The following is a 230,686-nucleotide window of genomic DNA, read 5'->3' on the forward strand; positions in this document are numbered from 1 at the left end:
CTTCGCGAAGGTTTCCCTAGCAACCGTATCGTACTTACCGGTAATCCGATCTACGAGGTGATTACCCATTACAAGTCTCAAATTGATGCCAGCGACATTCTTGATCGACTTCGTCTTGAAGCCGGTCGTTATATGATCGTTACCGCACATCGAGCAGAGAATGTTGATAATCCAGAACGGTTAACCGGCATTTTGGAGGGGTTAAACCGACTCGCGAGGCGATTTGACCTTCGACTTCTATGCAGCATTCACCCACGAACACGCTCACGAATTGAGAGTGGCGGCGAGAAGATTGAACTGGACGATAGAGTTGAATTACATGAACCTTTCGGCTTCTTCGATTTTGTCAGGCTGGAGCAGCATGCAGCTTGTGCAATAACAGACAGTGGAACAGTGCAAGAGGAATGCTGTTTGTTCGGTGTTCCGACCGTAACGATCCGCCAGACGACGGAGCGCCCGGAGACCATTGATTGCGGGAGTAACGTAGTATGCGGACTTAAGGCACATCGGATCGAAGAAGCGGCTGCTGTCATGATGGTGCTCCCTGCAAAGTGGGTGTGTCCAGAGGGCTACATGAATACGGATGTGTCAGATAAAGTGGTCAAATATGTGCTTGGAGGGAAATGGGATGTTTACTAATCAGCGCATTCTAGTTACCGGAGGCACCGGTTCCTGGGGGTATGAACTGATCCGTCAGCTGCTGCCTTTGCAGCCCAAACAGATCATTGTATACTCTCGCAATGAGTCAAGCCAGGTTGCGATGAACCGTATGTTTAAAAACCCGCTTTTGAGCTTTTGTATCGGGGATATCCGAGATAAGGAAGCGCTGATGAGAGCTTGTGAACGCGTGGACTATGTGTTCCATCTAGCGGCGCTAAAGCATGTACCCGTATGCGAGGATCAGCCATATGAGGCGTTGAAGACGAATGTGATCGGTACGCAGAATGTGATCGAGGCTGCAATCGCCAATCATGTGAAACGTGTCATTTATATATCAACGGATAAAGCGGCGAACCCTTCTAACTTCTACGGCATGACCAAAGCTATTGGGGAGAAGCTGATCGTCTATGCGAATCTCCTTCACTCGGAAACGACATTTATCTGTGTACGCGGAGGTAATGTGCTCGGTACGAATGGAAGTGTCGTTCATCTGTTTATGAATCAGATTCGGATGAAGCAGCAGGTCAGCATTACCGATATGAGAATGACCCGATTCTTTCTCACTCTTGAGGAAGCGATTCAGCTGTTATTCAAAGCATCTGAGGAAAGTCTTGGCGGTGAGATCTTCGTCATGACGATGCCTACTTGTCGGATTGTCGATCTGGCTGAAGTGCTTATGGACGCGATGGGAATGAAGACAGCCTTGGTAGAAAGCGGGATCAGGCCCGGCGAGAAGATTCATGAAATTCTGTTAACGGATCATGAAAGCATGACGACAATCGTATATGACAATGAATATCTAGTTATTTTACCCACGATTGATATTCCGGGACTTCGTCAGCACTACAGCATTTATCCAAAAGTTGATTTCGTGAGCTATAGCTCCAGTCAATCGCTATTGACCAAGGATGAAATTCACTCGATGCTCATCCGCGGAGGCTTCCTGCTATGAAGCTGTTGATCATTGGTGGAAGCGGAATGGCAGGTCATGTGCTGGTTCGGTACTTTCAATCTGAACCAGGCTGCACAGTCCATTACACAACACGGTCGATTGATGATTCCATGGGTCACAGGCTTGAAGTGACGGATGGTGAAGCCGTCGGTAGGCTTGTTCATGAATTAATGCCAGATGTCATTATTAATGCAGTTGGCTTGCTTAACCAAGATGCAGAGGAACACCCTCTTCTAGCATACCAAGTGAATGGCCTGCTGCCTCATTGGCTGCGGCATCTGGCTGACACGATTGATGCGCGCTTGATTCATATTAGCTCCGACTGTGTGTTCGACGGAGCTAGAGGACGCTATACCGAGGCAGATACGCCAGATGGAAGAAGCGTTTATGCTCGTTCGAAGGCGTTAGGGGAGATTATTGATAAGCGCCATCTGACGATTCGCACGTCAATCATTGGACCGGAAATCCGGAGCCATGGTATCGGTTTACTGCATTGGTTCCTTCATCAGGATGGACCGATTAGCGGCTACAGCCGCGTCTTGTGGAACGGGGTCACGACATTGGAACTGGCGAAAGCGATTACCTATGCCATTGCCAAGCCAGAGGTCTGGGGAATCATCCATCTCACAGCTGGGGAGACCATAACGAAGCTGGAGCTGTTGAGCCTGTTCCGCGATATCTTCAAACGGGACATGGTATCCATTACCCCTAATGATCATATTCATATCGATCGCTCGCTTCAATGTGCGCGCCTAGACTGGCAGTATGAGGCTCCAAGATACAGAGTCATGCTGGAGGAATTGGCGCAATGGATGAAGGAAACTTGAGCCGCCCGCGCCTCGTTATTACGGGTGCTGGCGGCTTTAGCGGCGAGCATGCTTGCCGCTATTTCAGCGCCAAGGGTTGGGAGGTGACCGCAGTGCTGAGGCGGCAAACTGCGGGACTTTTACCGGAGTGGCTGCAGCATGTGGCTGCTGTAACCTACTGTGATTTTTCCTCGCGTGAGGAAACGGAGGCATGTATTCAGCACGCTCAGCCCGAATATGTACTGCATCTGGCTGGAATGAATGCGGTAGACAGCTCTTGGCGTGATCCGATAACAGCACTGCAAAGCAATGTAATGGGAACGGTACATCTTATGGAAGCCGTAAGACAAGCGGGCCTTCCTTGCAGAGTTCTGGTTGTCGGCTCGATGCTGAGATTCAAGCTGCCTTTGGTAGGCGAGGATGGCATACCGCCTCATCCCTATAGTCTCAGCAAGACGATGCAGGTCCTGACTGTCCAGAGCTGGGCTTCGCTTTATGGCCTAGATGTTATGGCTGCGGAGCCGGCAAATTTGATTGGACCTGGACGATCGACAGGGCTCTGTGCCCTGATGGCCCGATATACTGCGGAGTCGGAGCACTGCTCTGCGAATGGCATGCAGCTGCCAAGGCCATTCCGACTTTCCTCCCGCACGGAACAGCGTGATCTTCTCGATGTTAGAGATGCAGTACGTGCTTATGAGCTGCTGCTGATGATGGGAGAACGCGGGCAAGTCTATCCCGTTACATCTGGTACGATGCGATCACTCGGTGAGCTTGTCGACCTGTTCGATTTAATCGGAAAGCAGCCCTTGCACTGGGAGATCGGCCAGTCGCAGGCGTTATCTCCGATACCTGAAGAGCCTGAAGCCATCCGTAAGCTTGGCTGGTTGCCGCAGCTAACACTTGAACAGTCGCTGCGCGATGCACTGAATGAAGCAAGGCGCAATTATTAACATCTTTGCCTCAGCCGCTCAGCGCTTTACAGGTGGGATACTGGAATGGGAACAGTACATCATAAGGAAGCCACTGACCTCAAGGCATAGAAGGGATTCGAGGCTTGCGAGAAACGATGGCATTCCTACATGAATGCGTTTGGATTTCGTTCAAGTTCAAAGCTGAACGTGAATAAGAACAATTGTTAAAAAGGCAGCAGCAAAGAGGGCACTGGTCAACAGACGCGCCCTCTTTGCTGCTGTCCTTGTTCAATCTTTTATTATCCCGGAAGCTGTGCCAGGAGTGTATCCAGACGTCCTTCATAGAGGTCACTAATGCTTTGCGCCTCAATCTTGATCGTGTCAATATGCTTGATTGTTCCCATCTGTGGATGTCGGCGATATACAGTCAATGCTTCATTGATAAAATGAAAATCGACTTGTGCTAAAACAACCCGTATCCATAAGTCATAGTCATGTGTGTAGGGCAGCGATTGATTAAACCAACCCATGCTCTGAATGAGATCCTTAGTCATCATAATTGTGCAGCCATTAACCGGACAGACGCGTTTGAGTGCGGTAATGAATGCTTTTGAAGTAGGGTATTTGGCAGCCGCGGATCGCATTATCACCGTGCTGTTCTCATTCATAATGTCAAAATCGGTATGGCTAATTTGAGCGTTCATTCGCTCCATGTAAGCGACCTGCTTCGTGATTTTATCAGGCATGAAACGATCATCTGAGCTTAGCCATGCTACATATTTACCCGTTGCCAGCTGCATACCATAGTTGAGTGCGCTTGCGGTACCTCCATTTGCTTTTCCTATATAATGAATGCGGGAGCGATAAGGAGCGAGTTTACTCTGATGCTGGGTGGAACCATCGTCAATCACAATAACCTCTATATTCGGATACGTCTGGTAGAGTGCGCTAATAACCGCTTCGTCGATATAAGGATCATTATAAAATGGAATGATAATCGAAACTTTGGGCGTCATGGCCATTCACCTCGAATGTTTTCATCTCTATTGTTACTATATGGGTAAAAGGCATGGAGAGACACGTCAGCTGTTCCCTAGCATTCGACCATTTTGCGCCACAACTGATAGATGTCTCCTATGTGAAGGATCGCTGTCGTCACAATTTGAGATACTTGTCTTTCCTTGACAAATGCGTTCACTGTGAAGGAGGTGCCCCAAAGTAAAACAACAAAAAGGCGCAGCCAAACGGTACATGATGTACTCGTTAGGCTGCGCCTTATATCGAATAGGAATTATTTGGTGTTTAAATATTTCTCAATGAAATGAGTGGCATCATCTGGCTTCTTGGCATCGAATCGGATACCGGCAATGTATTCTTTACCAAGGATAGGGAGCCCTTTGATTAATGAACTGTTTGAAACGTCATAGCCGTATATATGCTCGCTGTTAGATGCATCCTTGTTTACGGCTTTTACTGCCTTGTCTTTAAAAGCCGTGTCTAGCTTATTATCTAGAGGGGCCAGAGCACCATCCTGTGCAAGCTTGAGGAAGTTGACGCGATCCATGATATACATATCCGTTTTGTTAGTCATTAGATCGAGCATGCTCTTTTGAATAAGAGCGGAATCCTGCTGGCTTTTCATCTCAGAAGGCACATAAGTGATGAAGGCGATTACTCGCTTCCACTCTGGAAACTGAGAGAGCAGGGCGGTTTCCATAGGCTTGATATCCTCACTTGATGGATACGAGCCGCTCTTATTACCGTACTCCCCGAAGAAAGCGACAGTGACATCCGCAGGAGGCAGCTTGGCAAGCTCGGCTTGCTCGTGACGGTTATCTACATAAGCTTTGATCCCGAATATAAGGATTAGAATCAGAGCTATCGAACCAAGCAAATGAAATTTATAGTAGCTGAAGAAATGGTCAACCTTCTCCGCTGATCCAGCCATTTTCTTATATTTTCCATAAGCATTCTCGTTAAAGGCTTCTTTTGTAATCTCGTCATTATGAGCCAGAATAAGCTTGTACGCCCGATTAATCTCTTCGATATTAGGTGCTGCCAATTCTTCTTGGCCTTCTGCTTCCTCACGCTGCTTAATTGAACGGGTACGACGGATCAAGATGAAATAGCGCTTCTCCACTTCTTCTTTGTCGGCATTTTCCTGAAGGCCGAGTAGTTCGTAGGCTTTTTTTAAGTCTCCCATGGCATGTCCCTCTTATTCTGTAGCGTTCTTAAATCTAGTATAAACGCTACGCACACAAATCACTAGTTTTCTAAGTTACAAATATGGTTATAAAGTCCAGCGCAGCAGCAGAGCTGCTTCTGTAAGCCCACCACCAAACCCATATAATAGTACAAGATCACCTGCACGAATGCGTGAATCCTGCAGCGCCAGATCAATAGCGAGAGGGATCGAGGCAGCAGAGGTATTCCCATACTGGGCCATGCTGGTCAGGGTCCGTTCAAGCTTAATGCCTGTTTTCTCACAAATGGATTCAACAATTCGCATATTGGCACTATGAGGAATAAACCAGTCAATGTCATCCGGTGCCAAATGATTCTGTTCCAAAATCGTCTTAATGCCTTTCGGGACATTACTGACGGCCCATCGATAAACTTCACGACCATTCTGCACAATCATTCCATTGGTTAAGATGGGCTGGTCACCGATTGAGGGGGCTAGGCTAGAGCGGTATAAGTGATGGCCATTGCTGCCATTAGTGGATACATAAGAGCCAATGAATGAGCCTTGCTCGCTTCTTTCGAGTAGGACTGCACCTGCGCCATCACCAAATAGGATACAAGTGGAACGATCGGTATAATCAGTTGCTTTGGTTAACGTTTCCGCACCAATGACTAATATTTTTCGATGAACGCCAGATAGAAGAAGGCCATTGGCGAGTTGTAAGCCTGCAACGAAACCAGAGCAAGCAGCTTGAATATCTACAGCACCACAGTTTGTGATTCCGAATTCAGCCTGAACGCGTGCCGACATACTGGGAAAATAGGTATCCGGTGTCGTTGTTGCAACGAGCACGAAATCGACATCCGTCAAATTAACGGCGTAACGGGACTGCATATTTCTCACAGCCTTAAAGCAGAGGTCACTGCAAAATTGGTCATCTGAGGCGATTCGGCGTTCAACAATGCCAGTACGCTGAACAATCCAATCATGGTTGGTATCGACCATTTGAGCTAAATCTTCATTCGAAAGCACTTTATCAGGCACGTAAGCGCCGAAGGCTGTTATTGCAGCGTGAGATTGTAAGGATGAGTGATTCATGTGATGTTCATCTCCTTATGGTTAGGTACTAGTACCAGATACTAATACCTTTAACATTACATAAAAAGCATGGTGCTGTCAACGCTCATGAGGTAAAATATACCTACGACAAATTACGCTAATAATTGACAGGATATTGAATAAGGGGCTGAGAGTGCATGGATGAGCGGGCAGCCGTTATGAGACTCAAAATGGAGAAGAATTTTCCTATGAATAAATCTCGTGTTTGGGAAATTCTATCGGATACCGATCGGATTAACCGTGCTATTGGACTCGATCCGGTTAAACGTGGAGCGGTTGCTAAAGGAACTGCAATTAGCCGAACGCTCAAATCATCAGCACTCGGTCTTTTGCCCATGGAATGGCAAGAATATCCGTTTGAATGGACGGATCAGGAGTGGTATGAAGTATTGCGGGATTATTCTCGAGGTCCAATGAGCACTTTTCGCTCGGGTATCCATCTTATAGATAGTTCCTATGAGGGTCAGGTGCAAACGACCGTTCAGCTTTATTCAAATGTGAGTCCTGCGAGTCCAGTTCTGCTTGCACCGATAAAGGCGATAGCCAAGAAATCGATGAAGAAGACACCTAGAAGCCTTCATTCGGTTTAGTGATGATAATGAAGCAGCCGATATTAAGCCTTACGCACTAGCAGCCAAATGGAATGTCCCTAGGAACGACGTACTCAAGCTATTGCTTCATGCAACGCAGGCGGGTTTGGTTAATAAGGAATGGCGACTTATCTGCCCGAACTGTCGTGTCTCGGAGAGCTCATCGGACAAGCTAGCTACCATCGTAGACCGTTATCATTGCGACTGGTGCGGTATTGACTATGAAGGTAATGTTTGATCGCTTCGTGGAGCTTTGCTTCTCGGTTCATCCTCAAGTTCGTAAGGTGAGTCGGACCATCTACTGTGCAGGAGCACCAGCCTTTTCCCCACATATTCATTCACAAAGACTCATTCGAAGCAAAGAGACGATCAGCTTTAAGCTGCCAGAGAAATCCATTGACTGGCGTTTGCGCGTATTACGAAGCAATGAGCATTTGCCTTTGTCAGTAGTAGCTTACCCGAAAGACTCGATTAGGAACCGAGATCAAATTTATGAGGAAACAAAGGAAGCCGAGCTGATCGGACAAGGTTGGGTGACTAAGGATATTCAGGGGCAGCCAGGGCAGACCTTGCGAGTAACGAATAATCGAGATACGGATGTCATGGTCGTCATTGAGCGAGAAGGCTGGGAAGATATTGTAGCTACCGCTTCGCAAATCATGCTGTTCCCAGAATTTCGTTCGATGTTCTCAACCGATGTACTAGCTCCCGGACAGCAAGCGGGAATTTCTAGCTTAACGGTGCTTTTCACCGATTTATGCGGTTCAACAGCGTACTACGAAGAGGTTGGGGATTCAAGCGCTTATGGATATGTGAGGCAGATGTTTGATTTTCTCATGACGGTTGTAGAAAAGCATGGAGGTTCTGTTGTAAAAACGATTGGTGATGCTGTTATGGCGGTATTCGATAGTGCGGAGGATGGTTTGGAAGCTGCATTGTTTATTCAACGCAAGTGGCATGCGGAGAAAGAGCTTAGCTTGCGTATAGGACTTCATCATGGACCAGCAGTTGCTGTAGGGATGAATGGACGAAATGATTATTTTGGGCGGACCGTCAATATGGCTGCACGTATTCAAGCGCTTGGTGGTCCTGGAGAAATCGTCATGGAATCAGGGCTTCACCAACGACTGGCTGGTCATAAGAAGGAGCGAGATAAGCGACCCTCTTCGATTCAAACCTCAGAGCCCTTTATTGCAGAATTGAAGGGGCTTAGTGAGCCGGTGAAATTAAATTCGTATTCAAGTAGAGCAAGCAGTTAGGGTGTAACTGTAACGATCGAAATGTGTATAAAAGTTGCCTGCATAGCCCCTCTCCGTTCGGTAAACGCTATAAGCGGGCCGAAAATCTTGAGAGCATGAAACGGAGGATGGGAACATGCAGCGTAAATGGGTATTGCTTGCAGCTGGCGCGATGATTACCACCATGCTTACCGGTTGTATGGACAGACAGGGGGAAGTGGGCAATCGCAATATTCGTGGAAACAGTGTGAGATATGACGGGAATGGCAATGCCATCCTGAACAAAAGATTCGCCAATGACCAAATGAATGAAATGAACCGTATGAACGGAATGAGATTGAACAGCAACAATCTTGTTGGACTGCACAAGAATTATCGCCTTGAAATGAGCAAGGATGCTTCGGTTCGATTGGAGTCCTTGAAGGAAATAGGTAAAGCGTATGTCATGCTGACGGACAATAATGCCTATGTAGCCGTGACATTAAATAAAGGAACCTTAGGTAGTAAATCAATCCATTCTGAATCAAGGACACCAAATCGGCCAATCAGTCGAACCAATCAGGCCTATATGCGTCCCGATATGAAGGATGGTAATCGCATTTATGATCTCGATAACAAATCATACCCCAAACCGCTCAATTACGATCTGCAGAGCCATGATAAGCATGATCCCATGAAGGGTATGCATAAGCTCCAAAGTATGAACGGGTATACGAATAATAATGATGGTATGAATGGGCTTGATGGGAATAATAACAGATATGGCTCCGCCATCACCAAGCATAGTCCGGCAAGTGAATACGATTTGAATGGCGTGAGAAGCAGCAGTAATCAACATGCTATCCAAAGCCTAGAGGCACACACGGGGGATGTTATTCCCACTGTTTTGAAGGAAAAAATCGTGATGGAAATTAAGAAATTAGTACCGCAGATCGATCATGTATATGTTTCTGCTAATTCCGACTTTGTTAGCCGCATGGCGTCCTACATGGAGGATGTTAAGCTTGGCCATCCTATCCAAGGCTTTATTACCGAGTTTAATGCAATGGTGGAAAGAATATTCCCTGTCAAATGAGGTTAGTTTCCGACAGCTTCATGTTAATATCACCCAATGCTGAACAACTGATTCGCTCAATGGCGATAATCAGTTGTTTTTTATTTTTCTATAGTATCGATCACATCAACACATCAAAAAGCCTTCAAGCATCGCTTCTACAATCAGAAGCGCGGCTAGAAGGCTCAGCAAGGTTTACGAGTTGTCAAATCTTTAATTCCCCAAGCTTTATAAGCTCGACAACCGCTTGCGAACGACCTTTTACGTTCAATTTTTGCATCACGTTCGAAATGTGGTTGCGTACGGTTTTTTCGCTGATGAACAATTGCTGCGCAATATCTCTGGTTGTTTTGTCCTGTACTAGCAGCTCAAAAACCTCGCGTTCTCGATGAGTTAATAGAAACTTGCTCTTCTGGTCGCTTCCCATTAATGTTTGTCACCCCTCCTTGCACGGGTTTTTTATGGTATAACAAGGTTAAGGGATACAGTCAAATTATAGTATGAAGGGGCGCATATAGTGGTGCGGTATCCTGGAAAAATGGGCGGGGATTTGTCGGAGCTATTTGGATTTCAAATAAATCGTTATGACTAAAAAAGAGGCTTTCCTCTCTTTAAGCATGAGAGGTAGCCTCTTTTATTTTAAGTATAATGGCCATTTTGTCATCATTAGACTTAATTTGAATGAATGGTTGATTCAATGCCCTTAGCTTTGCAGAAACCGACTTGTATTTTTCCCAAGCAAGCGTGCATACTTTAGATCCTTTTGATATTTCGTACTCAAAGTATGCCATTTTGTACTGGTCATCAAGCCGCTTTACTTTACGAATATTGATCAAATAGTTTCGATCAACGGAGAAAAACTCCTCGTAACCGCTTTCCTTCAGGACATTTGTCCAAACTTTCAAAGTGCCCCAAATATAAAATTCTTCTGTAAGAGTGTGAACTACAATCTGAGGTGTGCTGCCCATGGATTCGAAGTAGATAACTTCATTTAAATCAACGTATTGGAGCCCTCCGCTACCATCGATTTTAGAGACAACCGATAATTTATGTTTCATATGCCCGCACCTTTCTTACTTTTTAAGAAGTGTTGCCGGCACTTTCGGTTGATGAACCCAGATGATACTTGCAGTTGAGACGATGAGTACGGCAGCTGAAGCAAGAGCAGTGCAAGCGAGGTAAAACATTTTAGTTTTAATTTTCATGTGTATGATCACCTCCTTTTCTAATCAGTAACACGCATTGAATTAGAACTGAAACTGCCATTATAGAAGACTCAAAGTAAAAATTGCTACAAATGAAAATCACGGATATGAATTTTAGTAAAGGGAAGTATCTCTCTGGTATCCTAGTTTGCTGTTCAATTCTAGAGGGTGCATAAATAAGAGCTAAAATAATACTGATAATAGTCATACATACGGTAGCCAAATGTGAAACGGAGGAGAAACTAACAATGTTTGCAACAATCGAGGAAGCAAGGCAGCATGTCCAACTATACTTAAGATGAATACCTCCGGACACTGCTCTGAGAATTGCGAAGGACAACAACGCAAATATCGTTTCGTGTGTGTGTCCTGTTAATAAACTTAGAGTCAAAGCAAGGAATAATGTTCCGAAAGTATTAAATAGAGCTTCTAGTGAGAATTGTAATTCTTCAATTGAGCTAGGATGATCCGGAACTCTCTTCTTGAGACCAGCCGCAATTTTAAATGCCAGTACCTGCATCCTCAACCTCCTTCTTTAAAGCAAAATAAAGCAAAAATGCAAGTCCAATAAAATAGATGATTGAAGCTATGTATGAGTTTCCGATAAATAAAACAGCCCCGAATGCTAAGGCGATTAAGATGATGACAATCATCGAAATTAAGGTTACTCGTTTGAATAAGGGCTGTACAAATTCAAATGAAAAACCTATCCCGCGTTTATACATAAAGTTGCTAATTGAGTAGCCTAGAAGACCTGTTAATGTTTGAAGGAAGTATCCTTTCCAAGCGTAGGTATGTATCTGTCCCAAGGAAAGGTAATCTACAGATAACTGTATGATCACGGTTTGAAGTAATCCGAAAAATAATATTCCACTCAGTGAAACAAATAAAGCCCAGAAAGCAGGCATTTTAACAACGGCCATCATGAATAATACAAGTAGAACTAGAATCGCAACCGGAGCATAATCAGCGAGCTCGACCTCTTTTCGTAGGTAGAAACTCACTAGGTTAATTATGATCATCATTATAAGAGAAGGCGAGAGGTATTGTGTGAATTTAAGTCTATATAGCGCAAAAGAAATCGAAAATAATGCAATACTCTCAATTAATGAGAAGAGCATAAACAGAAAAAACTCCATTGAAGACTCCCCACCTACCCCAACGAATAAAATTATGCTAAATGTATTCTGATTTTCTACGATCACTTACATATTCCTCTACGCTTTCTTTAAGTATAAGAAGAAGACCAGGAGCTTCTCTATAAATAAGTTTATTGGCCTTACATAGGCGAGCAACTTGCCTTTTTGTTACCTGCAGTTTTTCTGCAACCTCTGCTGTTGTCAAAACGTGGTCTAGCGGGTTTTTGAACTTCAAACCCCTACCTCCTTTTGAACCTCTCCCCTTATGTCTCGATTATAGACATAAAATAACATGTCTCGATCGAGACGTCAACATATTTAACAAAATATGAAATATTATGCCACTTGACAAGAATAAAAAAGAGGCCCTCTCGAGCCCCTTAGGTATTTATTTATATTGTTCATAAACAAAATAGGTAATTATTAGAAAAATAGTTACGCTTGTGAAGAAGATTAGGACTGATTTAAGCTCGCGTTTGGAGCGGATATAATCCGGGTCCGTATGCTCTGCTGCGATAATGTTCTTATTATTGTGCTCCTCCATGTGTACCCCTCCTGAATTGATTTGATTGAGGTGAGGGTACGTTGAGCGACATAAGTCGACCTATATTTATTCGGTTCGAGCCACTGTCTGAGCAGTTCTTTATAAATATCTGATTGATGCTTCCAATAGATATAGAAATCATAGACTATAGTGAAAATTAGAACAGTGATAATGATTAAGATTTTAACGACTGTTGGTATGGCATGATTAGGATTGGAATGAACGACCGGGACCATATTTTTTATGGCAGTAGATTTGATTACAGGCGATTGTTGTCCGCTGTTTTCCACATAAATGGCATGAAATGGTGAGGAAAGCAGCGTTAGGGCAAGGACGAACAGCAGTTTACATAGGAAAGATTGAAAGCTGTTCATACGCATCTAGAGCGCTCCCTTCTAGCTATTCTGAATGTATATTGTAACACACTTGGGAGGAAGGATTTCATTGTAATTAAAAGAATTAATCAAGGCAAAGTAAAAGAAGGAGGTGCGGCTTCGGATGGGCGTCTTTATTCAATCTCGAAGAAGCTCTATTTTCACGAAAATCGTGGTGACGTTCCTAGGACTGTTGACTCCGTTGTTTGCCATGATTTTCTTCATGAATGAGTCCGGTTCAAGTATGGTCAAAGAGGAAATCCTCAAATCGATGGACGCCAAAGTCGAATGGTACGTTAATTTTATTGAAGCCGACTTTGATCGCGTGTTGAAATTAATTCAAGCGAATGTGAACGATGATAATCTGTTGAAGCTAAGTACATCTTCTATGATCATGACGCCTGTAGAAAGAACTTTTGCTATCAATGCCTTAAAGAGCAAGCTGGATCTCATTAAAACTTCTAGTAGTTTCGTGCAAAATGTGAGCGCATTCATTCCGGAGCTTAATCGTACGGTTACTTCCAACGATAATTCCATTCGATCGTTTGACGAAGAACAGTACAAGGCACTATCGGTTACGACGAATCGTTATGAATCACCTTATCTGATGTGGAACAAGAGGTTGTTTATTTCCGTTCCTTACCCTGACCCAGCGGTGTCAGGAGGGCACAAGCCAATCTTTTTATTAACGGTGGAAGTATCCGAACCTGCACTGCGTAGTACCCTAAAACAGTTTACTACGAACGGTGAATATGCGGTTTTCTCCGGCAATAAGCTTCTTTGGTCGATTGAAGGTGGGGAAGGTGAGCTGCGGGTGAATGAATTGGTGAATGGTCTACGCGCCTCGAAGATCAAGCTGAAGCGCCAATCCATTGAATTGAGCGGTGCCCAATACCTTGTCGTCTCCAAATCTTCGGAGAGACTGGATACGACTTTATCGGTACTTATGCCGGAAAAACAAATTTTCGGTTCCCTAGAGCGTTATCGTTGGTGGCTGCTGTTTCTTATGCTTGCATCTGGCTGTATCGTTATTTTCTTTGCCTTCAGCTTATACCGGATTATTCTTAAACCGCTGCGTACGCTCATCCGTTCTTTCAATAGAGTTGAACAAGGGAATCTGAAACTGGTTGTAAAGTATCCGCTTAAGGACGAATTTGGTTTTCTGTATGAACGCTTCAATGTCATGGTTAAGGAATTGGATGTACTTGTTCATGAAGTGTATGAGCATAAATACCGCAGTCAGTTAGCGGAATTACGACAGCTTCAATCACAAATCAATCCTCATTTTTTATATAATAGTTTCTTTATTTTGCACCGAATGGCTAACTTGAAAGATAATGATAGTATCATTCGATTCACGAAATATTTGGGGGACTACTTTCAATTTATTACGCGCGATGGTTTGTATGAGGTGCCGTTATCGTTGGAAGTGAAGCATGCAAGAACCTATATCGATATTCAAGGCTTCCGATTTGCAGGGAGAATTCGGACGGAGTTCGGGGAATTGCCTGAGCAGCTCATGAATACGATTGTGCCCAGGATGATACTGCAGCCAATCATTGAAAATGTGTATAACCACGGCTTGGATAATAAGGTGAGGGATGGCTTACTTAAAGTCAATTTTCTCCAAACCATGGATGAGCTCATCATATCGATAGAAGATAACGGAGATGAAATGAACGAAAGTAAGCTGCAATCACTCCGTCTGCTATTGTTAACGCCGGAGCAAGCAGTAGAAAGCACAGGACTTATTAATGTTCACCGTCGTTTGCAGATTAAATACGGGGACATGTGGGGCTTGAGGCTCTCCATTGGGAAAGGCGGAGGACTAAGGGTGGAGTTGAAACTGCCAATACGTAAGGAGTTGAACGAGGATGCATCGCTTGTTGATAGTGGATGATGAGCCTTACACCGTTGATGGTTTATATGAGCTTTTGTCGGCAACCGGACCCGCGGAACTGGAATTGTACAGGGCTTATGATGTAGATGAAGCCGCAGATTGGCTGAATCGAGTGAAAATGGACATCGTGCTGAGTGACATTAAGATGCCAGGAATGAATGGGCTTCAATTACAAAGCTGGATTAAAGACAGATGGCCAAGATGTAAGGTGATTTTTCTAACGGGAATGAAGGATGTTGGCTTTGTTCAACAAGCGCTGCGCTGCGGCAGTCTGGACTATATTCTGAAGACGGAAGGTGATGAACCGATTCTTCGGAGCATCGCTGCGGCGATCGAGTCGCTGGAGCATGAGAGATGTAATGAATCCTTCCTTCTTCAGGCCAAGGAGAGGGTGCGACAGGCACTGCCGGTGCTTCGTAACGACTGGTTTCGCGGGCTGCTGCAATATGGAGCAGACCGTGCGGGCATATCGCAATCACGGATGGAGGAGCTGGATTCACAGCTGCACGCGGAGCTGCCAGTGCTGTTAATGCTTGCACGAGTGGATCATTGGCCGGATCATGTGCCTGGAACAGACCGTTCCTTGCTTCTATATGCCATCGAAAATATTATCATGGAGTATTTCTCCATGCATCGATTTGGCATCATTACGATAGACGACAGCTATATTGCACTGCTGTTTCAACCGGGAGAAGCGGACGAGGAAGGTAATAGTCTGCCTTGGGAGGGCTTGCTTCGTTTCGCTAGCGGAACTGTGGAAACGGTCCAAACCACCTGTCTGGAGCTGCTGAAATTGCCCATTTCTTTTATCTGCAGAGAAGAACCTCTTGCGTGGGATAGGCTTCGTGAAACCTACTTGAGAATGCGGGAACGGCTTGTTCTGGGACTAGGTAATGGAGAGAATATGATGCTGCTTGCATCCGAGCGATATGTTGATGAGCCTATGGATAGTCAAAGGGAGATGCTGGGGCAGCGTGAATGGCTCGAGCTAGCTTTGGAGAGCGGGCGGACGGAAGAAGCGCATGCCGCTATTGACGCTTGGTTTGTTGGTGCGAGTGATTACGCTGTTTACCTCGAAGCCTATTATTCAGTTGCGAGCCGGCTTATAGGTCTGGTGAACCGCTGGGACTGGGTAGATCGACTCGCGCCGCAAATATCACTTGAAAAGCTAATGGATATAGGCAGCCACCGTTCTTGGGAAGGGGCTGTTCATTACTTGCATGAAACAACTCAATACCTTTTCTCTATGAGGAGGAAGCTGCAGGTTGAGAGGACCCATCATATTGTGGAGCAGGTGAATCGGCAGATTCGAGATGGCCTCAGCACGGATGTATCACTAACCTCTCTTGCCCAAGGTGTGTTTCTGAATCCTGTTTATCTTTCAACACTCTATAAACAAGTGACAGGACAGAATATCTCAGACTATATTGTCCATGTCCGACTGGAAAAGGCAAAGGAGAAGCTAGCTGATCCGCACTACAAAATCCATGAGGTCGCATCGCTGATCGGCTTTGAGAATCCCGGTTACTTTACAAGGTTTTTTCGCAAGCATATCGGTATTTGCCCTCAAGAATATAGGGAGCAATTATATAAATAACAATCTTCTTAACAAAAGAACATGCTTCTTAATATTGTTCCATTTCCGTCTAGAGACGTCCATTCTATACTTGATGTAGAAACATTCCATTTTGCCAAGGAGGATGTCCATGAAACAGCAAAGAAGCAGGACGTGGGTCGCAGTATTGCTGGTTATGATTATGTGTTTTCTAAGCGCTTGCTCAAGCTCGGGAGATAATACAAAAGACACTAATGGTGGAAAAGAGAGTTCGGACGGCGGAAAAGAGAGTTCTACCAACACGAAATCCGATACGAATGGGAATAAATCTGAAGATACAGCAGTGTTAGATCCACTTGGCAAGTATGACCCTCCGATTGAAATTACAACGGCGCGTATCGTCAACGATACGTACAAGTATGATTCCGGCGAAGATATCGACAACAATGTGTGGACACGCTCAATAGCCGACAAGTTGGGTATTAAAGTGAAGAATAATTGGGTCGTAAGCGGAGATAGTCCAGGCGGTCAAGGTGAGCAGAAGATGAATGTGTCCATCGCCTCTGGAGATCTTCCTGACTTCATTTCGGTGAACGCTAAGCAGCTGAAGCAGTTGGTTGATGCCGATATGCTTATGGATTTGAGCGATGTATATGAGAAATATGCTTCTCCTTTCCTCAAGGACATTCTGAAGCAGGACGGACCTAATGCGCTTGCATCGTCAACCTTCGACGGTAAACTAATGGCTGTTCCGAACACATCCTCCTCGATGGATAATTCCATGCTTCTATGGGTTCGCAGCGATTGGCTGAAGAAGCTCAACTTACCAGAACCAAAAACGATGAACGACGTATTGGCGATCTCGGAAGCCTTCACGACCAAGGATCCCGATGGAAATGGCAAACCTGATACGATCGGTCTCTCACTGAACAAAGACCTATATGGCGGTTATGCGACCATCGATGGATTCCTTAATGGCTATCATGCTTATCCGCGTCAATGGGTAAAAGACAGTTCCACCGGTAAGCTTGTATTCGGCAGTATTCTGCCGGAAATGAAAGCAGCACTCGAGAAGCTGCAGGAGATGTATAAGAAAGGGCAAATCGATAAGGAGTTTGGTGTAAAAGATGGGGGTAAAGAGGCGGAACTTGCTGCATCTGGAAAAGCCGGCATGCATTATGGACAGATGTGGAATCCGCTGTGGCCGCTTGTAGATAACAAGAAAAATGATGCGAATGCCCAGTGGCAATCATATCCTCTCGTTTCAGTGGATGATAAACCAGCCCAATCCCGCGTTAACCTTGCAGTGGGTACCTATTATGCTGTACTGAAAAAAGCAAAGAATCCGGAAGCGTTTCTGAAAATTATGAACTTGTTTGTCGAAACAGGCTGGGGCAAGACGACAACGGCAGACATATACGCCGACCATTTCACTAAAGCCGGGATTGAGCGCCACAAATATTCGCCGTTCCAAGCTTGGCCTGCACGCAAGAACTTGGATATTCACTTACACATCAAAGAAGCGGTAGAATCCGGTGACAAGTCCAAATTGAATCCAGAGGAGCAGGATAACTTCAAACAGATACAGGCCTTCCAGAATGGTGAGAAGGATACCCAGCTTGGATGGGCTTACGATCAAGTATTCGGCACGAATGGTTCCTTCAAAGTTATCAATGATTACGTTTCGAACAATATGATCCTGCAAAATGAATTCTACGGTGCGCCAACCGCTACTATGGTGGAAAAGGACGCAACACTGCAGAAGATGGAGCTTGAAGTGTTCACGAAGATCATCCTTGGCGACCCTGTCAGCAACTTTGATAAATTTGTGCAAGATTGGAAGAAGCTTGGCGGAGACCAAATAACACAAGAAGTAAACGATTGGTACGCGAGCAAATAAACAAGAAAGAGCATTGGAGGGAAGCAATAAGAGCACTGGAGGGAAGCAATAGCTTGAAGTCTTCCCTCCTTTTCTTGTTAAGAGTTAACCGTAAGGAGGTAGCAGAATGTTAAGTAAATTGAAATCACCCTACTGGCCGCTGCATCTGATGCTGCTGCCGGGGCTCATTCTAGTACTCGTGTACAGTTATGGCCCAATGCTGGGCATTGTCATTGCATTTCAGAAGTTCATGCCGGCAAAAGGGGTTTTCGACTCCAAATGGGCGGGGTTGGATAATTTCAGGTATGTGCTGGAGCTGCCGGATTCTTCGCGTGTGTTATGGAATACCGTCATCATTGCTTTCTTGAAAATCGTTATTGGATTTATTGTCCCAATCATCGTGGCGCTGCTATTAAACGAGGTCCGCAAGGAGGTTTTTAAGCGGAGCATTCAGACATTGGTATATTTGCCCCATTTTCTCTCGTGGATTATTCTTGGAGGCATTCTTATTGATGTGCTGTCCCCTTCTTCAGGGATCCTTAACCAGTTACTTGGATGGTTTGGTATTTCACCGATTTACTTTTTGGGAGACAATTCATGGTTCAAGCCCGTTCTTGTCATAACGGATGTGTGGAAAGAGTTCGGGTTTAATACCATTGTATATTTGGCAGCATTAACGAGCATTAATCCTGCTTTATACGAAGCGGCCATTGTGGATGGTGCGGGACGTTGGAAGCAGACCTGGCACATTACAATGCCAGGGATGCTGCCGATTATTGTGCTGACACTCACGTTAAGTATGGGCAGCGTTTTAAATGCAGGATTTGATCAGGTTTTTAATCTCTATAGCCCGCAGGTTTATGAATCCGGTGACATTCTTGACACATTCGTCTATCGAATTGGTCTTGTCGATGCACAATACGGTGTAGCCACCGCCGTCGGCTTATTTAAATCAATTGTATCTTTCGTATTTATTTCGGTTTCCTATTATCTGGCATATCGCTTGGCTAATTACCGCATCTTCTAGCGTGAAGGAGGGATAAACATGGTCGAACATGCAACGCTGGGAAGAAAAATATTTGTAAGCTTCAACTATACGCTGTTAAGTGTATTATCGATCTTATGTTTGCTGCCTCTGATTCACGTCTTAGCCGTTTCGTTCAGCTCAAGCTCGGCGGCTACTGCGGGATTGGTCAAGCTTTGGCCGGTGGGATTTACGATGAGCTCCTATGATTTTGTTTTGGCAAAACCCGCCTTTCTGAAGTCTATTGGAGTGTCACTGCAGCGAGTTGCTATCGGGGTCACTGTCAATATGCTCTTGACGATTCTTATTGCCTATCCTTTATCTAAGGAAGTCAGCAAATTTCCCTACCGCACCGCTTATGTATGGATTTTTGTTGTTACTATTCTCTTTCAAGGGGGTCTCATTCCGCTCTACATGATGGTGAGCTACACGGCAATCAGAGATACGATCTGGGCGATGGTCCTTCCCTCTGCTGTCCCAGTGTTTAACGTGGTGCTGCTGCTTAATTTCTTCCGCGGGCTGCCCAAAGAGCTGGAAGAGGCGGCTTTTATAGATGGTGCGGGACATTGGACTACGCTTTGGAGGGTCATCGTACCGCTGTCAGCGCCAGCTCTAGCAACCATTACGCTGTTTGCCACGGTTGGCCATTGGAACTCCTGGTTCGATGGATTAATATTCATGGATTCACCGAAGCATTATCCTTTGCAAAGCTATTTGCAAACCGTTGTTATTAATCGCGATCTCAGTCTTGTATCTTCAGCGGATATGAAAGCCCTTGCGGAGGTTAGTGACCGGACAGCCAAAGCTGCACAGATTTTCCTAGGCGCGCTGCCAATTTTACTGGTATATCCGTTTCTACAGAGGTTTTTTATGAAAGGAATCGTACTTGGGAGCGTAAAGGAGTAGGCAGGACGATTTATCCTTCACGTTAATGTTACCTGATGGCTCAAAGTCCTATTTGTTGATGGTGGGCCTTTCTCTGCAAGCTGTTCCTACTATAAAAGTTGATTCGCTTGCTGAATCAACTTTTTCCTTTTAGTATCCAAATAAATTAAATGTTGTGTATTATAAAATAAATATGATACATTAATTATTGAATAAGACATCATAAATATCGAATGAGTTGCTTTAATGCGATTTTGATGTCAAGGGAGTGATTTTCATTACATTGTCTGCAAGACAACGCGAAATATTGAAGTTAGTGAAAACGCACGCTCCGATAACGGGTGATCAACTTTCTGAGATGATAGGGATTGGCAAGTCTACACTTCGAGCGGATCTTTCTCTGCTTGTTATGCTTAGACTCCTAGAAGCGAAGCCGAAGGTCGGTTATTTTCTGGGAGATGCTGAGAATAGCAAGGATTCGGTGCTCAAGCGTTGGGAGGGTGCCAAGGTAAAAGATGTACAAGGTATGCCGGTGAATGTCTCAGAGACTCTGTCCGTTCATGATGCTGTCATTTCTCTATTCATGGGAAATGCGGAGGCGCTCACAGTAGTTGATGATAATCAGCATTTTGTCGGCGTCGTAACGCCCAAAGATTTACTTAAGGTGACGCTAGGTCATTCTAATGCAGCAGCGATACCTGTCAGCATGGCGATGAATAGATTGCCCGCCGTTGTCGCCGTTCGTGCGGAACAGCCTTTATTAGAAGCCGTAAATAAGATGCTCGTCCAAGAGCTGGATGGTCTTCCCGTTGTAACGGATTTGCGAAAGCAGCAAGTGGAAGTAATAGGTTGGATTAGCAAAACGAATATCCTCCGCTGGATGACGGAATAAGGGAGCTATAGAAGATGCAGACACAGGAGGAGCTGGAGAACCAGCCGCATTATATTTTCATATGTTCGGATGCGGTCGGGGAGACGGCTGAAGCAGTGGCTAAGGCGACGATGCGTCAGTTTGCTTTTAAACAGGTGAAGCTTAAACGATTCAGTCATCTTAAGACGGAGGATGAGGTCGTTCAAATCGTTGATGAGGCCGTTGCTAACGGTGGCTTCATCGCCTATACACTGGTTCAGCCAGAACTTAGGGAGACGATGAAGGAAGAAGCGTTACGTAAAGGTGTTCGTGCGGTTGATGTGCTCGGTCCGATGCTTCAGGCGTTTATCGATACCTTTAATGATTCTCCTAAGCGAACGCCAGGACTATTACACACACTTGATGAGGATTATTTTCGCCGCATAGAAGCAGTTGAATTCGCAGTCAAGTATGACGATGGCAAGGATACGCGTGGCTTGCCCCTTGCGCAGGTTGTCTTGATCGGTGTATCACGCACCTCGAAGACACCACTTAGCATTTATTTGGCCCACAAAGGGATACGCGTCGCTAATTTACCGCTTGTGCCGGAGGTGAAGGTGCCAGCCGAGCTGAAAAGCGGTGGAAAACAGTTGATTGTCGGTCTGACGATGAAACCGGAGCAGCTCTCCGGTATTCGGACGGAACGACTGAAAGCAATGGGGCTGCCCTTCTCCGCTCAATATGCATCCACGGAGCGTATTGAAGCAGAGTTCGAATATGCAGATTCAATAATGAAAGCATTGCGCTGTCCTGTTATTGATGTCACGGAAAAAGCAATCGAGGAGACTGCAGGTATTATTATGCAATGGTTTCAGGAATTTTAATCATATACAAAACTTAAGCATATGCTTTCGAAGCGAGTTTTTGCTAGTCCGTTCCATATTTCAATGGAACTGACTGGCAGAGCCTCGCAATAAACTTAAGCGTATGCTTACGAAGCGAGTTTTTGCTAGTCCGTTCCATAATTTAATGGAACTGTCTGGCAGAGCCTCGCAATAACTTTAAGGGGTGGCGAAATGGAACGAGAATTAGCTCTTGAGATTGTTAGGGTAACTGAGCTCGCTGCTTTGGCTGCTGCACCGTGGATGGGTAGAGGGGATAAGCATCACGCCGATGAAGCAGCTACGAACGCTATGAGGGGGATGCTGGATTCTGTCTCGGTCCGCGGAACTGTCGTTATTGGCGAAGGCGAGATGGATGAAGCACCAATGCTGTTTATAGGTGAACAGGTAGGTAGTATGCAAGGCCCAGAGGTCGATGTTGCTGTCGATCCGCTTGAAGGTACAGAACTTGTAGCCAGAGGACTGAATAATGCACTAGCGGTTATCGCTGTTGCACCGAAAGGCCACTTGCTGCATGCGCCGGATATGTATATGGAGAAGCTCGCAGTTGGACCATCTCTGGTAGGGAAGCTTAGCTTGTATGATCCGATTCGGACGACCGTTGAGAAAGCTGCGCTCGCGCTCAGTAAGCAGGTATCTGAGCTAACCGTTATGATCCTTGATCGAGAAAGGCATGAGTCGATTATTAGGACACTCCGAGAAGTCGGTGTCCGTATCAAGTTTCTGTCCGATGGTGATGTAGCAGGAGCGATTGCACCAGCTTTTGCAGAGACGGGAATTGATCTATATCTTGGATCAGGAGGCGCGCCGGAAGGTGTACTTGCAGCGGCAGCGCTCAAATGCCTAGGAGGAGAGATTCAAGGCAGGTTGATGCCGGAGGATGAGGAACAAATCCAGCGCTGCATTAGTATGGGACTTGCTGATCCTCGCAAGCTGCTGCGGATGGAGGATATGATTGGGACCGGTGACGTGATTTTCGCTGCAACGGGTGTTACACCCGGGGAGTTCCTTGGTGGAGTCCGTATGCTTCCTGACCAACGAGCTGAGACGCATTCCATCGTCATGCGGGCTAAGACACGAACTATTCGTTACATCAAATCCCTACACTATCTACCTAACAAGCCTATACTGGGAGATCTGAAGCATTAGATAGAGGTCTTATGAAGAGGTTTACTTAAAGAATACACAATTTGAGGGGCTCTAAACCATATAAGCACTTACAACACGAAGTACCTAGCGAAGCGGACGGAATCGTTCTGAAGAAGCGATAGCGTTCGCCTTTGTCTCCGTATTTCTACCCCTAAGGGATAGAATCAAAAGAAATAGGGAGACAACAGCGATCGTAAGAATGATCCGTCCGCGCAGCGGGCTTCTATGCACCATGTTTCTACATACCATGCTTCGAATTTCATTAAAAGGTAAAGATTAGGGATGAACGTTTGTTAAACACAAAAAAATGTAGGGGTGAAGAAAATGAAATTTTTTCTCGATACAGCTAATGTAGAAGAAATAAAACGTATTGCACGACTTGGACTTGTAGATGGGATTACAACGAATCCATCCCTTATCGCCAAAGAAGGACGTATTTTCAAAGAAGTCATTCAAGAAATTTGCAGTATTGTAGATGGTCCTGTTAGTGCCGAGGTTATCGGAACAAAAGCTGAAGATATGCTGAAGGAAGCTTATGAAATCGCACAATGGGCACCAAATATCGTCATTAAGCTTCCTATGACAGAGGATGGATTGTACGCTTGTAACGAGCTGTTCCATAAAGGAATCAAAACGAACGTGACACTGATCTTCTCAGCGGCACAAGGCTTGATGGCTGCAAAAGCAGGCGCTACGTTCATCAGTCCTTTCATCGGACGTTTAGATGATATTGGAACAGATGGTATGCAGCTGGTACGTGATCTGAAGACGATCCTTGATAACTACGGATTCACGACAGAGATAATCTCAGCAAGTATCCGGCATATCGGACATGTAGAGAAAGCTGCACTTGCTGGCGCGCACATCGCGACGATCCCAGGTTCTCTGCTTCCGGTGTTGTGGAAACATCCATTAACTGATATCGGTATTGAGAAGTTCCTTAGCGATTGGAATAAAGCGACATTGAAATAAGACACCTTTAATTAAAAAGGCACAAACACAGCGATGCTCCAATCGACTGTATTTGTGCCTTTTTGCTATTATCGACAATGCATAAGAGTTTTGCTAAACGAGGGAGGTTACACTGCGCCTCCTTACGTTCGCAGCATGCGAGCTTCGGAAGACGTCCTTTTTTATGGGTCAAAAAGCAAAAAGCAAAAAGCATAACTTGCCTCTCTGCCTGATGCTGTTCTACTAAATGAAGAAACGCAGCAAGATTAGGGTTGTCTAAACAAAAGGTTTACATAAAAGTTTGAGAAATGTTCTTTAATCTGCTCTGGAGACAAGGATTTGTCATTGTGCAGGAAGAGGAAAGCTTCCGGACATAATGATGATGCGATATTAAACGCTGCGAAGGCCGTATTTAACGGGAGCGTATTCTTCTGACTAACCGCTTCATCGAGCAATCCTTTGATCGTATCGGTCACATAAGTGAAGGCGGGAGAACGATAAATCTTTATGTGGTCCTCCGAACAGATGGAACTTGGCCTGATGGCATTCAACCACTGAATATTGCCTGCTATATAATCGATCCATTTGGTAAGAAAGGTATCCAATCTTTCACGAACTGGGATCAGTGCCGCATCGGATAAATATTGGTTGTTGTCATCAATAAACTGTTGAAAGCTGTCCATAAGCAGTTCAATACAAAGGTCTGCCTTACAAGCGTATCGGCGATAGAGTGTACCTTGCCCGATTCCTGCTGTCTTGGCAATTTGGTGCATACTGACACTATCTACACCCTGAGTATCGAACAATTGAGTGGCTGTTTTCAAAATAAGCTCACGATGCTTGGCGGCATCTTTACGTTCAGTGCGCTGCAGCATGATAAAGGCCTCCTATTACAAAACAATTGACATTGAAGTGGCAGTTCGTTAAGCTTATAAAAAACGGACAATTGTCCACTTAGTACAAGAGCCAGTGATTCAAGAGCTGCTCCGAACGTCTTCATTGTACTCCCGTAATGAATAGGGGTCAATGTTAACCGGTAAAGAAGCTCACGAGGATCAACATGGCCTAATAGGGTAGGAGGATCGAATATGTCAGCAAAAGCAACATCAGCTGCAAGCCATGAAGTGCCATTCTCGATTAAGAATATTTTGGCGCCGCTTGCTGCAATTATCGTCGGTATTTTCATGGTTGTTCTAGACGGGACGGCTGTGAACGTAGCGATTCCAGGCTTGTTGAAAGAATTTAACACGACGTATCAGGTCGTCCAATGGACCGTTACGGGTTATGCGCTAGCTCAGGCGGCGGTTATCCCGCTAGCAGGCTGGTTATCTGATCGTTTCGGTGCCAAGCAGGTCTTCATTATTTCCGTTATTTTGTTTACCATTGGATCGCTGCTCTGCGCATTCTCTTCCTCGGTAGAAATGCTTATTATTTTCCGCATTCTGCAAGGTCTTGGCGGCGGTATGGTCATGCCGATTGCAATGGCCTTCACATTCCGTCTGAGTCCTCCTGAGAAGGTTGGAGCAGTTATGGGGATGATGGGGATCCCGATCCTTCTGGCTCCTGCTCTTGGACCGGTTCTTGCTGGATGGCTCGTTGATTATGCGAGCTGGAAGTGGTTGTTCCTGATCAACATTCCAATCGGTATCGTAGGTACTATTTTGGCTATCCGCACGCTTCCGAAGGTTGAGAAACAAGCGGTTGCTGCACTGGATAGGTTTGGTTTTATATTAGCTCCCATTGCTTTTGCCGGTCTTTCTTACGGCGTTAGTGAAGGCGCAGTAAGCTGGACGGCATCCAAAACAATCATCGGAATTACAGTTGGTGCAGCTGCGCTTATCTTGTTCATCATTGCTGAGCTTAGACATAAATCACCTCTTCTGGAGCTGCGCGTGTTCCGCTCCGGCGGATTCACCCGTGGGATTATCGTGCAGTGGATTTCCCAAATCGCTTTATTTGGCACGATGTTCCTTGTTCCGCTTTTCCTTCAGCAAGCGAAGGGATATAGCGCATTTGATACCGGACTTATAATGCTGCCGCAGGCAATAGCAGCAGGTGTGTTCATGCCAATCGGCGGTAAGCTGTATGATAAAATCGGTGCACGTCCGCTCGTGCTGATCGGTATGCTTCTTGTTACGGCAGCTGCCTTCATCCTTTCCACCGTAGATGCTAATTCTGGACTATCCACAATCATGATCCCGCTTGCCCTTCTTGGTGCTGGTATGGGGCTTTCCATGATGCCGCTTAATACGCATCTGATGCAGGCAGCTCCAAGGGATCTCGTTAGCCGTGTCACTTCACTTACGAATGCTGCGCAGCAAGTCATGACTTCGTTCGCAGTTGCGGGTCTTGCTACAATTCTGGCAAAAAGAATGGTTATTAATAACCCGACACCAGAGAAACCGCCAACCTTTGAAATATGGTCGATGTCATTCGGGGATACGTTCCTTGTTCTGACGTTCATTGCCGTATTCGGCGCGATTCTTGGACTTATGCTTAGTAAGCCCGCTCGAAAAGCCGGTGAAGAAGAAACGAAGCAGCCTGAAATGATGATGCATATCGGTTAATCTTTCTTTCTTGGATCGAATGCAAAAACCGCTCTAACGTAAAAACCGCTAACCAGCAGCCTTCTAGGCAAGTGGTTAGCGGTTTTTGTTATATGCTATAGGATGCTCCAATCCATTGCTGTTGATAGGGTCTCCAGCAGGTGAACGCCAGCTGTGCTGTTGCCCTTTGCACCTAGTGCAGGACCAACTACAGCGATGCCGAATTGGCCGGGTACAACAGCAAGAATACCTCCAGAGACGCCGCTCTTGGCCGGTATTCCGGCACGAATAGCGAACTCTCCTGAAGCGTTATACATCCCGCACATCATCATGAATGTCTTGGCAATCTGCACGTAACGGCGTGGAATTAGCTCGCGTTCTGTTATCGGGTCCGTCCCATCAAAAGCAAGAACGAGCGCCATGCGCGAAAGCTGCTCCACATTGATCTCAATAGAGCAATGCTGGAAATATACACTTAATACATCTTCTACATCAATTTCTTCGCCGAGTACTTCATTATCTTTAAGGAAATAAGCCAAAGACCGATTCCGATGAGCGGTTGCCGATTCAGAACGGAAAACCGACTCATTATAGGTTAATGGAGCTCCGCCCGCGATATCTTGGAAGTAACGCAGAACACGTTCCGACTTTTCCGCAGGAGAGGCGCCGTGTATTAACGAAGTTACAGCAATGGCTCCAGCATTAATGAGTGGATTGAACGGTTTACCTGGCTCTACGAGCTCCAGCTTGAGCATCGAATTAAAATCATCACCTGTAGGCTCCATACCAACCTTCTCGAATACGCCTTCCTCACCATTATCACTAAGTGCCAGCATTAAAGTGAAGACTTTAGAAATACTCTGCATCGTGAACAGGAGGCTGTTATCCCCCGCAGTGAGGGTTGTACCGTCTCGACCCATAATTGAGATGCCTAACGCATCACGGGGTGCTTTGGCGAGCTCAGGAATATACGCTGCTACCTGCCCCTCACGCGCATGAACGCGGCTTGCTTCCACCCAAAGAGGTAAATTTGTACGTAGTTGTTCGATCATCGTTGTCACCTTCCAAGAGAAGTGCTATTTGTTTCAGTGTAAGGCTCGGATGGAGCTCGACGCAATAACAAAATTTTATCTATTCTCTGGTGAGTGAATCGTGTACAATAATGGAAGAATTTCCAAAGAGGCGATCTGAAGGTATATGAAAGTATTTGGAGAAGAGCAGCTTACGCTGCGGCAGGAGGTACTATGATTAAGGTTTTAGCTTTTTTCTTACTATGGCGATTGCTCGGTAATCCTTTTCTGGCAATTATCGTTCTAGTCGTCGTCTTCTATTTACTTGATCGACGGTTTCTGGGCATTACGCCGAGTATTGTAAAGCCGCTTCGTCGTTTTGGTTTGATTCGACGCCTTCGTCAGCAGGTGTATATGAATCCGAACGATATTCCAGCGAAGCATGAGCTAGCTCGTTTGCTCATAGAGCGCAAACGTTATAAGGAAGCAAAGGAATGGCTGATGCCGCTGCAGGATTCACTTGATCACTCAGCAGAGTATTGGGATGATCTTGCGGCATGCTTAGCACCTTTGGGTGAGACGCAAGCTTCGGAGGCGGCCACACACAATGCTTTGTCCATTAATCCGAGAGTTAAATATGGCAGTCCTTATCTACGATTGGCTGCTTTACATGCCAAGACAGATCCGGAGCAAGCGATTAAGCATTTACAGTCTTTTCGAACGATTCAATCTTCATCATGCGAAGCCTATTATCGCTTATCGAAACTATATATGCAGCTTGGCCGCAGCGAAGATGCGAAGCAATCTCTTGTAGAATGCGGCAATATGTATCGCTCGCTGCCACGATACAAGAAACGTCAGGAGCGAAAATGGGCATTCCTTGCTTGGAGTAACCGCATAAAATCTTAACCAAACCGCCTTGGAATAAGGCGGTTTTTCTTATGCTATCTTTTCCAAAATTGTTCAATTCTATCATTGTTCTTACCTTTGAAATCGTTCATACTTGTGAAAGTTACAACAACCTACAAACTAACAACAGGAAACATGAGCGGGGAGTCATTTTGTATGCGTCGTAATGTCTGGTTACTAGCTATTATTTTGATAGCCGCTTTATTAGGTGTGAACAACACGATCTATTATTTCACAACCAAAAGCTCGTTAGAGAGCAGTCTTCGGCATGAACTGGAATCGGTCGCCAAGCAAATTCAAATTTCCATTGAACTATCAAGACATGGCTCGGAAAAGTATCAAGAGCAGATTGGGCGCGAGCTTCGTGCAGCATCCATTGCAGCGCAGTATGCACTTAACCCGGACCTCGAGAAGGTGACGAATACGCAGCTCGTGGAGCTGAAAAAAAAGCTGGATCTCTATGATATCACCTTGTTGAAACGGACCAAGAATGATATCGTACTCTCTAAATCATCGGACCCTGAGCAAGGTAAAGATTATCCTACGAGCAGTTGGAAGCCTTGGTATCAGGCCTTCACCCAACTCTTTGACAATAAGGAAGTAACCGTGAAATGGGGACAATCCCTTACAAACTTCTGGACAGGTCCCTTCGAATTCTCGACGGCTACTAAGAATGATTCAATATACAAGTGGGGCTATTACTACGATGGAACAACGAATTATATTCTAGACCCTTATATCAGCTATGAGGGCAGACAGCTTGATTATGATCAAGCTACTGGTGTTAACCAGTTGATCTCGAAGTCGATTAAGGAAAATAGCACCTTGCTAGAAATAGCTGTTCTGAACCCAACAACGTTCGCGAAGGGGCCTATAACAACGACCAGCATTACTGGTAAAAAGGTGAATCATATTACTCAAAATCCAATTATTAGCGGATCCAACGAGTATAAAAATAAGCAGGATATTGCAAATGTGGAGCTTGCTAGCCAGTCAAACAAATACATCTGGTTAAATACACAAATAAATGATAAGCATGTGCTTAAACTTTATATTCCCGTCTCAGTCGATAAAGTTGCCAGTATGCTCGATGAGAATGGAGATCCCATTAATCGTTATGTCCTGACACTTGTGGCTGATTATAAGGGTATTCAGGAAAAGCTAGACAAGCAGTTTATTACCATTGGGATTATTGTCGCAATCGTTACACTGCTCAGCTTTATCTTTATCTATTGGACAATAAGCAGTTATCGCAAATCCAAGGATAAGCTCGTATCCAAAGCGCAGCAGACTTATGTTGAGGAAATTAATCAGCTATTCCAATCTATTCGAGCGCAGCGACATGACTTCATGAACCATGTACAAACGATACATTCGCTTGCAGAGCTGAATAAGTTCACGGAGCTCAAATCGTATGCTTCCGAATTAACCGGTGAGATTCGCCAGATGAATGACATCATTAATATTGGCAATCCAGCAATCGCTGCCTTGGTACGCTCCAAAATTTCACAAGCGGAATTACTGAAAGTCGATCTGGACACAAGAATCAGCGACATGAATAACATGGAGCTTGGCGTTAAGTCACTCGATATGACTAGAATATTGGGGAATTTAATCGATAATGCTTTTGATGAAGTCTTGAATTACCCCGAAGATGATCGTAAAATCCGACTCATTATTGGACAAAGACCAGGGTACTTGGAGTTTGTTATCAGCAATAGATGCAAGAATCCGGAGGCCTTGGAAGGAAAGCCGCTGTTTGAATTTGGTTATTCTTCGAAGGATGGGACGCACTCCGGTCTTGGGCTATCGATTGTTAAGTCGATCGTTGATCAGTATAAAGGAATGATTCGCATGGGGTTGAATGAGCCAGGAATGATTACATTTATTGTGAAAATTCCAGACTGACCGATTCACATCTACGAATACAAATGGATAACAATGCTCTCCATTCGAATGCATCATTCGAGAGGAGAGCATTTTTTTCCTCGCTCACGGCTACAATTTAAGGAGGGCAGGTCTAATACTCGTCGAAACCGTTTACGCTTGTGGTATAATAGATGGAATGCAGAAAAATGAACGGAGGACGCGCGAATGAGCACATTTTTTCAACTGGATGAGGAGCGGCTTCGTGGGCTTGAGGAAAAGCTTGCAAGCAGCATGCCTTTGCCAATGCTTGAGCGTGGTTGGGATTACTACCGCCGTGAAAAGGTGCTCTCTGTTCAAGTCATGGATGGTACGGCCATCTATGGAACGGTGCGCGAAACCGAGATTTATGCCGTAACACTAGACACAGATGATTTTAGCTTTAGTACATGTACTTGTGCTTATAATGGATATTGCAAACATATGGCCGCCGTTTTTTATTCTTATTGTGCTTATGCGGGCGAAAGTCCGGATGAAGTGCATAACCGCTTGCTGTATGGTGGCGAATTGGTTCAAATAGACCGGGTTTCCATGGAGAATGCTCCATCTAAGCTGAGATCCGGAACGCAAGACGAAGTATCGATTTCATCCGCTGGATGGCTGGATGAGATGGAGAGGCTGCATGGTGAAGCTTGGCGGCAGTGTCGACATTCGCTGCACCCGCTGCAGGCAGTCTTGTCGGCACTTAAAGGGTTATCTAAAGCGTGGGACGAGGGATTGCGCCGTCTCCATTGGATGCATGCGATTCTGTTCGTCATTGATCAAGCAGAACGAGCGTATTCTTCAACGGATAGCTATAGCCGCTATTATTACGAAATGGCTTTTGCCCGTATGACAGAGCCTTGGGTGAATCATTATCATGAGCTGGCTGCTGAGCTTGAGTCGGATAAGATGTCTAAGACGGAGAAGGAAGCCGTTGAGGGTCTCGTAACGATCTTTCATGAACGAGATATGGATAGAGAGCAGCAGCTTCATCGCTGGGAAACCCTTTATTTCTCCCTATGGGGAAAGCTTATCAGTCACAAGGAATGGCGAGAAAAGGAAGAAGAATGGCTGAATCATAAGCTGAAGTCGGCTAATCAGAAGGGGCATCCTCATTTCTTTTATCCGATGGCACTTGCTTATCTCGCTTTCGCAGAAGATCGTGATGAACAGGCGATTGCATTATTGAGGAAAACAGCCTTCAACCGCACAGCGCTGCTTGCGAGCGATTGTGCCATGCAGCGTTTAGAAGAACGTGACTTCATGAAGCTGGAAGGCTGGATTACTTATTTATATGAAGGTCTCACCATTGAACGTAAATCACGTGCCTTCGGTCCTTTTTTATCGATGTGCCGAGTTGCTGATGTGCAGCAGCCGGATAATCCGGCTTGGCAGCAGTATCTGATTTCATTTCTGCCATTTTCCTATTCGGCCTTAACGGAGCATTGGCTGGAGCGGCGGAAATATGAGCATTGGGCCGATCTGCAGCTATTGCTTGGCATTGAGCCTGATGAGATGGATATTCAAGTGGTGCGAGAGATTGCCAAGGATGCACCTCAAGTGTTATACCCACTCTATCACCAAGCTATTGAAGGATCGATTCGTATGCGTAACCGTCAAGGCTATAAGCAAGCGGTTAAACTAATGAAAAAGCTGGAACGTTTATATAAAGCGGAGAAGCAGCAGGACAAATGGAGCCGATATGTAGATGGCGTCGTGCGTAAACACCAACGTCTGCGTGCGCTGCAGGAAGAGCTCTGGAGGGGAAAAATCATTACATGAGAGGCTACACAGGCGCTGAGATTATCACGATAGACGGGTATTGGAAAGATGGCGAGGGTATTATCATTGCCGTACGTCATGCCGCCGGTTTAACGCTTCGGCTGCGCCAGCTGCTATTCGCATGGCATGAAGCTTCATGGTATGGTTCTGAGGTCGAAGAGCGTGTCGATGAACGGCTTAAGATCACTGAGATGATTATGACACCTCTGCATGCGATGGATTATCTGGCTTCGCCGGAGTCTGTACGGCTGCTTCAGACCGAATGGACAACACGCGCGATGCAGCTGCATGAATTGGCAAAGCTGCTGAGACAGTCACTGCTTAAAGGCTGGTATGCGCCTGATTGGTCAGGCTGGACGGCGGATAAGAGAGCATGGAAGCTGGAAATACCGGCTTCGGAGCTGGATGTTTGGAAGGAATGGAAACGGATTGTCCCTCTGATAGAAGAACAGGGCGATCTTGAAGCCTTGAGACGGTGGCTTAGTGAAATCGTTGAAGAACTGATCGCCACAGATGAGAAGGTAGCCGCCGTTTGGCGTGCTGCTGTATCGGCTTCGGGTGAAGGTGCGATCGTGATGAAGGCGACCGATGAAGACGACTGGCTCGTGTCGATTGGTCTGAAGCAGGATAATATGCCATTTCGAACGGCGCTTCAGCTTCTCGAACCTAATGATGAGTACGGGTGGAGGCTCCGTCCTGCTCTTCAGGACCGTGCTGAAGGTGGACGCTGGGTAACTTTAGAGCCTGCGGCTAGTAGAAGCATACAAGAAGAGTTTGAAGACTTTTCGTCACAAGATGCGCCTCTTCGCTTTGAGCTTCACCCTGATGCACCTGAGGAATGGATCCCTTTCTTCGAGGAACGCATGCGCAAGGAAGAATTTAAATGGGCTTCTGCGCTGCCGGAATGGATTGAATCTGCTCCAGCATCATCTGAGGAAATCGGTGAAGGATCAAATAGTGAACAAACAGCAGGTACCTTGATCAAGACCGAATTATCGGATAGTGAAGCATGGGATTTCTTGGAGCGTGCAAGCGTTAAGCTGCTTGCTGCCGGTTCTTCGGTACTGCTGCCGAGCTGGTGGGAAGCTGTTCGCAGCCGCAAGCTTCGTCTGAAGGCGAAGGTTAAATCGTCAGTAGGTTCCTCTGAGCAGTCTATGTTCGGGCTGCAGCAGATTGTTGATTTTGACTGGAAGCTTGCTGTTGGGAATGTTGACATGAGTGAAGCCGAATTCATGAGGCTGGCTGATGAGAATCGACGTCTCATGCAAATTGGCGGCGAATGGGTTCATCTGGACCCGGATGATGTTGAACGCTTGCGTAAATGGCTGAAGAAAAATGGCGGGAAAAGCAGTTTAACGATGCGCGATGTCATGGAAATGCATCTTCGTGGAACGACGGAACTGGGGCCAGAGCGCCAAGATGAAGACGATACATTAACGGCTGAGGTTGAGCTCAATGAGCATTTGACAGCTTGGATCAGCAAGCTAAATGAATCCTCTGAGCTTCCGCTAGTGGAGAAGCCTGCTGCCTTTCAAGGAGAGCTTCGTCATTATCAGCTGCAAGGGGTATCGTGGCTTGCCTTCCTGCGGAAGTTTGGACTTGGCGGCTGCCTAGCGGATGACATGGGTCTTGGCAAAACAATTCAATTTACGGCTTATCTGCAGCATGTGCTGGAGACAGGCGTTAAGGGTCCTTCGTTATTAATCTGCCCGACCTCCGTTATTGGGAACTGGGAGAAGGAACTGGAGCGCTTCGCACCAACACTTCGTGTTCTCGTTCATTATGGACCCCGTCGTGCAAGAGGTGAGGAGTTTACAGCAGCGGCAGCGGAGGTTGATCTCGTTATTACTTCTTATGCACTCGCTCCTCTCGATGAGGAAGAGCTTTCCTCAATACAATGGGATGTCTTCTGTTTGGATGAGGCGCAAAATATTAAAAACTATTATACCAAGCAATCTGCTGCCATACGCGGACTGCCCTCCAATCATCGGATTGCTCTAACAGGAACGCCGATGGAGAATCGATTGACTGAGCTTTGGTCGCTCTATGACTTCACGAATCCAGGTTATCTAGGCAGCTTAGGTGAATTCCGTAAGGCAGTTGTACTGCCTATTGAACGGGAACGTGATGAGGCTCTAATCACCGAGCTGCAGCGCTGGGTTAAACCATTCATGCTGCGGCGCGTGAAGAAGGATCCGGCTATTCAGCTTTCTCTTCCGGAGAAGAATGAGACACGTACCTACTTATCTCTGACTGTGGAGCAGGGCACGCTATATGAGAATATTGTCTCGGATCTGCTTCAAAATTTGGAATCGGCTGACGGATTGCAGCGTAGGGGCCTTATTTTGTCGGCGCTCACAAGGCTGAAGCAGGTATGCAACCATCCGAGCCTGCTGCTCAAGGAGGACATTCTAACTACCCGGTCGGCTTGGGATCCCGAGCGTTCCAACAAGGTTCTTCGAGTGCTTGAGATGGTAGAGGAGATTGCGGCGGAAGGGGAGAGATGCTTGATCTTCACGCAATATGTGGAGATGGGCATGACCCTTAAGCGGTTGTTGGAGGAGCGTATTGGTCTGCCAACACCTTTCTTGTACGGCGGAGTACCAAAGGCAGCTCGGGATAAAATGATTGAGGAATTCCAAGATGAGAAGCTTCCAGGCTGCGCATTTGTTCTGTCTCTTAAAGCAGGCGGTACGGGACTCAATCTCACTGCAGCGAACCATGTCATTCACTTTGACCGCTGGTGGAATCCTGCGGTTGAGAATCAAGCAACCGACCGGGCTTTCCGGATCGGACAGACAAGGAATGTTCAGGTACACAAGTATGTGACGCTGGGTACGCTTGAAGAAAGAATTGACGATATGATTACACGCAAGCAAATGCTCAACGACCAGGTTGTTGGACAATCGGAGAATTGGATAACTGAAATGTCCACAGATGAGCTTCGCGAGCTGTTTACGCTTCGCAAGCAGCGGCTTAAAGGATAAAAGGAGTCGCTCGACTAACGAAATAAACGGCTTTAGCAGCTCCACTTGATTGGAATGCGAGGTGCGGACAATGGTAAATGATCCGATTAAGAGAGACGGCCGACAACCGGGCTCGCTTAAGTCTTCTGAAGAAATAGAAACACAAATGGCGGCAGAATCGACAGAAATCGTGGAAGAAGAGAAGATCGGACCAGAGGAGGCATCGCCGCACTGGATCGAATTCTACCGTTCCATACGTGATGCGATTGCAGCTATGCGTTCTGAATCATCTTAGAAAGAGCCGTACCTCAGAGAAATTGTACTGAGTGTACGGCTCTTTTTGCTTGAAATATCAGAAAGTATAAAATTCGCCTGTCCTTTTCTGATATTTTGCTTTCATCAGGTTAACAGCTTTTTCCGTTGTTGCCCTTTTTCATCGGCTTGTTACCGCTATCTTCCGCCAATTTCTCACCGAACTGGTCTAACCGACCTGGGCTTGATTGGGGGCCATCCTTCTTGGGCTTATTATTTCTTCCTGTCATTGATTTCACCTCCATCCCCCATAACATGAGCGTTGGCTGTGAATTTCATTCGCCTTTCATTCGAAATTTGCCAAACAATTCTCTATAGTAAGAGTTGGATGTCCATTCATGGACATGATGCCTTTATTCTTATACAAGAAGGAGCTGTTAGAAGAGGATGAAATATACATATCTGGGGCGCTCGGGATTGAAGGTTAGTCGTTTATGTTTAGGAACGATGAATTTTGGTGTCGATACGGACGAACAGGAATCATTTCGTATTATGGATGCAGCGCTTGATGCAGGTATTAACTTTTTTGATACAGCGAACATATATGGATGGGGCGAGAATGCAGGCCGTACCGAAGAAATCATTGGCCGTTGGTTCAGTCAAGGTGGCGGACGTCGTGAGAAAACGGTACTGGCAACGAAATTTTACGGAGATATGTCGGATAAGCAGGATGGACCTAATGGTGAAGGTGGATTGTCCGCATATAAGCTGAGACGTCACCTGGAAGGTTCATTGCGCCGCCTTCAAACTGATCATATTGAGCTATACCAAATGCATCACATAGATCGTAATGTGAGCTGGAATGAGCTGTGGGGCGGTTTTGAAACCGCTGTCGCTCAGGGGAAAATCGGCTATGTCGGCGCTAGTAACTTTGCTGGCTGGGATCTTGCCGTTGCACAAGGTGAAGCGAAAGCACGCGGGTTCCTCGGTCTTGTTGCTGAGCAGCACAAGTACAACCTATTATGCCGTTTGCCTGAGCTTGAAGTGCTTCCAGCAGCGCAGGGACTTGGAATTGGTATCATTCCATGGAGCCCGCTGGATGGAGGTTTGCTTGCAGGCAACGCACTTCGCGGCTCGGCTGGTAAACGCAGCGGCGACCCGAAGAGAGTTGAGCAGCACCGTTCCCAGCTCGAAGCCTTCAAGGAGCTGAGTGATGAGCTTGGCGAACGCGAGGATATTATTGCTTTGGCTTGGCTGCTTGCCAATCCAGCTGTAACTGCACCGATTATTGGTGTACGTACACTAGAACAATTCGAACGTTCCCTTCGCGCAGTTGAGGTTGAATTGGATGAGGCAACAATGAAGCGTCTGGACGAAATTTTCCCAGGTCCAGGTGGTCAAGCACCCAATGCTTATGCTTGGTAGTTAACATCTCCATCGAAAAGTCACCCTAACTCGTTGTATTTTCGACCTCCTTGAACCGATGGGGCGTCTGCCTTTGACCGTATCGGAGCAGTACTCATTCGGCTGGCGCTGGAACTAGTAATGGTGATGGTAATAGTAATTACACATCATCCTGTTCTAAGAGCCCAATAATCGTCTTCGTGGTGAATTAATAAAGAAGTCAACGCGCCATTCCTGCGCGTTGACTTCTTGTCGATTTAACCTATAATTTCCTTCTCAACGATCAGCTCATATCCTGCTGGAGCTATAACTTCAAGCTCCACACTGCTTGGTGCTCCGATACGAAGCGTCATTTGACGTGAATTCTCTTCGACCCGCCAAGAAACGTCGATTCGTCCGCCTCCAGGAAGTGGAACGGTGCCTCTTGCCCAAGTGAGACCAACGGGGCTCGGCGAAACGGTAACCTTTGTCCAGCCAGGCGTCACACCTCGCACGCCTAGCACATGTGCCCCGAGGAAGTAGACGGGACCTGCCGACCAAGCATGACAATGGCTGCGAGTCTTCATATTGGGATTATGGGTAATCCCGCTAATCGGATAGACTTCCCATACGGAGGTTGCACCATATTCTACCATGACTCCGTATTGTTCCAGCATATCAGCGGTCATAAGATCGATTCGTCCTAGCTTAGCAAGAGCTTCATAATAGAAGAAGGACATAAATGGACTTCCGATCTGAATGAAGTCAGCAGGAGCATCGAAGATATATCCTCTAACAATGCGAGCTCTCTCGCCCTCGGCAATATCACAAAGACAGGCAACAACCTGCGTCTGCATGCTTATTGTCTTGGAAGGACTGCCATCTGGATGGATACAGTCCAGATAAGCATGACGCTCCTCATCCCACAGCTTCTGATTAATAGCTGTATGCAGCAAGCTAGCTTGCTCTACATAACTAGCACCTTGAGCGGAATCGCCAGCGGCCTCTGCCAATCGGGAGGCATCTCGCAGAGCCTTAACGAGGAACATGTTTTGCGGTGTAACAATACCGTCTACTGGCTGCTCGAATGGGGCCCAGTCAAGTAAATTCCAGCCTTTAATATGCAGAAGTCCGGAACCGTCCAGCTTCTTCAGATAATGCTGGAGCGTAAATTCAATCTTAGGCCACATACTCCGGGCAAAAGCCACATCTCCAGTGAAATGGTAATACTCATAGCATGCCGTGATCCAGAAAAAGGTCCAGTTTGGAATGACGCTGCTCCAGCCGCTAGGCACCTGATCTGCATATAGTGGGGACTGGAAGGCTGAGCCAGGCACAAGCCGCAGGCAGCGCTCTACAATTTCCTTTGAACCGAAAGCATAATAGTTAACAAGCGAAGCATTGCGCGCATCTCCGACCCAATACACCTGTTCGAATGCTGGACAGTCAACAAATGTATCCTCCATACACAACCTAGTCGTATCCCGGCTTATTCGCCAAATCTCATTTAGAAGGGAATTGCTGGAATGGAAGCTGCCTACATTAGCGACGGGATAGCTGCTATGAATGGTTTTGACCTCGATTAGCTTGATTGGACGGTCTGCACCACGAACCGTAAGGATCAAATAACGGAACCCCCGGCGAATGAAGGAGGTATACGCTTGTCGGCCTTCGCGGCAAATGTAACGGAATGTATTATCAAGCTCATAAGTGTGCTGGATCCAGCCATCTCTCATATATTCAAAGGCATACCCGTCAATAATCGTTCCTTCTGGCGCATCCAACTCAAAGGCCACATACCCAGAGAGCTCCCGTCCAAAATCAATGACAATCTCTGTATCCAATTCAGCATGCATCGGAATGATCCCAGCATCGGATCCCGCACAGGCAGCAAGCTGCAGCTGCTGAGGGATGGGCTGAGGAAGGTCGGTTTGCTTCCATACACAGGAGCTGTATACATCTTCTTTAGAGTAAAGAGCATCCGGAATAGGTTGAAGCCATTCCACAAATGCTTCTATTTCATCTACCGAGGATAACCCCTTAGCACGTACAAAATCGGGATGTTCATCAGGGAATGGCAGATTGTCTTGATGATCAATATGTGCGGACCAATCAAATGGACCAATCGCTAGGAAAGGTGATTTTACCTTACTCTCAGCTTGTGGTGAAAGGATCTCAAAGGCGCTCGTACACTCAAAGCCAATATGATAGCCATGACCGTGCGTAGAACCGCTCACATCAAGGACTAGGAAATGGTCGCCAGCCGGAAGCACTGTGTTTACAAACTTCTGAGGACTCTCTCCGGTGTAGGCAGCAGAATCAAACCACTTTCCATTTAAGCTTGCTCGAAGTGGAATACGTCCATCGTCAACACTTCCAATTGTGAAGGATGCCGCTTCAGGCAATCGAATGATGGCTGCTAGAAGGCCTGTATACTGCACGGTATTCGCATGCGTAATACTGGAGGGAACGAACATGGCGCGTAAATCGACAACAGCGCTCCATGATACAGGCTTGACGTAATGCAAGCTTTCGATGCGTGCTGGATAAACCGGTTCCTCGGTTAGATAGGGGATTGTTCTCTCTACCAAGCTCGTCCATGGCTCCATGCCGACGGAACCGATCACATTAGCAGATGCCCAGGCGGAATCATCAAATCCAGCCGTTGTCCACGAATCATCCCATGCGCGAGCATCGATCCTCTCGGTAAAACCAAGCTGACAAGATATTCGCGAAGAGCTTGTGTCGTGAGCAAGATGGACGGCTGTTGACCATGATGCATCCGTAACAGCCAATACTTTCTCTTCAGTGGAAGCTTCCACTTGGACAAGCAGACCACCCCGTCCGAGCAAATATTGAAAATTTGCTAAACCGTAATTGATGACAAGAACAGCGATTGTATTGTCTTCGCCAGCCTTTAGCAAATGTCCGATTGGATAATCGTCATAAGCAAGCTCGAAGGGCCACGAACGAACAGGGCCGCGCCCAACTTGCTTCCCATTCACGAATAAGACGTAACGGGAATCTGCAGTTATTTTTAGATTAACCTCTTTATTGGTTGAGGGCCGGAAGGTTTTACGGAAACAACGCCATTCATTTCTTGGACTTTCTTCGCCTGATCCCCAGATCCAGGATGCTTGCCACATAAACAGATTCCTCCTAGGTTCGTTTATTCTTTATTATAGGGGAGACAAATGATAGAGAAAGTATGCAAATACGACATGATTAGGGTCATTTGGGACATCCAGTTCTGGCTATTAATGAAGCGCTATACGTCAAGTGGGTTTAATAGCCCCAAACGTTGCCAATAACGTGAAAAACATCGATTATACTGCTTCATTCGTTCGAGAAGAAGGCTTAGCACTATTTTTCGTCTAGAGAGGCGAGCGGTAGCGCTTTTGAGCTTAAGCAGCTGTGATACAATGACAACGATTGGAAGAATATTGTACGGATTAGGGGGCGTAGACAGATGCAGTCAGGCATGCGATTGAAATGGCATTTATGGAGAGGAAACGCGACCATTTCCCCAGAACGACGGTTAAGCAAAGAAGCGATCATTGCGATGATCATTCATGGCTGTTTTCAGTTCGGTGCCTCGATGTCGGGTCTGTTTCTTAATTTGTACTTATGGCGTTTGACGCAGGATTTGATGGTAAATGGCATTTATAACATTGTCGTCTTTGTATTTTCACCTGTCGCTTTTGCTCTGGGCGGCTGGATCGCCAAGCGGAAGGATCGAATGGTCACTTATCGACTAGGGATTGTGATGATTGCTTTATTTTATCTTGTCGTTATTATAGCGCAGGAGAAGGTTGTAGAGTGGTATCTATTATTCGCCATCTTCAACGGTATGGCAGCTGGGTTCTATTGGACGGGATATTTGGTGCTGATGTACGACGTGTCTACCGAGAGCAACCGCGTTCGCTTCCTAGCAATTAATATGGTTGTATTTAATTCAGCAGGTTTGCTTGGACCGGCCATAGCCGGTTTTATTATACAAATGAATGAGGGACTGCGGGGGTATATTATCACTTTCTCATTCGCATTCATCATGTTTCTCGTCGCGTCGGTTATTAGCTTTCGCATTCCATTATTTAAGTCGCATCATAAAGTATATCATTTGCGATTGATAGGTCTCGTTATGCGGAAGAATATTCGATGGGTAAAGGGACTCACTGCCTTCTTAGTGTTGGGACTCTTCCAGGGGATTATGCTATTCTTGCCTAATATTCTACTCTACCAAACGGTCGGGAGGGAGGATTGGGTAGGTTATTTTGGGGTTTTCTTCTCGGCGCTTACGGTGTCTACGGGCTATGTCATTTCGCGCAAAGCGAAGGAGGAGCAGGTGCGCAAATATGTGCTCTATTCCACGACGGGGATCATTATTGGAGCACTCTTCTTATTAATAGATGTGAAAATGTGGACAGTTGTGCTGTTTATGATTGCCTTCTCGATCTGTAATCCGCTGGCCGTAAATACGCTAACCTCCTATTATTACCGGTTAATAGGCACGCTGCCGCTTAAAGGCCAGCTGAAAGTAGAATCAGTCGTTATGCGAGAGGTGTTTCTGAATACGGGTAGAGTCATATCCATTATTCTACTCATTGTTCTCTCGCATGACCTTCATTCCATATGGCTGCCTATCGTGCTGGTGGGGAGTGCGCTGCTCCAATATGTCTTATTTTTTCTTATTAATGGTTAGATCTAGTGGTCAATAGCAGCCTGTTGATTAGCTTAGCAACCTCTCCCGCTGATATAATCATTTTATGAGAATGGAAAGGGGTGCTTCCTATGGATGCAAGATATCCAATCGGTCACTTTGAATCAAATGGAGCGATTACGTCAGCGCAGAGAGCAGCTTGGATTGAAGAGCTGGAGCAGCTTCCGTCACAGCTAGCTGCTGCGGTTAATGATTTATCACAAGAGCAGCTAAATACCCCTTATCGTGAGGAGGGATGGACGGTTAGACAGGTTATTCACCATATTGCAGATAGCCATATGAACAGCTATACTCGCTTCAAGCTGGCCCTTACTGAGGATCGGCCAACCATTAGACCTTATTATGAAGACAGATGGGCAGAGCTTGCGGATACGACCACTGCACCGATTGCTCTTTCTTTGGTATTAATAAAAGCTTTGCATGAGCGATGGGTTATTTTGTTAAAGACGATGAGTGAGGCGGATTATGCAAGAACTTTTTTTCACCCGGAGTCTGAGAAGACGATTGCGCTAGATTATAACTTAGGCGTCTATGCTTGGCATGGGAAGCATCATCTAGCGCATATTACTAAGCTCGCGGAGCGAATGGGTTGGTAGAATAGGAATTAGGAAGCAGTTCTATAACGATCCGAATTTAATCGGGATATGCTTCGGCTTAGCCGATTCATAAGCAGCCAGAATTTGATCGATATGGTCGTTCCATTCCGGGTCTACCGTGCAGATCTCAGGTCTCTTCTCAAAAGATGCCACTGTACGTTTGATTCCTTCAGCGAAAGGTAGAGTCGCTCGGTATTCAGGAACGAATCGTTTGATCTTGCTGTTATCGAAGACAGCGCTGACCGCTTTATCTCCCAGGAGGCCGCCTTTATAGTCCGTCGAGAAGGAGATGAGGAAGTCGGAGGAGATCGGAACGAGAATAGGCTCCACTCCCGCGGCTGCTCCTATCGCGGCGTAGATCTGATTCCAGCTAAGCACCTCATCAGACGTAATATGGAACGCCTCCCCAATGGCAGCCGTGTTACCTAGCAGACCAACAAAGCCTTTTGCAAAATCAGTATTGTGGGTCATCGTCCAAAGAGACGTTCCATCACCATGTACAATGATTTTCTGGCCGCGACGAATGCGATCGATGAGGGACCAAGGGTGATTCCAGCTATTCAAGGATGCTGGGATCATCGTGTCCCCATAAGTAAAGGACGGACGAACAATTGTAACTGGGAAACCGGAGTTTCGGTAGGCTTCCATCAGCAGCTCTTCGGATGCGATTTTGTCGCGGGAGTACTGCCAGTAAGGATTTGATAAAGGTGTTTCCTCCGTAACTATATAATGCTGCAGCGGCTTCTGATAGGCAGAAGCAGAACTGATATAGATGTATTGCTTCGTATTATCACGGAACAGCTCAATGTCTGTGCGTGCATGCTCGGGAGTAAAAGCAATCCAATCGACGACGACATCAAACGCATAGCCCATTAGCGTTTCGGCGGAAGCCGCAAGGTCACGGATATCGCCTTGAATAAGATGTGCACCGTCTGGCACCCATTCACTCCGTTTACCCCGGTTGAAAAGATAGAGCTCATGACCTTGCTCGACCACCAATTTGGAGGAAGCCTCGCTAATTAAACCCGTTCCGCCAATGAATAGTACTTTCATGTCCATCCACTCCTTCTTGATTAAGGTTGACTAGCAGCATGTGTCTTTCTTCAATAATATCCCGCCAAAGCGTTATTCACTTTCTGAGAGTTCATCCAGCGACTTGCTGAAGCTTGGTGCCATATTCGTTAGAAACCAATCGACCTCCGGCATTGCAAGCTTGGTGAGTGCTTGTTCTGTTTGGCCTTTGGCGACGGCGAACTCGCGGTTGCCTGAGGAGAGCTCGGACAAGCATTTCATATAAGCATCAAGCAGATCGGCTGCTTTGACCATTTGCAGAAGCTCAGCCTCTTCTTTGGGGAGTTTACTGTATGCAGTGGTATCATGCCCGCCAACCAGCGGGGCATAGGCCGAATGCAGCTCTGGCGGTACCATGCCGAGCAGCCGCTCAGCAGCCATAGCCTCGATCTCGCGGAAATTCGCGAGCATCTTCGGGTTGTGATGCTTAACCGGCGTTGGTATGTCGCCGGTGAATACCTCGGTCGCGTCGTGAAACAAGGCCATCGACGTCGCTCGGTCGGCATTCAGCGATCGTCCGAATAGGCGGTTGCCAATCTCACAAAGCATATGAGCAAGCAGGGCAACATGATAGGAATGCTCGGCAACATTTTCGCGTGTGGTATTGCGCATAAGGCTCCAGCGTTCGATATATCGTAGGCGGTACAAGTAGGCGATGAAATGACTTTCCATATTCATACTTCCCTTCTATATTCTATTAAACGAGAGTGAAAACCTCAGCTCATAAGCGCTCTAGGCGGTTTGCCCACTAGATTGTATATGTTATTATATAATTAAAGTTACAATGCGAACAGAGAGAGGAGCTAGAACTACTTTATGCAACATTTTGAACAAAGCGTTTATAACCTTATCGTTGAGACCTCCACGAACCTTCCAGGGGACGTACGCAAGGTCATCCAGGCGGCACAAGAAGCTGAGGACCGCGCAACGCGCGCGGGACTGTCCCTATCAACTATAGCGACTAACATTGAGATGGCGGAGAGCAAGGTTTCGCCTATTTGTCAGGATACGGGGATGCCGACGTTCATTGTTCATACACCAGTCGGAGCAAACCAAATCATTATGAAGCAGCAGATCCGCAGCGCAATCGCGCGTGCAACGAAGGATGGCAAGCTTCGTACGAACTCGGTCGATTCACTAACCGGTGCCAATACAGGTGATAACCTTGGACCAGGAACACCGGTTATTCACTTTGAGCAATGGGAGAAAGACGATGTGGATATTCGTCTCATTCTTAAAGGCGGCGGGTGCGAGAATAAGAACATTCAATATAGTCTGCCGACTGAGCTGGAAGGACTTGGCAAAGCGGGCCGTGATCTGGATGGCATTCGCAAATGTGTGATGCATGCGATTTATCAAGCGCAAGGACAAGGCTGCAGTGCTGGCTTTATCGGCGTTGGCATCGGCGGTGATCGTACAACAGGCTATGAATTAGCGAAGCAGCAGCTCTTCCGCCATACGGAGGACACAAATCCAATCGCCGAGCTGCAGCAGCTCGAAGAATATGTGATGGAGAATGCGAATAAGCTTGGCATCGGTACAATGGGCTTCGGCGGAGCAGTAACGCTGCTTGGCTGTAAAGCAGGCGTGATGAATCGTCTGCCAGCGAGTTTCTTCGTCTCTGTTGCTTATAACTGCTGGGCTTACCGTCGCCAAGGTGTTCTGCTTCATGCAGAGTCCGGTGAGATTAAAGAGTGGATTTACCCGAGCGGTTCCGATACTCCAATGAAGCTGGCAGCAGCGGATGCGGCGGCAGATGCAGTGACCGAACAGGCGGAACGCCGTGAAGTTGTGCTGAATACACCATTCTCGGAAGAAGAGGTTCGCAGCCTGAAGGTTGGCGACATTGTCATTATTAATGGAGAGATGCATACAGGCCGTGATGCGCTGCATCATTACTTGATGGATCACGATGCACCGATCGACCTGAATGGCGCCGTTATTTATCACTGTGGTCCGGTTATGCTTAAGGATGAAGAGGGCTGGCATGTCAAAGCAGCGGGTCCAACGACCAGTATTCGCGAGGAGCCGTACCAAGGCGATATTATGAAGAAATTCGGCATTCGTGCTGTAATCGGTAAAGGCGGCATGGGTGCCAAGACATTGGCTGCACTTCAAGAGCATGGTGGAGTCTACTTGAATGCTATTGGTGGTGCTGCTCAATATTATGCGGAATGCTTCAAGAAGGTAAATGGCGTCGATTATATGGAATTCGGTATTCCAGAGGCGATGTGGCATCTACAGACCGAGGGGTTCGCAGCTATTGTGACGATGGATTCTCACGGTAATAGCTTGCATGCTGAAGTTGAGAAGGATTCCTTAGCCAAACTAACACAATTCAAAGAACCTGTATTTAAATAAGTGATTGCTGCCATTATATAGATAAAATGAGGGATGCGTTACGCGCAGCTTGGGCTTAGCCTTTAATCGTAGATTTGAACAATGGATGTTTCTTATTATCCCTGGATCTCTTGTCCTGGGATTCTTTTTTTCAACACAGCTTCATCGGTTTGTACCAGCCGTTCCTTATTTATTTGCTTATGTGACGCTGACAATGGCAATTGGCTGTGGTCTCCAGCAGCTTCGTACCGTTCTGAGAAAGCCTGGTGTGATGATCTGGACGTTCGTTCTCGCCCATATCGTATCACCGCTGATTGCTTATGGACTTGGGAGCTTGCTCTTCGGAGCAGGCTCACCTTACGTTGTCGGGCTTGTTCTATTCACCATTATTCCGCTAGGTGTCTCCACGGTCCTGTGGGTAGGGATGTCAGCTGGCAGCGTGCCGCTCATGCTTGCGATGGTGGTTATTGATTCGGCACTTAGTCCTTTTGTTGTTCCAGCGGGTATTCATTTATTATTCAAAACGGCAGTAGAGACGAATACGATGCAGATGATGGGTGATTTGCTTATTCTTATTGTGGCGCCCACGATTATCGGTGTACTCCTCTATGAATGGACCAAAGGACGGATTCAGCCCTTCGTTCAGCCTTACGCCGCGCCGTTGTCCAAACTTTGCTTTGTTGCGGTTGTCGCGCTTAATGCAGCTGCGATTGCTCCTTATACGGAAATGCTTCGAGGCGATTTAATACGGCTTATCCCACTTTCGATTGTGATGGTTGGCCTATGCTATGCAGTCGGCTACTTCGGTACCGCTACTTATCGGAATCGTGAGGTACAGGTCACCGTATCCTACGCGACGGGCATGCGGAACATTTCCCTTGGTATTGTGCTTGCGCTCGGTTATTTCAGTCCGCTTGCTGCTGTACCCGTCGTGCTGTCTATTCTTATCCAACAGCCGCTGGCAACGGTTCATCATTATGTTTTACAAAAGCTTCACAATCGAAAAGCTAGCGCGGATGCCTAAGGACAGGTACGATAAGGGACGAATGAATTCGTGGAGGTAGGAAGACATGAGCAGTTTTCGCATGCGGCTGACGTTTATCCTGATTGGGATGATCGGTTTATCGGTACTTGCAGCAGGTTTATTTATGGGAAAGACCTATAAGGATAACCATATGGATGCCTTGCAGGATAATCTGGTACGCGAGATGAGTGTTATTCTGGACCAGATGCAGTGGCCGACAGCAGAAGCTGTTATTCCTTATGATTATTTTACGCAAAAGGCTGAGAAGCTGAAAAAAATTACAGAATCAAGGGTTACCTTTATCCGCGGGGATGGTGTTGTGCTTGGCGATTCCGATCATGATCCGAAGACGATGGACAACCATTTGAATCGTGAGGAAATACAGATCGCGAAGAAGGATGGTTTTGGGCGTTCGATTCGGCATAGCGATACGACCAATGAGAATCTACTTTATGTAGCAAAGCTCGTTGATCCTAAAAATCCGCAATCGGATATTATTCGTTTGGCGTTAAGCCTGAAAACGGTGGATAAGAGCATCCAGCGCATTTGGTCTACTTTAATTGTTGGGCTGCTTATCTTATTCGTGGTGGCAGCAGTGATTAGCTATCGTGTGGCGCTCGGGCTGACTAGGCCTCTTGAACAAATTACAAAGGTCTCCAAGCGGATAAAAAACTTGGATTATAAGGCTCGTGTAGCGGTGAAGAGAAATGATGAAATCGGGGAGTTAGGTTACTCCATTAACGCGATGGCGGATAGTCTTCAGATCCAGATGGCCCGGATTCATCAGAATGAGAACCAGCTTGCAAGCGTGCTTGATAATATGATTAATGGTATTGTGATGATCGATCGAACCGGTCGCATCGTGCTTATTAATCGCTGTGCGGAAGAACTGCTCGGTTTATCAGCCAGTGATCTCGTTGGCCGTAACTATGCAGAAGCCAAGCAGCAGTATGAGCTATCGCAGATCATACAAGATGGACTCGAACGCAGGGAGCATTTGCGGGAAGAGATTACGTTTTATTTTCCAGAGGAAAGACTGCTTGATCTGAATCTTGTGCCGATATTCGAGGATAGTGATGAGTTTGGCGGCGTACTGCTTGTCTTACAGGACGTAACGGCTATTCGTCGGCTTGAGAGGATGCGCAGCGAATTCGTGGCTAACGTGTCGCATGAGCTCAAGACACCAGTTACCGCGGTAAAAGGCTTTGCTGAAACGCTGCTCGGAGGGGCTGTTAACGATCCAGAGACAGCACGATCATTCCTGCAAATTATTTTCGATGAGAGTGATCGTTTGAATCGCTTAATTGGGGATATTCTCGAGCTTTCAAAGGTGGAGTCCAGACGTATACCGCTGCAATTCTCGCCAATTGAGCTATCATCGTTCATTGCGAAGACGATTGAGCTGATGGGCTCTGAGGCTGTGCGGAAGAATATTCGAATCTCTGTAAAAGTTGAGCCAGGCATCTATGTAGAAGCTGATGAAGATCGCCTGCGGCAAATTATAATGAATTTACTCGCTAATGGCATTAGTTACACGCCTGATGGCGGCCATGTCTCTATACAAGCAGAGCCTGTTATTAATGAGGCCGCAGGGCGCGATGAGACGGATTACGATCATATCCGAATTCATATTTCTGACACAGGAATCGGTATACCGAAGAAGGACTTGCCGCGGATATTCGAGCGTTTCTACCGGGTGGACAAGGCTAGATCACGGAGTTCAGGCGGAACGGGACTTGGTCTGTCGATTGTGAAGCATTTGGTGGAGCTGCATAAAGGCTCAATCTCCGTAAGCAGTAATTTGGGCGCGGGTTCAACGTTTACGATAGAATTGCCTGTCTTGCAGTAAAAATAATCAAATCATTTGAATGTGGAGAGGGTAGGGGGTTTACCCACTTTCTATTGAATGATATGATTAGTTTGTAAATGATCGTGAGAATCACTATAAGAGGATCAAGCGGAAGCTGGGGGTCACCATGACACAAAAAGTGCTGGTCATTGAAGACGAACCGACACTCGCTAGACTGCTTTCCTACAACCTGTCGCAGGAAGGGTACGACACGACTGTGATCGACCATGGTGCGGAAGGCTTGCAAGTAGCATTGCAGCGTTCGTTCGATTTGATTATTCTGGATATTATGCTACCAGGCATGAATGGGTTTGAAATATTATCAAGACTGCGGCAAAGCGGCAACACTACGCCGGTTGTCGTACTGACGGCAAGGAATGCGGAGGAAGAAGTCGTGCAGGGGCTCAAGCGTGGAGCGGACGACTATATTACGAAGCCCTTTGGCGTTGCGGAACTGCTTGCTCGTGTATCTGCTGTCCTTCGTCGGACAAGTCAAGACGACGGCAAGATGACGGAATCCAATGATAAGGTCATTACGGCGGGGGAACTATCCATCTACCCTGAACGTTATGAGGTTATCTTGAATGGGGACTCGGTTCCTCTTCGTCCGAAGGAATTCGAAGTACTGCTTTATCTCGTACAGCGTCCTGGTATGGTTATTACAAGGGATGATCTAATGAACGTGGTATGGGGATTTGATTACATCGGCGGACAGCGCACGGTTGACGTTCATGTCAGCTCATTGCGCAAGAAGCTGGAGCTTGGCCAACAGTCGGTTCAGATTGAATCGATTCGCGGGGTTGGTTACAAGCTTGTTATGCCAAAAAAGCTCGGAGCACCGAAATAACGGTGATCTGAGCTTTTTTTGCGTTACCATTGTACCTTTTGTTCCTATTTAGCGAATCGATCAAATTTTGAGCTAAATAAAGAAAACTGGCCTGTTAACCGCTATTGGCGGTTCCAGGCCAGCATTTTTTTCTGAAACTGCTTGGGCGAGCAATCGTTGTATTTCTTAAACATTTTGTAGAAATGAGCCATATTTGGCATCCCAATTCGCTCTCCTACCTCAGATACGCTCAAATCCTTCGTAAGCAATATTCGCTCAGCCCATTTGATTTTTCGATAATTCACATATTCCGTGAAGGATAATCCGATCGCTTTTTTGAAAAACTTAACAAAGTAGTAGTAGCTCATATTAGCCAGCTTGCATACTTCCTCTACAGGTATGCGATCGGTCAGATGTTCTTCGACGAAATCGAGTACGCCTCGAAGCCGCGCGCGGTCAAAGTCGTCATGCTCAGCCAGCATCTTCTTCGAATCGTTCCGAATGAGGAGGAGAAGCAGCTTTTTAATGATCATACTGACAGCAATTTCATAACCATTTTGCTTGAAGCTGACTTCCTTCAGAATGGCTAGAATACACTCGGCAGCTTCCTTATTAACAGCTGCATTTTCCTGGAAAATATAATTAACCCGACTTAGCGGATTCTTGGTTTCGGAGAAATAGCGCATATAGGGCATCGTACTATGGTCAAAGAAATCCTCCAGATCAAACTGAAGAATGACATAATCAAGCGGAGTCCCCAGGCTGCGGTCACGATGAAGCTGCTTGGCTCCGATAATGACCACGTCCCCGGCGTTGAGACGAAAGCATTCCTCGTCAACATACACGTCGAGAGAGCCCTGATTGATAAGCAGCAGTTCAAGCTCACGATGGTAGTGCCAATTTATTAAATAGTCGTGGTTACGTTGAGATTGGTACACTTTGAGAGACAAAAGAGGGTTTTCATAAACCACCTTCTCATTATAAATTTCCACGGAACCATCCCTTCAACAACAAAATCGCATAAAAGCATCACTATTCTGATCCTATATTTTATGACGCAGAATCTCTATACTTATTTTAGTGTTTGTCGTAAGATGAAACAAGCATGCAATTAAAAATAATCTCATTTCCTACACTATGGAGGTAGAAACTTAATGTCTAAAGTACGTATTGGTATCATTGGTTGTGGCGGTATCGCAAACGGTAAGCATCTGCCAAGCCTTGCACAAGTAGGACAAGCAGAAATCGTGGCATTCTGTGATCTCGTTGAAGAACGTGCAGTAGATGCAAAAGCAAAATACGGAACAGAAGATTCAAAAGTATATACAAACTACACAGAACTGCTTAGTGATTCCTCCATTGATGTTATTCACGTATGTACGCCGAATGATTCTCATGCGGAAATCTCTATTGCAGCTCTAGAAGCTGGCAAGCATGTTCTATGTGAGAAACCAATGGCTAAGACAGCAGCAGACGCTCGTCGTATGCTTGAAGTTTCCAAGCGTACCGGCAAAAAGCTCAGCATTGGCTACAACAACCGTTACCGCGCTGATAGCCTCTACCTAAAAGATCTTGTAGCAGCTGGCGAGCTTGGCGAGGTTTACTTTGCAAAAGCACATGCAATTCGTCGTCGTGCAGTTCCAACTTGGGGCGTATTCTTGGATGAGGAGAAGCAAGGCGGCGGACCGTTGATCGATATCGGTACTCACGCACTTGACCTTGTTCTTTGGACAATGGACAACTATAAGCCGAAGGTCGTTCTTGGCCGTACGTACCACAAACTGTCCCAAACAGAGAATGCTGCTAACGCATGGGGTTCATGGGATCCAGCGAAGTTCACGGTTGAGGATTCCGCGTTTGCTATGATCACCATGGAAAACGGAGCAACAATCATGCTTGAATCCAGCTGGGCACTCAACTCCCTTGATATTGACGAAGCGAAAGTTTCGCTAAGCGGTACGAAAGCCGGCGCTGATATGAAGGAAGGTCTTCGCATCAATGGCGAGAAAAACAGCCGTTTGTATGTAAACAAAATTGAATTGGACAGCGGCGGCGTTGCTTTCTATGAAGGCACAAGCGAGTCTCCAGAAGTTCTTGAGATGAACACTTGGATCGATGCTGTTATTAACGATAAAGATCCTCTTGTTAAACCTGAACAAGCACTCGTTGTTTCTGAAATTCTTGAAGCGATTTATGAGTCAGCTCGTACAGGTAAAGCCGTTTACTTCGAATAGGTTTTAGGAATAGGAAAAGCCGAGGATGATTGATCATCCTCGGCTTTTTCGTGTGTTTTCTGAGCATTTAAGGAAGTGTTAGTCTTTGTTGTGGAGATGCTGGTGCTGATAGCCAGCGACACCTGATGTACCCTCATCTGACAGCTCCGCAAGTGATTTAATTGCACCATGCGGCTGTTGGTTTTCTTTGCGGCTCTTCCATGCGCTCTCACGACGATTCTTAGATGAAGTCATAGAAAGGACACTCCTTCTCCATAAAGCATGTGGGTTGGATTGAAACCTACGCTTGGCGCTTGATTAGACGCCTGTCTTATCGTGAGCTTTTTTAAGTCAAATGATACAAGAATCCTTATGGAGTTTTATGCTACGTTTGTTTCGATTGCTGCTCATCAACGCTTAATTTACCACGTCCGCCCCACCAGAATAAGAAACCGACCGCAACAATAACCACAATAAAAGGTGCAACGAAAATCAAAAAATCTTTCATGGTTTTTTCCCTCCTAAATAAATTCGAAGACTTGTGCGTAAAAGCCCGCTTTGCTGCCGGATCATTCTTACGATCGCTGTTGTCTCCCTATTTCTTGATTCTATCCCTTAGGGGTAGAAATAAGGAGACAAAGGCGAACGCTATCGCTTCTTCAGAACGATTCCGTCCGCTTCGCTTTTGTTTCGTAATTTATTTGCCTCGTTTACCTTGAACGTACTTGGTATCGAACAGGAACAGCCGCATCAGTAAGTAAAGGGATGGTATAAGCAGCAGCAATCCTAGAATGAACACTGAGATCAGCGCGATAGCCATCGGCTCGCTTGTGAAATTATCATGAATGGTTAGGTAAGGATATAAGACGTATGGTAAATGACCTGCACCATAGCCGAAGAAGGCAAAGCCGAACTGCAGCATGACGAAGATGAAGGCAAGCCCAAGTCGTTTGCGCGTCCAAACCAGGAAGATGGCGACCAAGAAGCAGGCAAAGGACACGACGAACATCCAAGCATACGATGTCATCCGCTCAAAGTGAACAGGGTTGTGACCGCGAATTGCGAAGAAGACGAGCAGACTGCTTAGAATAGTCGGTCCGCTCCAAGCAATGGCGTATTTGCGTACAACTTCGAACGCGCCCCGATCATTTGCCCGATTCGCATAATACGTCAGGAACATAGCTGAGATGTAGAGAACACTCACTATCGCGAGCAGGACGACCGTCCAGGAATAGGTGCTCGTAAACAGCTTGCTGAACAGAAAGGTCACTTTTCCTTTGTCATCCACATCAATATAACCGCCCTCTGATATGGTCATGACGGTGGAGAGGGCTGCTGGAATCAGCAGTCCGCTTGCTCCATAAAGGAAGAGATAGAAGCGACTGTCTTTCTTAAAGCCGTAAGTACTGAATGCATAGTAAGAACCCCTGATGGCTAGCAAAATAATAGCGATACTGCCTGGAATCAGCAGTGCAGTTCCATAATAATAAGCCGTATCCGGGAAGAAGCCGACAATGCCGACAAAGAAGAAGACAAGGAATACGTTCGTTACCTCCCATACTGGAGATAAGTAACGCTCAATAATATTGTTAATGAGATGACGTTTGCCGGTCAAGGTGCTGTAATAGCTGAAGAAGCCAGCGCCGAAATCAATGGATGCTACAATCAGATAGCCGAATAGGAAAATCCAAAGTACGGTTATGCCAATAACCTCATAACTCATTGCTTGCCACCTCCTTCAATACCTCTTGCCGCCATTTCATCCTCAGCCTTATTATTCTTGAACATCTTCATTAACACTCTTACCGAGGTAATACCTAGGACAATGTACAGGAGTACGAATAAGACGAGCATAATATCCACATGATCCGATACCGTTGCGCCTTCAGAGGTTCTCATGATGCCATGCAGAATCCAAGGCTGACGTCCGACTTCGGAGAAAATCCAACCATGCTCAATGGTTAGCATGGCAAGTGGAGCAGCAAGGATAATGCCGCGAAGCAGCCATTTGTTCGAATAAGCAAGCGAGCGTTTACGCCATAATATAAAGAGGAATGCAGCTGCAATGAGAACCATGAGAGCGACGAAGCCCATTTTTATATCGAAAAGATAGTGAATGAATAATGGTGGCGCTTCGTCTGCAGGCAGGTCATTGAGTCCAGTTACCTCAGCGTTAGGAAGTCCATGTGCGAGAATACTGAGCGCATACGGAATTTTAATCCCGTATTTAATTTGATTGTCCTCGGTCAAGATACCGCCGAGTACGAGAGGAGCCTGCGTCGATGTTTCAAAATGCCATTCCATTGCAGCAAGCTTCTCGGGCTGATAGTTGGCCAAATACTTGCCCGACAGATCGCCAATAATCGCGCTTGAAAGCAGGAATACAGAAGCGGCTACCATCGTGAGCTTAAGTGCTTTTTTATAGTAGACATGGTTCCGACCTCGCAGCAATGACCAAGCAGATATCGCTGCAAGAACGAAGGCACAGGTTAAGTAGGCCGTGATAAGAACATGAGATACTTTCGTCGGCATAGCAGGGCTAAGCATAGCGCCGAAGGGTGATATCTCCGTAATCTTCCCATCCTTCAACGTTATACCTGCAGGGGCGTTCTGGAACGCATTAACAGTTGTAATGAAGAAAGCTGATGCAGATGAGCCAATGACGACAGGTATTAGCAGCCAGAAATGTGTCATTTTACTCTTGAAGCGATCCCAGGTGTATAAGTAAATGCCAAGGAATATGGCTTCGAAGAAGAAAGCGAACGTCTCCAAAAAGAGCGGGATCGCAATCGATTGCCCGGCTACCTTCATGAAGCTTGGCCATAATAGACTGAGTTGAAGACCAATTGCAGTTCCCGTTACAACACCAACAGCAACAGTAATGACGAAGCCGCGAGCCCAACGGCGAGCCATAAGTAAGTAATGCTCATCATTTCGTCTAATGCCGATCCACTCAGCAAGTGCAATCATGAGTGGTACGCCAACCCCGATGGTGGCAAAAATGATGTGAAAACCGAGTGTAATTCCTGTTAACATTCGGCTGTACATGACCGGATCGTATCCGCTAAGTAACATGTAGATTCTCCTCCCGAAAACTTCTAGTAGTATTGGATGAATAATAAGGAAGTATGAATTTTATTTGAACAGATATTTCGATAAAGATAACAGCATAATAGCTGCTACACAGATACATAGAATTATGAGGCGTTTCTCCTGCTTGGCAATCCGCTTACTGTCTTCGTTTGAAGCCATCGCAATCACGTCCTTCCAGACTTGAGATGTAAGTATTTGTAGTTATTAAAGCTTATATGGCTATTATAAACGATTGTTGTGAATGTATGTGATTTTTTTCACAATAAATGTGACGATGGTTTGAATATTAGGAGAGGCTGCCTTTGGTGATTGTGTAAGTAAACTGTAATTAATTTGCTCGGCAATTTGAATTCTTGCACCAAAACCAAAAATCATAGATAACTCGTTAGATCCATCCAAACTAAATTTATAGAATGCGTGACTTTCTGAACATTCCGAATAAAACTTAAATGAATGGTTAAATTAAGTAAAATTGGAATGGGCGTGGGTGGATCAGAGTGGTAGATATTTTCAAAAAAATAACTTCAAATAATCAGCCCCAAAATAAGCCGAATATTGAGATGGAAGTTTATTCTTCTTTGCAAGAAAATATGGAATACATTCAAAACCAGTTATTTCACTCAAGTGATCTGAAGTGGCGAAGCATTCGGTTTAATCAACGAGAAGGTCTCATCTTCTATTTAGAATCCGTATCTGATCAACAGAGAATTCAAAAAGAGATCATTCAGCCTATTGAAGAAAAAAAAGAAGGGGACCTAGATGGAGTAATTACCTCTCTGGAGATAAAGAGAAAATCGATTCTCAGCCAAGTGCCCCATGCTTTAGTTCAAGGAAATTGTGCCTTATTATTCGAAGGGATATCTGACGCCCATATCATCGATGTAATGTCAGTCTATAAACGGAGTATCTCTGAGCCTGTTAACGAAGGAGTTGCTCGTGGCGCTCATGATGGTTTTATTGAACACCTCATCACGAATCTTTATTTGGTTCGAAAGCGCATTAGTAATCCGGACTTAGTCGTTCGTTATTACCAAGTCGGAGAGGCAACCAAAACAAAATTAGCCCTTCTCTATATGCAAGACCTGGCAAATTCCGATCTGGTAAAAGAAGTGGATCACAGACTCGGTTCCATTTCGATAGACAGCATAATCACACCTGGTTTCACTGCCGAGTTAATTGAAGAAAACCCATTTTCTCTTTTTCCGCAAATCTTATTTACGGAAAGACCGGACCGGGCGGTAGCTCATCTCATGGAAGGCCGTGTAGTCATTTTATCTGATGGAGACCCAACTGCATTGATTTTGCCGGTGACTTTCTTTGCCTTTTATCAAAGCCCGGATGACTATCAAAGCAGATGGATTATTGGATCGGTTATTCGATTGATTCGTCTGGCGAGCTTTGTGATCGCATCCCTGCTGCCTGCTTTATATATTGCGATTATTGGCTTTCACCCTGAGATTCTTCCTGCAAAATTGATTTATACAGTAAAAGGCAGTATCGACAAGGTTCCAATTCCACCCATTTTGGAAGCTCTTCTAATGCAGGTTGCCTTAGAATTACTCCGTGAGGCAGGGCTTCGCTTGCCAAATCGGGTAGGTCAAACAATTGGCATTGTTGGCGGTTTGGTCATCGGTGATGCGGTCGTACGAGCTGGGTTGGTTTCATATCCCATGGTTATCGTTATATCCTTAACGGCTATTTCGTCATTTGTGGTTCCATCTAGTGAAATGAGTTCGACCATCCGCATTTTGGGCTTCCCACTCATGATCTTGGCCTCGATGTTTGGTTTGATAGGGATCGTGTTTGGCTTGCTCTTCATCTTTATCCACTTATGTAAATTAGAGTGCTTTGGTACACCCTATTTTGCCCCTGTTATGCCTCTTCGAATCAAAGATTTGAAGGATACCTTTGTACGCTTTCCCATCTGGAGTCTTAACCAGCGCCCCCATGATTCACATCCAAAAAAATTAACCCAAGAAAGAAATTCCAGGGAGTGGGAACATGATGATCACAGAAAAGAGTAAAATTACTCAGGGGCAATTCATGTTAATTGTTGTGCAATCACAAGTGGGTGTTGGAATCTTATCCCTTCCTCATAAAATGCAAGAGATCGCCAAAGGGGGTGGGTGGATCTCAACTTTAATCGCCGGATTGATTGTACAAGTGATTATTCTGATTCTATGGGCTCTTTGCCGACGGTTTCCTACTGATACAATATATAGTTTCTTGCCCAAAATTACTGGAAAGGTTCTTGGGAATTTGCTTTGTATTGCTTATATTTGCTATTTTCTGTTTTCCGCAGGAACTGTTTTATCCATACTTGCCGATGTCGTTGGAAAGTGGGTGCTGCATGAAACACCTAGATGGGTATTCTTAATTCTTACTCTACTTACCTGTATTTATTTGGCTAAAGAAAACCTTCGAGTGATCGCCAGATTTTTTGTAATATCTTCCTTTATGATCATTGTCATGGTGTTATTTTCCTTATTCAGTTATGCCAATGTAAATTTCATCTATATTTTTCCGATAACTGAAGCGGGATGGTGGAATATTATCAAAGCTTCAAATGAAGCCGTTTTTCCTTTAGTTGGGTATGAAGTTATATTGGTAATTTATCCTTTTGTCGAAGGGAAAAGCGGTGGGATATTAAAGGCAGCCTCTTTAGGGAATATGCTGATTACACTTTTTTACTCATTTGAGGTGTTCACTAGTTTAGTCATTTTCAGCCCGGCGGTGATGCCCGCTATTATGGAACCTCTCCTATATATGCTGAAAGGTTTTTCTTTTCAAATCATTCAACGGATCGATTTAATCTTTATATCTTTATGGATCATTGTCGTCAGCGCTGCCATTGTCTCTTGGATATATATGGGAACGGTTGGGCTCGGTCGACTCTTTCATCGGGGTGAACATAAAAAGGCAGTTCCCTATACTGCATTAATTATCTTTATTCTAGCGATGATTGCTCAAGATCCTTCAACCAGCGCGCTCTACAATAAAATAATCAAGATTTCTCATTATGCATTTGTGATCGTACTTCCCTTAATCCTGTTAATCATCTCGTATCTTACAAGAAAAAGGAGGACGAAAGCAATATGAAAAGGATCAACTCCATATGTTTGTCTATTTTCATTCTCCTATTCATACCAGGGTGTTGGGACCAAGATCTTTTAGGAGAAGCTCGTTTACTTTATGGAGGAGGATTTGATCTCACTCCGAATGGAAAACTTTTATCAACCTTTGTAATACGGGATTCGCCCGCTAGCGAACAACAAGGCCCTAGAAACGATATATTATTCACTATTGGCAATACGCCGGGGGAAACCCGTGATGAAGCAGATAATCAGCTGTCTCGGATGCTTCGTACTTATAAAAATCGGATCATTCTCATCGGAGAAGAACGGGCAAAACAAGATATTTCTCCGATTCTCGATGTTTTTTATCGCGATTCCAAGAGTGCTTTAAATGCCAGGATTGGAGTGACGAAAGGAAGAGCAGCGGATATACTGTCCCTTAAAAAAGTTGGGAATGTCTTAATAGAAGAAGAAATCGATGAATTAATCAAGAGTGAAGAAGCGACCACAACCGTTCCCAAAGTAACCATTGAAACGATTTACCCCGTTATGCTGGACCCCGGAGAAGATTATGTTCTTCCTTATCTCATTAAAAAAAAGGGCAGAGTGAATGTTTCCAGTATAGCCATGTTTCACAAGAATCAATTCACAGGAATATTGAGTCCCAGGGAATCTACCATGTATTTACTTTTAAAAAATAACAAAGGAAAGGTGACAAGATTCACGCAAAAAATAAGTACCCGGGAACATCAAAACAATTATAACTTTATAACCTTTAATGTAGAAAAATCGAAGTTAAAGAAGAAAATATTGATTCAATCCCAAGATCTAATTTTGGTTAATTTGAAGTTGAAATGGAAAGTGAGTATCGTTGAATATCCTAAAGATCAATTAAAAGACAAAAAGTTGATTGAAGAATTAAACAAGCTTCTTTCTAAAGAGATGACCCATTTGGCTGAACAAACACTTAAAAAGATGCAAAAAGCCCGTTGCGACGGCCTAGGTCTCGGAAGACAACTAATGGCGTTCCATCCAGATACTTGGAAGAAGCAGGGTGGGGACTGGGAGAGTAACTATCAAGAAGTGCAGTTTGTTCCTGAGATTCAGGTTGAAATTGCGATTAAAGGTATTATAAACTAACCCTATGTAGGCAACCGAGGCGGACGGCCTTGCCGTACCTAGACCATCCCGGTTTGTCGGCAAAACGATCGAGCCGCTGTTAAGCGGGATAAATACTGTGGATGATAATACCTTGTATGCGCTTCTATATGATGGCCTGACAAGCAAATTGGAAAACAACACACACATCGTTTGGGCTACCGGGGGAAGCATGGTGCCAAAAGAGAACATGGCCGAATACCTCAACATAGGGCGTTTGATATTGCATGGCCATGCATGACCGATGTCGAAGGATAAGACTGTTTCAGTGACTTCGCCAGTATTTGACTTCATTTTCACGTCCAAGGCTGCTGATTCTTTTTTACACTGAGCAGTCTAATGCTTTTTTAAAGAACTAGTGCAAAACGCCAGCGCGTGCCATACTCAATCGGTGCGCGCTGTTTTAAATATTAGTCCCTTTTCGGTTCAAAACATGCTAAAGCAGCCTTGACGGAATTATCTGTAATTTCTATTCATTATTCCCCGACCCATGTGTTAAAATGAAGGATACTTCATCCTGGCCGCGCCAATCGCTCGCCGGGTCATATATTATCCTTTTACAAGCAGGTGCAGAACATGAGTAAAGCCTCGAAGACTCCCATACATAAGCTGATTGCCGACATTTTCAAAACGCTGGCTTTTACTTACCGGCAAGTTTTCATTTTTGAGCTTCTGTATAAGACGCTTACGCTATTCATATTTATTCCGGCGATTTCTTTCATCTTTCACAGGCTTATTCGCTTGGGCGGGTTTGCCGGCGCCACCAATTACGAGATGCTGCATTTCGTTGTCAGCAGATACGGTTTTTTATGCATGCTTATTCTGATTCCAGTCGCTACGATGCTGATTTTTTTGGAGTTTTCGGTTCTGGTCATCATTGCGTACTACGGGCAAAAGAAACAGAGAATCGGGCTCATCCCGGCGTTTCTGCAATCGCTCGCCTATCTCCCGTCGCTTTTCAAATACGGGTTTGTGGGCTGGGCGCTCTACTTGATACTCTTCCTCCCCCTACTGAGTTTGGGCCTTGGCTCCTCGCTGCTGCCTTCCCTGCAAATTCCGAATTTTATCTCGGGCGAGCTGTTCAAAACGGGCAGGGGCACACTGCTCTATGCGGGCGTATTCGCCGTCGTGGCATACTTCAACATTCGATGGACCTTCCTGCTGCATATGATCGTCATCGAGGGAACGGTCAGCTTCCGGCAAGCTGCCAAAAAAAGCGCTGCTATCCTGAAAAAAAGCTATTTCCGAATGTTTGTGGTAATTCTGTGCATATCTCTTTTGTTTCTGATCGTCGTGGCCTTGATCTTTGGCGCTGTGACCCTCGTTTATTTCACATTGCCTCAACAGACGGGATTTGCTGAAGTCGTGCGATCCGTCGTTTCGAAGAGTGCTGTGCTTTCCCTGTACCTGGCTACCTTGTTCGTAACGCCGCTTTACATCACCATCCTCACCAGGATGTACACAGCTAAAGCGGACCCGAGCCATGCCGTGCTGCAAATGCCTGACTGGAACGCCATTGAAAACCGTTCCTCTCAGAGCCACGGATTGCTGCACAAGCATAAAAGAAAGCTGATCGTGCTCGGACTGATCATCGCCTTCGCGACAGCACTCGTGCTTGTTCCGGCCATCGGTGACGTCCACCTTGGCGATAAGAAAGCGACGATTATGGCCCACCGGGGATATACTTCGAAAGGCCCCGAGAATACGATCGCAGCGATTCAAGGTGCCATAGAAGCTCATGCGGATTTTGCGGAAATCGACGTACTGGAAACCAAAGACGGTGAGCTCGCCGTCATTCACGACACCAATCTGAAAAGGCTGACGGGCCGCAATGCGGAAGTTTATGATCTGACGATGGATGAGTTAAGGAAGCTGGAAGTGAAGCAGGGGAATTTTACAGGCCGAATCAGCAGCCTTGCTGAAGTGATGAACGCGGCTAGAGGAAAGATCAAGCTGAATATCGAAGTAAAAACACATGGAAAAGAACATGATTTGGTGAATACATTCATACGGACAATGCGTGAAAATGATTTCCAGACCAATTGCGTCGTGCAATCTCTGGATTATGAAATCGTGCAAAAGATCAAAGCCGCGGAGCCGGAGCTTCAGGTCGGTTATATCATGTTCGCCGGCGTTCCTGATATAGAACGGATCCACGCCGATTTTGTCGTCATGGAAGAATATATGGTCAACGAATCGGTCGTCGCTTCGGCCAAGCTGCAGCACAAACCGCTCTACGTATGGACGGTGAACGAAATGGATAGTATGGAACGCTTTTTCAGCATGGGCGTCGACGGTATCATTACGGATTATCCCGAAGATGCAATCTCCCTTGAACAAGAACTGCACAGCGGGTTATTGGCTTCCTTGCTACAGTGGCTCAACAACCTACGGTTTTAAGCAAGGAACGCGATTCAGCGGTCTGCAGGTACGGTAGTCGGGACGTGCGTGAAGCAGAGGTTTGCCGAGAGTAAAATCAATAGAAGCATCGCAAAGAGCCTCTTCCCCAGATTGCAGCTGGGAAAGAGGCTCCTTGTTGAATGGAAAGTTGAGGGAATTATGATTGCAAAGACTTCAGCTCGCCTGCCTTGATTTCCACGGGTGTTTGATTCACTTCAATCCATACGCTAATCGCGCTCGGATTGCTGACGAGAGTCCCGTCTAGGGAGTAATTTAGGCGCCGAACAGCATCTAAATAATCTATGATCTCTATGTTGGTAGCAAACCAAATGTCATCGGCATTGGACATCATTCGGCAAAATGTCTCGAATTCCTCCCAATTGCTATCATTCTCGAACTCGTAGCTGTGACCCCATACATAGAACAACGATAAATTATTTCGCTTCGGCTCGGTTCCCAATTTCAGGTACTGCTCGCCTAGCTGCAGCATTTCTTTATGATGGCAAGTGGGTTTCCAGAGAAGCGGGGACTCTGGCAGTCGAAACTCCTGAGTGGAAAGGACGGTTCTCGCATATTGAAAGCCGAGAGCAGACAACAGGTCGACCACCTGTTGATTAAAGGTACCGAAGGGATAGGACATGCCGCGAACAGGATAACCAACCAACTGCTCAAGCGCTTTCCGATCGTCTATCATTTCCATAATGACTCGTTCTCGTGGGATCTGCTCAAGAAAAGGGTGGGTAACGGAGTGCGCGGATACCTCATGTCCATCATACAGAGCCTTCACCTCGGAAGCCTTAACGTTATTGGGATGTCCCAATACTCCGGAATTAAGATGGAAAGAGCCCTTTATGTGATAACGGTTCATGATTTCCACCATCCGACGGTCATGGATCGTCCCATCATCATAGCTAAGCGTTAAAGCTTTGTATTTGCCACCTGGGTATAAATTATGTTTGATTTTCATATTTCTCTCCTTTTAGAATGGATATCCCGAAATAATACGAGGGGTATTATTGCAGGTACTGACAACGCTTTCAATCAGCATTAGAAGCTAAAAACGACGGGATACAAATGTACCGATCGCTATTTAACCCTTACTTGCCGCTGTGAAGGATTCCGTGAAAGTGAATGCGCAATATATGGTTTCCGTTATCTTTTATAGTAAGACAAATAGGCTGATCGCACAATGATATAGGATAAAAATAGTTTCCAAGTTTCACTCCGTTATTCATCAACCATACTTTTCTTGAACAAGTACACACATAATGAGTAAATGGCAATGGACCACAGAAGAATAATCCCTAAGTTAGGCCATACCTCCGCCAAACCAGATCCGGTCTCCACTTGTTTCGCCAAGTCGATAAGCTGCAGGTTCGGTAAATACTCTGTGATTGCCAGAATCGGATACTTCTCGATGAAAGGAGTAACGAAGGAGCCGAGAGTAAAGATCCCAATAGCCGGTATGATGGCAACCGAGGCTTCCATGACTGATTTCGTAAGCAATCCGATCAATGTGCCTACGCCTAGGTAGAAAATGACGGATATGAATAGAGCGAATGCGACGATTAAAGCATAATTAGGATGATAACCCGTTAGTAATACCGAGAGAATGACAATGACGATGGTCGCGATTAAGCTGAGCAAGCTTTTGCCGGAAAAAATCTCTATGGTGCTAGCAGGAGACAGCATGAGCCCGCGCAGCGTTTTTTTCTCTTTCTCTTCTGCAATTAGTGAGGATTGAACGTAAGTCGCCACCAGTATGAACGCCATGTTGATGATGATATAGTGGGATTCAATGTTCTCTATGCCTAAACGGCCCAAAAACACAGCCATAATTAACGGAAGAAACACCGTTGTGGTTACGTATAAATTCCTCGATACGTCTTTATAATCTTTATGCAAAATAGCGAATACACGCCTCATTGAAAATGTCATGACAATTCCCTCCCTGTGACTTCTACAAAGATATCGCCTAATGTAGGATAATTCGATTGAACCGAAGCTACCTGATCCTTGCTCATATATTCATATAATTGCTGTGCTCCGTCAGACCCCCTCGGAATGATAACCTCAGAGCCATCCGTCAACTCTACCGTTAATGTTCCATCTCCATGCTGCTCACATAGCTTTTTAGGAGCACCGACCAGCTGGATTTCTCCATTATTGAGGAATGCGACACGATCACACAACGTTTCCGCTTCATTCATATCATGTGTGGTCAAGAAAATGGTAGTACCCTTCGCTTTTAGACGTGTTAACCCTTCATAGATATGTTTGGTGTTCACAGGATCAAGAGCGGATGTTGGTTCATCAAGGAACAGCAGCTCCGGCTCATGGAGGAAGGCACGGGCCAAAGTGACCCTCTGAAGCATCCCCCTGGAAAGCTTAGAAACGATACGCTTGCCTTCATTCGCCAAATTCACCATCTGTAAAACCACATCGATCCGTTTCACAGGCACTTGGTACAAGTCACAATAGAGCTTCAAATTATCATAGACAGTCAAACGGCCATATAAAGAAGTGTCGTCTGAAACCAAGCCGATTTTTTGGCGATAGGCTGCTTCCTGTAATTTATGGGCGGGTACTCCGAATACATAGGCATTACCCGAGGTGGGTTTTAATTGAGCCGTTAATATTTTGATCGTTGTCGTTTTACCCGATCCGCTTGGTCCGAGAAATCCGAAGATTTCTCCCTTTCTTACCTTAAAGGAAACGTCCTTTAATGACCGAAAGTTTGAAAATGATTTCTCTAATGAAGTTACTTCAATAATATTCTCCATGCACCCTCAACCTCCGTGTTGTTATCTGGTATACCCAAATACTAGTACAGATCAGACTGAGGGGCATTATAATCTCATCCAAAGGAGCATACAAACAGGTGAATGATGCCTATTTAGAGGTGAATGGAGCAATAGAGGGCTGTTTGGAGTAGATGATTCAGCGAATGGCGCTTATTTGAGCCCCATCATTTCCTTTAATTCTGCCATTTTCGTTTTCGACAAAGGGACGGCTGACTTTAGCTCATCATCCAGTATTAGGCTGTAGCTATTACGAGTGTACGTTATTACTTCTCTTACCTTTTGAAGATTAACGATATAAGAGCGGTGACAACGAAAAAATCCATAGGTCTGCAATCTTTCCTCTAGCTCGTTGATTTTGAAAGTCGTTGGATACATCTCACCCTTGATAAAGAGAATAGATTGCCCCTCACTGCTCTCGATATAATCAATCTCTGGTGGATTAAATAGGATGATCTTATCATTCATCCGGGTCGGGATCTTCTCGAACCGAACCAACTGGACGACGGGTTCTTCCTCTCCGGCTTCCACTACGGCTTCCTCTAGGGCGTCAACTTCTACAATTAGATTAGACTGGTTTTCTTGGTGGGTAGAAGATGGGGAAGGTAATGGATTGTGATTATCTGGTGTGTCTTGAACATCGAAGGCTTTCAGCCCCTTTTCATCCAAACGATACACCTGACTTGTCACACTAAGCGCAGTTTCCATATTGCCAGTCAGAACCAGCACGCTTTTGCCGCTATCACCCAACATGCGAACCATTTTCTGGAAAACAAGCTTTGTCTCATTGTCCACGTTCTGATCCGGCTCCTCGAATACGAAAAGTGCAGGGTCTTGGAACAATAAGCGGGCATACTGAACCCTTCTTTTCTCTGACAGGCTCAGCTTGGATACACGCATATTCACTTTCATTTCGAGCTTGATCGTACGGATAACGGCATCAATGGCTGCTTCAGACCCGTAAAGATTTTTGTAGAAAATAAAGTTCTCTTTTACCGTTAGCCGCTCGTAAAGCCCTTCTTCCAACTGCAGTAACCCGAGCTGTGACAAATAAGCCTTCTTATTGCTGCTATATACCGCTCCATTTAACCGAATCTCTCCGCTAGAGAGCGGTAATCTCCCTGTCAGCATAGCTAATAAAGTATTGCGTACGTTCATGCTCGAATAGATCGCAATGACATCATGCCGAGCCACTTCTATATGAAAAGGGGGAAATACAAGCATATTTTCCGTATAACTCTCTAACTCTATGATCTGCAGAACAGTCACTTCATCACCTAACCTACATATAGTTCCAATGAAGAGTTTATCCATTGAACTTGACCATTATACAATACGAAGGCATGATGCTGGAACACTAAGACTATTACGCCGTCTTCCGTATGACCAACACGTTGATGGCTCTGACTTTGCCAAAGGTAGTGAGAACCGAGTCGGGACAGCTTGTTTATTCGCTTCAAGGTTGTGGTGTATTAAAGTGGAGGGCGGAAGTTGCGTTAACGAATAATAGTGCGGGCATCACGCATTGTAGATCTTTCGGTATTGACCTGGGGTTAGCCCAAATGTTGCTTTAAACGTCTTTGAGAAATGATGAACATCAGTAAATCCGCAGTATTCGCTGACCAGCTTGATGGCTTGACCTGCTTTTAACAGTTCCTGTGCATGTTCCAATCTAAGCTTCAGCAAATATTGGTGTGGTGTTATGCCAAAATGTTGTTTGAACAACACTGTAAATCTCGATGGGGATAATCCGCTTCTTCTGGCCATATCTTCAACGCTAATCGGTTCTGATATATGAAAAGCAAAATAGGACGTGATCCAGTTTAAAAAAGGTTTGGCATGAGTCAAGCTTGTTTGAGGTGTCATATAATGCTTAATCAAGTTGGAGATCCACTCATGTGCCAATTGATGAGCTTCCATTTTCCCAATATACGTCTGCAGCTGCCAGTTATCAATCATTTTCAAAACGAGATCTCTCATTTTCTGCGGGTGGCTAAGTTCTAATCTGACGGGTAAATTGAAGTTAGCAAAAGATCCAAGCCTCGGCTGCATGAGCGGTTGGTATGTACTCATATCTACCTGCCCAGGAAGGGTAATGAAGCTGTTCAATCTGTGTGGATTATAAAAAAAGTCAAGGTGCACGTAGGGATTGATCGTATTGGTTAATCCTTTGATCGTATGGATATCCCCTGGCTGAAGCAAGGCAAGATCCCCATCCTTTAATAAATGCCATTCTCCCCCGACCTGAATTTCAAAATTGCCCTCTTGCACATAGAATATGATATAGTCCAGTAAATTACGTTCGCCTAAAAGAAAAGGTGGGCGGATGGCGTAACCTGCGCTGCGGATGAAAGGTACAAGATCAACCTCTTCAATGTTCATGATTTGGCCTCCATGCTTAATAAACAATTGTTTTTTACAAAAAAGAAAATTTAATATCACAAAGATTTTCCAAACAAGTTCAACTATAATAATAGCATACGGTATCGTAGTGATCACACATTGACTTTTGCCTAAGAGAGGAGAAATATAATGAAAAAGGTATATAAAGGTGCAAAAACGAGAGAAATCTCCTTTCCGATTGGTGGAATTGGGAGCGGTTGCATTGGCTTATCCGGCAACGGAAGATTGATAGATTGGGAAATTTTCAACCGTCCCAACAAAAAGAGTTTTAACGGTTTTAGCCACTTTTCGATAAAAGCAGAGCAGGATGGACAGTTGTTGGATGCCCGAGTTTTAAACGGTGATTTACAATCTCCTTACCTCGGAGAGCACATCAGAGGTGGTTCCTTACATAGTGGATATGGATTCGGTCCGGAGAGTCAGACAATGGCGGGTATGCCGCATTTCGAACAGGCGGAATTCATTGGAGAATTTCCTTTGGCCTCCATGAAATTTGCGGATCAAGCCTTTCCAGGTCAAATCGAATTGCTTGCTTTCAACCCCTTCATTCCATTGAACGATGGTGATTCAAGCATTCCTGCTGCTTTCTTCGAGTGGGAATGCTTAAATACGAGTGATGCTCCCATTACATACTCGCTATGTTTGTCTGTGGGGAATCCAGTTCCTACAGAGAGAGTCATTCACCGATATGAAGAAATGATAGCAGATCAGGGCCAGAGCATTCATACCATGAAGCTTTCCTCCAATCAATTTGATGCGGAGCATCCGCAGTATGGAGATTTGTGTATAGCCACAGATGCTAAAGAAGTCAGTCATCAAGCCTATTGGTACAGAGGCGGATGGTGCGATGCACTGGAAATGTTCTGGCATGACTTTACAACGCCAGGTTGTTTGAAGAACAGACTGTACCCGGAAGAGGAACGTCCGTCGGACAGGAACAAAGATACGGCTTCCCTGGCTGCACATTTGCATTTGCAGCCAGGCGAGAAAGGTAAAGTGAGGTTTTCGATCAGTTGGAACTATCCAAACATGAACAACTATTGGAATCCGCTTCAAACAGGCAATAATGGTTGGAAAAATTACTACGCCACATTGTTCGAAGACTCCTGTGCAAGCTCGTTATATGCTCTACAGCATTGGGACCGGCTGCTTGCTGAAACGTTAGCTTTTAAAGAAGCCTTATTCTCTTCAACGCTGCCAGAAGTGGTGAAAGAGGCTATTTCCGCGAATTTATCCGTAATGAAGTCTGCGACTAGTTTACGATTAACGGACGGCTCCTTCTACGGCTTCGAGGGCTGTATAGCGGACACCGGGTGCTGTGAAGGCTCTTGCTCACATGTATGGAATTATGCATATGCGCTGCCTTTTCTGTTTCCCAGTCTAGAACGAAGCATGCGTGATCTTGACTTCCGTTATAATGCACGCTCCGATGGACGAATGTCGTTCAGGCTCATGCTGCCACTCGGCCGTGAGGCACAAGATTCCCGCGCCTGCGCGGATGGCCAATTCGGCGGGGTCATTAAAGCCTATCGCGATTGGAAAATCTCCGGGGATACGGAATGGTTAAGAGCAAATTGGCTTGCTATTAAACAATCGATTGAATATGCATGGGCAGAGAGCAACGAAGATCTATGGGATCCCTTACAAAAGGGTGTTTTGGTAGGCAGACAGCACCACACGTTGGACATGGAGCTTTATGGTCCTAATTCCTGGTTAAGCGGATTCTATCTCGCTGCCTTGAAAGCTGGCGTAGAAATGGCTGCTTACTTGGGGGAAAGCGACACGGCAGAAGTCTACGAGCGAATTTTTTTAAATGGTAGAGAGTGGATTAATAAGCATTTGTTTAATGGGTCCTATTATTTGCAACAAATTGATTTGTCGGATCAAACCATTCTGAGCCAGTTGGGGGAAGAAGCGGTTGAAAGTTATTGGAATAGTGAACTGGCCGAAATTAAATATCAGATCGCAGAGGGCTGCACCATAGACCAGGTCGTCGCACAGTGGCATGCCAATTTATGCGGGCTGGGGGATATATTTGATAAGGCTCAGACCCGTATAGCATTGCAATCTTTATATCGGCATAACTTCAAATCGAGTATGAGAAATGAAGCTAATACTTGGCGCCTATTTTCCTTAAACGATGAAGCAGGTCTTGTTATTTGTACGTGGCCGGAAGGTACAGTTAAACCATCGATACCACTCACCTATAATTCTGAAACGATGACAGGGTTTGAATATCAAGCTGCTTCCCATATGATTCAAGAAGGGCTCGTTGAAGAAGGGATTTCGATCGTCAAGGCGATTCGGGAACGATATGATGGTGAGAAACGCAATCCATGGAGTGAGATTGAATGTGGCAGCAACTACGCCCGCTCTATGGCCAGTTACTCGTTGCTGCATGCTTTTAGTGGATTCGAGTACAACATGGTAGAGGGCATGATTGGTTTTCACCCCATTCAGACGGTAGATGGTTTGTTCCGAACATTTTGGTCTTTGGATAAAGGGTGGGGGACGTTCGAGATGTCGCCAATTGACTTATGTCTGGAAGTACATCGTGGTGAACTGAACCTCAAGCTCATCAAACTTCCACCATCACAATTGGGAAGGATTGCTCAAGTTAAATTTGGAGAGGAAGAGCTTCCATGTCTATTGACCAAAGATGCTATTCATTTCCCAACCGAACTGGTTCTTGATCAGAACCACACTTTAGTCATCAAGCTGATTCCTGAATAATGGTTCATACGATGCGGGCACGCGATGAAGAGTATATAAAGCATTAATGTCTCTCTACTCTATGGTTTGTTGAAAGTTTATATTGATATTTGGACGCAGGATGATGTATGATAAAAAACATACGATATCGTATGTTATGGAGGTGAGTGAGAAGCTGCAGCTAACGAGTGACGATTGGATTAGAGCAGGACTAGAGACGTTATCGCGATCGGGGATTGCTTCAGTAAAAATCGAAGCTATTGCTCGAGAACTAAAAATCAGCAAGGGGAGCTTTTACCACTATTTCAAGGATCGCGCCGATTTACTTGAAGCGATGCTTTTCTATTGGGAAGCACAATTAACCCGAGAAGTCATTCGCCAGATGGAGAACAGCGGCATGTCTGCCAAAGAACAATTTCAGGCATTGGTGTACTCAAGCTTCTCGCATATGACCAAATTGCAATCAGCCATACTCGCCTGGGCCAATCAAGATGAACAGATTGCGAAGCGAGTGAAGGCGATTGAGCAAGAGCGAGTGCAGTACCTTGATAGGCTGTTCACTGAAATGGGGTTCCATCCGGCTGACTCCGCTATGAGAGCGGAGATTAGTTACTTTACTTTCCTCGGTTGGATCGACCGAAGTAGCAGAAATCCGGCATTGAAATCAACCCAGTTGGCGGATGCGTTTATTAACCTCATCACACAGATGTCTTAGCGCCTTTTAAATTTGATTTAAAAGGTTTTTCTTTAAACAAAACATACGAATTCGTATGTTTTTGACAGCAATCATTTGAGGAGGAAGATGCAATGAGAAGCTTATTAAAGCTTGGCGGTTATTGCAATCTGGTCATTTCCCTACTGCATATCGTGGGATTATTCTGGGCGAAGGAATTTTTCCGAGTAACAGGTGTTGCTGAACCCATGAACCAATTATCAGCGCTACACAGTTCGCTGCCTTATCTGTTAACAGGGCTAGTGGCTATCGTATTTGCCCTATTTGGCATCTACGCGGTGAATGAGGAGGGTGGATTTATCAAGCTTCCTTTTCAAAAAAACGTGATCTATGGCATTGCCATCATCTATTTTATACGGGGGTTTGGAGAATGGATCGCTCATGCGGTTCTTCATTCTGTGAATGCCTCTGAGACCTTCTACTCAAGTATAGCGATTGCAATCGGTGCTATGTATGGCTTGGGTGGATGGTACCTTTTCAATAAAACAAAAACGATTCGTCAAACGAAAGAAATTCGGAGGTGATCTGCGATGCGGCTTTGGAAATATAGCGGTATATATTTGATCGCGACAGGGGTTATCCATAATGTCGTTGGTTTACTCATAGGTTGGGAAGTATTAGGCCTCATTGCGCAAGATGGTTTGATCAATTCGGTGAATAATGATCCAGATCGGAACGCCATAGTTTGGTTCCTATCAATTGGTTTCTTTTGGATGATTCTCGGGCATATTTTTCACAAATATCAGAAAGAAGGCAATCAAGCACTGCCAGCTATTTTCGGGTGGTACTTACTCATCTTCGCCGTTATTGGTTGCGCGTTAATGCCCGTATCGGGGATCTGGCTGTTTTTCCCGCAAGCCATCATTATCATTCTAGCCAAGCGCAATAAGTAAGCATTCAGGAATTTGAAGGAATCCCAAGCCCATACCCCTCCCTCCCCCTGCTGCACAGCGATTAAACATACTGGACCGGCATACCTATGTAGAGAAAAATTCGACTTGCATCTACTCGCAGCTAAGGGCAGCAAAGACCGCATTGTTCCATTTCCTCAGACCTTTAAAGAGCTGTTGGCCATGCACGCAGATTCTATGAAAAAGAAACAAGCAGCCTATTTGTTTTGAACAAATATTGACGCGATGATTCAACCGTATTCCGGCCATGAAAGCAGAAAGTCGTTAGAAGTTTATTCAAAGCTTGCGATTACCGACGCGCAAAATGAATAGAAGCCCACAGAAGCAGCGGGCTTTTCAGGCTGTCGAAATGGAGTTGCTTTAATGAGAGGGGAGTATGTTTTAAGCGAATGGCTCGACCGTCTTATTTTTCATCAAAGTTAGTTGATAATTGTCTTACCCATGCAGCTATGGAATGGATATCGTCAGGATTTGTGCGGCAGCACCCTCCTATTAATTGGGCGCCTTGATCATACCAGCTTCTGGCGCTGCAGCTAAAGCTTTCCCCATATGTTGCCCCCTGCCAATCACGTGTGCTTGCATCATAGTGTTCACCTGAATTGGGATAAACAAGAATAGGCTTCTTCGTTTGCCTGCTAATTTCATTGATCAGCGAAGGGACATACTTGGGAGAAGTACAGTTAACGCCTATTGCTGCAACTTGATCGTGCTTGTCCAACCATTCGGCGCAATCGGCTATCCGCTCTCCATTGCTTACATGCAGCTCATCCTTAGCGCTGAAGCTAATCCACGCGTAGACTCCGGGAAACTCCTTCAATAAGGCCGCAATTGCTCTAGCCTCCAGCATGCATGGTATGGTTTCACACGCAAGTATATCTGCTCCGGCAGCTATCAGAGCCTTAATGCGAGGTCGATGAAACTCCATGAGCTCCTGTTCGTTAAGCTTATAGTCGCCACGGTATTCGGAGCCATCAGCCAAATAAGCACCATATGGGCCAACGGAAGCAGCTACTATTGGCTGAGGCCTACTAGTTTTGTCCTCCAATCCATTCCAGAAATCATCCCTTGCTTGTACCGCAATGTGGACAGATGTCTGAATCAATCTAACCGCTTCAGCTTCGCTCAGACCATGTTTGATATAGCCATCAATAGTAGCCTGGTAACTCGAAGTAATCGCACAATCCGCGCCAGCTGCAAAATAATCGGTATGCACTTGACCGATTATTTTGGGATTTTCCATCAAAATTTTGGCGGACCAAAGGGAGTCGTTAAGGTTACAACCACGGCGTTCGAGTTCTGTTGACAAAGCGCCATCCAAAACCATGGCAGGAAAATCTTTAAGAATACGTTCTATAGGGTTCATTATTACAGCACCTCGTTAGGGTTATTGATTATTGTAAACTATAGTAATGTTTAGGTTGATGAGCCAGTCGCATGACTTGAATAATCAGACCTCCAATGATACGATCAAAATGAATATTCATATTGTTGTTTTTCCTTAAATGAATGTAGGAGGTCCGGCATATTCTTACTCATAAATATCAATCATTAAAAGACCATGTTTATAACTATATTGCCGAACGGATACAGAACGGAACATTACTTCCGAATCAAAAATTAAACGAGAGCTCCATCTGCGAGAAGCTGGAGGTAAGCAGAACTCCTGTACGAGAAGCGCTAATCCAATTAGCCTCTGATAATTATTTGGTCTACGCTCCTCGCAGAGGTTTTACGGTTAAGGAGATTGTTATTAAAAAGAAACTTGAAGTATTTCAGTTGATCGGTACATTGGATGCGTTAGCCGCTGCCCTTTCCGTTGATCATATCTCTGACGAGGATCTTGCAAAAATGGAGGAAATCGTCCATAAGATCGATACTTCGATTAAGGAGCAAAGCTATGCGGACTACCAGCATTACCAAATTGAATTTCATAATGTCTATTTAATCAAATGCAACAACGATACGTTAATCGAGCTGATTAAATCATTCCAGAACAACTTTGTCAGACAAACGTATTTAAGTGATAATAAAGAAAAGCTATATACGGTGCTGGAGCAAATGAACAAAGAGCATAGGCAGATTATCCAGTTGTTTAGGGAGAAGGATAAAACAGGACTGGAGCAAATTCTTAAGCATGTTCATTGGAGAATCGATTACACCGATATGATCTGATATAATTTAATTTAATCAATGTTTGGAAAACAAAGGAGCTCGCCGCTACGGTAGAGCTCTTTTTATCTTTTAGATCATATCCGTGAAATTGATTTTCCAATGGACGTTCTTGATGAACGCTTCTAGCCCTTGGGCATCTTTGGCTTTAAAGTATTGAATAATTTGCCTGTGCTCCTCATTCATTTGAGCCAGTATGCTAAATAATTTTTGCTTGTCCTCACTTAAGTAAATTTGCCTGATAAAGCTGTGCTGCAAGGACTTGAGCAAGTCGATCAGCGAGCTGTTGTTGCATTTCAGCAAGTACACATTATGAAAATCGTTTTGATAGAGCTGGTAGTCGGAATAATTGTTCTGTTGTATGGCAAGGTCGATTTTATCGGCTAGCCGTGTCATGTCCGCGATATCTTCGTCCGAAACGTAGGGCACAGATAATGTGGAAGCTAAAGCATCGAGCGCACCAACGATTAGAAAGACGTCCAGCTTCTTTTTGGTATCCAGCTCTTTAACAATAAACCCTCTGCGCGGAATGTTCTCCAGCAGGTTTTCGGAGGCCAATTGGATTAATGCTTCTCTTACAGGAGTTCGGCTTACGCCAAGCTTTTGGCAGATGGAGGCTTCATTCAATTTCTGATTAGGCAGCAGGGAGCCGTTCTGGATCTTATCGGCTATATAGTTGTAAACATGGTCCTTTAAGGATTGGTATTTGTTGTTAATATCCGTTCACTCCTACATGATGTAATGAAAATGAAAATACAATATATGAGATATTTTAAAAACTATGATGAATAGTAACATTGTAAAATGCTTTATTCAAGAGAAATGACAATTATCGTGAAAGCGCTTTATTAAAAGTGTTGATTTTTTAAAATGGCCGTGCTATGATCAAAAAACAACGTATACAGTATATTGTATACAAAAAACAAAACAAGATATTTAGTAAGGCGTTAGAGGAGGGGAACTTAAAAAGCAAAAACCGAACTACGCCACAATATGTATACAATATATAATATGCAAAATAAATAAGCAAATAGTAATGGATGTCATCTAAGTGAGGGTGAAAGGGATGCAGGAAGAAATCGATATGAAAGCGCGTATAGGTACAAAATCTGTATGGGCAGGGGAAAAAGAATTTAGAGTGTTCGGCGGGACTCAGGTTCCTGTGGTGCTAAGCGTTGCTTACGATTATAACGATGTGGATGAATGGTATGACGTTGCAATGGGCCTCAAACCGGGCTATACCTACAACCGAATGTCCAATCCTACGGTTCGGTCACTCGAAGAGAAGGTGAGGCTGCTGGAAGGGGCGGAAGCCGCTATCGCTTTTTCTTCGGGAATGGCAGCGATAAGCAGCGCCTTATATACTTTTCTGAGACCGGGGGATCGGGTTGTATCGGTCAAAGATACGTATGGCGGGACGAACAAAATTTTCACAGAGTTTCTGCCCAATATTAACGTACAGGTTACGCTATGCAATACAGGTAATCACGAGGAAATCGAAGCTGAAATCGCTAAGGGTTGTAAAGTACTTTACCTGGAATCACCTACGAACCCGACATTGAAAATTACCGACATTCAGCGTCTGGCAAAGGCAGCCAAGGCGGTCGGAGCTCTCGTATTGGTTGATAATACGTTTGCCACGCCGATCAATCAAAATCCGATTCGTCTGGGAGTTGATTTGGTTATCCACAGTGCGACTAAATTTTTAAGTGGTCATGCTGATGTACTAGGCGGTGTAGTATGCGGCTCTGCTGAATTGATGGAGAAAGTATACCATTATCGCGAGATTAATGGAGCAACACTTGACCCTTGGGCGGCTTACCTGATTATACGTGGCATGAAGACACTTCATCTTCGTGTTCGTCAGCAGGCGCAAAGCGCGATGGCGATAGCGAAATATTTGCAGAAGCAGCCGATCATTGAAGTCGTTAATTATCCGGGGCTCGAATCGCATCCTCATCATGATATTGCGAAACGGCAAATGAATGGATTCGGAGGCATTCTAAGCGTTGTATTAAAAGGCGGCATGGAAGCGATTAAGCTCTTGCTCCCTAAGCTGCAATATGCGAATAGAGCGGGGAACCTGGGAGCTGTCGAAACCATATACGGTCCTGCAAGAACGACGAGTCATGTCGAATGCACATTAGAAGAACGCAAAGCGCTTGGAATTTCCGAAGGACTGCTGCGCATCTCGGTAGGGATTGAGGACACGGAGGATCTGATTGCTGATTTGGCACAGGCTCTGGCTTATGTGGAAACGCAAATGCCTGTAAGCCTTAATAACAAATAAAGGGGAGAAACGATATGGAACTGAAAATAGCACTGCTTGGATTTGGGGTTGTCGGGCAAGGTCTGACAGAAATTTTGGAAGAGAAAGGTAAAGCTTTGGCTGGGGATACGGGTTTTCAAGCGAAAATCGTAGCCATCTCCGATATGATGAAGGGCTCTATCTACCACCCGGACGGCTTGAACGCCGCGGAAGCTCTTCGGGCCGTCAAAGAAACGGGCAAGTTGGATGCCTATCCCGACGAGCCGGGTCTAATCCGGGGCTGGGACAGCTTTAAGACGATACAGGAAACGAATGCGGATACAATCGTCGAGCTTACGTATACAGATGTCCGGACCGGCCAGCCTGCTATTGATCATTGCCGCGCTGCATTTGAATGCAAAAAGCATGTCGTTATGAGTAATAAAGGCCCAGTCGCTCTGGCTTACCAAGAGCTATCCGAGCTTGCCCGTAAAAATGGCGTTCGTTGGGGCTATGAAGGTACGGTCATGAGCGGTACGCCGGCGCTAAGAATGCCGATTACTTCTTTGGCGGGCAATCGCATCGATGAGATTAAGGGGATTTTAAACGGGACGACGAACTATATGCTCACCCAAATGGAAGCGGGGATGAGCTATGAGGAGGCTTTGTCCGAAGCTCAGGCTCTCGGTTATGCCGAGGCTGACCCGACAAGTGATGTCGAGGGATACGATGCCCAGTATAAAATCACAATTCTGAGCAATATCGTGATGAATACGCCGCTCAATAGGGAGGATGTAGCATGTGAAGGAATCAGCAAGCTGACGCAAGAGGACATCGAATGGGCAAAAGCGGAGGGCAAACGCTGGAAGCTGATCGCCAAATGTTACCGCGAAGGAGACCGTCTTCTGGCGAAGGTGGGTCCCGAAGCGATTCCGCTTAGCGATCCGTTAGCGGGTGTCGGCGGAGCTGTAAATGCCATTACTTATTATTGTGATCTGGCTGGTCCGATCACACTTATTGGAGCCGGAGCCGGACGCAAGGAAACAGGGTTTTCGATCCTGATCGATTTGATTAATATTCACCGCAACCAATTGTAGTCCTCATGATCAAGCGAACTACTCAAACCTAGGAAGAGGTGTAATGTATGATTATGGAAACGATAACAAAGAAAAACAAGATGTATTTAGCAGGGAAATGGGTGCTTCGGGAAAACACTATGGCTATTTGTGATCCTCAGGATAACCGCTTGATCGCAACGGTGCCTGCTGCTTCCACAGCGGATATGACGTTTGCCATAGAAGAGGCTAAGGAAGGATTTCGAGTATGCTCGGAGCTTCCGACACATGAGCGGATCGCTATTCTCCATCGAGCTGCCGACTGGGTAGATGAGCATAAGGAAGCATACGCTGCCACGATTGCTTCTGAAGGCAGCAAGACGATTAAGGAAGCACGGAAAGAAGTAAGGAGATGCGTTGAAACTTTGCGCATCAGTGCGGAGGAAGCAAGACGTTTGAATGGAGAGACGATTGCTTTCGATCAAATGCCTGGCAGTGAAAATCGGTTCGGCTACTATTATCGCTTCCCTATTGGTATCATTGGTGCGATTACGCCTTTTAATGATCCTTTAAATCTCGTTGCCCATAAAGTGGGACCGGCCATAGCTGCAGGCAATTCGATTATCGTGAAACCAGCGACTTCCACGCCGTTAAGCGCTCTTATGCTGGCGGAAGCGTTCGATAAGGCGGGTCTTCCGGCAAAAATATTGTCCGTGGTCACAGGAAATGCAATTGAAATAGGTGAAGTGCTTGTGACCCACCCGGATGTAAGAATGATCTCCTTTACAGGCGGGCTGGTTACAGGCAAGGCGATTATGCAAAAGGCTGGCTTGAAAAAAATGAGCATGGAGCTCGGCTCCAATTCACCGGTCATTGTCTTGAACGATGCAGACATAAACGATGCTGTAGAATCAAACGTTTCCGGAGCCTTCTGGGCTGCAGGGCAAAATTGTCTGGGCGTGCAGCGCATTTATGTGCAGAAGGATGTGTATGAAGCGTTTGTAGCTCGATTCGTTGACAAAACCAAGCAGTACCGGGTCGGAAATAAATTTTCAGAAGAGACGGACATGGGCCCCATGATTAACGAAAGAGAAGCCAAGCGCGTAGAGACATGGGTACAGGAAGCGGTAGATCGCGGAGGGAAGCTGCTCTGCGGAGGGAAGCGGAACGGTGCTTTTTACGAGCCGACGGTTATGGTAGACGTTCCGAAGGACTGCCGGATAGTGAAAGAAGAGGTGTTTGGTCCGGTCGTTACCATCTTTAGCGTAGTTGATCTGGAAGAGGCGATCCGTGAATCCAACAGTGTGGACTTTGGCCTGCAGGCGGGTATTTTCAGCCGGGATATCGATAAAGTGTTCCACGCCGTACGCAAGCTGGATGTTGGAGGCGTTATGGTGAACGACAGCTCCGATTACAGGATCGACGCGATGCCATTCGGCGGGGTGAAGGGCTCCGGGATCGGTAGAGAAGGCGTGAAATTCGCCCTACAGGAGATGACAGAGCCGAAGGTTGTTTGTTTCAGGATGTCGCGCTAAGAAAGCTTCCAGACAATTTGCCGCAGGGAGAGAGGAACAATGTCGAATCGGATTGAAAAAGATTTCTTAGGTGAAAAAATGGTTCCTGATGGGGCATACTTTGGCATACAAACGATTCGAGCTACTGAAAACTTCCCTGTAACCGGAACCCCGGTCAGCGAGCATCTCATCTTGGCGTTGGCTCAAATCAAGAAAGCAGCGGCTTTAGCCAATATGGAGACGGGCATGCTGTCCCAGAGAATCGGCGCTGCCATTGTGCAAGCAGCCGAGGAAATCGGCGAAGGAAAGCTTGCTGAACAATTTATCGTGGATGCGATTCAGGGCGGAGCAGGAACATCCATTAATATGAACATGAATGAGGTATTGGCGAATCGTGCGCTCGAGCTGCTGGGAAAAGAAAAGGGCGATTACTTCCAATGCTCGCCGAATAATAATGTGAACATGTCCCAATCCACGAATGATACCGTTCCTACAGCCATTCGGATTGCGGCTTACCGACTCGCGAAGCAATTAATTGGTACGGTCGAATTGCTGGAAGAAGGATTTTATCGAAAAGCAGAGCAATTTGACGGGATCATCAAGATGGGGCGCACACATTTACAAGACGCTGTCCCCATTCGTCTGGGGCAAGAGTTTGGTGCATATGCCCGTGTCATCGGAAGGGACAAAGCCAGAATTACGGCCGCTGCCGATGGATTGCTGACGATTAATTTGGGAGCTACTGCGGTCGGCACGGGATTGAACGCCAACCCGAAGTATATCGAGCTGGCAGTGAGGTATTTGGCCGAGCAGACGGGAATTCCTTTAACTCCTGCCGATGATTTGGTAGATGCCACACAAAATACGGACGCATACACAGCACTGTCCTCTGCACTTAAAATCATGTCCGTAAATCTGTCGAAAATTTGCAATGATATCCGTTTCATGGCATCGGGACCTAGGGCAGGGATAAGCGAGATTCATCTGCCGCCCAGACAGCCAGGGTCTTCGATCATGCCGGGTAAGGTCAATCCAGTGCTGCCCGAAATGATCAATCAAATAGCGTTTCAAGTGATGGGCAACGACCATACAATTTGTTTGGCAGCGGAAGCTGGTCAGCTTGAGCTTAATGTCATGGGGCCTGTCATTGCTAGTAATTTGCTGCAATCACTGCTGATCTTGAACAACGGACTGACCGTCTTCCTGCGTTTTGCGGTGGATGGCATTCAGGCTAACGAGGAAGGATGCAAAGCTCATGTGGAGAATAGCTTTGGAGTTATAACTGCGCTAAATCCTCACCTGGGTTATGAAACCGCTGCCAGGATCGTTAAAGAAGCGCTCCATTCCGGACAAACGATCAAGGAAATATGTTTGGAGCGCCAGCTTTTGACCGTTGAAGAGTTAGAAGAGATATTAAATCCTTATGAAATGACGACACCTGGAATTGCAGGGTTTCAATACCTTGAAAACTCGGATAAGGGAGCCAAACAGGATGAGCAGCACTAGCGATAACGGACAAAATAGTTTGAAACGTACAATGAAGAGCAGACATTTATTTATGATTTCTCTTGGGGGCGTTATTGGAACAGGGCTTTTCTTAAGCACCGGCTATATCCTGAATCAAGCGGGACCCGGAGGAGCTATCCTTGCCTATTTGGTTGGTGGCCTCATTATGTACCTGGTCATGCTTTGTCTTGGGGAATTAAGTGTAGCTATGCCCATTACAGGCTCTTTCCCAGTGTATGCTTCCAAATTTATAGGACCTGCAACCGGTTTTACGATAGGTTGGCTTTACTGGCTCACATGGGTGGTCACGGTAGGCTCAGAGTTTACAGCGGCTGGTCTGCTGATGCAGCGATGGTTTCCCGATATTTCGGTATGGATATGGAGCGCTATATTTGCAGTCCTTCTGTTTGCATTAAATGCATTTACCGTGAAGTTTTTCGCTGAATCCGAGTTTTGGATTGCCGGTTTCAAGGTCATCGTTATTATGATGTTTATCCTACTGGGCGGAGCCGCAATGTTCGGGATCATACCTATGGAAGGCAGCCATTCGGCCCCAATGCTGAGTAACATTTTTGATAAAGGCGGCTTGTTTCCAAACGGGTTTCTTCCCGTATTGTTCGTTATGATTTCGGTTAACTTCGCATTTTCCGGAACGGAACTGATTGGCGTCACTGCGGGAGAAACGGAAGACCCGGACAAGAGTATTCCGCGATCCATCCGCACTGTAGTGTGGCGTACAGTTGTATTTTTTATTGGTGCAATCATCGTGCTGGCTGGGCTTATTCCATGGAAGGAAGCCGGAGTTATTGAGAGTCCCTTCGTTTTGGTGTTTGACAAAATCGGTATTCCTTATGCAGCCGACATTATGAACTTTGTTATTTTAACAGCACTCTTATCGGTAGGAAATTCCGGGCTGTACGCATCAACGCGCATGCTTTGGGCGCTCTCACAGGAAAAGATGGTCAGCCCATGGTTAGGAAGAATAACATCGCGCGGGGTTCCGCTTAATGCGCTAATTGTCAGTATGTTGGTCGCTTGCTTGTCGCTTCTCTCAAGCGTCATTGCAGCTGACACCGTCTATGTGGTTCTTATTGCCGTCTCTGGCTTCGCAGTTGTAGCCGTATGGATGGGCATTGTAGCTTCGCAGTTTATGTTCCGCAGGCAATTTCTGAAACAGGGTGGGAAAATTCAGGATCTGAAATACCGCACCCCCCTATATCCAGTAGTACCGATTGTTGCCTTCTTGATGTGCCTAGCTTCCTGCATCGGTTTGTATTTCGACCCGGATCAACGAATCGCTTTGTATTTCGGAATTCCGTTTGTTGCACTATGTTACTTGATTTATTATTTGAAAAATAGAAACAAGAACGCTGATCAGGGGTGAGCATGATGACGGGGACTGGAAGTGGAAGTGGAACTGGAAGTACAAGCATTGTTATCAGAATTGAAATGACCAAGGATCTTGTAACCTTCGGCCAGATCGCAACGGCTATTGGAGATGCCGGAGGAGATGTAGTCGCAATTGATGTAGCACAGTCAAGTAAAGCGAAGACAATTCGCGATATTACAGTTCAAGTAAGCGATCATCAGCAATCGGATCACGTTGTAAGCGCTGTTAGTAAACTGGAAGGCATACAAGTTATTCATGTATCTGACCAGACGTTTCTTATCCACCTGGGTGGAAAAATTGAAATCATGCCGAAGGTGCCGATCAAGAACCGTGATGATCTGTCGCGGGTGTATACACCGGGAGTGGCGCGCGTATGTATGGCCATTCACGAAGATCCTAAAAAAGCGTATACACTCACGATCAAGCGGAACACGGTGGCTGTTGTATCCGACGGCTCCGCCGTACTCGGACTTGGCAACATTGGGCCTGAGGCCGCGATGCCGGTCATGGAAGGGAAGGCCATGCTGTTTAAGCAAATGGCAGATGTTGATGCGTTCCCGATATGTCTGGATACACAAAGCACCGAGGAAATTATCCAGATTGTAAAAGCGCTTGCCCCGACTTTCGGGGGCATTAATCTGGAGGATATTTCTTCACCGCGCTGTTTTGAAATCGAGCAGAGACTGATCGAGGAACTCAATATTCCTGTATTTCACGATGACCAGCACGGCACAGCTGTCGTCCTACTGGCCGGTTTACTGAACGCCGTTAAAGTCGTAGGCAAAGAATTGAACCGCTGCAAGGTGGTCGTGTGCGGCATCGGGGCGGCCGGTATCGCTTGCACCAAAATGCTGTTGGCTGCCGGGGTCGTTAATATTGTTGGCGTAGACCGGGAAGGCGCAATTGTGCGGGGAGCGTCATATAGCAATTCGGCTTGGCAGTGGTATGCCGACCACACGAATCCTGAGAGGTTGAACGGAACCTTGGGCGATGTGATCAGTGGAGCCGATATATTTATTGGGCTTTCCGGGCCCAAAGTACTCGGTGTTGAAGATGTGAAAAAGATGGCGCAGGACCCGATCGTGTTCGCGATGGCTAATCCGACACCGGAAATCTCGCCAGAGGAAGCGGAGCCTTACGTCCGCGTTATGGCGACAGGCAGATCAGATTATCCGAACCAGATCAATAATGTGCTTTGCTTCCCGGGCTTGTTCCGCGGTGTGCTGGACTGCCGGGCATCGAGAATTACTGAGGAAATGAAGCTGGCAGCCGCAAGCGCGATCGCCTCCGTCGTTAGCGATGAGGAGCTTAACGAATATTACATTATACCGAGTGTTTTTAATCAAATGGTCGTTGAGAAGGTGCGCGAAGCCGTTATTTCTGCTGCGTATCAATCTGGAGTCGCAAGACGGAATAAGGGCTGGGAAGTCGCGAAGGAAGTCGCTGTGTTGTCATCAAGCGGGGAGTTTGCATGAATGAGCATTTAAAAAATGGAGCCGCCATAGTCGTCGGTTCGGCGATCATGGGCTTTGGCATCAACTATTTCAATACGGCTAATGGGCTGGCCGAAGGGGGTATTACGGGAGTCAGCCTATTGCTGAAATATATGTTCGGTTGGGAAACGGGAATTACAAATTTTTTGATGAACCTTCCGCTTTTTTTCATAGGCTGGAAAGTGCTAGGTCGAAGGTCATTCGTTTATACCGTATTTGCAACGCTGATGTTTTCGATCTTCGTCTATGTATTCAGAAATATTCATTTTGCAATGAGTGATCTTCTTTTGGCTTCTTTATATGCAGGCGTTACCGTTGGTGTAGGCTTAGGCATCGTCTTTCGCTTTGGAGGAACTAGCGGCGGAACGGATATTCTCGCGCAGGTGCTGAAAAAATATTTGGGTTGGCCTATCGGGAGAAGTGTGTTCATATTTGATAGCTTTACGATAATCCTCTCTCTCATCTATCTGGATCGAGAGAGAGCGATGTATACGATCGTGGCTGTATTTATAGGCTCCAGAGTCATTGATTATGTGCTGGAAGGAACGGCAAAGGGCAAAGCGGCGATCATCGTGAGCCAGCATGCGCAGCAAATATCGGATCGTATCCATGCCGAGATGGAGAGAGGCACTACCTTTTTCTACGGAAAGGGTGGTTACAGTGATACGGATAAAAAAATCATTTATTGTGTCGTCAGCCGCTCCGAAGTGGGCAGGTTGAAAAAGCTGGTGCATGCCACGGATCGTCAAGCTTTTGTTACCGTGAATGATGTATTTGAGGTGTTTGGAGAAGGCTTCAATACGATGCAGGAGAAGGCGTGAAGCCATTAACTAGACCGGAGCTATCGTCATGCAAGAGCATCCGGAGCATGGAATAATTCGACCTGACATGTTACAGGATACGCAGCTGGTCAAATCAATATGAAACTGAATTTTCTTAAACCGATGCCTTGGCAATCGGTTATTTTTATTTTTAGGATGTATGACATTTGACATTTGATATTACAATAAGCCTCTTGGTGGTTTTCTTTTTATCCGATTCATCATAGTTATGGACGTGCTACTCGTTGCCAGGTTCGCAAAACAAACCACAAGGGTTTAAAGCGAATCTACATCGATTTTGACTTAGAGGAGGCACGCCGTTTTGCAAGCCTTATTTCCGCATATTGGCCAAGAATCTCTCCATGACCATGTGGCCGGTTTATTCAAGCATAGATAATCACAATTACCGGACAAAGAGCATCGCGCCTTCTAATTTACTTTGGAAAGCTTTTGCAGCTGACGCTGCTGTGTGCGGCCGTTCTACTCAGTGCAATTTTAATTTTGCTGCTGGGAATGAATCTGGCACTGCGAATAGAACACATAGAATACGGACTGTTTTTACAAGGGGGTACCCTGGCATTGACGGGTGCGCTGAGTCTTTTGCCACTGCATTTGTTTCTTAGCCTTGCGTATGGGCAGGGTGCTTCTATTGGTGCAGGCTGCGGAGGATTTCTCATTGCCGGAATGATTGGTACTACTACCATAGGAGATGCCATCTGGCAGTTTGTTCCGTGGGCATGGTCGGTGCGGCTTTCCTGGAATCCGATTCTGTTTATGCCGAATCTTTCTTTGGGAAAAACAATACAGCTTGCTGAAGTCTATCAGCAAAATATGGATAAAGGGCTTGCTCCTGTTCTGATATGCTTTCTTTTCCTCACACTCTTGGGTATAGTTTGGTTTGGTAAATGGGAAGGACGGAAAAGCTATGAATAATATCTGAATGGGGGTGGTCGTTTGAGTCGAATATTGATTATTGATGATGAAGAAGAGTTAGTTCAGTTGCTTGCGGATGAACTTCGGGTAAAAGGTCATGAGGTTTTGACAGCATATAACGGAAACACTGGAATTGAGCTGGCGAAGCAACGCCCGGACTTGATTCTTTTAGATGTGATGATGCCGGGAGCGGACGGTTTCACCGTCTGCCGCACAATTCGTGAGCAGGTGCTGTGTACCATTCTTTTCTTGAGTGCAAAACAGTCGGAAGCGGATCGTATCCGGGGGCTGACTCTTGGCGGTGACGATTACATTTTGAAGCCATTTAAGCTTCAGGAACTTCTGGCAAAAATTGATGCGAATTTAAGACGCGAAGAACGGGCGCAGTACCTGAACGTGGAGCACAAACGAATGAAACTGTATTTCGGGAAGCTGCGGCTCGATTTAAAGGAGCGTTTGGTGCAAATGGACAGTGAAATCGGTATTTAAACATTATTCACGAAAATGCGGAACGAAGCAACAGGCTTGTTCGCCGTATGCAATACACCACAGATTTAGAAAATTCGGGCATGGAGCTCCATCTTGCTTCTCTGGATATAACAGCGTTTCTCCGCCAAAGAGTATCCAATTATGAATTACAGGCTAAAAAGAAAGGGATTACAATTATTTGGAGTGTGCAGAATGCGCCCGACTTGCCATTTTCCGCAGACGTGGAAAAGTTGGAGCGCGTTCTGGATAACATCGTATCCAACAGTCTGACATATACGCCGCAATGTGGTTACATTCATATTACGGTTCGGTTCATGCCGGATTTCGTTCAATATGAAATACAGGATTCTGGTACCGGATTTAACAAAAAAGACCTAGAGAAAGGGTTTGACAAATTCTATCGCGGTGATGAATCCCGCAAAAGCGGGAATGGACACTCCGGGCTTGGGCTTTACATTGCTAAACAGCTTGTTGAAAAAATGGGTGGTTCTATTCAATTAGGCAATGCATCCGAGGGGGGGGGGCTTATGTTCGGTTTCAGCACCGGTTTTATGAATGATTAAACATAACTACGAAAATTAAAAGCTAATAATACAACAAAGCTTATATAGGAAGCAGCCACAGATTCCGATATTTTTGGGCATTTCTTGCATGGTAATACTGTCGAAATAGCAACTATGTAGTTTACCTTCTTCGACAGAAAGCTAAATAAGCCAAATATTTACTTTTAGAGCGCGTCTTAAAAATGTGAAAATAGTAATGGAAAAGCTTTAAGTACAGCGAGCCACCCAAGCTGCCGTTGCGTTTGAATCACGGATATGATGAAAGCAAACCAAAGACGGAGCTTGATCTGGGTTATTTGGTGAAGACTGCGGCATTTAGAGGGGGGAAGCTTTGGATTGTTGCTTGTTATTACCCAAACCGGCATATCGATAGAGTTGTCGCGTTCCGTGGCGGTTCGCCCCCATACCCTAACAGTTCGTGTTATAAATCCTTTACGGATGACTGGGAGCGAGCGGGGGGAACTGCCTAGGACAGCCGTATGCCGAACCTTTTATGAATCGTTGCTTGGTATTGTTGTAAGGCTGACGGAATGGTTTAAAGAGTGAGAAATGATAGAAGTTCATCAATCAATCATCAGATTGGCTCTATGAAAAAATCGTTCTTCAACGCCCCAATAAGCTGCGGATCGTTTCGATGACAAGAGCAGGCTCGTCATGAATGACCATATGTCCGCTCTTCTTTGCAATGATAAGCTCGCTGTCGGAGGAAATCTTCATCATAGTTCGCTGTCCGGCCTGCCAGATTTCCTCAAGCCGCTTACCGCCTTCTTCAGAAATCCCAACCGCCGCGTAATCCTGAGGTAAGCCTCTGGCAATGATTCTTACAGGGAGAGAGCCCAGGTTTTGCCTACGAATGGCATCTTCTGTGGAAGCTGCCAACTTTCCCTCTTGTTCTTTGGCTTCGAAATAGCTCGGCTTCGCGATGACATTAATGAATTGACTTCGGTCTTCCTTCGGAACCAAACCTTCCAACAGCGAATCTTGAAATAACCGAAAGGCTCCCGATCGCTTCAAGAGCTTTAGAATAGAAGAAGGCGGGTTTCCGGAAAAGTTCTCGCTCTCAAGAATGGACTTGGTATCCCGCTCATCGTTTTCAGGTCTGGCATCAATGAGAACTAAGCCAGTGACTTTGTCTGGGTAGGTCTGGGCGAATAACCGTGCATACATTCCCCCTAAAGAATGACCGACAAGCAGATAAGGTCCGTTGATTCCCTCTTTTTCCAATGCAGAATGCAGCTCTTTAATGATATTGGCTCCCGTTCGTTCCGTATTTGCTTTTTCGCTCCACGCATATCCGGCGCGATCATAGGTTACAACAGTTGCAAATGGTGCCAGTTGTTCAGGGATATTTCTCCACGACAGGCTCGTTTCTCCGCTTCCCGCTTCAAGAACGATAGTCGGAGATCCGCTTCCGAATTTTTGAAGATGCAGGCGATAGCCGCCAACGTCGACTAATTTGCCCGGAGGTGGAAAATCCTTCTTGGCATGTTCAGATGCGACCCATTCGTAGATAGATCCAGATCCGATTGGAAGAAGAACAATAGTCAAAATAAGGAGCAGTATCCTTTTCCATTTAAATTTTTTTAATGGCTTCTTTTGAGTGGCGTCGATAAACATCGGGTTGCAATTCTCCTTTTTAGTACAATGTATTAAAAATATTGTAGCACATTGTATTATAAAAAGAAAATAGTATAATAGACATATGCCTAAAATCGTAGATCACGAAAAACAAAGACAAATCGTAGCTGAAGCTGCCTTGAGAGTCATTCGAAAATACGGACTAGAACAGGCCACTGTTCGAAATATCGCGAAGGAAGCAGGCTTATCCGTAGGATCGATGCGGCATTATTTTTGCACGCAGGCTGAACTGTTTGCCTTCTGTATGAGCCTTTTTGTTCAGCGCGTTCAAAATCGTGTTGAAGCTTTTTCAATCGAGGAACCGTTTTTACCGGATTTGAAGAGACTGCTACTACAGTTCGTACCTTTGGACGAGGAAAGAGTAATGGAGATGGAGGTTTGGTTTTCATTTAACGCCAAGGTATTGATTTATCCGGAGCTGAAAAAAATAAGTGAAGCAATGCAAGACGGCTTTTACCGAGCCGCAGGTTTTGTGATTGAATTCTTGCTCACGAACAATCTGGCAAAGTCAGGACTGGATACCGATTTGGAAACCGAGAAGCTGTATGCGCTGGTCGACGGGTTAGCCATACACCAGCTGATGCAGCCAGGTCGGCTCACAGTGGAAAGGCTGGAACACATACTGGACCAGCACTTGAATTTATTGTGCTCAGGAGATTAAGAAATGATCCTTTAAAACGTTCACCGACCCTGTACCGACGAGGATCGAAAAGCGAGTGAGCACGAATGTTATCCCGAGCCATGTAAGGCCCGATACATCCTCAACAAGAAGCAGGCTTCCAGTCAATGGGAAGCCTGTTTCATTTTCAGACCCATGCCGATTCGGGTTTTCATTGAATACTATTATTTTATTCCCGAGTGGTACTACATTGCTTCTGGTGATTTCAATCACGTCAATTATAGTTATTCCGGAGATTACACAGGATATGACCCAGGCAATCCCTACAATAACCCAAGCAGCTTTGTCTATGCGACAACCCAAACGACACAAAGTACATCAATAACCGGTGGAATGGCTACAACTACAAATTATAATAGCCAAGGCCAGGTTACCGCTATTTCAAACCGTGCCTCTAATGGTGAGCGCAAAGTGATCAGCTATCGAATATAATGGGCAAAATTATTAAGATTAAAACAACGCAAAGCTTAGTCGATGGAAAGACGTCTATTCACGAGAGGATTTTCAATGCTACTACCAATTATGCCTATCCAAGTGATATCAGAAGCTATTTTACCACGAAGAGCACTACCGGAGAAAATGTTACACAGGTCGTTCAGAAAACAATGGCTTACAATATGGGAACAGGACAATTGGAGAGCGAAACAAACGGTAATGGCAAGGTTACGTCTTACCTATACGATTCGCTTGGGCGTCCTACCCGAATTACGTATCCGAGTTTTACCAATGCCAACGGTGTTGGCTACAATGTTATGGATGAAATTAGTTATACGAATTCGGTTATTCCTTCAGTGGCAGACGCTGAGAATGCATCCGTCTCATCACTGTTAGTCAGTTCCAAACGCAAGTATACTCAAGTATCCAACCAAGCAACGACCCAGTTGTCTATCCAAAATGACTACTATGATGGACTCGGCTTTTTGCGCTATTCACAGCAATCCAACAATGGAGTTACTCAGACTACAGAATATCGTCCCGACGATTTGACCAGAGCGGTCTATGCCAAAGACCCGATGAATAATACAACGACAGTTGTCTACGATGCTTGGGGTGCGCAAAAAGAAGGGATGGATATGTACGGCAATTTGTATGTGTCAGAGAGCAATTTGAAATTACGCAAGGGAATTCATTATTTCGTAGCGGCTATGGATGTCCTTGCTTATCGGAATAATCCGGCTCTAAGCAATTTGAAGTCCAGCTATGTTGAGCAGGATTACGATCAATGGGGACAATTACTGGTGAATAGGGTCTATAAAGACTGGCCCAATCAAACTGTTCCATTGACTGAGTTGTACACATATGACATTGCAGGAAATCAACTTACTTATACAGATCCCAAAAAGAATTTGAATAGTGAAGGCGTCACCATGAAGTATACCTATGATGCACTGAATCGATTGAGTGAAGTCAAGGATGCAATCGGACAAATTATGAAATACCCTTACAATGCAAGTGGTCAAATCACAAATACGACCGTACAAAGTAATGAATCCGATTCGCCGAAAGTAGTCAGCACAAAAGCTTACAATGAAATGGGCGGTCTGACTTCCAAAACAGATCCTTCTCTCAGCCAAGAATCCTATACTTATAATAATTTAGCTGACGAAGGTCCTTGGAGTTCTCCACAGAATGTAGGGGAAACACTTGCGAAGCAAGGGGAAAAAGTTAAATTCATACCTAAAGATCCAAATGCTAAAGAAAGTAGACCTGACATGGAAGTTGATGGTGTGCCTACTGAAATAAAAGCACCGACGTCCACAGACCCGAGTACAATAGCAAAAAGAATTAAGGAAGGTTCAAAACAGGCAGGTGGTGGAGGAACGGTTATCGTTGATGCTCGTTCTACTGGACTTACACCAGAACAAGCTGCTGAAGCAATAGCAGAAGCTGCAAGGAAAGGAAATATTAAAGGTGATGTTGAAATCTGGTTAAAAGATCAAATCTTAAAGTATCCGTGATAGGAGGAATCAAATATGGCTGGTATGAAGTGCGTGTGTGGGAACACTATGTCAACGGTAGTTTCTCCGAATGAGACAGAACTAATTATATTTACTCAGAAGGAATGGGAAGAGATAACTGAAGGAACCAAGCACGGTTTAAACGTCTTCGATATTGAGCCAAGGCAAGCGGTATGGAGATGTCGAGCTTGTAGCAGACTGTATTTCTTTGAAGATAACAAAGTGGTAAAACGGTATGTATTAGAAGAATAAGATACATTGCCACATGCGAGAGTACATACTTGCATGTGGTTTTCTTTTGTTCAAAACCCCGCTTGACATTCCAAGTATGATGTAAGGCATGCTAAGTATGGCGTCAAAATGATTGGATTACAGTAAATAGCCGACACATTTTACATGGAATACAAGACGGTGGCGGAGAAGGTTGGCGTTTCCAAGCAAACGTTTCAGGATTGGATAAAAGGGCGGCGAAAAATACCACAACAGCGATTGGAGCATTATCCCGATTGTTCGGAATTGAGGAAGTCGAATGGTTTCAGAAGGATCTATCTGATTCTGAAAAGACTGAGGTTCAAATTCATTATTTCCAGCAATCAGATGTCATCGAGGAAGTCGAAGTTCCCTATTCTTGATGATAACGGTGAAGAATACACAGTTAAGCAACATATCTCTCAGAACAAAAGAATCATTGATTTTCTGCATGAGAGAAGCGAAGAAGATCGGCTGCTTGAACGTGTATTTGATGCAGTCAGAAACGATCAAGCCGATGGAAAAGAAAATAAAGTCATTCTCGAACAATTCTTGATGGTACTGGAAGGTAAAGCTTCTAAGAGAAGAACGGTCGAACTCGTCTTATATGCTTTGACAGAGTATGGACAGGACGAATGGGGCGGCGTTCATCCGCAGTTCATCGACGAATGGACTGTTGTCTGATGTGATGTATGCTGGAACCTTCAAGTCGGTAAGATGTCGGTGAGTATGTGAAACTGCTTAGCAAGCAGCAGCTAACCTATACCTTGGGTGACAATTCTAATAAATCCTCTAAGGGAATAATATACATCTGGAGTTCTTCCTTTCTCTCTTTTTGGTGTGTAGTAGGGGTATTAAACATTTCGAGATTTGGGAGGGGCTCCTTTTTTTATGCTTTAAAAGATTAAGCCCAGCAAGGCTTTGAAATTATGAAATTAATTCACCTAAATAACGCTATTCTGATAGATTGAGCAGTTCGATAATGGTCAGATACCACCATGATTGCCCTGTTTTTTGATATCTTCGTTTTCTTACGTTTTTTCAAGTCAATCGCTACTATGTAAATGGATGAAGCGATTGATACGGTGTTAGGGTCATGATGATCTTTAGGAGTTCGCAACTTCTCAAGGGATACCCCGACCATTAAATAGTTAGGACATAGCTAAACATTTCCAAACGGGAAGTCATTTGTTAATGGCTAGCCATCTTCCATAAAATTAAGCCCGAAACTCATGGGAAAATCGGGAAGGAGAGAGCACATGAAAGGGAGCGATCATCCCATAAGAGCGATAGAGATGATGCCGATCGTAATGACGGATGACATGATGACTCGGAGCAGACCATTCTGTTCCTTAAGGAGAAAGACGCCGAGCAGTGTTCCGAACACGGTACCTACTTCGCGAATGGGTGCGATCGATGCTAGCGGAGCCAACTTCATAGCAAATAAGAACAGTACATAGGAACCTGGAGCCAAGAAGGTGCCGATCATAATCGTCCTCCAATTGACCTGCCATTCTTGTTTGATCTGCTTGGATTTCATCACGGCAAACGTCGAGAATATCACGTAAGAGATATTCGAAATTTCGATCAAAGCAAACGGAGACATGTTCTGTACGAGCTGCTTATCGAGCAATGTATATCCAGTTATACAGAAACCGACTGCTAATGCGGAAAGGACCGCCTTGGATGCAATGCTGCGTTCCTTGTTCTCTCGAATCTCCCGCTTGCCGAAGAAGCCGCTGATCGCGAACAGCCCGCCGACAATGCAGCACAATCCTATCCATCCAATCGGAGATAGTGATTCCCCGAATACAAGTACGCTCATGACAGGCACAAAAAAAGCACCCGTTCCTCGCATGATAGGGTATACCTGCGACATGTCCCCATAGGAGTACGCTCTGGACAAGAAAATAAAATATCCCCCTTGAAAGGACATCGAAAAAAAGACGAGTAGGAGAAAACTACCGGTGATCTCCATGTGGAACAGCTCGTATATAAAATAGGGCAGCAGCAGCACTGTCGCCGCAATATGGATTGACCAGAGAAAGACGCTTTTGTTCAGACTGCGCTTCGTAAATAAATTCCAAATCGCATGTGTCAGTCCGGAGCAAAGTACGAGCAGCAAAGCAGCAGTCACCACAGATATCACTTCTCCCTCGAAGCTTGAGTAGATTAACAATTCCTTAACAATTACCTATGATAAAGGGGATTTGATTTCAAGTCAATCCAAAACAACAAAAAACAACATGAAAACATGAAACACAACAAAGGCGTTTGAATAAGAGGAGCTTCAAAAAAAGGGGCTGCCCCAAAAGGCTAACGCCGAATGAGTCAGTCCCACAAATCGAATTATGAAGCCTCCAGAACCACTGTTCAAGTGGAGCTGGAGGCTTCATTTTCTTATCAACAGCCACTGTCATCATTCATAAACGGATTATTAAGCCTTCACAATCCGTCCTTCTGGTCTATGCTCGGGTTGCTCCTTGATCACCGTGCCGTCTTCCAGATGAAGCCACGTGTCGAAGCTGCGCTCGCCCGCCCGCAGCTTTATCACTCTTGCGCCGGTCAGAAACGGCTGCTTCAGGTACGCGTTGCGTGTCGTACGGCCATAGCAAAGACGAATGCCATGCATCGTTCCCCAGAAGTCGTTCCCGTGATCGTGGCCGACAAACGTACCCATGACATCACCCATCTCCACCATTGCCGCAAAGAAACCTGTGTTGATCCATGGGCCAGAGCAGCTCGAGTCCATCCTTTGTCCATAGCATGTCGTGAAATCCCATATATCATTATATTCAGGCAGCGGGATGTGGAAGAAAGCCAAAGATGGCAGCGGTTGTCCGCCGTTCTGTTCGGTTAAACGATAGGATTGCGTCGTATACCACTCGATTTGATCTCTGCGAATCCAGTCGTAAAATCCAAGCCTGGAGTATTCAAGCGGAGAATAGCTTCCAGAGTCCAGAAAATAAAGGGACGCTGCCGTTTCGTTCTGTTGATCCGCGATCGTCACGACGTAATTTCCGACACCGCTTACATTTGATGGATCGGGTTTCGCGTAACAATATTTATGTGTGAGTTGAAGGGCATGCAGCTGTTCTCTCGTCACATTCGCAGCTTCCGAATCATGGTTGCCGAATACGGCAGCCCAGGGAATCTCCATCTCTTCGGGAACGGAAACGGCATTGCGAAAGGATTGCGCCACATCTGTGCACCCGGCACTGGCAAGGACGTCCCCGGTATAGACAACGAGATCCGGCTGTTCCGATTCCAGTATTCGCCGCATCATCGCTTTCATTCGGATTTCTTCATCATCACCGTTGCAGAACTCGACATCGGCGAATTGTACGATAGTAAACGTCTCGTCACTGCGAAATCGCAGCTGCTTTCTCAATGGGAGTCACTCCTCTCGCTATTTTCATCGCTGGCTATCCCTGCTCGCCGAATAAAGAATGAGGCAGCTTTGCATCCCAATGCGCAGGCGTCTCCATTCCAAGGGCATAGGCGACAATAGCGGCCGTATCCACAATGGATAACTGTGCAATCTTGGTTCCTGGTTCAACACCTGGGCCTACACAGCCCCAGAAAACATTCTTGTCCATCGGATGATCGCTGCCGTGTCCATACTGATGTTCGCCACCGCCGCCATGATCCGTTATCAGAATAACGAGGCTGTCTTCGAGCAAGCCTAGCTTCTCGATCGTTCCCAGCACCTTTCCGAACAGCTGATCGCAAGCCGTAATGGATTTCAAATATTCGGGCGAATCCGGACCGTAACCGTGTGCGTGTCCGGAGCCATCGGGCTCATCCAACTGCATGAACAGCAGCTTAACATCTGGATTATTCTCTACATATTGTTGAAGCGACACAACAAGCTCCGCATCGGGAAGCGATTCCTTGTGTATGCCAAGTCCTTCTTCAATAATGCCGTTGTTGATCGGGGACCAGCCTGTGAAAGAAGCAAGCTTCGCATTCGGCCATGTTTCTCTAGCCAAGCGGAATAATGATGGATGCGGAGAATCCGTAGGGAAATGTTCGCTTGCTGCGATATCATTGTTCAATTGATGTTTCTCCGGTACGACGCCATGGAGGACTGACCCCCAGCATTCTGCACTAATCGTTGGCGATTCCGCCTGTGCCATATACGTGAGCGCACCTTTCTGTAAAAAGGAGTCGATAACGGGTGTATCCGTCTGCTGAATGAAATTCCCCGCGCCATCCATACCAAGAATGAACACTCTCTTAACAGGCCTTTGATTTACCATTGCAATCATCCTCTCATCTCACTAAAGTAGACGTTTGAACAAATCGTTGTTATATATCGTGCGAATTCGCTCTTAGCATAATGAGTCCTATGTACACTGTCAATACAACAAGTCACTTAAACCGTCAACAAGTCACAATCGTCACAATTTGAAGTCATTATCCTAGTGGTCGGCAGAATTTGGCTCTATTACAATAAGAATGTAAGCGATTGCGTATGAGAAAGGGTGAAAGGCTTGAACACAGCACAGACGGTTCCACATAAAGCAACAAAAACCTTAAGCAAACAAAGCTCTCTGTTAAGAAGACTAAAGAAATACAAAATGCTGCTGTTAATGACACTGCCAGGAGTCGTTTATCTTATCATTAACAACTACATTCCGATGTATGGTGTAATCCTTGCCTTTAAAAATTTGAATTACGGCAAAGGAATGTGGGGGAGTGATTGGGCGGGACTGGATAATTTTAAGTTCTTGTTCAATTCCGAAGATGCTTACATCATTACGAGGAACACGATTGCATATAACGGAGTTTTTATCGTCCTGAATCTAGTATTAGCGTTATTGGTGGCACTGCTCATTAATGAAATTAAAGATAAAGCCATTGCAAAATTTTATCAGAGCACCTTTCTGCTGCCGCATATTATATCGATGGTTATTGTTGCTTACTTGGTATACAGCTTTCTAAACGTTGAGAGCGGCCTCATTAACCGACAGCTTATAAAATGGTTCCATATCGATGCCATCTCTTGGTACAGCGAAGCGGGATATTGGCCTTACATTCTCGTTATAGTAAATGCGTGGAAGAACGTCGGCTACTTGTCCATTATTTATTTCGCGGCCATCATCGGTATTGATAAGGAATATTACGAAGCAGCGAAGATCGACGGCGCGAGCAAATGGAAGCAGATGACGAAGATCACGCTGCCCTTGATAAGTCCGGTTATCATCGTGATGACATTGCTGGCTATTAGCGGTATTCTCCGCTCGGATTTCGGATTGTTCTATCAAGTGCCTATGAATACAGGAGCACTCATCCAGACGACGAATACGATTGATACCTTCGTCTATCGCGCCATGGTACAGCTTGGGGATGTCGGAATGTCCGCCGCTGCGGGATTCTATCAATCGATTGTCTGTTTCTTCCTCATCTTACTCGCCAACTATGCGGTACGGCGTTATAGCAAAGAGGACGCCTTATTCTAGAAAGGGAGCAATCTGACAATGAAGCTGAAAAATAACATTAATCAATCCTTCATCCATATCTTTTTTTGGATTTTTACGATCGTGTCTTTAGTTCCTTTTATTCTTGTTTTCATGGTTTCGATCACGGACGAAGATTCGATTATTGCAAACGGATATTCTTTATTTCCTAGTAAAATCAACTTTGCCGCCTACGCCTTCTTGTTTAATGATTTCTCTCAGATTGCAAAAGCTTACGGTGTCACGATATTATCGACACTTGTCGGAACGGTGGTCAGTCTGGCTGTTACCGCGTTGTTTGCTTATCCGCTCTCAAGAGCGGAGCTGCCATTCCGCCGGAGCCTTTCCTTCTTTCTCTTTTTTACAATGTTGTTTAGCGGGGGAATGGTTCCTTGGTATATCACGTATGTGAACCTATTAGGTTTGAAAAATACGATTTTTGCGATGATTATACCAAGCCTGCTGTTAAGCGCATTTAATGTGCTGCTGATGCGAAGCTTCTTCGCTGGCTCGATACCCGAGTCGATCGTCGAATCGGCAACGATCGACGGGGCGACCGAGATGAAAATCTTTATGAAAATTGTCATTCCGCTTTCGCTTCCCATCATGGCTACGATCGGTCTCTTCAATACATTGGCATATTGGAATGACTGGTATAACTGTATGCTCTTCATCGACAAGCCGGAGCTGTATAACATCCAGTACCTGATGACGAAGACGCTAACCAATGTTCAATACCTCATTATGAAATCGGGTACCTCCTCGCAAGCGGGTGATCTTCTTGCCAAAATGCCGAGAGAAACCGTTCGTATGGCTCTGGCAATTGTCGGAATCGCGCCTTTGCTTGTTGCCTATCCGTTCTTTCAGAAGTTTTATATCAGCGGTATTACCAGCGGAGCCGTTAAAGGCTGATGCTGTATAATAAAAAAAGATAGCGAGAGGGGATTAAATGCTATGAACAAGAAATCACTGAACACCGCTTTAGCCTTAGTGCTATGCGGGGGCCTGGCATTAACGGGCTGCGGTAGTAAGAACAACACCTCTGGCGGAAATGCTGCGGGCAAAGGGAATGCTGTCACTAACAACAGTGGCACTAGCGCAGATTCTGGATCAAAATTAAAGCCGTATAAGATTAAACTGGTTTACCCTGGAACTGCACCGAAGGATCTTGCGCTCGTTCAGGATGAAATGAATAAATATTTAACAGAGAAAATAAATGCGACTATCGAACTGAAGCCGATCGAGTGGGGCTCGTGGGAAGATAAAACGAATCTGATGAAAATTTCCAATGAATCATACGATCTCATGTTTACCGCAAGCTGGTACTTCTATCCAAGGGATGTCTCCAAAGGGCAGTATCTTGATCTGGATGACTTGATGTCTCAATACGGCAAGGGCATTCCGGACGTACTAGGCCCCGACTTTATCAAGGGCGCTAGAATTGGCGGTAAGCTGTATGCGCTTCCGACGAACAAGGAATTCGGACAAGGGTTCGGACTTCTCTTAAGCAAGAAGTTGGTTGATAAATACAAGTTCAATACAAATGGTATTAAATCGATCGAAGAGGTCGAAGCCATGCTCCAAACAATTAAAGATAAGGAACCGAGTGTAACCCCAATTATATCTAGTAAATTCACGAATATTTGGGACGCCTCCAATTACGATAATATCGTGGGCAACCTCGCCATTCCGCGCGGCAGCAAAGAGTTGAAGGTGATCGACAAATTGGAAGATCCCAAATATATCGAATTCTATAAACGGATGAATACCTGGAATAAGAACGGTTGGTTCGACAAGGACGTCCTGACTTCGGACACGGATCAAGCGATGAATACGATTAAGGCTGGTAAGGGGTTTGCAGTTGCCTCCTCATTAAAACCGGGTAAGGATAAAGAAATGAGCGTTTCCTCGGGAGTAGAAGTCGTTCAAATGGAAACCGCAGTTCCTTTCACGACAACAGGTGATGCGCAAGGCGCGATGCTGGGTATTTCGAGAACATCTGAAGATCCTGCAAGAGCAATGATGTTCCTTAATCTGCTCTATACGGATGCTAAATTGCTTAACATGCTGGATTGGGGCGTTGAAGGTAAGCATTTTGTCAAGAAAGAGGATAATGTTATTGATTACCCGGCTGGTGTAACAGCAGATACGCAAGGCTATCCGTCTCCTGGTGGATGGATGTTTGGTAACCAATTCAACTCCTATCTATGGGCGAATGAAGACAAGAACAAATGGGAGCTGTTTAAGAAATTTAATGAAAGTTCCGAGCGTTCAATCGCACTGGGGTTCACATTTGATCAAGAACCTGTGAAGTCGGAGCTGGCATCCTTGGCGAATGTGGATAAAGAATTCACGGGCGCTCTGGCTACAGGCGCAGTTGATGCGGAGAAAGTAATTGCAAAGTGGAAAGAAAAACGCAATGGCGCTGGGTTCGACAAAGTAAAAGCGGAAGCTCAAAAACAACTTGACGCTTGGGCGAAAACGCAGCATTAAGAGGAAATAAGTAGCGATAATAGGTAATTAATAGAAGTGATATAGCGATGTGATGAAGGGAATCCCCTGATTTGGAATAGACATTTTCCGAGTCAGGGATTCCCTTTCCGTCACGATATGACATAATCATAAGAGGACATTCTATACTGACAAGTCAGTAGATACAGCCCGGGGGAATCTTATGAACATCAAACGATCACTGCGTTTTAAATTAACAATTGGATTCATCACCATCGCGGTACCGTTGGTGATTTTGCTGTTATTTAATAACTTTTACGCCTCGAATACGGTGAGGGAGGAAGTTGCTGATTCGAACAAAAACCTAGTCGTGTTATATGCCAATCAAATCCAGACTGCACTCAAGCGGGAAGCTAACTTTTTATATAATCTCGCATACGAGGATCCGAATATTTTGGCATTGTCCAGCTCCAAGAACGATCCCGTCGAATACTATCTGACCAAAACACGTGTTTTGAATAGCTTGACCCGCTATCACCGGTTCGACAACAGCATGGATTTCCAGTTTATTTATTCCATAGATAATCGTGACTTGTTCACCACAACGATTAAGACAAAGTCGATGGATGAAATGGAAGCGATTAAATCGACCTTGATGGGGGTACTTGCGGGGATTCCAACCGATCGTACTTATTTTCAACAATGGCGAACGGTCAAATACGGGGATGAGTACGCCTTGATGAGGCTGGTTGATACGGGGTACGGTTATTATCTGGGCGCTTGGGTTCGGCTCAACAATTTAATGGTGCCACTTGAATTAATTCAGTTGGGGCAGGAAGGATTCGCCGCTTTTGTTTCAGGCCAAGGGGATATCATGACGGGAATTCTTAAGAAGTCGACCGCATTATCCCATTCATTTGTTATTCGACCGGAAGAAGCCTATCAGGTGTTGAAGCACCAGGAAGAGAAATATATCGTAGTCAGCAATCCTATTGAAGAGTCTGATCTGGTGCTCAGCGCCTTTATTCCCGAGCAGAAGCTGCTGCAGAAGTTATCCAAATTGCGCAGTCTTATCTTTTTGATCCCGTTGTTCGCGACCGTTCTCTTATTCATTTATTTGATGTATTTAAATGATATTATTCTAAAACCAATGAACAATCTGACGAGAGGTATGCGCAAAATCAAACAAGGAGATTGGAATGTTCGGCTGAATGACTCCAAATCGAAGGAATTTACGATTATTAACGAAACGTTCAACGAGATGGCTCTGCAAATTCACGAACTAAAAATCAACGTATATGAAGAACAGATCAATGCACATAAGGCGGAGCTTAAGCATCTTCAGCTGCAGATCAATCCACACTTTCTATTAAACTCGATCAATATTATTTTCAACCTAGCTCAGTTGAAGAATTATTCCATTATTCAAGCGATGTGCCTGAACCTGGTAAAATATTTTCGCTTTACAACCAAGACCAATCAACCCGTGGTGACCATTGCCGACGAAATGGAACATATGGAGAGCTATATCAATATCCAGCAGCTCCGCTTCCCAGGTCTAATCACCTACAGCTACCAGATTACAAGTGAATTGGAGAAAGCAAGCATTCCGCCACTGCTTATTCAACCCTTTATTGAGAATGCGATAAAACACGGCTTCGACTTCATGGATGAGCCTTTTCATATTGATATTCGGATCGCTCCTATCAGCAATTCCGATCAATTTGAAATCGTCATCTCCGATAATGGCAACGGATTTTCCAAAGAAATATTGTCCGTGCTGCAAACCGGCCGTTATTTCACTCAGCAAAAGGAGGATCACTTGGGGGTTTGGAATGTTTATCATCGTTTACAGCTTATCTTTGGCCATGAATCCAAGCTTCAATTCGACAATCAATTGGACTCGGGAGCGGTTGTCCGCCTCGTAATTCCTGTACGCACCGTTGAGAAATTCACTTGATATCGAAGTTATTATTGGAGGAAAAAAGGATGTATAAAGCGCTTATTGTAGATGATGAGATCTATGCCGTAATGGGGATTAAGAGCGGCGTGAACTGGAACGAGATGCAGATTTCGGAAGTATATGAAGCCTATAACATGCGGGGTGCCGTCAAGGTGTTCGAACAAACGCAGATCGATCTGCTAATCTGCGATATTGAAATGCCCAAGGGTACCGGGATCGATCTGCTGGAGTGGGTTAATCAACACTCTCCCGCCACGGAAACGGTATTTCTCACCGCCCATGCCGACTTCAGCTTTATGAAGAGAGCCATTCAATTGGACAGCTTTGACTATTTGCTGAAGCCGATCGAGTTCAAATTGCTGCAATCAACGCTGGCTAAAGCGCTGCAATCGGTACAACAGGAACGGGAGCTTCACAGTCTTCGTGAACAATATAAGCCTTATTATGAGCTTTGGGTGAAGAAAAAGACGCTTTTAACTGAGAAATTCTGGAATGACTTGTTTACTCGGCGTATTGTATGCACACAGAGCAATGTAAAAAGTTTACTTGACGAGCACAGCCTTCCCCTAGCACCAGATGATAGGGTACTGCCTATCATGCTCAGCGTAGAGAATTGGATTCGCGAGTTCAGCACAAAAGACGAAGAAATGATGGAATATGCCATCCGTAAAGCGGCTTCAGAGTTGATATTGACGCATGAAAGCGGTGAGGTCATCCAGACCAAACAAGGCGTTAATATAGTCGTACTCTATTTAAATCATGATAACCAAGAGACTTCTGATGAGTTGTACCAACGCTGTGAGGCCTATATTCAATCCTGCAGCACTTACTTTAATTGCAAGATATCTTGTTATATCGGAGAAGCGACGACTTTATTCGAGGTCCACGATGTCTGCGATAAGCTGATGGAGATGGAGTATAACAACCTTCATAAATCGAATCAAGTCTATTGGCTTCATAATTTCCGCGGCAACAACGCTGCTCCTAAGCTCCCGGAATTTGCCACATGGGCGCTTCTGATCGAGCAGGGAAAGAGAGAAGAGATGGAGAAGCAGCTTCTGATCTCCTTTGCGGAGCTTCGCTCCGACCATAGACTGGGAGCAAGTGCTCTTGAGGCCTTCTACCATGGTTTCCTGCAAATGATTCACTATATTCTCCAGAAGAATGGCTTATCCGCCCATAAGCTGCTCCACGAGAATCTCAGTATTACGAATAATCCGCTTCCACGCTCCTTTCAGGAGTTGGAAGCATGGGCGCTGCGATTAACTAAGGTGGTCTTCAATTATTTGCATCATAATGATTCCGTGATTGAGCGGCTTAAATGTTACATTGCAGACCATCTGTATACGGTCATTACTAGGGAGCAGCTTGCTGACTTTGTGTTTCTGAATCCCGCTTATCTTTCTCGCTTGTTCAAGAAGGAGGTCGGTGAGTCGATCACGGATTATATCCTGCATGAGCGCATGAAAATTGCCAAAGAGCTTATCATTAATTCGACGATTCCGATTTCGGAAATTGCCAAAACGCTCGGTTACAGTAACTTTTCCTATTTCTCAAAGATGTTTAAGAAGGTTTATCAAACGAATCCCCAGCATTATCGACGGTTATCCGTTTAAACAGGAACACTGATCGGCGATCCGGGACGCTTCGATGAAGCGGCCTTAGACCACGACGATAGCAGTATTTATGGCGATGGAGATGAAGGAGAGGGTGACAGACGCGGACGGAAGTGGGAAGGTGCCATGCCTGTCCATCTGCGGAATTGCCTGGAAAATTGACTCGTCGATTCAAATCCGAGTTCTTCCGCGATCCGCTCGATCGATAGGGTGGAGTGAACCAACAGATGTTTAGCTTTGTTGAGAATGAGTCGGCTTACGTATTGTCGTGGAGATTGGCCGTATACCTTTGTAAAGATTTTGCTGCATTGACTGCGGCTGAGCCCGATCTCAGAGGCGATATCTCCAATCATACCCTTGTGATGCAGATCATTCCTCAGGCTGTTCTCGATTTGCCTCGCAGTCGCGGTTTCACTGCTAGTTGCTGTAGAGGAACCGACCATAGCTGTATCTTCAAAGGAAAGGGGGATTTCCATAATCTTGCTGCAAAAATGGCTGATCAATCGCAGCACATACGATTGTACATGCAAGTATTGAATCGATCCGCTCAAGGTTCCGGTGCCGCCGTCCTGAAGTTCCTTCATAGCCTGCTCCACAGATTCCAGCTGCAGCTTCATATAGGGATCCATTTCATCATGGGTCAAGATGAGGTAATCGAAGCGGCATAGCGCCGAGCGAAGGAGCGGGTCATCCAAGTCAAAGTGTACATTAAAGTAACGGTACGGATGCGCAGAGCTGTTGATCGTTTCATGGGCAACTCCCGATTTGATTAATATCCAATCTCCTGATTGCAGCATAACGGCATTTTCTCCGACATGCTGAACGACTGTCCCTTCGCGGCAGTGTAAAATTTCAAATAAGAAATGATGATGCCGCTCATAGCACCATCCCGGCGGTTTTAAGCCGAAATGGCAGCCGATAATCTGCATCGTGCTAGTTAGGTTGGGTAAGCGGAGTTCGATGTCCATGGCTTCCTCCGAAACGGCGATTTGTTTCCAAGTATAAATACGGCGGAAAGAAAGGTCAAATAGTGGAGCGGTTTGGCTATAGGGTGCCGATCTGATTTCCTTTAGTATGGAGATAAGAAAGTTAACTCATAGGATGAACGAGGTGGCATGATGGGACAATTTGTTGTGGAAAATAATGATTTTATGCTGAACGGCAGCAGTATTCGCCTTCTGTCAGGAGCTTTACACTATTTCCGTGTGGTGCCGGAATATTGGCGCGATCGCCTATTGAAATTGAAAGCGTGCGGCTTCAATACGGTGGAAACTTACGTACCTTGGAATTTACATGAGCCGAAAAAGGGCGAATTCAATTTTGAAGGCATGGCGGATATTGTGCGATTCGTTCGCACGGCTGAAGAAGTCGGTCTTCACGTCATTGTGCGTCCGAGTCCATACATCTGTGCAGAGTGGGAATTCGGTGGATTGCCGGCGTGGCTGCTGGCCGATTCTGGCATGAAAATTCGCTGCAACCATAAACCGTTCCTAGATCATGTTGATGCTTACTACGATGTGCTTCTAGCGGAGTTGAAACCGCTTTTAATTACGAATGGTGGCCCGATTATCGCTATGCAGATTGAGAACGAATACGGGAGCTACGGCAATGATAAAGCCTATTTAACTCATCTAAAAGATAAGATGATCGCTTGCGGTATGGATGTCCTGCTGTTTACCTCGGACGGTCCAGAGCACTTTTTGCTGCAGGGCGGCATGGTTCCAGGCGTATTGGAAACGGTAAACTTCGGTTCCAGAGCTGCCGAAGCGTTCGAAAAGTTGCGCATCTATCAGCCTGAAGGGCCGCTGATGTGTATGGAATTTTGGAACGGCTGGTTTGATCATTGGGGTGAAGAGCATCATACGCGGGATGCTGAGGATGCGGCAGCCAATTTCGAAGAAATGCTGAGTCTGGGTGCATCCGTCAATTTCTATATGTTCCACGGCGGAACGAACTTCGGTTTCATGAGCGGCGCTAATTGTTTTCAAGACGATCATTGCTACGAGCCTACCATCACCAGCTATGATTATGATGTGCCCCTGAATGAGTCCGGCGAGCCGACGGACAAGTTCTATAAAGTAAGAGAGGTATTATCGAAATATGTGGATCTTCCTGAGCTTCAGCTGCCTTCACCGATTCCAAAAGCGGCCTACGGCCGTGTGACTGTTCAGCAAGCTGCTGGTTTGTTCGATCAGCTTGACCGGCTGTCCTCGCCAATTCGGACAGCAGCGCCGCAAACGATGGAGACGCTCGGTCAGAATGATGGTTTCATCGTATATGAATCGAATATTTCGGGTCCGCGCGGAGAAAGTGAACTTGTTATTCAGGATTGCCACGATAGGGCATTGGTGTTTCTAGGTGACGAGTATTTGGGCATCATTGAGCGCTGGGACAAATCGGCGAAAATCAGCTTTGAGGTTCCTGCAGGTGGAGCGAAGCTGCGCATTCTTGTGGAAAACATGGGACGTATCAATTACGGTCCGTTCATGATGGACCGCAAAGGAATTACCGAGGGCGTAAGGCACGGCAATGCGTTCCTGTTTGATTGGACGTCCTACTGTCTGCCGCTCGACAATGTGTCGGTGCTGGATTTTGATGCTGGCATCTCCGCTTTGCAGCAGCCTAAGTTCCATAAAGCAGAGCTGCATATTGAAGGCGAGCCTGCAGATACATTTTTGTTGATGGATAAATGGAACAAAGGGGTCGTATACTGCAACGGCTTTAATCTTGGTCGATACTGGAATAAAGGCCCGCAGCAGACCTTGTATATTCCAGCTCCGCTCCTGCGCCAGGGAGAGAATGAATTTATTATATTTGAGCTTCACGATGAAGGACAAAAGGAGCTAATATTCACGGACCAACCGATATTGGGTTGATTACAAGAGGAGAGAACAAACGGATGAGCAAAGTGAAGGTAGCGTTGATCGGCTGTGGTCTTAGGGGAAGAGAGTACACCAATTACGCGTTGGAGCATCCGGAAGAGATGCAGGTGGTTGCCATTGCGGATCCGAACGCCGAACGCAGGGAGTGGATGAGGAGTCATCATCATATCGATTCCCAGTTGATTTTCACCGATTGGCAGGAGCTGCTTGCACAGCCGAAGCTCGCGGATGCGGTGTTGGTCTGTACGCAGGACCGTATGCATTACGAACCGACGATGAAGGCTCTCGACTCCGGTTATCATGTGCTTTTGGAAAAACCAATGTCGCCGGACCCGCAGGAATGTATAGAGATGGGCGAGAAAGCGCGCCAGTCTGGTCTTATTTTCTCTATTTGCCATGTGCTTCGCTATACCAAATTTTTTGGGACTATCAAGCGGCTGCTTCAAGAAGGGGCAATCGGCCGACTTATGACGATTCAGCATAATGAGAACGTTGGTTATTGGCATCAGGCGCACAGCTTCGTGCGCGGCAATTGGCGCAATGCAGACGAATCCAGCCCGATGATCGTTGCGAAGTCTTGTCATGATATGGATATCTTGCTGTGGCTTGCTGGGGAGAATTGCGTCCAGTTGTCTTCTTTCGGAACATTGTCTTATTTCAAAGCAGAGAATGCGCCTGCGGGTGCACCATTGCGCTGTACCGACGGCTGCCTAAAGGCCGATTCATGTCTATATTATGCGCCTGATGTTTATTTGGGTGATAATGCGGGGTGGATGGCCGATGCGATCAGTGATGATCACAGCCCCGAAGCGCGCTTGAAAGCACTGCAGGAAGGACCTTATGGCCGATGTGTTTTTCACTGTGATAACAATGTTGTTGATCATCAAGTCGTGAACCTTGAATTTGAGAAGGATATTACCGCGACCTTCACCATGACTGCTTTCACGAAGGATTGTACTCGTACGCTCAAATTAATGGGCACGGAGGGCGAGATTCGCGGGGCAATGGAGAAGAATGAAATCGAGTTAATTCGTTTTGATCAAGAAGCGTCTGAGCAAATCAACCTCGAATCTCAGGGCGGACATGCCGGACATGGAGGAGGCGATCATAGGCTGACCGCCGATTTTATTCAGCTTATCCGGGATGGCGGTATCGGGAGTGGCCTAACGTCGGCGCAAAATTCGGTGCAAAGCCATCTTATGGCCTTTGCTGCGGAGCGGGCGAGAGTGGAGAAAAGGGTAGTCGCGATGAAAGAAATGTATTCGGTTTAACATCGTAATGAGAGTAGAGCCTACCTTTGGAATTCATAGATAGTTAGTATAATGGCGGCTTCGTTTTCGGGGGCCGCCTTCTTGCTCCGGTTTTGGTGGTTGTGCTCCCGTTGTGCTGCGCACAAAAGTCGCTCAACCACTCAAAACCTACGCTGTTTGGTTCTGGCTCTGGCGTAACCTTAGCTTTGATGAAGGTGTTGGCTTGGCCACAGTGGCAGCAGTGGATGGACCGCTAAGTCTCTTCATCCAAGTGTAGAGCCCGCGACGATCCACCTGATTGGTCTTGCACCATCTTATTGCTTTTTCTCCACTGGAACGGAAAGCGGCGATACGCTCTTCCCATTTCTTTTGTAAATCTTCTCTGGACATGAAAAAATCCTCCCCAGGTTAGATTCTGAAGAGGATTATCTCATGGCTAATGCAGGGAACGAAGGTGGGGAGAGTTTGACGCTTATGTAAACATTTCCATTCACAGCTTTCTCTCTGGTAAAATAGAGAAAATCATATTTTCACTTGGGAGGCAGACGGCAACGATGGAACAAGAGCTAAGCGCACAAATAATGCAGTGGCACGAGGATAACGAACACCAGCAGATCGTAGACACTCTGATGAAGATTCCTCCAGCGGACAGGGATTACGACATGATCAGCAGCATGGGTCGGGCTTATAACAATCTGAGTTTGTATGAAAAAGCACTGGAACAGTTTGATTTCATTGCTGAGCAGGGAAAAAATGATCCGTTGTGGTATTTTCGCGTAGGCTATTCCTATTATTATATGAAGCGGTATGAGGAAGCGGCAGGTGTGCTAAGCACCGCGCTGGAGCTGGATCCTGGCGATCAGCATTCAGCCAGATTGCTAGACTGGAGCCATAGCAAATGGCAAAAACAACAAAAGGCTAAATCCCGGTGCACACTCAGCAGACAACAGAAAGACCCGGGAGCGATCCCTTTTGAAGGTATGGATCTCGACAGTTTCTGGGAAGACAGTAACTATGCCAGAGAACAATATGTCTCTGATCCGCCTACGGATGAGCTGATTTCTTCTGTAGAAGAAGAAATCGGCTATAAGCTACCGGCAGCCTATATCGCTCTGATGAAGCATCAGAACGGGGGCGTTCCTCATAATACATCCTTTCCGACAGATGAAGCTACCTCTTGGGCTGAGGATCATATTGCTATAACGGGAATTATGGGGATCGGACGCGACAAAAGCTACTCTATCTGCGGTGATCTCGGCAGTCCGTTCATGATTGAAGAGTGGGGCTATCCGGATATCGGCGTGGTAATCTGTGACTGCCCTTCGGCAGGGCATGATGTCGTGATGCTGGATTACCGTCACTGTGGGAAGGACGGCGAACCTGAAGTCATCCATGTCGATCAGGAAGATGATTACGAGATAACATTCCTGGCATCGGACTTCGAGACGTTCATCCGCGGTCTGGTGAATGATGAGGATTACGACACTTCTGAAGAAGATAAAGAGAACGATCTGCGCAAAGTGGCTGAAGGAAAATTCTCTCCACTGCTCACGGAACTCTGCGGTCAGGCCTCTGAGGTGGACGGGCTGGAGTCCAAAATACGCAGCGTCTGTAACCAGATCGTCCAGGAGAAGAGCCATTTCTCATTTCATGCGGATGAGCGGTCTCATCTCATGTACGATGTGCAGTTCTGGCTATACACCAACGCTTACCCGACTACTAGCCGTCAGCAGTATCTGGATACCTATGATCAAATGATCGCTTTCGGTGGCGAATTCGGCCAAGGAGGGTACGCTCCCGGCTTCATCAGCGATTGGCTGGATGGGCGGATCGGGGAAGGCCTTATCGTTCAGGAGAACGGAGTTCTCCGCTTCACGGACGAGGCACGCAGTGCGGTGATAGCAAAGCTTTCAGCGGAAGCTGAAGCTGCACAGGCATTGGCAGCTGCAGGAGAAACGAAGGATGTGGCCCCCTTTATCCTCGTGGAACAGAATAATGGCGGCAAATCTGTCATTCTGACGGTCGGCAGCTATTTGGCCGAGCTATTCGACACCCGGGCGGACGAGGGGTTCGAAGGCAACGGTTACGATTGGGCCTCACTGGCGGCGGTGTTCTTGAATGAGCGGATGCCGGAGCTCGCGGACACGATTCATTTTGACCCGGAAGCAGATATGTTCTGTGCCTACTCGAGTAATGGAGCCGCTGTAGAGCAGTTCGCATGGGCGTTCAAATCTGCCTGTGAGGATGAGGTGCTTATTCAAGATCTGTTCACTCGCGCAGAGTTGGACTGAGCTAATGTTAAGGGGAATGTAATCCGGACCGAAACTGTAGAAAATCACGAATCATACGCCGACGGATCTAGCCGACTGATTTCTTTTGTAGGTTTCTATCTAAGCGTAAAATAGTCCCCACCTAGTAATCAGATGGGGACTCGGATAATCTATTTTGTAAATACGCGACAAGTCAGTGGCGATGTCTTTGACCAGGGAAGCAAGCGGTCCAGCGCTTCGGCATCTTCTAGATCCGGAAGCTGTGGTAATGTCTCGAACAGATAGGTGAGATAATTGAAAGGATTCAAGCTGTTCTCTTTCGACGTTTCGACGAGGCTGTAGATGATGGCGCTCGCCTTTGCACCACGCGAAGGACGGCAAGTCCGTCGAAAGACTTGCGTAAATCTGTGAATCCGCATGCCAAATAAACAGGATGAGAACCAGATGGTATCAGCATGGCGTCTCAAGAGCGTTCACGATTTTACGGAGTAGGAGGGCGTCGAAATCGGCTTGCAAGATATTCACAAGCTTCAATAAATGAGAAGCAATCCTGGGAGGCATCATATACCTTTCAAACTAAACAATTTTTTTAAGCACTTGAAAACACTTTACTGTGTCTTTTGGTGTTTTTTTTGCATTCATTTCGAAAGTAAAAGTCGGCGAAGAAAAGAATTGTTCATTGCATCACAGCAAGCTTAGAGTTGAAGGTGAGCTTGATGTGCTCGATCTGTCCTGTTGTATCATACGGACAAGAGCTTCAAGAAGTTGAGGCTGTTCTCCCCCCTCTCCCATAAAAATATCCCCCATTCGGGGGATATTTTTATGGGAGAAAACCCTTTAAACTAACAGACAGCAAAACAGCTCGATAATTGTCATATTTTGCTGAGGACGATGGCCCGCCAGCACATGCCATTTGATAATTAGGAAGAGTAGTGAAGGTCTATTACCAGTATGAAGGTTTTGCAAATATCAGAAATCATCAGGAGGCATATCGTGAAGAATAAATTAATCAAAAAGTTGGTAGTATCTGCAGTCATTGCATGTCTATTATTCTCATCATTTGGTGTGGCATTCGGTGCCACGGCATCAGAGACAACGGATATCAAAGGACATTGGGCAGAAAGTCAAATTTCAGCTTGGATCGACTCGGGCCTTATTAAAGGATATGAAGATGGCAGTTTTAAACCGGATAATAAAATTACAAGGGCAGAATTTATTGCATTAATCAATCGTGCGTTTGGATTTACAGAAAAAGCAGAGATTGCGTTTCATGATGTAGCTTCAGGGAACTGGGCTTATGCTGAAGTAGCGAAAGCTGTAAAAGCAGGATACATCACTGGCTACGCCGATGGAAACATTGGAGCGGGCAATCCGATCAGTCGGCAAGAAGTTGCACTAATTGTAAGCCGATTATTGAAGTTAGATGCGATAGATAACGAGGCCGCAGCAGCTTTTCTGGATGCAAGTAAATTTGCAAGCTGGAGTAAGGACGCCATTGGCGCAGTAGTAGCCAAGCAGATCATGACGGGCTATGATGCAGATCATACCTTTAAACCTGCTGCTTTCATAACTCGTGCAGAAGCTGTAGTTACGTTGGATCGCGCAAAAGCGTTGCAAGCAGTCGTTTACGACAAGGCGGGCACTTATGGTCCTGCTTCAGGAGTAGAAAAGGTCAATAAGAACGTAGTCGTGAATGTAGCTGGAGTAACACTGCAAAATATGGTCATTAACGGTGACTTATTATTGGGCGAGGGCATCGGCTCCGGCGATGCTTTCTTAGAAAACGTCAAAGTAACGGGGAAAGTAACCGTCCAAGGCGGCGGCGAGAACAGTATCCATTTTAACAACTCTGTACTTGTTGATATTATTATCGATAAAAAATCGGGTACAGGGATTGTACGGATTGTTTCAGAAGGAACAACAACGGTAGCGCTAGTCGTAGTCAATTCCCCGGCAATAATTAAAGAAACGAACTCAACGGGTACAGGTTTTGGCAATGTTAACATAAGCTCCGCCCTCCCGGCAGGTTCAAAAGTAACCTTACAAGGCTCATTTAACACGGTAAATGTCAGTGCTCAGCAAATTCAAGTCGATGTCCCAGAAGGCACCATTCAGAATGTGAATGTAAATTCGACAGCAACAGGGATGTCATTCAACCTTAGTCAAGGTGCGACGATTAATTCACTTGTCTTGGATGCAGTAGTGAAAATGCTCGGTAAAGGTACAATCATAATGGCAACTATTAATACAGGTGGAGCTGGATCGACATTTGAAAATCCACCTACAACCAAAACGCCAACGCCAACGCCGACACCAACACCAACACCAACGCCTCATGCTCCAACTGCTACCAATGTTTCCATTAGTGGAACAAAGACCGCAGGACAAACTTTGACAGGGAGCTACACGTATGCAGATGAGGATGGAGATATTGAGAATGGAACGACCTACCAATGGTATCGTTCAGGTAATGTGGCTTTAACAGCCAATCCCATTTTGATTAGCGGAGCCACAGGCCTAACGTATGTCTTGCAAAATGAAGATGTAGGTACTTATATTTCATTTAAAGTAACACCGAAGAATGCGACAGCTCCTACAACTGGTTTGGCAGTAGAGAGTGCAGCGACTACAGTTATTAAAATGGCGCCTGCAGCACCTACTGCAACGAATGTTTCAATTAGTGGAACAACGACTGTAGGACAAGCCTTGACAGGCAGCTACACCTACGGGGATGTCAATGGAGATTCAGAAGATGGGTCAACTTATCAGTGGTATCGTTCGGATAATGCGGAATTAACAACCCATCACGATTTGATTGACGGAGCCACAGGCTTAACGTATGTATTGCAAAGTGAAGATGCAGGTAAATATATTTCATTTCAAGTAACACCGAAGAATGCGACAGCTCCTACAACTGGTTTGGCAGTAGAGAGTGCAGCGACTACAGTTATTAAAATGGCGCCTGCAGCGCCTACTGCAACGAATGTTTTAATTAGTGGAACAACGACTGTAGGACAAACCTTGACAGGCAGCTACACCTACGGGGATGTAAATGGAGATTCAGAAGATGGGTCAACTTATCAATGGTATCGTTCGGATAATAAGGAATTAACAACCCATCACGATTTGATTGATGGAGCCACAGGCTTAACGTATGTATTGCAAAGTGAAGATGCAGGTAAATATATTTCATTTCAAGTAACACCGAAGAATGCAACAGCTCCTACAACTGGTTTGGCAGTAGAGAGTGCAGCAACAACAGTTATTAAAATGGCGCCTGCAGCGCCTATTGTAACGAATGTTTTAATTAGTGGAACAACGACTGTAGGACAAACCTTGACAGGCAGCTACACCTACGGGGATGTCAATGGAGATTTAGAAGATGGGACAACTTATCAGTGGTATCGTTCAGATAATGAGGAATTAACAACCCATCACGATTTGATTGAAGGAGCCACAGGCTTAACGTATGTATTGCAAAGTGAAGATGTAGGTAAATATATTTCATTTCAAGTAGCACCGAAGAATGCAACAGCTCCTACAACTGGTTTGGCAGTAGAGAGTGTAACATCAACAAGTATCCTAGCAGTACCTACGGTTTCTATTGATGGAAATCTTTCTAATTACATGCCGATCATCACTATAGGAAATTTAGTAGTCGGAAATAATGTCACTGTTTATGATACAGACGGTACGTCGGTTCTAGCTTCTGGTCAATCAACAGACACAACAATGAAGATTGCAATAAATGCCTTAACGCCAGGAACACATGAGATAACAGTGAAGTCAACGAATCAAGCAGGAACTTCCAGTGTCTATTCACAAAAGCTAAACTATGTAGTCGAAAATATTGCCATATTGCCGCAAAATCGGTTGTCAGAGGGTGCAGGCCATATCGTAGTCCTGGAGAAAAATGGTCAAGTATCGACGTGGGGGGCTAACTGGAACGGACAAATTGGTGATGGAACGCAAGCGACTCGTACAACCCGGCTTACGGTTCCAGGCTTACCAAACAATATTATCGCCGTGCAAGGCGGCTTTGGTCACACACTTGCCTTGACATCAGAAGGCCGAATCTGGCAGTGGGGTAGAAGCACTACTCAGTCACCTTCTATCGTCAATGGAATTGATCATGTGATCGCAATTTCAGCAGAAGGCGGTACGATTTCCTTAGCTTTAAAAAGTGATGGAACGGTTTGGTCTTGGGATTCGGGAGAAACACCTGTCCAAGTAGCCGGTTTGGATCATGTTATTGAAATTCAAGGCAGGTATGCATCCTCATATGCTTTAAAATCGGATGGTACAGTTTGGGCTTGGGGCTATAACGCTAACGGACAACTCGGTGACGGAACAACAACAAACAGTGCTGTGCCTGTTTTAGTAACTGGCTTGCCGCATGTCGTTTCCATCAAGATGGGGAATCAACATGGCTTGGCGTTAACCGATACTGGAAGTGTTTATGCATGGGGATTTAATCAAAATGGTCAAGTGGGGAACGGAACAAACGTTAATCAATTAGTCCCTGTTCAAATCTCCGGTCTAACCAATATTACACTGATAAGTGCAGGAGCTTACAACTCTTTCGCAAGAGATGCGGCTGGTCAAATTTATTCTTGGGGTGGCAATTGGGCTGGGCAGTTAGGTTCTGGCAATTACAATAATACGAATATCCCGGCGATCATTAATGGGTTTACTAATGTTCTAGCCATCACCGGAGGCGGTGGCAATACAACGATTGCGTTAAAAGAGGATGGTACGGTCTGGACTTGGGGAGGCGGAGCAGATGGTCTACTTGGCGATGGAGGAAGTAATGGCCGAGGCATTCCCGGAATGATTGCTAATTTTAATTTACTCTTTCCAGTAATATCGGAATAGTTCATCAAGACCAAGTCGGCTTCACGAGCACCTTTATTTTACGAGGGATAACGATTGCAAGATAAAAATAACAGGCTGCCGCGGCGGCCTGTTATTTTTCCTTGTGCGCCCAGTATGAGCGATAACTTGGTGGTGAAAGTCCACTACAGATTTGCAAAGTCCTGAACCGACGAACAGAAATTACATATAAGGCTGATCCTACTGAAAAGCTAGGTTAGGGAAGGACTTGACGGTAAACAGTAATCTTAAGTTAAGAGGACAATTCATGTTGAAAGCAGATCACCCGAAAGGGGCTGCCGACGTATACCGAACGGTACGTATGGTGGAGTGAGAAGACGCAGTTAGCCACCCCCGCTTACTCGCTTTCCTTTAATCATTGCTCTCGCTCACCCTTAGATTTTCGGCAGTTTCTGGCTGCTGGTTCGAAAGGATTAATCTAATGGGCATAACAATGCTACAAATACTAAGGACAACCTTTCAAAGGTGTTGTCCTTTCCTTTCCTTCAAACAAAAATTCGCCATTACTTGTGATACGCTGAACCGTACCATAAATGATCAACCAGTAAGAACTGGTTGATCTCATAATACGAACGGGCAGGATAATGGAAACGATTTGTAGAAAAACACCTATAAATGAAAGCGACAAAAGTAGTGTGGGGCGGGTGGATTTCAGATCTGTAGATGCTACAGGGTCATTCGGCTACCCTCTCTAGCGATTTTTAATCTGGACAATTCTACCGGCAGTTGAATAAAGCGGATGTGACAATTCAACCAACGCTTGATAGGATGACGTTTTCGGAAATGTTATGCTGTTTTCGACAGTGCGCACTGTACATTTTGTTTAATCGGAGGTATAGGTATACGATGCTCGACTTACGAAAAATTGGAGCTTATATTTCGAAGCTTCGCAAAGACCAAGATCTGACACAATTGGAACTTGCCGATCAACTGAATGTAAGCCATCAAGCGGTATCGAAATGGGAACGGGGCGACTCGCTGCCGGATATCGGAACGCTTCCGCAGTTTGCGAGGTTATTCGGCAAAACGGTAGACGACATTTTACATGCAGGAGATAACACAGAAAATCGGGAGCACCAGCACCTAGGAACGATCGTTGAGGAGATCGCAGAGAACAAGCCGGAACAAGTTGCAGAGATGGTTAATACCGGAGAGGTAGAGGTGGAAGAGCTTGTAGAAGTAGCGCCGTTTGTAAAGGCAAGCGCTTTGCATAAGGTTACTGAACGATTAGACAGCAGCGTCCTTAAGTTAGACGTGATCATGAGGCTGGCGCCGTTCCTCAGAACAGATACATTGGATGATCTGGTTCGTCAGGGAGAAGGGAGCGAAATTGTGTGGAATGCTATTACCGGACTCGCTCCATTCGTTAGCAGTGACACACTAAGCCGACTGGTAGATAAATCGATTGACGGTTCCTTAGAAGTGCATAATCTTGTTGAAATTGCCCCGTTTCTTGGAAGAGGACATGTAGATCGGTTGGTACAACAAGTCGAAGAGGGTGGCTTGAGCTGGCATTTCGTTCAAGAGCTGGCACCCTTTATTAGCAGAGAGACACTAAGTCGTTTGGTAGACCGGGTTGTAGACGGCACCATCGATGCGAACCGGATCGTAAACCTCGCCCCTTTCCTGGACAGGGGAAATCTTGAGAAATTGATTGCTGGAGTCGAAGCTGAACATCTTAGCCCGGATCTGCTGGCAAGTCTTGCTCCTTTCATCGATCAAGGGACATTGAGCAGAATGGTGACAAACTTATTAAATAAAGTAAAGTAGACACCAAGGTTGAAATCATGTCTAATATAGCAAAGCGAGGGGAAATCGATGTCCAAAGCGGTTGAGGAAAGAATTGAAGCCATTATTCATCGTTTACTACCGGAAACAAATTATAAAAATAAATACGGCAAGGAAGCAAAGTTAGATGAACGAATGAAATATTATAACACGCCCGGGGTATCGATTGCGGTCATCAATAATTTCGAACTGGAATGGGCTCGGGGATTCGGGCTCCGGGAGGCGGGAAAACCCGAACCGGTAACCGAAACGACACTCTTCCAAGCCGGGTCGATCAGTAAGCCGGTTTTTGCTTTAGCGGTCATGCGATTAGTTCAGGAAGGGAGATTGGAACTTGATCGGGACGTGAATGATTACCTAAAGTCCTGGAAAATACCGTCTGTTTCAGGCTGGCAGCCAAAAGTGACGATTCGGCAATTATTGAGTCACAGCGCCGGGCTTACTCTTCACGGATTTCCCGGCTACGAAACAACCGATGAAATTCCCAATGTTGTGCAAATTCTGAATGGACAACATCCGGCTAATACCTTGGCCGTGGAAGTCAATCTCATTCCAGGATTGCAATTCCGCTATTCCGGAGGGGGCACAACTGTCGCGCAACAGCTTGTTGTAGATTGGTTGGGTCAACCTTTTGCCGAAATCATGAGCGAGTTGCTATTCAAACCGTTAGGTCTTACGAACAGTACTTTCGAACAGCCGCTGCCGCCCTACCGGCATGAGTTTGCCGCAACGGCACACCCTTGGAAAGGCAGGCCCCTCCAAGGCAAGTGGCATATCTATCCGGAAATGGCGGCCGCAGGCCTCTGGACGACGCCTTCGGATCTTGCCCGTTTAGGCGTCGAATTGCAATTAACATTGAAAAATAATTCGAATGTCATGCTTTCTGCGGACACGCTAAAACAAATGCTAACCTCCCAGGTCGAGGATCATATGGGCATCGGCTTTTTCCTTGAGGGTGAAGGGGAAAGCGGCCGTTTTGGCCATAGTGGGTGGGATGAAGGTTTCGTAGCCCAGTTCGTTCTATCCAAACATCTCGGTTTTGGTGCCGTCATCATGATCAACTCGAACGAAGGCAATCCAATGATTAAGGAAATCGAGCGAGCCATCGCGCGCGAATACGGATGGCCCGGATATTTTTCGGACAACATTAACGTTAATGTACCACCCAATATACTAAATGAATACGCAGGCGATTATAAAGCAACATCCGGACTGCAAGCCTCAGTCATACAGGATGGTATTGACTTGAGTTTGCGAATTCAGGAACTGTCCCCAATCCGGCTGTCTCCCGAATCGGAAACGAAATTTTCAACAGAGGGACTTAACGCAGTGGTCGACTTCGAAAGAAACGGTGATGGCCATGTGGTGGCATTGCATATTCATCAAGAGGGAAAATCATTCCGGGCGGACAAGCAATTCGGCTAAGTTGCGGAACTGTTCCATTAGCAAATGAATTAAACAGCTTTGTTATGGAGAATGATAATTCAGCGTATTTACATTTTGTTCAAAGAAAAGGTCATCCTTTGTGGGATGGCCTTTTGGACAAAACTTGCCGTTTCAGATAGCGCGGGGAACCGTTTCACAAGTAACGGCAAGTTTTTATTGTACAACTCGAATCGGAGCGAGATAAGATGAATAAGGTACATTTACAACCGGCAGAGATCAAAGTCGAGTTCATTCCGGCGCTTTTAAGACAGTTAAGGAGATAGCAAGGAACTTTGACCCCCAAGGGATGGGATACAAATGGATTGAGATTGGTTGTAAACAGTGTTACTCTAACAACGGTAAACTTATAATCTATGCTCTTCAATACATCCAATAATAGTCACCATTTTAGTTATAAGAAAGGTAATACTATGATAAAAGTTGAAAACTTATCCTTCTCATTTCCACAAAAAGAACTATATAAAAACATTTCATTTACGTTAGAAGAGGCACAGCATTGCGCTTTTATAGGAACAAGTGGCAGTGGGAAAAGTACACTGATAGATATACTGATGGATCCAGAAAGATATTTGTTCGAAGGCATGTTAGAGATGGAACCATCTTGTACACTCGGGTATGTAAGTCAATTCTCACATCTAGACCAAACTAAAGAAACAACCGTTTTTGAATATATCGGAGAAGAATTTATTAAGATACAAAATGAAATACAATCTATTTGTACCGAAATGGAAACATCATCGGATATTGAGCCGTTACTCGAAAAGTATCAATTAGCTTTAGACGCATTTGATTCAATCGGCGGCGATAATTTTGAAAGCAACATTAATAAGAAACTAAATCTAGCAAACCTCATGAAGCTAAAAGATCTTAGAGTATCCGACCTGAGTGGTGGAGAATTCAAACTTATTCAAGTGATGAAGGAAATGATTAATAGTCCCGACTTAATGATTATGGATGAACCCGATGTATTTTTAGATTTTGAAAACCTAAATGCGCTTAAAAATCTTATTAATGCTCACAAAGGAATACTGCTAGTTGTTACCCACAACCGATATCTATTGAATCATTGTTTCAACAAAATAATACACCTTGAAAACATGGAGATCCAAGAGTTTGATGGGCGATATATTGAGTATAACTTCTCATTACTTCAGACTAAAATTGAGTTACAGGAACTCACAGTCGCTGAGGAAGAAGAAATTGAAAGAAACGAGAACATTATCGATAATCTTAGAGCGACCGCAACCTATAATTCTGAAGCATCTAGAGGAAGAGCGTTAAAAGCTAGAGTTAGGTTTCAAGAGAGATTGGAAGCGAGTAGACTTAAAGCCCCATTTGTTGATATTAAGCAACCGATAATCAGTTTCGGTATTGATCATGAGATTGAAGACAGCATTGTTGTAAATGTCAATAATTATAGTGTAGCCTTTGATGAGTTGCTGTTAGAGAATGTTAAATTTGAGATAAAATCTACTGATAAAGTAGCTCTTATCGGTGCGAATGGTACCGGAAAAACGACGTTACTCCGAGAAATATTTAACAATAATCATGATTCCATTGAAATAAATGCGGATGCTAAAGTGGCTTATTTATCTCAACTTCAAGGTGAAATGCTAAAGGATTCTAATACAATTCTTGAAGAATTCATTGATGCTGGGTTTAACACTTATGATGAGATCAGATCGTATATTGCAAACTATGGCTTTGAAGGAGAAATCCTTAATCAAAAGATAGCATCTCTATCTGGTGGAGAAAGAAATATTCTTCAGTTGGCTAAAGTTTCTGGCAGTAAAGCAAACGTATTGCTTCTTGATGAACCGACAAGCCATTTAGACACCTATACACAAATCGCGCTGGAAAAAGCCATTGCAGACTATAAAGGTGCGATTCTCATGATATCTCATGATTTCTATTCTGTTGTAAATGGTATGGATTATGTATTAATCATTGACGATAAGACGATTAGAAAAATGAGTATACGAAAATTTAGACAGATGATTTATGCTAGTCATTTTGATAGAGACTATTTAGAAACTGAACAAAATAAAAAATCAGTTGAAATGAAAATAGAATTGGCTTTAAAAGATACTGATTTTGAACTTGCAAAAGTATTTGTTGATGAGCTAGAAGAGCTGATTAAGTTGCTATAAATTAGAACCCTCTCATGATGATGGTCGAAAAGTATCCATACAAAAGACACTGATGAATAGAAATCTCAGTGTCTTTTTGCTACATTAATTTTTAATAGCTCAGCATTTTATTTACAGGTATCTCCAGTATGAATAATCGAAGTTATACGACATAGCCTTTGCTACTTAAGTAATAGTAAAGATGTATGGCCTCTGAGACTTTACGTTTCAGGGGCTTTTTGATTAGAGACACGGCGCCCTACCGGGATAGCAATTTTAGTTGTAGAAAAATTAGAAGGGGTGGTACCCCTCGACTTCGCCATATAGATGTTACGGTTAACCGTATCACAAGTAGGGCGAAATTCTTCGCTAACAACGAAGCTACATTTCTACTCAAGTTGGCAACTGCAATCGAGAGGCAATGAATGAATTGTTTAAGATGTTTGCTATCGTTCGAACGGATTCGATCATCAACACGTTTACGAGCTAGGCTCGTCTGTAGCGAACCCCAATAAAGGCTGTAAAATGATGCCGGCACTCAGATTGAACTTGTGATACATCCCATTCTCATCCTTCCTCAGTTTTCAACGCCATAGGTATATTGTCACGTTTCACAATCGCAAACAAATGCTGTAGAAACGCACCATATTTCTATAAGAATTTATATAAATATAAGGATAAGTAGTTGATTTTTTTATGATTTTTTTGTAATCACTAGAGCCTGAATCGACGACTTGACAAAGGTTCCTTCTGCCAGAGAAGCTTCATGACTTCGCTTTCGGCTTCTGTAATGTGGGGAGGATTATTCATCGTTGTCACCTTTCTCAAAATGCTTTCGTTTATGGGTGAAAACAAACGATGTCAAGTAGGGAGTAGAACCTATCTCGTATCGCTCCCACTCATTATTACTGTATTACTGAAAGTATTGGCGCAACAGTATAGTTAGTTCATTACGCAGTCATTTACTCTAATTATCCCCCATTTTGGGGATAGTAATTATGTTGGAAATACTATACAGTTAAAGTGATGCGTCTAAAAGAGGTAAATAATGGGATTAAGGGGAGAAATAAAAATGCGGAAATTAGGAAGAAAAGTGACGATTGTACTGTTGGCGTTAATGATGTTAGTTAGTACTACGCAGCAATTTAGTATATTGGGAGAGAATAAAGCATCGGCTGCCGGGTTGCCAGACTTTGCTGGTGGGTCGGGAAGTTCATCTGACCCTTATCAAATTGAAACTGCCTATCAATTGAACGCTGTTCGTAATTATCCAAATTCTAGTGATCATTTCAAATTGACTAAAGATATTGACTTAATTAGCTATGGAAGTGGGGAAGGTTGGACTCCGATCGGAAGCTGGGATGTTAACGGCTTTAGGGGAACCTTTAATGGGAATGGAAAGACAATTAGAAACTTGAATATTAATAGACCTACTGTAGATTTTCAGGCATTGTTTGGACTTACAGAGAGAACAGCAACGATAAGTGACGTAAATCTTATTGATGTAAAGGTTATAGGGAAGAATAATTCAGCTAGTCTAGTCGCTCAGAATCAAGGTACTGTGGACAAAGTTTCCGTTTCTGGTGAAGTTACTGGTTTTAATAGCATCGGAGGATTGGTTGGTGTGAGCTCCTCTGGTAAGATAATAAATAGTAGCGCTAATGTCAAAGTTGAAGGCACTGATAATATAGGCGGTTTGATTGGGGATGCTAATAATCAAGAGAAAGTTGATAATAACTACGCTGTCGGTAATGTAACTGGGAAATTGAGTGTAGGTGGTCTGATTGGAGTAGGTATTGTTAATACTTCAATAAATAATAACTACGCTGTCGGCAATGTGTCCGGGGAAATGTATATAGGCGGTCTGATCGGTTACTCTGGGAATAATACTTCATTAGATAAAAACTATGCTACAGGCAACGTGAAAGGGAGTGCAGTTCAGGTAGGAGGATTAATTGGATATAGTAGTGATGAAGTTGTTTCAAACAGTTTCGCACTAGGAAATGTTACTGGTGTCAACTTAGTAGGTGGTTTGATCGGATTCAATTCAAACACAACGTTTAGTAATAATTATGCAACAGGCAAAGTAACTGGCAACCCTCATACAGGTGGATTGATTGGTTATGGTTCTAATGTAAGCAATGGTTTCTACAATAAAGAGACAACAGGTCAATCTGATACTGGTAAAGGCAATCCAGTATCGACAGCAGAAATGCGACTACAAGCAACCTACACAAACTGGACCTTTGATACTAGTACTTGGACGATAGACCCAGCGCATAATAATGGCTTTCCTTACTTGAGCAAATTGCCTAGTCCTGAGTATGTCGTCTATTCAGCAAATGGAGATACGGGCGGTGCAGTTCCAATATCTAAACTTCTTAGACAAGGTCAAAAAGTAATTGTAGACGATAATAGTGGAAACTTAACAAAATCAGGCTACACTTTCGTTGGTTGGAATACAAAAGCAGACGGTAGTGGAGATGCTTATGAACCAGGAGACTTGTATAATATCAGTATTGGAGCTGACATAACCCTCTATGCAGAGTGGTTACCGAATCCTCCAGTCCTAACAGCAGATACGACTGATAACGATATTATAAGTGATATAGAAATTACATTTGCTGATGATTCAACATGGAGAGATGAGATTACAGCAATATTTGCTAATGGGGTCACATTGAGAGAAGAGAATTACTCGAAAAAAGCAGGTAAGATTACACTATTTGCGAACGTTTTAGCTGCTAATACCTATACGATCATAGTAGTTGCGGACGGATATGTAGACGCAACAGTGCAACAGATCATTCATCCAAATCGTAATCTAAGTAGCTTAGTACTAAGTAGCGGTGTAATGAATGAGACATTTACTAGTGACAAGACGAGCTATACACAATCTGTGCAGTATGGAGTAACTAGCCTAAAGGTGACTCCTACAGTAGTAGAACCAACAGCAATCGTGAAAGTAGCTGTGAATGGTGAAGCTAGTGAGATTGTTACGAGTGGTGATGCAAGTGCTGCTCTTCCACTTAAAGTGGGAGCAAATACGATTACAGTAGCCGTAACGGTTGGGAATGGGCCATCTAAGGTTTATACGGTTGTCGTGACGCGTAATGCAGCGTCTACGAACAGTGGTGGTTCAATACCGATCATTGATACGAATGTAACATCATCCAATGGTACGATAACGATTCCAACAGGTAGTACAGGAAAGGTTACGCTAGACAATGAAGTAACGGTTGACATTCCTGTGAATGCTACGAATAAAGATGTAACAATTACGATAGAAAAATTGCTTGAATTGAACAACCTTCTAGCTAATGGTGAAATACTAGCTAGTCATGTATTCGAGATACTGAAAAACTTCCCGGGTAATTTCAGTAAACCAGTCACACTGACATTCGTGTTTGATCCTACTAAAGTGGGTAGTGACCAAAGACCAGCCGTATTCTATTATGATGAAGTGAAGAAGGTATGGGTGGAAGTCACGGGTGGTAAGATCAACGGAAATCGGATTAGCGTAGAGGTCGATCACTTCACGAAGTATGCGGTATTCGTAGTAGATTCAGCCACGAGCAAACCCGAAACCGACACAGAAGTTAAATTTAGCGATATCGCGGGACATTGGGCGCAGGCAAGTATTAAGCAAGCCGTATCCGGCGGCATCGTTAAAGGTTATACGGACGGAACATTTAAGCCGAATGCAACGGTTACCCGTGCAGAGTTCGCAGTTATGCTGATAAATGCGTTAAAGCCGCAAGGTAATGGAGCGGATCTGACTTTCACAGATAATGCGAAAATTGGGACATGGGCGCAGAAAGCTGTTGCTCAAGCGGTACAAGCAAATATTATTAAAGGCAATCAAGACGGCAGCTTCCGTCCGAATGCAGAAGTGACACGTGCCGAGATGGCAGTGATGATTGCCAACGCATTAGGTCAATCCGTCGAAGCGAATGCCACAACTAGCTTCGCAGATGATAAGGATATTCCAGCTTGGGCGAAGGGCAGTGTTGCTTACGTGAAGCAAGCCGGCATTGTACAAGGGAAAAGCGGCAACCTATTCGCCCCTCAAGACCATGCAACAAGAGCAGAGGCGGTAACGGTTCTGCTGAAAATGTTGGCACAGAAAAACAAGTAAAAGGATGCGTTAAAGGATTACAGAATGAGCCCCATTGATTGGGGCTCTTTTGTTGTGCGTTCTAGCAAATGTAGGCTTCCTTAAGTTTTTCGTGAGAATTTAATCGACCGAAGCGAACGCTGCATCAGGCTTCGCAGATGACGAGGGTATTACCTCGTGGCCAGCTTAAGTTAAATGGGATTTGGTGGACATATCAAAATCAACATCTTCAATAAATTCGATAATTTCTCCATTGGGACTGTGAATGACAGCGTTCTAAACGATCCCGGCACCAAACCATCGAGTAGGAGGGGGCGGCAAGCTCCTGACCTCTCAACACCGTATGTACCGTTCGGTATTGCCCCATTCAAAGGCTTTATCCTTGGAAACCCCCATGAGATAAAGCCTTTTTACCCGCATGACAGCCATACGTTTTTTCTTATCCAGAAATTCGCCGTTAGAGTGTTACGGTGATGCGTATCGCACATACTGGTACAGCGGAAAGTTGAGTTGAAAGTAGAAGCCACAATGTTAAAGTTACAGATGGGTGTTTAAGTTTTGGAAGTCGGCACTTGTGGAGTGCTGTGTGTCGCTAGTGAGGAAGTAGTTTGAAGTCACATTTACCTGAAAATCATAACGTTTAGAAAAAGCTCAAAGTGATAATTCTGAGCTTTTTCTTTACGAAATAAAGGGATAAACACGGGAATGCAGAATCTACTGCAAAGTGGTTTCCTAGGACATGTAGGCATCAAACGGAGAGGCTTCTTCAGGATCAATGGCTAATTTATAGTTTGAGGCCTATTGTAGTAGAATAATTAATAGTGATGTCATGCAAATACTGTTTTAAGGTACCCTATAAAAGGGGATTAGGAAGATCTCGAATTTTAAAAGGTAGCAAATCTCTCGGTAAAGGATGCAGTGCATGAACAAAACGGATCGTTTATTAGCCATAGCGCTTTTCGTCAATACGGCACGTGGTCCTATCGTCACAGAGCAGGCGCTGGTGGAAGAGCTCCGCACGGGACGTATTTATGCAGCCCTTGATGTTTACGATCATGAGCCGCTGGCTGCGGACCATGAGCTGAAGACGCTGCCGAATGTCCTCTGTTTACCGAACATTGGCGGATTTCATGGGCTGCTGAAGCGCGAGCTTTGCGATTTCATTGTCGATGAGCTGCACCGCTTTGTGCAGGGCGAAGCTTTAATCGGTAAAGTCACGCTGGATCAATACCGCAGGTTGACTCCTTGGTGAGGTGCAACAAATGCTACTGTTTTTTTTCAATGAAGAAATTTAAAAGCTGCAAGATGCCCCAAGTATCAGCAAATCTCTTAGCTGTTGACTAAACTTAACTCCCTTGTTACCCTGAATATGTGAGGATTTCCCCATGTGACTTCAACCTCCTAGTAGAGTGGGTAGGTATAGATAGAGGCTCCCTGTCAGGTGCTTTATAACGCCAGAAAGTATAAAATTTAGTGGTGATGGACAGGATCCAAATATTACTGGGCTAAGCATGCTAGCGAAGGCCAATGGAAAACATCTGATTCATTTACAAGCTATCGAAACACTTGTGCTTCGCATATTTCAACATTTATTGAGGATAGTTAGAGACAAAAAAACCTCCTTCACCTGGAATGGACTCGAGATGAGGAGGTTGGATTTTGGTTATTTATTGATATGTCCTATTAGCTAAGATCAGCTAGTTTGTATTTAGTAAAGTGCCGTATTCGTCCGTTCTGCGTTCTTTTTTGAATAAACTTCGAGATTCCCCATTACCTGCTCCGACAGAGAGCCAGTAGGTATACTTCCGTTCGTCCAAGCGAATTTCTGTCGTAAACGCACCTGTTTCTTCATCAGCTACATGCCCGATAATATCACCCATGGGGTCAATGATTCGACTGGATACGGGGCCATTGCAGCCGGAAACAACAACATGCAAGCCATTATCCCTTGCGCGAGCCCTTGTTTGCAATGGCTCATCACCAATTGTTGGTATAAAAATCACTTCTGCACCTTGCAGGGCAAGAATGCGCGCGGATTCAGGAAACTCTTGGTCGTAGCAGATCATGACTCCAATGCGTCCAAAATCCGTATCAAACATACCATGACCTGTTCCTAGCATGACTCCGAATTCTGCTTCGTAAAGTGGCAAATGCATTTTGCGATATTTGCCTGCGATCCCGCCATCCCGTCCAATTAACACGGCGGTATTATAAATATGCTCCGCGTCTCGCTCATACATGGTAAATAGAATATAACTATTAAGGGCAGCCGCTTTTTTCCCAATCTCATTCGTTAGTGGGCCGGGTATAGACTGGCATTTATCGACCAGGGGAAGATTGATAGAGCCTTCATAGAAGGTTTCAGTCATGCAGATGATATCCGGGTTGTAAGGGCCAGACTTATCTAAGACCTCTAGCATCAAAGCAAGATTTTTAGTAAAGTCATCGGTCGGCTTTATATAAGTGGTGGCCACGCGAACGACTCGTTCATCCAGCTTGCTGCATTCCGCTAAAGTCATATTACGCCAGGTAACGATTCCATCCGCACTCCACCGAAAAGAAAGCTCAATCTGCGCCGTTGCAGCCTGCTCAGGTGAATCTAGCGTTCTACTGAGTCTGCGCCACCCATCATTTAAGAGGGTCAGATGGTCGATATAATCTCGTTGCAGCAAGGTTCCTTGTTCGTCAAACCAAGTCACAATAGCATAGATGCTGACCTGTTCATTAGCGACATCCTTGATTTCATATTCTGCACCTAATTCATATTTGCGTTTTTCTGCAACTTGAATTAACCTGCTTTGCCAGCTGCCGTAGCTCCCGCTATGCCCTGTGCCTTTTATTTGAAGTCGGTTCCCTATATCGAGCTCAATTATATGGAAATCGGGGGAAATCTCGGGACGAGGCGTCCAAGAAACCCAACCTATATCATGGATAATATTGCCTTGTTTCATTTGTACAACCTCCTAGCAGAATAATAGCCTCTCGGCATTTGCTGATGCTTGTTGGGTGTCTTTCACAAGCCATGACCCTCCATGGGGCTAGTCGTTAATTAAACGAAATTTAAACCGCCTACGTAGGGGAACGGGATCGGGAACAATGAGGAAAGCCCCTCTTGAAGCTTCATTGCTAGCTGTGGCTCGGTGTCAAACAATAACGAAACTAGTTCTTGCGGTGCCAAGTCAATCGTTTCAGGCCCGAAACGAAGCACGGATCGTCCGTCCGCTGAAGGCGTCACAGTCATCTTGTCCTGCTGCAAGTCGATCACATCCTTCAAATACGGCTCTAATTGATCAAGCAGTAGCTGCGGATCCGTGATGCAAATGGTGCCGTTGTTGTGACTGGCTTGGAACTCAACGTTCCGAAGGGCTTCCTGCAATCCGATTTCGTGCCACGCAACAGCGATATCGAGTTGATGCAATGAGTAGCGCTCCACAGCATAAGCAAGGAGCGCCACTACTGCCTCGACGTCGCCGGCCCACTCGATCGCCTGAGGCGCTCCCAGCGGCATATACTTACCTGGCACCGCAACGACTGCGAAGGATAGAACCTTCCCGTCTTTCTCGGCGATAAGCGTCCGGTGCTCCAGCTTGGAATTACTCGCCACTGCTTGAGAATGAATAAGCAGGGCGAGCTCGGAGAGGCTCTGATCATAGCGAACAGTCCTCGATGCGGCCAATTCATGCAGTGTATACCAATCGGCTGAAGTCCGCTCGCGGAATGTGTAGCCAACCATAGCGTTTTGTGCGACCAACGAGGCACAATGCTCAGGCTTCACCGAGTATCGGTTAAAACTACCGAACGGGTAGCACTGGTTACGCGTATATAGCGATCGGTCTCCCGAAACGAGTAGCAAGGACGCTTGGGCTTGCCGGACGTGATGGTAGACATGCTCCAAAAGGGTACTGGCGTACCCTTTCCCCCGATAATCCGGATGCGTGCATACAGCTCCTAAAGCATATACCTTCAGTTGTGCTCGACCTACATAAATGAGCCAAGGAACAATGCCGATGAAAGAAACGAGCTTGCTATCCTCGAAGGCCCCGAATGATTGGCCTAGACTGGGTGAGAAGACGAACGGAAAAGCTTCCCCCATCGAAACGTGCTCATGATCGCGGAATACGAGATCGGTGAGCCGAACTGCTTCGTTCATTTCGATCAGCTGTAATTGTCGAATTTCTGCCATGCTCATACCTCCCTGAATTAGTCCTGCAAATTCATCATTTTCTATTCTCGAAATATATCGCTTTACCAGTTCTCGAGGACTCATATATGGCTTCTAATATTTGCGTGACAACCAACGCTTGCTCTGGTTTCACCAATGTTTCAGGAAGCGCATGGCGCTGGTCTTGATTTAAGCCGGGTAAGATCACATATTGACTACCGATCGCGACGTTCATTTCAATTTCTTCTTCTAGATGGTTCTGCAGTCGTTCCATGTTCACATGGCTGCCGATGGCTTTCAGGGACAGCTCGGAAAGAAACGATTTTAACTGTTCAGGGCGATAGCCATAATACCCGGCAAATTCCACACCTTCATAACCCATCTCGGCCACCTGCTGTAAAACCGATGCCATGTCTTGCAGCATTTCATCTCTCAGCGTGTATAATTGCAGGCCAATTCCTAATTTCTGCTTCATATGTTTCCTCGCTTTCTATCATTTAATTAATCCACGTTATTCTTCTATAACAGAACGATAAACTCATCGTACAATACGAGCGCTTTAGAAGAAATACTGCTGGATTATGATAATAAACGATAGATTATACTCTTTTAGATGTTCGTTTCTGCTATTAAAAAGATTATTAAGCTAATGGCTATAAAGTATAGTTTTCCGCTGATTATCATAATCCTGCATTATTTATTTTAAATATCGGGTATTGTACGATGTTCATATTAGGCACACCCAATAAAATAACAGAGCCCAGACCGACCCCAGCTTCAAAACGGAAAAGCTGTATACGCGGCTGATAGTAAAGGAAATCCGAAACCAGTTGATTCAGGAAAGAGGCTACACGGATGAGGAGTTGCCGACCCTCCAAACGATCACTACCAAAGTCAACCAACTCGGCTATACGCTGAAGAAGGTGAAGAAAGTCAAGCCGCTCAAGAAAATCGAGCAAACGGACGCGATCGACATGGAAGGGAAAGCATCCGGTAGTATCGGTCGTGGAACAGGTGTATGAAACGGGCAAGAAGACCATGGACGCCTATGAAAAGTTGATGGATCGCGATGCAGCTATTGAAAAATGGTTTGTTACACTGTGCCCGAAAAATGCAAAAAAGCATTGGATTTGGAATTTTCACCCTAGGAAATCACCGATGGGGTAGGGGGAGGTGTATTCAAAATCAAGAGATGCCTCATTTCCCCGCCCCATAATAGGGTCGTTTTTCCAGTTCTAATGAGCGGAAATCGCTGAGCATGTATTTCCAGATCAGTATCATCTTGAATTGCTTATTTATTTATTTGAATGTGCCTAAATAAAACGCATCATGAAAGAGATGATTACATGCATAAATCAACTAGCTTATTATCTGAATTGAAGAAAAATAAAATCATGTTTCTGATGTTATCCCCAGCCGTAATCTATTTCTTTATCTTTAATTATCTGCCTATGAGCGGTATTATCGTAGCTTTTAAATACTTTCGATATGACAAGGGCATCCTTCATAGTCCTTGGATTGGGTTTAAGAACTTTGATTTCTTCTTCCAATCCGGTCAAGCTTGGCTGCTGACGAAAAATACGATCCTTTATAATTTGGTCTTCATCGCTTCAGGGGTCATCTTCGCGATTGTGATTGCCATTATATTCTCAGAGCTCAAGGGCAAGTATTTCAAAAAAATTACACATGCAGCTATGTTTTTACCCTTTTTTATTTCCTGGGTTGTTGTGGGCGCATTTGTCTACAGTATGTTGAACTATGAGTTTGGCAGCGTGAACACGCTTTTGAAAGCCCTCCATTTTCAACCGGTAGATGTTTATGGCACCCCATCCGCCTGGAAATATATTATTGTTGGGTTCTATCTATGGAAGAGCGTTGGCTATGGCAGTATTATCTACCTTGCGGTTATAACGGGGATAAACCCTGAATTATATGAAGCGGCAGATTTGGATGGTGCCAGTGTTTATCAGAAGATCTATTATATTACGCTTCCGTTATTAAAAGTGACGATTATGATGATGGTATTATTGCAGATTGGGCAAGTTCTCAGAGGGAATTTCGATATGTTCTATCAGCTGGTAGGAAATAACGGGACGCTGTTTAATGCAACGGATGTCATTGATACGTATGTATTCAGAGCTTTAATCTCGGCCAATGATATGGGATTATCGGCAGCTATAGGCTTGTATCAGAATGTAATTGGTTTTGTAGTTGTTCTTACGTTTAATTATTTGGCCAATAAAGTGAATAAAGATTATGCATTATTCTAGGGGGAGGTTCACCATGAAGCTTAATAATTCAGCCAAAAGAGATATGCTTACCTTTAATATTATTGGTTACAGTGTTGTCCTTGTTTTCTCTATCCTATGCCTGCTTCCCTTTCTGCTTACATTGTCAGGATCATTTACCAAAGAAGCTTCGCTTTTTGAAGAGGGTTACCGGCTAATCCCCAAGTCATTTTCGATAGATGCTTACGCGTTGATCTTTAAAAGCCCTCAAGTCATAATAGGAGCTTATGGCGTTACAATCTCGCTTGTTATCATGGGTACACTATTAGGTTTGTTCTTGACAACAATGACCGCTTTTGTGCTTCATAGGAAGGATTTCAGGTTTAGAAACAAGTTTGCCTTTTATTTTTTCTTCACAACGTTGTTTAGCGGTGGCATTGTTCCTTGGTACATTATCATGACAAATTTAGGCATGAAAGATAATTATCTAGCGATGCTGCTTCCAAACCTTCTCTCTGTATTTAACATTATCATTATGCGAACCTTTTTTACGTCGATCCCAGAGAGTATTGGTGAATCCGCGAAAATCGATGGTGCAGGGGATTTTACAATTTATCGAAGGCTCTATCTGCCCATGTCTGTTCCCGCTCTGGCTACGATTGGCTTGTTCTTGGCTATTGCCTATTGGAATGACTGGTATCCAGCCATGCTGTTTATTACGAAGGACAAATTGATCCCCTTGCAATATCAGCTTTATAAGGTGTTTAATGATATGCAATTTTCCCAGCAGGTAGCTGCACAAACGGGGAGATCCATGGGCGACATGCCTTCGGAAACATTCAAAATGGCGATGACCATGGTTACCATAGGCCCAATCATTGTATTGTACCCGTTTTTACAAAAGTATTTTATCAAAGGAATGACTGTTGGAGCTGTAAAAGGATAATCCCGGGAAACCGGTTATCAATATAATAATCAGGAGGGCTACAGAAATGAAAAGAAATTTTTCGAAAACCGTTCTGTGTTTAATCGTTACAATGCTTATGGTGTCGATTTTTTCCGGTTGTGCAAAAACGGACAATAAGGGAGCGGAGAGCACACCAAGTATTACTGCCACACCTGATGCATCTGCGCCTGCTTCGGCAGCTCCTACAGATGATAAGCCAGACACTTCAAAAGCAGTTAACCTGACTATGTATCTGCTCAATGATAAATCAGAGGATATTCAGATCTTGGAAGACGAACTGAATAAAATGCTGCAGCAGGACATCAATACGACCGTGAAAGTATCCGTACTGACAAGCGATGCCTATAAACTCATGTTAACTTCAGGCGAAGACTTTGATTTAGCCTATTCAGCCGATTGGCTGGATTATGCGGATAATGCCAGAAAAGGTGCATTTAAAGAAATCACACCCGAAATGCTGAAGAAATATGCACCGATTACGGCTAGCGAAGAAAAGGCGAAGCTTAATGCTGGCATAGTAGATGGGACCATGTATGGTTTGGTAGCGCCGCTAACGAACTATTACTACAACTTATTCCTTGTCAGAGGCGACTTAATGAAGAAGTATAATATCCCTGACATCAAGTCGTTGGATGATTTAGGCGTATTCCTGGATGCTGTGAAAAAAGGCGAAAAAAGCATCATCCCCTTCAATTTAAGTAAAAATGAGGGCTGGATGCTTCCAGCAGTCCTGTTCGGAAATAGCGATCTCATGGCGCCTGGAGCTCCAAATTCGACAAGTCCGATTGTGATTAGAAAGGGAGATAGCTCGCTTAAGCTCAATTACTCACTTGACATTCCCGAGGTTGTTGATTTCATGAAAACGATGAAAGAATGGAACCAAAAAGGCTTCTGGGCTAAAAATGCACTGGCAAATCCAGTTAGTTTATATGATTCATTCAAGAATGGGAAGAGTGCTGTTGCATTCAGCGGTACTGTAGATGGAGCCAATACAACCTATTTTGACTTTGCAAAGGAACATCCGGATTGGGATGTAAAGGTATTTCCAGCCTTCTTTAAAGGGAATGTAGATGCTTACTCCGCTGCAAATAGCGCCATGGTTATCGGGGCTAAATCCAAGAACGCTGAAAGAGCCCTTATGGTTTTAGATTTATTAAGGAACAATGAAAAATACAATATGTTGAGCAAGTATGGTGTTGAAGGTAAGCACTATACGCTTGATGCTGAAGGTAAAATAAGCTATCCTGGCCCAAGCTTTCAAGGTGGAATATGGGGAGTCTCCAACGATAAATTTATCAAAACTCCAGCAGTTACAATGCCGAACTATGCGGATTTGATTAACGATGAAAAGACGCGGTTTAAAGCTAATCCATTGGTGGATTTCACACTTAATAAAAAGGATATAAGCGACGTCGCAGCCAATCTAGCCAACCTCTTCACCCAATATGGCGCACCGCTCTTTATGGGATTTGTGGATGATGTAGACAAAGCCATTGAAACGTATAAACAAAAGCTGCAAGAAGCAGGCGTGGAGAAATACATGGAAGCAACTAAAACGCAGGTGGATGAATATCTGAAGAACCAAAAATAAATCGTGTTTGATAAAGTATAGGCAGCAGGATAACTGCTGCCTATAAATCTAATAAGGAGAGATGAAATTTTGACCACTGGGAAGTAGGGAATAGAGTGAAGCGCATAGAGCGAGCTAATCGGATGAAGAGAGAGTCCGGGCTCATAAAGAAAGGGTGAAGAAAATGACCGGTTTATTGACTGGGATGCACAAAAAATGGTTCTCTATGATGTTATGTTTGGTCATGCTAGGAGAGTTATTATTCGGATTAGCTCCACAGAAGGTGGAAGCGATTGCATCAACAAAGGCAACATCGGATATCAAGGGACATTGGGCGGAAGCTCAGATATCTGCATGGATGGACAAAGGACTTATTACAGGGTATGAAGATGGCAGCTTTAAGCCAGACAATAATATTACTAGAGCGGAATTCGTCGCTTTGGTCAATCGTTCATTTGGATTCACACAAACAGCATCAATCGCGTTTAGCGATGTTGCTGCAGGTAATTGGGCTTATGCTGAAGTGGCAAAAGCCGTTAAAGCGGGTTACATCACTGGTTATGCAGATGGCACCATTGGTGCAGGTAAGCCAATCAGCAGACAAGAGGTAGCTGTAATCGTAGATCGCCTTTTGGAGCTTTCGGGCACAGCAAGCGTTGCATCAGCTTTTACGGATTCAAGCTCGATTGCTTCATGGGCCAAAGCAGCCGTAGATGCAGTAGCAGCAAAAGGAATCCTGAAGGGATATGCAGATGATAATAGTTTCAAGCCGGGTAACTTCATTACTCGTGCAGAAGCGGTAGTTACCTTGGATCGTGCGGTTGCGTCTAAAGCTATGGTTTACAACTCAGCAGGTACGTATGGCCCTGCAACAGGAACAGAAACCATCAATGGCAATGTAGTGATTAATGTACCAGGCGTTATTTTGCAAAACTTAGTTATTAATGGAGATTTATTATTTGCTGCTGGAATTGGCAGTGGAGATGCAACTCTGAATGGTATAACGGTAAATGGCAAAACCAAGGTTGAAGGCGGTGGCGAGAATTCCATCCATCTAAATAACTCAATCCTTCTTACGATTACAGTGGATAAGAAAACAGGAATCGTGCGTATTGTAGCTGAGGGTTCAACAACCGTGGGTGAAGTTATCATTCAATCTCCAACAACCGTTCAAGAAACGGGGACTACGGGAGCGGGCTTTGGTAAAATAACTTTATCTGAACTATTACCAGCCAATTCGATAGTAACGTTAAAGGGAGCTTTTGATACATTAAATGTTAAAAGTGCTAAAATTCAATTGGATATCCCTGAAGGTAGCATTAAAGAGGTTACTGTCGAATCAACTGCAACGGGTATGACGCTAACTCTGGGAGCAGATGCGAAAATTGTAAGTTTAATCTTGGATGCAGTTGCTAAGTTCTTAGGATTAGGTACGATTGCTAAGGCAACAGTTAGTTTGGTTGCTAAGGCGGGAACAACTTTTGAAAAACAACCCATAGTAACGGAAGATAAAGGAACAGCTACTCCGACTCCAACAACGAAGGATCCCGGTGTAACACCTTCAGTTAAAGTTCAATTAAAAGACAGCAACGGGAATCCGCTCGCGGGAGCAACCGTTGATTATTACGATGCAGGATGGAAAACGTTCGGAACGACCGATGCAGCGGGGATGGCAAGCAAGCCTCTACCAGATAAATCGTATACGTTTGGTATCAATTATGAAGGGACCAGAACGGTTAAAACGCAGCATACTGGACTTGCTCCTCTCGTCACTTTCCAGACGGTGAATGTCAAGGTGCAGCTGAAGGACAGTCAAGGGAATCCGCTAGACGGTGGTGCTGCCTCTTATTACGGGGGGAGCTGGAGAGCAATCGGCACCACCGTCAATGGCGAGGTGAGCAAGCAGCTGCTGCCCGGCTCCTATACCTTCGCTATGAATTACGAAGGAAAGACAACCCAGAAGGTAAGCAATCTTGCAACAAATCCGATCGTATTGTTTCAAATATCGGCGGCCGTTGTAGCTCCGAAACTATCCAATCAGTACGATCCGATTCCGGAACCGCCGATGGAACGTCCGCGTGTTTTGGTAAACAAGCAAACGCTTCCGGCTCTGAAAGAGAGATTGAAGCTTGCCGCTTTTGATGATGTATGGGCGAGCATCAACATGAAAGCGCAAAGACAGGTGGACGGCAACCTTCTCCCTAGAACAGGAACCGCATACACCAATATTGATGCAAGAACGGTGGAGGTCTTGAAAGCCAATGCTCTTCGATATCTGATTTATGGAGATATAGCAGCGGGTCAAAAAGCGGTCCAGCTTGCTGTGAATATGGCGAATTCGGCACAATGGAACCCGGATCGAAACGATGGGACCAATGTATATCATGTAGGCAGAGAAGTAGGAACCCTGATGTTCGTTGAATCTATTGTCTATGACTGGTGTTATGATCTCTTTAACGAGACACAGAGATCGGGCATCCGCAAAGCGCTTGATAATTGGGTAAGGAATACCCTCGAGTACCCGTATCCGATAAGGGAGAACGACAAATTAATTCTTGCCGGGCACGTCAACGAAGATGTACATCATCAGTTTAAGCTTGCCATGGGGATTGCGCTTTATGATACGAATCCGGAGTACTACAATGACCTCGCGGACTTTCTCTTGAATGTGAGCATGCCCGGATTCAACGTATTGCTCGATGCGGAGATGCCCTTCGAAGGCCCCGCCTACGGAGACAACAGGCTAATGTTTTTCATGATGGGCAATCAGCTTTGGAAGGCCATCGGTGTCGAGCCGCTCTCGGAGAAAGTCGGCTTGGCGCTCGACAGGCAGTTTTTTACCCGAAGATCGGACGGTTATATCATGACAGAGGGCGATGACTTTAATACGGATTATCAATCGCCATGGAAAAGATTCGTTCACGGTAATATCACGAACATGATCGCAGGCAGCATTTACAACAATCCGAGAGCGCAGAACGAGTTTTTAAAGCAGAATACGTATCAGGATGAGTTGTATTATCTGCTTTTCTTCAATCCAAATGCGCCGTCGCAGTCCGTATACGATACGCCGCTGTCCAGATATTTCCCCGCGCCATATGGCTCCATCGTGGCCAGAACGGGCTGGGATGAAGGACAGGATTCCAAAGCGGTAGTCGCAATCATGAATATCGGAGAAAGACTGCAGACCAACCACCAGCATTTCGATGCCGGCGCATTCTCCATGTACTACAAAGGGTACCTCGCGATTGACTCCGGGATCTATGCGGGTAAAGATCCGGTTACCGGAGAAAATATGGAATACGGAACTGAGCATGACCTGGAATATCATAAGCAGTCAATCGCACATAATGTCGTGCAAATCGACGATCCGAATGCTCTTGAGAAGGGAACCTTCTCCCCGTCGAATCAGCTCTATAATACGCAAATTCCAAGAACGGTCGAGCAGTGGAATACCGACCCTAATTACCAAAGAGGAACGATGATTTCCCACTCTATCGGAGACGATGAGAAGTATCCCGATTACTCTTACATCAAGGGTGAGCTCAGTTTAGCCTATGGAAAGACCAGAACCGAGAATTATACGAGAAGCATGGCCTTCTTGAATTTCAAGGATGATGAATATCCGGCTGCGATGATCGTGTACGATAATATCAACACGCCGAATGCAAGCGCTGAGAAAAGATGGCTGCTCCATACCGTTTCCGAGCCTGTGGTTGAAGGCAGCAGATACACCAGCGTAGTGACGGAGCGGGGCTATAACGGTAAGCTTGTTACCAACACGCTTCTGCCGCAGAGCAGTGATCTGAAGGTCGAAAAAATCGGCGGCCCTGGACGTGAATTTGAGGTAGATGGAGTTAATAAGCCGATTGAGTCCAACAATGACACCAACATTGCCAGCACGGATGCAGGTAAATGGAGGCTTGAGCTTTCCAATCAGGCTCCTGCTAAACAAACGCGGTTCTTAAATGTGATGCAGGTGATGGATGCTGTGTATGGCCCTGAACCGCAAAATGTATATTATTCCGAGACGGATGATTATGCGGGCGCTACGATTCATGATCGTGTTGTATTTTTTGCAAAAGGCTTTGAACTGATTGATCAAGAAGCTACAATTACCTTCGAAGGAGTGGAAGATCAGACATATAAGATTTTGGTTACCGACCTTGCGGACGGAGATTGGACAGCCGTGAAGGAAGGCGAGACAGCAGCGGTGAAGTATAAAGTGGTCAAAGAAGGAAATACGATCTACTTTGAGGGTACGCCAGGCACCTATACCTTACAGAAAGCAGATTCAAGTACGCTTCCGCTCGCGGACAAGGTTCCGTCCGAACCGGTGGAGAGAAAGATCCGCGTCAGGATCGACTCTCAGGGGCAGAAATATGATGTGGCCCCTACGCTAATCAATGACATCGCGATGATTCCGATGAAAGGTACCTTGGAAGCGTTGGGCATGGAAGTGGATTGGGATGATACCACAAAAACTGCAACGGCAATCAAAGGAAGCTTGAGGATTGAGCTTGTAGAGGGCAGTAATATGGCTAAGGTCAACGGTCAGAGTATGACCATGGACGCACCGGCAACCGGTGTTAATAACCAAATGCTTATTCCATATACATTTATTGTGACAAGCATGGATTATACAGTTACCTGGGATAGTGAAAATCAAATCGTTGAGATTTTCACCCTACCGCCGGTAGAAATGCTCCAATGGGAGAGAAAAGCGCTTGATCCAGTTACGCCGATTCCAATTGCAGACCTAAAAGAAAAGGTGTATAACAGCTACACGGCAACCACTAACGCGGAGCTTGTTCCGAAGATGTTTGACAATGACCAGACCAATTATTCACGCTGGGCAGGCGATATTGGCTCCCAGATCATATTCGATTTCGGAGAAACGATTCAACTTGAAAGACTGGACGTAGCGATCTTTGACGGTCATATGAGATCAATCAAGATGATGTTCTTCGTTTCGGAAGACGGCGAAAACTGGACGAATGTGTACGGAGGAATTACCGCGGGAGACACCAGTGATTTTATGCCTTTCAACTTCCCGTCACTGAATAGCAGATACTTTAGAGTGGCCGTTTTCGGTTCGCCAGACGCTACAGAGAATCCGGAATGGGCGTCATTTTCTGAGATGAAGTTCTTTGTGAAGAAGTAGAAATTACTACAACTTATTCCTTGTCAGAGGCGACTTAATGAAGAAGTATACTATACCTGACATTAAGTCGTTGGATGATTTAGGCGTATTCCTGGATGCTGTGAAAAAAGGTGGAAAAAGCATAGGCAGCAGGATAACTGCTGCCTATAAATCTAATTAGGGAAATGAAATTAAATGAAAAGGTTTAATTCTTGCTCGTTGCTATTAGTATTCTGTATGTTTATAAGTTTGTTTGGGTACCGGCAGTATCACCCATTCAGATTGTACACGCAGCAGCAGAACCGACACCGACACCGGTAAACCTAGTGGAAAATCCAGGCTTTGAATCCGGGAATACAGGCTGGGATTTATGGGATGGTGTCTCCGTTTTTTCACAACTGCATCGACAGACTATAAGCGGCGATCTCAAACATTCACTGCACCGCCGGGTACAGTGAAGATTGAAATCTTGACATGGACAAATAATTCAATTGGTAATTATTATTTGGATGATTTTGTGCTAAGAAACCTTAGTAATCCAACACCAGAACCAGAACCAGAACCAACGACATCGACTGCACCAACTAACGCACCAATTTCAAGTCCAACGCCTGTAGCGACACCAACTGCCACTCCTACAGCTACAGCTTCGCCAACACCTGTACCAACGCCAGTAACACCAACTCCTTTACCGTTCTACAACGAAAAGGTAAGTTTAGACGTTGTTAGGGCTATAGCGGAAAAAGCAAATTTAGTACAGTCAGTAACATTCAAGGATGTACCTGAAGGTGCTTTATTTGAAAAAACAATCAAGCTAGCAACTAAGCTCGGAATCGTAAAGGGGTACGCGGACGGTTCGTTCCGTACTGATGCTACTGTAACTAGAGCGGAATTTGCTGCTATGCTGGTAAAGGCACTTGGTTTAGAACCTGCGGGCAACGCTAACTTTAAAGATGCCAAGGGGCATTGGGCAGAAAATGAAATCATGGCATTAAAATCAAGCGGTATTATTAACGGTTATTTGGATGGGACATTCAAGCCGAATCAAAGCATCACTAAGGCGGAAATTGTATCCATGCTTTCCAAAGTAATAAATACGACTTCAATTCCAAAGCCATCTAAGTTCAATGATGTTTCTGGTAGCTGGGCGGAAAGTGCAATTGATACATTATCCGATATCGGCATCGTAAATGGTACTGGTGAGGGATCATTCAGGCCTCAAGCTAATGCTACAAGATTAGAGTCACTGCTCATGATCATGCGTTTGCTTAACATTAGTCTTGGTTTATCGCTTGACATAGAGTGAAGATGAGCATTCTCTTTTTGTATGCTGAGGGTAACCCCCTTAGCATACAAAAAGAGATATATGCTACAATGGGGCTACTACAAACATAGAGAAATTAAAGTCAGATAAGGAGCGTTTGCTGTGATAAAACTTGTTATTGTAGATGATGAGAAGATAACAAGGGAAGGACTGCTCCAATATATCACTTGGAAGGACCTCGGGGTTGATGTTGTTGAGCTTGCAAGTGATGGTTTTGAAGCATTGGAAATCGCTGAACGTTTGCAGCCCGATATCCTATTAAGTGATATTAGGATGCCTGATATGGACGGGATTGAGCTTGCAGGTAAACTTAGAGATATTTTACCGCAATGTACGATCCTATTTTTGAGTGCCTTTGCAGATAAGGAATATCTTAAATCGGCTATTCATCTAAAGGCACTCCATTATCTGGAAAAGCCAGTTAACAGGGAAGAAGTGAAAAGTGCGATTAAGGATGCTGTCCAAGCTATTGTTGCAGAAAAGCGAAAAAGAGCAGATGACATCGATATGAGGTTAAGGCTTGCAGAAAGCAGCACCGTGTTTAAGGAAAAGCTTGTTTTGGATATGATCAACAGACAAGTACAACTAGATGAGATTAAGATGTATTTTACTACCTTACAGTTGGATATGCCTTTAACCGGGGATTTTGTCACCGCCTTAATAAAGCTGGATATCCAAGTGGATAGTCCGATAGAGATGCAGCAGAAGCATAAAGAACAAATCATCAAATCAGTTGAAATCATCTTTACAGACCCGCAGATCAAGCATTTAGCGGGTTTTAAGCATACAAACCATATTTTAATCCATTTTTATGGGGAAAGTATCCGTAATCCGTTTTTTTCAGCGGGTTTATTAGAGCAGCTTAGGAATAGTATTGAACATATTGTCGGTTTGAAAACCAATTTATTTATGGCGTTAGGAAAGCATGTACATACGATTTCGGATGTTCAAGATTCCTATTTTACTGCCGCTGTCGCTCTCCAAAAGCAGTTTTTTATCGGACACAACCAGATTGCCATGTATGAGGAAGAGTGCGAAAGTGTGTATGATTTGGATGAATCTTTGAGCAACAGGTTTCTGGAATATATCAAAGAACATGAGCAGGAAAAGGCCAAGGCGTACATTAGAAATTTGAATGCTGATTTTGAAAAAAATACAAACCTGCTTGTAAATTCGATTAAAAATGTATTTTTCAACATGCTTGTGGGATTAAATAAATTTGCAGAAGGATTTAATATAACGTTTATTGAGGATAACGCCAAAAAGGATTTCTTCTGGGAGATTATTAATAAGATTCCGACATTGGCAGAAATAGAGGTCTATTTGCTGGAGCAGATTGATTTTGTGTTCGCCAAAATAAACACGATGGACAATATCGGGGAGAATATTTATCAAATCATGCAATATATCAGCGAGCACTTTTCTGAAGAAAGCTTAACCATTCCTGCAATTGCTCAGAATATGTATTTGACGCCAACGTATGTATGCAAAATTTTTAAAAACAAAACAGGGAAAACGATAAATCAATATATTACCGAGGTGAGAATTGAAAAAGCCAAGGAACTTCTAAAGGAAGAAAAAATCAAGCTTTTGGAAATATCACATCGCGTAGGCTATCTCAGCCCCAATCATTTTGCTAAAACCTTCAAAAAATTGACGGGGATGAATCCTTCGGAATTCAGAGAAAGGCATTACTTATGATAGTTAACCTGAAGAATAAAATTTTGCAGTATATGCTAGATCTGAAAATTAAAAAGAAGTTGTTTTTAACATACTTTGTATTAATCATCATACCGCTGCTGATTTTTTCCTTGATAGCCTATAACCAAATAGCTCAGACAATCCAGAAAAATACGATGTTTTCTGTCAAACAATCGTTCGATCAAGTTGTCTTTTCGTTTTCATCCAAAGTGAATGGTGCTATGAATATGTCTGATTTAATTATACTAGATAGCGAGGCTACTCGAGCCTTCAATAACATGATATTGCCCGATAAAGAGATCCCCAATCAGATATACGATTTTACCTATTTGAATCGATTTTTTTCCTATTTACAGCGAAACGCAGATAACTTCCGTATTCGGCTATTTATCCCTGATAACCTTATATATTCCGGTGAAAATCAAAACTTTTTCAGCCTAAATGAAGCGTATAATAAGCCGTGGTATGAGGCTTTAAACAATAAGTCTGTCAATATTCTCTGGCAACAAACGAAATCTGTAACGATTGCTACTTCCGGCCTAACGATTGAAGAAAAGGTTTTATCCGCTTTACGTCTAGTAAAAAAACCAGAGGATTATACTAAAGATATCGGGGTTTTGAGCATTGATATCCTGCAAAGCGATATTCAGAAGATGCTTAAAAAGGCTGCCGAACTAACGGAAACAGGGATCGTCTACATCGAAAACAGTGATGGTATCATTCAGTCCAGTGCATCCTTGGGAATAACAGCAAACTGGAAAGTCCCTCAGGCATATTACAATACTGTGCAGGAAGCGCAATGGCAGAAAACCAAGATTAACAATGAAGTCGCCTTTGTCGGTTATAAAAATATAGAAAAGACGGATTTACGGCTTGTTTCGGTCATTCCTTTAAAAGAAATTCTTGCTTCAAGCAATCAACAAAGAAATTATTTGATCGTTTTATTAGTTGTAATGGGGGCAGCTGCCTACCTGCTGGCTTATTTCATTTCAGCTTCAAGCACCAAACGAATCTATAATCTAGTTGATAAAATGCGACAGGTTCAGAAAGGTGATTTATCCGTGACCATTCCGAAGAAGAGCAGAGATGAAATTGGCGAGCTGGCACTAAACTTTAATTTTATGATTAAAAAAATAAGTGAATTGAACGAGGAACAATACAAGAGCGGGCAGGAGGTTAAGGAAGCAGAGCTGAAATTGGTTCAAGCAGAGTTCAAGACATTACAGGCTCAGATCAATCCGCACTTTCTTTACAATACGCTTGATTTAATCAATTGGATGGCGATCAAATATGATTGTCCTGATATTGAATCCTTGATTTTCTCCTTATCGAGATTCTATAAGCTTAGTCTAAGAAAAGGGGCAGATATAGTCACGATTCAGGATGAGGTTATGCACATTCAAACCTATCTCCAAATTCAGAATTACCGGTTTGAAAATTGCGTGCAGCTGGAATTGGATGTAAGCAGCATTCAACAGTATAAAATTCCAAAAATCACGCTGCATCCACTCGTTGAGAATTCCATTATGCATGGTATTTATAAAAAATCCGGGAGCACCGGTACGATTAGGATAAGTGGCAAGCTGGAAATGGATCACATTGTTTTGTATATCGAGGATGATGGAGTTGGCATGACGGAGCAACAGATTAAACAAATCCTTGAGCCTAGTCAACCAGATGAAGAAACAGATGACCTGCATGGATTCGGGATTAATAATGTCAATGAAAGACTGAAGCAATATTTCGGAAGCCCTTATGGTTTAACTTATACAAGCACAGTGGGAATAGGGACAACGGTAGAAATACGAATTCCGCATAAGGGGATGTGATTTTACAGATTCTAGAAGTGAAGTCTTAAGTGATTCCGCTGAATACTGAGCTAACCAGATGTGCGCGCTGTTCTCAACACTAACGCAAATCATATCCTAGAACCAGATATAAAATTGACAGCTTAAAAGAAATAGTACTATCATTTCATATAACTAGCTATTCCTATAAGAATTAAAGTATTAAAGCTAGCTAGGGAGAGAGGGGTAAAGGATGAAGGTATGTGTTATTGATGATGAAGCGAAGGTGCGGGAGGGTATTGTTCTAAAACTGCAAGTACTCCCACATCAACTTGAAGTGTTTAATTTAGGCTTCGGTAGGCAAGTTGTCTGGAAACCCTACCTTCAACGGCTAGGGTTTCTTTACGGAATGTTCCCTAATTTGATCGCCCAATATTAGAGTTAATGTTAGCCTTTCGCTTTCAAAAAACTCTAATTTGAAGCTGACTCTAATGTTTTGGGTGAAATCGTCAATTATTTAGGCGTATTCTCTAATACTTTTTTATGACTATATAGCAAAAATTAGAGTTGGCTCGTTCGTGAATCAATAGGGAACTTATTATTGAGGTGCTGACTAATTTTGATGATATGTTTGAAGGAGCGACCAATGAAGAAAAACGTGCCTTACTACGGGCTTTAATTAAGGAAGTCCATATGGAAGCAGACAGAAAAAGTATTAAGAATATCGTCTTCTGGTTTACAGGAGACGATTATTATATGAAATCTGCTATGTCAGTAAGCGAAGTGCGGGGAACCGTACCATAAGTAACGGCAAGTTTTTGCTCAATGTGATTCCTTATGAAGTTTGGATCTTTCGGGCGACACGTTCCCCAAGCTCGGAGGACGCCTGGTACAGGTAGCCGAGCACGATGTTTTGCATCTCGGGGGATATGCCGGCAAGATCGACGGCCAGATTATCTACCAAGTGTTCTTGTTGCAATGTGGTAAGAGCACCATAATACTGACCGGCTTGCGCGAAGTCGTCTTGCTTGGGAACGTCGGACCGCACGAGGCGTCCTTCCACGAATCTCCCGCTGCCGCTGGTCACAAGGGAATCGGGCGTCCAGTTCTGCTGATGATTAATCGGAATCTTACGGAAATCCGGACCAAGCCGCCGTCGCTGCGAATCCCAATAAAGATTTGCACGCCCCTGCAGTATCTTATCGTCCGATAACTCTGCGCCTTCCAGCAGGTTGGAAGGAGAGAAAGCCAACTTCTCTACTTGCTCTATATAATTATCTGGATTTCTATTTAATATCAATCTCCCTACCGGGAGCAAGGGATATTGCCGCTCATTCCATACCTTTGTACTATCCAACGGATCATAAGGGAGAAAGGACTCGTCTTGGGGGTTCATCAACTGCACGTAAAGCCCATATTCAAACGTTTTGCCCGCGTTCAGCGTATCGAATAAGTCCTTGCCGGCATAATCCGGATTCTCGCAAGCGAGCCGGGCTGCTTCTTGACGGTCAATATACTGCACACCCGCAAGAGGCATCCAATGATATTTCACGAAAGTGCGGACACCTTGCGCGTTTTTCCAGACGTAAGTATTGACGCTGTGCCCCGGGATGTGTCGAAGACTCTTGACAGTGCCCGCGTCGGAGTAGAGCCGGACGAGAAAGCTTGTGGATTCCGGTGCTCGGGCGACGAAGCTCCAAAACCGTTCCGGATCGATGAGGTTGTTGACGGGCGATGGCAGTAAGGCATTGATAAACTCGGGAAAGCGGATGGCGTCTCGGACGGAGAACACGGGGATATGGTTACAGACAAGATCGAACACACCATGATCCGTAACAGGGCCTCGTTCACCCACAGTCTGCGAATGAAAAGCAGCCGGAGTATCTCCGGACCATTTGTTAGGGCGAGTTCCATTGTTCTCGTTCATCTTTCAACCTCCCATGCCCGCATGTGAATTGTTTGGATATATCAAATTGTATGAAGAGCTACTATGCGAATATGATACAGCGTGCATTGATAAATAGGCTATTGGGGGATTAAGCGTAGATAAAGCCTATAACCTCTTATATAATGAAACTATCTTCAAAAATGAAGGGACTGAACTATGCGCAGATGTCAATATTTTCAACCTAACTATTAAAATATAATGGAGGTAAAAGTATTGATTACAGAGTTACACACAGAACGTTTACATTTGAGAAAAATGAAGGTATCGGATTCGTCTAGTTTGTTTAAAATTTGGTCTGATCCAGATGTTACCAAATTTATGAATGTTAGTTGTTTAACTAATGAAAATCAAGCAAAAGAAATGATTACTCTTCTTGATGACCTTTCTCAAGACAGAAAGGCTATCCGTTTCTCCATAATTAAAATAGAAACCAAAGAAATCATAGGTTCCTGTGGTTATAATTCCTTGGATTTTGAAAATGCAAAAGCAGAAATTGGATATGATATTGCTAAATCATTTTGGGGGAGAGGATATGCTTCAGAAGCTATCTATTCTTTGTTAGATTACGCGTTCTCATCTTTAAAGATGAATCGAATCGAAGCAAAAGTTGAACCCGAAAACGTGAATTCGATAAAACTTTTACAAAAGCTAAACTTTACGTTTGAAGGAACACTAAGACAATATGAAAGAGTAGACGGAAAGTTTAACGATCTCAAAATCTATTCAAAATTAATATCGGATTGATTAACGTTACAGACAGCGTGGGGAAACCGTATCACAAGGCATTACGGGACACTAGAGTTTAATAAAGAGAAGTCTGTTCAAAGAAGCCACTCCATTGTTCGGAGTGGCTTTATTTGACCCTATAAGATCAACTCCGCAAGACGATGAATCCCCTGCTCAATCGATGCTTCATCTACTTTTGCAAACCCCAACACCCATCCCTTTCGTTTGCTTTCCAAACAATAAGGTCCAAGAGGGTATACACGTATTCCCTTTTGAAGGGCTAACTTTGTCACGGTTTCTTCGTCATATGACTCTTCAGCTTCAAGTAACATATGCAATCCCGTTTCTACTCCACTTAGTGTGAAACGCTCTCCTAAACCGCTAGCCATAATAGCCTTTGTCATGGCTTCGTGTCTTCGTCGGTACACATTTCTGACTCTTCTCATATGGCGCATAAAATGCCCATTCTTGATGAAGTGGGTTAGTGTTAGCTGATCCATAATCGGAAGATGACGGTAAGTCAGCTCCTGTACCCTGGCTAGTTGAGCAATTGCCTCTACAGATCCAACGATAGCCGAAATACGAATACCTGGAGCAATCATTTTAGAAAAACTCATGAGGTACAAGGTATTATTAGATGCCTGGCTAATCAGTGTTGGAAGTGGCTCCCCACGATATCGAAATTCACTATCATAATCGTCCTCAATGATCCAAAATTGTTCTTGAGCGGCCTTATGTAGCAATTGTTGCCTGCGCGGCTCCGACATAACGACCCCGACTGCGCACTGGTGCGAAGGGGTCACAAAGATCAGTTTGGATTGCGGGTGAATACGCTCAACCACAAGACCATACTCATCAACGGGAACGGGCACCACATTCATACGCCGATATTTCATCGCCATCCAGGCAGCTGGAAAACCGGGATCTTCTACAGAGACAGTGTCCCCATCAGATAAAAGCGATTGTGCGATTAAGTCAATGCTATGCTGAGCTCCTGAGGTCAACAGAATCTGATTAGTTTGGATATGGATGCCTCGTTCAAGTGATAAATAACGCTGAATTTGCTCGCGTAAAGGGGTGAAGCCATAGGGATTACCGTAAGCCCAGCTTGATAAATCCATTGCAGCGGATGCATGGAGAAACGATTGTCGCCAGTTCTTCTGAAATTGGCCATCCAAATAGGGTTCATGGGGACTAAAATCAATATCCACTTCCCGATTCTCTTTGCCTCTGAACCAGTCATGTAAGTGATCGACCGCCGAGTTCAACAAGGGAATTGAGGGGGGAATGGGGCCATATGTTATTATTTCCTTCGTTGACCCAGTGACTGGATTCCATTTACTAACTCGCGTTCCTCCTCGGCGAGATGTAACCGTATAGCCTCGACTTAGCAATTCCTCATAGACGATCTGTATAGTTGAGCGAGAGACACCTACCAGGTGAGCGAGTTCGCGGGAAGGAAGCAGCAATTCTCCTGGGGGCCAGATTCCGCTTGTAATATTATGAATCGCTTGATCAAGCAATTGCTGCCAGATCGGTCTGTTATCATTACGAATTACTTTCATCATCGTACATACCTCCAAATAGAAGCTCCAACCATAAAATATTAATTATGGATTGCTTATAACCGTGATGTTTGGATGTTTATACACACTCCATTCACTGATATACTACCGTAATAACGCTGGTATTTGCAACATGGTCGTTGTCGCACTCTAGAAGAGTATCGGAGTTAAGATTAAGACAATTGGAGTGGGATGGATGAATATCTTATGAGTGAAAGGAGAGATTGTGAAATGGATTCGGTTCGTTACAAGATCAGGGAATGCCAGGATCAAGAGAAAATTGAAAGTTTTCTTCACCAAGCGAGAATTGGGTATCTTGGGTTGGTTGATGGGAACCTGCCCTATGTTGTACCGCTTAATTATGTATGGACTGAAGGAAAGCTCTATTTTCACGGAGCTGGAGATGGAAGACGTAATCAGGTCATGAGTGATAATCCAGAGGTATGTTTTACGGTATGTGAGGAATACGGAACCATCACGGATCCGGTACCTGCCAAAACGGATACGGCTTATATGAGCGTAATGATATTTGGACAAGCAGAGCCGATCACAGATTTGGACGAAGCCACTCATGTACTTCAGGAAATGATCAATAAATATGTACCTGGCTATTATAACCGTCCCTTGCCCAAACAGCATGTGGACAAGTATAGGTCGGCTGTATTTGGTGGGCCGGTTCAAGTTTGCCGGGTAATTCCGCACCATATGACGGCAAAAGAAAGTCCTATTGAAGCAGAAAAAATGTATAGAACGGGCATGAATGTCGGAAGTATTTAATGCTTTCTAATCGCTTCAAAATTTAGAGCGAATGCCCTATGACTATGTAATATAGTTTTAGGGCATTTTTTAAGAAAGACCCAATTTCGCGCTCTATTCAGATATGATGAGACTAACTATAATAACTTAAAGTACGAGATGAAAGGAGAGAAAAATGAAAAGCATATTGTTCAAGTATATGACTATATTTACATCTCTTAACGATGAGGAACAACAGGCTATCGCTGAAGAAATCCTTATTGAGGAATATAAAAAGGGAACAGTGCTCCTTAGACAAGGGGATGTCCCCACAAAATGTTATTTCGTGTTGGAGGGATGTGTAAGGCAGCACTCGATAGATGAAACGGGAAAAGAAGTCACATCCAATTTCTACACAGAAGAGCAAGCGGTCTCGATTTTCAATCGTCATCAACAAAATAAGCCATCTGCGTACACCTTAACATGTCTAGAAGACTGTATATTGGTTGTTGGTGATCTTGATGCCGAAAAGGACATGTTTCACAAACACTCACAATTGGAAACCATGATACGCAAGATGGTAGAAGAAAACCTGGGCGAGGTACAAGATGAATGGACTTCATTTATCGCTTCTGCACCTGAAGAACGCTACAAAGCGCTATTACGAAAAAGACCTCATCTAGTCAATCGTGTACCCCAACATCAATTGGCGAGTTATCTTGGTATTACTCCAGAGTCATTAAGTAGAATCAAGAAGCGGATCAAACCTTTCCTCCTCTGAGCAGCAGCCATATCCCAAAGCCTAGTTCTCCTACAATCATTGGCATAATAAATACAAGATTAAGTATTGCAATTAGCCCATCATATTGTGAAAGAAACGTTTTGCTTAGATGAATGACAATATAGCCTATTGAAGCAAGCAACAATAAAATGCTGATAATTTTAGGAATGCTGTCTGATTGTAAAGCCACATAGCCCACAATCAACAGATGCCCACCAAAAACGATCAAACCAATAGACCAAATAGATTCGAATGCTTCAAGAAATAGCATCATAAGTGATTGAGTTTGTTCGATTTTAAATGAGGATAAATCATTTGTATGTCTCGAGAGAAGCAGCACAACTATCAAGTTCAGTATGCCAATTCCCAATATGGTCGAATAGGTAAGACGGAGCCATGCACCGAGCAATGAAAGGCTTTTATTAATTGGCTCTAGAAACACATAAAAAGCCCAGGCGACCAGAATGTCAGTAATCATGATGATGACCCAACCAAAGATTTCACTCTTGAAAAGGTTAGTTGAGGATACGATGTTGTTGAATGTGGCGCTGGCATCGCCTTGCACAACAAGGTTTCCATGGACAAAGCCATAGGAAAAAAATGAGGCAAGTGTCATGATGATAAGTGAAATGCCAGCAGTTAAAGCAGATTTTCGCTGATTGGATAGTTCTTTTACTGAGATAGTCATAAGATAGCCTCCTATATGATATGCTTTATTTTCATTTTAAATAGGAGGAGTATGACTGGTCATTGACTTAAATCAAGATTACAATAACGCCCTAAGCTCACGTTGATATTTGTTCATATGCGCTAATGTCGGAATAACCCGTTTGGCCAAACGAATACCACCGATTCTAATGTTTCGGACTACATGGTAAGGAGCAGATAGAAGCGCATGCAGGAGGTTTATATCAGAAGAACTTAATTGTCGGTATCTCTGATAATAGTCGATCCAACGAAGCATCTCCGTTCCATTCCAAACAAAATTTCGATGAAGAATATGGGACAAATCCTTCATTCTTGTGTGGAGAGAACTGTTATCAAAATCGATCAAATGTAATTTTTGGCGTTTGTCTTTAATCAGATTAGGATAATTGTAATCGCCATGTACAAATGCGGAAGCCTTGTGTTCTGTATCGATGGCCTCTAAGACTTTTGGCTGATGCAAATAATCCAGCACTTCCTCACAAAGCGCTGCTAAATGTCCTAAATTTTTGTGTTGGCTGAGCAGTTGTTTATATTCCGAAACTTCATGGTTCAGTCCCGAATATTGGATTCTTGCAACCGGAGCTTCGGCAGTAGGAAATCCTTCAGCAATGGAATGGAACTTGGCCAAAGTTCGAATCCCATTCTTTAAGTCCATCTTCCTTGTAAAGCCCGGTCTCTGTCCATCTACCCAATTCGTTAACGTGTACGAAATGCCATCATGAGTCATGTAGGCGGATTGCTCCAACGTAGGATAAACCTTTTGACTACGGGTAAATCCGTATTCATCCAAGCAGGATAAGATTCGGGTAATAAAACGGACCTCCTCTTCCGGGAAGACGTAACTTTTTAAACAGTAGATCGCGTCAGTGGTCCGAATCCTGTAAACATCTTGTATTTGATGGGTTTCTCTGATTTTTATTCCATACCTTTGTTCTACCCTTGACCTAATGGACATCCCCATACTCACTTCCCCTTATTGATTCGTCCATTCATCTAATAGATCCATTGCTTTCAATCGGAGAAGCCATGTTTGTTCCATAATGTCTAGCATTTCACGACTTCTAGGGCGATTAGGGAACCGAGTGGCCTGCCAAGCCTCCCGAGGCAATCCATACAAGGAAGAAATCAATTTGCGCTCGGTCCTGTCTAAAGGATAGAGTTCTTCGTACCCTTTTAACAACGATTGTATGAAATCGGGATTAAATTGAGTCGTGTTCATGAGGGCCTTTGCTACATCAACATAGACGGAGCCGATCTTAATGTGGTCCCAATCGATGATGAAAAGCTGGCCGTCATCAGAAATAATGACATTAGGTGAAGTAATATCGTTGTGTATCAATGCGGGACGGAACAATTCCTTCTCCAAGAGGTCTACAATCTCCGGGTTCCTTAAGTCGGTCCAGGCCCGATCCGAAAGTCGTTTACAAGATTTTCCGTACTTTTTGTACCATCCGCGGTTCCGTTCATTCGTTTGGATTGCTTTTGCCATTCGTCTACGAAAGAGACGGTCTTGGATTTGCCAAAATCGGATTTGTTTAAGAGTGAAAGGCCCTTTAGTGTGAAGGAAACGACTGGATGTTGTATGCAGGGTGGCGAGGGCACGGCCCAGCTTTTCAAAATCTTCTTGGTTTTCCAAATTCCTACCTTTTATCCATGCGGTTATATAGAAGGGCCTTCCTTGGTTTAAAGTCCATAACGTTCCGGAATTGCTCGTGAGCCATTTAGGCATGTAGCTGAAGCCGCTATTCATCAAGAGTTGTATATAGTCTGCAGTTGTTTTTATTTGATGAATTGTACTCGAGCGGAGGAACAAATTCCGAATAAAAGGCTTAAGAGCATAGGTTCCACTTTCCGTTTGTATCTGGACGATGGCGTTTTTTCGGTAAAAGGACGCGATCGAGTCTGAACTCAACGGGATCAGGCCGAAGAGGCGGGTAATTTTGCGAATTCGAGTTTTTGTATAGGAATTTGCCACGGATAACCTCGCTTCATTCAAGATGGGAGAAAGAAGGATAACGAGAGTAGAGCTATTTGCTAGGTTATTCATTGAGGGGGAAATATGTATGGTCTAACGCCACGAGATCAATTAAAACTAAAGCCCGATCATAAGTTTTTCTACTTTTTTGCAGATGTTTTTCCATTACCAATCGTATCCGTCTCCCTCGAAATACAAATTAGTAACGAATCGCGCTTTCAAATCAATCACGAGAACGTCGGTTGAAAGGGGCAGAGAAGGTGGTTGACAGGGGTCTATCGGAAGGAAGAAGGATTCATTCGGTATAAAGGAGTGGAAGTTGAAATCCCCGATACGAGAACAGCTCAGAGGCTCGGTATCGGCATCATTCATCAAGAGCCGCACCTCATGTCGGTTTGACAGTCCTTTACTTGGCATCATGAAAAATTATACCTAAACTGTACCTTGTTCCTGATGTTATTGTGCTGACCCCGTGCCGAATCGTGGTCTTATAGTAGCCGCGCGTTCCTAGTACGGGACGGTTATTAGTTGGGAAAATAAGTCCCTCTCCTTGCTCAAGCGTGATCACTTGGCCTCTGCTCTGTGCTCGTGGGCGCTGCTCGACCAATAGAAATTCTCCCCCTGTATAATCATGCTCTCTTTGATTCAAGGCAAATACAGCCTGAAACGGAAAGAAAACATCGCCATACAAATCCTGATGCAAACAGTTGTAACCTCCAGCTTCGTATTTCAATATCAACGGAGTAGAGCGTAACTGCCCATGTCGATGACATTCATTCAGAAATCCCGCCAAGTTGTCTGGATAAACAGCATCACGACTGAGCTGTTCAAGCCACCGATTCGCTGCTGCTGCGAGCTCTGGATACAAGCCATCGCGCAGCTGCTGCAGAAGATCCGGCAGAGGAGCATCATAATATTTGTACTCCCCAATTCCGAACCGGTATCTGGCCATGTCGATTTTACTTCGGAAGCAATTTTCTAGAGTATAGGTATGGATGATTTTCTCGCAATCCTTGTTATCCAACAAAGAGGGAATTTTTGCGTATCCATGCTTGTCTAAAGACTGCTGTAGAGAAGTCCAATCCAGCTCTGCAATGCGTTTAGCGAGATGATCAGGCATCAGAAGAACCTCCAGCAATGAGTGAGCCACTACGCTCCAGTTGTAATAGATTCGTTTTCATATCGATGCCACCGCGATAGCCGGTAAGTGCCCCATTTTTCCCAATTACACGATGACAAGGTATTGTGATTAGAATAGGGTTCGCGCCAATCGCGGTGCCAACAGCGCGAACCGCAGCTGGTTTGTGGATCAGATTAGCAATGTCTGAATAGGATTTGGTTTGTCCATACGGTATGTCACAGAGCGCCTGCCATACGGCCTCTTGAAAAGGCGTTCCATGAATATCGAACGGTAGTGTGAAGATTTCACGAGTATGCTGTAAATATTCTGTTAGTTCCTCTGTATAGGGCTTCAGTTTCTCATCATCTCGAATCCATATAGGGTCTGGAAACCGAGCTTGAGCCCAATCGGTTAACTCCGAGAAAGGTTGATTGTGAGACCCTACATAACAAAGCCCCTTAGACGTAGACGCTATGTGAATGTTCCAGTCAGCATGCGTTAATAAGGTCCAATAAAGTGAATTCGTCTTGTTTTCCATTTGTTATTCCTCCCTAATCGTTTCGTTGTGAATCTGGCGGTAAAAAGCTGGCGTATATCCTGTCTTCTTCTTGAAGAGGGTGATAAAATACGGCGTGTTTGGCATGCCGACACTTAAACCCACCTCGCTAATCGCTTTATCCGAGGCAAGGAGCTGTTCCTTGGCTCTAGCAATCCGCTGCAGCTGTATATATTCCACTGGAGTAATGCCTTTAACCTTCTTGAAGGTTCGATGTAAATGATAGGGGCTGCCATGACAGATATCCGCGAGGATATTCAAGGTTAACGTCCCCATATAGTTCTTGTCGATGTATTCTGTGACCAAGGTCACCCATTCGTCGTCGGGTAAGCGCTGACCGGTCGGTTTGCAGCGTTTACATGGACGATACTTTGCGGCCAATGCTTGCTCGGCTGTTTTGAATAAGCCTATGTTTGCTAATTTGGGCGGTCTGGATTTGCAGGACGGTCGGCAAAAAATGCCCGTGGTCTTAACCGCATAATAGAATTGACCGTCATAGGTTGGGTCGTTGTCGAGGATGGCGCGCCACTTTTCGTCAGTCAGTGACTCCTGATTTGGAATGTCATTCCTATCATCAACTATATGAAAGACGTGATCGGGTGCTTGTTCTTTTTGCTTCGTCATGTGATTCACCTCCAATAACATTATACCCTTGACGATGTAGGTAAGTACGCATTTACGAATGTAACAGCAAGATAACGAAATAGGAGCAGCTGACAAAGACTAATTTTATTGTAAAAAGAGGTTGGAATTTGACGAAAAAATATTACAATAAAATACAGGTATAAATTGTCTAGAGGGGGTCTTCAGTTTGAAGCATAAATCAGTCATTACAGGCTTTGGCGTAAAACTTCCTAGAATTAACAATAGTATCCAACTAGATCAGATTTTGAAAAATGGAATCTGCACACATTCGATTGTAAATGGACTGGGACCGGGCAAAGAAAGTCTGGTTTGTGGAATCATTGATGAAGAACTGGAGGAAGAAAAGGAAAAAGAATTACGGGGATATCCAAGAGCAGCCCTGCTTGGAATTGCGGCGGCAAAAGAAGCGATGCAAATGGGTATATTTAACTATCAAAATGCCAGAATAGCTGTTATTATGGGTACCTCTACCTCAAGTCTTCCTGAAATAGAACGGGGCTCTTTTTTATATAGGAACAACCAATACAGGAAAATAAGTCCGTTTCATGCGGGAATGACCAACATCCATAGTCTTTCTTCAGGGGTAGCCAATTATTTTGGCCTGGGGGATGGTAATCTTGTATTTACACTGACCAATGGTTGTTCATCGGGGACGGATGCCTTATTCCTAGGAAAAACATTAATAGAGAATGGCACTGTTGATCTATGCCTTGTCGGCGCTGCCGAAACACCATTATGTGATTCAGCGATAGCAAGCTTTGCTAAACAAAAAGCACTCAAATTCAATGCCCAGATAGGAGAAACCGGTAACCCTTTCTCAAAAAAATGTAATACGTTTGTTATTTCAGAGGGAGCTGCTGTTGTCGTATTAGAAGCAGAGCAGCAAGCGAAGAAAGAGAATAAAAGAATACATGGCTATATTACTGGGGCCGCTGCAAACAATGACGGTGTAAACATACATAGAATGGATAACAAGGGCGAAAGACTATACAAAACGTTCGAGGAAGCAGTTGGAAATAAAGAAATCTCGTTTACAAACAGTTTGGCGTTAGGGCTTGATATTCAAGACTCCAACGAATCTGCAAATCATATTAAAAAATTAGGTCATCACACGCCGATTACTTCCATAAAAGGCATGATCGGTCATTCTTTCGCAACATCGGGGGTGGTGCAGGTTATCTCTTCCTTGTTAAGTATAAGAGATAATTATATACCTGGAACCATACTTAGCGATTTTAAAGGCTATGAACATGTTAACATAGTTAAAGAAACAAGATACTGTGACATCCGACATGTAGCCGTTACTTCTCATGGCTTTGGTGGAAATAATAATACTATAGTCGTTTCGAGAGAAGGTTGAGGTATGAGTTTCATACTCATGGCAGCAATGTCCTTAGTGCCGCTGCTTTTAGGAATAGCCAGTAAGATGATGTTTAGAATACAGCTAACAAATGCGATGCTTGTTTTTATGATTTTTATGAGTTTATGGCAGTTCGATGTGAGTGTGCTATACAGCATCGATGTCTTCAATGAAGAAACGATATTTTTTCTGTTTAAATTTTTCCGAATCGGTTCGATCATGCTTCCTCCTGCTTTTTTATATGTAGGCTATATGGCGCTGAAGTATCTGTCGAAAGAAGAAAACAATTGGCTGAAATGGATTATCAATAAATACACAATCGGTGTTTATTATGCATGGTCACTATTCGTTTATATTATCAATTGGACAGACCTTGGTCTCTTGGGTCTTCATAAAATCGTAGGTTTTGGAAGCGTTAACGTCATTCTCTTCTATCCCATCTATGGTGCATGGGGCCCATTATTCGCAAACCATATCAAACTATTGATTGTTAGTATTATATTAACTCTCATGGCGAGCAGAAAAGTAAATGATAGGTATGTGAGATTATTTCTGACAGCGTTTAGTCTAACGTTTCTTCTAACCTATGTCGTTGGTGTATTGAATTTAAAGGCAGGTACATTTATTTATTCAAGTCAATTGGCGGTAATGATCTTCTCTATTTTCATTTTCTTTATCTTTATTAAAATGAGTATGAAAATGATAAAAGAAACAAATAAAATATGGAAGAGAATAGAACGAGAGAAACAAATTGAAATAAGCACTTTCGGGCTTATTCATGAAATAAGAAACCCTTTAACGATAATGAGAGGGTATTCAGAAATGTTGGTAAGTAAAGAGGGGTTGGATGTAAAGACAAGAGGGATGGTTGCTCACATACAAATAGCTGGCACCCATATGAACAGCATCATAGATCACTACAATGAATTCATAAACAGCGGAAAAATTAATACAGAAGAAACCGATTTGTTAGAGATTGTAAGAGAATCGATTCAGCTCACTTCTATTCGTGCGAAAGAAGCAAATGTATCGATTTATTTGAAAGAAGGAAAAGAAAGTATAGTGAAAATAGATAAAGATAAAATGAGGCAGGTCTTTATAAATTTAATTAATAACAGCATGGAAGCCATGGAGGGTAAAGGTCAAAAAATAATTAAAATCAGAACGAATAGAAATAACAATGACATCAACATTATTTTTACGGACACTGGTTCAGGAATACCCGAGGAGAAATGGGGGCAAATTTTCACGCCATTCCATTCAACAAAAGAGGCTGGCATGGGGTTGGGTTTATCCATTTGCCAGCGAATTGTACATTCTCATGGTGGAAATATCGAAATATTAAAGAGCAGTGGTAAAGGAACGGAAATAAAAGTTACCATACCCTCCATATATTATGAGTCCATTATTATGTCTTCTATTTAAGGCTCAACACTGAAAAAAGTGCTTGATAAATTTGAAGCATGGTGCGTAGAAGCCCGCTGCGCGGACGGATCATTCTTACGATCGCTGTTGTCTCCCTATTTCTTGATTCTATCCCTTAGGGGTGGAAATAAGGAGACAAAGGCGAACGCTAACGCTTCTTCAGAACGATTCCGTCCGCTTCGCTAGGTACTTCGTGATGGCAAGCACTGATACTAGAGCCCTTTTTACTAAGCGGGATCCAATGGATAACAGAGAACAGGGTGATGAGAAAGGATCCTGTATATCGGAATCACAATGCGGAGAAAATAGAAGGGTTATAATGTCTATTGCAAGAAAGCGGAGTGAGTCATGCAGGAAATGAAATTTACGAAAGAAACCCGTTGTTTCAAAATATCGAGGGTTTTTCCGACGGATGTGAACAATCATGACACCTTATTTGGGGGTAAACTAATGTCAGATATGGATGATATCGCATCTATATCTGCTTCCAAGCTATGTCGTGTAACAGCTGTTACCGCTTCTACAGATTCCGTGGATTTCCTATATCCAATCAGGCCCATTGATTCTGTTTCGCTAGAATCCTTCGTAACATGGACTGGCAAAAGCTCCATGGAGGTATTCGTGAAAGTAATCCGAGAAGACTTGAGAAGCGGGGAAAGGAAAATCGCTGCAACTTCCTTTCTTACCTTCGTCGCATTGAACGAACATAATAAACCGATCCCTATCCCCCAGATTGTTCCAGAGACAGAAGAAGAGAGAAAATTATTCGAAACCGCGGAGCATCGGACCGAGATGAGAAAACATCGCAGAGAGGAAAGCAAGAAATTCGCCGATTACCTGGTAACGAAATATCCATGGGAGTAAGCCAAACTATAAAGTCCCCCTGTTTAATTGCTCTGAACAATAAGCCAGGGGGTTTAAAGCATAAATATATGAATAAATACGGCGTAATAATGGCTTTAAACATAATCAGTTCTTGCTATCACGAGTAACCTAGCGAAGCGGACGGAATCGTTCTGAAGAAGCGATAGCGTTCGCCTTTGTCTCCGGATTTCTACCCTTAAGGAATAGAATCAAGAAATAGGGAGACAACAGCGATCGTAAGAATGATCCGTCAGCGCAGCGGGCTTCTACGCACAATTCTTCGAATTTTATCAAGCACTTATTCTAGTGTTGAGCCGTAGTAATTACTGTTTATCTGGTAACTGTATCGGCAAATTAATCCAAGCCAGACCGATATGACGGTGAAAATGGTCAAATCCAGCACCTTCTACACCATCGTAGTAAAGGGCTAGTTTATTGCCTTGACGAAATACGCTAGGTGCGCCAATGACAGATTTTGACCAAGTAGACATACTGCCATCGAATACGAGTGCTTTGTTATTTACATCCCAGTTCTGAATATCCTTTGTCCAATAAACCCAAATAGCATCGGTATATTCTTTGATCTCGTTTATCCCGACATGATTAGTGAATAAAAACCATGTTTCGGTTTCTTCCTCGTAGAATACCGTACTGTTCTCGATCTGTTCCTCAAGGGGGAACAGCGGCTCTGGATCTATTGCCCATTCTCCATCCAAATCCTTTGTGCGAGCAACACCAAGGGTGCGTTTTGTGATGTTGTCTGAGTCTAATACGGATGCACTAAAAAATTGCAGATATTCGTCTCCGTCTTTAACGATTGCGCCTGAGCTTGCAGTGGTGCTGTAATACGTATTTTCTTTCATTCTGAAAGGAATAATATCCTGTTTGATCCATGGGCCGTAAGGCGAATCGGACTTTGCTTTCATCGTGACATACGGGAAATCCGGTATATCATAGGGATGCTCGCGATGGTAATCTGAGCCGATATAAAACATATGCCAAACACCGTCTTCAAGGTAAGTTACGCCATATACAGCGCAGCTGGAATCGTCTTCGCCCGCTGCTCCCAAATCAAGAATGACACCCTTTTTATCCCAATGAATTAAATCTTTACTGGTTGCGAGATAATTTCTCCAGCCGGTTTTTTCGTCAGAGGCATCATAATGCATGAGATATGTGCCGTCACACTCGAAGACAAGGGGTTCTCTAATCCCGTAACCATCGAGTTCCGCACTGCCATGTCTTAATACAATGCCATATTCCTCAGCGGGTATGGTTAAATGTGTTTCTGGTCTACCATCTGAATACTTTTTACCCAAAACCATCACACCTTTCGCTAATTTTTGAGTGCCGCTGAATGTGCATAGGACACAATGGCTATCATGATAAAGGTTGTTTTGGAAAATTTCAAGACCTTAATTTTTTTGGCACTTCGGGAAGTCACCGCTCCTTTCAGAATTCTAAAAGTATGCAAAGTCCACTATTGACAGCGGTTCCATAAGGAAGTACAATTCGATTAATTGGTCTGACAAATTACAAATTTTCGTCTGGAGAGATGAATATGCTGAAGTCATTAAAGAGACAAAAGCTGCACGAATCCATAACGGAGGAAGTGCTTAAATTTATAGAGCAGAAGGGGTACAGCCAAGGTGATCGGCTGCCTACGGAGCGATTTTTTTGTGAACAATTTCAAATCAGCCGCCCTTCTTTCCGTGAAGCAATGAAAAAACTAGAAAGCTACGGTGTAATCGAGATTAAACCGGGCAGCGGCATGTATCTGCGTGCTGAGAAAACGATATTGGCTGAGATGGCTAACTTCACACTAAAGGTTTCATTGGAGAAGAAGGCCATACTCGAAATGATAGATATGCGTGAGATGATGGAGAAACATGCGATTGAACAAATCATCAACCATGGTCAAAGCTTCTATCTGGATAAGCTGGGAGAAATCGTAGATGAATACGATCGCAAAATAAGTAAGGGTGGTATTCCCCGCCAAGAGGATTATATGTTCCACCTGACGCTGTATGAAGGATCAGAGAATCGATTAATGCTTACTCTCTTTCAATCGATCAAGGAAATGGATTCGTTATGGGCGGACCGCGTCATCGATGCATTGGATGTGCATGTGTTTGGAAGGGATACTGAACCGCTGCACCGTCTCATTTACGAAGCAATGAGAGATGGCGATGTCAAGACGGCGAAGAAGCTCATCAGCAAGCACTTTGAAATTATGCGTGATGATCTTAAGAAAATAGGAGGATAGTTTCTCCAAGATAATTGGTAAGACAACTATCCAACAATCAACATCGAGTATCAAATGAATTTGACTTCATTTGAGGAGGTGAGTGAAAAATCCTTAGTTTGCTAGCCTTAATCAAAAACCAAAAACTTTTGAGGGGGATTACCGCATGTATAAAAAAGCTTCACTAGGGGTTCTTGTTAGCTTGATGCTCGTTACCAGCGCTTGTTCATCGTCCAACAAAGGAAATGATCAGGGGACGAATGTTGAAAAAGAGGAGATCAGCTTTGTTGATGTTTCTCCTTCCCCAGATCGAACAAAGTATTTTAATGAAATTATAGCCGCATTCGAGCAAGCGAACCCTACGATCAAAGTGAAGATGGAAACGGTTCCTTGGGACCAGGCCTTCAAGAAACTGGCGATGCAGGGAGCAAGCAAAACGATGCCCGATGTCGTGAACATGTATCCTGCTTGGTTAAATACTTTTGTTCCTGCAGGCTACTTGGAACCGCTATCAACGAAATATGATGCTTGGCCTAACAAGGAGAAATTGACGAGCTTTGTAAGTGGCATCACGATGGAAGAGCAGCAGCGCAAAGTATACAAAGACATTTATTACATGCCTGATGCTTTGATGTCGAGTGCTTTATTCGTCCGCAAAGACTGGTTCAAGGAAGCCAACCTGCCGCTTCCGAAGACTTGGGATGAATTGTTTACTGCATCAGAGAAGCTGACCGACCCATCCAAGAATCGCTATGGCTGGGCTTATCGCGGCTCACGTGCAGGCTTCGACCAAATCTTCGCCTATATTACAGCCGTTACAGGCGGTGAGTCCTATGAAAAGGATGGTACTTCCGTGTTATTAAGACCGGAAGCGCTCCAAGCATTTGTTCGATTTACAGATATTTACAAGAAAGGCATGGCTCCGAAGGACTCGATCAACTGGGGCTATCAAGAGATGGTGCAGGGCTTTACTTCCGGTGTTACCGGAATTTTGAACCAAACGACGGAAGTTATTGCGACTGCAAAAGCGTCGATGGCTGACGATAGCTGGACGGTTATTCCTTATCCAAAAGGCGCAGACGGTAAACGTTATATCGGTGCCTCAGCAACTTGGGGGTACAGCGTCTCGGCTGATTCCAAGCACAAGGATGCTTCTTGGAAGTTTATCGAGTTTCTGTCTACACCGGAAAACAACTTGAAGTATTCGAATGCGTTGACGATGATTCCTATCTTTAAAAATGATGACAAGGAAAGCGCGCAAGGACCTATGCAAGGCTTTATCGATACATTGGATGATCCGGACAGCTACCTAGTTGCCGATTTGGGTAATTTCCCAGAGCTTGGTGAATTCCGTGAAAGCTTCATGGATGCTGAAGTACAAAAGTACTTGCTGAACAAACAGTCGGCTGAACAGACGTTGAAAATCTTGGGTGACTTCTTGACGAAAGCCCAGCAGAAGTATATGAAGGAAAACCCAGATGTACCAGTGCCTCATGTAATCAAACCGCAAATGAAATAATTGTCCAACAGGAAGAGTGGCAGGGGAAAGAGATTTTCCCTGCTGCTTACACTCATGAACGGCCAGGAGGATTCCTCTAATGAAAATGAATCGGCTTAAATTGAAAGAACCTTATTTTTTATTGGCTCCAAGCTTTGTATTATTGTTTATTTTCTTAATCTATCCCTTGTTGAGTTCTTTCTTATATGCCTTTCAAAGTTATAAACTGACGGCTCCGAATGATATTGCCTTTATAGGCGTAGATAACTTTAAAGCGGTATTCCAAGATAGCAATTTCGGTATGGTTCTCCGCAATTCTTTTGTCTGGGTTGTACTTACTGTAGGTGGGCAGTTTATTTTTGGATTTATTCTTGCATTGGCACTTCGGCGTCCATTCCCGGGACGGAACTTTTACCAAGCCATCGTGTTTCTCCCTTGGGCGGTATCCTCATTCGTAGTAGGTTTGACCTTTCGCTGGCTGTTAAATGCGGAATACGGTCCAGTTAACGATTTGCTGCTCAAATGGGGCATCATCGAGGACAAAATTTACTTTTTGTCTGATCCAAAGTTAGCTTTGTTCACCGTTATTTTGACAATGACTTGGTATGGGATTCCTTTCTTCGCGATTATGCTGCTTGCAGCAATGCAGTCCATACCGGAGGATTTATATGAAGCCGCCGATATCGATGGTGCGGGGATGTGGTCTAAATTCTGGCATATTACGTTCAGCTATATTAAGCAGACGATCGTGCTGACTTTGCTGCTTCGGACCATATGGGTGTTTTCCGCAGCTGATCTTATTTATATTATGACGGCTGGCGGACCAGCTAACTCCTCCAATATTCTTTCATCTTATATGTTCATGAAGGCTTATTCTACTTTGGATTATGGTCAAGCATCGGCAATTGGTCTGTTTTTCATGGCGCTGCTGATCCTATTCTGCTTCTTGTTCATGAAAGCGACTAAATTTGAGAAGGCGGGTAATTTCTGATGATTAGAACCCAACGCGCCTTTGTTACAACTGTCCGTGTGTTTGTCTTGATTGGTTATTTACTTATGGTGCTGCTGCCTTTTTACTGGCTGTTTATTACGTCCCTTAAGCCGCGTCTGGATATCTTGACGACAAAAATTCAGTATTGGCCGAAGCATTTTACATTAGATAATTACAGAGTATTATGGTCATCCTCCAATTTTGATGTCTTTCTGAAGAACAGTGTCCTTGTTTCACTCGGAACTGGATTGTTTACGACCTGCTTCGCGATTCTCGGCGGTTACGCTTTGGCTCGTTATACTTTCAAAGGGAAGTCAATGGCTGTGTATGGATTGCTTCTGACGCAAATGATACCCGGTGTGATGGTTATGATTCCGACCGTTATATTATTCAGCAAGATCGGCTTGATGAATAGTTTGGGCGGCCTAGTGATGATTTATATTGTTGGCAACATTCCGTTCTGCCTTATTCTGATGCGCAGCTTCTTCGACCGAATACCGGTTGACTTGGAGGAAGCTGCATTAATCGACGGCTGCAGTAAGATGGGATCCCTCTTCCGGGTGGTGCTGCCGATTATGCTTCCGGGTATCGTAGCAACCTTCGTATTTGCTTTTATCGGGGCTTGGAACGAGTTGCTCTGTGCAATCATGTTTATAAGCAGTGATGAGTCTAAGACCATTCCTGTGGGTCTATCCATGTTTGTGCAAAATTATGATGTCAATTGGGGAGTAATGACTGCTGGTGCTGTTATGGCGCTTATTCCTTCCTTAATTATGTTCGCCATCGTACAGCGATTTGTTGTTGAAGGGTTGACGGATGGAGCGGTTAAAGGTTAATGCCAGATGCGTTTAATTAGATAAAGTTGAGGGTGGAGTGAACAAGATGAGCAAGCTTCAAGGGAAGGAAATCAAGGATGCGGGTATGCAGACGATGCTTGCCCATTACGGGGATGAAACATTTCATGGTGCGGTCGTTCCGCCTGTTTTTATAAATACGGTATTTGCCTTTGATTCGTATGAATCATTCCAAAGATCGCAATGGCAGGATGAGGCTTATTATTACTCAAGGGTATCTAATCCCACCCAACAAATCGCGGAGAAGAAACTAGCGGCACTGGAAAAGGGAGAGGCGGCGAAGTTATTCGCATCTGGAATGGCGGCAATTTCCTCCACGCTGCTTCATTGCTTGCGCCAAGGCGATCATGTTGTTTGCAGTTATCCAATATATAATGGTACATACCAGATGCTCCAGTCATATTTGACTAAGTTCGGAATTACGGTTGACTTCGTTGATTTCAGACAATTAGACCAAGTGCGCGCAGCGATTAAACCGAATACGAAAATGCTGTTTTGCGAAGGCTTGTCTACTTTTTTTATGGATGTGTTCGATATTCCGGCAGTTGTTCAAATTGCCAAGGAGTATGAATTGCTAACAATTATGGATAATACCTGTGCAACACCAGCCACGCTGCGACCGATTGAATGGGGTTTCGATATCGTCATCCATTCCGCTTCCAAATATTTATGCGGCCATAGCGATGTGACAGCTGGGGTAGTGATTGCTTCGCAAGAGATAATCGATGGAATAGCGAAAAGCGAAGTGGTCTTACTCGGGGCTACACTGGCTCCGCTCGAAGCATGGCTGCTGACAAGGGGACTGAAGACATTCGGACTTCGCATGAAGCAGCATGCCGAGTCGGCGAAGCGGATTGCTGTTATGCTAAGCAGTCACCCTAAAGTAATGAGAGTGAATTTCCCTTTACTAGAGCAGCATGAGCAGCATGAGCTGGCGGCGGGACAGTTTAGTGGTAATACGGGGCTGTTCAGCTTTGAATTGAATGGCGGTGCTGCTGTAGTGGCAAGGATGATGAACAGGCTTCAAATATTTAAAATCGGCGTGAGCTGGGGAGGCTTCGAAAGCTTAGTCTATTCCCCGGGATTGGGTATTAATCCCTATCAGACATCCCGAACTGAGCATGAAACCAGGCTGGAGCGAACAATTAGATTATCCGTTGGACTTGAGGATATTGAAGATTTGATGGAAGACATGATTGAAGCGCTGGATTTTTAAGTCTACATTTGCCCTGAATTCTGCAGTTTCTAATAAAGCTCAAGCTCAAGCAGCAATAATGCTTGAGCTTCTTTATGTCCCGCAATGCGGTAGAGACATTCTTATTTCACGGGCCCCAATGTTACAATTTTAATATCGACGGAAACATTAATATTTGCATTTGCGAGAGCATCTCCCCAATGATCTTCGACTTTTTGGTATGCCTGATACTCATGTGCACGGGCATAAAGGCCGAGTCCAATGGGATCAATTTTATGAAGCTGGAGCATTTTTATGACTTTCTCGAGTTTCTTTTGCATTTGAGCAGAAATCTGCTTTTCTAGCTCCTTTACTTGTGCCGGAGCATCAGTGGGGAAGAAATGCTCGGATAGACCAACACTTGTTTTTATTTTAATCGTGAAGTTAAATTTGTTATTCACATAAGAGGTTTTGATCTTCGTGGATATTTTTCCTGCCGTGAAACTCAGGTAATTCGTGTCGAAGGGCCCGGTTTTGGGTACATCGGGAATTTTGAGAGAAATGCTGACACCGGGTTTTGCATTTTTCTGAAGCATGTTTAAGAAAATGCTATCCTCAGTTCCAAGCGAAGCAGCGTATTTTCCTTTATGGTCGAGAAGCGTGGTTCCTATTAATATAATCTTTTTATTCTTTACTTGGACTTCCGAAATATAGGGGGTCATTCCCTTTTCGTACATCTGACGGTGCAGCTCATGTACGGTTGTTTTGACTGTTTCCGAGACCATACTGCTGGAATCCACCATTCCTCGCAGCAAGAGGGGGAGAGAGGGCTGATCATCGGGATTTAAGTAGATGATTTCCGAAACATTTCCGTCCACGGCAATGACTCGGTCCGTCACCGTGTTCCTCGCATCACGAAAGAGTACATCCAGCATTTTGAACCAATTCTCATGCTGCAGCATGCGTTTGCCGATAAGAAGCACCTGAAAATTCCTACCTTGCACTGTCCCAACGGATTGAGCGTCCTGCAGAGTTCTGGATTGACGGAGTGAATCAGCGGTTCCTGTTATTTCATGACTCTTTTTCTTGATGTCTTTACTGAATATGGGAGTCGATGAATAGATCTGAAAACGGTTCGTTTTATTGAGATCCACACCAATCGCAAGGGGGATGGATGCATCCTCCATATTCAATTGGTCATTACAGCCCACCAAGAGAACGACAATGCTGGTTGCGATTACAATGGATAACAGTCTCACAATCATGAGAGAGATCTCCTTTTCAATTGGTTATGTAGGGTTATATAAATCAGCAAGCAAATCGGGAGGATGTATTCCAAGCAGAAACCGATTCGGGATAGCCATGTCTCCATTCGAGTACTCTGATTATAGTTAGGGGTATAGAAGTAGTTCACGATGACAATGGCCAGGCAAAGATAGCGCAGATGAACGCGATTGTCTGACTTATCGAACATCCAACTGGAAAAAAATGTGGCAAAGTATATGCTGGGTATCCAGACTAGAGAGAAAACCAACAAATAAAAGGCGATAAAAGGCACCTCGATCCGCTCAATAAACCGGAATTCAATCGATTTCAAAACGCTGATAATCGGATTATAATAATCCGTAATTTCATCTGGGCTAAAGTAGATAAAGCTAGCGAGTGTCATGAACAGATAGATAAGCATGGTTAAGCTATTGGAGAGTAGGACGCCGCTGACAGCTCTTTCCTTGTTTTTTAAGTAAGGGTACAAAATAAATGTGGCGACCATACCCAGACTAGGATAGATCATAGCTTGTACACCTGTGAATATGGGTCCCCATCCTTTCTTAAGTACTGGTAGCAAATGAAGTAAGTGGGCATTGTTAAGGGGCATTAAATAAACGATTGGTATCCACAAGGACAGAATGATAACGAGCTCGACATACCGACCTAGAATCCGTGGACCGTGCCGTCCAATAAGATAAGTGGGAATGAGCAATAAGATGATCAAGATATAACTGGATGTTTTGGGCAAAAGCCATGTTTTCGTAAGGAGAATCGTCTTCGCAAGACCATCGACCGTCAAAAAACAAAAATAGAATGAGAATAGCAGTGCTATTGCTTTGCCTGCCCAAACGCCCATATAGCTTGCGATGATATCCGGCAGAGTACCCTCCGGGCCATTCTTCATCACCTGGACAATGATCAGACTTGCGACGGAACTAATAAACCAGCCGAAAAGGACTGATATCCATCCGTCGGTTCCAGCCGCTTCGGCCAGTTTTCTCGGTAACGAGAGAATAGCTACCCCAACCTGGACACCGAATAGGATAAAGACAAACTGAAGAAAAGTAATTTCAAATCCCGCATAACTAGTCGTCTTCACTCCGTCTCCTCCTTCTTATTGGGTATTCCTTGTCTCTTGTATTGAAGGGGGGTTGTGCTTAATGGGCGTTTGTTCATGAGCCAAAGCGGAATACGAACTAAAGTGTCCTTCCAATCTGCATAACGCACCGGAGCCAGCGGACTTCCATAGGGACTCCCAAGGGATTGAAGTGATATCAGATGTCCAATCATAATCATAAAACCTATGATTACACCTACGAAGCCGAACATGGCAGCCAAAGCCATCAGCATGAAACGAAGTAGACGAACGGCAGCGACCATATCATAGTTTGGCAGGATGAAGGAAGAAATGGCAGTGAAGGATACAACAATAACCATGACATTGCTAATAAGGCCAGCCTGAACGACAGCTTGACCGATAACGATTCCACCTACAATTCCCACGGTCTGCCCAACTGGCGCTGGTAAACGAACCCCGGCCTCGCGCAGCATCTCTAAAGTAATTTCCATTAGAACGGCCTCCACGAAGGGCGGGAAGGGCACTTGTCCCCTTGAATCCCCAAGCGTATGCAGCAGCTTAAGGGGAATGATCTCGTAGTGGTAGGAAATAATCGAGATATAGATAGCCGGAAGGAAAACGGCTATGAAAAAGGCGGAAATTCGCAGCAGTCGGAGGAAGGTAGCGATAGACCATCGCATGCTATAATCGTCAATGCTTTGGAAGAAGGACATGAACGTAACCGGAGCAACCAATACGCTGGGCGAACGGTCAACGACAACGACGCATCTTCCTTGTAGAATCTGAGAAGCGGCTGCATCAGGACGTTCCGTCGAAATAAATTGCGGGAATAATGAAAAGGGATTATCCTCAATAAATTCCGCCAACTCGCCCGTATTGATGATGACGTCTACATTAATTTGATTAATTCTTTCTTCGAGTCTCTGAAGAAGCAGCGGATTCACGACATCCTCCAAGTAGAGAATGGAGACGAGAGTGTGACCTCTCTGTCCTACCGTAAGACGCTTGATCTTGAGCTCTCGATTGGGAATGTACCGACGGATCAAGGCAATGTTCTGTTCTCCTGTTTCCAAGAAGCCTTGATGGGCTCCCTTTAACGATGGCTCCAATTGAGGATCTTCAATCGCGCGCTGTGGCCATCCCCTTGTATCTAGGGAGTAAGCTTCCGTTCTTCCTTCAACAAATAACATACTGTTACCGTTAAAAATAGACATTTCGATTTGGGGCCAAATGGATTTTGGAACAATGTTGCCAATGGTTATAATTAACTCGCTGCCGGCTATACCGCTGCCTGCTTCGAATTGTAAAGGACGTAACACGTCTTGATTGATCGATGTTTTATCCGTTAGGCCGTCTAAATAAGTCAGAATGGCCTGTTCCCCTGTTTGCTTGATATGTAGTTTTCGTATAATTAAATCGGGTGTATCCGAGAAAAAATGATGTAAATGAGCGAGTGTTTGAGTGAGGTCCTTGTCAATAAGCTCCGGATAAGACGAAGAACGGTTTTTTTCTTGTTCGGTCATGGTAGTCTTCATTCCTTTCCCTCGCTTTGGTGCATATTTTAACCTAATACTGGATTTCATATCCATGCCTGCCAAGGCAGGCTTAAGATTGCTGCTCATTGTTAAAGATCGATAGCCACATTTGAACAAGCTTCTCAGAATTATGCTTATCTTGTAAAAAGAAGCGTAATGTATTTACATCTGTTTAAATCCTATGGTATTGTGGTTACTTACAAGAAAGTTCAGCATAATTTCCCAGTTTAATTTTGTTAAAATGGGAGTACTGCTTGTTCCTATATCATCTGATACACTTGAAGGGAGTTTTTCATTTTGTTCAAAAGTAAGTTTGGTTTTGCACTGATTTCAATGTTATTAGTAGTCATGGTTGTATTGAGTGGTTGCACCAAACCAGATTCGCCTAAAGAAACACTACAGGCTTCGATGACCAAAGCATCTGAGATCAAATCCTATCACTTCCAAGGAAGTATGAAATTTGAGGATTTCAATTTAACAGGTGAGAGCGCGGCTCAATCCGCAGATATGCTGAATAGCTTGAAGAATGCCGAGCTTTCATGGACCGGTGCTTATCAAGCTTCTCCTATGACGATGGAAATGACTTTGAAATTGTCGCTTCCGGGTGACATGGCGATTAGTTTCTCGATTCCCATGTTTATAACCCAAGACAAAGCATGGGTGAAAATTCCGAGCATCCCGATGCTGCCAATCCCAGCGGATCTTACAGGCAAATACCTGGAGCTGGATCTGAAGAAGCTTGCTGAACAATCTGGCCAGCCGCTCCCGACAATCTCAACGGTTGATATTGGGCAGTCTCAGCAATTGATGAATGACATCTCAGCGATCGTATACAAACACATCGATGAGAATACGTACCTGACTTCAGTGAAGGTAAAAGATGCAGGTTTGCCGGAAGGTACGAATGTGAAGCAAGTCGTGCAATTTCATTTGGAGAAAGATCAACTTGAACCTTTGTTTAACTCCGTGGTCAAACAAATCGCGCCGGAGGTTATCAAACTTCTATCCGACAATGAAAAATATCAGAAGTTGATGAGTCTTAAACCAGAGGATCTGACCAAAGCTAAGGCAGAGCTGGAGAAAGTGACAGATAAAGAAATTGCAGATGGTATGGCAGAGATGAAGAAAGATCTTACTTCCCTGAATATCGTATCCAACATTGGTTTGGATGGGGATGACTATCCAGTCTATACCGATGCTTCCATTAAAGCAGCTATGAAGGTAGACGGGAATGCTGGCAGTCTCTCGCTTAAAATGGTTTCCCAGACAACCAATATCAATGAGAAGGTGACGTTTGAGGGTAAGCCGAAAGCTGAAGAAATTATTACGATGGAACAGCTGGAAGCGCAGTTAGGCGGAATGTTTGGCGGTACGGACATGGGCATGGAAGATACAGGAACAAACCAATAATAGGAAGTAGGGCCGCTATCCAGATCGATGGAGCGGTCTTTTTTTTGCTTTTAAACATACATAATATAGTAGTGTTGTAAGGTTTGCTCAATCCATTGGGGGAGCTTGCAAATAGGCCTGTCTATATGTCAAAATTGATGAAGATTCGCAGTTGTAACTTGAAGGGAAGAAAACGGAATGAGACGAATAACGAAGGCATCCATTGGTCTGGCAATTAGTATTGTTTTTTTGCTTATTCCTATTTTATTAATGTTAAAACCGCAGGCATCGTCGGTGGATATTCTTGAATCTAACAATGGATTGCAAGGAGACTCTACCTCCGTGACCTCTTCGAAACATCATCGGATTCATATCCCAGTTCTGATGTATCACGACTTTGAGGATAAGCTGAACAGCCATGCGAATGTGAGACCCATCAATTTTGCCAAGCAGCTCAATTACTTAAAAACCAAAGGTTATCATACGATTACGGATCAAGACTTGACGCTGTACTTTGAGGGGAAAGAGCCCCTCCCGGCGAAGCCGCTTATGATTACGATTGATGATGGATATGAGAGTAATTATGATTCCGCTTATCCCATTCTCAAAAAAATCGGAATGAAAGCAACTATTTTTGTAATTGTTAACTCCGTCGGGAAGACACCAGGATTCATCAAGCATTTTGGCTGGAAGCAGGCTAAGGAGATGTATGATTCCGGACTTATTGATATTGAAGATCATACCTTTAACCTTCATGAAGATATTCCGCAGACAACGAGGAGGTTCTTCTTCCTGCACAAAACGAAGATGGTCCCTGCCTTAACGAATAAAATGACTGTGAATGGCAAGCTGGAGACAGAGGCAGACTATGAGAAACGAGTTCATGATGATCTTTTGCTGGCAAAAAATCAGATCGAACAGCATGTAGGCAACCACGTCGATGGGATTGCTTATCCTTATGGGGCAACGAACAAAACGGTAGTAAAAATTGCTGCTCAAATTGGTCTTAAATATGGGTATGTAATAAATGAAAAGATAGCCAACATTTATCCAAATGATCTTCTAATCGATCGAATTTCCGTTGATGATAACGACACTGGTTTTAGTATCGATCAGGAAATATCACAGAGGATGACAGGGAAAATTCCTTTTGGGAAGAAAATAGAGGGAAAGAGAATGACTGCCACCAAAGTTAGCCATATTTAGCAAGCCCAAAGCAGCCCGTTCCTTGAGAATGGGCTGCTTTTGTTTTGACAACTATTTTCGCTTGGTTCTTTTTCCTAAGGTTTGACGATTTGAGGCCGTATTGGTTTTTGAACGATGTTTCGTTTTGCCGGATTTGATTCCCGATTTTTTATTGGCTGTACTTTTTATTGCTGCTGTTGGACCTAGGAAAGAGCTGATCATTTTGAATGCAGGTTGAATGCTCTGATACATACCGAAAATTTTTTGAAACTTCCCCATCATAGAGATGATATCATCGATTCCACCGAAGGGATTTCCAACCGGCGAAGGAGAGGCAGCTGGTTGAGATGGCGATTCAACGGGAGGCTTGATGGCATTCGAGGGTGGAAATTGAGGGGATAGAAATGCTTTGGCTTGGACTCTTTTTTTCCTTTCCATTAGTATCACATTCCTTTGCTCATCGTTATTGTCACGAATAATAGTAACTAGCTATGACAACATATGCGAAGGATTGACCGTCGGTATAGTTGCTTAACCAAAAGGCGATAAGTTGTACGTATCTACTCTAATGATAGATTTCCTAAATGAGTGAATGCGATGCATCGTACGTAGAAGCCCGCTGCGCGGACGGATCATTCTTACGATCACTGTTGTCTCCCTATTTCTTGATTCTATCCCTTAGGGGTAGAAATAAGGAGACAAAGGCGAACGCTATCGCTTCTTCAGAACGATTCCGTCCGCTTCGCTAGGTACTTCGTGATGGCAAGCACTGATTATGATTTAGAGCAATAAAACAAGCTGAAAATTATAGTTGAAAAAAACATTCACCCAACTATAATAAAAGGAAGGATATCTCCATTTATTTGATTGCGCTTATATAACGGGGAGGGGATTAGATGAAGGCGATAGGCATTGATATTGGCGGGACATCGATTAAAGGAATGATTGTGAATGATCGGGGCGATACGATGGCTCAAACAAAGATTGCCACTGATGCTGCGCAGGGCAAGGATCATATTGTTCATCATGTAAGAACTGTTATTGCGAATCTTCTTAACCTGCATCAGGATGTGGCCGGAATTGGTATTGGCACGGCTGGAAGAGTGGACACCCTGACTGGGGAAGTTGTTTTTGCAACGGATAATTTGCCGGGCTGGATGGGGACCAACTTGAAGCGGCTGTTTGAAGAGGAATTTAATCGGCCGGTCGCTGTTGATAACGATGCGAATACGGCATTAATTGGCGAAGCATGGCTTGGTGCAGGCCGTGGCTGCTCGGATGTAACGATGCTGACGCTCGGTACTGGAGTTGGCGGAGCAAATATGGTGCGCGGCGAACTTGTGCGTGGGGCACTGTGGAATGGCGGGGAGTGGGGACATGTAGTATTTGTACCGCGCGGACTTCCATGTAACTGCGGTCAGCGAGGCTGTATAGAACAATATTTATCCGGCACAGCTTTTGTACGTTACGCACGTGAAGCTACCCAAAACTTCTATGCCTCTGGCGTGGAGGTGCTTGCCGATTATCAGGGTGGCAATAAAGCTATCGTTCAAATGGTTAATCAATTTATGGACGACCTAGTGATCGCCGTTTACAACATTCACCTCGGAATAAATCCGCAGGCTATTGTGATTGGTGGAGGGCTTGCAGATTCCAAGGATGTATGGTGGGAATTATTCGTTGATAAAGTACGGCGGCTGGAGCTTGGTATCGAAGTTAGAGCGGCACAACTCGGTAACCAAGCAGGTTCCATCGGTGCGGCTAAGATGGTATTAGGAGGGGAACCGCTTGATTAGCGCACAAGAAATGGGAAGGACGCTTCTGAATATCCGAAGTCATCTTAACGGACTAACAAAGACGGAACAGATCGTAGCGCAGTATATACTGGACAATCCGCAAGACATCATCTATCAATCAGTCACGGAATTGGCGGAAAGAGCTGGCGTGGGAGAGACAACGGTACTGCGGTTATGCCGTAAATTAAAATTCCAGGGGTTTCAGGATTTTAAGCTGTCATTAGCGCAGGATCTTGTGAAAACGATCGATCATCTCCATAAAGAGGTGTCCGAAGAGGATGATTCACAGACCCTCACGCAAAAAGTTACAGCGACCCATATCCAGACATTAGAGCAGACCCGAGAATTAATAAATCCGGTGCAGCTAAGCGAAGCCATCGCACTCTTGTATAACGCAAGAGTGATTTGTTTTTTCGGTGTGGGATCTTCCGGTTTGACGGCCATGGAAGCAGCTCATAGCTTTTCTAGAATCGGAAAGCCCAGCAGAGCGAGCACCGATACACATTTTCAAGCGATGGAAGCATCTATGCTAAGTAATAGCGATGTGGCTGTCGGCATCTCGATTTCGGGAAGCGCCAAGGATACCATCGAAAATTTAAACTTAGCCAAAAAAACGGGTGCCAAGATCATTGCCATCACGAGTAACGCCCGATCTCCGATTACGAAGGTGGCTGATGTGGTTCTCCTGATGGTCGCCAGAGAAAACCCGCTGCAGGGCAGCTCATTAGCCGCCAAAATATCACAGCTCGCTATCATCGATATTTTGAATGTGGCTGTTTCACTCCGAACAAAAGAACAAGCGCTAAAGTTTAGGGAAATAACAGCAAAGGCCATTTCGGATAAGCTTTATTAATAGTAGCTGCTGATAAATTTTTTTGTGCTGACTGCCTCGATAAATCGCTTTTGATTTATCGGTTTTTTGTTTAGTTCTTCGTTGCTCAAAAATACTTCACGCAGGGTCTAGGCTCGCTTAACAATTCAGGGATTAAGTAATTCCGTGCATACTTTGAAGATCGTGGAAGTATTTAAGGGGGTGAGGGCAGCTTGAAGTTGCTGAAGCACTCGACTATCCTTAAGGGTTTGCAGTAGTAGAAACACATGAAATAAGTTTGAGACTATGCGAATAAACAAAACCAGTTCTAACACAAATTGAAGTGTTAGAACTGGTTTTGTTTTATTATAGAATCGCATAACGCAAGTACATCGTTGACCACCCCTACTAGGACTCAATCGAATGAATAATTTAGGTCTATCTATTGAATACTGAAAGCGAATACAGTACAATTATAAAATAACCAGAACAAATGTTTATTTACAGATGAGCATAATTTCAAGAAAATTCAGAGTCTTATAACAAATTTTCAAGGAGGCATTCTACTATGCATCAGCTAAACCAAATTTCAGAAGCAACCAATTTTATTTTGAGTAAAACGAAACAGCAGCCTACCGTCGGCATGATTCTCGGCTCGGGTTTAGGGGGGCTGGCAGATGAAATTGAAAATGCGACAGTTATTCCATACAGCCAAATTCCTCATTTCGCCAAATCTGAGGCGGTCGGTCACGCCAATGAATTAGTTATTGGCGAGATGGAAGGTAAAGTCGTCGTTGCGATGAAAGGACGCTTTCACTACTATGAAGGCTATACGTTGGACGAAGTTACTTTTCCGGTACGCGTAATGAAGGCTCTTGGGGTTGAGAGTGTACTGATTACAAATGCCTGCGGCGCGATCAATACAAGCTTTAAACCAGGGGATCTCATGTTAATTACGGATCATATTAACTTAGTGGCCAACAATCCGTTGATCGGTCCTAACAATGATGCCTTAGGAACCCGCTTTCCGGATCTATCCCAGGTTTATAACAAGGAGCTGCGTCAAGTTGCTCTTAAAGTCGGGAAAGAGCAAGGAACCGATTTGCAGCAAGGTGTCTATGCTTGGTGGACTGGTCCTGCCTATGAAACGCCTGCTGAAATTCGCATGATCCGTATATTGGGTGCGGATACTGTAGGGATGTCAACCGTTCCTGAAGCTATCGTTGCAACGCATGCGAAACTTCGCGTACTTGGTATTTCTTGCTTAACGAATATGGCTTGCGGCATATTGGATCAACCGCTAAACCATGATGAAGTTATTGAGGTGGCCAGCCAAGTAAGAACAAAGTTTATTCGACTTGTAAAAGGTATTTTGAAAGAAATGTAAGTTGACTAGATCATCCTTGGATATTCTCATATCAGACAGAAGAAGCTGCAGACCAACACGTCTGCAGCTTTGTTTACATTTAAAATATAAGAGAGTATAAGTTGTTCCATACTTTGCTTATATTTCAGAGGGAAGAAACTTGCTTCGCCATGATCACAGCTAGCAATTGATCATATAGTCCATTAAATGAATCACCCTCTACATTGTCTATATGCAGGGTAGTGTCTATAGTTATTTATAAAGCTAGGTCATGAATGAGGGGGATATTATGAAACTGGGATTAAGTTCTTATAGTCTTTATCAGGAAATACAAGCTGGCAAAATGACGATTCTTGATGCTTTGCAATGGAGTGCTGAGAACGGTGCGGAGCATATGGAGATCGTACCATTCGGATTCTCGCTTGTGGATCAACCTGATGTGGTAGACGCCATTGTAAACAAAGCCAAAGAGGTAGGCATTGAGCTCTCCAATTATTCGATTGGAGCAAATTTCATTCAACCGAGTGAAGAGGCATATGAATTGGAAATTGCACGTGTGATGAGAGAAGTAGATATAGCTAACGCTCTCGGCGTTAAGCTGATGCGCCATGATGTAGCTTCTCGCCCTATGGAGGAGACTTCTGTTACTAATTATTACACGGATCTGCCACGACTGATTGAAGCCTGCCAGAGGATAGCTGATCATGCTAGCACTTACGGAATAACAACAAGCGTGGAGAATCATGGTTATTACATTCAGCACAGCGATCGGGTACAAGCACTCGTTCAAGGTGTTAACCGCGAGAACTTCAGAACGACACTTGATGTCGGGAACTTCATGTGTGCGGATGAGAATTCCGTGGCGGCAGTGAAGAATAACCTACCGATAGCTTCGGTTATCCATCTCAAAGATTTTTATCTCCGTCCTGCTAATCAGTTTCCAGGAGAAGGCTGGTTTCCAACTTTGAGCGGCAACTATCTGAGGGGTGCCATTGTCGGACAAGGTGATATCGATATGTGGGAAGTAATATCAGTTATTAAGAAATCGGGCTATGACGGATATATCTCTATTGAATTTGAAGGTTTAGAGCCATGTACGTTCGGATCAAAAGCGGGACTTGATAATGCACGCCGGATTTGGAATGCAGTTTAAAGCCGATCATGTTTTTAAAAAATATTGACGGATGAACTGAAACGCGAAAACCAGGGTTGCTCTTGAGCAGCCTTTTTCGTCTATCCAGCTCTTGCATTCGAGATATCCCCATGTCACAATAATCTTAATAAGAAAGTAGGAGTGTTGAGTGTGAAGAAATATTTATTTGCTTACAAGGTTAAGTCTAACGAGAAGTCGTGGGAAAGCAGTGTAATTGCTGAAACAGAAGAAAAAGCAAGAGAAAAGATTGTCGCTAAGATCGCTGACTTTGAATTCACCGATGAGAGCGAAATCGAGCTTGGTGAGCTTTTAGCTGTGAAGGAAGCGAACGGTAATCAATACATCGAATGTGAAGGGTGCAGTGCCTAAATTGCGCTTAGTTAGTAAGCGGCAATCTCTTTTTTGTTGGAATCATAGTACTATTTTGCGCTTATGATGAACTGAAAATCTTAAAGAATGGCCGTCTAGAACGATATTCTCGCGTTCTGGACGGCCATATATTGTGACAGGAGAAAACAGATGTCTGCACCAAAGACTAAACAAGGTACGAATCTGGAAGATGTCCAGGAGATGAACCGTTCCCTAGTTATTCGACTCATAAGAAAAAGACAAGTCTGTTCAAGAGCGGAATTGGCACAAGCTTCCGGCCTTAATCAGTCTACCATAACGAATATTATCAACGAATTCCTGAGTTGGGGACTTGTTGTGGAAACAGGCATGATTGATGGGAAAAAAGGACGACGCTCTATAGGGATTCAATTAAATAGCGAACTCTACAAAATCATTGGAATTAAGCTAGCGCATAAGTCTATTTCTGCCGGATTATACGATCTTGCAGGTAACGAGTATAGCCATCAGCAGATTACAATCGCGAATCGGGATAGCGCTGCAACAGCTTTCAAAAATATGAAGAAGCTCATCACTGAAATGATACAACTGCAAGCTGGTCGAGTCATTGCAATCGGGATAGCGACCCCTGATCCGTTATTCCGCAATGAGGACAGGATGGATCGGATTAGACCATGGTGGGAGACAATGAATATTCAGGAAAACGTAAGGAATGAGTTTGGAATCCCAGTCTACATCGAGCATGATGCTAAGGCAGCTGCTTTGGCACATTGGTGGTTCGATGGACCCCGTCTGGATCAGGGAGTTTTGATCTACGCTGCAGCAGGTCAAGGCGTGAGGGCTGGAATTGTTATTGATGGGAAAGTTTTTCGCGGATCGCTTGGTATGGCGGGGGAAATGGGTCATATGAGCATTGATTATAAGGGTCCCGATTGTGAGTGCGGGCATAAAGGATGCTTGGAACTGTATTGCTCCACTTCCGCGCTCCTTAAGATGTTGAATAAAGACCATGCTACCTTAAAGTCTGTTTGGAAGGACCTCAAAGATAGAGATAGCCTTACGGAAGAGGCTGTACATAAGGTAGCCTGGTTTCTCGGATTTGGCCTTGTGAATCTTGTGAACCTATATAATCCAGATTGTATTATTCTAGGGGGCGAGTTATCCGCGGCTGGAGATCCATTCGTGGATACAGTTAAAAGGGTGATTATGGAACATGTCCGATCAGATGTTTCAAGTGAGTTAACCATTTCGTTGTCTGCGCTTGAACAAGACGATATCTTGATTGGAGCGGCAACGATAGCCATGGATAGTCTTTTGGAGCAGCCTTCCAGCTATTTTGCCTTCTCCAAAACGGAATAGCCTATTTAAGGCGAGATAGAAGACTTATTAGTTGCACAAAAGCACCTCCATAACCACTATAAAAGTGGAGCTGAAGGTGCTTTTTGCATTCCGAAAATGGGTTGCATAGTGAATGCTAAAAGTCTCAAAAGATGTTAATTATAGCATGTCTTTGGAATTTTGTCTTAACTGGATTCGCTATATCAAGAATAAACGCAACAAATATCAAGGAAAGCAAGATTGGCAAATATCTTTGCTTTTTTTGAAAGCTTAAAATAAAAAGCAGATAAGGTTTGATCAAGGAGGTTTTATGATGAGGAATAAATATAAGGTCTACGTTCTTATTTTATTGTTAGCCGTAATTATGGTTTTATTGCGGCATCCGAATGTGGTATCAGCCTCGACCTCAGGCATAACTAGTGATGGAACACTTACTGTTGACGGCCAGCCTTTTTTTCCATTTGGTTTTTATGAAGTTGCATGGAGTCCTATACCCTGGAATACGAACAATTACACAGTAGAGTCAGATGTAGAAACGTTCACAAGAGTTACCAATATAAAAGGCGTCAGGTTAAAAATACGCGAAGCTAATATGGCTCAAGATTATTTTGGTATTGTGGAAATAGAAGTGAATGATGGAGCAGGGCCGAACCAAGCTACGACCGCTACAGCAAGTGCAACAAGCCTGAATTCGGATCCGAATCATTCTCCTGCTGAATTAAATGACGGCAGACTTACCAATGATTATGCCAGCGCATACCATCCTAATTTACCAGAGTATGTAACTTTGACATGGGGGAGTGGAAAGTCTTTTGATAAAGTTACACTTAAGGCCTGGCTCTGTTATACGATTGCACCTTCTTATTATGATGTTGAAGTATCCGTTGATGGTTTGACGGGATGGACGAAAGTTGCAAGCTCAGACAAAATGCCTGCAGGTAAACTTTCTATGGATATGAATCAATTAGCTGCAGATGGGTTTAACTTTATGCATGCTTCAGCGGATACTGGTAACGGTTTTAATTCGAGCTTTGTCGATGATGCTGGTGTAAAAGGGATTAAACTTATGCCTGAAAATATTAATACGATTGTTAAATATGATTTTCTTACACAATGGAAAGATAAGTCTGGGCTGCTAGGTTGGAGTATCTGTGATGACTGTGATCCTTATAATAATCCTTCTACGGTTCAAAGTTATAAAGATGCTGTCAGGGCTATCGATCCCAATCATATTACTTATGGCGCTGGTGTTCATTATACGTATGAACCTGGATACAATGTCGGAAGTTATGTGAATATTCTTGATGCGATGGGTCGAGAAATGTATCCTATTGGTTCTAGTATACCTATGAATACAGTCTATGCTGCTACGAAGGATACTGTAGATGCCTATAGAGTCGTGGGGAAGCCGGTCTTTGGAATTATTCAGACTTTTAGCTGGCATTCCATTAGTCCTGTCGGGAACCCAGACCCCGTATTAGGACGTGCGCCAGATCCTAGTGAATTGAGAAATATGACTTATCAGTCGCTTGCTGCTGGTGCAAAGGGAATTATTTTTTTTCCTTATTACTTTTCACCAACCCATACAATGATTCCATCTGATCTGTATACCGAGACCAAGGCTATGGTACCTGAAATTAATGCCCTGAAACCGGCGTTAATGCTCGGTCAACGGACGGAAGTTGCGACTGGGAATCCGGATTTAAGAGTTACTTACTGGGAGTATGGAGGCAAAGTGTATGTAATTGCGGTCAACACAAGTTATGATTCGGTTGTTAATATTCCTTATTACCAGCCTGGAGGTCCAGGTACTACTAGCGCGATAAATGCTTCAATACCATTGCCTGCAGGGTATCAGAACGCAGTAGTGAAGAGCATGTTTACTCGACTTCCATCCACGCTTTCAATAGGTGTGAATGGCAAGTTGTCGGGTACAGTTGGTGCTGAGCAGGTCCAGGTATATGAATTAACACCAGTTGGAACTTCTATCTCCTTGGTTACTGGAAAAACATTGGGATCGTTGCAAAATGGCTTCACAGGGGAAGCGGGATTCAACTTTACAACAGCAAATGCAGCCCGTACCGTTGCATCACTAGGAAGATTCTTTGTAAGTGGCAATAACGGCTCGCATACCGTGTCCTTATACAAGGAAAGCGATAAATCGTTAGTGGCATCATGCACCGTTAATATGGCTATGGGAACAGCTGATGAATGGGGATTCAAATACTGTACGTTGCCTGCTCCCGTTACTCTAATGGCCAATACTGCCTATGATCTCGTTGCCAGTGAAACAAGTGGAGGAGATCAATATTACCATGATGATACGACCGTAACATTAGGAACAGGTACTCCAAATTTTGCAATATTTAAATGGAATGGATCCTGGTACTATGATTCTACGACTTCCCATAGCTTTGGTCCTGTCAATTTGTTGTACAAAGACTCCTCTATGCTGACTGGAAAAACATTGGGATCAGTACTAAATGGCTTTACGGGGGAAGTAGGATTCAACTTTACAACAGCAAGTGCAGCCCGTACCGTTACGTCACTAGGAAGATTCTTTGTAAATGGCAATAGCGGCTCGCATACCTTGTCCTTATACAAGGAAAGCGATAAATCGATAGTCGCATCATGTACGGTTAATATGGCCACCGGTACAGCAGATGGACTAGGATTCAAATACTGTACCCTGTCCACTCCGGTTCCTTTATTGGCCAATACTGTCTATGATCTCGTTGCCAGCGAAACGAGCGGGGGAGATCAATATTATCATGATGATACGACTGTAACATTAGGAACAGGTACTCCAAATTTTGCAATATTTAAATGGAATGGATCCTGGTACTATGATTCTACGACTTCCCATAGCTTTGGTCCTGTCAATTTGTTGTATTATTGAAATACTATAGAGAGGACAGACGAATGATCACATTCGATCTGTCCTTGAAGCTTTTATGATGGCGGAATTAAGAGGGGGAACCTTACATGTGGAGAAAGATGAGAATCAGCAATGTTCCTATTTTTCCGAAGCTAGTTATTACATTTTTGGTTATAACGATACCATTGTTTGCGTTAAGCCTTGTGTTGAATGAGCTTGGCAAGCAAGAAGTGAAGAACCAAATCTCCAACTCGATAACCACGACCATCCATTATTATTTCTTGTCGCTGGAGAAGGAACTGGAGCGGATTATTCGGACACAACAAGAGTTTATTAACGATGATGATCTCATGCAATTGAGCAATGAAATTTCGATTATGTCAGATTACAAACGAACGAAAGCAATCAATGATTTGAAAAAAAAATTAAAGAGTTTGAAAGATTCCAGCATCTACATTAAAGACATTACTGTGTATATACCGTCGATCAACGGCACGGTTTCAACCTCCAATGCACTTGATACTCCCAGTACCAGAGAGGAAGCGGAAGCAATCGCAAAGGCTACTTATACGAGCGGAATTCCGATAACCTCATGGCAGCATCGTTTATATTTGAATTTAACATATCCGAACAACTTGATGAAACGAGATGGGCAAATAAAACCTCCCCAATTTATTCAAAATATTGAATTATCTATGGAAGCGCTGACAAATGCGTTGAATTCGTTCCCGCAGGACGGCGGGGCTATATTATTTAACGACAACTGGGTCATTGCCAATGATAAATATCCGGAGCCCCTGGCCGAGATCAGACAGAAATTAGATGAAACCATTCAACAATCGGCAGTTATTAAGAAGCAAATTAACGTTGGCAAAGAAAAATATATCGTTATTTACGATCAATCCTTATTTTTGGATGCTTCACTCCTCTTTTATTTTCCCGAGGATATCATTGTAGGACAGCTGAAGACATATGGAACTTGGTTCTGGCTGCTTGTATGCAGTTCTATCATTATTGTCATTCTATTTTCCTATGGGATCTATCTATTGATTCATCGCCCTATTCAGATTCTGATCAGACGGTTCAGGAACGTGGAAGAAGGTAATTTCAATGCGGCTCTACCAACCACAAGGCAGGATGAATTCGGATATATTCATAACCGGTTTGAGAGAACCGTGCAGAATTTGAAGACGCTGATAGATGAGCTTTATGTGCAGAAGATCAGACTGCAGCAGTCGGAATTAAAGCAGCTGCAGATGCAGATTACACCCCATTTTCTGTATAACAGCTTTTTTATTCTTCACAGGTTAATTAAGAACGATGAGAATGAGACGGCTGAATTGGTATCTAAGAACCTAGGCGATTATTTTCAATATATTACGAGAAACGGATTGGAGGAGGTTCCACTCGAAGAAGAAGTGAATCATGTCCGGTCTTATGTGGAAATCCAAAACATTCGTTTCTCCAATCGAATAATCGTAGAATTTGAACCGCTTCCCGAGCGCTTTCGTGATCTTATGATCCCTCGCTTGATCCTGCAGCCACTGGTGGAGAATGCCTATGAGCATGGGCTCAGTGATATTGTGACGGAGGGTAGACTTAAAGTTGGATTTACAGCTGAGGAGAATAAGCTTTTTTTCTCGGTTGAGGATAACGGTAGCGGATTAACGGAAGAGCGAATGGCTGGAATGATCCGTAAATTATCCTTTGAATATGAAGGAGAAACGACTGGACTGATCAACATTCAGCGCCGTCTGAAGCTGAGATATGGCGAACGTGGCGGCTTAGAAATCATGCATGGTGCTTCAGGAGGTTTGTTGGTTCGGATCTATATCCCAAATGACAAAGGAGAATAAAGATGTATCGTGTGCTTATCGTAGATGACGAACCTCTTATTGTGAATAGCTTGTATCAATTGCTTCGTGAAGCCGCGAATTTGGAGCTTGAGATTTATCGGGCATATAACGTATATGAAGCATTGGATTGGATGAAACAAATTCGGATTGATGTGGTTATTTCAGATATCCGTATGCCCGGAATGAGCGGGATTGAGCTTCACAAGCAAATCATCCAAAGCTGGCCGCGGTGTAAAGTGATTTTTCTTACGGGATACAATGATTTTGACTACGCTCGTCATGCTATTCGTACAGGCGGTGTAATTGATTATGTGTTGAAAAATGAAGATGACCCTATCATTCTGGCTGCGGTGGAAAAAGCGTTAGCGGAATTGGACAAGTTGGAGGATGGTGCGGAGTATGTCCTTCATGCGAAAAAAAAGCTGCAGTTGGCCATTCCAGCACTGCAAAAAAATACGCTGTTCGATCTGATGCGTGATCCCTCTCCATCCTTGAAGGACATGCAGAACAGATTGACGGCGGCCGAAATCCCCCTTTTCCCAGAAGAAGATGTATTTCTTGTGGTAGGCAGAGTTGATGTATGGAGGGAGGAGTTAAGCGAATTAGATCGAACGCTCCTCGTTTATGCCTGTCAGAACATTGCCGAGGAATATTTGGCCTCTACTGTTGTTCAGGTTTCGGTCGTATTTGAGTCTTATAAATTTATTTGGTTTATGCAGCCTAAGGATCTTTTGACGGGAACCGGTCTAGATGAGGAGCAGAAGAAGCGAACTTGGGAGCATATGAAAACGAGAGTATACGGAATCATGGAGGCTGTCCAACAGACATGCAAGCAGCTGCTGAAATTACCGGTCTCTTTCGTAATGGGCAGCAGGCCTTACGGATGGGATAATCTTGGCGCTCCCTATTACTATTTGAAAGCTTTGCTAGGCCACGGTTCCAATAACGGACATGAATTGCTTATCCAAGACTCGGATAAGTTTGGACTTCATTCGGAGCAGGGTCGACGATTTCACTTATCGGAATCGCAGCACAATAAGAAACAACTTGAGCTGCTGGAACAATATCTAGTCAGCGGGCAAAAGGATCATTTTAACAAGCTGTATAACGACATGATGAATCCCGATGGTTTACACGGGTATAGGTTCCAATTGGAGCTGTTTTATGCCGTATCACTCAACTTGATTTCCTATGCGATTCGGGTAGGACTGTTTGATGAGCTGTTTACGAAGATGGATCTGGGAAAAACGACTCAGTACGACGTGCATGAATCATGGGCTGACGCTGTTTCCTATTTAGCTAAGGTTGCCGAATATGTTCTTGACAAGCATGAACCTGTACCTGAAGAGCAAAGTCAGCGCCTCATTAATTCCATTCATCAATATATTCAAACTCATCTTAATGGAGATCTCTCTTTGACGAGGCTATCTACTATAGTCCACCACAGTCCGACTTATTTATCCCGTTTATACAAACGGATGACGGGTACGATGCTATCAGACTACATAACCGAAGAGCGAATGAAGAAAGCTCAGAAGCATTTGACTGAAACGTCTATGAAAATTCAGGAGATTGCTACTCAAGTAGGTTACGAGGCGGCACCCCAATTCAACCGTCTATTTAAAAAAATGTTTAAAATGACACCGCAAGAATACAGAGATCACTTTCACGAATAGAACAGCGCAATAGATGTCAAGGAAAGCAAGATTGGCAAATAGCTTCGGTTATTTTGATCTTTTATACTTACGGAGCAGGTAAAAATAACTAGGGGGATAAGACATGAAAAGTAAGTCCGCAAAACTGATTATGGTAACTGTATTGGCGAGTTTGCTTGTTCTTGCTTCGGCTTGCAGTAAGAAGGATGAAGGAAATAATGCACAACAGCCCAATAAGCAGGAAACGGGTACGAAAGAGAACGATACGAATAAGGGTGTCGATAAAGTGGTCGATCCGATGGGCAAGATTGATCCAGAGATCGAAGTGACGGCAATAAGGACATTAGAACCGACTACGAAATTTGAAAACGGAGAGACGATAGAGAATAACGCTTGGACCAAATTGTATGAGAACGAATTTGGCATTAAGTTGAAATACTTATGGGTTTCCGATCCAACGCAATTCGAGCAAAAATTTAATATTGCCATGGCTTCCGGACAATTAGCCGATATTATGCCCGTAAACGGCATTCAATTCAATCAATTGGTCGAAGCCGATCAATTGGCCGATTTAACCGATGTGCTCGAAAAGTACGGTACGCCCCAAACGAAAGAGATGTTAAAGAAAGATGGTGGTGTCGGTCTTGATTCGGCTACGTACAACGGGAAATTATTAGGGATTCCCGTAAATATGGGCTCGTTCGATACGGCATCGCTTCTCTGGGTACGTACCGATTGGCTGAAGAAGTTGAATTTACCCGAACCGAAAACGATGGCGGATGTTTTTAAGATCGCAGAAGCGTTCGTCACGCAGGACCCGGATGGAAATAATAAGAAAGATACGCAGGGCCTAGGTGCAACGAAAGAAGTTTATGGCTTGGAGCCAGGGCTGGATGGATTTTTTAACGGCTATCATGCTTATCCGAAAAGTTGGGTAGCCGACGCCTCAGGTAAGCTTGTGTACGGCAGCATTCAGCCTGAAATGAAAAAAGCTTTAGAGAAGCTGCAAGAGATGTACAAAACGGGGTTCATTGACCGCGAGTTTGGAGTGAAAGACAAGGAGAAATTTATTCAAACCGTTAATGCGGGAAAATTAGGAATGTTCTATGGCGCCGATTGGTCGCCGCTTCTGTTCCTGGATGGAAAAGCGCTGGATGAAAAGATGGAATGGAAGCCGTTTCTTCTTCCATCGATTGATGACCAAAAGGCTAAGGCACAAACCGCATACAACGTGAACCAATATTACGTCGTTCGAAAAGGAATGAAGCATCCTGAGGCTGTAGTGAAGCTGCTTAATGCAGCGAGCTATCAATGGGATCGAAGCAAATATCCCCTTACCGACATGAATCGTAATGGTGATGTAGATAAATGGCAGTATGCTCTGGTACAAGCATCCAATCCGATTCAGAACGTTGAGCTGTATGAACATGTGAAAAATGCATTAGAGAAGAAGGACGAATCTCTCCTGGATGTCGTTAGCAATCCGGGCCAGGCGACCTTCTATAAGAACATTAATGATTTTAACAATGGGGATAAGAAGGGCTGGGGCTTTACTCGATTCTTTGATGCTATTACCTTGTTATACGATTACCATGTCAATGATGGATTCAAATTAACGGAATTTACTTCCGGACCTACACCTACGATGGTCGAGAAGCAAGCGACGCTGCTGAAGATGGAACTGGAAACGTTCACGAAAATTATTATGGGGGAATCTTCTATCGATTCCTTCGATGAATTCGTGAGTAATTGGAAGAAGCTTGGCGGAGATACCATTACAGAAGAAGTAGCAAAATGGAAAGCTAGTAAGTAACTTGGAGTAAACAATCGGGGAAGCCAACATGTCGCCAGATTCGATGAATATATGGCATCCCCGATTGTATTAAATGACATGCAAGCAGGAGGCGAGAGAGATGTCCGTTATGACCGTAACGGGAAAAGTCCGATCAGATAGTCTGGGATTGGTATTGCCCCATGAGCACGCCTTTATAGATTTGAGAAGCCTTGTGCCTAGTAGTAGTGAAATTTCACGCAAGAAAATGTCCCAAGAGCAAGTGGCCCTCACGAATATCGGCAAATTAATGCGTAATCCCTATGCCGTTCTGGACAATGCAGTTATTGATGATGAAACGGTTGTAAGGGATGAGCTGCTGAAGTTTAAAAAAGCCGGAGGTAAGACATTTGTTGATCTGACGCTGCGTGACATTGGTAGGGATCCCGCTTTACTAGCTGGGTTATCAAGAGAATTGGATATTAATATCGTAGCAGGCTGCGGATATTATATTAACAAATCTCATCCAAGCGATATGGATAACAAAACAGTTGATAGTATTGCCGAAGAAATCTTCAATGAGATCCGATACGGGATGGATGGAACGGATATTAAAGCAGGTGTCATTGGCGAGATTGGAACAAGTGAGATCATTTATCCAAATGAAAAAAAGACCCTGATTGCATCGGCTATCGTTCAAAAGGAAACCGGTCTTGGGCTGCATGTGCATACGGATCTGTATGCCACGAATGGCTACGAGGTAGTGAACATTCTTACTGAGCACGGTGCTACGGCTGACAAAATATGCATTAATCACGTTGACGTTGATATTAAGATGGATTATTTGAAGGATCTTCTCAACTTGGGAGTCTACGTGGAGTTTGATAACTTCGGCAAGGAGTTCTATGCCGACAAAAGGGACAGAAGCGTACTGAGAGGACCTTTTGCTAGAGATATCGAGAGAGTAAGAGCCATCAAGAAGCTCATTGATTGGGGTTTTCTTTCGAAAATATTAATATCCAACGACGTTTGCCTGAAAACCTGTCTTCACAATTACGGAGGTTGGGGTTATGACCATGTCATTACGAACATCATTCCTATGATGGAGGACGAAGGGATAACAACCGAACAGATCAAAACCTTAATGTGCAGCAACCCTGCGGAATTTTTAGATGATGGGAAAGATTGATGGAAAAGATTGATTGATAAGAGGTGTTTCATGAAAATTATCGATTGCAGCTGTGCCATCGGATACAAGACGGTCAATTATGAAGTTGTTAACCATGAGAATCTCCTGGTGAGAGAAAAGGTGAAACAGGCGCGTAACGCCGAGGAATTGCTCAGCGAGCTTGATTTCTGTGGGATTGACAGCGCGGTAGTCAGCCACAACACAATGGCGGATGTTGATCCGGATTATGGGAACCGGGCAGTTCTTGCCGAGACGGTCAAAGCACCAGATCGACTGCTCCCGACATGGACCATTTTGCCTCCGATAACCGAAAACCAATATGCACCCGAGCATTTATTTCCTGCGATGAAGGATAACGGTGTGAAACTGCTCAGAGCGTACCCCGAACGTAATCGGTATTTGCTTAACTCAGTTGTGATGGATGAATTATTAGGCGAGATTGCCGCAGCAGGAATTCCGCTGTATCTATCTCCAAGCGAAGGCTGGCAGGGCATTTATAGCGTTCTGCAGGAATATCCGAACTTGACGGTAATTCTCCATAATTACGGCTTATGGAGCCATTCCCGGCTTACCTTTCCCTTATTTCAGCGCTACAAAAATTTCTATATGGAGACTGGGGATATGCAGGCTGCCGGGGAGATCAAGGAAATCTGCAGCAAATTCGGCTCAGAGCGTCTGCTCTTCGGTTCCGATTTCCCCAGTAACGCGATCGGTGGACCGCTGGCCACTTTGCTCGGTTCAGGCATAACTAGAGCGCATATCGAGAACATCGCGCATTTAAATTTGGAGCGAATGCTGGGCGAGGTGAAGCTATGAGCATACGGACAATGACGAATAAGTCGCAGCTGGCCATGGAGTTTGTGGAGACTGGACGGTTGTCGAGTGTATCTATGATAGACATGCATACGCATATGGGGGCTTTCTATGGCACCTATCTGCCCGAAGCTAAACTAGAGACGATGGTACAGACCATGCAGCGGGAAAATATAGAGTGGATTATCTCGGCTCCGCATAGCGCGCTATTCGATCCGATTGGCGGAAATTCGGAAATCCGTGCTGCGATGAAACAATACCCGGATAAAATCTATGGTTACTATGTTGTGAATCCTCACTACGATCACGACCTGGAACAGGATCTGGCTGAGTTCGACAGCGTGGATGGTTACGTTGGATTCAAGTTTCTTCCCGATTATCACAAGTACCCGCTTACCGGCGAGAAGTTCCGTAGAATCTATGAATTTGCCAATGAACGCGGATTGCTTCTACTCTCTCATACGTGGGGCCACAGTGCTTACAATCCGCCTCAGATGATCGCGGAATTGGCACGCCAATATGAGAATATTAATTTCCTGCTCGGACATTCCGCGCCGGGAGAAACCGATTATGCCATCGAGCTTGCTAAGAAGCAGCCTAATGTATATTTGGAATTATGCGATACCGGACGTCTGAGTGGGATGGTACAGAAGATGGTGCGTGAAGCCACCTCAGAGAAAGTATTGTTCGGGACGGACTTCCCTTGGTATGACCCGAATTACATGCTTGGAAGCGTTCTGTTCTCTGGCATCGGAGACGAGGACATTCGGAATATCATCCACAATAACGCAGTTCGTTTATTGGGAGACAGCTTGAAATATAAAACCTTGGAAGGAAATGGAACTCAATGACAGAACTGATAGAATCCTTCGAAACGGCGAAGGGCAATGTTTTTGGAGATTTGCTGACAACTAGAGTGAAGGACAAACCATTAAAGGTCGGATTGATCACATTAGGATTTTTCGAATATTGGCGGATGTTTCCGGATACCTTGAAGGCCAATGTTACGGCGGATATGACTTGCATCTACGATCATCTACGTCAGTATCTGAATCAGGACGAGGTCATCTGGTCAGGGATTATCGATACGCTTGACGCCGCGGAGGCAGCGGGTCAAGAGCTGGCTAGCCAGCGGGTTGACCTCATCGTATATGTCGCTGGAACGTATTGTCCCGATTATATGGCGATCCAAGCATTGGAGCATGTACGTCATGTTCCGGTCATTTTATTCAATACACAGCATAATAACAAGATCAACCTTGGCACAAATTATGAGAATATTCTGAGAAATAGCGCTTTAATTGCTAATCTGCAGTTGGCCGCAACGTTTAAGAAAATGGGCTGGTACCGCGATCTGAAGGTTGTCGTAGGATCGATCCAGGATATTGCCGCTTATGAAGAGATGACCAAATATATCCGTGCATACAAAGCTTATATAAGTCTCAAGAGCACCAACATCGGCGTTATCGGCCATGTATTCAGAGGTATGTACGACTTCGAATACGATAAGACGATGATCAAAGGCACGCTGGGACCGAATATTATCTCGATTCAGGTGGATCACTTGCTCGATCAGTTCGGCAAGGCAACAGAGGAAGAAATCGAAGCGATCGTTGAGCAGACGACAAACAGGTTTAATATTGTCGGGTTAAATGAGGATGACATTTATAAATCCTCCCGGTTTTATGTTGCTCTTCGAAACACGCTGGAGAGGTTCAGGCTGGACGCACTTACGCTGCTTGGCCAGCACTACGTCGAACAGAAGACGGGAACGACCTCATACTTGGCCAACACGATGATGCATGAAGAAGGCAAATACGTCGTAAATACGGAAGGGGACGTACATGGCCTGATCATTATGACGCTGATGAATATGCTCAGCGGCCAGGTTCCCGCTTATGCCGAATGGGGCGAATATGACGAGGAGCTTAATGCCTTGCTTATGGTTCACCATGGCTATGCAGATACAGATTATGCGACAGACAAGAGTACGGTTAAGGTCAACCGTTCGCCTGAGCAGTGGGGATTGCAGGGAGCGGGGTTCGGATTCGAATATACGCTGAAGCCGGGAGAAGTGACGATCAGCCATCTGATCATCGACGCCGAAGGCTACAAGATGCTCATTGTGAAGGGCGAAGCACTTCACATCCCGCAAAATATTCCCTGTGAAGAGATTACGGCCGTTGTGAAGTTCCATACACCAATCAAGCAATTTCTTGCTGCGCTAATCAAAGAGGGATTCGCACATCACTGCATCATCGGCTATGGGGATCTGACGGAAGAGCTGTCGAACGTCGCTGATTTTATGGGAATTCGGAAAGTTATTTATTAAAAGAGTGGGGAGAGATGCATTCATGGTCAAAATTCCGAAAGAAGAATTTGCGGCAAGAGTTGAAAAGTTAAAAGTGTTAATGAGAGAAAAAGAAATGCAAGCTTGTTTGATCTACGGTGATGAGTATAGGAAGGAAAACCTGCGTTATATGAGCAACTACTGGCCATTGTTCGAAAGGGGAGCTGTCATGGTTCCTCTGACAGGTGAGCCTTTTGTCATTGCCGCACCGGAAGGTGAAATGTTTTGCCGCGAAATGAGCGCATGGCCGGATATCCGGCTTCTTCCGGAATTTGCTTGCGTGACGGTACCGGATAAGATCGAATATCCCCAAGCGCACTATACAAGCTTGACTGAGATCTGCCAGGGGATACAAGGAAACGAACCCTTGCTAAGGTTAGGTATCGTTGGCATTGATGCGATGCCGGAACCCTTAATGAAGGTAATCGAAGACAGCTTCGCGGGTATCGAAGTCGTCGATGCAGGTGATTTACTATTCAAGCTAAGAATGACCAAGACAGCTAATGAAGTCGCCTGTTTGCAAGAAGCGGCAAGGATTGCTGATGCGGGCTATAAGCTGATGATTGAACAGGTGAAGCCAGGCATGACTGAGCTTGAGCTGGCCTCGCTGGCTTATGGGGAATGCACCAAGCAAGGTGCGGAGAATATTCCGTTCTGTCTTTTAACAAGCGGTGAACGGGTGAATACGATCATCGGAAGAGCATCAGGAAAAGTGATCGAGGAAGGCGATATGATTATGGCTGCTATTGCGATACAGGTCGAGGGATATGTAGCCACCATGAATTTTCCTTTCGTCGCAGGCCGGATGAGTGAGGAACAGAAGGCATTTATCGATATTCTTGTCGAAGCCGAGGATGCTGCGTTAAACAGAATAAAAGCGGGAGCTAAGCAGAACGAAGTGGTACGCGCGGTAAAAGCGTACTTCAAAGATAAGAACGTCACCGAATATGATCTTTATCCGCCATTACATGGCTGTGGGTTGGCGGAAGCGGAATCGCCTTACCCCGATGAGAACTCCGAAGCGAGATTCGTAGCGGGAATGACGGTAAATACGGACGTAAGTCTCTTCGGACATCCTCATGGTTCAAATCGGATCGAAGAAAGTCTGCTTGTAACCGAAACCGGATACGAATCGATGTCGAAGCTGGTCAGGCATTTAAGTAAGACTTGGAAAGAAACAGCGACGATTTCGGTCAATTAAGGAGGACTAGATGTGAGCAAAGAAGGCGCTAAAAACTGGTATATCGTCGATGGTTATTTACCTTATAAGGGAAAAGTAGAAGGTGAAATTTTCGAAGGTCATGAAGCGGTTATGATCCTTAATTGTAATGAAGAGGATGCGGAGATCTTCATGGATATTTATTATGAAGACCGGGATCCGGACGAAAATATCAAAATTACTGCGGAGGCCAAACGAGTCAAATGCATTCGGATGGATCATCCGCATGAAATTGGCGGCATTGAACTGGATAGGCAGCTTCAGTATTCGTTGCGTTTCAGAAGTACGATTGAAGTCATTATCCAGTATGGCAGGATGGATATCGCTCAATCCAATCTGGCTTATATCGGGATGATGGGATACTCAGAATAAGGGACTGAACAAGATGAATATGAAGAAGACAAGACGCGAGCTTCCTTTGCATCTGATGCTTATACCCGGGATAATCATCCTTCTAATCTATTGCTACTATCCAATGATAGGTTTTGTTGTTGCCTTTCAGAAATTTATTCCCATTAATGGATTGTTCGGCTCGAAATGGATCGGTCTCGGTAATTTCCGTTACTTGCTGCAAATGCCGGATATTTGGCAGGTACTTGGCAACACCGTGTTTATCGCCACAATGAAGATCGTTCTTGGCCTAGTGGTCCCTATCCTAGTTGCTGTGCTGCTAAATGAATTGAAGCACATGCTTATTAAACGGGGCGTTCAGACGCTCATTTACTTACCGCACTTTTTATCTTGGGTTATTCTCGGCGGTGTGCTTGTCGATATTCTTTCTCCTTCGGAAGGGATTATTAACCAGCTCCTGAATGCCTTAGGTATGGATTCCGTTTTCTTCTTGGGCAGCAACAAATGGTTTCCAGCCGTGCTCATTTTCTCTGACGTCTGGAAGGAATTCGGATTTAGCACGATTGTATTTCTAGCCGCTATTACGGGCATTAATCCTTCTTTATACGAAGCAGCTATCGTGGATGGAGCTAACCATACGAAACAGATTTGGCATATTACGTTACCGGGCATGGTGCCGATTATCGTTCTGATGGCTACATTAAGCCTAGGTAACGTTCTGAATGCCGGTTTCGATCAAATATTTAACTTGTATAGCCCGAGCGTCTATCAAAGCGGAGATATTCTAGACACGTTAATATACCGTATTGGTTTGCTGGATGCGCAATTCGGCGTCGCGACGGCGATCGGATTATTTAAATCATTGGTTTCATTCGTGCTCATAACCATTTCTTATATCATGGCCTATCGATTAGTCAACTATCGCATTTTTTAATGAGAGGAATGTTTCGAATGCAGCATCGGGTGTCCTTAAGCCGAAAAGTTTTCGTTGTGGGCAACTACATTTTTCTCGTTGCGCTTTCCCTGCTTTGCCTGCTTCCACTGATTCAAGTGCTGTCTATCTCCTTTAGCTCCAGCGCTGCCGCATCAGCCGGCTTGGTCAAACTGCTTCCTGTCGATATTACCTTCTCTTCTTATAAGTACATTTTGCAAAAGCAGGAATTCATAAGTTCGTTCGGTATATCGTTCGAGCGGCTTGTCCTTGGTTTTGTAATGAATATGGGAATATCGCTTCTATGTGCATATCCGCTCTCCAAGGAACGTAAGGATTTAAGGCTTCGCAGTTATTATGCCTGGTTTTTTGTATTCACCCTCCTGTTTAGCGGAGGGCTCATTCCTACGTACATCGTTGTCAGTATGACGGGTCTAATTGATACGATATGGGCGCTTATTATTCCGAGCGCGGTTTCTGTATTTAATGTCATTCTGCTGCTGAATTTTTTCCGAGGATTACCTAAGGAGATTGAAGAGTCGGCCTTTATGGATGGAGCGGGACATTGGCTTGTTTTATGGAAGATGTACGTGCCCATGTCATTGCCGGTTCTTGCAACCGTATCCTTGTTTACGATGGTCTATCATTGGAACGCTTGGTTTGATGGGTTGATCTATATGAATTTCCCGAAAAACTACCCTTTATCTACTTATTTGCAGTTACTGGTTATTAATAGCAATCCAATGAAAATGGATCCGAAAAATTTAGCCGGTCTTATTGAAATTTCCGAGCGAACGACCCGGGCGGCACAAATCTTTATGGGAGCGCTGCCGATTCTTATCGTCTATCCCTTCCTGCAAAAGTTTTTCGTGAAAGGGATTGTACTCGGAAGCGTTAAAGGATGACTTTTTTCAAAATGGGGGATGTAGGATGAAAGCTGCAAGCCATGAAAGATGGGTGTGGATTGAATTAATCGGGTTCGATAATACGGAAAGCGACTTTGGAGTTGCCAATTATTTGGACACTGTAGGGTTCATTCCCCAAAGCATCTCATTGCTCTTCTATACGCCTGATTTTGTTCATGCTCATGAAGGCATGGAGAGAGAATGGATTTTGCCGATGGAGGTTTGTTCTTATGGGGCACGTCCCTATGGCAAGGAACGTAATAGGCAGGAATGGACCAACTTTCAGCTTCGGAGTCTTGTCGCAGAGCTGCAAAAGCATGGTGTTGAAATGTATTGCAGTTTTTTTGATATCTATCAGTTTCATGTAGGTGAAACTTTAAGGGCAAGCAAATGGTGTGCTGCTCATCCGGAGCTTTATGAAATGAGGAAGACGGGCGAGGCTTTCTCAGCTATTAATCCGTTAAGGCGGTTTAAGGATGGGAGCTACTATGAAGACTTATTTGTCAGCGATTTGATAAGAGTTATGCTGGACTACGGTTTTGATGGATACCATGGCGCTGACGGTTATACGAGTCCACGGCTTAGCCTTGCAGAGACCGATTACTCAGATGATATGGTAGATCAATTCGTAACACACAGCGGAGTGGAGCTCGGGACGGGACTAACTGCTAACTGCGATGGCGATCCGTTCGAGATGGAGAAGCGGGCCGATTGGATTTGGAATCATAAGCGTCTGGAATGGATCCAATTTCATGGCATCAGATGGGCACAGCTATGGCATAAAATTATGCCGGCCCTTCGTAAAGAGCGGAAAAAGGCCGTTATTAACACGGCATGGACAAGAGATCCGTTTGAAGCCTTATACCGTTACGGAGTTGATTATCGACTGCTTGCGGATACCGGAGTGGACGGGTTTGTCGTAGAATCCGTCGGAGCTTCTTTATCTGCCGGTGCAGGGGAAACGGAATATGAACCGGGTTCGGAGTTTATGGCGATGCTGTTAGCCATTAAAGCTTACGTGCCGAATAAAAAGCTGATTTGCCTGAATGCGATTCAAGATACGAATGAGCAGTGGGATGCACTGAGTCATGCTCCGACCGTACTGGAGAGGGATATCTATTCGTTGTCTAATTTGTATTTGCAAGATCGGACAGGGCTGAGCCGTTGTGCGTCGGGATTCATGGCTTGCCTCGGAGACGGAATTAGCCGGGATGGCTGGAACTGGATTTCTAAACGGTGGAATTCCGGGTTTGATGGCTGCCCTGGTCAAATTGTTGGAGCCAGTATGGTATGGTCTGATCAGCTCCTGCATCATTCATTGGAGGACTATGCTGTAACCCGCAATTGGCATGTTCACAAATATATGAATGAATTGATAGCTCGTGGAGCGCCTTTGCACAAGGTTGTAAATATTAAGGATATTCAAGAAACGAATGGATCGATTCTTGTTACTCATCTACATCTATTGCAAGGTGATGAATTACAAAGTGTTCTTGCTTATCGGGGCGGGCCGGCAATTCTAATTGGTAACATGACGGATCGTATATCCGGGATTGGAGCGGTCGCTGGATGGGGTGTTGTCTGCGAAGTTAACCAGCTTTTTTGTGTGATACGGGATAGGTTCGGCGAAGTGGCTCAAGCGTTTGTCATGGAAAAGAATGCAGATGATGAAGTATTGGAGCAGAATCAACTTGCAGCTGCTAACGATGATATTTCTTGGATCGATAGCCTCTATTTCAGCCCGGTAACCGAGCAATTCTTGTCTACATGTGTACAAGGAATGAAGGATCATACAAATGCACCGAAGGTGTTAAGGAATGTGGATTTCATTCGAACTGCCGCACTTGAGATGGCTCCTAATCGTTGGCGAATCATGATCACCAATTTGCATATGAATTACAAATCGGCACATCTGGACGTAGGCAGAACGATTAAAAATATTAACGTCTTGACCGATTTCCCAGGAATACCTGTCACTCCTAACGGATCGCAATTCAGCTTGTATGTCCCTGGACGGGGAATCGTTATGGTGGAGCTTCAATTTCAGGAGGAATTATGACACAACAATGGATTGACATTCAAGAGAACGGGATCTATATGAGCGTGGAGATTACAGACAGTGGGGATGTACGTTTGCTGCATCTCTCCACTTCTCCATCAGATGAAGGATTGCTTGGAACCGAAGAAGAGCGCTCGGTACGCCGGATCGTGGAATTGCAGGTTACAGGTGAGGATCAGAATGACCACCACGCTTCCAAGTATACGGGAACGATGCCAGGTGGACGGTTGAAATATGTCTCCCACCGGGATGTCCGTAATGACTATGGACGAAAAATTGAAATAGCCATGGAAGACGGATCAACAGGGGTAACCGTTCATTATCAGTTTTACGACGGGATCTCTGTCATTCGTTCTTGGACGGAGGTTGTCAATCGTGGCAAGGATTCACTCCCTTTAGAATATGTATCTTCCTTCGCTCTGACTGGAATAGCCAAGGAGGGTGCGGGTACATGGGAAGCGAAAAGCCGATTGCGCGTACCACATAATACTTGGCACGGAGAGCTGCAATGGAGAACCAATACTCTGCCTGAACTGGGGCTTACGAAGGCGAATGATTTTTCCCTAAAGCGACTCTCCTATAGCAAATCAGGCACCTGGTCTTCTGCCGATCTTTTGCCAATGGGATGTTATGAGAATACGGTGAGTGGTACAGTTTTATGCTGGCAAATCGAGCATAATGGTTCCTGGCATTGGGAAATCAGCGATGCTGCCCAAGGGCAGATCTATTTACAGATCAGCGGTCCTACTGAAAATGAAAACCACTGGTGGAAAAATGTTGCGCCGGGTGAAACCTTTGTTTCTGTACCTGCTGCTATTGCCATTATTCTTGGGGGCTTCGAGCAGGCAATTGGTGAGTTAACACGATACCGCAGAGTTATTCGTCGCCCGAATGTAGATAATGTGCAGCTGCCAGTTATCTTCAACGATTATATGAATTGTTTGTTTGCTGATCCGACGACAGAGAAAAGCTTACCATTAGTCGATGCGGCTTCAAAAGCTGGTTGTGAATACTATTGCATTGATGCCGGCTGGTATGCAGACGGGGAATGGTGGACTGATGTGGGCCTTTGGCAGCCAGCAGCGAGTCGGTTTCCCGGCGGCTTACAAGAGGTACTCGACTATATCCGTGCTAAAGGCTTGATTCCGGGGCTATGGCTAGAGCTGGAGGTTATGGGTATCCATTGCCCTCTGGCTGATCAAGTCCCGGATGAATGGTTTTTCATGCGACATGGCAAGCGAGTTATTGATCATGGTAGATACCAGTTGGATTATCGTCACCCTGATGTGGTGCAATATGCGGATGAAGTTATCGACCGATTGGTTACGGAATACAAGGTCGGTTACATCAAGATGGATTACAACATTAATGCGGGAATCGGCACCGAGGTTGATGCGGACAGCTTCGGAGAAGGACTGCTCCAGCATAACCGGGCATACTTAGCATGGCTTGACCGGGTATTCGCCCGTTATCCCGATTTGGTAATTGAGAATTGCGGCAGCGGCGGCATGCGTATGGACTATGCTTTGCTAGCCCGTCATAGTGTGCAATCGATAAGCGATCAGACGGATTATCGTAAGTTTGCCGCGATAAGTGCTGCAGCTCCAACGGCGGTAACCCCCGAACAATCAGCTGCTTGGTCCTATCCGCTAAAGGAAGGGGACGAAGAAGAGGTTATCTTCAATATGGTTAATAGCATGCTCATGCGCATACATCAAAGCGGGCACTTAGCGGACATCCAGCCGGATCGGTTTGAGTTAATACGTGAAGGAATTTCCTATTATAAGAGCATTCGGGAACAAATTCCGCAATCACTTCCCTTCTGGCCGATCGGATTGCCTAAGCATGGAGATTCCTGGCTTAGCTTGGGACTGCGCAGCGCTGAGAAGGCCTATGTAGCTGTATGGCGTTTGCAGGGTGGAGCGAAGGAAGTGATGCTTCCCCTTCAAGGTTTCCAGGGTAAGGAGTTATCCGTTCGTTGTGGCTATCCTAAGCGCGAAGATTGCAATTGGCATTGGAACCAACAGGAAGGTGTACTTACCGTTACGCTTCCTGCGGAATTTACGGCAAGAATTTTTGAATTGCAGTGATTTGTTGGTGTATTGAAGCGGTTTAATAAATGTTGAACAGCCTCTCCGCGATTGCCGGGAGGCTGTTCATAGATTTTTTTGTTAACGCTCGTTCACGGTTAATATAATGAATAGGTGGCGAATAACCATGAAGCTTACAGCAATGTCAGGAACCAATCTGAATTTCACGCCCTTGGCGTTAGGCACAGCTGATTTCGGAAGCACCATCTCCGAGGAGCTTTCCTTTCGGATTATGGACCGATTTGTCGAAGGTGGAGGCAATTGGATTGACACGGCAAGGGTCTATGCCGATTGGGTACCTGGCGGTCATGGAAAAAGCGAGATAACGGTAGGTAATTGGCTCAGGAAGAGTGGTATTCGGAAGAGAGTTCTGATTTCCACGAAGGGCGCCCATCCGAATTTGTCAACGATGAATGTGTCGCGTCTCACATGTCAGGATATTAGGTATGACGTCGAGGAGAGCCTGAACTCTCTTAGTGTGGATAAGATTGATCTGTATTGGCTTCATCGCGATGATGTGAGCAAGCCGGTAAGCGATATTATTAACACACTCAATACCTTGGTTAAAGACGGTAAAATACGCTTATTCGGCTGCTCCAACTGGTTGCCTAGCCGGATTAGGGAAGCAGCTGAGTATGCCGAGAGTAACGGATTGCACACTTTCGTTGCGAGTCAGATTCAGTGGAGCTTAGCGGATATTAACGAAGATGCTGTATCGGATCCAACAACAGTCGCAATGGACAAGGCGGGGCTTGAGTTTTACAAAGAGACGGGTTTGACCGTGTTCGCCTTTACTTCGCAAGCGAAAGGTTTCTTTCAGAAACTTCATGCCGGCGGTATGAAGTCTCTTAAGGATGCAGTAAAAGATACTTACAATAATGAGGTTAACAGAGGACGGATGGAACGTGTGGTGGAAGTGTCCAAGGAATTGAATATCTCCATCTCTTCAGTCGTGCTTGGATATTTAACTAGTCAGCCTTTCCCGGTCGTACCGGTTATCGGAAGCCGTTCGCTTGAGCAGGTCGAAGAGGCGCTGGAAGTGCTTGGAGTAAGCTTAAGCCCTGAGCAAGTGGATTACTTGGAGCATGGGTGATTATAGCAGCCCGGAATTACCGCAATAGATGTCAAGGAAAGCAAGATTGGCAAATAGTCTCGTATAATCAGGTGTTTTATAATGAAAATGTAAGCGTTTTATATTGAGCGGATTAAGGGGGGACAATTTGGTATAGATCGAACCATAGGCAGGTCCTCGATTCAATTAGTAGCGGAGCGATGGAAGGCTATGGTTTTTTTGGTATGCGCAAAAAATCTATTTTAGAGGGGTTGAGCAAGTGGGAATGGTAAATTCGAAACGTATATTGTCTCTCCTGTTAATCGTGTGTTTGCTTGTGATGATCTTGATGCCATCTCAAGCGTTGGCGGTTAATGAAGAGGTCAACAACAAGCAGGGAGAGGCGGCTGTTTCAAATCACTGGGCGAAAGAGGTCATGAACAAATGGATAGGACTCGGTCTGCTCAAGGGGGATGCAGATCACAACTACCATCCGGATAATGCAGTCACCCGGGCCGAATTCGCTGCATTGATTAATCGGGTATTCAACTTACCAGATACTCTGTCCAGTGCAAATCCGTTTACAGATGTAGGCGATAACTCCTGGTACGCACAGGATGTAATCAGGCTGTATGCAGCTGGTATTATTAAGGGAGCAGGTAGCGATAGGTTCGAACCGAACAAGCTTATTACCCGTCAGGATGCTGCCGTCATTGTTGCTCGTGCGTTTAAAGTGAAAGCAGATGTTAGGGCTGGTGAAGAATTTACAGATTCATTGTCGATAGCTTCTTATGCTCTCTCGGACGTGCTGGCACTAAAGGCAAAGGGTTACGTTAAAGGGAAAGGAAATAATCAGTTCAAACCCAAAGAGAATACGACACGGTCTGAAGTTATACAGATGATAGATAACGTAATGGGAACTTTAGTAAAAGATAAAGGAGATTACAAGTCTGACGCTGCCGGGAATCTAGTGGTTAATACAGACGATGTGGCACTTAAAAACATGGTCGTCTCAGGCGACCTGTTCATCACCCAAGGGGCTGGAGAAGGAGAGGTCCTGCTGGAGGGTGTTACGGTCAAAGGATCAACTTACATTCTGGGCGGCGGAAAAAATAGCATCATTATTCGCGACTCCAATCTGATAGGCCCATTGATTGTTGACAAATGGAACTCGCAGATTCGAATCGTGGCTGAAGGAACAACGGTAATCCAAGAAGTTCAAATGCTTTCGGGAGGCATTCTGAAAGAAGGGAATTTGAAGGGCAAGGGATTCGTGAACGTAATCATTCTCATTCCGAACGATCAAATAAACGCTGCAATCGTTCTTGATGGAGAATTCGATGAAATCCAACATATGACCGGTAAGGTTAGCTTCGAATTAGGCAGCTCTACCAAAGTTCTGGTTATGATATTTAATTCTCCTGCTAACGTTACTGGCGATGGAGTGATCCAGACCGCTACGCTCCATGTAAGTGGCGTTAAGATGAACAAGTGGCCGATCAAGATCAATTTCTCATCCAATGTAACAGCAACGATTGGGAATGAGCTTGTTTCTGCTGATATTCGAAATACGACAACCAATCAAGGAGGAGCCGGAGGAGGAGTAACGGAACCGAAACCATCCGCGATAATTGTGGAATCAGGAATTTCTAAGGCGGACATCTTTGTTGATTCCTCAGCGGATAAGATGTTGGATCTTGCTGCGAAAGAGCTTCAAGATACGATTAAGATGGTTAGCGGTACTGAACTTTCAATTTATAAGTGGAATTCGGAGACATCCGTTAGTGCGGTGTTATCGGTCAATAAACTGGAAATTAAAAAAAGTGGACAATATCCAATACAGCTCCATCTCATCAATAATGAAGCAACTCCAGTACATGTGAATTTGGTGCAAATTAATGATGGACCTATTACAGTGAATTTGCCTAAAGAAGTTAAACTAGCAAGTCATGAAAATAAAATCATAGAAGGCTCTGTGGAAGTTACGAATGCGACAGCCAACGGGGATCATGAAGTTATTGTTCAGGCAAGTGTAGGTGAAATGGCGCTTAGTCCCATGAAATTAACGATTCATTATGAGTCTAACCTGTTGGAAAATCCAGGATTTGAACTAGCGAATTCGAGCGGCAATCTCCCGAGTGGATGGTTTTTGCCTTCTGGTGGAAGAGATAGCGTGGTATCGCACAGTGGTACTCACTCTATGCGGTTAGATCTGGGGAACTCAGCCTATATGTTTGCTCGCACAGATCAAAATCTCAAATTACAACAAGGGAAACGGTATAAATTAAGCGCATGGGTTAAGGGAACCGGTGCTGGAACCGTGAATATGGAGATTCATGAAATGCTGGCCGCTGGAGGGAATAACCCGGTTATTAAGCGTTCAGAAGTAACCGCAAGCAATGAATGGCAGCTTATGGAATTGGAATATAAGCCTGAAGAGAATGCGCAATACGATTATAACTCGGTTTTCTTTTTTATGTCGGGTATGGAATCACTCTGGATTGATGACATCTCTCTGACCGAAATTGTGGAAGAACCTATTAACGATCTCTTGCACAATTCTGGGTTTGAAATCGCCAATGCTGCCGGAAACTTCCCGGATAGCTGGTATTCGCCGACAGCCGTGTGGGACGACAAGGAATTCAAGAGCGGCACGCGATCTTTAAAGCTCGAATTGCAAGGTTCGGATTACATGTTTGCCAGGGCATTGCAGGATCTAAAGCTGCAACCAGGTAAGCGATATAAGTTAAGCGCATGGGTTAAAGGTGCCTCAGCTGGAACTATGGACATGGAAATTCATGAGATGCTGGCTAATGGCGGGAATAACCCTGTTACTGCAAGGGCGGAAGTTACTGTAAGCGATCAGTGGCAGCGTGTAGAGCTGGATTATACGCCAGCTGTGAATGCGGTATACGATCATAACTGGGTTTATTTCTTCATGTCGGGTACGGAATCGTTATGGATCGATGATGTGACGTTAACCGAGATTGTGGCAGAAGATGACCAAGGAAACGGAAATGGAAACGGAAACGGAAACGGTAGTGGTAGTGGTAGTGGCAGCAGTAATACTGACGGTCGCATTCGAATTATTATTGCAACACCGGATACGAATGCAGAGCTAAACAATCTTTATCCAAATGATCTTGCTTATTTACATGAGACGGATGGCTTCGCCATTAGAACATCCGGCAACCTAATCTATATTTTCGGTGATAATCCAAGAGGTGCTTTAAACGGAGTATATGATTTCCTAAGAGAAAATGCTGGTGTTCTATGGACAAGATCAACGGACTTCGGAACACTCTATGATCACCAATCCACGATTGTTGCTAAGAAAATCGACTATGTGCAAAAATCGCCGTTTAAGCTGCGGGGATGGCATACTACCGGCTCAGGAAAAAAGGGAGAGTTTCATACAGACGCTGACACGGAATCCATGCTGGCGCGGAACAAATTGAATGCGAAGTTAGCAGAGGTCGGAAATATAGATTACTGGGGTAGACAGTATGATCTTGGTTTAAATCCCGTACTGCTTGGACACAACCTCGATTTCTGGCTTCCAAATGAAAAATATTTTGACAAGCATCCTGAATATTACAATGAAGTGGATGGAAAATACGTTCCTGTATCAATGGAGAATTCTCAAATTAATTTCTATCATCCAGATGTGCCCGGGGTCATTGCGGGTGAGATGAGGCAGCTTCTCTCCGTTCAGCCCATGGAATACCTTGGAGTCGGAATTATGGATAACCAAGTATTCAGTCAAGGAGAATTAAGCAGATCTCCTTTTACAACACCTGACGGCCTTGTCGTTCAACCTGAGGATCCAGCGTACAAATCGACTGTTTTCTTCACATTTCTGAATAAGATAGCGGCTGAAATTAAGCTGACCCATCCAAAAGTGAAAATTGCGACTTTCGCGTACTTTTTTACGGATACTCCGCCTAAGGTAGAATTAGAGGACAATATCATCATCGTTATGGCACCAGGCTCTGAAGACGATAGAGTTCCTTTTAATACTAACGATCAGAACAGCTCTAACTATGCCTATAAGCTCAAACTGGAAGCGTGGGCAGTCAAAACTCATAATATTCTGATGTATAATTATTATGGCTGCTGCGTCACGGATATTTACGAAAGGCCGATTGCCAAAAAGGTGCAGGCCGATATGAAATATTATCGTGATTTGGGGATTATGGGAGTATTGCCAGAGGGTCATTTGGACAACGGAGACATATGGGGAATCAATGCGCTGCAATATTGGCTGATCAATAATCTGTTCTGGAATCCGGATGCGGATTTAGAAGCACTCAAAACCGAGTTCTTGAAAAAGGCATACGGAGCAGCTGCAGATTCGATGAGGCGCTATTACGATTTAATCGAGCAAGGCTGGAACTATGATCAACAGCCGGTTGGCGTCTATTCCAGGGCAAGTCAGTTGATTGGCCAATACGTCATAAAAGCCGGAATTAAAGATGCTGCTCAAAGCGCCTTGAATGAAGCTTGGCAGCTGGCCGATGCGCAAGCCAAGAAAAGAATTGAACCGATCAAAACAACATTCGAAAAGATGGTTTTTTTGGTAGGTGAAATTCCTAATTTATCGGCAAGTGCTGCAAGAACGACATACAGCAAAGACGAGATCATGGATTCGCTCGACTTTAGTAAGGGGCCTTGGGCAAATGTCCAGCCGGTAACTGAATTCCGCGAGATGGGCACTCGAAATCAGGTGCAGGAAGAAACGAAAGTGTATCTCTTATGGGATGACAAAAATTTATATGTTGGTTATGAAAATCTCGATGATCATTTGGATCGCATGGTTGTAAGCGACGATGCTCCCGGAGAATGGTGGAGAAGCGGTGCGGATGACTCTGTTGAGACTTATGTGACGGGCGACATGAAGGGAACCTACTACGGATTCTTTTCCAATCCGAAGGCTGTTAAGTTTGAATACAAGTCATTCCAAGACCCGACGTACAACGGATTATGGTATGCGAAGGCCGAAGTAGGGACCGACCGTTGGAATACGATTCAAGCTATCCCATTCGAGAGTATTGGCGTCGATCCAACCGTAACGGATACGCTATATGGTTTCTTCTTTCGGAATTTCCACGGGAAAGAAAAATTTATTACTTGGGGTGGCGGAATGGTATGGAATCCGTCTGAATTCTATCCGATTCATCTCGATAAGAGCAGCAAATAAGAACAGCTTTGAATCAACCAGCTTCTAGATAAGTAAACAAGCGTACCTCTCCTTGCTGATGCAAAGTTAGGTGCGCTTTTGTTTTGTTAATAGGGCCTCAACACTAACTTGAGAAATGTGAAGCATGGTGCGTAGAAGGCCGCTGCGCGGACGGATCATTCTTACGATCGCTGTTGTCTCCCTATTTCTTGATTCTATCCCTTAGGGGTAGAAATAAGGAGACAAAGGCGAACGCTATCGCTTCTTCAGAACGATTCCGTCCGCTTCGCTTTTGTTTCGTGCCAGATATCCACACGGGCATTCAAGCCTATAATTTCGGAATGAAGCAGATTTGCTCGCTGCTTGATCCCGCGCGAATCGGCAGACGTTTCTTCAGCCATCTCTCGATTGTGCCGCTCTTTCCTCATCCCTATGCACATAACCGCCGTATTTCTTGTGATGCTTTCGGGGAACTTAAGGATACAGAGTAAATGCTCAATTCGTTAACTTATGGGTGGTCGCGAGACGTTTCATGCATAAAGGGAGAATTGCAGGTAGCACTAGCTCCAGCTGAGTCAGTTATGCTAAAGCTTTCCTTCGCTCAATGAGTGATTGAATGCGTTGAATAAATAAACATCCTGTGTCCTTCGGGTGAAGGGACACGGGATGTTTGTTTTATAAGTGAGCTGCAACCTTTCACAGAAGAGGCGCGTCTGAGTGATTGTTAAGATAAACCAGTGGACTCGGAAGAGGGTTCGAGAGGAGCAATAACAGATGAACAACAAGAATAAGAAGATTATACTCATCACGATGATTGGGTTGCTCGGAGCGACGACGGCAGCAAGTGCATCTGGTTTCATGGACAAGGTTAGCGGCATATTGCGCAGCGATGTAAAAGTCTCGGTTAATGGGGAGTCTACTTCCATGAAACCTGTTTTTATTAATGGTCAAGCGTATCTACCTGCACGCAGCGAGGCTGCAGCACTTGGGTACACGCTGAATTATAATACGAAGAACAAAGAAATCGAGCTGAAGAAAATAGAAGAGGAAGAAGCTGTGAAATATGTGCGTGGTACTGGTGTCATCGTAGACGTCAAGTCGACAGGTGAAGGACAATATCAAATCGAGCTGCTTGGCAAAGGTGATAACAACTGGATTATTCTCCACGCCGATAAGGATACAATCATTAAGGACAGAGAAGGTAAAGCCTTCAATGCCAAAGATCTCAAGGCCGGCATGCAAATCGACGTTCAATACGGCCCGATCATTGCATTGAGCTTCCCTGGTCAATCCCATGTTGCACAAATTAATGTTGGCAGCCAGACGCTAATTAAGGAAGATGTTATTCAATCGGTTAAACATACGGAAGATGGATGGGTAGTAGAGTTTGGCGAAACCAAAAACGGCGTATTAACACCGACTTTAACTGTAAACGCTGGTAAAGAAACAAGCGTACTTACGTCACAAGGTCAGCCGGTTGATTGGGCGGATCTGAAAGTTGGAACTAAGGTGCGTGCCTACTACGGTCCGAACCTGACGAAGAGCATTCCGCCGCAAGGCCCGCTTCATTACCTTGTCGTGTTAGCGGCTAACGAGCAATTGTCTCCAGCTGCTGTTCAGGAGTTTCGTAATCTGGCATGGAGTCAAGTTCAGGACACGCAGAAATCACATCTGACTACCAAGCAAAATGATGCAAAGGTAGAAGTGGTTGATGCTAAAGGCTCAAGTGTGCTTACTGCTACCGATGAGCTGAAGAAGAAGCTGGAAGCTCTTCAAGCTGCCAATGGCAAGCTGGTTACGGTATCCTACAACACAGATCAAGATCTGCTGGTGGGGCCCTTGACTCTTGCGTTTAATATGGACACGAAAGAGTTTGTTGGTTATTTCCCTAGAAGATAATAAAAGAGCGTGTTAAGCGGCGATCGCTTCTCGGTATTCTACCGGGGAGAGGTCGCCCTTTTTTTTGGAATCATGCACTGTTGTAAAATCAAGCCGTTTAGTTGGAACATGATTCATTTTCAGTTGTAAATAGGTCCTGTGCCACTGTAAGGAACGCTTGAACTGCTGGGGAAACACTTTGAAGCGATGGATAAGCTAGTGCCACACTACGCCAATTCAATTGCTTAAGGTTTCCTAGTTTAATTTTTGGCTGGTCTTTGAGAAACAATTCAGGCCCAATTGTAATGCCAAGTCCTTCTTGTACCATACTTGCAATGGTGGCACAGTCTTGAACTTCGAAACGAATTAAGGGTTTTATATTAGCTTGAGAAAAAATTTCATCAACATGAGTTCGATAAACTCCTTTGGGCATAATAAACGGTTCTTCTTGTAAGTCTTGTATGTCAATTGTTATTTCACCTTGGAATCGATGTCCTTCGGGGAAGGCAACAACCATTTTATCTTTGATTAAGGGCAATACATTCAGATTCGTATTCATATTTTGTTGAACAACAATACCAATGTCTATAACCCCCGTCTCAAACCACTCTATGATTTCTGCATAAGTCCCTTCAAAAAAAGTAAATTCAATGTTTGGATGTTTTTTATGAAATTTAGAAATTATTTTTGGTAATATGCAAGAAGTTGCGCTTGCGAAACTTCCAATTCGTATTGTACCAGCTTCAAGATTTGATGCAAAAGATACTTCTTGTTTGATTTTTTCCAGCTGATTTAATATTTCCCGTATATGAATTAGAGTTTTCTGACCAACTTCTGTAAGCATAAGACCTTTTTTACGATCGCGAATTAAGAGAGTAATTCCCCATTCTGATTCCAATCCAGCGACAGCGTGACTCACAGCAGATTGTGTCATGTTAAGCTTTTCTGCTGCTTTTGTGAAACTATCTAATTCAACTACTTTAGAAAAAATTTCAAATCTCGCTAAGCTCATGAGTTACACCTCATCTATAACATTAATAATATCAATTTGATTCATGCTATCACAGGGCATATACTTATGCAAGATTCGGATAAGCTTGTAATTATATCTTTGGAGGTTATTACTATGACTCATAAACTGTTTTCTTCATATGATCTAAAAGGTTTGCATATAAAAAATCGCATTGTCATGGCACCAATGTGTCAATATTCAGTTACAGCCAAAGATGGGAAACCGAATGAATGGCACTATGTTCACTATCTCAGCCGTGCTATTGGCGGAACGGGCCTCATTATTATGGAAATGACAGATGTAGATCCCGATGGCAGAATAACCGATTTCGACTTGGGATTGTGGTCAGATGAGCATATTCCGGCATTCGCCAAAATTATCGAAGGTGTACACACTCATAACGGCAAAATCGGGATTCAGATTGCTCATGCTGGACGGAAAACGGAAGACGTGGCAATCCCGATTGCTCCATCTGCGATAAAGTTTCAAGGATCACCTTACAAAATGCCACGTGCACTTACAACCAAAGAGGTTCCAGACGTCGTCCAAAAATTTGCCGATGCAGTCCGTCGTGCTGTAAAAGCCGGTGTAGACACGATTGAACTTCATGGAGCTCACGGCTATTTGATCCATCAATTCCAATCACCATTAACCAATAAACGAGATGATATATACGGTCAAGACCTTGCCCGATTTGGCGTAGAAGTCATTCAAGCAGTCAAAAAAGAAATGCCTTCGGATATGCCTCTTATCTTCCGCATCTCAGCTATGGAGTATGCCGATGGTGGTTATGATATTGATCACGCCATCGAATTATCCAAAGCCTACCAAGCTGCAGGTGTGGATGCATTTCACGTGAGTACAGGTGGGGAAGGACCTGCTGGGGAGAGAACACCTGGCAATTACCCAGGGTATCAATTGCTTTTTGCACGTAAAATCCGAGAAGCAGTGAACACGCCAGTCATTGCAGTAGGCATGCTTGAAGATCCAGCGCTGGCTGAATCCGTTATCGGTAATGAAGATGCAGACTTCGTTGCGATTGGCCGGGGCATGCTGCGTGATCCGTATTGGGCTACGCATGCAGCCATTTCGCTTCGCAATGAGCCAAATAACATTCCTGAACAATATAGAGGCGCATACTAATATTGAAAACTAGGAAAGGAGAGAATGAGCGAATATGCTGCAGCGACCAAAACAAAACGAATATGATCCGTATTTTTTAACTTACATCGACATTGTGCCTGATGGTGATATCCTTCACTTTCTTCAACTACAACAGAATCAGGTGAACGCCTTATTCGGTAAACTTAGCCAAGAACAAGGGGAGCTGCGTTATAAACCCGGGAAGTGGAGATTGAAGGAAGTGCTCGGACATATCAGCGATTCGGAGCGTGTTATGAGCTACTGGATGATTAGCATTGCGCGCGGGGATAAAACGAAACTTCTTGGCTATGATCAGGATGTTTTTATTAATAAAGGCTCTTTCGGCAAGTGCTCGCTAAAGGAGCTGCTTGCGGATTTCCAAGCTGTCAGACAAGCGACGTTCTCGCTTCTGACCACAATTGCAGAGACGGCATGGCTTCGGGCAGGCAATGTGGTCAATAAAGATGTGACGGCTCGCGCGCTGCTTTATATTATTGCAGGACATACGGAGCATCATTTGAATGTAATTAAGATAAGGAGTTCTATATACTATAAATAAAGTCCTGTGACGTAGACAGAAGCGATCGTTCTAGCGATCTCCTCGACAGAACTATGGTGTTCGTCCCGGACAATTTCCCATAGGTACATTTCGTTCGTAAAAAACCAACCTCGTGCCACAATCTCATGATTAACTTCGGATCTAGCTAACCCGTTTTGTTGTGCGTAGGCAACGTCTGTTGAAATCCGCTGAATAAATTTTTCCCGTATGGCTTTCCATTTATCCGAAACTAAAGAAGAAACCCCAATGGCCTGTTCGAAGACTTGCATCATATCCCGTTCGGCTTCAGCCATTTTTAAAAAATCATTCGCTTGTTTGCGAATGATTTCCTCAGCTTCTTGTTTCGATTTTGGCAGGAAGGAGATCTCGGCAATTTCAAAAAATTGCTCCATGACACCCTCCATCAATACGATTAAAAGATCTTCTTTTCCTCCAAAATGTACATATGCCGTTCCGTATCCGATACTTGCTTTGTTAATCATTTGCGAGATCGTTGCTTTTTGAAAACCTTCTTGAAGAAAAACTTCCCTTGCGGCTTCTAATAATTTTATTCGCGTTTTCAGTGATCGTAAATGTCTTTTATCCTCTATATTACGATGATTCATTCCTATTCCCCCACTACTCATTATCTCTAGAATATATGAATTATTATGAAAAGGAAAGGGATATCACCAGGTGGTTATGCATGTTAAAAATTGGATCAAATATATTATTGACATCATGTCATATTTAATCGGATAATGTTGTTGACACTATGTCATATTCATTGAAGAAAGCGCTTTATTATCTGTAAAGGGGAGAATCATGATGCTTTTGAAAAACTTTGATGTAACTTTACGATATGCGAAAGAATTGGATGAGGAAGATTTTCTTGCGCATTTTCGAGAAGAGTTTTATTTAAAGCCAGGATCCATTTATATGGATGGGAACTCGTTGGGTCTTCTTTCGAAAAGAGCGGAAAGGACTCTCTTGGAATCTTTAGAGGATTGGAAGGAACATGGAATCGATGGCTGGACGCAGGGGAAACATCCATGGTTCTTTTTGGCGGAGGAACTAGGAGAGAAACTTGCTCCATTAGTAGGAGGTTCAGCTGAAGAAGTCATTGTGACCGGTTCTACGACAGTAAATCTGCATCAGCTTGTATCTTCGTTTTATAAGCCAGAAGGAAAACGCACAAAAATATTAGCAGATGAACTAACATTTCCATCCGATATTTATGCTCTTCAAAGCCAGTTACGGATTCATGGATATGATCCCGATGCACAACTTATTCGCGTGAAAAGCCGAGATGGCCGCTTTTTAGAAGAAGATGACATTATCGAAGCAATGGACGAAACAGTCGCTTTAATCGTCTTGCCCACCGTACTTTATCGTAGTGGTCAAATATTGGATATCAAACGATTAACCGATGAAGCACACCGTAGAGGTATTGTAATTGGCTTTGACGCTTGCCACTCCGTAGGTTCGATTCCGCATTCCTTCAGCGAATGGGATGTAGATTTTTCCTTTTGGTGTAATTATAAACATTTGAACGGCGGACCTGGTGGTGTTGGAGGCTTATTTGTGAATCGTAAGCATTTTGGAAGGATGCCTGGACTCGCCGGATGGTTTAGTTCTGCTAAAGAGAAACAATTCGACATGGAGCATACATTAACTCCCGCTCTTTCCGCAGGAGCCTTCCAAATAGGAACTCCTCATGTGCTTAGCGCTGCCCCTTTGATTGGGTCTTTGGAAATATTTACAGAAGCAGGTATTGGAAATATTCGCCAAAAGTCACTTAAAATCAATCGATATTTAATGGATTTAATTGATAGCGAATTAGCGGATATGGGTTTTATCATCGGAACGCCAAGAGAGGATGCACGACGCGGCGGGCATGTGAGCCTTGAGCATATTGAAGCAGCGCGAATTTGTAAATCATTGAAGGAAAACGGGATCATTCCGGATTTTCGAGCACCTAACATCATTCGTCTTGCACCTGTTGCCCTTTATTCTTCCTTCGAGGAAGTTTGGGAAGTGGTTCAAATTCTTAAAAAGATCATGGCTGAAAAACAGTATGAGAAATTTAAAAATGAACGTGAAGTAGTTGCATAATGTAAAACGCTAGTATGGCCGGACAAAGCCTGAAGGGGATGAAATAGATGGAGAATAAACATAGCGGTGAGGGTTTAAAACGGGAGTTGACTACAGGTCAGCTCTCGATGATCGCAATGGGGATGGCAATTGGGACGGGATTATTCCTTGGAAGTGGACTAGCCATTCGTACTGCCGGACCTGGTGTATTGCTCAGCTATACAATAGGTGCTTTTATCGTTTTATTGTTAATGGGATGTTTAGCAGAAATGACGGTTGCCCATCCAACTTCAGGATCTTTTGGAACGATTGCCGATAAATATCTTCATCCCATGGTAGGCTTTCTTGTCCGGTACTCTTATTGGATTGCCCAGGTTCTTGCCATTGGGGTTGAAATAAGTGCAATCGCAGTCTATATGAAATACTGGTTTCCAGGAGTGCCTGGTTTCATTTGGATCATCATATTTACAGCAGTTCTTATTTATGTAAACGCTACCAGTGTGAATGCATTTGCAACATTCGAATATTGGTTTTCCATGATCAAGGTTAGTGCGATTGTTGCGTTTATTCTTCTAGGAGCGTACGTTCTTTTTGGAACTTCAGGTTATGAAAATGTGGGTGCTAATAACCTGGTAGATCATGGAGGTTTCCTGCCATTCGGTTTTAAAGGGATGTGGATTGCCGTATTTATATCTCTTTTTAGCTTTTTAGGCACAGAATTGATTGCGGTTACTTCAGGTGAAGCAAAAGAGCCGGATGTAGCCGTACCGAAAGCATTGAAAGCAACTGTTTTCCGATTGTCTACTTTCTATGTGTTTACTTTGGCGATTATGTTGATGATTGTTCCATGGCAATCTGCAGGAATTGATGAAAGTCCATTTGTAAAAGTAATGGAAATCTTAAACATACCTGGCGCCTCTGGAATAATGAACTTTATCGTTTTAACAGCCGCTTTATCTTCTATGAACGGACAGTTGTATGCTTCCTCACGAACGATGTTTTCTTTATCAAAAGAAAAGCTTGCACCAGCCGTACTTGGCAAGCTTAATAAGAAAGGTGTTCCAACGACTGCACTAACAGTTTCCACAATGGGAATTATTCTTGCTGCGGTTGTAAGTGCGCTGCTGCCGGGATCATCCTATGCATTTATGATGGGGATTTCTATGTTCGGTTCACTTTTTACCTGGTTGATTATTTTCATCTCTCATTTATCTTTCCGTAGGAAATGGGATAAAATGGGCGGACGAAAATTACCGGTAAGAATGATTGGCTTTCCTTATTTGACGATATTAGGGGGACTTCTCCTACTAAGTTTAATGATCACAGCATGGTTTACTGATTTCAAAATTATGCTCCAATTCGGTATCCCTTGGCTGCTGTTTTTATCCATCGCTTATTTTATTATGAAAAAAAAGCATCCAAAGTGAAATTTATTCAAAAATTATCCGGATCGGCCACTTACAGCGCTCCGATCACGCTCGAATATTTGCTGAAAATATTCCATGAAGGTTTTCTCGCCAAATCATAATCGTTCGTAGGAAAATCATATCTCGCCAGAAAAGCCACCCTATGGTGGCTTTTCTGGCGATGCATAATCTTAATTCGAGAGGCACAGCTAGGATGTCTCAAGCTAGTTTAGAACCAAGCCGCTTCACTTTGTCCAGCCATACCCCACCCGGATGCGAGTACAAACACCCCCACCGGGGATTGGCGAAATCAACATGCTCCCTTCAGAAAAACTACCAGGTTTTAGTTGATTAAAAGGATATTAGCTAATATACTGAGTAAGTATTCTTACATAATTCGACAAATAGTACAAAGGTACTAGTCAATCTAATAATGAGGAGCTTGAGACATGAGGGGATTTGCTGCGGGAATTCAGAAGTTATTTATCTGCTTGATTATTATGGCTATGGGCATGGTGGGAATATGGACAAACTCAGACATTCGGGAAGCAAAGGCTGCTATCGAGGACTTTGTATATGCCGATAATGGGGATGGAACAGCGACGATTACAGGATATAATGGCATTGTGAAGGATGTTGTAATCCCTCCTAAAATTGGTTTGTTAGATGTAACCAGAATAGGGTCGAGTGCCTTTGCAATGAAAAAATTAACTAGCGTGACCATACCTGACAGCGTAACCGTAATAGATGGTTTTGCTTTTGGCGATAACAAATTAACAAGCATCACTATCCCCAGCACGGTAACCAGTATAGGGGATGCTGCCTTTTTGAATAACGCTTTAGAAATCGTGATCTTTGAAGGAAGATCAATAACGTTAGGCTCTAATTTGTTTTCAGATAACGACAAGTTAACTAAAATTGTCGGATATGATGACAATGCGAATGCGAAATTGTGTGTGGAAGATTACAACAAATATGTGGAAGATATCAACGGAGAATTTGGAAACTATTTAAACAAAATTACTTATGAAAAAATAATTTCAGTCGGCTTTAATCCCGACGGCAATATATCATGGTCGAACTCTCAAAAGATAGCTTTAACGGTAGCGTCATACATTCCAACGGCGGAAAGCTACTACAAATGGACAACAACTCCAACGGTTGAACCGGATTCTAACGAATGGACGCCACTTGTAGAAACCGATCAGATTTCTACGCCTTTAGTAAATGGTAATTGGTATTTGCATGTTATGTTCGAGGAGAATAACGGTAATAAAACATTGTTTGATTCGAAAGTTTTCAAAATCGAACGAACGCCGCCCGTCATTCAATTAAGCGTCGGTTCTACTGCTCCTACGAAACAGTCAGTTTCAGTTACGGCGGAGGTTTCTGATGGGCAGAGCGGGGTTGCGTTGCGGAAATGGGCAGATGGCAACCGCGAGGTCTTTTACTTCGCTAATGGCGGAGCTGCGTTTAGCGGCGACAGCTTTAGTGTTGCGGAGAACGGAACCTATACGGTCTATGCGCAAGATGTTGCCGGAAATGAGAGCATTGAAACGATAACGATTAGCAATATTTTCACCGTAAGCCCTACAATTCAATTGACGATGAATCCATCCGGGCCGACGAGAGGGAACGTAAGCGTGACTGCTGCCGTGTATGCACAGAGCGGGGTCGAAGAGTTGAAGTATGTTTTGGGCCAACAGGCCAGCAGCTACTTTGCTGGGGCAGGAACACCGCTCACGATACTAGATGGGACAGCCGAAATTGCCGTCGTCGACAATGGTTGGATGAGCGTGTATGCCAAAGACCATGCGGGCAACGAAACAGTGAAACAAGTTGAAATAAAGACGATTGATCGTAAGAAACCGACTATTAGTTTAGTAGGTAATCCCGTGATCGAGATACGTCGCGGAACCGGGTTTACGGATCCTGGCGTAAGCGCTTCGGATGAATACGATGGAGATTTGACCTCGCGAGTTGTCAGATCAGGTGATTCGATAGACATCGATAAGCCAGGGGTCTATACGGTTCATTATGACGTAACCGACCGAGCTGGAAACGAGGCTGAGCGGGTAAGCAGAACGGTGAAGATTATCGAACCTGAACCGTCAGACGGGGGATGCAGCAACTGCGGCGGTTCACCAACACCAGCACCAACTCCAACTCCAACTCCAACATCTAAGCCTTTTTACAACGAAAAGGTTAATATCGATGTAATCAAGACTTTGGTAGAAGAAGCAAATTCAGCACCTGCAGTAACATTCAATGATGTACCTGTAAATGCACCAAACGCTAAAGCAATCGAATTAGCGACTAAGCTTGAAATCATTAAGGGGTATAAGGATGGTTCATTCCATGCTAATGATACGGTAACTAGGGCAGAATTTGCGACTATGTTAGTAAGAGCACTTGGTTTAACGTCAGAAGGTGATTCCAGCTTTAAGGACACCAAAGGTCACTGGGCGGCAGATGCAATTGCTACATTAAAAGCAAGTGGTATTATCAATGGTTACTTAGATGGAACATTCAAACCGAACCAGACCATCTCCAGAGCAGAAATAGTGGCTATGCTTTCAAAAGTAATGAACACTTCTTTTGTGAAAAATGATAAGTTCAAGGATGTTTCGGGCAATTGGGCAGAGGCTGAGATTGATACATTATCCGATATGGGAATCGTAAAAGGTGTAACTGATGGCACATTCAAACCAAATGCTAATGCTACGAGATCTGAGTCGTTACTTATGATCTTGCGCATGTTAAACGTCAGTCTCGGTCTTTCATTAGATATAGAATAAAAGTTTAACCTTTCTTAAATGGTAGGTACTCGTAAAACAGTATCTACCATTATTTGTGGTTTCTGTGATAGGTCCTCACACTCGATTCAATACATTAAGTCATCTTTTCGAGAACGAACGCTTTAATGATCCCAAAGAGTGGGACACTGGCGATGCATCGGCTCACTCTGTTAAGATAAGAGTATCACCTGTTTAGAAGATAAGGAGATCATGCATGAAATTTGGTTTTGATATAGACGATACGTTAATTAATTTGAGGGAACACGCCTTTCATTTGTACAACAAGAAGCTCAACCAACAAGTAGGGCTAGAGCATTTCCATGCGTTGACTGGGATCCCGATTCACGAGCCCTTCGGACTCACGAAGGAAGAGGGCGGGCAGATGTGGCATAATAACCGGGAAGAAATTTATTATTCTGCCTGTCCCCCATTTCCGGATGCAATTGAAGTGCTCCAGGAGCTTGTTCGAAGAGGTCATGAGGTGTATTATATTACCGCGCGACCAGCCGATCATTGTGAGAGAACAAAGGAATGGCTGATTCAAGCAGGATTCCCGGTACATAAAGATCGTTTCTACTGCGGAATGGGCGATACAGAGAAGATTCACATCATTAAGAAGCTAGAACTAGATTATTATTTTGATGATAAGCCTGCCGTATTGGAAACCCTTACCGAACTTCCTTTGCAAGTTTATGTGAAAGATAATTCCTATAATAAGCATCTAGAGATGCCAAGAATTATGATGTGGAATGAATTGTTAGCGATATTGGACTAAAGTCACAGCACAGATTCAACTAGGTCAACCAGAATTTACTGGTTGACCTTTTTTTGTTGGTCATTTCAAAAAAACGGTACGCCTATCGTGCAAAAGAGATTAGAATTCTACTTTCTTCATCGTATGCTTAGGACGAAACTGAGCAGGTGAGACACCCGTACCTTGCCGGAATTGTCTGGAAAAGTGACTGGCGGAGTGAAAACCAAGCCTAGCGGCAATATCTTCGATCGTCCAGCTGGTGCTGACCAACAGATGCTTCGCTCTCTTTAGCTTTAACTCTGTAACATACTGGCGTGGAGAAATACCATAAGTTTTGGTGAAAATTTTGGTGTATTGACTTCGACTTATATTCAGCTCACTTGCCATTTGTGAGATAGAGCCTTGTGACATCGAAAGACGCTGCAATTGTTCTTCGATCACATGCGCAGTATCTGCTTCGTGCATGGTTGTACCTTGGACCTGTGAGTCGGCTTCTTCTGAGACAGGCTTTTGAAGCAGGATGATTTCGCGAATAATTAATAAAATGAAGGATTGCAAAGCAAGTTTATTCTCGTAGGTTAGGATAAGGCGTCTTTCAGTTGCTGACGAGATTTGAGGCTGATTAAGCATGCTGGTTTGCATGATCTGTTCGATCTCTTGCATATAAAGTGGGAGCCGAGTAGAATCGGCCACTAGTTTTGGATATAATGCATACTCTAATGTGCTGAGCCGCATGCGCATTTCATGGTTATCCATATCGAAATGAATGTTGAAAAAAGAGAAATGACTCTCCGAAATATTATCGGTCTCGTGCCGGATGCCAGCCTTAATGAACAGCCAATCCCCAGTGTGCATCTGGATCCGTTTTCCATTAATTAACTGCAGGGCCTCCCCTTCCTGGCAATACAGCAGCTCGTAAAGATGATGATGATGTTTGGGGTAATTCCACTTTGCCGGTTTTAATCCAAAATGACAACCAGTTATTTGAAGCGTGCTCGTTATATCAGGGAAAATAATCTCCAAATCCATGCCAATACCGCCTTGTAGGGAAAAGTTTGTTACAAGTATAGCATATACCGGCGGCAGCAAATAACGTTTCCATCCTCCGATCCTCGGCACAAAAAGTCAAAAACATGGACGTTTTGTTCATTGTGCTTAACGGGGTTATTTTCTATTATTATTTTAGAACCGTAAGGGGAGATAGGGCGAATGAATGATCAAGGCGAAGCACAGGAAGTACACCAAGGCGTCCATAATTTCAGCAGTGAAGACGAATGGGTGAAACCGGATAATCCACTGATTGAGGAACGCTTGGAATGGTTTAAGGACCAAAAGCTAGGTTTCATGATGCATTGGGGTCCATATTCCCAGCTCGGCGTTGTAGAATCATGGGCACTCAGCGATGAAGATGGGGATTGGTCCCGTGACGGTATCGATTGGGAAACAGATGCGGAGGAATTAAAACGGCAGTATTTTGGCTTGAACAAAACGTTTAATCCAATCCGGTTTCAGCCTGACGTGTGGGCCGATCTGGCAGCTGAGGGTGGATTCAAGTATTTGATTTTTACGACTAAACATCATGATGGCTTCTGTATGTGGGATACGCATACGACAGATTACCGGATCACAGGACCTGAAACCCCCTTTCATAACCATAAATACGCAGACCTGTGTAAGCATTTGTTTGACTCCTTCCGGGAGAGGGGACTCGCGATAGCTGCTTATTTCTCCAAAGCGGATTGGCATACGCCGTATTATTGGGCTCAGGGCATGGAGCGCGGTCGCAACATGTGGCGAGGACCGTCCTATGATCCGAAGGAATACCCATGGTTGTGGGAGAGCTTCGTGAAGTTCACCCATGAGCAATTGAATGAACTACTGACCCGATATGGCCGTATCGATGTCCTTTGGCTGGATGCTGGTTGGGTCAGAGAGGGAAAGCTAGGCCAGGATATTCGTCTAGGCGAAGCGGTTGAGAAAGCACGTGAGAAGCAGCCTTGGCTGCTCTCGGCTGATCGTACAGTAGGCGGTCCCTATGAAAACTATGTCACTCCCGAACAGACAATACCTGAAGGTCCCATGCATGTGCCATGGGAAAGCTGTATTACAATGGGAACATCGTTCTCGTTCCGATATGAAGATAGCTACAAGCCGACTCGTCAACTGGTTCATCTTCTTCTTGAAATCGTCGCGAAAGGCGGGAATATGGCTTTAAATGTCGGGCCGCAGCCGGACGGACGCCTGCCTGAGGGGGCCATTAAGCGAATCAAGGAATTAGGGGCCTGGATGAAAGTAAATGGGGAGGCTGTATACGGTACCCGAATATGCGCGCCGTTCTTTATGAATAATTGCGCTTTTACCCAAAAGGACGGTTATGTATATTGCTCGTATTTATATCAATCGGATGATACGCCAGTAACGGAATATGTAAACATTCCCTATATGGATCGCGTTATTTCTATTGAACTGGTGGGGACAGACGAGAAGCTGGCGTATAAGCGTACAGACGATGGACTGGCTGTAAGGCTGCCCGATGCGGCTATAATGGACCAGGCACCAATTGCACATGTGTTCAGGATCAAACCCTTCTAACAGCTTGCTGCATACATAGATAATACATGAAGAGCTGACGGCGGAAATAATTGTCGTCAGCTTTATTGTCGTTGGTAATTTATCGTACCTCCAAGGAAAATAGATTTTTTTGTTGAATAATGTAGATGGGAGTTCCAAGCATCTCTCTGCGTGAAGTAGAGTACTAAACACTTCGAAATTCGGGCGAAGGGGGATTATGAAATGAATAAAAATTGGTTTCGTAGATTGCTTTTATCCTATCTCCCTGCTTTTTTTGCCATAACTATGATATTGTTCTTTTTGTTTTTTCAATCATTGAATGAGCAGAACCGCAAAGAAGCAGTCAAAGCGAATGACTTTTTGTCACAGCAAGTTATTCGGTTTACAGATAACGCCCTAAAAGCTATTGATTACAAAGTCATGAGAGAAATTCTTACGAATTCAAATGTTTTGCAATTTTTCACCCGCGACAAAAACGATGTTTATGCGAACATACAAGCTGTCAAAGTAATGGATGACTTGAAATTCAACTTTCCGATGATTGACTCCATCTATTTTATACGTCTAAAGGATCAGTACGTATTAGGGGATGCTCCAAGAGAAATTGCCGAATCCCCCGAACTGGATTTCATCGAGCCCTACAAAGAAGGAATTAAAACGGCCAAATGGACAGGGGAGAGGGATTACAAGGCCTATACGAGCGGTACCGCTAAGAAAGTCATTTCCTTGGTTAGGTCGGCTCCTTATTTTTCCGAGCATAAGCAGGGCTTCTTTGTCGTTAATGTAAGCTTGGCAAGTTTACAAGGCTCCATCAATCAAATGTATAATTCGGAGACCAGCTTTGTACGGTTAAATGATGATAAAGGCCATCATGTACTTGGCCCTGATAGCAGCAATACTGGAAAAAACACCATTTTTTCAACCTACACTTCGCCGTATACGGGTTGGCAGGTTGAAAGCGGAATGATTAACCAAAAAACGCTCACATTCACGCTGTTTTTATATAACATATGGACCGTACTGGCTTTGATTTCAGTCTTGCTTGGCGTCATTTGGTTCGTTCATGTGACCAAAAGAAACTATCGGCCTGTGGAACAGATCGTTTCTCTCATTCAGACCAACTCTCAGAAAAATCAGAGCGGTGGAAAACCGGAGGAGAGCGAATTTGGTTTCATCCAGCACACATTGGAGCATTTAATGGAAGAGACCGATCAGTTCAGAAAGCAGCATCAGGAAAGCTTGATTATTCATAAGAAATATCTCTTTCAGGAGGTCATGGAAGGGAATGCTGCTATCAAGGAGACAGAGTGGAAAGCTGAATTATTAAAGTATGACCTTGATGTAGAAGGTAAAACTGCCTTCATTCAAATGTTTGAGATGGACTCCTATCTGGATTTCACCAAATTCTATAGTACGCATGATCAAACCTTGCTTAAATTCACATTATATATTGTCATTCATGAAACAACTGTGAATCATGGGGCTTCCGTTTGGGCGGAATGGACGGAAGACAATCGTATTTCCTCGATTATTTGGGAGCCAGATGACGTGGAACCAGGAACGATCCGGGACAGTATCATCCAAACGGTACGTCAATGGGTGGAACAATACCTTAGCTTTACGGTAACTATAGGAGGTTCGGAGCCAGCCTGCTCATTGGAAGAAATACGCCAATGCTACGAGAAGGTCGGCACCTTGCTGCAGTACAAGGCAGTATTGGGCACCAATCGGATCATTCATGCGGAACATATTGTAAGGTCGACACAAAGTGAAATCTCTCAATATTTCTATGCGATCTATTCAATCTCACAATCCTTGCGGCTATCTGGTGATGATTGGATTCATCACTTGACGCTTCTGTTTAGTCAAATTCGGGATTCCCTTTCCTCTCGTAAAGAGATAGAGAGTCTCATTCAATTTTTACAGCAGCATTTAGAACGGGCATTTTCTGAACTATCCAAGGAATACAGGCAAATATGGAAGACGACGAACGCAGAGCTGCTTGCGCTAGGTCTGGTATGGGAAACGGTGGAGGAACTGGAGAGCAGCTGCACCCGTATTTTTGAAACGATGTGTGTGCAAATGAATGCTATAAAAGATGCCGACAGCTCTAGATCGGTCATAACGGAGATTAGAAGCTATATTATTGAAAATTACACCAATCCTGATCTTTCTCTCGATTATTTAAGCGAGAAGTTTCAGATGAATGCCAAAAACGTTAGTAAAATGTTCAAGGAGGAGTTCGGCGAGAACTTCGTCGATTTCCTGATCGGCATGCGTATGGATTATGCGAAAAAGCTGCTGGCTGGCACGCATAAATCCATGCAGGAAATCAGCCTCGAGGTGGGCTACTTCAATTATAATTCTTTCAACCGCGCTTTCAAGAATATAGTGGGGCTGTCTCCAAGAGATTATCGCAAACAAGGAGCTGCACTCGCATAGCCATACGTCCCTTAGGGGAGTAGCCAATAATAATCCTTGTTTCCGCAGCAGCTGCTGCGGTGCAAGGTTTTTTTTGTTGTTGGAAAATAGAGATAACGCCGAATTATGCAAGGTTTGCATTTATTCCTTTGTTTGCGGGGAGTTTTCAGCGATTTATTAGGCTTTAGGAAAATAGTGAAATGCACGAATCTTACAAATTGATGAGGTGAAGCGTTCTGGTTTAGTATCGGTGTAGGCCAGAGCGACTAACGAAAAAGCTCCGGTACATCATATAGCCATGAGGGGAAATGTAGATGCGCTCAGGGAGCACGAAGACGATAACAAAAATGAAGCATCATTGGGAGCTGTATCTTCTTGTCCTACTACCGGTTCTTTATCTCATTATTTTTAAATATGTTCCGATGGTTGGTGTCCAGATCGCATTTAAAGATTTCAACATAATAAAGGGAATTTGGGGCAGCCAATGGGTGGGGTTCAAACACTTTCAACTATTTTTTGATTCACCTAACTTTTGGCTGCTCATTAAGAACACCGTCACCATCAGTGTATATTCCTTAGCAGCAGGGTTTCCGATTCCAATTATATTGGCTTTGGCGCTCAATGAGCTCAGAACCGGAATATTTAAGAAGTCGGTTCAAATGATTACATATGCGCCGCACTTTATTTCGACGGTAGTTATGGTCTCGATTGTCATGCTGATGTTATCGCCGCATGTAGGTGTTGTGGATCGTTTGTTCACCTTTTTTAATATCCCAACTACCAACTTTATGGGGGTTCCGGAATTTTTCAAATCCATTTATGTATGGTCTGGTGTCTGGCAGGAGATGGGGTATGCATCCATCATTTATATAGCTGCATTGGCGGGGGTTGACCCTTCCTTATATGAAGCTGCCCGGATTGATGGGGCATCAAGATGGAAAAAGATCATCCATATCGACCTTCCATCCCTATTGCCGATTACAATCATCATGCTGATTTTAAGCCTGGGAAGTATTATGGGCGTCGGGTTTGAGAAAATCTATTTGATGCAAAATGCGCTTAATCTGAGCTCTTCCGAAGTTATTTCCACTTATGTTTACAAAGTAGGATTGATCGGAGCGAATTTCAGCTTCTCCTCCGCGGTTGGCTTGTTTAATTCCATGATTAATCTCATTCTTCTTCTGATTGTTAACTTCATCGCCCGCAGAGTTTCGCAAACGAGCTTATGGTAGAAAGGGGGGGCGCACCATGTTTAACAAAAACAAAATTAGAGAACCATTCGGCGATCGTGTCCTGCTCACGATCATTTATCTAGTGTTGACTGTTCTTATGCTGGCGGTTCTCTATCCGCTGCTGTACATCTTGAGCTCTTCACTTAGCTCCCCTAACGCAGTTGTTTCGGGCAGGGTATGGCTGTTTCCGGTAGAGTTGTCGTTTAAGGCCTATGCATCCATATTTCAAAGCACACAGCTAATGCAAGGCTATTGGAATACGATCATTTACACCGTAGTCGGCACGGCAATCAATATATTATTCACCGTGCTTCTAGCCTATCCGTTATCTAAGTCGACCTTCTTCGGACGGAAGCTCATTATGATCATGATGATGGTTACACTTTTCTTCGACGGCGGTCTTATTCCCACCTATCTACTGGTCAAGAATCTTCATATGCTGGATACTCGCTGGGCGCTATGGCTGCCAGGAGCGTTATCCGTCTTCCAAGTTATTGTTGCGAGGACATTTTTCCAAACCTCCATCCCAGAGGAGCTTGCGGAAGCGGCCCGCATTGATGGATGCAGGGATACACGATACTTGCTCAGCATTGTGCTGCCGTTATCCAAGCCAATCCTTGCTGTCATGACGCTGATGTATGCGGTCGGTCATTGGAATGCTTACTTTGATGCTCTTATCTATTTAAGATCAGAGGGTCTGTTTCCACTCCAATATGTGCTTCGTAATTTACTTATTCTCAATGCGGCCGATCCCGAAATGCTTGCGAATACGACTCAGAAACTTCGCGACCAAGGTTTTGAGCAGGCACTTAAGTACGCGCTTATTGTGGTCGCATGCGTCCCTGTTCTGATCATGTATCCTTTTGTGCAAAGACATTTTGTTAAGGGCGTTATGATCGGTTCTTTAAAAGGGTAGTACGCAGGTGAGCCTAATAATGAAGGAGGTGAGGCCGAAGAAAAAAGATGCAAGATCCGTTACAATTGAGATTGTCTGCTTATCTTGTTTGTTATTAAAAGGAGGAGTCTATTTTGAAAAAGACAGTATGGTCCACGCTTCTTATCGTTTTGATCTTCAGTATGGTACTTTCCGCCTGCTCTAGCAGCAAGGTCGATAATAAAGGAAGCAATGACGCTAGCAGCGGTAAAGAGACAACAAGCGACGCTGGCGGGGATAAAGCGGCAGAGCCGGTAACCATGACTTTCTTTGCACCACAAGGCAAAGCTCCACTAGAGGACAATGATTATACGAAGCTAATTGAGAAGAAATTCAACGTAAAAATTAAATGGGACCTTGCTCCCTCAGACGCATTAACCGACCGGAGACAGCTACTGTTAGCGAGCGGAGACTACCCGGAAGTGTTCCTCGAAGGTAAATTCAGCAATACGGATTTGCTGACTTATAGCAAACAAGGGGTATTTGTTCCACTCAACGAGCTTATTGATAAATATGCACCCAATATTAAAGCGATGATGGAGAAAAAGCCGTATTTTAAAGATGCTATTACGGCGCCAGACGGCAATATTTATGCGATTCCGCGTCTGAACGAATGTTACCATTGCACCTACTCCCAGAAGTTCTGGATGAATAAACAATGGTTGGACAAGGTTGGTTTAAAGGTTCCGACGACTACGGACGAATTATATACCGTATTGAAGGCATTTAAGGAGAAGGATCCAAACGGCAACGGAAAAGCTGATGAAATTCCTTTGACCGGAGCGCCGAACAAATCCGTCTGGAACGGGAATATCGATGCTTACCTCATGAACTCGTTTATTTATAATGATAATGACAAATATTTAGTTTTGAATGATAGCAAAGTGGATTTTGCTGCCAACAAGCCAGCGTGGAAAGATGGGCTAGCTTATATGCATAAGCTGTACAAGGACGGCCTTATCGATCCGGCTTCATTTACACAGAACGATCAAGCAGTCGGTCAGCTTGGTAATCGTGAAGGCGATGAGATTGTAGGCTCTATCACTACAGCTTTGCTCAGCTATCTTGTTAATACTTATGATGCCAAGATTACTCGCCATCAGCATTGGGTCATCGTTCCGCCTCTGAAAGGGCCAAATGGTGTGCAGCTTGCAGGGACAACCCAAGGCATCAGTGATTTTGCTTTTGCGATTACCAACAAAGCAAGTGAAGCGCAGCAAATCGCCGCTATCCAAATCGCAGACTATGCGTTCAGCGAAGAAGGCGCATTAAACAGTGAATATGGACCGAACGAAGGCATCGGCTGGAAGAAGGCTGGTGCGGACGAGAAAAATATCGACGGTAAACCGGCAAAGTACAGCTATTATAACCTCCCAGAGCAGGATCCGAACAAAGTAAGAAACGACAGTTGGTCTTTGCTTGGTCCGAAGGATTTGTCCAAGGAGTTCCGTGATTTATTCGCTGCAGGACAGGATCCGCTTGCTGGCGACGGATATGATACGCGCCTGGCGCAAGCGACGAACGAATATAAGCCGTACGCGCCGGCAGAGGTGTTTCCAACGGGCGTATTTATTCGTCCCGAAGATACAGACTCGGCAGCACAGCTAACTACATCTATTAAGGACTATGTGCAATCGAATATGGCTCAATTCATTATCGGCAATAAGGACGTTGATAAGGATTGGGATGCTTACGTGAAGGGTTTTGATGGCTTGAACCTCACAAAATATATTGAAATTTATCAAAACGCGATTCAAAAAAAATAAATGCGCAACCGGCAAGAAGGAAGTATAACCTTTGGGTGTACTTCCTTCTGCTATTTGTGGCGGTAAACAAGGAGAGAGAAAAATGAGCTATAAGGATTCATCGCTGTCAGCGGAGCAAAGGGCGGAGGATCTCCTGAGCTTAATGACGGTTGAAGAGAAGATCGGACAATTGATTCAGCCATTCGGCTGGAAATGCTATCACAAACAAAATGGGGCTATTTTGCTTGATGAGTCCTTTACGATCGCAGTGAACAACGGTGGCGTCGGATCGCTTTATGGCGTGCTACGCGCCGATCCTTGGACAGAGGTAACCCTTGAGAACGGATTGTCACCCGAAGAGGGAGCACAGGCAATTAATGAAATTCAGCGTTATGCGATGGAGCATTCACGGCTTGGTATTCCGATCTTATTCGGCGAGGAATGCTCGCACGGTCATATGGCGATTGGAGCAACCGTCTATCCCGTTCCTATTCTGCTTGGAAGCATGTGGAATGTGCAGCTTTATCGGAGAATGTGCAAAGCAATCGCCGCAGAGACTCGAACTCAGGGTGGTGCGGCAACTTATTCTCCTGTGCTGGATGTTGTCCGAGATCCTCGCTGGGGCAGGACAGAGGAATGCTTTGGGGAAGATCCTTTCATGATTGGGGAAATGGCTATTGCAGCTGTGCAAGGACTTCAAGGAGAACGGCTCGACTGCGATACCAGTGTAATCGCGACATTAAAGCATTTTGCGGCATATGGAAGCTCTGAAGGAGGGCGGAATGCGGGACCGGCTCATATCGGGCTGCGTGAACTGCATGAGAACGATTTACTTCCATTCCGCAAAGCGGTGCAAGCTGGTGCCCTGTCGGTAATGACGGCTTACAATGAAATCGATGGTATCCCATGCACGTCCAACTCCTATTTACTACAGCAGCTGCTTAGGGAAGAGTGGGGGTTTGACGGATTTGTGATCACCGACTGTGGCGCTATAAATATGCTCGCTTACGGTCATGATGTGGCGAAGGACGGCGAGGATGCAGCGGCGATGGCACTTAAAGCAGGAGTAGACATGGAGATGTCAGGTGAAATGTTCGGTAAGCATCTTCTGTCTGCTTTGCAGAACCAGACCGTTACCAATACTGTACTGAACGATGCGGTCCAGCGCGTGCTCAAGATCAAGTTCATGCTGGGGTTATTCGAACGCCCTTATGTCGATCCGCAGCAAGCTGCGACGATCATAGGCTGTCAGGAGCATATTGAGCTCGCCCGTGAAGTAGCGCGCGAAGGCATCATACTATTGAAGAATGATAACAGCACACTACCTCTAAACAAAGAAACTGGCACAATCGCAGTTATCGGACCCAATGCAAACGATATATATAACCAGCTGGGGGATTATACATCTCCGCAGCCTCGCCATCAAGTGGTTACCTTACTAGATGGCATCCGCAATGCTCTAGGAGAGCAAGGCCGGGATAGAGTTCTGTATGCCCCAGGCTGCAGAATCAAAGAGGATTCGAGGGAAGGGTTCGAGCGGGCATTAACCATTGCTGCACAGGCGGATGTTATCATCTTGGCACTTGGCGGCTCAAGTGCTCGTGATTTCGGGGAAGGGACAATCGATCTGCGGACAGGAGCATCCCTCGTCTCCGGCCATTCCTGGAGTGACATGGAATGCGGCGAAGGAATTGACCGAACCGACCTTCATTTGCTTGGCGTACAGCTGGAGCTGGCGCAGCAAATTCATAAGCTGGGAAAACCTATAATCGTTGTGTATATGAACGGCCGTCCGATTGTGGAGCCATGGATCGATGAGAACGCCCATGCGATTGTAGAGGCTTGGTACCCGGGACAAGAAGGCGGTAACGCCTTGGCCGAACTATTATTTGGCGATGCCAATCCTTCTGGTCGATTGACCGTTTCCGTGCCCAAGCACGTCGGGCAGCTCCCTGTTTACTATAACGGGAAGCGGAGCAGAGGCAAACGGTATCTGGAGATGGATGTGAAACCCCGTTATCCGTTTGGCTTCGGTCTCAGCTATACGTCGTTTCACTATGATAATCTGATGGTTACGCCGGAGAGGATTTCACCGGATGACGAAGCGATTGTTACGGTTGATATTACGAATACGGGAGCCGTTGCTGGGGCGGAAACCGTGCAGCTCTATATTACCGATGTCGTGAGTTCCATAACCAGACCAGGGAAAGAATTGAAGGGCTTCTGTAAAGTGATGCTGCAGCCTGGTGAGACACGGACGGTTTCTTTTACAGTGACCAGAGAGCATTTGCAGCTCATTAATGAGCGGTTTGAATCAGTCGTCGAAGAAGGGGAGTTCAAGATTTTGGTGGGAAGAAACGCTGAGGACTTCCTGAGCACGACTTTAAACGTTCAGAAAGGGGAGTGAAGTCATGTATCGTATTCTTCGATTTATTAAGCATTTATCCAACAAACAATGGCTGGATGAGATTTCTTTGCGGGAATGGGAGATGAGAATCGCTCGTTATATCAAACCCGGTGAGTATGAATATGAAATGACGGATGACAGCATGCACACAGATGGCCGGCTGCTAGGCAGACATGGCATTACTTATTTTCTCAGTAAGCAAATTACGATTCCCTCAGACTGGGCAGCCGATACAGCTGGCCTGACGGTTGAAGGCGGAGGAGAAGGACTGCTGAGGGTGAATGGCGCGTCTTATCACGGATTGAGCAGGAACCATTGGTTTGTTCCGTTATATTTGGAGGAGATTGGCAGTCAGCCTTTTCTTGAAATTGAGCTTTATGATCCGATACCTGAACCAGTGGATCCGTTAAATGCCCAATCGACGATCAATCCGCCTGTCCAAAGTGTGCAGATCCGACTAGTGCGGGTGAACAAGCCGCTTCAGAGCTTATTATATAGTGTCAAGATCGCTTATGAGGCGATGCTGCTGCTTCCAGAGAAGGATTTGAAACGGTCCCAAATAATGAAGATCTTGAATGAAACAATGGATGAAACGTACCGTTTTCTCGAAACCCGTATTACCGATCATGAATGGATTCGCTCTGTGGAGGATAGGCTGACAGACCGATTGCAAGTCTTATCGCCGACTCAACGTTCGAACGGCTTAATGCATATGGTTGGTCAATCACATATCGATGTAGCTTGGTTGTGGCCCGTGCGGGAAACCGTCCGAAAGGTTAGCCGTACGTTCTCCACAATGATGGCACTGATGGAGGAGTATCCGGACTTTATCTATTCTCAGAGCCAGCCCTTACTGTATGCATTTGCGAAGGAGCATGATCCGGACCTATATAAGAGAATCAAGGAAAGAATCGCCGAAGGACGCTGGGAGCTTGTTGGCGGTATGTGGGTAGAGCCGGATTTGAATATTCCAAGCGGAGAGTCTCTCGTGCGTCAAATGCTTTACGGTCAAACCTTTTATCAAGAAGAATTCGGGAAACGGTCTCACATTGAATGGCTTCCGGATACATTCGGCTATTGTGCTTCACTTCCACAATTATTGAAGCTTGCGGGCGTCGATTATTTCATGACGACCAAATTGAACTGGAACGATACCAATAAATTCCCTTATGAGCTGTTTCACTGGGTTGGTATTGACGGGACATCGATTATTTCGTACCTGAATCATGGCTTGAATGAGCATACGAATCCTAAGGAAATTCAAGAGCATTGGGAGGCGTATCGGCAAAAAGACAAGCTCGATGAGCTTATGCTGCTATATGGCCATGGAGATGGCGGCGGCGGAGTCACGCGTGATATGGTTGAATTCGTGCATCGCTCGCCGCTTATGACCGAATTGCCAGCTAGTCAGTTCAGCACGGCTGCTGCTTTCTTCGAAGAGGTCGGGACAATTGAACAAACGCTTCCACAGTGGCAGGGCGATCTATATTTGGAGCTTCATCGGGGAACTTACACGACGCATGCGCGTAACAAGCGCAGCAATCGTAAAGCGGAAGTGCTGTATCGCGAGGCGGAAGTATGGAATCACCTGGCGCTTGCATACTTGGACAAAGAAAAGGATCATGCCAGCCGAGATGCCCTCCAGCAGGGATGGAAGCTGATTCTGTGCAACCAATTCCATGACATTATCCCGGGGACATCAATTCCTGAAGTATATGAGACTTCAACAAGCGAATACAAGCAGATATTCGAGCTAGGGAATGAAAGTTTAGAACGATCGTTACAGGCATTGGTTGCTCAAGATACCGCAACCAGCGACGGAATATCCTATGTGGTATTTAACAGTCTGGGCTGGGATCGGGATGAAGTCGTTGAGATAGAGGGAGACATTGGGTTTGTTAAGCTCCGTGCATTCAATCATGCGGGTATTCAATTGAACTGTGATCATTATATAGATGAGTCCGTTCCTGACAGGTATAAGATCTCTATCACTGTACCTTCAATCCCCGCCTTCGGTTATACGACGATTTGGCTCAAACCTTTGGAGGATGAAGAAGCTTGGGTTCAGACGACGGGGACGAATGAATTTAACAATTCATGGGAAACCGATTTTTATAAGCTGGAGTTCAATGCAAAGGGAGAGATCATACGTTGGCTGGACAAAACCGCTGGTCGCGAGCTTTTATCCCCTGGCAGTATAGCTAATGAGTTGCAATTGTTCCACGATAGACCGCTTTACTGGGATGCTTGGGATATCGATTCTCGTTTTGACGAGCAGCGAGCAGAAGAGGTTAGGTTAGTTAGGCAAGAGCTAGTCGTCCAAGGGAAGACGGTAGATATACTAAGATTTCAGTGGGAGTTAAATCAATCCGTCATTTACCAAGACATCATACTGTACCATCATCAGAAGCGTGTTGATTTCAAAACTCGTGTACTTTGGTACGAAGAGCATAAATTACTGAAGGTTGCCTTTCCAAACGATATTGTTACCGTTAAAGCAACCTATGAAATTCCATTTGGGGCACTGGAGCGGCCTACCCACAACAACACCAGTTGGGAGCAAGCCCAATATGAGGTTTGCGGCCACCGCTGGGCTGATTTATCCGAAGGAGGCTATGGTGTCAGTCTGCTGAATGATTGCAAATATGGCTATGATGTCAAAGGTAGTACTATGCGCTTATCACTTCTCCGTGCGCCGAGATGGCCGGACTTGACGGCAGATCAAGGCAGCCACGAGTTTACCTACTCGCTCTTTCCTCATGAGCAGGATTGGCGCAGCGCGCATGTTGTCAGAAAGGCCGCTGAACTGAACCATCCTGTGACTTTGGTTAAAGGGGGAACGGATGCGGTATCGCTTCCCTCCAAGCAATCATTTGTTGATTTCAACGGCAAACATGTTGTGCTTGATACAATAAAAGCCGCCGAGCGTGGAGAAGGTACGATTTATCGATTCTATGAATCCTCCGGTGGCAGGGAGACAGTGAGGCTCGGAGGATCATCGCCTTTCGTTAAGGCTTATTTGGTCAATCTGCTGGAGGAGGAGATGGAGGAAATACCCGTAGTCGACGGAATAATTGTACTAAATTTCAAAGCTTATCAAATCATCAGCGTGAAATGCGTGTAAAGTAGATAAATTCGAAGCATGGTGCGTAGAAGCCCGCTTTGCTGCCGGATCATTCTTACGATCGCTGTTGTCTCCCTATTTCTTGATTCTATCCCTTAGGGGTAGAAATAAGGAGACAAAGGCGAACGCTATCGCTTCTTCAGAACGATTCCGTCCGCTTCGCTTTTGTTTCGGGACAGACCGGTAGAACACCGACAGAAATTCGCAAATCATCTTGGACAGGATCAGGAGAGTAAATATTAATCGTTTTTGCACATCGAGATTGGCTTGACGAATGGCTGCGAATGTTTGCTCTGTCTGAGCGGCCTCTACAACTCGATTAACAAGAATAATAAAAGATGAACCAGCTTCGAATTCGACCACTGTGTAGTGGAAGTATTCGAGGCTGGTTTGTCATGTTCTATTCTCCGAGCCGTCCCTACTCATCCAATCCTATTGCTCAATAGACGCACATGCTGCATAATCCAGCTGAATTCAAGCAGCATCCTTCGACGTTAAGAGAAGCCGCGCCACTGTGAAGGAGACAGACCAATATATTTTTTAAACACCGTGGCAAAATGCTGACTGGTCTTATAACCGAGATCCATCGCCACTGTTGTGACGTTGGCTCCTTCTTGGCGCAGCAGCTGACAAGCCCTATCCATCCGCAAGCGATCGATATAATTAGCAGGGGATTGCCCATGTATATCGTGGAACAATCGATAGAAGTGGGATTCACTTACGCCAACCTCGGCGGCCAGCTCTCTATTGGACCATCTCGTTTCAGGTGCTGCTTCAATCAAAGCGGTTAGCTGATTCATCGCCACTTTTAGATCCATGGGAATTTGGCGGATAGAGGAAGGATTCATCATTTGCAGGAGGATATCCAGTACATAATGACGTACACGGCAGGAAGCTAACGATTCGTTGTTATCAATAATGCTTCTGAGCTTGGCGAAGGGCTCGCGAACACGACTATTCACGAAGACAACTCTAGGCAGCTGCTGCAGCTGCTTGTGAATTTCAATACGGTCTTCATCTTGCAAGCTCAGCCACCCTGGATTCTCGGCCGGATCAGCAATAATCATCCACCAGATGCTGCAGGGCTCGATGAAGCTGAGACGTGCCCGGTGCCATTCTCCAGGCCGCGTGTGGAAGAATTGTCCGGTATGAGAAGCATATAAATGACCATCGACCTCCCAAGTGACCTTGCCGCTTTCAACAAATACAAATTCATAGGATCGTTCATGCTGATGATCATTCAGTGGGGAAGCTTCATGGAAACGGTCGTATCCCAGCAAGATTAATTCGGGTACGCTGGAGAGCTTATCTACTGCAGGGTATTCATATACCCAGCGTGTCGATTCTGCCTTTATTTTGGCCATAGTCACAATCCCTTTAGTTTCTAATTGTCTCGTATGTTTCTAATCCTATTGGATAGGTTTTGGGAAGTCAACACTTGCTGGAATCCTCTACACTGGTAATGAAGCAGAACATTGACGAGGAAATGGTGAGGTGTCAACAATGGGAGTTATACCGTATATTCCTACAGCAGCAGACAAAGAGCGGTTTGATCAAGACGGCTATTGGATCAGTCCTAAACTACTTGATGACGAGACGATTGAGCGTCTTCGCGGAGCACATGAGCGTATTTGGAAAAAAGACTATGATGGTGCTGGTATGCCTCTGCATGCTTTTCAGCTGTCGGATCAACCTTTCGCTCTTCGTAAATTCGATAACGGTTGGTGGATTAATGATGAGGTGCGCAGTGTGGTAACCGATCCGAATTTAGGCGAAATGGCGTCGGAGCTGCTTAACGAGGATGTGATTCGTCTGTGGCATGATCAGGTCATCTATAAGCCGGGTACGTCAGGGGAAGAGACCAAAGCGGGCAATGTGGGCTGGCATCAGGATTATGGCTATTGGCGCGCAAGCAGCACAACAAATATGGTAACAGTATGGATTGCACTTCAGGATACTGACTTGAGCAATGGTGGCATGATGACAATACTTGGATCGCATAAGTGGGGGGCTGTGGAGGGGAGCGATACGTTCTTCGAACAAGACATGACTAAGCTAAAGCAGCGTTTCGCTACGCGAGATTGGGTGGAGGAGCCTTGTATCCTCAAAGCGGGTCAAGCAAGCTTCCACCATGCCCTTACATTCCATGGCTCGGCAACGAATTATACCGACCAGCCTCGTTTGTCTGTCGTTGCACATTTGATGCCTGGGAATACCTTCTATAAAGAAGGCCGGGCTCGGCATGATAATGTACGGCTGCTCGGCCCTCGCCCGCAATTTGGTCAGAAGTTCAATAATGAATTTTTCCCGGTTTTATATTCGAAATAAGACAAGGAGCCTTCTCGAACGATCTCATCGTTTGGGAAGGCTCCTGTTTATTGTTTGGCTTGAATGTTTTACTTTCACATCGCTTGTATGACCACCATAAGAGTGCTGCTTGAGATTTAGGCCGTATCCTTACTTTGATTCGCCTGACTTCGGACAACGCAATTTCGTCCATTTTTTTTAGCTGCATAAAGGGCCTTGTCGCTTAAGGTGTAGAGTGTTTCTAGTTGGGTGTTTGAATCTGGAATGACCGTAATGACACCCAAGCTAATCGCATAGGTCACAGGAAATTCCCCAATGGAAGCCCCATCCAGCGACTGTCTAATCCGCTCGGCGTATGCACTGGACTCCGCCTCATCTATGCCGGGAAGCAGAATGGAGAACTCATCGCCTCCGTATCGGCCGAAGAGATCATTGGGACCCAGCTGTTTATGAATTCGATTCGTAAGATCTTGAAGCACTTGATCTCCAGCATCGTGACCATAGGTATCATTGATGGTCTTGAACTGATCGATATCGAACAGCATGAGGGATATTGGCTTTTTCTTCATGGCATAAGCTTGGAGGGATTGCTTAGCACGTAAAATAAAGGTTCTGCGATTAAGAATCCCCGTCAAATCGTCATAGCTGGCTACCCGTAGCAGTTCATGGTCCGCTTTCTCCTTTGACAAGAGTACAAAGCCCGTATTACCCAAAATCATGACGAGATATAAAGATAGGAAGGAGAACGTCTGATAGATTCCCGGCGTAAAAATACCTATCGTATTATGTGATTGCAGCGCGGTAATCGCTCTTCCGATTAACGATACAATAACAAGAAAATAAAGAGATCCCATGATTCTCATCAGGAGGGAGAAATTCTTCTCCCTAAGCATATAGTAGGCAGGGAATATAATAGTAGCTGAGGTGCCGATGGAGGCAAAGGCAATCCTCAGACTCTCCACATTATCCATGAAAATAATGAAATGAAAGCCAATAATGTTGGCCACAGTCAACAGGATATAGATCTTCTTTGTTCTAAGGGTAAATGCCTTCTGCAGTTTTAATAGGGAGACGGCTTCCAGCGAAGCGCCAACGAACAGAAGGGAGTTAGATAAGGATATGGTAAGAAAATCAGGCAAGCCGCCTCGAAGTACAAGGAAGAACCAAGCAGAGGCTTG

At 44.6% G+C, this 230,686-nt stretch carries 188 protein-coding genes and 4 pseudogenes (2 of these 192 only partly in view); 134 read left to right on the top strand and 58 right to left on the bottom strand.

What is annotated here, in order from left to right:
• The 4 genes in view from wecB to EKN16_RS00230 are tightly spaced (each overlapping or abutting the next) and all read left to right on the top strand, a layout consistent with a single transcriptional unit that may run on beyond the window.
• Positions 1–639, top strand: the 3' portion of a protein-coding gene (wecB, locus tag EKN16_RS00215) for a non-hydrolyzing UDP-N-acetylglucosamine 2-epimerase (protein ID WP_125653163.1). The gene continues 459 nt to the left of window position 1, outside the view; only the last 639 of its 1,098 coding nucleotides appear in the window; the start codon falls outside the window, past its left edge; it ends in the stop codon at positions 637–639.
• Positions 629–1,612, top strand: a complete 984-nt coding sequence (locus tag EKN16_RS00220) for a polysaccharide biosynthesis protein (RefSeq protein WP_125653164.1) — start codon at positions 629–631, stop codon at positions 1,610–1,612. The genes wecB and EKN16_RS00220 overlap by 11 nt, the downstream gene beginning before the upstream one ends.
• On the top strand, positions 1,609–2,439 hold the full coding sequence (locus EKN16_RS00225) for a dTDP-4-dehydrorhamnose reductase family protein (RefSeq protein ID WP_125653165.1): 831 nt from the start codon (positions 1,609–1,611) through the stop codon (positions 2,437–2,439). Before EKN16_RS00220 ends, EKN16_RS00225 begins: the two co-directional genes overlap by 4 nt.
• The gene (locus EKN16_RS00230; RefSeq protein WP_125653166.1) at positions 2,421–3,371 is read left to right on the top strand and encodes an NAD-dependent epimerase/dehydratase family protein; all 951 of its coding nucleotides are present in this window, start codon (positions 2,421–2,423) and stop codon (positions 3,369–3,371) included. Before EKN16_RS00225 ends, EKN16_RS00230 begins: the two co-directional genes overlap by 19 nt.
• 260 nt (positions 3,372–3,631) lie before the next feature.
• Here the strand turns inward: EKN16_RS00230 and EKN16_RS00235 are convergent, their stop codons facing one another.
• The 3 genes from EKN16_RS00235 to EKN16_RS00245 all read right to left on the bottom strand — a co-directional run bounded on the left by EKN16_RS00235 (position 3,632) and on the right by EKN16_RS00245 (position 6,615).
• Positions 3,632–4,348: a glycosyltransferase family 2 protein gene (locus EKN16_RS00235; protein ID WP_232016137.1), complete on the bottom strand. Its 717-nt coding sequence runs from the start codon at positions 4,346–4,348 to the stop codon at positions 3,632–3,634.
• Positions 4,349–4,623: 275 nt separating this feature from the next.
• Entirely contained in the window at positions 4,624–5,535 is a 912-nt protein-coding gene (locus tag EKN16_RS00240) for a J domain-containing protein (protein WP_125653168.1), read from the bottom strand.
• A gap of 87 nt (positions 5,536–5,622) precedes the next feature.
• Positions 5,623–6,615, bottom strand: a complete 993-nt coding sequence (locus tag EKN16_RS00245) for a ketoacyl-ACP synthase III (RefSeq protein WP_125653169.1) — start codon at positions 6,613–6,615, stop codon at positions 5,623–5,625.
• A 158-nt stretch (positions 6,616–6,773) separates the two neighbouring features.
• Between EKN16_RS00245 and EKN16_RS00250 the strand changes: the two genes are divergently transcribed.
• From EKN16_RS00250 to EKN16_RS00260, 4 genes are all read left to right on the top strand, one after another.
• The gene (locus EKN16_RS00250) at positions 6,774–7,226 is read left to right on the top strand and encodes a hypothetical protein (protein WP_125653170.1); all 453 of its coding nucleotides are present in this window, start codon (positions 6,774–6,776) and stop codon (positions 7,224–7,226) included.
• A 22-nt stretch (positions 7,227–7,248) separates the two neighbouring features.
• On the top strand, positions 7,249–7,464 hold the full coding sequence (locus EKN16_RS31945) for a DUF5939 domain-containing protein (RefSeq protein WP_232016631.1): 216 nt from the start codon (positions 7,249–7,251) through the stop codon (positions 7,462–7,464).
• Positions 7,448–8,485, top strand: a complete 1,038-nt coding sequence (locus EKN16_RS00255) for an adenylate/guanylate cyclase domain-containing protein (RefSeq protein WP_125653171.1) — start codon at positions 7,448–7,450, stop codon at positions 8,483–8,485. The genes EKN16_RS31945 and EKN16_RS00255 overlap by 17 nt, the downstream gene beginning before the upstream one ends.
• Before the next feature lie 115 nt (positions 8,486–8,600).
• Positions 8,601–9,539, top strand: a complete 939-nt coding sequence (locus EKN16_RS00260) for a YhcN/YlaJ family sporulation lipoprotein (RefSeq protein ID WP_125653172.1) — start codon at positions 8,601–8,603, stop codon at positions 9,537–9,539.
• A gap of 184 nt (positions 9,540–9,723) precedes the next feature.
• Here the strand turns inward: EKN16_RS00260 and EKN16_RS00265 are convergent, their stop codons facing one another.
• From EKN16_RS00265 to EKN16_RS31950, 7 genes are all read right to left on the bottom strand, one after another.
• Positions 9,724–9,945 carry a helix-turn-helix domain-containing protein gene (locus tag EKN16_RS00265; protein ID WP_090641524.1) on the bottom strand — a complete coding sequence of 74 codons (222 nt, stop codon included), beginning with the start codon at positions 9,943–9,945 and terminating at the stop codon, positions 9,724–9,726.
• Between the two features lie 184 nt (positions 9,946–10,129).
• Positions 10,130–10,576 carry a LytTR family DNA-binding domain-containing protein gene (locus tag EKN16_RS00270; protein WP_125653173.1) on the bottom strand — a complete coding sequence of 149 codons (447 nt, stop codon included), beginning with the start codon at positions 10,574–10,576 and terminating at the stop codon, positions 10,130–10,132.
• Positions 10,577–10,591: 15 nt separating this feature from the next.
• Positions 10,592–10,723 (bottom strand): AgrD family cyclic lactone autoinducer peptide, encoded by a 132-nt coding sequence (locus EKN16_RS00275; RefSeq protein WP_125653174.1) that lies wholly within the window; start codon positions 10,721–10,723, stop codon positions 10,592–10,594.
• On the bottom strand, positions 10,713–11,243 hold the full coding sequence (locus tag EKN16_RS00280) for an accessory gene regulator B family protein (RefSeq protein ID WP_125653175.1): 531 nt from the start codon (positions 11,241–11,243) through the stop codon (positions 10,713–10,715). The genes EKN16_RS00275 and EKN16_RS00280 overlap by 11 nt, the downstream gene beginning before the upstream one ends.
• On the bottom strand, positions 11,224–11,862 hold the full coding sequence (locus EKN16_RS00285; protein WP_125653176.1) for a hypothetical protein: 639 nt from the start codon (positions 11,860–11,862) through the stop codon (positions 11,224–11,226). Before EKN16_RS00285 ends, EKN16_RS00280 begins: the two co-directional genes overlap by 20 nt.
• 37 nt (positions 11,863–11,899) lie before the next feature.
• Positions 11,900–12,097, bottom strand: a complete 198-nt coding sequence (locus EKN16_RS00290) for a helix-turn-helix domain-containing protein (protein WP_125653177.1) — start codon at positions 12,095–12,097, stop codon at positions 11,900–11,902.
• A gap of 153 nt (positions 12,098–12,250) precedes the next feature.
• Positions 12,251–12,406: a hypothetical protein gene (locus EKN16_RS31950; protein WP_164522610.1), complete on the bottom strand. Its 156-nt coding sequence runs from the start codon at positions 12,404–12,406 to the stop codon at positions 12,251–12,253.
• A gap of 498 nt (positions 12,407–12,904) precedes the next feature.
• On the opposite strand from EKN16_RS31950, the gene EKN16_RS00295 reads away from it, so the two are divergent.
• The 9 genes from EKN16_RS00295 (at position 12,905) to fsa (ending at position 23,896) form a co-directional block, all read left to right on the top strand.
• The gene (locus EKN16_RS00295; protein WP_125653178.1) at positions 12,905–14,680 is read left to right on the top strand and encodes a sensor histidine kinase; all 1,776 of its coding nucleotides are present in this window, start codon (positions 12,905–12,907) and stop codon (positions 14,678–14,680) included.
• Positions 14,655–16,277, top strand: a complete 1,623-nt coding sequence (locus EKN16_RS00300) for a response regulator (protein ID WP_125653179.1) — start codon at positions 14,655–14,657, stop codon at positions 16,275–16,277. The genes EKN16_RS00295 and EKN16_RS00300 overlap by 26 nt, the downstream gene beginning before the upstream one ends.
• A gap of 109 nt (positions 16,278–16,386) precedes the next feature.
• Positions 16,387–18,135 (top strand): extracellular solute-binding protein, encoded by a 1,749-nt coding sequence (locus EKN16_RS00305; RefSeq protein ID WP_164522611.1) that lies wholly within the window; start codon positions 16,387–16,389, stop codon positions 18,133–18,135.
• Positions 18,136–18,241: 106 nt separating this feature from the next.
• Positions 18,242–19,141 carry an ABC transporter permease gene (locus EKN16_RS00310; protein WP_125653181.1) on the top strand — a complete coding sequence of 300 codons (900 nt, stop codon included), beginning with the start codon at positions 18,242–18,244 and terminating at the stop codon, positions 19,139–19,141.
• A gap of 18 nt (positions 19,142–19,159) precedes the next feature.
• The gene (locus EKN16_RS00315) at positions 19,160–20,044 is read left to right on the top strand and encodes a carbohydrate ABC transporter permease (RefSeq protein WP_125653182.1); all 885 of its coding nucleotides are present in this window, start codon (positions 19,160–19,162) and stop codon (positions 20,042–20,044) included.
• A gap of 247 nt (positions 20,045–20,291) precedes the next feature.
• Positions 20,292–20,915 carry a CBS domain-containing protein gene (locus EKN16_RS00320; RefSeq protein ID WP_232016138.1) on the top strand — a complete coding sequence of 208 codons (624 nt, stop codon included), beginning with the start codon at positions 20,292–20,294 and terminating at the stop codon, positions 20,913–20,915.
• A 14-nt stretch (positions 20,916–20,929) separates the two neighbouring features.
• Positions 20,930–21,757 carry a pyruvate, water dikinase regulatory protein gene (locus tag EKN16_RS00325; protein WP_125653183.1) on the top strand — a complete coding sequence of 276 codons (828 nt, stop codon included), beginning with the start codon at positions 20,930–20,932 and terminating at the stop codon, positions 21,755–21,757.
• 192 nt (positions 21,758–21,949) lie between these two features.
• Positions 21,950–22,924 (top strand): class II fructose-bisphosphatase, encoded by a 975-nt coding sequence (glpX, locus tag EKN16_RS00330; protein ID WP_125653184.1) that lies wholly within the window; start codon positions 21,950–21,952, stop codon positions 22,922–22,924.
• Positions 22,925–23,248: 324 nt separating this feature from the next.
• Complete coding sequence (fsa, locus tag EKN16_RS00335; RefSeq protein WP_125653185.1) at positions 23,249–23,896, top strand: fructose-6-phosphate aldolase; 648 nt, start codon at positions 23,249–23,251, stop codon at positions 23,894–23,896.
• Between the two features lie 245 nt (positions 23,897–24,141).
• Here the strand turns inward: fsa and EKN16_RS00340 are convergent, their stop codons facing one another.
• A complete protein-coding gene (locus EKN16_RS00340; protein ID WP_125653186.1) occupies positions 24,142–24,750 on the bottom strand; it encodes a TetR/AcrR family transcriptional regulator in 609 nt (202 codons plus the stop codon).
• Positions 24,751–24,963: 213 nt separating this feature from the next.
• Here EKN16_RS00340 and EKN16_RS00345 point away from each other — a divergent pair, with 213 nt between their 5' ends.
• Entirely contained in the window at positions 24,964–26,442 is a 1,479-nt protein-coding gene (locus EKN16_RS00345) for a DHA2 family efflux MFS transporter permease subunit (protein WP_125653187.1), read from the top strand.
• 95 nt (positions 26,443–26,537) lie between these two features.
• On the opposite strand, the gene glsA is transcribed toward EKN16_RS00345, so the two are convergent.
• Positions 26,538–27,473 (bottom strand): glutaminase A, encoded by a 936-nt coding sequence (gene glsA / locus EKN16_RS00350; protein WP_125653188.1) that lies wholly within the window; start codon positions 27,471–27,473, stop codon positions 26,538–26,540.
• A 192-nt stretch (positions 27,474–27,665) separates the two neighbouring features.
• Between glsA and EKN16_RS00355 the strand changes: the two genes are divergently transcribed.
• The 5 genes from EKN16_RS00355 to EKN16_RS00375 all read left to right on the top strand — a co-directional run bounded on the left by EKN16_RS00355 (position 27,666) and on the right by EKN16_RS00375 (position 35,291).
• Positions 27,666–28,340 carry a tetratricopeptide repeat protein gene (locus tag EKN16_RS00355; RefSeq protein WP_125653189.1) on the top strand — a complete coding sequence of 225 codons (675 nt, stop codon included), beginning with the start codon at positions 27,666–27,668 and terminating at the stop codon, positions 28,338–28,340.
• Between the two features lie 156 nt (positions 28,341–28,496).
• Positions 28,497–30,248: a sensor histidine kinase gene (locus EKN16_RS00360; RefSeq protein ID WP_125653190.1), complete on the top strand. Its 1,752-nt coding sequence runs from the start codon at positions 28,497–28,499 to the stop codon at positions 30,246–30,248.
• A 186-nt stretch (positions 30,249–30,434) separates the two neighbouring features.
• A complete protein-coding gene (locus EKN16_RS00365) occupies positions 30,435–32,030 on the top strand; it encodes an SWIM zinc finger family protein (RefSeq protein ID WP_125653191.1) in 1,596 nt (531 codons plus the stop codon).
• Positions 32,027–35,017, top strand: coding sequence for a DEAD/DEAH box helicase (locus EKN16_RS00370; RefSeq protein WP_125653192.1), 2,991 nt, complete (start codon positions 32,027–32,029; stop codon positions 35,015–35,017). The genes EKN16_RS00365 and EKN16_RS00370 overlap by 4 nt, the downstream gene beginning before the upstream one ends.
• A gap of 61 nt (positions 35,018–35,078) precedes the next feature.
• Entirely contained in the window at positions 35,079–35,291 is a 213-nt protein-coding gene (locus EKN16_RS00375; RefSeq protein ID WP_125653193.1) for a hypothetical protein, read from the top strand.
• A 109-nt stretch (positions 35,292–35,400) separates the two neighbouring features.
• Here the strand turns inward: EKN16_RS00375 and EKN16_RS31960 are convergent, their stop codons facing one another.
• Positions 35,401–35,538 carry a hypothetical protein gene (locus EKN16_RS31960; RefSeq protein ID WP_164522613.1) on the bottom strand — a complete coding sequence of 46 codons (138 nt, stop codon included), beginning with the start codon at positions 35,536–35,538 and terminating at the stop codon, positions 35,401–35,403.
• A 157-nt stretch (positions 35,539–35,695) separates the two neighbouring features.
• On the opposite strand from EKN16_RS31960, the gene EKN16_RS00380 reads away from it, so the two are divergent.
• The gene (locus EKN16_RS00380) at positions 35,696–36,673 is read left to right on the top strand and encodes an aldo/keto reductase (RefSeq protein WP_125653194.1); all 978 of its coding nucleotides are present in this window, start codon (positions 35,696–35,698) and stop codon (positions 36,671–36,673) included.
• A gap of 236 nt (positions 36,674–36,909) precedes the next feature.
• Here EKN16_RS00380 and EKN16_RS00385 read toward each other — a convergent pair whose 3' ends face one another.
• Complete coding sequence (locus EKN16_RS00385) at positions 36,910–39,777, bottom strand: family 78 glycoside hydrolase catalytic domain (protein ID WP_125653195.1); 2,868 nt, start codon at positions 39,775–39,777, stop codon at positions 36,910–36,912.
• Positions 39,778–40,100: 323 nt separating this feature from the next.
• Between EKN16_RS00385 and EKN16_RS00390 the strand changes: the two genes are divergently transcribed.
• Positions 40,101–41,333, top strand: coding sequence for an MFS transporter (locus tag EKN16_RS00390; protein WP_232016139.1), 1,233 nt, complete (start codon positions 40,101–40,103; stop codon positions 41,331–41,333).
• Positions 41,334–41,422: 89 nt separating this feature from the next.
• A complete protein-coding gene (locus EKN16_RS00395; RefSeq protein ID WP_125653196.1) occupies positions 41,423–41,947 on the top strand; it encodes a YfiT family bacillithiol transferase in 525 nt (174 codons plus the stop codon).
• Between the two features lie 21 nt (positions 41,948–41,968).
• On the opposite strand, the gene EKN16_RS00400 is transcribed toward EKN16_RS00395, so the two are convergent.
• Positions 41,969–43,000: an SDR family oxidoreductase gene (locus tag EKN16_RS00400; protein WP_125653197.1), complete on the bottom strand. Its 1,032-nt coding sequence runs from the start codon at positions 42,998–43,000 to the stop codon at positions 41,969–41,971.
• A 72-nt stretch (positions 43,001–43,072) separates the two neighbouring features.
• The gene (gene yfbR / locus EKN16_RS00405) at positions 43,073–43,690 is read right to left on the bottom strand and encodes a 5'-deoxynucleotidase (RefSeq protein ID WP_125665684.1); all 618 of its coding nucleotides are present in this window, start codon (positions 43,688–43,690) and stop codon (positions 43,073–43,075) included.
• 144 nt (positions 43,691–43,834) lie between these two features.
• Here yfbR and EKN16_RS00410 point away from each other — a divergent pair, with 144 nt between their 5' ends.
• The 4 genes from EKN16_RS00410 to EKN16_RS00425 all read left to right on the top strand — a co-directional run bounded on the left by EKN16_RS00410 (position 43,835) and on the right by EKN16_RS00425 (position 49,078).
• Positions 43,835–45,379 carry a fumarate hydratase gene (locus EKN16_RS00410; RefSeq protein ID WP_125653198.1) on the top strand — a complete coding sequence of 515 codons (1,545 nt, stop codon included), beginning with the start codon at positions 43,835–43,837 and terminating at the stop codon, positions 45,377–45,379.
• A gap of 49 nt (positions 45,380–45,428) precedes the next feature.
• Complete coding sequence (locus EKN16_RS00415; protein ID WP_331852361.1) at positions 45,429–46,382, top strand: bile acid:sodium symporter family protein; 954 nt, start codon at positions 45,429–45,431, stop codon at positions 46,380–46,382.
• 46 nt (positions 46,383–46,428) lie between these two features.
• Positions 46,429–48,231, top strand: a complete 1,803-nt coding sequence (pnpS, locus tag EKN16_RS00420) for a two-component system histidine kinase PnpS (RefSeq protein WP_125653200.1) — start codon at positions 46,429–46,431, stop codon at positions 48,229–48,231.
• A gap of 127 nt (positions 48,232–48,358) precedes the next feature.
• Positions 48,359–49,078 (top strand): response regulator transcription factor, encoded by a 720-nt coding sequence (locus EKN16_RS00425; RefSeq protein ID WP_125653201.1) that lies wholly within the window; start codon positions 48,359–48,361, stop codon positions 49,076–49,078.
• A 101-nt stretch (positions 49,079–49,179) separates the two neighbouring features.
• On the opposite strand, the gene EKN16_RS00430 is transcribed toward EKN16_RS00425, so the two are convergent.
• Positions 49,180–50,049, bottom strand: a complete 870-nt coding sequence (locus EKN16_RS00430; RefSeq protein ID WP_125653202.1) for an AraC family transcriptional regulator — start codon at positions 50,047–50,049, stop codon at positions 49,180–49,182.
• A 162-nt stretch (positions 50,050–50,211) separates the two neighbouring features.
• Here EKN16_RS00430 and EKN16_RS00435 point away from each other — a divergent pair, with 162 nt between their 5' ends.
• The gene (locus EKN16_RS00435; RefSeq protein WP_125653203.1) at positions 50,212–51,291 is read left to right on the top strand and encodes a Gfo/Idh/MocA family protein; all 1,080 of its coding nucleotides are present in this window, start codon (positions 50,212–50,214) and stop codon (positions 51,289–51,291) included.
• A 78-nt stretch (positions 51,292–51,369) separates the two neighbouring features.
• Here EKN16_RS00435 and EKN16_RS31965 read toward each other — a convergent pair whose 3' ends face one another.
• The 4 genes from EKN16_RS31965 to EKN16_RS00445 form a co-directional block, all read right to left on the bottom strand.
• Positions 51,370–51,525, bottom strand: a complete 156-nt coding sequence (locus EKN16_RS31965; protein WP_164522614.1) for a DUF6254 family protein — start codon at positions 51,523–51,525, stop codon at positions 51,370–51,372.
• Positions 51,526–51,655: 130 nt separating this feature from the next.
• Positions 51,656–51,778, bottom strand: coding sequence for a cytochrome bd oxidase small subunit CydS family protein (cydS, locus tag EKN16_RS33365; RefSeq protein WP_260182457.1), 123 nt, complete (start codon positions 51,776–51,778; stop codon positions 51,656–51,658).
• Positions 51,779–51,967: 189 nt separating this feature from the next.
• Positions 51,968–52,993 carry a cytochrome d ubiquinol oxidase subunit II gene (locus EKN16_RS00440; protein WP_125653204.1) on the bottom strand — a complete coding sequence of 342 codons (1,026 nt, stop codon included), beginning with the start codon at positions 52,991–52,993 and terminating at the stop codon, positions 51,968–51,970.
• Entirely contained in the window at positions 52,990–54,345 is a 1,356-nt protein-coding gene (locus EKN16_RS00445) for a cytochrome ubiquinol oxidase subunit I (protein ID WP_125653205.1), read from the bottom strand. The genes EKN16_RS00440 and EKN16_RS00445 overlap by 4 nt, the downstream gene beginning before the upstream one ends.
• Positions 54,346–54,923: 578 nt before the next feature.
• On the opposite strand from EKN16_RS00445, the gene EKN16_RS00450 reads away from it, so the two are divergent.
• The 5 genes and pseudogenes from EKN16_RS00450 (at position 54,924) to EKN16_RS00470 (ending at position 60,995) form a co-directional block, all read left to right on the top strand.
• Complete coding sequence (locus tag EKN16_RS00450; RefSeq protein ID WP_125665688.1) at positions 54,924–56,387, top strand: spore germination protein; 1,464 nt, start codon at positions 54,924–54,926, stop codon at positions 56,385–56,387.
• Positions 56,365–57,462 carry a GerAB/ArcD/ProY family transporter gene (locus tag EKN16_RS00455; RefSeq protein WP_232016140.1) on the top strand — a complete coding sequence of 366 codons (1,098 nt, stop codon included), beginning with the start codon at positions 56,365–56,367 and terminating at the stop codon, positions 57,460–57,462. The genes EKN16_RS00450 and EKN16_RS00455 overlap by 23 nt, the downstream gene beginning before the upstream one ends.
• Positions 57,459–58,577, top strand: a complete 1,119-nt coding sequence (locus tag EKN16_RS00460) for a Ger(x)C family spore germination protein (RefSeq protein WP_125653206.1) — start codon at positions 57,459–57,461, stop codon at positions 58,575–58,577. The genes EKN16_RS00455 and EKN16_RS00460 overlap by 4 nt, the downstream gene beginning before the upstream one ends.
• Before the next feature lie 13 nt (positions 58,578–58,590).
• Positions 58,591–58,836, top strand: a pseudogene (locus EKN16_RS32735) (D-serine ammonia-lyase); the annotation flags it as partial.
• 335 nt (positions 58,837–59,171) lie between these two features.
• Positions 59,172–60,995, top strand: coding sequence for a glycerophosphoryl diester phosphodiesterase membrane domain-containing protein (locus EKN16_RS00470; protein ID WP_125653207.1), 1,824 nt, complete (start codon positions 59,172–59,174; stop codon positions 60,993–60,995).
• 157 nt (positions 60,996–61,152) lie between these two features.
• Here EKN16_RS00470 and EKN16_RS00475 read toward each other — a convergent pair whose 3' ends face one another.
• The 5 genes from EKN16_RS00475 to EKN16_RS00495 form a co-directional block, all read right to left on the bottom strand.
• A complete protein-coding gene (locus EKN16_RS00475; RefSeq protein WP_125653208.1) occupies positions 61,153–61,962 on the bottom strand; it encodes a polysaccharide deacetylase family protein in 810 nt (269 codons plus the stop codon).
• A 260-nt stretch (positions 61,963–62,222) separates the two neighbouring features.
• Positions 62,223–62,933 (bottom strand): ABC transporter permease, encoded by a 711-nt coding sequence (locus EKN16_RS00480; RefSeq protein ID WP_125653209.1) that lies wholly within the window; start codon positions 62,931–62,933, stop codon positions 62,223–62,225.
• The gene (locus EKN16_RS00485) at positions 62,930–63,778 is read right to left on the bottom strand and encodes an ABC transporter ATP-binding protein (RefSeq protein WP_125653210.1); all 849 of its coding nucleotides are present in this window, start codon (positions 63,776–63,778) and stop codon (positions 62,930–62,932) included. Before EKN16_RS00485 ends, EKN16_RS00480 begins: the two co-directional genes overlap by 4 nt.
• 171 nt (positions 63,779–63,949) lie before the next feature.
• Positions 63,950–64,990, bottom strand: coding sequence for a LytTR family transcriptional regulator DNA-binding domain-containing protein (locus EKN16_RS00490; protein ID WP_232016142.1), 1,041 nt, complete (start codon positions 64,988–64,990; stop codon positions 63,950–63,952).
• A gap of 324 nt (positions 64,991–65,314) precedes the next feature.
• Positions 65,315–66,178 carry a helix-turn-helix domain-containing protein gene (locus tag EKN16_RS00495; RefSeq protein WP_125653211.1) on the bottom strand — a complete coding sequence of 288 codons (864 nt, stop codon included), beginning with the start codon at positions 66,176–66,178 and terminating at the stop codon, positions 65,315–65,317.
• Positions 66,179–66,328: 150 nt separating this feature from the next.
• Between EKN16_RS00495 and EKN16_RS00500 the strand changes: the two genes are divergently transcribed.
• From EKN16_RS00500 to EKN16_RS00515, 4 genes are all read left to right on the top strand, one after another.
• Positions 66,329–68,932: a GH116 family glycosyl-hydrolase gene (locus EKN16_RS00500; RefSeq protein ID WP_221226657.1), complete on the top strand. Its 2,604-nt coding sequence runs from the start codon at positions 66,329–66,331 to the stop codon at positions 68,930–68,932.
• Between the two features lie 100 nt (positions 68,933–69,032).
• Complete coding sequence (locus EKN16_RS00505; RefSeq protein WP_125653213.1) at positions 69,033–69,626, top strand: TetR/AcrR family transcriptional regulator; 594 nt, start codon at positions 69,033–69,035, stop codon at positions 69,624–69,626.
• 92 nt (positions 69,627–69,718) lie between these two features.
• Positions 69,719–70,168, top strand: coding sequence for a hypothetical protein (locus EKN16_RS00510; protein WP_125653214.1), 450 nt, complete (start codon positions 69,719–69,721; stop codon positions 70,166–70,168).
• Positions 70,169–70,174: 6 nt separating this feature from the next.
• On the top strand, positions 70,175–70,537 hold the full coding sequence (locus EKN16_RS00515; RefSeq protein WP_125653215.1) for a DUF6463 family protein: 363 nt from the start codon (positions 70,175–70,177) through the stop codon (positions 70,535–70,537).
• A gap of 421 nt (positions 70,538–70,958) precedes the next feature.
• Here the strand turns inward: EKN16_RS00515 and mmuM are convergent, their stop codons facing one another.
• Positions 70,959–71,918, bottom strand: coding sequence for a homocysteine S-methyltransferase (mmuM, locus tag EKN16_RS00520; RefSeq protein ID WP_125653216.1), 960 nt, complete (start codon positions 71,916–71,918; stop codon positions 70,959–70,961).
• 161 nt (positions 71,919–72,079) lie between these two features.
• On the opposite strand from mmuM, the pseudogene EKN16_RS33370 reads away from it, so the two are divergent.
• Positions 72,080–72,280: pseudogene (locus tag EKN16_RS33370) on the top strand (GntR family transcriptional regulator); the annotation flags it as partial.
• 51 nt (positions 72,281–72,331) lie between these two features.
• Complete coding sequence (locus tag EKN16_RS32745; RefSeq protein ID WP_232016143.1) at positions 72,332–72,727, top strand: FCD domain-containing protein; 396 nt, start codon at positions 72,332–72,334, stop codon at positions 72,725–72,727.
• 69 nt (positions 72,728–72,796) lie between these two features.
• Here the strand turns inward: EKN16_RS32745 and EKN16_RS00530 are convergent, their stop codons facing one another.
• On the bottom strand, positions 72,797–73,441 hold the full coding sequence (locus EKN16_RS00530) for a GntR family transcriptional regulator (RefSeq protein ID WP_125653218.1): 645 nt from the start codon (positions 73,439–73,441) through the stop codon (positions 72,797–72,799).
• Between the two features lie 367 nt (positions 73,442–73,808).
• On the opposite strand from EKN16_RS00530, the gene EKN16_RS00535 reads away from it, so the two are divergent.
• From EKN16_RS00535 to EKN16_RS31970, 11 genes are all read left to right on the top strand, one after another.
• On the top strand, positions 73,809–75,014 hold the full coding sequence (locus EKN16_RS00535) for a cystathionine gamma-synthase family protein (RefSeq protein ID WP_125665692.1): 1,206 nt from the start codon (positions 73,809–73,811) through the stop codon (positions 75,012–75,014).
• A gap of 14 nt (positions 75,015–75,028) precedes the next feature.
• Entirely contained in the window at positions 75,029–76,069 is a 1,041-nt protein-coding gene (locus EKN16_RS00540) for a homoserine dehydrogenase (protein WP_125653219.1), read from the top strand.
• 47 nt (positions 76,070–76,116) lie between these two features.
• Complete coding sequence (locus EKN16_RS00545) at positions 76,117–77,562, top strand: aldehyde dehydrogenase family protein (RefSeq protein WP_125653220.1); 1,446 nt, start codon at positions 76,117–76,119, stop codon at positions 77,560–77,562.
• A 39-nt stretch (positions 77,563–77,601) separates the two neighbouring features.
• Positions 77,602–79,047, top strand: coding sequence for an aspartate ammonia-lyase (locus EKN16_RS00550; protein ID WP_125653221.1), 1,446 nt, complete (start codon positions 77,602–77,604; stop codon positions 79,045–79,047).
• Positions 79,034–80,431: an amino acid permease gene (locus EKN16_RS00555; protein WP_125653222.1), complete on the top strand. Its 1,398-nt coding sequence runs from the start codon at positions 79,034–79,036 to the stop codon at positions 80,429–80,431. The genes EKN16_RS00550 and EKN16_RS00555 overlap by 14 nt, the downstream gene beginning before the upstream one ends.
• A 2-nt stretch (positions 80,432–80,433) precedes the next feature.
• Positions 80,434–81,912 (top strand): NAD-dependent malic enzyme, encoded by a 1,479-nt coding sequence (locus EKN16_RS00560; RefSeq protein WP_408636342.1) that lies wholly within the window; start codon positions 80,434–80,436, stop codon positions 81,910–81,912.
• Positions 81,909–82,751 carry a YitT family protein gene (locus EKN16_RS00565; protein ID WP_125653223.1) on the top strand — a complete coding sequence of 281 codons (843 nt, stop codon included), beginning with the start codon at positions 81,909–81,911 and terminating at the stop codon, positions 82,749–82,751. The genes EKN16_RS00560 and EKN16_RS00565 overlap by 4 nt, the downstream gene beginning before the upstream one ends.
• A 402-nt stretch (positions 82,752–83,153) precedes the next feature.
• Complete coding sequence (locus tag EKN16_RS00570; protein ID WP_269462740.1) at positions 83,154–83,684, top strand: lantibiotic immunity ABC transporter MutG family permease subunit; 531 nt, start codon at positions 83,154–83,156, stop codon at positions 83,682–83,684.
• A 21-nt stretch (positions 83,685–83,705) separates the two neighbouring features.
• Entirely contained in the window at positions 83,706–84,173 is a 468-nt protein-coding gene (locus EKN16_RS00575) for a response regulator transcription factor (RefSeq protein ID WP_125653225.1), read from the top strand.
• A 47-nt stretch (positions 84,174–84,220) separates the two neighbouring features.
• Complete coding sequence (locus EKN16_RS00580; protein WP_125653226.1) at positions 84,221–84,736, top strand: sensor histidine kinase; 516 nt, start codon at positions 84,221–84,223, stop codon at positions 84,734–84,736.
• A gap of 336 nt (positions 84,737–85,072) precedes the next feature.
• Positions 85,073–85,282, top strand: coding sequence for a hypothetical protein (locus EKN16_RS31970; RefSeq protein WP_164522615.1), 210 nt, complete (start codon positions 85,073–85,075; stop codon positions 85,280–85,282).
• Between the two features lie 57 nt (positions 85,283–85,339).
• Here EKN16_RS31970 and EKN16_RS00590 read toward each other — a convergent pair whose 3' ends face one another.
• Positions 85,340–86,353, bottom strand: a complete 1,014-nt coding sequence (locus tag EKN16_RS00590) for an alpha/beta fold hydrolase (protein ID WP_125653228.1) — start codon at positions 86,351–86,353, stop codon at positions 85,340–85,342.
• An 85-nt stretch (positions 86,354–86,438) separates the two neighbouring features.
• Between EKN16_RS00590 and EKN16_RS00595 the strand changes: the two genes are divergently transcribed.
• From EKN16_RS00595 to EKN16_RS32755, 5 genes are all read left to right on the top strand, one after another.
• Positions 86,439–87,035 (top strand): TetR/AcrR family transcriptional regulator, encoded by a 597-nt coding sequence (locus tag EKN16_RS00595; protein ID WP_125653229.1) that lies wholly within the window; start codon positions 86,439–86,441, stop codon positions 87,033–87,035.
• A gap of 153 nt (positions 87,036–87,188) precedes the next feature.
• Positions 87,189–87,485 carry a hypothetical protein gene (locus tag EKN16_RS00600; RefSeq protein ID WP_125653230.1) on the top strand — a complete coding sequence of 99 codons (297 nt, stop codon included), beginning with the start codon at positions 87,189–87,191 and terminating at the stop codon, positions 87,483–87,485.
• Positions 87,485–89,011, top strand: coding sequence for a CdiA C-terminal domain-containing protein (locus EKN16_RS00605; RefSeq protein WP_125653231.1), 1,527 nt, complete (start codon positions 87,485–87,487; stop codon positions 89,009–89,011). The genes EKN16_RS00600 and EKN16_RS00605 overlap by 1 nt, the downstream gene beginning before the upstream one ends.
• Before the next feature lie 15 nt (positions 89,012–89,026).
• Positions 89,027–89,263, top strand: coding sequence for a DUF8617 domain-containing protein (locus tag EKN16_RS32750; protein ID WP_221226655.1), 237 nt, complete (start codon positions 89,027–89,029; stop codon positions 89,261–89,263).
• Positions 89,264–89,407: 144 nt separating this feature from the next.
• Positions 89,408–89,944 (top strand): hypothetical protein, encoded by a 537-nt coding sequence (locus EKN16_RS32755; RefSeq protein WP_183530692.1) that lies wholly within the window; start codon positions 89,408–89,410, stop codon positions 89,942–89,944.
• A gap of 589 nt (positions 89,945–90,533) precedes the next feature.
• Here the strand turns inward: EKN16_RS32755 and EKN16_RS00620 are convergent.
• From EKN16_RS00620 to EKN16_RS00630, 3 genes are all read right to left on the bottom strand, one after another.
• Positions 90,534–91,400: a DMT family transporter gene (locus tag EKN16_RS00620; protein WP_125665696.1), complete on the bottom strand. Its 867-nt coding sequence runs from the start codon at positions 91,398–91,400 to the stop codon at positions 90,534–90,536.
• Between the two features lie 297 nt (positions 91,401–91,697).
• The gene (locus EKN16_RS00625) at positions 91,698–92,651 is read right to left on the bottom strand and encodes a metallophosphoesterase family protein (RefSeq protein ID WP_125653234.1); all 954 of its coding nucleotides are present in this window, start codon (positions 92,649–92,651) and stop codon (positions 91,698–91,700) included.
• Positions 92,652–92,685: 34 nt separating this feature from the next.
• Positions 92,686–93,522 carry an alkaline phosphatase family protein gene (locus EKN16_RS00630; protein ID WP_125653235.1) on the bottom strand — a complete coding sequence of 279 codons (837 nt, stop codon included), beginning with the start codon at positions 93,520–93,522 and terminating at the stop codon, positions 92,686–92,688.
• A 321-nt stretch (positions 93,523–93,843) separates the two neighbouring features.
• On the opposite strand from EKN16_RS00630, the gene EKN16_RS00635 reads away from it, so the two are divergent.
• The 5 genes from EKN16_RS00635 (at position 93,844) to EKN16_RS00655 (ending at position 100,752) form a co-directional block, all read left to right on the top strand.
• Positions 93,844–94,725 carry an ABC transporter permease gene (locus tag EKN16_RS00635; protein ID WP_125665698.1) on the top strand — a complete coding sequence of 294 codons (882 nt, stop codon included), beginning with the start codon at positions 93,844–93,846 and terminating at the stop codon, positions 94,723–94,725.
• An 18-nt stretch (positions 94,726–94,743) separates the two neighbouring features.
• Entirely contained in the window at positions 94,744–95,634 is an 891-nt protein-coding gene (locus tag EKN16_RS00640; protein ID WP_125653236.1) for a carbohydrate ABC transporter permease, read from the top strand.
• Positions 95,635–95,676: 42 nt separating this feature from the next.
• Positions 95,677–97,215: an ABC transporter substrate-binding protein gene (locus tag EKN16_RS00645; protein ID WP_125653237.1), complete on the top strand. Its 1,539-nt coding sequence runs from the start codon at positions 95,677–95,679 to the stop codon at positions 97,213–97,215.
• 181 nt (positions 97,216–97,396) lie between these two features.
• Entirely contained in the window at positions 97,397–99,133 is a 1,737-nt protein-coding gene (locus EKN16_RS00650) for a sensor histidine kinase (protein ID WP_125653238.1), read from the top strand.
• Between the two features lie 29 nt (positions 99,134–99,162).
• Positions 99,163–100,752, top strand: a complete 1,590-nt coding sequence (locus EKN16_RS00655; RefSeq protein WP_125653239.1) for a response regulator transcription factor — start codon at positions 99,163–99,165, stop codon at positions 100,750–100,752.
• A 68-nt stretch (positions 100,753–100,820) separates the two neighbouring features.
• Here the strand turns inward: EKN16_RS00655 and EKN16_RS00660 are convergent, their stop codons facing one another.
• Positions 100,821–101,720, bottom strand: coding sequence for an AraC family transcriptional regulator (locus EKN16_RS00660; protein ID WP_125653240.1), 900 nt, complete (start codon positions 101,718–101,720; stop codon positions 100,821–100,823).
• A 150-nt stretch (positions 101,721–101,870) separates the two neighbouring features.
• Between EKN16_RS00660 and EKN16_RS00665 the strand changes: the two genes are divergently transcribed.
• Together EKN16_RS00665 and EKN16_RS00670 are read left to right on the top strand one after the other, a co-directional pair.
• Complete coding sequence (locus EKN16_RS00665; RefSeq protein WP_125665700.1) at positions 101,871–103,628, top strand: glycoside hydrolase family 35 protein; 1,758 nt, start codon at positions 101,871–101,873, stop codon at positions 103,626–103,628.
• A gap of 23 nt (positions 103,629–103,651) precedes the next feature.
• Positions 103,652–104,905 carry a Gfo/Idh/MocA family protein gene (locus EKN16_RS00670; RefSeq protein WP_125653241.1) on the top strand — a complete coding sequence of 418 codons (1,254 nt, stop codon included), beginning with the start codon at positions 103,652–103,654 and terminating at the stop codon, positions 104,903–104,905.
• A 147-nt stretch (positions 104,906–105,052) separates the two neighbouring features.
• On the opposite strand, the gene tnpA is transcribed toward EKN16_RS00670, so the two are convergent.
• Entirely contained in the window at positions 105,053–105,274 is a 222-nt protein-coding gene (gene tnpA / locus EKN16_RS33645; protein WP_125653242.1) for an IS66 family insertion sequence element accessory protein TnpA, read from the bottom strand.
• Between the two features lie 164 nt (positions 105,275–105,438).
• Here tnpA and EKN16_RS00680 point away from each other — a divergent pair, with 164 nt between their 5' ends.
• Positions 105,439–107,175, top strand: a complete 1,737-nt coding sequence (locus EKN16_RS00680) for an Imm51 family immunity protein (protein ID WP_125653243.1) — start codon at positions 105,439–105,441, stop codon at positions 107,173–107,175.
• Positions 107,176–107,324: 149 nt separating this feature from the next.
• On the opposite strand, the pseudogene EKN16_RS00685 reads toward EKN16_RS00680, so the two are convergent.
• Positions 107,325–107,522: pseudogene (locus EKN16_RS00685) on the bottom strand (transposase domain-containing protein); the annotation flags it as partial.
• A 625-nt stretch (positions 107,523–108,147) separates the two neighbouring features.
• Between EKN16_RS00685 and EKN16_RS00690 the strand changes: the two are divergent.
• From EKN16_RS00690 to EKN16_RS00725, 6 genes are all read left to right on the top strand, one after another.
• Positions 108,148–112,029, top strand: a complete 3,882-nt coding sequence (locus EKN16_RS00690) for an RCC1 domain-containing protein (RefSeq protein WP_164522616.1) — start codon at positions 108,148–108,150, stop codon at positions 112,027–112,029.
• 864 nt (positions 112,030–112,893) lie between these two features.
• A complete protein-coding gene (locus tag EKN16_RS00695; RefSeq protein WP_164522617.1) occupies positions 112,894–113,817 on the top strand; it encodes a helix-turn-helix transcriptional regulator in 924 nt (307 codons plus the stop codon).
• A 48-nt stretch (positions 113,818–113,865) separates the two neighbouring features.
• Positions 113,866–115,260, top strand: coding sequence for a serine hydrolase domain-containing protein (locus EKN16_RS00700; RefSeq protein ID WP_125653246.1), 1,395 nt, complete (start codon positions 113,866–113,868; stop codon positions 115,258–115,260).
• Between the two features lie 431 nt (positions 115,261–115,691).
• Positions 115,692–117,431 (top strand): ATP-binding cassette domain-containing protein, encoded by a 1,740-nt coding sequence (locus EKN16_RS00705; protein ID WP_125653247.1) that lies wholly within the window; start codon positions 115,692–115,694, stop codon positions 117,429–117,431.
• A gap of 1,051 nt (positions 117,432–118,482) precedes the next feature.
• On the top strand, positions 118,483–121,548 hold the full coding sequence (locus EKN16_RS00715) for an S-layer homology domain-containing protein (protein ID WP_164522618.1): 3,066 nt from the start codon (positions 118,483–118,485) through the stop codon (positions 121,546–121,548).
• A 901-nt stretch (positions 121,549–122,449) separates the two neighbouring features.
• Entirely contained in the window at positions 122,450–122,779 is a 330-nt protein-coding gene (locus EKN16_RS00725; RefSeq protein WP_232016144.1) for an NAD(P)-dependent oxidoreductase, read from the top strand.
• A gap of 445 nt (positions 122,780–123,224) precedes the next feature.
• Here the strand turns inward: EKN16_RS00725 and EKN16_RS00730 are convergent, their stop codons facing one another.
• The 3 genes from EKN16_RS00730 to EKN16_RS00740 all read right to left on the bottom strand — a co-directional run bounded on the left by EKN16_RS00730 (position 123,225) and on the right by EKN16_RS00740 (position 126,164).
• Entirely contained in the window at positions 123,225–124,478 is a 1,254-nt protein-coding gene (locus EKN16_RS00730) for a carbon-nitrogen hydrolase family protein (RefSeq protein WP_125653250.1), read from the bottom strand.
• Between the two features lie 98 nt (positions 124,479–124,576).
• Positions 124,577–125,710 (bottom strand): GNAT family N-acetyltransferase, encoded by a 1,134-nt coding sequence (locus tag EKN16_RS00735; RefSeq protein ID WP_164522619.1) that lies wholly within the window; start codon positions 125,708–125,710, stop codon positions 124,577–124,579.
• Positions 125,711–125,744: 34 nt separating this feature from the next.
• Complete coding sequence (locus EKN16_RS00740) at positions 125,745–126,164, bottom strand: hypothetical protein (RefSeq protein WP_125653252.1); 420 nt, start codon at positions 126,162–126,164, stop codon at positions 125,745–125,747.
• Positions 126,165–126,438: 274 nt separating this feature from the next.
• Here EKN16_RS00740 and EKN16_RS33870 point away from each other — a divergent pair.
• The 12 genes and pseudogenes from EKN16_RS33870 to EKN16_RS31980 all read left to right on the top strand — a co-directional run.
• Positions 126,439–126,660, top strand: a pseudogene (locus EKN16_RS33870) (ISAzo13-like element transposase-related protein); the annotation flags it as partial.
• A gap of 34 nt (positions 126,661–126,694) precedes the next feature.
• A complete protein-coding gene (locus tag EKN16_RS31975) occupies positions 126,695–126,856 on the top strand; it encodes a hypothetical protein (RefSeq protein ID WP_164522620.1) in 162 nt (53 codons plus the stop codon).
• A 179-nt stretch (positions 126,857–127,035) separates the two neighbouring features.
• Positions 127,036–127,959, top strand: a complete 924-nt coding sequence (locus tag EKN16_RS00750; RefSeq protein ID WP_125653254.1) for an ABC transporter permease — start codon at positions 127,036–127,038, stop codon at positions 127,957–127,959.
• Positions 127,960–127,972: 13 nt separating this feature from the next.
• Complete coding sequence (locus tag EKN16_RS00755) at positions 127,973–128,863, top strand: carbohydrate ABC transporter permease (RefSeq protein ID WP_125653255.1); 891 nt, start codon at positions 127,973–127,975, stop codon at positions 128,861–128,863.
• A 46-nt stretch (positions 128,864–128,909) separates the two neighbouring features.
• Complete coding sequence (locus EKN16_RS00760) at positions 128,910–130,475, top strand: DUF3502 domain-containing protein (RefSeq protein ID WP_125653256.1); 1,566 nt, start codon at positions 128,910–128,912, stop codon at positions 130,473–130,475.
• Positions 130,476–130,638: 163 nt separating this feature from the next.
• On the top strand, positions 130,639–135,618 hold the full coding sequence (locus EKN16_RS00765; RefSeq protein WP_125653257.1) for an S-layer homology domain-containing protein: 4,980 nt from the start codon (positions 130,639–130,641) through the stop codon (positions 135,616–135,618).
• A gap of 37 nt (positions 135,619–135,655) precedes the next feature.
• Positions 135,656–135,778 (top strand): hypothetical protein, encoded by a 123-nt coding sequence (locus tag EKN16_RS33375; protein WP_260182456.1) that lies wholly within the window; start codon positions 135,656–135,658, stop codon positions 135,776–135,778.
• A 31-nt stretch (positions 135,779–135,809) separates the two neighbouring features.
• A complete protein-coding gene (locus EKN16_RS00770; RefSeq protein WP_125653258.1) occupies positions 135,810–136,055 on the top strand; it encodes a hypothetical protein in 246 nt (81 codons plus the stop codon).
• A complete protein-coding gene (locus tag EKN16_RS00775) occupies positions 136,052–136,903 on the top strand; it encodes an S-layer homology domain-containing protein (protein ID WP_221226652.1) in 852 nt (283 codons plus the stop codon). Before EKN16_RS00770 ends, EKN16_RS00775 begins: the two co-directional genes overlap by 4 nt.
• Positions 136,904–137,023: 120 nt before the next feature.
• Positions 137,024–138,622, top strand: a complete 1,599-nt coding sequence (locus tag EKN16_RS00780; protein WP_125653260.1) for a response regulator transcription factor — start codon at positions 137,024–137,026, stop codon at positions 138,620–138,622.
• A gap of 32 nt (positions 138,623–138,654) precedes the next feature.
• A complete protein-coding gene (locus EKN16_RS00785; RefSeq protein WP_232016633.1) occupies positions 138,655–140,451 on the top strand; it encodes a cache domain-containing sensor histidine kinase in 1,797 nt (598 codons plus the stop codon).
• A 564-nt stretch (positions 140,452–141,015) separates the two neighbouring features.
• Positions 141,016–141,213, top strand: coding sequence for a hypothetical protein (locus EKN16_RS31980; protein WP_164522621.1), 198 nt, complete (start codon positions 141,016–141,018; stop codon positions 141,211–141,213).
• A gap of 31 nt (positions 141,214–141,244) precedes the next feature.
• Here EKN16_RS31980 and EKN16_RS00790 read toward each other — a convergent pair whose 3' ends face one another.
• Positions 141,245–142,336 carry a catalase gene (locus tag EKN16_RS00790; RefSeq protein ID WP_125653262.1) on the bottom strand — a complete coding sequence of 364 codons (1,092 nt, stop codon included), beginning with the start codon at positions 142,334–142,336 and terminating at the stop codon, positions 141,245–141,247.
• A 234-nt stretch (positions 142,337–142,570) separates the two neighbouring features.
• Here EKN16_RS00790 and EKN16_RS00795 point away from each other — a divergent pair, with 234 nt between their 5' ends.
• Positions 142,571–143,101, top strand: coding sequence for a GNAT family N-acetyltransferase (locus tag EKN16_RS00795; RefSeq protein ID WP_125653263.1), 531 nt, complete (start codon positions 142,571–142,573; stop codon positions 143,099–143,101).
• Between the two features lie 119 nt (positions 143,102–143,220).
• On the opposite strand, the gene pdxR is transcribed toward EKN16_RS00795, so the two are convergent.
• Complete coding sequence (gene pdxR, locus EKN16_RS00800) at positions 143,221–144,651, bottom strand: MocR-like pyridoxine biosynthesis transcription factor PdxR (protein WP_125653264.1); 1,431 nt, start codon at positions 144,649–144,651, stop codon at positions 143,221–143,223.
• Positions 144,652–144,879: 228 nt separating this feature from the next.
• Here pdxR and EKN16_RS00805 point away from each other — a divergent pair, with 228 nt between their 5' ends.
• The gene (locus tag EKN16_RS00805; RefSeq protein WP_125653265.1) at positions 144,880–145,425 is read left to right on the top strand and encodes a pyridoxamine 5'-phosphate oxidase family protein; all 546 of its coding nucleotides are present in this window, start codon (positions 144,880–144,882) and stop codon (positions 145,423–145,425) included.
• A 154-nt stretch (positions 145,426–145,579) separates the two neighbouring features.
• Positions 145,580–146,164 (top strand): Crp/Fnr family transcriptional regulator, encoded by a 585-nt coding sequence (locus tag EKN16_RS00810; protein ID WP_125653266.1) that lies wholly within the window; start codon positions 145,580–145,582, stop codon positions 146,162–146,164.
• Here the strand turns inward: EKN16_RS00810 and EKN16_RS00815 are convergent.
• The 6 genes from EKN16_RS00815 to EKN16_RS00840 form a co-directional block, all read right to left on the bottom strand.
• Entirely contained in the window at positions 146,145–146,852 is a 708-nt protein-coding gene (locus tag EKN16_RS00815) for a DUF4386 domain-containing protein (RefSeq protein WP_125653267.1), read from the bottom strand. The genes EKN16_RS00810 and EKN16_RS00815 overlap by 20 nt on opposite strands.
• Before the next feature lie 78 nt (positions 146,853–146,930).
• On the bottom strand, positions 146,931–147,833 hold the full coding sequence (locus EKN16_RS00820) for a phosphotransferase (RefSeq protein WP_331852363.1): 903 nt from the start codon (positions 147,831–147,833) through the stop codon (positions 146,931–146,933).
• Between the two features lie 12 nt (positions 147,834–147,845).
• Positions 147,846–148,919, bottom strand: coding sequence for an aminoglycoside phosphotransferase family protein (locus tag EKN16_RS00825; RefSeq protein WP_221226649.1), 1,074 nt, complete (start codon positions 148,917–148,919; stop codon positions 147,846–147,848).
• A 334-nt stretch (positions 148,920–149,253) separates the two neighbouring features.
• Positions 149,254–149,967: a 2OG-Fe(II) oxygenase gene (locus tag EKN16_RS00830; RefSeq protein ID WP_125653268.1), complete on the bottom strand. Its 714-nt coding sequence runs from the start codon at positions 149,965–149,967 to the stop codon at positions 149,254–149,256.
• Entirely contained in the window at positions 149,960–150,505 is a 546-nt protein-coding gene (locus tag EKN16_RS00835; protein ID WP_125653269.1) for a methylated-DNA--[protein]-cysteine S-methyltransferase, read from the bottom strand. Before EKN16_RS00835 ends, EKN16_RS00830 begins: the two co-directional genes overlap by 8 nt.
• A 3-nt stretch (positions 150,506–150,508) precedes the next feature.
• Positions 150,509–151,147, bottom strand: a complete 639-nt coding sequence (locus EKN16_RS00840) for a bifunctional transcriptional activator/DNA repair enzyme AdaA (protein WP_125653270.1) — start codon at positions 151,145–151,147, stop codon at positions 150,509–150,511.
• Positions 151,148–151,334: 187 nt separating this feature from the next.
• Here EKN16_RS00840 and EKN16_RS00845 point away from each other — a divergent pair, with 187 nt between their 5' ends.
• The 3 genes from EKN16_RS00845 to EKN16_RS00855 all read left to right on the top strand — a co-directional run bounded on the left by EKN16_RS00845 (position 151,335) and on the right by EKN16_RS00855 (position 154,817).
• On the top strand, positions 151,335–152,528 hold the full coding sequence (locus EKN16_RS00845) for a beta-ketoacyl synthase N-terminal-like domain-containing protein (RefSeq protein ID WP_125653271.1): 1,194 nt from the start codon (positions 151,335–151,337) through the stop codon (positions 152,526–152,528).
• A gap of 18 nt (positions 152,529–152,546) precedes the next feature.
• Positions 152,547–153,953, top strand: coding sequence for a sensor histidine kinase (locus EKN16_RS00850; protein ID WP_164522622.1), 1,407 nt, complete (start codon positions 152,547–152,549; stop codon positions 153,951–153,953).
• A 348-nt stretch (positions 153,954–154,301) separates the two neighbouring features.
• Entirely contained in the window at positions 154,302–154,817 is a 516-nt protein-coding gene (locus tag EKN16_RS00855) for an acyl-CoA thioesterase (protein ID WP_125653273.1), read from the top strand.
• 323 nt (positions 154,818–155,140) lie between these two features.
• Here EKN16_RS00855 and EKN16_RS00860 read toward each other — a convergent pair whose 3' ends face one another.
• A complete protein-coding gene (locus EKN16_RS00860; protein WP_125653274.1) occupies positions 155,141–156,136 on the bottom strand; it encodes a glycoside hydrolase family protein in 996 nt (331 codons plus the stop codon).
• 242 nt (positions 156,137–156,378) lie between these two features.
• On the opposite strand from EKN16_RS00860, the gene EKN16_RS00865 reads away from it, so the two are divergent.
• The 5 genes from EKN16_RS00865 (at position 156,379) to EKN16_RS00885 (ending at position 161,621) form a co-directional block, all read left to right on the top strand.
• Positions 156,379–157,083: a FadR/GntR family transcriptional regulator gene (locus EKN16_RS00865; protein WP_164522623.1), complete on the top strand. Its 705-nt coding sequence runs from the start codon at positions 156,379–156,381 to the stop codon at positions 157,081–157,083.
• A gap of 145 nt (positions 157,084–157,228) precedes the next feature.
• Positions 157,229–158,581 carry an ABC transporter substrate-binding protein gene (locus tag EKN16_RS00870; protein ID WP_125653276.1) on the top strand — a complete coding sequence of 451 codons (1,353 nt, stop codon included), beginning with the start codon at positions 157,229–157,231 and terminating at the stop codon, positions 158,579–158,581.
• A gap of 79 nt (positions 158,582–158,660) precedes the next feature.
• Positions 158,661–159,551: a carbohydrate ABC transporter permease gene (locus tag EKN16_RS00875; RefSeq protein ID WP_197719117.1), complete on the top strand. Its 891-nt coding sequence runs from the start codon at positions 158,661–158,663 to the stop codon at positions 159,549–159,551.
• Positions 159,551–160,387 carry a carbohydrate ABC transporter permease gene (locus EKN16_RS00880; RefSeq protein ID WP_197719118.1) on the top strand — a complete coding sequence of 279 codons (837 nt, stop codon included), beginning with the start codon at positions 159,551–159,553 and terminating at the stop codon, positions 160,385–160,387. The genes EKN16_RS00875 and EKN16_RS00880 overlap by 1 nt, the downstream gene beginning before the upstream one ends.
• A 46-nt stretch (positions 160,388–160,433) precedes the next feature.
• Complete coding sequence (locus EKN16_RS00885; RefSeq protein ID WP_125653278.1) at positions 160,434–161,621, top strand: trans-sulfuration enzyme family protein; 1,188 nt, start codon at positions 160,434–160,436, stop codon at positions 161,619–161,621.
• 101 nt (positions 161,622–161,722) lie between these two features.
• Here the strand turns inward: EKN16_RS00885 and EKN16_RS00890 are convergent, their stop codons facing one another.
• The 3 genes from EKN16_RS00890 to EKN16_RS00900 are packed head-to-tail and all read right to left on the bottom strand — an operon-like array spanning position 161,723 to position 165,461.
• On the bottom strand, positions 161,723–162,844 hold the full coding sequence (locus EKN16_RS00890; RefSeq protein WP_125653279.1) for a Ger(x)C family spore germination protein: 1,122 nt from the start codon (positions 162,842–162,844) through the stop codon (positions 161,723–161,725).
• A complete protein-coding gene (locus tag EKN16_RS00895; RefSeq protein WP_125653280.1) occupies positions 162,841–163,947 on the bottom strand; it encodes a GerAB/ArcD/ProY family transporter in 1,107 nt (368 codons plus the stop codon). Before EKN16_RS00895 ends, EKN16_RS00890 begins: the two co-directional genes overlap by 4 nt.
• A complete protein-coding gene (locus EKN16_RS00900) occupies positions 163,944–165,461 on the bottom strand; it encodes a spore germination protein (RefSeq protein WP_232016145.1) in 1,518 nt (505 codons plus the stop codon). Before EKN16_RS00900 ends, EKN16_RS00895 begins: the two co-directional genes overlap by 4 nt.
• A 297-nt stretch (positions 165,462–165,758) precedes the next feature.
• Here EKN16_RS00900 and EKN16_RS00905 point away from each other — a divergent pair, with 297 nt between their 5' ends.
• Entirely contained in the window at positions 165,759–166,871 is a 1,113-nt protein-coding gene (locus EKN16_RS00905) for a hypothetical protein (protein WP_125653281.1), read from the top strand.
• Positions 166,872–167,048: 177 nt separating this feature from the next.
• Positions 167,049–168,056, top strand: a complete 1,008-nt coding sequence (locus EKN16_RS00910; RefSeq protein WP_125653282.1) for a polysaccharide deacetylase family protein — start codon at positions 167,049–167,051, stop codon at positions 168,054–168,056.
• A gap of 51 nt (positions 168,057–168,107) precedes the next feature.
• Here EKN16_RS00910 and EKN16_RS00915 read toward each other — a convergent pair whose 3' ends face one another.
• Positions 168,108–168,473 carry a hypothetical protein gene (locus EKN16_RS00915; protein ID WP_125653283.1) on the bottom strand — a complete coding sequence of 122 codons (366 nt, stop codon included), beginning with the start codon at positions 168,471–168,473 and terminating at the stop codon, positions 168,108–168,110.
• A 458-nt stretch (positions 168,474–168,931) separates the two neighbouring features.
• On the opposite strand from EKN16_RS00915, the gene EKN16_RS00920 reads away from it, so the two are divergent.
• The 22 genes from EKN16_RS00920 (at position 168,932) to EKN16_RS01025 (ending at position 201,165) form a co-directional block, all read left to right on the top strand.
• Entirely contained in the window at positions 168,932–169,831 is a 900-nt protein-coding gene (locus EKN16_RS00920) for an ROK family protein (RefSeq protein WP_125653284.1), read from the top strand.
• Positions 169,824–170,684 (top strand): MurR/RpiR family transcriptional regulator, encoded by an 861-nt coding sequence (locus EKN16_RS00925; RefSeq protein WP_232016146.1) that lies wholly within the window; start codon positions 169,824–169,826, stop codon positions 170,682–170,684. Before EKN16_RS00920 ends, EKN16_RS00925 begins: the two co-directional genes overlap by 8 nt.
• Positions 170,685–171,210: 526 nt before the next feature.
• Positions 171,211–172,029 carry a purine-nucleoside phosphorylase gene (locus EKN16_RS00930; protein WP_125653285.1) on the top strand — a complete coding sequence of 273 codons (819 nt, stop codon included), beginning with the start codon at positions 171,211–171,213 and terminating at the stop codon, positions 172,027–172,029.
• A 268-nt stretch (positions 172,030–172,297) separates the two neighbouring features.
• Positions 172,298–173,161, top strand: a complete 864-nt coding sequence (locus EKN16_RS00935) for a sugar phosphate isomerase/epimerase family protein (RefSeq protein WP_125653286.1) — start codon at positions 172,298–172,300, stop codon at positions 173,159–173,161.
• A gap of 150 nt (positions 173,162–173,311) precedes the next feature.
• Positions 173,312–173,530, top strand: coding sequence for a hypothetical protein (locus EKN16_RS00940; protein WP_125653287.1), 219 nt, complete (start codon positions 173,312–173,314; stop codon positions 173,528–173,530).
• A gap of 150 nt (positions 173,531–173,680) precedes the next feature.
• Positions 173,681–174,868, top strand: a complete 1,188-nt coding sequence (locus EKN16_RS00945) for an ROK family protein (RefSeq protein WP_125653288.1) — start codon at positions 173,681–173,683, stop codon at positions 174,866–174,868.
• A 289-nt stretch (positions 174,869–175,157) separates the two neighbouring features.
• Positions 175,158–177,746, top strand: coding sequence for a hypothetical protein (locus EKN16_RS00950; RefSeq protein ID WP_125653289.1), 2,589 nt, complete (start codon positions 175,158–175,160; stop codon positions 177,744–177,746).
• Positions 177,747–177,832: 86 nt separating this feature from the next.
• Positions 177,833–179,581: a sensor histidine kinase gene (locus EKN16_RS00955; RefSeq protein ID WP_125653290.1), complete on the top strand. Its 1,749-nt coding sequence runs from the start codon at positions 177,833–177,835 to the stop codon at positions 179,579–179,581.
• Positions 179,582–179,583: 2 nt separating this feature from the next.
• Positions 179,584–181,257, top strand: coding sequence for a response regulator transcription factor (locus tag EKN16_RS00960; RefSeq protein ID WP_125653291.1), 1,674 nt, complete (start codon positions 179,584–179,586; stop codon positions 181,255–181,257).
• 103 nt (positions 181,258–181,360) lie between these two features.
• Positions 181,361–183,049, top strand: a complete 1,689-nt coding sequence (locus tag EKN16_RS00965; RefSeq protein WP_125653292.1) for an extracellular solute-binding protein — start codon at positions 181,361–181,363, stop codon at positions 183,047–183,049.
• 100 nt (positions 183,050–183,149) lie between these two features.
• Positions 183,150–184,196 (top strand): phosphotriesterase family protein, encoded by a 1,047-nt coding sequence (locus EKN16_RS00970; RefSeq protein ID WP_164522624.1) that lies wholly within the window; start codon positions 183,150–183,152, stop codon positions 184,194–184,196.
• 30 nt (positions 184,197–184,226) lie between these two features.
• Positions 184,227–185,012 (top strand): amidohydrolase family protein, encoded by a 786-nt coding sequence (locus EKN16_RS00975; RefSeq protein WP_125653294.1) that lies wholly within the window; start codon positions 184,227–184,229, stop codon positions 185,010–185,012.
• A complete protein-coding gene (locus EKN16_RS00980; RefSeq protein WP_125653295.1) occupies positions 185,009–185,860 on the top strand; it encodes an amidohydrolase family protein in 852 nt (283 codons plus the stop codon). Before EKN16_RS00975 ends, EKN16_RS00980 begins: the two co-directional genes overlap by 4 nt.
• Positions 185,857–187,341 carry a hypothetical protein gene (locus tag EKN16_RS00985; RefSeq protein WP_125653296.1) on the top strand — a complete coding sequence of 495 codons (1,485 nt, stop codon included), beginning with the start codon at positions 185,857–185,859 and terminating at the stop codon, positions 187,339–187,341. Before EKN16_RS00980 ends, EKN16_RS00985 begins: the two co-directional genes overlap by 4 nt.
• Positions 187,342–187,363: 22 nt before the next feature.
• On the top strand, positions 187,364–188,560 hold the full coding sequence (locus EKN16_RS00990; RefSeq protein ID WP_125653297.1) for a M24 family metallopeptidase: 1,197 nt from the start codon (positions 187,364–187,366) through the stop codon (positions 188,558–188,560).
• 12 nt (positions 188,561–188,572) lie between these two features.
• Positions 188,573–188,950, top strand: a complete 378-nt coding sequence (locus tag EKN16_RS00995) for a sensory rhodopsin transducer (protein ID WP_125653298.1) — start codon at positions 188,573–188,575, stop codon at positions 188,948–188,950.
• Positions 188,951–188,963: 13 nt separating this feature from the next.
• Positions 188,964–189,863: an ABC transporter permease gene (locus tag EKN16_RS01000; protein WP_179955582.1), complete on the top strand. Its 900-nt coding sequence runs from the start codon at positions 188,964–188,966 to the stop codon at positions 189,861–189,863.
• A gap of 17 nt (positions 189,864–189,880) precedes the next feature.
• Positions 189,881–190,765: a carbohydrate ABC transporter permease gene (locus EKN16_RS01005; RefSeq protein ID WP_125653300.1), complete on the top strand. Its 885-nt coding sequence runs from the start codon at positions 189,881–189,883 to the stop codon at positions 190,763–190,765.
• Positions 190,766–190,790: 25 nt separating this feature from the next.
• Positions 190,791–192,824 carry a hypothetical protein gene (locus tag EKN16_RS01010; protein WP_125653301.1) on the top strand — a complete coding sequence of 678 codons (2,034 nt, stop codon included), beginning with the start codon at positions 190,791–190,793 and terminating at the stop codon, positions 192,822–192,824.
• Complete coding sequence (locus tag EKN16_RS01015) at positions 192,821–194,914, top strand: alpha-galactosidase (protein ID WP_125653302.1); 2,094 nt, start codon at positions 192,821–192,823, stop codon at positions 194,912–194,914. Before EKN16_RS01010 ends, EKN16_RS01015 begins: the two co-directional genes overlap by 4 nt.
• Before the next feature lie 127 nt (positions 194,915–195,041).
• On the top strand, positions 195,042–196,007 hold the full coding sequence (locus EKN16_RS01020; RefSeq protein ID WP_164522625.1) for an aldo/keto reductase: 966 nt from the start codon (positions 195,042–195,044) through the stop codon (positions 196,005–196,007).
• A 244-nt stretch (positions 196,008–196,251) separates the two neighbouring features.
• On the top strand, positions 196,252–201,165 hold the full coding sequence (locus tag EKN16_RS01025; protein WP_232016637.1) for a DUF4838 domain-containing protein: 4,914 nt from the start codon (positions 196,252–196,254) through the stop codon (positions 201,163–201,165).
• A gap of 245 nt (positions 201,166–201,410) precedes the next feature.
• Here EKN16_RS01025 and EKN16_RS33380 read toward each other — a convergent pair whose 3' ends face one another.
• Positions 201,411–201,545 carry a hypothetical protein gene (locus EKN16_RS33380; protein WP_260182454.1) on the bottom strand — a complete coding sequence of 45 codons (135 nt, stop codon included), beginning with the start codon at positions 201,543–201,545 and terminating at the stop codon, positions 201,411–201,413.
• 373 nt (positions 201,546–201,918) lie between these two features.
• Between EKN16_RS33380 and EKN16_RS01030 the strand changes: the two genes are divergently transcribed.
• Complete coding sequence (locus EKN16_RS01030; RefSeq protein WP_125653305.1) at positions 201,919–203,043, top strand: stalk domain-containing protein; 1,125 nt, start codon at positions 201,919–201,921, stop codon at positions 203,041–203,043.
• A 97-nt stretch (positions 203,044–203,140) separates the two neighbouring features.
• Here EKN16_RS01030 and EKN16_RS01035 read toward each other — a convergent pair whose 3' ends face one another.
• Positions 203,141–204,034, bottom strand: coding sequence for a LysR family transcriptional regulator (locus tag EKN16_RS01035; protein WP_125653306.1), 894 nt, complete (start codon positions 204,032–204,034; stop codon positions 203,141–203,143).
• Between the two features lie 114 nt (positions 204,035–204,148).
• Between EKN16_RS01035 and EKN16_RS01040 the strand changes: the two genes are divergently transcribed.
• A complete protein-coding gene (locus EKN16_RS01040) occupies positions 204,149–205,177 on the top strand; it encodes an NADH:flavin oxidoreductase/NADH oxidase (RefSeq protein WP_125653307.1) in 1,029 nt (342 codons plus the stop codon).
• A 34-nt stretch (positions 205,178–205,211) separates the two neighbouring features.
• Entirely contained in the window at positions 205,212–205,736 is a 525-nt protein-coding gene (locus EKN16_RS01045) for a DinB family protein (RefSeq protein WP_125653308.1), read from the top strand.
• Here the strand turns inward: EKN16_RS01045 and EKN16_RS01050 are convergent.
• A complete protein-coding gene (locus EKN16_RS01050; protein WP_125653309.1) occupies positions 205,727–206,341 on the bottom strand; it encodes a TetR/AcrR family transcriptional regulator in 615 nt (204 codons plus the stop codon). The two genes, EKN16_RS01045 and EKN16_RS01050, sit on opposite strands and share 10 nt — an antisense overlap.
• A 202-nt stretch (positions 206,342–206,543) precedes the next feature.
• Here EKN16_RS01050 and kynU point away from each other — a divergent pair, with 202 nt between their 5' ends.
• The 4 genes from kynU to EKN16_RS01070 all read left to right on the top strand — a co-directional run bounded on the left by kynU (position 206,544) and on the right by EKN16_RS01070 (position 212,788).
• Entirely contained in the window at positions 206,544–207,830 is a 1,287-nt protein-coding gene (gene kynU, locus EKN16_RS01055; protein ID WP_125665712.1) for a kynureninase, read from the top strand.
• A 47-nt stretch (positions 207,831–207,877) separates the two neighbouring features.
• Entirely contained in the window at positions 207,878–209,236 is a 1,359-nt protein-coding gene (locus EKN16_RS01060) for an amino acid permease (protein WP_125653310.1), read from the top strand.
• 428 nt (positions 209,237–209,664) lie between these two features.
• Positions 209,665–212,013 (top strand): S-layer homology domain-containing protein, encoded by a 2,349-nt coding sequence (locus tag EKN16_RS01065; RefSeq protein ID WP_125653311.1) that lies wholly within the window; start codon positions 209,665–209,667, stop codon positions 212,011–212,013.
• A gap of 214 nt (positions 212,014–212,227) precedes the next feature.
• Positions 212,228–212,788 carry a 5' nucleotidase, NT5C type gene (locus EKN16_RS01070; protein WP_125653312.1) on the top strand — a complete coding sequence of 187 codons (561 nt, stop codon included), beginning with the start codon at positions 212,228–212,230 and terminating at the stop codon, positions 212,786–212,788.
• Between the two features lie 99 nt (positions 212,789–212,887).
• On the opposite strand, the gene EKN16_RS01075 is transcribed toward EKN16_RS01070, so the two are convergent.
• Entirely contained in the window at positions 212,888–213,886 is a 999-nt protein-coding gene (locus tag EKN16_RS01075; protein ID WP_125653313.1) for an AraC family transcriptional regulator, read from the bottom strand.
• 90 nt (positions 213,887–213,976) lie between these two features.
• Between EKN16_RS01075 and EKN16_RS01080 the strand changes: the two genes are divergently transcribed.
• From EKN16_RS01080 to EKN16_RS01110, 7 genes are all read left to right on the top strand, one after another.
• A complete protein-coding gene (locus tag EKN16_RS01080) occupies positions 213,977–215,359 on the top strand; it encodes an alpha-L-fucosidase (protein WP_125653314.1) in 1,383 nt (460 codons plus the stop codon).
• Positions 215,360–215,560: 201 nt separating this feature from the next.
• Positions 215,561–217,780, top strand: a complete 2,220-nt coding sequence (locus EKN16_RS01085; RefSeq protein ID WP_125653315.1) for a helix-turn-helix domain-containing protein — start codon at positions 215,561–215,563, stop codon at positions 217,778–217,780.
• Positions 217,781–218,073: 293 nt separating this feature from the next.
• Positions 218,074–218,991, top strand: a complete 918-nt coding sequence (locus tag EKN16_RS01090) for an ABC transporter permease (RefSeq protein WP_125653316.1) — start codon at positions 218,074–218,076, stop codon at positions 218,989–218,991.
• Between the two features lie 16 nt (positions 218,992–219,007).
• A complete protein-coding gene (locus tag EKN16_RS01095) occupies positions 219,008–219,907 on the top strand; it encodes a carbohydrate ABC transporter permease (RefSeq protein ID WP_125653317.1) in 900 nt (299 codons plus the stop codon).
• Positions 219,908–220,020: 113 nt separating this feature from the next.
• Positions 220,021–221,691 carry a type 2 periplasmic-binding domain-containing protein gene (locus EKN16_RS01100; protein ID WP_311546288.1) on the top strand — a complete coding sequence of 557 codons (1,671 nt, stop codon included), beginning with the start codon at positions 220,021–220,023 and terminating at the stop codon, positions 221,689–221,691.
• A gap of 82 nt (positions 221,692–221,773) precedes the next feature.
• Entirely contained in the window at positions 221,774–224,077 is a 2,304-nt protein-coding gene (locus EKN16_RS01105; RefSeq protein ID WP_125653318.1) for a glycoside hydrolase family 3 N-terminal domain-containing protein, read from the top strand.
• Between the two features lie 4 nt (positions 224,078–224,081).
• A complete protein-coding gene (locus EKN16_RS01110) occupies positions 224,082–227,201 on the top strand; it encodes an alpha-mannosidase (RefSeq protein ID WP_125653319.1) in 3,120 nt (1,039 codons plus the stop codon).
• Between the two features lie 75 nt (positions 227,202–227,276).
• Here the strand turns inward: EKN16_RS01110 and EKN16_RS01115 are convergent, their stop codons facing one another.
• Together EKN16_RS01115 and EKN16_RS01120 are read right to left on the bottom strand one after the other, a co-directional pair.
• A complete protein-coding gene (locus EKN16_RS01115) occupies positions 227,277–227,564 on the bottom strand; it encodes a hypothetical protein (protein WP_125653320.1) in 288 nt (95 codons plus the stop codon).
• 131 nt (positions 227,565–227,695) lie between these two features.
• Entirely contained in the window at positions 227,696–228,565 is an 870-nt protein-coding gene (locus EKN16_RS01120) for an AraC family transcriptional regulator (protein ID WP_125653321.1), read from the bottom strand.
• Positions 228,566–228,704: 139 nt separating this feature from the next.
• On the opposite strand from EKN16_RS01120, the gene EKN16_RS01125 reads away from it, so the two are divergent.
• Complete coding sequence (locus EKN16_RS01125) at positions 228,705–229,529, top strand: phytanoyl-CoA dioxygenase family protein (protein WP_125653322.1); 825 nt, start codon at positions 228,705–228,707, stop codon at positions 229,527–229,529.
• Between the two features lie 116 nt (positions 229,530–229,645).
• Here the strand turns inward: EKN16_RS01125 and EKN16_RS01130 are convergent, their stop codons facing one another.
• A protein-coding gene (locus EKN16_RS01130) for a GGDEF domain-containing protein (protein ID WP_125653323.1) crosses the window boundary here: on the bottom strand, positions 229,646–230,686 show its 3' portion. It continues 141 nt past the right edge of the window; 1,041 of the gene's 1,182 nt are visible here — the last part of the coding sequence; the start codon falls outside the window, past its right edge; it ends in the stop codon at positions 229,646–229,648.

The organism is Paenibacillus baekrokdamisoli, from assembly GCF_003945345.1.
In the GTDB taxonomy this organism is placed as follows: Bacteria; Bacillota; Bacilli; order Paenibacillales; family Paenibacillaceae; genus Paenibacillus_Z; species Paenibacillus_Z baekrokdamisoli.

Excerpts from the sequence above, each read along its gene's own strand:
- EKN16_RS00510 (WP_125653214.1), top strand. The coding sequence starts at position 69,719 with ATGAGAAGCTTATTAAAGCTTGGCGGTTATTGCAATCTGGTCATTTCC.
- EKN16_RS00965 (WP_125653292.1), top strand. The coding sequence starts at position 181,361 with ATGAAAAGTAAGTCCGCAAAACTGATTATGGTAACTGTATTGGCGAGT.
- EKN16_RS00270 (WP_125653173.1), bottom strand. The coding sequence starts at position 10,576 with ATGAAACATAAATTATCGGTTGTCTCTAAAATCGATGGTAGCGGAGGG.
- EKN16_RS00285 (WP_125653176.1), bottom strand. The coding sequence starts at position 11,862 with ATGGAGTTTTTTCTGTTTATGCTCTTCTCATTAATTGAGAGTATTGCA.
- EKN16_RS00670 (WP_125653241.1), top strand. The coding sequence starts at position 103,652 with ATGAGCAAAGTGAAGGTAGCGTTGATCGGCTGTGGTCTTAGGGGAAGA.
- EKN16_RS00705 (WP_125653247.1), top strand. The coding sequence starts at position 115,692 with ATGATAAAAGTTGAAAACTTATCCTTCTCATTTCCACAAAAAGAACTA.
- EKN16_RS00235 (WP_232016137.1), bottom strand. The coding sequence starts at position 4,348 with ATGACGCCCAAAGTTTCGATTATCATTCCATTTTATAATGATCCTTAT.
- EKN16_RS33380 (WP_260182454.1), bottom strand. The coding sequence starts at position 201,545 with ATGGCTGAAGAAACGTCTGCCGATTCGCGCGGGATCAAGCAGCGAGCA.
- EKN16_RS00885 (WP_125653278.1), top strand. The coding sequence starts at position 160,434 with ATGAGCAAGCTTCAAGGGAAGGAAATCAAGGATGCGGGTATGCAGACG.
- EKN16_RS00550 (WP_125653221.1), top strand. The coding sequence starts at position 77,602 with ATGTCGAATCGGATTGAAAAAGATTTCTTAGGTGAAAAAATGGTTCCT.
- EKN16_RS00695 (WP_164522617.1), top strand. The coding sequence starts at position 112,894 with ATGCTCGACTTACGAAAAATTGGAGCTTATATTTCGAAGCTTCGCAAA.
- EKN16_RS00370 (WP_125653192.1), top strand. The coding sequence starts at position 32,027 with ATGAGAGGCTACACAGGCGCTGAGATTATCACGATAGACGGGTATTGG.
- EKN16_RS01005 (WP_125653300.1), top strand. The coding sequence starts at position 189,881 with ATGCAGCATCGGGTGTCCTTAAGCCGAAAAGTTTTCGTTGTGGGCAAC.
- EKN16_RS00240 (WP_125653168.1), bottom strand. The coding sequence starts at position 5,535 with ATGGGAGACTTAAAAAAAGCCTACGAACTACTCGGCCTTCAGGAAAAT.
- EKN16_RS00345 (WP_125653187.1), top strand. The coding sequence starts at position 24,964 with ATGTCAGCAAAAGCAACATCAGCTGCAAGCCATGAAGTGCCATTCTCG.
- EKN16_RS00275 (WP_125653174.1), bottom strand. The coding sequence starts at position 10,723 with ATGAAAATTAAAACTAAAATGTTTTACCTCGCTTGCACTGCTCTTGCT.
- EKN16_RS00265 (WP_090641524.1), bottom strand. The coding sequence starts at position 9,945 with ATGGGAAGCGACCAGAAGAGCAAGTTTCTATTAACTCATCGAGAACGC.
- EKN16_RS00830 (WP_125653268.1), bottom strand. The coding sequence starts at position 149,967 with ATGCCTGATCATCTCGCTAAACGCATTGCAGAGCTGGATTGGACTTCT.
- EKN16_RS00440 (WP_125653204.1), bottom strand. The coding sequence starts at position 52,993 with ATGAGTTATGAGGTTATTGGCATAACCGTACTTTGGATTTTCCTATTC.
- EKN16_RS00915 (WP_125653283.1), bottom strand. The coding sequence starts at position 168,473 with ATGGAAAGGAAAAAAAGAGTCCAAGCCAAAGCATTTCTATCCCCTCAA.
- EKN16_RS00295 (WP_125653178.1), top strand. The coding sequence starts at position 12,905 with ATGGGCGTCTTTATTCAATCTCGAAGAAGCTCTATTTTCACGAAAATC.
- EKN16_RS00445 (WP_125653205.1), bottom strand. The coding sequence starts at position 54,345 with ATGTTACTTAGCGGATACGATCCGGTCATGTACAGCCGAATGTTAACA.
- cydS (WP_260182457.1), bottom strand. The coding sequence starts at position 51,778 with ATGAAAGATTTTTTGATTTTCGTTGCACCTTTTATTGTGGTTATTGTT.
- EKN16_RS01105 (WP_125653318.1), top strand. The coding sequence starts at position 221,774 with ATGAGCTATAAGGATTCATCGCTGTCAGCGGAGCAAAGGGCGGAGGAT.
- EKN16_RS00340 (WP_125653186.1), bottom strand. The coding sequence starts at position 24,750 with ATGCTGCAGCGCACTGAACGTAAAGATGCCGCCAAGCATCGTGAGCTT.
- EKN16_RS00455 (WP_232016140.1), top strand. The coding sequence starts at position 56,365 with ATGATGATCACAGAAAAGAGTAAAATTACTCAGGGGCAATTCATGTTA.
- EKN16_RS00310 (WP_125653181.1), top strand. The coding sequence starts at position 18,242 with ATGTTAAGTAAATTGAAATCACCCTACTGGCCGCTGCATCTGATGCTG.
- EKN16_RS01125 (WP_125653322.1), top strand. The coding sequence starts at position 228,705 with ATGGGAGTTATACCGTATATTCCTACAGCAGCAGACAAAGAGCGGTTT.
- EKN16_RS00365 (WP_125653191.1), top strand. The coding sequence starts at position 30,435 with ATGAGCACATTTTTTCAACTGGATGAGGAGCGGCTTCGTGGGCTTGAG.
- EKN16_RS00680 (WP_125653243.1), top strand. The coding sequence starts at position 105,439 with ATGGAACAAGAGCTAAGCGCACAAATAATGCAGTGGCACGAGGATAAC.
- EKN16_RS00955 (WP_125653290.1), top strand. The coding sequence starts at position 177,833 with ATGTGGAGAAAGATGAGAATCAGCAATGTTCCTATTTTTCCGAAGCTA.
- EKN16_RS00505 (WP_125653213.1), top strand. The coding sequence starts at position 69,033 with ATGATGTATGATAAAAAACATACGATATCGTATGTTATGGAGGTGAGT.
- EKN16_RS32755 (WP_183530692.1), top strand. The coding sequence starts at position 89,408 with ATGGAATACAAGACGGTGGCGGAGAAGGTTGGCGTTTCCAAGCAAACG.
- EKN16_RS00400 (WP_125653197.1), bottom strand. The coding sequence starts at position 43,000 with ATGAAAGTACTATTCATTGGCGGAACGGGTTTAATTAGCGAGGCTTCC.
- EKN16_RS00435 (WP_125653203.1), top strand. The coding sequence starts at position 50,212 with ATGTCTAAAGTACGTATTGGTATCATTGGTTGTGGCGGTATCGCAAAC.
- EKN16_RS00985 (WP_125653296.1), top strand. The coding sequence starts at position 185,857 with ATGACAGAACTGATAGAATCCTTCGAAACGGCGAAGGGCAATGTTTTT.
- EKN16_RS00805 (WP_125653265.1), top strand. The coding sequence starts at position 144,880 with ATGGATTCGGTTCGTTACAAGATCAGGGAATGCCAGGATCAAGAGAAA.
- EKN16_RS00225 (WP_125653165.1), top strand. The coding sequence starts at position 1,609 with ATGAAGCTGTTGATCATTGGTGGAAGCGGAATGGCAGGTCATGTGCTG.
- EKN16_RS00865 (WP_164522623.1), top strand. The coding sequence starts at position 156,379 with ATGCTGAAGTCATTAAAGAGACAAAAGCTGCACGAATCCATAACGGAG.
- EKN16_RS00220 (WP_125653164.1), top strand. The coding sequence starts at position 629 with ATGTTTACTAATCAGCGCATTCTAGTTACCGGAGGCACCGGTTCCTGG.
- pnpS (WP_125653200.1), top strand. The coding sequence starts at position 46,429 with ATGAGCAGTTTTCGCATGCGGCTGACGTTTATCCTGATTGGGATGATC.
- EKN16_RS01060 (WP_125653310.1), top strand. The coding sequence starts at position 207,878 with ATGGAGAATAAACATAGCGGTGAGGGTTTAAAACGGGAGTTGACTACA.
- EKN16_RS00810 (WP_125653266.1), top strand. The coding sequence starts at position 145,580 with ATGAAAAGCATATTGTTCAAGTATATGACTATATTTACATCTCTTAAC.
- EKN16_RS00555 (WP_125653222.1), top strand. The coding sequence starts at position 79,034 with ATGAGCAGCACTAGCGATAACGGACAAAATAGTTTGAAACGTACAATG.
- EKN16_RS00990 (WP_125653297.1), top strand. The coding sequence starts at position 187,364 with ATGGTCAAAATTCCGAAAGAAGAATTTGCGGCAAGAGTTGAAAAGTTA.
- EKN16_RS01070 (WP_125653312.1), top strand. The coding sequence starts at position 212,228 with ATGAAATTTGGTTTTGATATAGACGATACGTTAATTAATTTGAGGGAA.
- EKN16_RS00910 (WP_125653282.1), top strand. The coding sequence starts at position 167,049 with ATGAGACGAATAACGAAGGCATCCATTGGTCTGGCAATTAGTATTGTT.
- EKN16_RS00660 (WP_125653240.1), bottom strand. The coding sequence starts at position 101,720 with ATGGACATCGAACTCCGCTTACCCAACCTAACTAGCACGATGCAGATT.
- EKN16_RS01000 (WP_179955582.1), top strand. The coding sequence starts at position 188,964 with ATGAATATGAAGAAGACAAGACGCGAGCTTCCTTTGCATCTGATGCTT.
- EKN16_RS01035 (WP_125653306.1), bottom strand. The coding sequence starts at position 204,034 with ATGAGCTTAGCGAGATTTGAAATTTTTTCTAAAGTAGTTGAATTAGAT.
- EKN16_RS00595 (WP_125653229.1), top strand. The coding sequence starts at position 86,439 with ATGCCTAAAATCGTAGATCACGAAAAACAAAGACAAATCGTAGCTGAA.
- EKN16_RS01010 (WP_125653301.1), top strand. The coding sequence starts at position 190,791 with ATGAAAGCTGCAAGCCATGAAAGATGGGTGTGGATTGAATTAATCGGG.
- EKN16_RS00725 (WP_232016144.1), top strand. The coding sequence starts at position 122,450 with ATGAACAAAACGGATCGTTTATTAGCCATAGCGCTTTTCGTCAATACG.
- glpX (WP_125653184.1), top strand. The coding sequence starts at position 21,950 with ATGGAACGAGAATTAGCTCTTGAGATTGTTAGGGTAACTGAGCTCGCT.
- EKN16_RS00875 (WP_197719117.1), top strand. The coding sequence starts at position 158,661 with ATGAAAATGAATCGGCTTAAATTGAAAGAACCTTATTTTTTATTGGCT.
- EKN16_RS01015 (WP_125653302.1), top strand. The coding sequence starts at position 192,821 with ATGACACAACAATGGATTGACATTCAAGAGAACGGGATCTATATGAGC.
- EKN16_RS00470 (WP_125653207.1), top strand. The coding sequence starts at position 59,172 with ATGAGTAAAGCCTCGAAGACTCCCATACATAAGCTGATTGCCGACATT.
- EKN16_RS01120 (WP_125653321.1), bottom strand. The coding sequence starts at position 228,565 with ATGGCCAAAATAAAGGCAGAATCGACACGCTGGGTATATGAATACCCT.
- pdxR (WP_125653264.1), bottom strand. The coding sequence starts at position 144,651 with ATGATGAAAGTAATTCGTAATGATAACAGACCGATCTGGCAGCAATTG.
- EKN16_RS00390 (WP_232016139.1), top strand. The coding sequence starts at position 40,101 with ATGCAGTCAGGCATGCGATTGAAATGGCATTTATGGAGAGGAAACGCG.
- EKN16_RS00515 (WP_125653215.1), top strand. The coding sequence starts at position 70,175 with ATGCGGCTTTGGAAATATAGCGGTATATATTTGATCGCGACAGGGGTT.
- EKN16_RS00460 (WP_125653206.1), top strand. The coding sequence starts at position 57,459 with ATGAAAAGGATCAACTCCATATGTTTGTCTATTTTCATTCTCCTATTC.
- EKN16_RS00485 (WP_125653210.1), bottom strand. The coding sequence starts at position 63,778 with ATGGAGAATATTATTGAAGTAACTTCATTAGAGAAATCATTTTCAAAC.
- EKN16_RS00580 (WP_125653226.1), top strand. The coding sequence starts at position 84,221 with ATGCAATACACCACAGATTTAGAAAATTCGGGCATGGAGCTCCATCTT.
- EKN16_RS00540 (WP_125653219.1), top strand. The coding sequence starts at position 75,029 with ATGGAACTGAAAATAGCACTGCTTGGATTTGGGGTTGTCGGGCAAGGT.
- EKN16_RS00880 (WP_197719118.1), top strand. The coding sequence starts at position 159,551 with ATGATTAGAACCCAACGCGCCTTTGTTACAACTGTCCGTGTGTTTGTC.
- EKN16_RS00900 (WP_232016145.1), bottom strand. The coding sequence starts at position 165,461 with ATGAAGACTACCATGACCGAACAAGAAAAAAACCGTTCTTCGTCTTAT.
- EKN16_RS00230 (WP_125653166.1), top strand. The coding sequence starts at position 2,421 with ATGGATGAAGGAAACTTGAGCCGCCCGCGCCTCGTTATTACGGGTGCT.
- EKN16_RS00755 (WP_125653255.1), top strand. The coding sequence starts at position 127,973 with ATGAAGCTTAATAATTCAGCCAAAAGAGATATGCTTACCTTTAATATT.
- EKN16_RS00815 (WP_125653267.1), bottom strand. The coding sequence starts at position 146,852 with ATGACTATCTCAGTAAAAGAACTATCCAATCAGCGAAAATCTGCTTTA.
- EKN16_RS01095 (WP_125653317.1), top strand. The coding sequence starts at position 219,008 with ATGTTTAACAAAAACAAAATTAGAGAACCATTCGGCGATCGTGTCCTG.
- EKN16_RS00245 (WP_125653169.1), bottom strand. The coding sequence starts at position 6,615 with ATGAATCACTCATCCTTACAATCTCACGCTGCAATAACAGCCTTCGGC.
- EKN16_RS00935 (WP_125653286.1), top strand. The coding sequence starts at position 172,298 with ATGAAACTGGGATTAAGTTCTTATAGTCTTTATCAGGAAATACAAGCT.
- EKN16_RS00380 (WP_125653194.1), top strand. The coding sequence starts at position 35,696 with ATGAAATATACATATCTGGGGCGCTCGGGATTGAAGGTTAGTCGTTTA.
- EKN16_RS00650 (WP_125653238.1), top strand. The coding sequence starts at position 97,397 with ATGAACATCAAACGATCACTGCGTTTTAAATTAACAATTGGATTCATC.
- EKN16_RS00870 (WP_125653276.1), top strand. The coding sequence starts at position 157,229 with ATGTATAAAAAAGCTTCACTAGGGGTTCTTGTTAGCTTGATGCTCGTT.
- tnpA (WP_125653242.1), bottom strand. The coding sequence starts at position 105,274 with ATGTCCAGAGAAGATTTACAAAAGAAATGGGAAGAGCGTATCGCCGCT.
- EKN16_RS31965 (WP_164522614.1), bottom strand. The coding sequence starts at position 51,525 with ATGACTTCATCTAAGAATCGTCGTGAGAGCGCATGGAAGAGCCGCAAA.
- EKN16_RS01040 (WP_125653307.1), top strand. The coding sequence starts at position 204,149 with ATGACTCATAAACTGTTTTCTTCATATGATCTAAAAGGTTTGCATATA.
- EKN16_RS00655 (WP_125653239.1), top strand. The coding sequence starts at position 99,163 with ATGTATAAAGCGCTTATTGTAGATGATGAGATCTATGCCGTAATGGGG.
- EKN16_RS00630 (WP_125653235.1), bottom strand. The coding sequence starts at position 93,522 with ATGGTAAATCAAAGGCCTGTTAAGAGAGTGTTCATTCTTGGTATGGAT.
- EKN16_RS00395 (WP_125653196.1), top strand. The coding sequence starts at position 41,423 with ATGGATGCAAGATATCCAATCGGTCACTTTGAATCAAATGGAGCGATT.
- EKN16_RS00970 (WP_164522624.1), top strand. The coding sequence starts at position 183,150 with ATGTCCGTTATGACCGTAACGGGAAAAGTCCGATCAGATAGTCTGGGA.
- EKN16_RS00890 (WP_125653279.1), bottom strand. The coding sequence starts at position 162,844 with ATGATTGTGAGACTGTTATCCATTGTAATCGCAACCAGCATTGTCGTT.
- EKN16_RS00305 (WP_164522611.1), top strand. The coding sequence starts at position 16,387 with ATGAAACAGCAAAGAAGCAGGACGTGGGTCGCAGTATTGCTGGTTATG.
- EKN16_RS00840 (WP_125653270.1), bottom strand. The coding sequence starts at position 151,147 with ATGACGAAGCAAAAAGAACAAGCACCCGATCACGTCTTTCATATAGTT.
- EKN16_RS00315 (WP_125653182.1), top strand. The coding sequence starts at position 19,160 with ATGGTCGAACATGCAACGCTGGGAAGAAAAATATTTGTAAGCTTCAAC.
- EKN16_RS00260 (WP_125653172.1), top strand. The coding sequence starts at position 8,601 with ATGCAGCGTAAATGGGTATTGCTTGCAGCTGGCGCGATGATTACCACC.
- EKN16_RS00855 (WP_125653273.1), top strand. The coding sequence starts at position 154,302 with ATGCAGGAAATGAAATTTACGAAAGAAACCCGTTGTTTCAAAATATCG.
- EKN16_RS00545 (WP_125653220.1), top strand. The coding sequence starts at position 76,117 with ATGATTATGGAAACGATAACAAAGAAAAACAAGATGTATTTAGCAGGG.
- EKN16_RS01045 (WP_125653308.1), top strand. The coding sequence starts at position 205,212 with ATGCTGCAGCGACCAAAACAAAACGAATATGATCCGTATTTTTTAACT.
- EKN16_RS00425 (WP_125653201.1), top strand. The coding sequence starts at position 48,359 with ATGACACAAAAAGTGCTGGTCATTGAAGACGAACCGACACTCGCTAGA.
- EKN16_RS00255 (WP_125653171.1), top strand. The coding sequence starts at position 7,448 with ATGAAGGTAATGTTTGATCGCTTCGTGGAGCTTTGCTTCTCGGTTCAT.
- EKN16_RS00590 (WP_125653228.1), bottom strand. The coding sequence starts at position 86,353 with ATGTTTATCGACGCCACTCAAAAGAAGCCATTAAAAAAATTTAAATGG.
- EKN16_RS31960 (WP_164522613.1), bottom strand. The coding sequence starts at position 35,538 with ATGACAGGAAGAAATAATAAGCCCAAGAAGGATGGCCCCCAATCAAGC.
- EKN16_RS00975 (WP_125653294.1), top strand. The coding sequence starts at position 184,227 with ATGAAAATTATCGATTGCAGCTGTGCCATCGGATACAAGACGGTCAAT.
- EKN16_RS00930 (WP_125653285.1), top strand. The coding sequence starts at position 171,211 with ATGCATCAGCTAAACCAAATTTCAGAAGCAACCAATTTTATTTTGAGT.
- glsA (WP_125653188.1), bottom strand. The coding sequence starts at position 27,473 with ATGATCGAACAACTACGTACAAATTTACCTCTTTGGGTGGAAGCAAGC.
- EKN16_RS00740 (WP_125653252.1), bottom strand. The coding sequence starts at position 126,164 with ATGAAGCAGAAATTAGGAATTGGCCTGCAATTATACACGCTGAGAGAT.
- EKN16_RS00250 (WP_125653170.1), top strand. The coding sequence starts at position 6,774 with ATGGATGAGCGGGCAGCCGTTATGAGACTCAAAATGGAGAAGAATTTT.
- EKN16_RS00785 (WP_232016633.1), top strand. The coding sequence starts at position 138,655 with ATGCTAGATCTGAAAATTAAAAAGAAGTTGTTTTTAACATACTTTGTA.
- kynU (WP_125665712.1), top strand. The coding sequence starts at position 206,544 with ATGCTTTTGAAAAACTTTGATGTAACTTTACGATATGCGAAAGAATTG.
- EKN16_RS01065 (WP_125653311.1), top strand. The coding sequence starts at position 209,665 with ATGAGGGGATTTGCTGCGGGAATTCAGAAGTTATTTATCTGCTTGATT.
- EKN16_RS00355 (WP_125653189.1), top strand. The coding sequence starts at position 27,666 with ATGATTAAGGTTTTAGCTTTTTTCTTACTATGGCGATTGCTCGGTAAT.
- EKN16_RS00715 (WP_164522618.1), top strand. The coding sequence starts at position 118,483 with ATGCGGAAATTAGGAAGAAAAGTGACGATTGTACTGTTGGCGTTAATG.
- EKN16_RS00665 (WP_125665700.1), top strand. The coding sequence starts at position 101,871 with ATGGGACAATTTGTTGTGGAAAATAATGATTTTATGCTGAACGGCAGC.
- EKN16_RS00635 (WP_125665698.1), top strand. The coding sequence starts at position 93,844 with ATGCTGCTGTTAATGACACTGCCAGGAGTCGTTTATCTTATCATTAAC.
- EKN16_RS00325 (WP_125653183.1), top strand. The coding sequence starts at position 20,930 with ATGCAGACACAGGAGGAGCTGGAGAACCAGCCGCATTATATTTTCATA.
- EKN16_RS00495 (WP_125653211.1), bottom strand. The coding sequence starts at position 66,178 with ATGAACATTGAAGAGGTTGATCTTGTACCTTTCATCCGCAGCGCAGGT.
- EKN16_RS00790 (WP_125653262.1), bottom strand. The coding sequence starts at position 142,336 with ATGAACGAGAACAATGGAACTCGCCCTAACAAATGGTCCGGAGATACT.
- EKN16_RS01090 (WP_125653316.1), top strand. The coding sequence starts at position 218,074 with ATGCGCTCAGGGAGCACGAAGACGATAACAAAAATGAAGCATCATTGG.
- EKN16_RS00960 (WP_125653291.1), top strand. The coding sequence starts at position 179,584 with ATGTATCGTGTGCTTATCGTAGATGACGAACCTCTTATTGTGAATAGC.
- EKN16_RS00765 (WP_125653257.1), top strand. The coding sequence starts at position 130,639 with ATGACCGGTTTATTGACTGGGATGCACAAAAAATGGTTCTCTATGATG.
- EKN16_RS00605 (WP_125653231.1), top strand. The coding sequence starts at position 87,485 with ATGGGCAAAATTATTAAGATTAAAACAACGCAAAGCTTAGTCGATGGA.
- EKN16_RS00565 (WP_125653223.1), top strand. The coding sequence starts at position 81,909 with ATGAATGAGCATTTAAAAAATGGAGCCGCCATAGTCGTCGGTTCGGCG.
- EKN16_RS00850 (WP_164522622.1), top strand. The coding sequence starts at position 152,547 with ATGGCAGCAATGTCCTTAGTGCCGCTGCTTTTAGGAATAGCCAGTAAG.
- EKN16_RS01025 (WP_232016637.1), top strand. The coding sequence starts at position 196,252 with ATGGTAAATTCGAAACGTATATTGTCTCTCCTGTTAATCGTGTGTTTG.
- EKN16_RS00750 (WP_125653254.1), top strand. The coding sequence starts at position 127,036 with ATGCATAAATCAACTAGCTTATTATCTGAATTGAAGAAAAATAAAATC.
- EKN16_RS00735 (WP_164522619.1), bottom strand. The coding sequence starts at position 125,710 with ATGGCAGAAATTCGACAATTACAGCTGATCGAAATGAACGAAGCAGTT.
- EKN16_RS00760 (WP_125653256.1), top strand. The coding sequence starts at position 128,910 with ATGAAAAGAAATTTTTCGAAAACCGTTCTGTGTTTAATCGTTACAATG.
- EKN16_RS00600 (WP_125653230.1), top strand. The coding sequence starts at position 87,189 with ATGCCGATTCGGGTTTTCATTGAATACTATTATTTTATTCCCGAGTGG.
- EKN16_RS01030 (WP_125653305.1), top strand. The coding sequence starts at position 201,919 with ATGAACAACAAGAATAAGAAGATTATACTCATCACGATGATTGGGTTG.
- EKN16_RS33375 (WP_260182456.1), top strand. The coding sequence starts at position 135,656 with ATGAAGAAGTATACTATACCTGACATTAAGTCGTTGGATGATTTAGGC.
- EKN16_RS00475 (WP_125653208.1), bottom strand. The coding sequence starts at position 61,962 with ATGAAAATCAAACATAATTTATACCCAGGTGGCAAATACAAAGCTTTA.
- EKN16_RS00835 (WP_125653269.1), bottom strand. The coding sequence starts at position 150,505 with ATGGAAAACAAGACGAATTCACTTTATTGGACCTTATTAACGCATGCT.
- EKN16_RS00500 (WP_221226657.1), top strand. The coding sequence starts at position 66,329 with ATGAAAAAGGTATATAAAGGTGCAAAAACGAGAGAAATCTCCTTTCCG.
- EKN16_RS00645 (WP_125653237.1), top strand. The coding sequence starts at position 95,677 with ATGAACAAGAAATCACTGAACACCGCTTTAGCCTTAGTGCTATGCGGG.
- EKN16_RS00980 (WP_125653295.1), top strand. The coding sequence starts at position 185,009 with ATGAGCATACGGACAATGACGAATAAGTCGCAGCTGGCCATGGAGTTT.
- EKN16_RS01080 (WP_125653314.1), top strand. The coding sequence starts at position 213,977 with ATGAATGATCAAGGCGAAGCACAGGAAGTACACCAAGGCGTCCATAAT.
- EKN16_RS00945 (WP_125653288.1), top strand. The coding sequence starts at position 173,681 with ATGTCTGCACCAAAGACTAAACAAGGTACGAATCTGGAAGATGTCCAG.
- EKN16_RS00825 (WP_221226649.1), bottom strand. The coding sequence starts at position 148,919 with ATGAATAACCTAGCAAATAGCTCTACTCTCGTTATCCTTCTTTCTCCC.
- EKN16_RS00730 (WP_125653250.1), bottom strand. The coding sequence starts at position 124,478 with ATGAAACAAGGCAATATTATCCATGATATAGGTTGGGTTTCTTGGACG.
- EKN16_RS00560 (WP_408636342.1), top strand. The coding sequence starts at position 80,434 with ATGATGACGGGGACTGGAAGTGGAAGTGGAACTGGAAGTACAAGCATT.
- EKN16_RS31950 (WP_164522610.1), bottom strand. The coding sequence starts at position 12,406 with ATGGAGGAGCACAATAATAAGAACATTATCGCAGCAGAGCATACGGAC.
- EKN16_RS00920 (WP_125653284.1), top strand. The coding sequence starts at position 168,932 with ATGAAGGCGATAGGCATTGATATTGGCGGGACATCGATTAAAGGAATG.
- EKN16_RS01110 (WP_125653319.1), top strand. The coding sequence starts at position 224,082 with ATGTATCGTATTCTTCGATTTATTAAGCATTTATCCAACAAACAATGG.
- EKN16_RS00820 (WP_331852363.1), bottom strand. The coding sequence starts at position 147,833 with ATGGGGATGTCCATTAGGTCAAGGGTAGAACAAAGGTATGGAATAAAA.
- EKN16_RS00640 (WP_125653236.1), top strand. The coding sequence starts at position 94,744 with ATGAAGCTGAAAAATAACATTAATCAATCCTTCATCCATATCTTTTTT.
- EKN16_RS00385 (WP_125653195.1), bottom strand. The coding sequence starts at position 39,777 with ATGTGGCAAGCATCCTGGATCTGGGGATCAGGCGAAGAAAGTCCAAGA.
- EKN16_RS00700 (WP_125653246.1), top strand. The coding sequence starts at position 113,866 with ATGTCCAAAGCGGTTGAGGAAAGAATTGAAGCCATTATTCATCGTTTA.
- EKN16_RS00280 (WP_125653175.1), bottom strand. The coding sequence starts at position 11,243 with ATGCAGGTACTGGCATTTAAAATTGCGGCTGGTCTCAAGAAGAGAGTT.
- EKN16_RS00535 (WP_125665692.1), top strand. The coding sequence starts at position 73,809 with ATGAAAGCGCGTATAGGTACAAAATCTGTATGGGCAGGGGAAAAAGAA.
- yfbR (WP_125665684.1), bottom strand. The coding sequence starts at position 43,690 with ATGGAAAGTCATTTCATCGCCTACTTGTACCGCCTACGATATATCGAA.
- EKN16_RS01020 (WP_164522625.1), top strand. The coding sequence starts at position 195,042 with ATGAAGCTTACAGCAATGTCAGGAACCAATCTGAATTTCACGCCCTTG.
- EKN16_RS00360 (WP_125653190.1), top strand. The coding sequence starts at position 28,497 with ATGCGTCGTAATGTCTGGTTACTAGCTATTATTTTGATAGCCGCTTTA.
- EKN16_RS00450 (WP_125665688.1), top strand. The coding sequence starts at position 54,924 with ATGGAAGTTTATTCTTCTTTGCAAGAAAATATGGAATACATTCAAAAC.
- EKN16_RS01085 (WP_125653315.1), top strand. The coding sequence starts at position 215,561 with ATGAATAAAAATTGGTTTCGTAGATTGCTTTTATCCTATCTCCCTGCT.
- EKN16_RS00950 (WP_125653289.1), top strand. The coding sequence starts at position 175,158 with ATGATGAGGAATAAATATAAGGTCTACGTTCTTATTTTATTGTTAGCC.
- mmuM (WP_125653216.1), bottom strand. The coding sequence starts at position 71,918 with ATGAACCCTATAGAACGTATTCTTAAAGATTTTCCTGCCATGGTTTTG.
- EKN16_RS32750 (WP_221226655.1), top strand. The coding sequence starts at position 89,027 with ATGGCTGGTATGAAGTGCGTGTGTGGGAACACTATGTCAACGGTAGTT.
- EKN16_RS01050 (WP_125653309.1), bottom strand. The coding sequence starts at position 206,341 with ATGAATCATCGTAATATAGAGGATAAAAGACATTTACGATCACTGAAA.
- fsa (WP_125653185.1), top strand. The coding sequence starts at position 23,249 with ATGAAATTTTTTCTCGATACAGCTAATGTAGAAGAAATAAAACGTATT.
- EKN16_RS00480 (WP_125653209.1), bottom strand. The coding sequence starts at position 62,933 with ATGACATTTTCAATGAGGCGTGTATTCGCTATTTTGCATAAAGATTAT.
- EKN16_RS00410 (WP_125653198.1), top strand. The coding sequence starts at position 43,835 with ATGCAACATTTTGAACAAAGCGTTTATAACCTTATCGTTGAGACCTCC.
- EKN16_RS00300 (WP_125653179.1), top strand. The coding sequence starts at position 14,655 with ATGCATCGCTTGTTGATAGTGGATGATGAGCCTTACACCGTTGATGGT.